The sequence below is a fragment of the Pseudomonas idahonensis genome (assembly GCF_037903935.1).
In the GTDB taxonomy this organism is placed as follows: Bacteria; Pseudomonadota; Gammaproteobacteria; order Pseudomonadales; family Pseudomonadaceae; genus Aquipseudomonas; species Aquipseudomonas danubii.
In genome coordinates this window covers 3,722,369-3,944,025 of the sequence record NZ_CP149586.1, presented here as the reverse complement: position 1 = coordinate 3,944,025, position 221,657 = coordinate 3,722,369, and the positions used below count along the sequence as shown (strand labels likewise).

The window sequence follows — 221,657 nt, the reverse complement described above, 5'->3', positions numbered from 1 at the left end:
CAGGTTGTCCTTTTGGGTGTTTTCCGCCTTATCGGGCACCACTTCGACCATGTATTTCTCGGCCACGTAGCGAAACGTTACTACCTTGGCGACCAGGTCTACCGCGGTACGGTCGCGCTCCAGTTTCGCGTATTCCATGATTGCCAAACCGTAGTCGCTCCCCAGCGCTATCTCTTTGCGGTCCTTTCCTCCGGTGTCGTAGTAATAGTAGATGCGGCCGCTTTTCTTTTTGCGCTCACGCAGCCGGGCAATGGAGCCCGGCTTGGTTGGTCTTCTTCCCATCTCAACTGGCCTTTCTTGGCGTCCAAACAGGTTTTTCGGGCTCGAATGATCCGACGGCAGTAATGGCTTGTGTCGTAACTGCCGGCCAGCCGTTGCGCTTGATCGAGTGCCGGATTCCGTTCTTCTTCAGGTTCAGGATTTGTCCTGCTTTTGTCCGCGCGCCGGTCAGCTCGCAAACCTCTTCGTGCGATAAAAATTTTATGTTCATGAGCGATCCACGCCGCGATGCGGCAGAGGGTGGGTTAGGGCTTGGCGGGGAACCATTCGGTGTCGTATTCGAACTGGGTAACCAGCTCCGGGGTCAGGCTCGGCAGCTGGCGCTCGAAAACCAGATAGCCGAACGGCTTTTTGATCCAGTCCGGTGCGGCCTTCATGAATTCGCCTTTGTAGATCCGCAGCAGGTGATCAACTGCTTTCTCGAAGTCCTCCTCGCGGTAATTCCCCTCGCAGAGGGTGCCATTGCTTACCCGCCACACGGTGCGCTTTGGCTGGGCCTCGGCAGCCTTGATCTTCTCGGCCATTTGGTCACGGGCGTAGCGCATCTGGTCCAGGGTTAGGGTGGCGACCCAGGCATCGGTCCCGATGCTCTGGGTATGGCCGTATTCGCATTTGATTTCGGGCATAGGAATTCCTCGCCCGCCATCGCCGGCAGGCTTTCCGATTGTTGAGTGGGGTGTTTAGAGTTGTTGCAGGATTCGCTGGCCGATCCAGCGGACGACGGTGACTGCCTTGCTGTTACCGATCGCCTTGTAGCGTGGGCCGTCTGGGCACTCGCTGGCAGGCTCGCCGCGCCAGGGGATAAGGGTGTAGTCGTCGGGCATGCCTTGGAGGCGTTCGCACTCAAGGGGAGTTAGGCGTCGAACCTGAGCGGGGGTCAGCAGTGCCGGTGGTGGACTACATGCGTCAAGGGATGCTGTGTACTCCTCGTACCATTTTCCTGCGCCGAGTGCCGCGGTGTGGTGCAGTTTTGTCGAGTAGGCCAGTACAGCGTTCTCCTGGCCGCTATTGCGGCCCAAGGTATGAGCCTGGTTGATGCTGACGCAAGGATCTTGTGTGCCGTGCACAACCAGGTGGCTATGACCGTGATTCGCGTCCTGGCCTGAGCAGCCCTGTAGGCGTCCATAGCTGGCGTCTAGAGTTGCGGCAACACACGGCACATCGTCGTAGCTGTAACCGCCATTCTTGCGGGCGCCGCCGGCCAACGTCGGTGCGACAAAGAAGGTTTCACTTTCGATATCGAGCCGGCTGTCCTTGGCGGTGAGCGTTGCAGCGCGCTCGATTGAGCCGCTCAGGCTGTGGCCGCCGAACGCTGGTATCCCGCCGAACATCCCGACCGCCGGCCCTTCGTCCCCCTCGCAGTTGGGGCAGCCAAACACACCTAGGGATTCGGCGAAGACGTATCCGCATCCACACTGGAGTGCAGGGCCGAAAGGAGCTGTTCCGGTAACGTCTTGCCCCTCGCCTCGGCGCGGCGCAGTATCCCGGCGCACGCCTTCGCGCTCAAAAAGTACCTCGGTGGGATCGAACCCGTCTCGAGCACTTGCGACAACGAACACACGACGGCGTCGTTGGGCCAGGCCGAAATATTGGGCGTCCAGGACCCGCCACGCGATTGTTCTTTTGGGTCCATACACACAACCAGCGTCCTGCCATTTCTTCCCTGGAGGCTGCAGCTCGCAGTCTTCCCCAGCAAGCGCGCCAAGAAAGCATCCGAAGGCGTTCCCTTTGTCACTGAGGACGCCGGGGACGTTCTCCCAGACGACGATTGAGGCGGCCTTTCGCTGGCCGGCTCGAACATAGTCAACTGCATCTGCAAGCTCCACGTATTTGATGGTGAGGGCGCCGCGGGGATCGGTGAGGCCTTCGCGCATGCCGGCTACCGAGAAGGCCTGGCACGGGGTGCCGCCGACCAGAACGTCCGGCGCCGGAATCTTGCCGGCCAGCACCAGGGCTGCCAGCTTTGTCATGTCGCCGTGGTTCGGCATGTCGGGGTAGTGGTGGGCCAGGACCGCCGAGGGGAACGGCTCAATCTCCGCGAACCAGGCTGCGCGCATGCCCAGCGGGTGCCACGCTTGTGTTGCAGACTCAATTCCGGAGCAGACCGATCCGTAAGTTATGGGCATGCTGGTTCCTCGCCGGTATAGTAAATGGAGTTTCTTATAGGGATATATCGATGTCAGTTGAATTAGATGCCAAGAGCGGAAAACTACCTCTTTTTGCAAGGCCTGAGATACAAGAAGTAGCTTCTGTTGTTCTTAATAAGATTGAGGGTGAGCTGACCAGTAGGGGTAGTGGGGAGCGCACGGCAATCGATTTTATGAAGCGCTTTGTGTTTCTGGCGTTGCGCGATTTTCAAGTTAGGTCGGAGGAATATGACCGGGAGTGCCAATATAATAAGTCTGTATTTCACAGTAGGTTTATTGACTTTCTTCTAAACTACGATGGTGGCGATAGTAAGCTTGCCTCACTTTTTTGTGTTTGCTATCGCTTCGTGTGTGAGTTTGAAGTTGTATCGCCCACGGATCTTTCGGGTTCGGTTTCCAGTGCGAAGATGAATTTAGTTGGAGTGGACTTCGAGGAATATCAGGAAGCTAAAGAGCAATATCTTTGGGCGAACAGTCAAATGCTGGTGCAAATTCTTCGGCGTTTTTTTAATAATCCAGATGTCAGAGGTTTTTCCAGCTTTAGCGAGAATATTAAAGTCGCTAAATCTGAAATAGAACGTTTTGACGCCGCGTATATTAAAAAAGTCGAAAGGATTTCCGAGCTTGAACAACGTCTCCAACGGAGTGAGCAGGGATACAATTTCGCTAACCTGAATGAGGGGTTCTCTAGGCTGAAAATCTCTAAAATAAGAGAGAAAAATGTCACTTTGATATTGTTATGGTTTTCGGGTTTGGCATTGTTAAGTGGCCCGTTGTTTAAAATATTTGGGTTGCTACCCGAGCGTTTGGGCGAGTATGCTCTTGTGGTTGATTTCTTGGTGATATTAGGTTTTGAATTGCTTTTGATATATTACTTTAGGATTTTTCTTCACAATTTCAGGTCGTTAAAGCTTCAAATATTGCAAGTAGATCTCCGTATGACCTTGTGTAGTTTTATCGAGTCTTATTCAGATTTTGCGGTAAAAACTCGCAAGGATGATAAAGAGGTATTGCTAAAATTTGAGCAAATAATTTTCAGTGAAGTATCTTCCGGTGATACTGCAATTCCTTCTGTCTTCGATGGGATAGAGCATGTGAGCTCTGTTTTTGGGAAAATAAAAGCGAAATAATTCAGGAAGAAATCTTCAAAAAATCAGAATGCCAATCGCTCATACGGTTGTGTAGGGCCATAAGGTGAGTGGTCTTCTGAAGCTTTGAAGGTAGGGGCGATAAAGGTATTACGGGTGACCGGCATGGAGCCGGGTTAAGGAGAAATATTTATGGAAATTCTTCGACAGGGCGCGAATAGAAAGACCGGCTGGGCGCTAATCAGGGCAAAGAAGCCGCCATTGGTATCTGTGGAGTCAGATCCCAAGAAAGGGACAAGGGTGACCCTAAGCCTTAAACGAACCTCCGATCCTGATCGAGACGGCGAGTACGATCATGAAGTTCATCTAACTCTATCGGATGTAGCGGCGGTGATTGATGCACTGGCGAGGCTTGGTCTTTCCAAATTTGGCGCGGAGGTCTCAAGCGAGCTTTCTGGCTCGGTTCGCTCGCTACACCGTTTAGCAGCTGCTGCCAGCGGCATACAGGTTCTTTCTGATTCTCCGAAGAAATGAAGCCGCCTGTCTCTGCGCACTTGCTCATGGATTATCTCCAGTCAGGCGCCGCCCTCCGTAGTCGTATCCGGTGGCGCGAAGTGAGTTTGTGGGCTATTGGTTGATAGTCCGGCATGGAGCCGGAATTTAGGAGAAGCTGATGGGCGTAGAAGAAATGCGGGATGATGAGTTCAAACCGACCTGTCCGAAGTGTTCCGGCATTGAATTTGTGGCCGTTTCTAACCGCTATGTTGCAAGGACTTCAGAAGCAATTAGCATGGTCGTCTGCGCAGATTTAAAGTGCCAGACCGTGGTCGGTGTTCTACCTAAGGCAGAAGTATTCCCAGATTAACCATGGTTATCGCTCTTACCTGGGCAAACTCCTTTAGGTGAGGGCGGGTCAGGCGCGTCGGACTTTGAAGTGCAGCATCGCCTTGATGCTGTGGCAGTAGTCCTGAAGCAGCTCCCAGGCTTTGTACTTGGCCTGTCCTCTGGTAGCTGCCCACACTCTGACCAAGTCTTCTCGGGCGTTTCGACTCCAACTGAGATCATCCCAGTCATGGTTGAACGGCAGGACCAGCCACTCTTTGAGCGGGAGCGTTTCGGCCATCTCGCCGTACTGCATTTCCCAGGTTGGATGGTAGTTCCTTATGCGCTTCTCCAGGTCGCTGTCGAGGATGACGCCGATGTAGTGGCCGCGGTCGGCCATGATCACGCCGGGCTCACCGTTGGCGATCACTCGACGCCTGATTTCGGCCGGCACACCGTAATGGCGGCGAACGTAGTCGCAGCTGTAGTTGCTCATGGCTTTCTCCATGCATGCGCCGCCCTCCGTTACCGATGGTGGCGTGATTTGTGTTTGTGGGCTATTGCTTCATGGCCCGGCATAAAGCCGGATCAAGGAGACTGAGATGAATGGAGACCGACCTGTAGGCGAATTCGTGAGACTGAAAAATGGTAAGCAGGCTCATGTTTGTTATTCGTGGGCTGACGGCCCAAAAAACGAGGTGATTCGAGCTGTTGTTTTGGTTGATGAAGGGGGCGCTTTTTCAACGATTGCAGGCCATGTTCAGGGCCCTGTAAGTCAGGATGACGCTAATTCACAGGGAATAATCGTCGCAAATGCCTGGTATGACCGACAAAACGGGTAGGTGCCGCCCTCCGTAGCCGTATGCGACAGGTGGTAGGCTTGAGTTTTATCAGTCGGAGTAAGCTATCAATACCGTTCAGCTGAAAGGTATTCGCTATGATCCCTAGAACCCAAAGCAACAATGCAAAGATGGCCAGGGCGATGAGCTTGTCCGATTCGAGGCCCTGGTCAGAAAGTGATGCAGGTAGGTTCGTAGTTGCCATCGTTGCTAAGGCAGACAATTCCGGATACTTGCTCCACATTCATCAAGATATGCAGGGTAGCCAACGACTTAAGCCCGATAGGCTTGGCTACAAGTGGATAGTCGAAACAGGGCCAATCGACTTTGATGAGTAGGATTCAAGCCTCCTCGGCATCGAGTCGTGATGCTTTCCGTTGTCCAGCGGCCTGAATCATCCGCGCCACGTTTTCGCTAACATTTATTTTGTGGCGCGGACTTTCGATTGCCTGGTAGGAAAGAGTCGGACCCAGGGCGTGAGCATTCAGGATCAGGTTCTGGATTGCCTCGCTGATTTCTTCAATATCATTCCAGGCCATCAACTCTTCAAGCTTCTTCCGGGTGCCCAGTCGCAGCCTGTGCCGCAGCTCCTTCTCGTCGTACTCGATCCGCTTCTCGGCGGTTTTCGCCGATCGCTCTTTTCCACTCTTGGCCATGGCCTACCTCTTCAATTCCGCTGGCCGGTATCGTCGACCAGGTTTGACGTTTGCGCTGTTGCGGGCGGTGGCTGAAGCGCCTCAAGCTCGCTTCTCCCAGCGCTTCGGAAAGTTGAAGTCGTAGTCGAGCACCAGGCGGTTCAGTAGGGTGTCAGAGATCCCGACCTTCCTGCAGGCAGCGATACGTGACACTCCAGCGTCCCGCAGGGACGCCAGGCGCTCGATGAGCTTCAAATCCCGCTCCCTATCAACGACCTTGCTCTTGAACGTGAAGCCACCTTCATGGGAGGCCCGACGCATGGCTGATTCCGACTTCCCGGTGGCGGCCATGGCCTGGTCGATGGTCATGGTCTTGGCGAGCTCTCGGATCGTGTCGACGTAGGCCTTGCGTTGGGCGAACTGGTCTTCGTAGGTTCGCTTGGGCTGCGGGCGGGTGGCGCGTTTGCCATTCTGGCCACCCAGGTCCTTGCGTGGCCGGCGAGGCAGGAACCTGAAAGACTCCAGCACCTGGACCTTGTTGCCGGACATGAAGAAGGCAGCCTTAGCTGCCTCCAGTTCTGCCTGGCGCTCGGAGCAGACCAGGATGAAGTTGTTGCTCATGGTTACCTCACTTGATGCGAATCGAGCTCTCGCCGCGCTCCAGGTGGGCCCAGCTTGGTTCTTCCAGAAGTTCGGCTTCCGCGTCCTCGCCGGCGGCCATTCGCTTGCGCACCGCCTCGTTGTGATCGCGGATTTCCTTGAGCCGGACGGCGATGGTTTTCTTGTCCGGGGTGATCACGCTCTTCAACGACACGAACTCGTCAGGCACGGCCTTCTCGTCATCGACGATCACCTTCTCTGGCGAAAGGGCGAGGGTGATAGTGAACAGCGGGCGCTTGATCGACTTGATATCCGCGGCCTCCATGTTCCGGCGCAGGTAGTCGCTGATCTGGTCGACGGTGTTCTTCTTGATGCGCTTGAGCTCGTTCAGGCGGTCGACTTCCTTATCGATGGCGTCGATGTCCCCCTCGATATTCCGGCGCAGCATGACGATGCTGTCGGCCTTCACTTCGAACTCGCCCTTGATGCCGTCCATGGTGTCCTGAATGGCCTGACGCAGCCCTTCATCATCGGTATCTGCCAGGGCGGCGAGTTCGGCCATTTGGCCAGTCAGTGCGTAGAGCTGGGTCATGCTGCACCTTCCATAGAGTCTTCAAGGTCCGCTTTGCGGGCGTCCTTGGCACGGGTGAATTTGAGTTTGTGGGCTTCGCGCTCTGGATCGTTTTGACGAAGGTCCAGCTTGCGCATGGCCGACTTGTAGAGCTGCTGCAGCTCGTTGAGCGACTGCGCGGTACCAATCAGATGGAGCGTCTCAGCCAGCCATTCGCGGTACTCGGCGGCCAGTCGCTCCTTCGCTTCGATCTTGTCTTCGGCGCGCTCGATCTCGGCTTCACCCAGGCGCTCGTTGACGTAGTGAATATCGTCGTAGAGACCCAGGCGAACGTCGGCGGAGAAGCCAAGCTGGCTCAGGCATTTGCCTATCGCATCGGTAAGGGACTTCTTCGGCGCGTCGAAGTCGGTACTGATACCGAAGCGGTTCTGTGTGATGAAGGGCGTGTGCCCGTAGTGCGTGATCGTCTTGCGTTCACCGTCGTCGCCCAGGTACCACAGGGCGACTTTCAGGGTGTGCACCTGGGCGTGTGCCAGCACTACTCCTTCCTTGTTCAGCAGTGGGCCACCGATGTCGAAGCGCTCCTCGATCACGTCATAACCCCAGCCGGTACCGCATGGGCCGAACTTTTCCGTGGCGCGCTTGGCCAGGTACTGGGCATTCACCGCGGTACCCGTGAAACCACCGGGGCCGGTGTATTCCTTGGTGAACTTGGGGTCGGTCTTTTCGACTTCTTCCCAAAGGGCGAGGTTAGGTATAGGCATGACTATCTCCCGCCGCGCAGGTGCGCAGCTTTGAAAGATGTGGGTTATTGGGGGAAGTGATCGGCGAGGGTGCTGATCAGCATTGCGGCGGTGCAGAGGGCGAGGGCAGGGAAGGAGCTACGCCAGAAGAGAATTGCGATCACGACTCGACCAGCGAGAGCAGGCGCTCGCCCAGGATGATCTTGGCGTTGACCTGCTCCTTCTTGATGCCGGTTGCCTGGGCCACCTCGGAAAGGGACAGGCCTTCTCGACGGAGTTTCGCGCAGCGGATCGCCAGCTGCTGACCACGCTTGTGTGCGCCGGCGCCGCTCATTGCCGCTGCTCCAGCTGGGCCACGCGATAGCGAAGAACCTGCAGCACCCGGCCGCGATAACCTGGCTCCGCGTACTGTTCAACTGGCGGCCCGAAGAAGCCCCGGCGCTCAGCCAGGCTGTACGCATCGCGCAGGTTGTGTGCGGTGATGTCTTCCAACTGCTCATCAATGAGCGACTTGACTGGGGAAGTGGTCATTCTGCCTCCTTGCGCCGGTGACAGGCTTCCATCAGGCGCTTGCAGTAGTGGGTGAATTCGTCAGTGGTGATTGCCCCGTCAGTGAACAGGCGGGTGATCAGGCCCTGTACCAGGACATCGATGTCGGACTGGCTGTTGGGATCGGCAACGCCTTCGAGGGCTTGGTCGATGAGGATGTGAGGGCTCAAAATCCGCACTCCTGCTCTAAGCGTGCCTGCTCCTGCTCGAAGGCTACGGCTGCCTCTGCGTGGGGCTTCAATAGCTCGAGCGCGATGTCCTTCAAGGCTGACTTCTTACCAAGCAGGTACACCGCCAGATCCATCAGGAGCCCCGAGCTGCGAAAGCCCATGGCATTGATCACCAACTGGCCGAAGGCGTCTTGCTGATCCTCACCGTCGATCTGGCGCTGGTTCAGATGGTCCTGCACCGCCCTTGCAAAGTCGGCCTGGGTGACCTCGCCGCGCTCTGAAGGTTGGTAGCCCCAAGAGATCCGGTAACCCATCAGCAGGCGCTCGGCGTTTGCCTCAAGCCATTCCGATTCGGCCAGGTCGTCATCGCTCACCGGTGGCGGCATACGGTTGTCGTATTCGAGCTGTGCCTTGCGTAGTGCTGACATGATTGCCTCCAGAGTGGCGGGTGCTGGTCCAACAAAACTCGGCTGCACTCATCCGCTCCGCTGGTTGCCGATGGGCGCGTAGGGGAGTGCATGCGAGTGGTGTCGGAGGGGAGTCGAAGGGCGGTGTTCTGTTAAAGTAAGTCGCTGAAAAGGCGACCATTTAAGGTTGTGCAAAGGGAGAGCAAAGGTTGCGAGCGATTTGGAGTTGCCTGAAAAAAATCTGGATCTTCTTGAGGGCAGTTCCGGGAAAGCTGATTGAGCTACTGCTGATGATTACCGGGATTCCATGGCTGTCAGGTCAATCTAGTAAGTGGTTTGCTCGAAGGAAGAGGTTCATGCTCGCGGCGATATGCGCGAACCTTCTGTTTCTGGTTTTTATGGGGCTCTCCATTTGGGGGATAACAGCACACTGGAGTGACTGGCAAATGCTCCAATTTGTTAGCGCCTTCTTGTCTCTTGCCTATATGTTGTTGCTATTCACTGATGCGGTTCAAAAATCGTACAAAGGCTTTAAAGAGCCAAAAGTGATCAGCGACACCTCGCCAAATGACGGTTCGAGCGGCTGACCAAGCAGGGTAATGCGCCCGGTCCTGCGACTGGCGTCAGACCAGGGTTGTTGCGTCAGCGATGTTGGCCAGTTACCCGCCGCTGATTGCAGGGCTGGCCGATCTTCGTCGGTGTGGGCTTCGAGCTTCCTCCCCGTGGCGTCAAACAGCATCTGTTCGCCACGGATCACAGGTCCTTGCAACATGCACGCTACAGCTCTGAATGCCCGGCTGAGTGGGGCAGGGTGCATGAGGTCCGGCGTCCCCAGCCGAGGCTGTCGGGGGCGCTAAATTTTGAATCCGTTTCGCGCCTCCTACCGGGTCATTCGCCAGTTCGGTCAACACCTCGTCCGCCGTCGCAGTTCTGCGCGTTGGTAGCCTTTCGGGGCTATCGGATCGCCGGTCGCCAGTAGTGGCAGCGCGATTTTGTTCACCTGACTTTCTCTCGCCCCACAGGTGTGGCCGGGGCTGACCTCCCAGCGAAACGCCGGGTAATCGTTAATGGCGCATGTTGTTAAAGAGCGGCGCGGCTTTCGCTGCTGGGCCGGTGTTGCGTTGGCTTGGGAATAAATATAGGCAAACCCATATTAAGTGTCAACGGGTATTCCCATATTGTTGCGTCTACCCGTATTAATGGGCGAAAAAAAGCCCGCGCTAGGCGGGCTCTGATAGGTCGGCGGGTCAGTCAATGATCGGTGGGTACTTGCCGCTCACCGAGTCTCTGTAGACGATATCGCCAAAGAACTTGTAGCTTTCATGGAGCTTGGCCAGCGCCTCGCGAGCCTCGCTTTTTGATTCGTAAGGTCCGGCTCCCCATTGGCCCTCTACCATGTTGACCAACGGCAGGCCCAGGGACCGGACAGCCTCGTGAAACCGATCAACGTCTTCGGGCTTGCAGGGGATGGAGGCCACCCAGCCATTTCTGAGTCTTGGGGCTGCAACTGGCTCAACATCAGCCCCGCAGTGCCTGCACTTGATCGCGGCATTCTTGATGGCTTCCGCGCAAGCGGGGCAGGGGCGGGTATCAGTTGCAGTGGTTGCTGACTGGGCAGAGCCTTTACCACCGAGCAGCACCATAAGCAGGCCGGCGAGGGCGATCATCCCGCCAACGATGGTGTGTAACTGACGGTCAGCCATAAGCCCCAAGTTGTTCACTCTGCCGCCAGATCCAGTAGCGACAGATACGTCCATGCTCAGTGCGAACACAGCCCAGCAAATACCCACCACCAGGGCAAGCGTCCCAATTCCTTTCATTGGACTACTCCTCAAATAGATCTGGAATTTTACCACCCACTACACCCGGCCTCCATTGACGAGGCCTATTTGGTTGTTGGCTGATCGAATTGATGACAGGGCAGGGGCGAATAACAGTCTGGATTACAGCCTCAAACGCTGGGTAGCGTTGACGCGCCACCTGGAAGACGGTGCTGTGCCCATCGACAACAACCAGATCGAGAACTTGATCCGGCCATGGGCGCTTGGACGGTCGAACTGGTTGTTTGCCGGGTCGCAGCGTAGCGGCAAGCGGGCGGCGGCAATCATGAGCCTGATCCAGTCGGCGCGTATGAATGGTCATGATCCGTATGCGTATTTGAAGGGCGTGCTGGCTCGTCTACCGATGCAGCGGGCAAGTGAGATTACGGAGTTGCTGCCGCAAAACTGGCAGCAGCCCACATCACGCTATGGGTAGAGAGCACCTCAGAGTTTCAAGATCTTGTGTAGGTATATTGAAGCTTTGCAAAAACAGCATGTTACCGTTTGAAAGCTGCCATTCGTAGAAGTCTGAAAAGTCTCCTATGGCCAGTGCTCTGACTACTTTTGCAACGAAGCCGTGTGCTACAAGCAAAACAGTTTTGGAGGGATATTTCGATTCCAGCTCAGCTAAACCGTCTCGCACTCGTTTCACAACGTCAGAGATCGACTCACCATCGGTCGGCCCAGCATCCCAAAGTCGAGTGATGTTCTGCGACCAGAGTTGCGGATAGCGCTTCTTGGCATCGCCTTGGGTCAACCCCTCGAAAACGCCGACATCCCGCTCTCTGAAGCAGTCCATTATTTCAGGCGAGAGCTTGAGGCGTTCGTTCAGAATACTCGCGGTTTGTACCGCCCTGATGCGTGGAGAAACGACAAGTACATCAAGGCTTGCGGGCAATTGCTCGCAAAGCGTTTGAGCTTGCTGGCGGCCCAGCGCGGTAAGTTCTGGATCAAGAGATCCAAGGTATCGATGTTCGGCATTAGCCCAGGTTTCACCATGCCGCACGATGTATAAATGCATGAAATCCGTCTCAGCGAAATATAAGAGATAGATTGTACCTTTCCATCGCCAGTGAACGCATCAAGACCGGGTTTTGAGACAGGTGTATTCCCCAGACGCTTACGAATAACAAGGACTTTGGGCAAGAAACAAAAAGTCGCTGTCGGAATTAGAGCGTTGCAGGCGAACACATAGACTGGATTGAGGTATTTGAACTAGCTGACGCAAAGAGGTTGGCTGCGTAAGTTCTTGTCGCTTTTATGTAAGGTAAATGTTTTTTTACAATTGGACCTTGGTATAGGTTCATCTTTTCGGAAAAATCCGGATGAGTGGTAGGTTGCTCGAATATCCGACAATGCTGACATTATGTAATCTCGCCGTCCTTCAGCACCGTGCGACTTGAGGGCTTAGGGGTGGAGGACAAGGAACAGAATCTGGTCATTCTCGACTGGGCGGGGAGGTATCTTGGGGCGGGTCCGCTAAGCGAGTCTGAATACGATGCGGCCTTGCTCGTCGCCCTGAGGCTTCAGCACTGTGGCCTGGTAACCTCATCAGAGTGGGTCGCGATGGTGCGTCAGGCTAACGCCGCGCTATTGATGTTCGCTGAAGACGAAGCGATTACGCCTCGCTTGCCCATACAGAAAGAGGAGTGGCCGCGGGGACAAGCGGGCTAAGTGCTTCGGTGTCACAGTGCTCCCTCAGGCATGCGAAGGGAGGTACAGCTGATAGCAAATCCACCGCTCCGCAGTCTCCTTGGTCTAAGTGGAGAGATTAAGTCGCTGAAAGGCTAAGGGCAGATACAAGAAGCCCAGCGCTGGGCCGGGCTTTAGATTTTTAATTGCTCGAACTTTCCAGGTGCGGTAAATCGCCATGCAACCCTAAAGGCCGCTCCGCCGCTTATCAATTCTGATTGCTGAATTATCGCCGGCCACCACTTCACGAGGTTCTGCGCCTTGCTCCAATAGGGTTCCTGCCCCCATTGTTTTGCCAGGCAAAAAATGGGTAAACCGCACTCGCGAAACGCCCTCCGTTCCGCGTCACCCTTGGTGAACTTGTCTTGCGATACGACAGTCCAGCGCCCTTCAGTTTTCAACTCTGAAATCCAATCGATGTCGATGGTGTTTTGCTTGAACTTATCACGAAGCGCTATAACTTGGTGCCCCTCTAGCTTGCACAATTCGTGAAGAGCTCTTGCTATTGCGGGAGGGAGATTGTTGTCAATCAGAAAATTCAAGCAGCAATCCTATGCTCAAAAGTTACTGCCGCATCCACTGCGGAAGCCGTAATTTCAAAAATCATCGAGACACGTTTTGCATCCTGGCCCTCGGCCAAATATGCATGGTAAATCGCAGCTGTATCGACGCCAGTGGACGACAAGACGGGCTTGCCAAAATTACGATTTGGGTCCAGTACAATTGCCTTGCTTCGCTTTACTGGGTACCAGCGTTGTGCACGCCCTTCGCCTGTGTAATCAATACCCTCATAGAGGGATGGGCCGATTACCTGCCTGAACGCATACTGTCGTTTCGCAAGGTCGAGAATAGCTTCGTCGCCGGTCTCGTCGAAAACGGTCGCAAAAATACTTCTTCCGTCGGTTTGGAACCGCTTGCAAGTGAACGGGTAGCGTTGATCAAAAATCTCTGCGGCCTGCCTGGATGCCGAGCGAATAGCCTGAAGGCTTACGCCATGCTTTCGAAAAGCGTGCACAAACCTGATTTCTAACAGGTCGTGAAAGCCTAGGAGTTTTTCCTCGGTCGAGTCTATTTCTGGCGTCCAAAGCCCAGCGTGATCGACGCCATCGGCTTTGTAACCAAACATCCATCTGCGGATGTCTTTTGCAGGTATGCCCGTGTACATGGCCGCCTCTGCAGGCGTATATATCCCCACCCCAATGAGGTGGCTTGCGTTCTCGAATCTTTTCATGCGCCCCCCTTGTCCGTGGGTTAACCAAAAAATCCATTTTGGGGATGAACGAGGCTTCGTTCAACACATCTTAGACGGGCTGCTGCAAAGAAGGTCACTATCCCACATCAAAATTTTCGTATCTGCGCCTTCTCAGCATCCCCCTCCCCGCAAAACTCTCCTGACCTTCACATCTTCCGCATACCCCGCCAGCTTGTCCTCGGTTTCCTGGAAGGAGAGGGCGATCTTGATCAGGGCGTCGGCGCCTTGCTCATCCGCGTCGGCCTAAAACCCGCCCCACCAAACCAAGTGATTGCTCAAATCTCTCTACACAGCCCCAAGCACCAGCCAGGTTGCCCATAGAAATGGCTCAACGTCATCAGCTCAAGCACGACAACCATCACACAGAAAGCTACAAACCCACGTGTGAATACGCGGCGAGGTTTTTGATAGGGTTGGTAATTGCAGAGTGAGCTGCAAAGATTTCCCAAGAACTCTAGAAACTCCATCAGGAATTAGCCCTACCTCATCAACTCACCCAAAAAGCGCGCGCTGCCATTGCTGCTCGCCGATGATGGCGATAGGTGTTCCAGCCTCTCTCAACTCCACCGCCTTCATTATTTTTGTCCCATAGGAGCTGTGGCGCCATTGGTCATTTCCAATGCTGCCAACCACTAGGTAGTGAATCTTTTTGCTCACCCCTCCACCGATGATGCCGCCACGCTCTTCTACTAAGGCCTGACAGTCTTTTCGAGGTCCGTAGGCCATGATTCCAGTGAAAACGAACAATCTACCGTCCCAAGTGAGATCTGGTTCTGGACGATTGAAGGGAAGGTCGTTGGGCGTGCTGAAGGTCTGATCGCTAGCCTTTGGCTTTTCGGCACTCAGGCCCGAAAAGCTCTGCAGCAAGCCGATAAGCTCAAGGGATTCCTCTGGGTCTAGCACCCCATCCAAGAGCATGTTAGAGAGCCGCGAATACAGCAGGTTGATGACAGGATCATCAAGGTGAGTGAGATTCGTTTCAAGCCAGTCCTTGAGGAATAAGCCTTCGGCGGTAGACACGACACCGTCGGCGGCGAGGCCTGCTGCCAAGCCAACGAGGGCGTCAGCTGAGCGTCTATCTATCCTGGAGCTATGGAAGTATTTGCTCTGCTCGAATTCACTGTGAATGTCAGTCATCTCAATTCCTTTTAGATGATGCGCGATAGCGACTATAAATCCCTGCAACGACAGACGATTCCATCCAGCAGAGGGCATCTGTAAGCCTCAATGCTTTTAACTATATTGAGTCTCGCTCCTTAATGAAGCGTCCTAACCTTGCGACTTTCGCCGATCCTGATTCGATCCAAGGCCCTGTTTAATCCGTCTAGCGCGTCCAGGAGGGCTTTTGCTTCGACCTCCCTACCATCCCCCCAAAGCCGTTCAGCCATTTTGTTGAGGGTCTGGATGGATCGCTCGATATCAGCAGCAGTTGCTGCTTTGCTGTTTGATGGCTGTTTCTTTAGCATTCAACACTTCCGCGGCGCTTGAGAATCAGCGAGCAAACATTCCCCACCAGAACACGTGACCCAGGATCGAGATCTGCTGTTCCTGGATCTCTTGGAACGTGTAGTCCTCATCCGGATGCTCGTCACGATTGAAGCTTCGCAGACGCAAACCAGTGGGCAGGCGATAGACCTGCTTCACGCGCAGTTGGCCGTTGTGATTGATCGCGTAGAGGTCGCCATCGACGATATCGCCAAGCGAGTTCTTGCCGGTGTTCACGCCTACCGTGGCGCCATCGCGCAGCACAGGGAACATGCTGTTGCCGCGGGCGATCACGCATTTGGCATTATCGAACTGCACGTTGTTGCGGCGCAGATCGCTCTTGAAGAAGCGCAGCTTGGCGGTATCACTTTCCTCGATCACAAACCGGCCAGAGCCGGCTGCCAGCTCTACTTCGCGCAGGAAGGGGACGTAGACCTCGTCGTCAGGGAGCGGGGTTGTGTCATCCCAGGTCTCGATGTTGGCGAGCTTGACGCCTGGCTGGGCGTGCGCTGATGGCTCTGCACTCGCCCCTTTAAGCATCTCCCCGACACCTTCAGCGAGCCACATCGGGGAGACGCCGCACACCGACGCTATCTGAGCAGCAAAGGCGGTCGCCTTCGACTTGCCGCGCTCGAGGTCGGAAATTGAGGTTTGCGTGAGGCCAGCGCGCTCTGCAAGCTCGGTTTGATTGAGCTTGGCGTGTCTGCGGGCTGCTTTGAGTCTGTCTTTGAATTCCATCTTGCGAGTATTACGGGTGCTCCCATAGCCTTGCAAATCGGCATTCCCATAACCTACTATATGGGTATTCCCGTATGGAGGGGCATCATGAACGCAATTTACAAGGGCCTCGTTGATTACTTCGGCACCCAGGAGGCCACCGCCGAAAAGCTCAAGGTTGATCAAAGCACCGTTTCCGGCTGGGTTCGGGGGAAGCACGGCATGTCTCCGGTTATTGCTAAGCGAGCGGAGGCGCTGACCGAAGGCGCTTTCAAAAAAGAAAAGCTTTGTCCGTCGTTTCCCTGGGCCGAGATGGCCGCCTAAGCGACATCCCTGTCCGCCGATCCATTGAGCAAATGATCGCTTCTGCACCGGCAGGGCGCCACGGAAACAGAACTGAGGTTTTACGAATGGAAGATTTTCTGCGGTCCTGCCAGAGCGCTGTGCTGGACAACGAGGCGAAGGCTTTGGCCGCCAAGATGGGGGTTCCACATGTGAGCCTGCTGCAGCGCGCCAACCCGGACAACGATGCACACCACCTGACGGTTGAGCATCTGTTCGGGATCTTGCTTCACACCGGGGATATGCGGCCCCTGGCGGCACTGGCCAGTGAGTTTGGCTTTGACCTGGTGGCTCGTACCGCGCCGAAGCCGCAGGCCCTGACCAAATCACTGATCAGCGTTGGCAAGGAAGTGGCTGAACTGACCATCGCGGTACATGAAGCCCTGGATGACAACCACGTCAGCGCTTTCGAGAAGTCCCAGATCCGCCAAGAGATTCAGCATGTCCGCCACAGCCTCGACGTGATGGATGCGTCGGTGAAGGCAGCCTAAATCCCGGGCACAAAAAAGCCGGGATTGCGCCCCGGCTGATTCATTACCACTTGATGAGGCCGATTATGCAGAGCCAACCCAATTCCAGCAATACCCCTACCAATATCGCGCCACGTTTTCAGAGTTCGCAAAACGTGGCGCGGACTATGTCGTCTGTTGAGATCGCCGAACTGACCGGAAAGCTGCACAAGAACGTGCTGGCTGATATCCGTTCGATGCTCGCTGAGCTCGAAATCGACTCGGCTGATTTTTCAGCCCAGTACAAGGACAGCACCGGGCGCTTCCTGCCTTGCTTCAACCTCAACCGAGAGATGACCGACACGCTACTGACCGGCTACAGCGCCAAGATGCGCCTGGCCGTAGTTCGCCGCTGGCGTGAGCTGGAAGCAGCAATTGCCCAGCCACGCGAGCTTTCCCGCATGGATCTGATCCAGCTGGCCTTTGAGGCTGAGCAGGCACGACTTCAGCTGACCATCCAGGTCGAAGCCCAGGCTACCAAGATCCACTCCCTGGAAAACCTGTTCAAGGAAGGCATGACCCACACCCAATTCTGCAAGGGCCTCAACGGGGTCAACGTGATGCAGGTGGGCAAGTACCTGGAGAGCCGGAACTGGCTCTATAACGAGAGCAAGTCCGGCCTGCGCCTTCGCGTGGCTTCCTACGCTCGCGACAAGTACATGACCGAGCACCAGCACGAAGTCACTCCCCACGGGAAAGAGGCCTTTATTTCCTTCACGCCGGTCTTGCTCAAGAAGGGCGCGGTGCGCCTGTACGACCTGTATCTGGCTGGCGAGCTGCCTATGAAAAAGACCTGGGACGGCCTGTTCACTCACGACAAGGCCTTGCGAGGTGCCGCGTGAGCATGGTGCCTACGACTTCATGCCCAGTATGTGGCGACTCCAGCCAGGAAGCTCGCAACGCCATGTACTGCTATTCCCTTGAGGTGCCAGGTGCCTCTGTCTGCGGAGAGTGCGCCGAACGAATTGCGAACGCCTATAGCAAGAAGCATGGCGGTACCTGGCTTACCTGGCCGAACGAGGAGGCGCCAAGGCCTAAAAAAGCTGTTATCGGCCAATCCATAAGAACCCAGGTTTTCGAGCGCGACCTGTATCGCTGCCTGCGCTGTGGCGATCACAGAAACTTGCGGGCTGATCACATTTACCCTGAAAGCTTGGGCGGGGAGGCCGTTTTAGAGAATCTCCAAACACTCTGTGCCAGCTGTAATAGCTGGAAGGGCGTGAAGGTCATTGATTTCCGCGGATCGGCGGAGGCCTGAAATGCAGTTCACCATCACGATCAACCAGGTGAAGGCGCTTGAGTGGGGGCTGAACTCTCAGCAGGCCCTGCTGTTCGCCTTTATCTACGGCTGCCCGAGCTGGACCAAACCGGTCAAGACTGACGACGGGATCTTCTTCGCGCTGAGCAAGGCCAAGATCATTGAGGAACTGCCGCTGCTCACCGACAAGCCAGACACTGCCTATCGCATGCTGAAGGCCCTGGAAGAGGCTGGTTTAATCGAGCTTTCCAGCACTTCTAACATCACGCTTTTCCGACTGACCGAAAAGGCTGTCGAATGGAACCAGAAGCTTGATGGGTCGGAAAAATATCCGACCCCAGCAGAAAACAAAGGTCGGAAAAAAATCCGATCTACCTCGGAAAAATCTCCGAGCAAGGTCGGAAATAAATCCGAGCAAGGGTCGGAAAAAAATCCGACAAATCAGGATACCAATCATCAGGGTACTAATCAGGATACCAGTCAGGACTTGAACGGCGGCTCCGAAGAGCCGGCCGTATCCGGTGGGTTGGTGGTGCTTGATCGCATCGAAGTACCCCGAGTCGAAATTCCCGCCGACATGCCGGGCCCGAAAGACCAGACCTGCAAAACCTTCAAGGCCTGGGCGAACTACGCCATGGCCTACCGCAAGCGCTACAGCACTTGGCCGGTGTGGAATGCCAAGGTCGGTGGCCAGCTCGGCCAGCTGGTCGACCGCCTCGGCGCCGATGTCGCCCACCACGTTGCGGCTCACTTCCTGAAGAACAGCGATGCCGGAGTCGTGCGCAAGTGCCACAGCCTCAACGAGCTGCTGGTCAACGCCGAGAGCTACCACACCCAGTGGGTCACCAATCGCCAGATGAACGGGACCACGGCTCGGCAGATCGAGCAGACCCAAACCAACTTCAGCGCCGCCGAGCAGGCCCTTGAAGCGCTCCGAGCCAAGAGGGCTGCAGCCCATGCTGAATGACGCACAGCAAGAACGACTGCTCCTGTCCCTGTTTGCCACTGCTGAGGTGATGGGGCAGCAGCTCACCCAGGCTGCAGCACTGTTGATGGTCGAGGATCTGCGCGAATACACCGAGCCCGTGCTTACTGCAGCGCTTCGCAGCTGCCGTATCGAAGGTGGTCGACTCACGGTTGCTTCGATTCTGAAGCATGCCCAATCGGCCGATGGGCGCCCGGGAAAGGATGAGGCTTGGGCCATTGCCATGACCACGAACGACGAGTTCGAAACCGTGGTGCTGACCGACGAGATCCAGCTGGCCCTGGCTGCGGCGAAGCCCATCTTGGATGGCGGCGACAAAATCGGCGCACGTATGGCGTTCATCGACGCCTACCAGCGGTTCGTGAGTCAGGCCCGCGAGGATGCGAAGCCAGTCAACTGGCACGTGTCTGTTGGCTTCGACGCGAACCGTCGCATCCAGGCTGTGACCAAAGCGATTGAGCTGAAACGCATCCCGCGCGAACACGCCCAGAAGTACCTGGCGGACCTGAGTGTCGAGCCGGTTACCGAAGACGGACGCGCCATTGCTGGACTGCTGACTGGGCACGTAACCCGGCCAAAGCCCGCGCTCCGCAAGAAGCTTGAGCTGGTGAAGAGCTCGATGATGGAAATGCGCAGCGCCAGTGCAGAGAAAAAACTCGAAATGCGGATTAAAGCGGCCAACGAATTGGCTGATCGACGGGCTCTGCTGGTCAAGCAGGCGCAGGAATTGGAGCAACGGCCATGACTGACTACACCGAACTGAAGCGGCTAGTAGATCGTGTGCTGACGGATCGACGTTTCTGTGGCGACGAAAACCACAAGGCTCTTGCTGATGGCGTCGTGGCCCTGATCGCCGAGAACCAGGCTTTTAAAGGTCCGCACGACTGGCTGGCTGAAGACCTGATCAAGGAGCTGGTCGATAACGCCCAGGCGTTTCAGGAAAACTCGGACCATGGCGACAACGATCCATTCGCCATTGTTCTTCTGGCGGCGGCATCGCGCATCCGCAGACAGGAAGCGAGCATCGCCCAGCTCAAGGCCTATAACGAGCGGCTTGAGGGCGCTCTTGAGTTCAAAGCAATCGACGTGAAGACCTACAGGGATGCATATCAGCGGTTCCAAACTGAGAACGAGGCGCTGCGCAAGGCTCTGTCCGAGTGCGCTGACTCACTGCACGGGGAAATGCTCCAGAAGTTCGCCGGCCAGCAGCCTGAGGACATGCACCCTGTGACGCGCCGTGACTACGACCGAGACATGGCCGAGGTTGCCGGATACCGCTCCGCCCTGTCCAAGGGAGAGCAGCCATGAGTTGCGAATACTGCACTAATCCTGATGGCGTTCCATGTTTTCCGATCTATGGCCTGGGGCGGCACAGTCATCCTGCGCAAGGCGGAACAGTCTTTTCCGAACCACAAGAAGCTGAAGGATTCACTCCATCCAAGGATGAGCCAGGAATGGGCATTTGGTGGTGTCCAAAATGCGGAGACGGGAAGCCATGACGAACATCATTCATAAACCTCGCCACTTCTGGTCGTCGGGGCCGGCCCGAATCCGCGACGTGTTCAAGCTTGCATACCTCTTCGCAACCGAGCTATCGGCCATCGGCGCCGTCGAGATTATCGTCCGCCCAGTGAAGTCCCGGCGCACCTTGGACCAGAACGCCAAGCTCTGGGCAATGCTTGGCGACATCTCCCGCCAAGTCGAATGGCCGGTCAACGGGATCATGCAGAAGCTCGACAGTGAGGACTGGAAGGCGCTGATGACCGCTGCAGCCCGCCAGGAGATCCGCATGGCCCAGGGTATCAACGGAGGGGTAGTGATGCTCGGGGAGAGCACCAAGCGCATGACCGTAGCCGAGCTTGGCGACGTGATCGAGTGCATGTATGTCTTCGGCGCCGAGAAGGGCGTGATCTGGAGCGAGCCAAAGGGCCAGATGCCCGAGCAGTGGGAGCAAGCCGCATGAGCCATCAATTCAAGCCGGGCGACCTGGCGCTGATCATCGGGGCGATCACCGAAGCTGGCCGCGACTTAATTGGAAGAACTGTGGAGCTTGTCCACAAGGCCCCAGGTGGAGAGCACATTAGATTCGATGGTCGTCATTGGCTCGCTAAAGGCAAGGACTCTTGGATAGTAAAAGGGGATGGCCTTATCACCGTGTTCGGCGATGGTCGCGTTGCTCCAAGTGATGTCTGTCTATGTGCAGAGGAAAATCTTATGCCCCTGCGCGGCGACTTTTCTCCTGAGCAGCAGAAAGCCAAGGAGGTGGTGGCATGACCATCTACAACGAAGATATCCAGAAGTGGATCAAGCGCAGCAACCGCAAGAAAGCGAAGCTGGTTCGCACTGAGGGCCGCCACCACTACATCGTGTACTTCGACAAGGGGAAGGCTCGTGTTGGCGTTGTCAGTGACGGGATGTACTGCCGCTATGGCGTGAGCTGTTACGGAGCGATGCCAAACACCGATCCGTTTCACTGCTGGCAGTCTGGGCCGGGTGCTTGTGACGAGTCTGATGTAAAAGTCATGACGGATTACCTCAATGGGGTCTGTGATCTTCCTGACTTCGACTTCGGGTCGATTAAGGAGCTGAAATGGTGATCGCTGCCAAGCAACCCAGGCCCAAGACCTGCAAGAACCCAGCATGCGGAGAGAAGTTCGTCCCGCAGCGCCTGGGGCAGGTCGTGTGCAGCTACCCCTGCGGCTTGGCGATCAAGGAAGTGAACCAGGAGAAGGCGCGGAAGTCGCTGGCCCAGGTCCAGCGCCGGGAGATCAAGGTCCGCAAGGAGAAGCTGAAGAGTAGGGCGGACCACCTCCGAGAAGCCCAGGCCGTGTTTAACGAATGGGTACGCCTGCGCGACGCTGATCTCCCTTGCGTCAGCTGCGGACGGCACCACGACGGCCAGTACCACGCCGGCCATTACCGCACCGTAGGCGCGAACCCAGAAATCCGCTTCGAGCCCTTGAACGTCTGGAAACAGTGCGCCCCATGTAACACGCACCTGTCCGGCAACTTGGTGAATTACCGGCTTTCGCTCCTGCAGCGAATCGGCGCCGAGAAACTGGAGTGGCTGGAAGGGCCACATCCAGCACGCAAGTACACCATCGAAGAGATCAAGGCCATCAAGGCCGACTACCGCGAAAAGATCAAAGAACTGAAGAAGGGGATCGCAGCATGAAGCTGATCAACGCAAGGCAGGTATGGACAGAGGCTCAGCACGAATCGAACGCGTCGATCAGCGCTGTGGCAATTGAGCGGGCGGAGTCTGCTCCGGTGAAGACTGGTGGCCGTATCGGTAAGCGCGAGGCACAGTTCCCGGCGCTGGGCAGTGACAAAGGGGAAGAGGCGGCGCGCTTTGCTGTACCTGGGCAGCGCATCAGCATCAGCGAGACACGCCGCACGCCGATTGGCCGGTCCACAGCCCGCGCTGCCCACTTGGCCACGATCGGTAAGGTTCTGCGCGCCATCGATACGCTGCCGTTCCAGGTGCAGCAGTTCGGGCACTACCTGTACCACCCGGCAATGAACATGCGGCACCTGCTGAACGCGGTGCTGTTGGTCACCGCCAAGGCTCAGTTGCCAGACCTGACCTCGGCCAAGCGTGTGAAGGCTCAATACTTGGTAACCCTGGCCCTGCAGTCCTACAAGGGTGAGGCGCACGGCGCGGCAGAGTGGGGGCCGGCCCGGGTTGCCTCTGAGATGAAGGCGTTCTTCGGTGTCACCATCGAGCCTAAGCATTGGAGTCGTGACTGGCTCGCCTTATGGGAATCACTGAAAGAAGTGATCAAGGAAGTGGATATTCAGGCTCAGCAGCCGATCTGGCAGGTGATTCACTCGGAAAATGACGAAAGAGCGGCATAAAGATATTGACATGGTGGGGTTTTGTGCGTACTTTTCCCATAGTGCACAAGTAACGCGAAACGCACACGACACACTAAACCCGGCCAAGCGCCGGGTTTTTTATTACTCCTATTTCACCTGTAGCCAGGTTGGCTCTCGGGATAGCCTGGAGATCAATAGCCGGATAGTGCGACGTACGGAATCAACGCCGGCAGCACGCGTACTCTGACCTCACATGCTTGTGGAGTGACGCGATCGATGGGATAGGGCGTCGGCGCCGGGAACGTTATCGGTAGATTGAGATTTGTAGGGATGGGGAATAGCGCACAAAATACTGTTTGCATGTACAGTATTTTGCTGAGATAGTGATCCCACTCCTCGTGTTCCTAAGTAGCGAAAGCCAGCTTGCTGCTGGTACTGAGCTCTTGGATCGAGTGAAAGCCATGAGCTTCGAGCCATCGCCTGTGAGCGACATGAAAGCGGAATCCTCCGCAAGTAATCATTCGACACAAAGGTGAGAAAATGGACGAAGTAAAAATTGGCAAAAACTACACTACCATCAGCCCTCTCAAGGGGGTGGTTCAGATCGTAGCCCCAGCACAGAACGTTGCTGGTGTGGTGATCCGTACGTCGTGTATTGCGTCGGGTAAGGGGACTATCAACGTCATTGCGGGCCCCAAGACGCCGACCGGGATCACCGATATCAGCCAGGCCATCATCTTTGGTGCAAACGGCAATACAACATCACCAGGCCAAAGCTACGAGGCATTTATGCCTTACCCATTGTTTATTCCTGCGGGCCAAGGTTTGTGGGTGGTTGGCGATGATGCTGGTAGCTCAGCTATCGCCCTCACTTGGGACATTTTGAACTAAGTGTTTTTCAGCAAGGGCTGAGCTTATGCTTGGCTCTTTCTGAGCTTTGGTGGCATTCCGCACTGAAGTTGTAATGTGCCGTAGCTGCACCCTTAACTCTCAAGGGCTCACCATTTCGGTGGGCCTTTTTTATTGCATCCTCTAACCACTATCACTCTCCCCGAAAGGGAGGAATCGAGTATGTCCAACATGCCAGAAAAGAACCCTGACCTGTGGGCGGCAGCACTGGCATGGTTTGCTGTGCATCAGCCACAGATCTATGCAGGTGGTACGGCTGCCATTGTTGCCGTTTTCCGCGTGATCTATGGCGGTGGTAGTGGTCGCAAGATGGTGCTGGAAGCTGTCATCTGCGGCCTGATCGGCTCCAGTCTGATCCCTCTGCTTGAGTACTTCACGCTCCCGGCCAACCTGGCCACCTTCGCTGGCTGCATGGTCGGCTTTGTTGGAGTAGAGAAGCTGCGGGACTACTCCGATCGGTTCATGAGCCGCAAGGCTGAGGGCTGATCCGCGCCACGTTTTCGAATGCGCCAAATCGTGGCGCCAAATGAGGAACGCCCCATGAGCACCATCAGCGCCGAGTATTACCAGATCAAGGGCATGGTCAGTGACATGACGCCCGAGGAGCAGGCCGAGGTCGCGCGGGTTGAGGCCCTAGTGGTTGAGCTGGCCAAGTCGTCCCAGTCTGCGGCCCTTGGCGTGATTCTGGCCTCTATCAAGCTGTCACTGGAAGTCTGAGTTGAGTTCGGGAGTAGTGCCAGAGTGATGAAGATGATTGCTCGAGGGAATGGCTTCATTATCGATTTCCTGTAGTTGGAGGATTCGATACCCATTATCAGGACCTATAAAAAGCGTTCCATCCAACTAGGTGCTTTTACCCCCCACCCTTACTAAATGCTCAGCCCTGAGGCTACACAATGACCACCAAGCAACCCGACTGGGAGGCGATCGAACGAGCCTACCGGGCCGGCGCGCTTTCCATCAGAACCATCGCTGAGCGCCAAGGCGTGAGCGATACCGCAATCAGAAAGAAGGCCAAGGCCCTGGGATGGGCGAGAGACCTTTCTGAGCAGGTGCGGAAAGAGGTTCGCAGCAAGCTGGTTCGCGGAGAGGTTCGCAACGACCAAGGCGCGAACCGCGAACTTGATGCAGAAATCATTGAGGAGGCCGCGGAGGAAGGCGCACAGGTTGTTCGCAGTCACCGCCGTGATATTCGCAAGGCCACGAATATTGCGAACCTGCTGATGGATGACCTGTTCACCACGATCAAGCGCCGCGAAGAGATCGAGGACGCCATCGCTGAAGAGACTGCCGATGATGAGAGTGGCTTTCGTCGTAGCTCGATGTTTGCAGCCGTGGCCCTGCCCAGCAATGCCAAAACCCTTTTCCAGTTGTCCTCGGCTATGAAGAACCTCCAGGTGCTCGAGCGTCAGGCATTCGGCCTGGACGAGAAGGAGAAGACTGACGAAGCGGACGAACTGTCCAAGTTGATGGATGAACTATCGAAGGAAGCCTGACCCATGAAACCCGAGCACCTGAAATTGCTCCGGGATCGGTTCTGGCGGCTGAACAACCTCTACTTCATCACGGACAAGCAGGGCAAGAAGGTCCGCTTCCGCATGACGCAGGAGCAGGTCGATTACTTCCAGGGGATGCACACCCGCAACATCATCCTCAAGGCCCGGCAGCTGGGATTTACCACTCTGGTCTGCGTCGTCCAGCTGGATGCCGCGCTGTTTGAGGCCGCCAAGTGCGCCTTGATCGCCCATACCCTGAACGACGCCAAGCGCCTGTTCCGGGAAAAGGTGAAGTACGCCTACGACAACCTGCCGAAAGAGATCCGCGCGGCCAACCCTGCGCGCAACGATGCCGCGGGCGAGCTGGTGTTCAGTAAGGGCGGGTCGTTGTACGTGTCGACCTCCTTCCGGGGCGGGACGCTGCGCTACCTGCATGTGTCCGAGTTCGGGAAGATCTGCGCCAAGTTCCCGCACAAGGCCCGTGAGATTGTCACTGGTGCTTTCGAGGCTGTGGCCGCTGAGTGCTTTGTTACCATCGAATCGACGGCTGAGGGCTGGGCCGGGTACTTCTTCGACTACAGCCAGTCTGCCGAGAAGCAGCAACTGGCCGGCGTGCCCCTGGGCCTGCTGGACTGGAAGTTCTTCTTCTTCAGTTGGTGGCGTAATCCGCTGTATTGGCTCGACTCGACCGACGTCACGATCCCGGATCGTCTGACCAAGTATTTCGACGAGCTGGCTGCCAAGCACGGCATTGTCACCAACCCAGGCCAGCGCGCCTGGTACAGCGCCAAGGAGAAGACCCTCGGCGACGACATGAAACGGGAGTACCCGTCGATACCGGCTGAAGCATTCCAGCAGTCGATTGAGGGTGCGTACTACGCCCAGCAGTTCACCAAGCTGTATGCCGCTCAGCGCATCGGCTCGATACCAGACAACAGCCACTTGCCGGTGATGACTTTCTGGGACATCGGCGTCGGCGACTCCACGGCCATCTGGTTTGTGCGCAAGGTTGGCGAGCAGTACCACGTCATCGACTACTACGAGAACTCTGGCGAGGGCCTGCGGCACTACATGAAGGTGCTGAAGGATAAGGGTTACACCTACTCCGAGCACTGGGGGCCGCACGACATCGATAACCGCGAGTTCGGTAGTGACGCTAAGACCCGACGAGAGCTGGCCCGTGAGGGCTACGACATCGACGGCGAGAAATACAGCATGACCTTCGAGGTTGTCCCAAAGCTTGGCGTCAACGACGGCATTGAACAGGTTCGCGAAATCCTGCCGAGATGCGTATTCGACGAGGCCAGGTGTGAAGAAGGGATCGGCTGTCTTGAAAACTACCGAAAGGAGTGGGACGACAAGCGCGGCTGCTGGAAAGACAAACCGCTTCACGACTGGACCTCTCACGGTTCCGACGGATTCCGGTACTTCGCTGTAGCGAAGAGCGCCAGGAAGCTGGCCACCTCTATAAAAATGGGATACGCCCGATGAGCAACGACGTCTCTTTCAAACGGGCGGACTACATTGATGCGCTGGCCCGCTGGGCGACAGTCCGCGACGTCTGTGCCGGTCAGCACCGGGTTGTCGACCGGCTTCCGTACATAAATGCACACGACAAGTCGCCGGAGAACCAAGACCGGAACCGCGCCTATCGCGAGCGCGCAGTGTTCAAGAACGCCACCGGGCACACCCGAAATGGGTTGCTGGGCCTGGCGTTTCACAAAGACCCGACACTGGTGGTATCGAAGAAGCTGGAGTACCTGCAGGACAACGCCAACGGCTCCGGGGTAAGCATCTATCAGCACTCCCAGGGCACGCTTGAGAAGGTGCTGGAAGCCGGAAGACACGGCCTCTATGTCGACTATCACCAGGACGACGGTATCGGTGGCCACGCGGTGATCCTGTCCTACTGCGCTGAAGACATCATCAACTGGCGCACCGGGATGGTGAATGGCCACAGTGTGTTAACCCTGGTTGTGCTTCGAGAGGCACCGGAGGAAGAAGACGGCTTCGGCTTCAAGGTGATTGAGCAGTATCGAGAGTTGGCATTGGAGCCCGAAGGCTTCGTCTGCCGGGTCTGGCGTCGATCTGGCCCGAAAGGCGGCGGTCCGCTGGCTGTCGTTGAAGAGTTCAGGCCGGAAGGTATCACCGGACGGTTGAAAGAGATCCCGTTTACTTTCGTCGGCGCGCAGAACAACGACCCAAGCATCGACGAGTCGCCGCTCTACGACATCGCCATGATCAACTTGGGGCACTACCGAAACAGCGCTGACTATGAGGACAGCGTCTTCTGGTGCGGCCAGGCCCAGCCGTGGATCTCAGGTTTGACCGAGCAGTGGGTGAAGCTGCTGGAGGAAAAGGGCGTTTACGTCGGCTCTCGTGCCCCGATGCTGCTGCCGGTTGGTGGTGAGTTTGGTTATGCGCAGCCGGAACCGAACACGCTGGTCAAGGAGGCCATGGCCGACAAGAACCAGATGATGATCGAGTTGGGCGCTCGCATGGTCGTAGCGTCTCTGTCGTCAAAGACCGCAACCGAGGCCCGCGGCGATCAGTCTGCATCGACTTCGGTCCTCGCCGGATGCGTGGCCAACGTCAGTGAGGCTTACACCCGGGCGCTCATGTGGTGCTGTTCCTACATGGGCATCACCGACAAGAAGGTCGCCTACCAGGTCAACCAAGAGTTCGTGGAACTGACAGCAGATCCGCAGATGATCACCGCGCTCGTCGGGCTCTGGCAGAACGGCGGGTTCGCGAAGGCTGACCTGCGGGCCTACTTGCGCAAGCTGGGGCTGATCGCTCCTGAACGCACGGACCAGCAGATCGATGGCGAGTTGCAGGAGCAGGGCGACGGCCTGGGCCTGGACGACGAGGACGAACCAAATGGCGGCAAACCAAGCAATCCTTGACGCCACGATCCGGCACGCGGTCTTTCTCGAGAAACTGAAGGCGGGGGAGGTGAGCAAGTTTGCTCCCTTCCTCAAGGAGATTGATCGCTCGATCCGGGATCAGCTCACCCGGTCGGACCTGACCGAGTACAACGTCAAGCGCCTTGAAGCGCTGCTGAAGGAGGTCGATAGCCTGCTGCTGGGCATCTTCGACCGCTACAGCACGCAACTGAACCTCGACCTGGTAGACATTGCCAACTATGAGGCTGAGTTCGAAGCCGCCAGCCTTGCCCGGTCGGCGCCGGTTGGCGTATCGCTGGATGTGGCGGCGCCTACCGTTGCTGCGGTTCGCACCGCAGTCCTGACAAACCCGCTCAGTGTGCGCGGCACCGGTGGCGGGAAGCTGCTGAAGGCCTTCATCAAGGGTTGGACCACTGCCGAGCGCGAACGCGTTACAGGCACGATCCGGCAGGGCTTCTTCGAAGGACAGACGAACTTTCAGATCATCCGCAACATCCGCGGTACCAAGGCGGCCGGCTACAAGGACGGCATTCTGGCCACAACTAGCCGCAATGCCAGCACTGTAGTTCACACCGCAATTCAGCATGTGTCCTCCCAGGCGCGCATGGAGGTGGCCAAGGCCAACACGGACATAGTGTCCGAGGTGGAGATGGTCGCCACGCTGGACAGCAAGACCAGCCAGACCTGCCGATCGATGGATAAGCGGCGGTTTCCGGTGGACTCCGGCCCCCGGCCGCCGTTTCACCCGAACTGCCGGACGACCTTCGTTCTCATCACCAAGCTGAGTGCGGTTTTCGCCAAGGGCGCTACCCGGGCCTCTGTCGGTGATGGCGGACCCCAGCAGGTCAGCGCAAGCCTGGACTATTACCAGTGGCTTCAGCAGCAGCCTGCGGCGTTTCAGGACGTGGCAATCGGGCCTGTCCGGGGCAAGTTGTTCCGGGAGGGAGGATTGACCGTGGAGCGGTTCGCAGAGCTGCAGCTCGATCGCAATTTCGCGCCGTTGACTCTGGTACAGATGAAGAGTTTAGAACCGCTGGCTTTTGAACAGGCAGGATTGTTATAAACCGCCTCAGCATTTAATGGGGTGACTTATGGCAAAGGGATGGGCGCTGTTTTTAGCGGGGCTTGGACTGGTTTTAGGTGGAGTTGCTGGGTTCTTTTTTGCAATTCACATGAATCCTGAAACGGCAGATCGGTATGTGCTTGATCTGGGATCAGTAGGAGAGTGGTTTTCAGGTTTGGGAGCCTTCGCGGCTGTGGTTACAGCCTTAGTCATCGCTGACAAGCAGCGCAGGGATAATGCCGAAAAGGTGTTACTGAGCTGTCGATTAGTGAGTGCAATTGACGGAACTGAACTATACGACGCTAAAGATATTGTGATTGAGGTCGTATCTGCTGGAAATCGACCCGTCAGATTACAGAGCGCAAAAATCTGGGCCAATCCAGGCGAGTCTGGCTTTAGAATTTTCAGTGCTGGTGCGGCAGGCGCCGGGTTTCCTATCGAACTGAATTACGGCGAGAACACGGATATTCGATTGGAGTTCCAGCGCGCAAAAGATGTGTGTGACTACTTCCAAAGAGAGCATGGAGGTGATTTCTCAAGCGCCAGAATCACGGTGTGTTCCACCCTCGGCTCTTGGGAACTTTCCATTGCGAGACAGTTAGTCGAATGGAAAGCGTTACGAGCGAAAAAGTAACGCGAAAGTTATAAAATAGAGCCCACAAACCTCGGCTATTGCCGGGGTTTTTTTATGCCTGCAAAGCGGGCAACACATACCCGAGGGGTGCATCAACGTGGCAGAAGAAAACGAAATCGACCTGGAAAACCCGGCAGTCAAGGCCGCTATCGCGACTGCTGTTGAGGCATCCGTTTCCGGGTTAAAAACCAAGAACTCCGAGCTGTTGGGCAAGCTGAAGGAAACCACCGGCAAGCTGACCCAGTTCGAAACCCAGTTCGAAGGCATCGATATCGACGCGGTCAAAGGACTGCTGAGTCGTGCCGGCCAGGATGAAGAAACCAAGTTGCTGACTGAAGGCAAGGTGGACGAAGTATTCAACCGCCGCACCGAGCGCCTGCGTGGCGACTACGACAAGCAACTGAAGACTGTCACCGCGCGCGCCGAGAAGGCCGAGGCATTCGCCGCCAAATTCCAGGGCAAGGTTCTGGGCGATTCTGTACGCGGCGCAGCACTGAAGGCCGGCGCACTCCCTGAAGCAACCGACGACATCATTCTGCGCGCCAAAGGCGTGTTCACCCTGAGCGAAGAGGGCGAAGCCGTTGCCGTTGATGAATCTGGCGAGATCATCCTAGGCAAGGACGGCAAGACCCCTCTGACACCGCTCGAATGGGCGGAGTCTCTGCGCGAAAGCGCACCTCACCTGTGGCCAAGGGCTTCAGGTACACAAGCCCCGGGCGGGGGTAGCGGCCAGGCTGCATTTAAGCGCTCCGAAATGACTGCCGAGCAGAAGCGCGACTACCAGCGCAAGCACGGCCAAACCGCGTACCTCGCATTGCCCAAGTAAGGGGATTCATCCATGCCAACCACTGTTAACAGCGACCTGATCATCTACAACGATGAGGCGCAGACCGCATACCTGGAGCGTGTCCAGGACAACCTGGACGTGTTCAACGCATCCTCCAATGGTGCGATCGTCCTCGACAACGAGCTGATCGAGGGCGACTTCCGTAAGCGTGCCTTCTACAAGATCGGCGGCTCGCTGGAACACCGCGACGTCAACTCCACCGGCAAGGTGACCGCCAAGAAGATCGGTGCCGGCGAGGCGGTGGGCGTCAAGGCTCCGTGGAAGTACGGCCCGTACCAGACCACCGAAGAGGCGTTCAAGCGTCGCGGCCGTCCGGTGGACGAGTTCTCCCAGATCATCGGCGCCGACGTGGCTGATGCGACCCTGGAAGGCTTCATCCAGTACGCCACCGCTGCCCTGCGGGCCTCGATTGGCTCCAACGCCGGCATGGTGGTCACCGCCAACATCGAAACCGACGGCAAAAAGACCCTGACCCGCGGCATGCGCAAGTTCGGCGACAAGTTCGGCCGCATTGTCTTGTGGGTCATGCACTCCAGCGCCTACTTCGACATCGTCGACGAGGCCATCACCAACAAGGTCTACGAAGAAGCCGGCGTTGTGATCTACGGCGGCCTGCCGGGCACCCTCGGTAAGCCCGTACTGGTAACCGACACTGCGCCTGCGGACGTGATCTTCGGTCTGCTGCCGAATGCTGTGGTCATCACCGAATCCCAGGCCCCGGGCTTCCGCTCGTATCCTGTGAACGATGAAGAAAACCTGGGCATCGGCTACCGCGCCGAGGGCACCGTGAACATCGATGTTCTGGGGTACAGCTGGAAGGAGTCTGCTGGTGGTGCCAACCCAACCCTGGCCGCTGTAGGCTCAGCCGCCAACTGGGCCAAGCACGCGGACAGTAACAAGGTCACCGCCGGCGTGATGATTACGCTGACCCCTACGCCACCGGCTGGTGGTTGATACCTGCCCCTGGAAGCGGTCAGCAATGGCCGCTACGGAGATTTCCATGGAACTGATTTACACGAACCAGCTTGAAGGCTTCGATCCGGACAAGCGGTACCGGACTGCAAGCCTGTTTCGCGGCATTGAGCGCGATGCGACGGCGGTGGTGGTCGTTGGCGACTATCCGGACATTGTCGCTGCCTATGAGGCAGCAGGTGTTGATGTTTCGGTTGTCGAGGCCTCGGCCGTACCTGCCCCAAGCGTCAAGGCGCCGGCATCTGGTGAGCTGGCAGACGAAGTTGCAAAGCTGCGAGCTGAAAATGGCGCGGTCATTCTCCTGCTTGATGGTCTGGATGCTGGCGAAATCCAGCAACCCGGATCTGGCGAGCTGGCTACCCGCCTGTTTGAATCGCTGGGCATCATCCATGCCTCAGTCGGCGAGCTGACAGCTGAGCGCGATGGCTTGCTCCTGACTGTCGACGCACTGCGCGGTGAGGTCGAAGCTCTGAAGAAGGTCGCACCTGCGCCGCAAGCTGACGACGCTGGTGAAATCGCGGCGCTCAAGGCCAAGCTTGACGCCGCGAACGTGCAGTATCGGGCCAACGCCTCGAAGGAATCGCTTGAAAAGCTCATCGCTGAGCTGCCCAAGGCCTGATACTGCTGGCTGCCGTTGATCCGGCAGCCAATCTTCACCAATTCCAGCGAGTTGACGCATGACACTCATCATCGAGGACGGCACCGGGAAGCCTGACGCCGAAAGCTACGCATCCGCCGAGGACCTGGCCATGTACGCCGTGAAGTTCGGCGTCGTCATCCCCGCTGAGGTGCCTGCCCAGGAAGCCTTGCTTCGCCGCGCGGCTCTGGCAATGGATGGCATGACCTGGAAGGGCCGCAAGACCAGCAGCGAACAGGCTCTGGCCTGGCCGCGCCGGGAAGTGCTGTTGGATCAGGAGATCAAGCCAAATCACTACCTGCCGGCGCGGATTCAGTACGGCCAGATGGCCCTGGCTGCCGAGATTCATCTGGACGATATCGACCCGGTGGAGAAGCGCAAGGGTGCGGTGCTGCTGGATCGTGTTGAGGGTGCAGTGACGCGGCAGTATGCGGCGATCCCGTGCACCAGCAACAGGCTCTTGCCTGCGGCGCCGGACCGGCCAAGTGCTACGCAGTTTGCAGATTATTTGCAGCGGCGCGGGCTGTTTGCCATACGCTCCTAATCAGTACCTTTGTGCATGATCCACTAGATATTGTCCGAATACGTCATAAAGCATCTCGTCTGTGCTTTGAGCTATTGAGTTGCATAGCGCATTGAATTTGGTGTGATCAAAAGGTTGGGAGCGATGAACAAAGTCGTCGCATATTTGCTCCAGATAATTCTGTGCACATGTGCTTTCAAGGAGAGTAACTAGCTCCTGCCGAAGTCTTATTTTCACAATTAGCTTTTCGGCAGAGAACGTTGCTGTAGCGAGTTCAACAACGTCTCCTCCCAGTCGAAGACGTTCAGCAATGTCAGCATTATCCATTTTCATTCCTGGCGAGGGGCTTAAAGTGTCATTCTACTTTGAGATGGCTGCGGTTGCTCTTGAGATGATTTCCGAGTTCGGCCAGCCCGTAACCATCCGCGACATCAAGCCCGGCGAGTACGATCCTGATACCGACTCGGCCGGCCCTGACACTGTCATCGAGCAAACTGCTCAGGGCATCCTGCTCGACTTCACAGGCTTGGAGTTCCAGAGCAACAGTCTCATCAAGCAGGGCGACAAGAAGCTCAAGATCGCGGCCCAAGGGCTGGAGTGGGCGCCTGATCTACTGAACAAGGTGGTCATTCAGGGGCGGACTTGGTCCATCATTCCGCCTCTGAAAGAGATCAGCCCAGCCGGTACGCCGATTCTGTACGAACTGCAGGTGCGGTCATGAACCGGTACGCGGGCAGGAACGGCAGCTTCGCCGAGAACATCCGCCAGTTTGCCGAGCAGGCCCAGGCCGGTATTGACGCCACCTTTCGCGAGATCGTGATCGAGATCGGCAGCAGCGTGATTCGCATGTCACCGGTGGGTAACCCGGAGATCTGGGCTGCCAACGTGGCGCACCGTGCGGCCAGCACGCGGGCAGCCGACGACTACGACTTCAAAGTCTCGGTGCGCAACACGCTGATCAACCTGGACGAAAGCAACTTCACCAAGGCCGGCAAACTGCGCCGCGGCGTGAAGTACGCAAAGCCCCTGACCAAGACCGAGCGCGACCAGAACTTCAGCGTGAACGGCCTGGTGGCCGGCAAGGACTATGTCGGCGGTCGCTTCCGGGGGAACTGGCAGTTCTCAATCGATACACCCGCCGACGGCACGCTGGATCAGGTCGATCCTTCTGGAGGTGTGACCCTGGCCAAGCTGCGGCTGCAGGTAGGGCAGCTGACCGCCGGCCAGACAGCCTACATCGTGAACAACCTGCCTTATGCGGTACCGCTCGAGTACGGGCATTCCAAGCAGGCCCCCGGCGGCATGGTTCGAATCACGCTCGCCAGGTTCCAGCAGATCGTCGACGAAGCCATCAGGAACAACCAGGTATGAGCCATAACGTGATCGCCACGATCTACCAGGCCCGGGTTATCGCCTGGGCGAAAGCCAGGGTTCCGCCGTTGAAGGTGGTGGTTGAGAACGAGGCCTACACGCCAAAGGAGGGAGAAACCTACCTCCGTGCCTACACGCTGCCGGCGGATACTGCGAGCAACACTCTGGGCGGCGATCACCGGTTGTACACCGGCGTCTTCCAGGCCAGCGTAGTAGTGCCATCGGGCAAGTACCGCGGTCCGGCCGGCGGCCTGGCTGACGAGATCAGCGCGCTGTTTCCGCTGTATGAGCGAAGTGAGAAGGGCGGCCTGACAGTGATCACCATGACACCACCAGACCAGGGCCCAGGCATTCAGGGAGACACCACCTACACCGTGCCCGTGTCCTTCCAGTACCGCGCCGATACCAACTGATTCCGCCCATCGGGCAACCCCACAGACCCGCCATTGAGCGGGTTTTGTTATTTCTGAAGAGAGGAAACACCCAATGGGCTACAAAATTCCCAATGGCGGCACCTTCCAGCACGCTGCGACTTACGCCACAGCTCTGTCTTTCACCGCAATTTCCAACGCCTCCGAGGCGGTCGCCACCGTTCTGGGCGCCGACCTGGACGCCGGCGACATCGTGCTGCTGACCTCCGGCTGGAGCAAGCTGGACAACAAGGTGGTGCGCATTAAAGCCGCGACTGCCACGGCGATCACCCTGGAAGGGATCGATACCACCGATACGCAGCTGTTCCCGGCTGGCAACGGTGCAGGCACCATGAAAAAGATCCTCACCTGGGTACTGATTCCGCAGGTCACCGACCTGGCTTTCTCCGGCGGCGAGCAGAACTATCTCGACGTCACCTTCCTGGAAGATGACCAGGGCAAGCAGATTCCGACCGACAAGTCGGCTGCCAGCATGGTGCTGACCATCGCCGACGATCCGGTCCAGCCGTTCAACGCGGTACTGATGGCGGCTGACGCCGGCAAGAAGGTGCAGGCTGCGCGCCTCAATCTCCCGGGCAATGACACGCTGCTGTACGGGGCCTACACCTCGTTCTCCAAGCAGCCGGCGGTATCGCGCAACAACCTACTGACCCGCACCGTCAACCTGGCGCTGCAGTCCGAGCCAACCCGCTATCTGACCTCGGTGTAACCCATGGCAAAGTTCTCGCTGATCCAGAATCCAACCTTCAGGGCTGACGTGCTGATCCCCCAGCTGGGCGGCGAGCCGGTGAAGGTGGGGTTTGAGTTCAAGTACCTGGACCGGACCGGCCTGGCCGAGCTCTACGCTGAGTGGGGCGAGCGCCACAAGGCCCTGGGGTTGAAGGCTGACGAGATGGACCTGAAAGCCTTCACCGCGGCCCAGATCGACCTACAGGTGGATCAGGTGAAGGCTGTGGTGGCCGGCTGGGACTTCGAAGAAGAGTTCAACGACCAGAATATCCGCATCCTGGTCACCTCGATTGTCTCGATACCCAGCGCGGTATTGGCCGCATATTCCGAGGCGTTCAACCAGGCCCGCCTGGGAAACTCCTAAGCGCCGCGCGCACACTCTACGAGCAGGGGCCTTCGGCTGAAGAGCTGAAGACCTTTGGCTTTCTGGTGGGTGATCTCACCGGCCAGGACTGCGAGGTCTGGCCAGACAACTGGCCGGCCTTCATTGTCTTTGAGGCGATGTACACCCAGTGGCGGGTCGGCGCGTGCGGCGCTACCGGTCTGGACTACGGCGTCCTGCCGAGCGTCATCCGAATGTGTGGTGTGCCGGCTGGCTCCAGGCCAAGCATTTTCAGTGACATCCGGCAGATGGAGGCTGAGGCCCTGGCCGTAATGGCTGAACAGAGAGACAACAAATGAGCACTACCTTCGCTTCGCTTGGCATTGCGGTTGAGTCGTCTCAGGCGGTCAAGGCTGCCGATGACCTGGATAAACTGGTCGACGCGGCCGAAGGGGCAGAGAAGGCCGTCGATGACCTTGGCAAGGCTGGGGAGGGCTTGGCCAACACCGGCAAGAAAATCAGCCAAGCTGAGGCGGAGGCCGCCCAGGGCATCGATAAAGCGACCAGTGCGAAGGAGCGCCAGGTCGACGCGAGCCGCAAGGCCGGGACAAGTGCCGCCAGCGAAATCGCCATCATCAGCCAGCTCGACAGGGCGATGACCGGCAATATCGACAGCATGGAGAAGCTGGTCCAGGCAGAGGGATTGCTTGAGCGAGCCCGCAAGGGTGGGCTGGTCACCATCGAGCAGCAAGAGGCCTATCAGGAACGTCTCGGCAAATCCTTCGACAAGATCGAGAAAGCCGAAGCCAAGGAGACGGCGCAGAAGCAGCGCCTGATTGACGCCGAGAACCGGCAGATCGAAGCGCTGAAGCGAACGGTCAACAGCATCGACCCGGTAACGAAGGAACTGGCCAAGTTGGAGGCGCAGGAGAAGGCGGCGCATGAAGCTTTCCGTCTTGGCGCAATCAACGCGGAACGCTACAGCGAGGCCCTGGCCAAGGTAGGCAAGGATCGGGCCGGCATCACTGCTACAGAGGGCGCATTCGATAAGCTGAAGCTCGGCACCCGCCAGGCTCAAGAAAACGTCATGCAACTGGCCAACGCCTTGCAGTCCGGGGATTGGGGGAGTGGTGCACGGGCTGTTGCACAGCTTGGTGCTGGAGCCGGGGCCTCTGCGGCCAGTCTACTTTCTATGGCTGCACCAATTGCGCTTGCAGCCGCTGCCGTTGGGACCCTTGCAGCAGCTTACTTTCAGGGGGTTGGCCAAGCTGAAAAGTTCAATGACGCACTGATAGCCAGCGGTGGTGCGGCCGGAAAAACCACGGCACAACTTACAGCAATGTCATTGGCGCTTGGCAAAGGGGGGAATCTCAGCCAGGCGTCAGAGGCACTGCTCGCGATTGTGAGCTCAGGCGAGCTTACCGGGAGTACTTTTGACTCCGTTGCTCGTGCCGCCACTGAGCTTTCAGTTGCGACTGGGCGAAGCTCGGATGAAATTGCAAAGCAGTTGATCAGCAATAAAGGCGATGTTGCGGCCCTTGCGGCTGAGTACAACAGGCAGTACCACTTCATGAGTGCGGAGACTTACTCTCACATTCAGGTACTGCAAACCCAGGGCGACGAGATGGGGGCTCTGGAGCTGCTGACCAACCAGCTTGCCGATTCAATGGCAAAGCGAAACAAGGACATTGAAAATTCTGCTCGTGGTGTTGTTGGTGCCTGGCGCGACGCTAGGAAGGCGTTCAGTGATTACTGGGGCGAATTTACGAGCCGCGCTGGTGCGGATCAGGACACATTCACCCTTCAAGTAAAGCAAGGTCAGCTTGAGGATGTTAGAGCTCAGCCAGAAAGCAGCCTTCGCACCAAAGCGATTGCAAATTTAGAGAAAGAGATTGCTCTGATTGAGCAGCGCCAAAGCGCAAAACAGAAGGAGCTCGAGCAAGGCGCGAAGAGCGATGCAATTACCCAGAAGGGGATTGATGCTGAGCGAGAGCTTGAAGGAATTCGAAAGGCCTCGTACACAAACAAGCAGAAGCGCGACAAGGAAGAGGAAAAGTACCTACGCAACATTGCTGATCTTAGGGAGGCCAATCCCAACAGCCCACTCCTGGATCAGAAGCTGATTGATCGTGATCTTGAGAACATTCGTAGCAAGTACAAGGACACGAAGACTGCCGCCGGCGCGGTAGACCTGACGGCCTTCAACAACTCGAAAAACAACCTCACCGGCATCCTGTCCGAGTACAAAAACGCCCAGAAGGAACTGGACGCAGCGCAGAAGGCTGGACTGGTGTCCCAGGCTGACTATCTGCTCAAGCGTGAGGCCATGATCGGCAATGAGCGGGACGAGGTCACTGCGGCCTATGAGGCGGAAATTGCGGCACTTGAGGCAGCCAAGGGCAAGGCCAGCACCTCTGCCGCCCAGCGCATCCAGCTGGACCAGAAGATCGCCGATGCCCGCGCCGCCATGGTCAAGGCTCAGCGGGACGCTGACACCGAGCTGAGCGTGCTGGCAAAGAACGAAGAGGGCCGGCTGAAGAAGCAGGAACTGGCGGTCAAGACCTACACCAGCGCCCTGCAGCAGCAAGTCGATACTCTGCGCGAGCAGGGCATGCGTGCTGCCGCTGGCCTTGGCCAGGGTGATCGCCAGCGCGACCTGACCAACCAGCAGAACGCGATCGACGACCGCATCAACCAGCAGAAGCTGGACCTGGCCAACCAGTACGGCGATGGCTCCCGGGGCATGAGCCTCGACGAGTACACGCAGAAGCTGCAGGCGCTGGAGGCCACCCAGCAGAAACTGCACGACACAGTGGTCAGCAACTACGACGATATGTCGGCTGCCCAGGGCGACTGGACGAATGGAGCGTCCTCGGCCTGGCAGAACTACCTGGAGTCGGCGCGAGACGTTGCCGGCCAGACCAAGAGCCTGTTCACCAACGCCTTCGGCTCCATGGAAGATGCGATTGTGCAGTTCGCCATGACCGGGAAGCTGTCGTTCGCTGACTTCGCGAAGTCGATCCTCGCAGACATGGCCCGAATCGCTACTCGTCAGGCCAGTTCCGCGGCGCTCAGCTCGCTGTTCGGCATGGCAGCCTCTGCTGCTGGGTCGTATTTCGGCGGCGGGGCGGCCTCCGCCGGCTCAACGCAGGCTGGGTACACCGGCGTCGACTTCTCCAGCTATCAGGCCAACGGTGGCGGATGGGATGGCGGTGTTCAGTTCTTCAAGGATGGGGGTGCCTTCACGAACAGCGTGGTCAGCAAGCCTACTGCCTTCGGGATGGTTGGCGGCCAGGCTGGAGTGATGGGCGAGGCCGGGCCCGAGGCGATTGTACCGCTGGCCAGGACGTCAGGCGGCCAGTTGGGTATTCGAGCCGTTGGAGGTGGAGGCGGCGGGGTAAGCATCAGCCTCAACATGCCGATCGTCCTGAGCGAACAGGAGGCCGGTCGACCAGACGGCGCTGAGTTCGATGCTGAGTTGTTCCAGCGGAACATGGAGTCGCGTACGCGGCAGATTGCAGCCGAAGAAATCGCCAAGTCTTGGCGCCAAGGCGGCGTGAGCAGCCGAAACCTAAAAGGATGATCTATGGCACTCGAACGATTCACCTGGGCAACTGAAAAGGGCGCCGAGGGGGAAGTCACTCAGCGCGTCCGGACCAAGCAGTTCGGCGACGGATACGCCCAGTCCGTCGAGGACGGGATCAATAACAGGTCCCAGTCCTGGCCGGTGACTTTTACCGGGTTGAAGCCCCGCATCAAGGAGATCATGGCGTTCCTTGATCGGCACAAGGGGGCAAAAGGCTTTCTCTGGGAGCCGCCTCTGGGCGAGCTTGGCCTCTACAAGTGCAGCGGCTACAAACCGGTTCACCGCGGCGGCACCGCTTACGCCATCACCGCCACCTTCGAGCAAACCTTTCACCCTTGAGATAACTGCCCATGGCACTGATCACGGACATCCAGAAACTGGAGCCCGGCGGCGAAATTCGCCTGTTCGAAATTGACGGAACCGAGTACGGCGCTGATTACCTGAGGTTTCACGGTCACGCTATCCCGCACACGCCGGAAGAATTGCTGGCCTACGCCGGACTGGAAGAGGACCTGCCTGCCAAGTCGATTTGGTGGCAGGGCGCGGAGTACGCCGCCTGGCCGGTGCAGATCGAGGGCATAGGCTCCAGCAGTGACGGCACGGCCACAAGGCCAACCTTTGCCGCCGGCAACGTGAACGGGCGAGTCACCGCGCTGTGTCTGGCCTTTGATGACCTGCTGAAGTTCAAGCTGACGCTCCGCGAGACCCTGGCCCAGTACCTGGATGCGGCGAACTTCCCCGATGGAAACCCAACAGCCGACCCAACCCAGGAAGCGCTTGAGATCTGGTACATCGACCAGAAAACCAGCGAAGACGGAGAAGCTGTTGTTTGGGAGCTCTCTTCTCCGGGTGAGATCGACAACCATGGACTGCCAGGCCGGCAGATGACGACGTTTTGTCACTGGGCGATGACCAACGGCTACCGAGGGCCTGATTGCGGTTACACCGGTGCGGCCATGTTCGATGATGAAGACAATCCCACGGACGACCCGGCCAAGGATCAGTGCAAAGGCTGTTTGTCGTCTTGCAAGTTACGCTTTGGCGAAAACAACGAGCTCTCTCACGGCGGATTCCCGGCCGTATCTCTGATTGCCAGGAGCTGATCATGCGCAAGCACATCTTGAGCGCGATACAGGCGCATGCCGCAGCTGAGTACCCTAAGGAGTGCTGCGGCCTGATTCTGGCCATTGGTCGCAAACAGCAGTACTTCCCCTGCCGAAACATCTCGACCGAGCCGAGCGAGGAATTCCGGCTTGACCCGGAGGACTATGCCATGGCGGAGGATCTGGGCGAGGTGATCGGCATTGTTCATTCGCACCCAGACGCCACCAGCAGGCCGTCACCTCGGGACCTGGCTATGTGCGAGGCCACAGCCTTGCCCTGGCACATTCTGAGCTGGCCTGAGGGCGATCTGCGCACGGTTACCCCATCGGACTCTACGCCGCTTCTCAGGCGCCCATTTGTGCATGGCGCCTGGGACTGCTGGCAGGTCTGCGCGGACTGGTACAAACGCGAGTGGGGCCTGGAGTTCGAAGCGTTCCAGCGTACCGATGGCTGGTGGGAGGATCCAGCAGGGCCCAGCCTCTACGAGCAGGCCTATGAGACCGCAGGTTTCTACCGGGTGGATCAGCCGCAGCGCGGAGACATGATCGTAATGAACGTGGGCCGTACGGCGCACCCGAACCATGCCGGGATTTACCTCGGCACAGAACCAGCGCTACCAGGCGAGGATGCCGAGGTGTTCGGTCCGGGGCCTTTCCTGCTGCACCACCTGTACGGTCGCCCGAGCGAGATCATCGTTTACGGCGGTCCGTGGCACCACAGAACTCGCCTGATCCTCAGGCACAAAGAAGCACAACCAACAACATGACGCGGCCAGGCCGCAGGAGAGAGAAATGAGCCATTTTGTTTTGGACTGTTTGAAGAACTACATCAAGAGCCAGGCTAAAGACTCCGAGGGGAACCCCGCCTGGCTGACGAGCAAGAAGAATGGAGCTATTGTCCTTTCGAGGCAGTTCGTAAAGGATGGCTCAGTACAGATGCTTAAGGTTACTGCCCTTTAGGCACTGGAATGTCCAGAGAGTAGGTGGCAGGAAGATCCTGACCTGGGAAAACTTTCCTGTAAATCTGGTGCACAAACTCGTCGCCGGCACCATTCTCGCGAGAAGCGAGCACGGCCGCCCCTAAATACTTCTTGGCCTCTTCGGGGTTGGTAATTGCAGCCAGTCTAGCCAGTGCCAGCAATGTGTTATTTATCTGATTGATTGCCGCGGTTGGGTCGATAACTTTTTGCTCGCTCACATTGACCTCCTAGGTCTTGATACCCCAGTCCATGGGCTTTCCGGCAACGGACTGGAGCAGTTCGTTGGGAGGCGCAACGCTACTATGGCCAAGGTCAGGCTACGTACTGGCTTTTCATACAGCTAGAAGCCGCTCGTGTCAGCCGGTAAAGTGTAAACCTTCCAGTTTATTCAGTAGGCGTAGAGAGCGGTGTAAAGGACTATGGCAGAGCTTGACTCCGCGTCCGATGATAGCGACGCGATATTAGTTAAAAATGAAGGCGCCAATGAGAAAAGAGCCTTATCAAGAATCGAGAGAATTCTGAGCGATGACGAAATGTCACATTCTGGAGTTCAAAAAATGATTTTAGATAGGCTTGATGTCGCAGAAGATAAAGTTGTAGTGTTAGAACGGGTCAGGGATGAGTTTTACGATGTTAAGAGAGAGTTGGCTGTTGCTAAAGCAACAATAGAAAGAGTTGCCTCTCTGGATACAATGCAGTCAACCATGCTTGGGGTTGGATGTTTAATTCTTGGATACATTCCTACCGCATGGGGTAACGTGTCTCTTACTATATTGGCATGTGTCACGGGTCTAGGCCTGGTCGGAGGAAGCTATTCTTCAAAGAGGAAAAAGGTATGAGACTCGAAATCGGGAGTTTTATAGAGTCCGGTAACCTCGAAAAAGAAAGGCTTATACTCATCGCCAAGGAAGACGTCGATATTGGGAGCTATGTTGTTCTTCGCTCTAAGCGTGGTAATACAGGTAATCCAATATCTGGAAGTAAATCCGCATATTGGCTGCCTGATGTCGAACTTAAAGCTGGAGATATTGTTGCTCTGTACAGTAAGGATGGAAGCCCTCGCAAGAAAACCTTGGAATCTGGGAAGAAAGTCCATTTTTATTACTGGAAGTTGAAAAATCCAATATGGGGTGAGGGCAGTGCAAATACAGCTGTTCTATTGGAAATAGGCAAGTGGTCTCATAAGTCACCTGTGGTGTGACTTTAGATTTTGGCTTAACTGGCCCAGCCCCGCGCTGGGCTTTTTGCATCCCGAATCAGTTCTGGCGTAGCTCTTGCGAGCGAAGCTTCTGAGTACCATGAATCACGGTCTGAAAGGTCTTGGCCAACTCTAGGTCGCCCCCGCCATGAATCCATCCTACGAGGTAGGCATGAGCAAGATGGAAGCGGTTGTGTAAGTCCTCATCTGAACCAGCCAGAGCGATGTAGCTCTGCAGCTTCATGAAAAACTCATTTGCTTGCTGTGGATCAAGCGCATTGGGTTGCAGCGGTTCCTTGAAAGGGTTCATTCGAATATCTCCAAAAATTGAATTCAAGGTTGTCGAGCAGTCATGTTTAAGTTGCGTAGCTAAGAAGCCTCGCTGGCAGTCGAGGCGCTTGGCCGGGCTTTATTGGGGGGGGCGTCAGGCAGCTGATAGTCGCTGCACTTCTTCGGCAATTTCCGCGCCATGCTCTTGCTCGGCTTTTCGCAGTTCGTAGGCTGTTTGCAGGTTGAGCCAGAACTCTGGAGTGGTATCCAGACAGACAGCCAGGCGCAACGCCATGTCTGCGGAGACGCCGCCGCGCTCAAGCAGAATGTTGTTTACGGTTGGGGTAGCTACGCCAAGCGCACGGGCTAAGGCGGCGGCGCTAAAACCCATTTCGTTCTGGAAGTCCTCGCGAAGGACCTCGCCAGGATGTACTGGCCGCATGCCGTTCTTAAACATGATGCACCTCAGTGATAGTCAACAATTTCAACGTTTTCGGGACCATCCTCGGTCCACACGAAGCACACTCGCCATTGCATGTTGATACTGATGCTGTGCTGGCCTTGCCGGTCATCCTCAAGAGGGTGGAGGCGATTGCCAGGCGGTGAGCGCAAGTCTCGAAGCTCTTTCGCTGCATCCAGTAGGGCCAGCTTGCGCTCTGCGACTGACTTAATGTCGGCCCAGCGCCTTGTCCTACCAGTCGTGAAAAGCGCTTCCGTGTCGGCACATGCAAAGCTTCGAATCATGGCGTTGAATGCTTAACGTTATTCGTTAAGGTCGAGTATACGCCGGTCGCGCTTAAATACAAGCATCCACTAGCAGTAGCTTGTAGTCCTGCTGGGCTTTTTCGTTTCAAGCCCCTGGATGCTATCGTCTGCCGATCTCACAAGGAGCGGAATTTATGCGAGTTTTGATAGGGGCGCTGGCATTGGCGATGCTGGCGGGGTGCATGGCTCCGACCATGAATGAGACGCGCCAGACAGGGCCGTATAAGGTGCTGATCTCGAAGAAAGCCGACGCCGCGTTGGCAAAATGTGTCCAGTACGAATGGCAGAACCAGCCGATCTTCGGCGGCACGCCTGGGGCAACGCTTCAGCCGGGGCGTGACACCGGATATACAGTGTTCACTGAGGGTTCTCAGTACTTCGTTGATATTCAGCCAAAGGGCTCAGGTTCTGAGGCAAAGTATTACGTAGTGGTTGGCAACTGGATTGCCAACAAACGACTGACCGCGCTACAGGGCTGCCTGTAGCGGCACATTAAATTGTTCAGGGCTCGCTTAGGCGGGCCTTTTTATTGCCTGGAGAAAAGCAAATGGCGGCACTTGCTATCAATTATCAGCCTATGACTACGATCCTGCTCTATGGTCAACTCCGGCAATTTGGGCGGTCCTTTCGGATGGCAGTGAGGAGCCCTGCCGAGGCGGTGAAGGCCCTGTGTGTGCAGATTCCCGGCTTCGAGCGCTTCTTGTCCAATGCCAAGTCCCGTGGGTTGGAGTTCGCTGTATTTCGCGGCAAGACAAACCTGGTGGAGAAGGAACTTGATTTTGCGGGAGAGGGTGATATTCGCATTGCTCCAGTGATCACCGGCAGCAAGCGCGGTGGCGCCCTGCAAACCATCGTGGGTGCAGTTCTGGTTGTTGTCGGCCTTATCATCACTGGTGGGACTTTCGGTGCTGGCGCGCCATTTGGTTCCGCGTTGATCATGACGGGCGGGTCGATGATGCTGGGCGGTGTTATCCAAATGCTCAGCCCCCAACCTGGCGGCCTCAAGACCAGCGCAGCACCAGAGAACACGCCCGGCTACGCCTTCGGCGGCGCCAAGAACACCACTGCTTCTGGCAACCCGGTCCCGCTCTGCTACGGCAAGCGTCGTGTAGGCGGTGCGATCATCAGCGCTGCCATCTATGCAGAAGACCAGATGTAATCGTCGCTCGCAGCACCGCAGCCGCCCATGAGGCGGTTTTTTATTGCCTGGAGGAAAGCATGGGCGCAGTACAAGGTATCGAAGTCCACGGCGCCAAGGGCGGCGAAAAGAAACCCAAGGCACCGATAGAGGCGCCGGACAGTCTGCGCTCTGTAGCCATAGCCAAAATGCTGATTGCAGTGGGCGAGGGCGAATTTGAAGGCGTGCCGACTGCGCGCGATATCTACCTCGACAACACCCCGCTGCAAGACCCGCAGGGAAACATGAACTTCCCGAACGTTAAATGGGAATGGCGTACCGGGGCAGTGGACCAGGCCTATATTCAGGGCATCCCATCGGTCGAGAACGAGACCACCATCAGCACCGAGTTGCGCAGCGGCACCCCGTGGATTCGTGCAATCAACAACGTCCAGCTTTCGGCCGTGCGCCTGCGCTTTGCCTGGCCGATGCTTCAGTCCATTGATGCGGCTGGCAACATCAACGGTTACCGGATTGCCTACAAGGTCGAGGTGGCCACCGACGGCGGGGCTTATCAGGAGGTTTTGAACGAGGCAGTGGATGGCAAGACCACCAGTGTCTACGAGCGTACCCGACGCATCAATCTGCCGGCAGCTACCAGCGGCTGGCTGCTCAGGGTGACCCGCATCACCCCGAACCAGAACAACAACAAAATCGCTGACACCATGCAGATCGCGGGTTTCACTGAGGTCATCGATGCAAAGCTGCGCTACCCGAACACCGCGCTGCTCTACATCGAGTTCTCAGCTGAACAGTTCCGCAGCATCCCAGCCGTCACCGTGGAGACCAAGCTGAAGAAGGTCCTTGTGCCGGCCAACTACGACCCTGTGGCCAGGACCTACTCCGGTATCTGGGATGGCAGCTTCAAGCTGGCCTGGACTGACAACCCAACCTGGATGACCTACGACATCACTGTCAGCGACCGCTTCGGTTTGGGCCGTCGCATCAAACCGTGGCAGGTGGACAAGTGGGAGCTGTACCGGATTTCCCAGTACTGCGACCAATTGGTACCAGACGGGAAGGGCGGAACAGAGCCGCGCTTCATCTGCAACTTGAATCTCCAGAGCAAGGCCGATGCCTGGACGCTGTTACGCGATATCTCCGCCATCTACCGCGGCATGACCTATTGGGCCCAAGGGCAGGTCTTTACCCTGTCCGATATGCCGCGTGACACCGACTTTGACTTTGCCTACACGCAAGCGAACGTGATCGACGGCAAGTTCACCTACTCCAGCGCATCGGAGCGCACCCGGTACACGCGCGCTCTTGTCAGCTACGACAACCCGGCGAACAACTACGATACCGATGTCACTGCAGTGACCGACCAGAAGCTGCAGCGCCGTTATGGCGATAACCCGCTCGAGATCAGCGCGATTGGTTGCACCCGCGAATCCGAGGCCCAGCGCCGCGGCAAGTGGGCATTGCTCACCAACTCCAGGGATCGAGCGATCACGTTCAAGGTGGGCTTGGACGGGCGCATTCCGCTGCCTGGCTACGTCATTCCCGTTGCTGATGAGCTACTGGCCGGCAGGCCCGTAGGCGGGCGTATCGCGGCTGTGAGCGGCAAGGTGATCACCCTAGACCGTGATACCCAGGCCAAGGCCGGCGACCGGCTGATCCTGAACCTGCCAGACGGTAAGTGCGAAGGGCGCACCATCCAGGTGGTCAGCGGTCGGCAGGTCACTGTGACCACTGCTTATTTCGCAGTGCCTGAGCGCGAGTTGGTGTGGGCGTTGGATGCTGATGACCTGGCTATCCCTCTCTATCGCGTCACAAGCGTGGCCCGACCGGAGCCCGGGGTGTTCGAGATATCAGCCGTTCAGTACGACCCGAGCAAGTTTGCGCACATCGACACCGGCGCCCGACTGGAAGAGCGCCCAATCAGCGTGATTCCGATCACTGTCGTCCCGCCGCCGTCGAGCGTCACCCTGACATCGAGTTCCGCGGTAGACCAGGGCATCGCAATCAGCACCATGAACATCTCCTGGCCAGCTGTGAGCGGCGCTGTGGGCTACGACGTGGAATGGCGCAAGGACAGCGGCAACTGGGTCAAGCTGCAACGCACAGGCTCAACCAGCGTGGACGTGACCGGTATTTACGCCGGTGCCTATCTGGCTCGTGTACGGGCGGTGAGTGCGTTTGACATCTCTTCGATCTGGAAGAGCTCCGAACTGACGAATCTCAAGGGCAAGGAAGGGATTCCGCCGGCGGTTGCGTACTTGAATGCCACAAGCGAGCTGTTCGGCATTGGCTTGAAGTGGGGCTTCCCGGCCGGCGCAGAGGATACCCAACGGACGGAGATCTGGTATGGCCCAGGCAACAGCCTTGAGGACGCCACAAAGCTGACGGATCTGGCCTATCCGCAATCCGACTACGGCCTTCAGGGGCTGACGGCGGGTGCTCGGTTTTTCTTCTGGGCTCGCCTGGTGGATCGGACTGGCAACGTGGGGCCGCTTTACCCGGTGGGGAGCGGGGTTATGGGGCAGGCGAGCGCTGATGCCGGCCCGATCCTTGATCTGATTAAGGAGAAGGTCGACGAAAGCATCATCAGCAAGGAACTGAACGAGCGAATCGACCTGGTCGATGGTGATGGGCCCGGATCGGTCAACGACCGGATCAATCAGGCGGTCAAGGACATCACTGATGCCCTCGTCTACGACCCGGCCAAGGCCTATGCCAAAGGCGATGTTGTGCGCCTGGGGCAGAAGATCTATCAGGCCCAAGGGCCTGTTGCCGTGGGAGTCGCGCCGCCTGCGGAACCATGGCAGGACATCGCCGCCATCCTTGAAGAGGCCGGCGCACTGGCTGGTGAGGTGCACAAGAACACGCTGGATATTTCGGAACTGGACGGCGTCGTTACTGCCCAAGCGGAGAAGGTCGACGGGGTGTTTGTCCAGCTCAACCCACTGTACTCCGGTGACACCGGCAGCTATGCGGGCGACAACACCACCAGCGCCGGAGTCTGGTCGGTCTGGTCCGCCATCGGCGAAGGCGACTATGCCCAGGGCAAGCGAACTGACCGAGTTGAGGCCAAGGTAGGAGAGAACACGGCGGCGGTTCAGGCAGAGCGCCAGGCACGAATCGATGCCGACGGCGTTCTGGGGCGCGAGATCAGTACCGTTCAGACGAACCTCAACGGCGCGACCGCGGCGATCGCAGAGAACAAAGAGGCGATCCAAGATGTTGACGGGAAGGTCTCGCTGACTTGGTCGGTTCGCCTGCAGTACGCATCAGCCACTGGTGAGTACAAATGGGCAGGTGTCGGGCTTGGTCTCGAAAACGGGCCGGGGGGATTGCAATCCAAGTTCGTCATTGATGCTGATCTGTTTGCCATTCAACAAGGCGGCATCGTGCCGTTCGCTGTTGAAGGGGGGCAGGTGTTTATGCGCTCTGCATTTATTCAGGATGGGTCAATCGACATGCTCAAGATCGGCAGTAACTTGCAGTCGAGCAACTATGTCCCTAATGAGTCGGGGTGGGCGTTCTTACCGGATGGAACCTTCCAGATGATGGGTAATGCCCCAGGAGGAGCAAGGCTCATGATCAATAACAAAGGGCTGTTTGTGTTCCATCCGAATGGCGTCAAAGCCATCGACTTGAGCGTGGATGCGACATGACGGTCGGGCTGATAACGCGTGATGCAAGCGGCAACATCACAACCAACATGACTAGAAAGCTGAGCCAGGGGGCTGGCTCGGTCATCACCAACCGCAGCAACGGGTCGATAGCCATTTCGCTGCCGGCCGGAAGATCGTACTTCTACGTTGTTCAGCCGCTGGAAGACTCGCAGCGGACAGCGGGCAAGAAGCCTGGCGTCACGATTACGCAGAACAGGCTCGAATGGGGGTACGTGATACCGGGCGGCTTTGCGATGAACTGCGAAATTTTCTATGGGTACTACTGATGAACACCGCACTCATAGTCCGCGACGAGAGCGGCAATGTTCTCTATGACACCTCGAAGTCGATTTACGGCCTGATAAAGAGCGGGCCCGTCACCTATCACGGAGGATGGCAGAGGCTTCAATCAGGCGGAGGGTGGAGCGTCTTCTACGACAACATCTACAAGTTCGAGGTTGAGGGCGCAATCAGCCCGCTCGTGTTCGTGACTGGCGCGAGCAACAAGCCGTTTCAGTCAAAGGAGGGCAACAAGACAGTGTTCTACTTCGCTGGCCAGGTCGACGGCATCAAGGTTTACTGCTTTGACATCATGCGGCCAATCTTTACCGGTCCGGCGCTCAAGACGCGAAAGGAAGACGGAGGGTTCACGTTCAACAGCCTGCAGCGACCGCTGAACGTTGTTGGCACGTCGACTCCGCCGGGCCCTGTGACCTTTCCCAATGGAATGCAAACGCCGTTCTCTGGCGGTTCTGTTGCAGTGCTCATCCCTCAGCCGACGGGCTCGAGACTTGGCGGCGTGTTGTGGGCGCATTACACGGTTAACCTCAATCCAAGCAAGACATATGCCGCGCATATTCCATGGGACCGCGGCTGCGGCTTTGTGAGTCAGCTCGGCAGCAGCACTGTCTTCAGGGGCGCCGTTCACGAGGGCTGCTACGGACAGCAAGGGTCAATTGTGCACTGCATGTGGAACTCTCCGGAAACCACGTACGACGGTGTTCACAGCACGACCCCCCAGGGATTCATGTCGCTGCTTTCAAACCGCATGCCTTCTTGCTCGTACATAGACACTTCTGAATACCCATACCCCTTTAATCCACAGCTGTAACTACAGCGTTCGAATGCGCCCGCCCTGAGCGGGTTTTTTATTGCCTGGAGAAAAGCATGGCAAGACAGGAAATCAATCTTGGAGCTCTGCCAAACGGAGTAGGTGGAGACACCCCTAGAGTGGCGAACACCAAAATCAACGACATGACCCGGGAACTGTACACCAAGACGGAAGGTATACAGCCTGGCGCAACAAAGAACGACACGGATGCAAACCTAAAGAACCGGGCGAATCATACCGGTACACAGTTGGCCGCAACGATTGGCGACTTTTCGCCGGCTGTGAAGGCGGTTGTCGGGGCCTATGGTGTGGGATCTTTGGATAATATGCCGTTTACTGGGCTTAACCTGAATCCAGATACCTATAGGACTGGCGGGTATGCAGCGGGTCAGTTCAACCTAGTTCCATTTGGAGCCATGACCGGAACTTTGATAACTCAGGCCGGCGTCAGTAACGCGACAGGCTCACAGCAGTTCTCTGACTGGAATAGCGGGCGGCTATACAGCCGATGCATGCAGGGCGGTGCATGGGGTTCCTGGCGAAGTATGTTGAGCGTTGGTGACTACGGCGTTGGTTCGAAGGGTGAGGCGATCAATTACTTGGCAGATGCAAACGTTCCGCCTGCATCTGGAAAAGCTAGGGTTCGCCCTGAAACCGCAAACGGGCCAGGGGTCTACGGGACTCTTGAGCAGTCTTACCTCGACACCGGTTCATGGACTCAGACAGTCACAAGCATCATCGACGGGACCGTGTTCGCAAGATCCAAGGCTGGCTGGCTACCAAACCCGACAGAATGGACCCGACAGACACCGGAGCTAATCACCAACGCGAACGGCCAAGCTACAAAGTTTCCTGACGGTACGATGATCTGTAGAACTGTCAGAAAAGAATCTGGCGCAGCAAGCAACGCGATTGGTGGCGGCCTGTTCTCTAGTAATGGTGTTTCGTTCCAGTGGCCAGTCGCCTTCGTGGGCGATGCCCCTACGGCTATTCCTTCATCTGAATCTTACTCGGTAGGATTTAGCTGGGCAGCGTTAAACACAGCTCCAACACTAACCGGGGCGCCCGATGTTCGTATTGTTTCGACTGCCACCGGAGCGCTGGCTAAAGTTACTGTTTTGGCTTTAGGAAGGTGGAAATAACATGGTAAAGATCACCTTCTCCCCGGTACATGCGCCGGACTGGCAGCCCCTTGAGTCGGTAGACGTCAAAGGCTACATGCTGACCATCAATGGCGAGGTCTTCGATTTCTCGCCTCTGGAAAAAGGCTACGAACTTTCGCTTGATGCCATCGGTTCCGATCTGTTCGCCGACAAAGCAGTCATGTCCGCCGATGGTGTTTTGTCTGTCGCGCTGCTCATGCCTTACGACGAAGCCACGGTTACCGATGCCATTCGCTTTCCTGAGCCAGTGATGGTGACCGCCGATGGCCCCGTGGACATTCCCACCGATCACCCAGCACAACCTCCTGAGATCCCAGCCATTGAAACTATCGAGGACAACAATGGACTTCTCGCAGAGCAAGAAAACGTTCACTGAGCAGGACCAAAAGGCGCAAGAGGCCAGGGAGTACCTGCGCCAGACTGACTGGCTTGTGGTGCGCAAGCTTGAGACCGGCAAGGAGATCCCGGCAGATATCGCCGAGAAGCGCGCCGAGGCACGCAACCTGATCTAGACCTGCAACACCCGACCCAGCCCGCCAAGTGCGGGTTTTTTTGTGCCTGGAGTTTGACAATGACCATTCAAAACGCCCGCGGTGTCCGCAACCGCAACCCCGGCAACATTGACTACAACCCCCGCAACCAGTGGGAGGGCCAGCTCGGCAAGGAGCCGAACGGCCGCTTTGCCATCTTCGACACTGCCGAGAACGGGATTCGTGCCCTGGGCAAGCTGCTGCTCAACTACCGAGGCAAAGACGGTATGCCGGGAGTCGGCGGCCCAGGCATCGACACCCCCCGTGAGTTCATCACTCGCTGGGCGCCCGGGAACGAGAACGACACCGAGGCCTACATCGCCGCAATCGCTAGGCGCCTGGGTGTGAAGGCGAACGACGCGATCGATATCAAGAACCCGGCGACCCTGCGCGCCGTGATGCTCGGGGTCATCGTGCACGAAAACGGCGGCAACCCTTACTCGAGCGAGGTATTCGAGGAAGGCCTGCGCAGGGCCCTGAAGTGAGCGCCGGCGCCTGGCGGGTGGTTGGCATTCTGCTGGCCGTCGTCCTGGTGTTGGCCGCCGGCGCTGCCCTGGGGGGCTGGATGGCTTCCAGGCATTACCGGCCGCTACTCGACACTGCCCAGGCGGAACTGGCCACGGTAAAGGCTGGCCGCGACAACCTGGAAGCCCTGGCGGGGGAGCAGGGTCGAAAGCTGGGTGACTTAGTGCTGGCTGGCCAAGAGCGTGAGCGCCGAGCCGCCCAGGCTCAGGCCGACGCCAAGGAGCTGGCCCAGCACGACTACTCGGCGGCGAATCGCCTACTGCAGGAACGTACCGGCGGTGACCCGGCGCCGGCGGCCGAATCGATCATTGATCAGGAGCTGGGCTTATGAAGTGGTTGCTGCTGGGAATTGTGGTTGCGCTGGTGGGGTGTGCGGCGCGGGAGCCTGAAGTGCGCACCGTGCGGGTGGAGGTGCCTGTGCAAGTGCCGTGCAGGGCGCCTGTGGTGCCCGTGCCAGCCTGGGCCACGGGCAGCCTCAAGAAGACCGACAGCCTGGAGCTGAAGGTACGGGCGCTGCTGGCAGAGCGGCGGCAGCGGGTCGGGTACGAGCGCGTGCTCGTTGCGGCAGTCGCAGCTTGCCAGTGATCAGCAGATGCTGATCAAAGCCGGAGCAGGGGAGTGACGTGTGAGCAGGCCTATGACGGCCTGGTGAAGTAACTGGAGAACTGAACTTCTCCCAGTAAGCGCTTAGCGAATTATCGGAATCACCGACGACGGCGACCAAGGACTGATCGCGCTTGGCACGTTCCAAACCTATGTCAAATAAGTTGCCACAGAAAAGTAGTAGTTGTTTTTGAATGGTGTGCCAAACTTAGCACTCAGTCGAAAAAAAAACTCCTGCTGAGCAAGTCAAGTGGGGGCTCTTAGTGTTACTTTGCACTGGAATGACCAACATCAAGTCCGATGTTGGTCATTTGGTGTGTGTTTTTATTGGTTTCACAGCTTTTCGATATTATTCATTTTTAAAAAGATAGTTTGGTAATCGGCTTGTCGTTGCTCTTTACAGCGTTGTCTTCTATGGTGATTTCGCTGTCATAGGCGATGTAATATACACCGATGTTTTTTATGTCCATCAAGTAACCTCTTGCATCCTCGCGTCTCCATTCGCCATCAGTGTTGGGTTTCAGTACGTAATAGGTATCGCTGACATCGCCGGGTTTACCATCTGTATGCCAGTAGTTGACTGCGACTTCGACTTCTGTGTGGCGTTTGTTTTTGATTTTGATGCTCATATTCATATTCCTTTTTGAATTGAGTGTTCCATGAGTTGGCTCCCTATCTAAAACTCTGCAGACTTGCCACTGTTACTGGTAATCAGTGGTTAGGTTGACTCGTGGAGGGCTTTTATTTACGGAGAAGAGAGTAGAATTCTATTTCTTTTTAACCTGTCACTCTTGTTGCATTGCACAGTTAAGACCATAGACGAGTGAATGCAAGGCGCTCTATGATTTTTTAATTCTTGTGTTTGCCAGCATACTCAATTGCGCCGATCAGGTACTGGTCAGATGAATGACTTGCGAGCAGTCCTAGACGTACTAACGATCGGGCTTTCAGCCGTTGTTCACGATGTCGCCGCCAGCGGGCCTGTTTAGACGCGCTATCAGTTCCGGCCCGTGATTCTTCACGTTGCCTACCGCGGTACTGACACGGAACCATTCAAAGGCATCCGCCGGCTCGCCCTGATGCAGGGCCATCTGCTCCGCACGCTCCTTCGGCGTGGCCGGATCGAGCCATTCCCGGGCCAAGTTCGGGGCCAGGACCACCGGCCGGCGGTCGTGAATATCGACCATGCCGCCCTGTGCGTCGGCGGTGGTGATCACAAAGCCTTCGTGCTCGCTTCGGTCCTGACCAGGCAATTGCCCGATCGAGGCGCAGAGAATGGGTGAGCCGTCGCGGTGCCGGATCAGGTACGGCTGTTTCTTCGGGCCGCCTTCGTCTACCCATTCAAACCAGTTGTCGATTGGGCATATGGCCCGGTGCGGCCAGATCTGGCGGAAGAACGGCCCGTGGGCGACCTTCTCGACGCGGGCATTGATCGGCGCCGCGCGGTCTTTGGCCCAGTGCGGCCGCCACCCCCAGCGTACGGCGTCGGCGTGCAGTTTGTCTTCTACGACGTGGAAGAGGGCGAGCTGCATCGTCGGCGCCGCGTTATAGCGCCCCAGGGGCTGATCACCGACGTTATTGATCAGGGCCCCGGGCATGCTCAGGGCTGCAACGAAGTCGTGAATGCCGTGGTATTGCGAAAGTCGTCCGCACATAGACGTTTCTCCCTGCAGAGGAGAAAGCATAGCTCCGTCTGTCGGCGTCAATTCGCTTGCGCGCCAAGTGGTGAAATACTGTTTATACATACAGTTATAGCGCGATCACCCCCATGACTTTTCTTATCGTTCGCCGCAGGGAGCGTGGCGCAGCAATACCTTCAGAAAGGCTCAGCAAGATCCAGCCTGTCAAAGGAGACATCCATATCCTGGAGAGCCACAGCCAGGCGCTGGGACGACCTTGCGTTCAGGCTTGGATATTCAAAAGCGATCCAGGCCCTGATGTGTTCCCGCGACTGCTCGATGCAAAGGTCAACGGCATGGCGCAGTTGGGGATGAACATCAATGGCGTTGAGGAGGTCGACGGAGCTCTATATGCGCAATCGTGGTGGTGTCGCGTTGAGTAGCAATTGGGGGTGTTTTTGTTTGGCAGGACGCCGGGGAGGGATTATGCGTTATCGGCATAATGTGGCGAGAAATGGGATGCGCCATTCCGCTTTCGTTAAAGTCGTGAGAGCTATTTTTCTGCATCTTTTTTGGGCCGCAACGATTCATAACTATCTGAAAACATTGCGATAAATTGCGCAAAAATTTACAAGATTGCGGACCGGAAAATGACGTGAAAGCCGCAGCCAGCTTGATTTTATATTGGGACTTAAAATCCCCCGCTCGTAAGGGCGTGCCGGTTCGATTCCGGCTTCGGGCACCATCTATTTCAAGGGCTTGCACGGTTTTTTTGAGTGAGCCTTATCCTGAACTGCTCCGCAATTTCAAATACTGCTCCGCAATTCACTTTGTAGGCGTGACCTTCTTACCTATCCGATTGCGAATGTAATGCTCGGTCATGACGACAGTTGTGTGCCCAAGCTGGTCGCGTGCCTGCAGAATATCTCCGCTAGCTTCGAACTTGTCCGTGCCTGCTTTTTGCGCGCAGATCCCTCATCTGAAAATCAGCCTTTTTAACCCCGGCCGCCTCTCGAGCAAGGTCGAATCTTCTTCGTAGCATGGCCACCGTCAATGGTGTGCCATCTTCCAAAACGATCAGCCGCGTCGAGCGGAATTGGTGGGAGTCCTTCCTCGCCATTATTCGATCAAGAACAATCTTCAGTTCGCCAGTGATTTCGATGCGGCGCTTTGCTTTGATCTTTCCTTGCTGAACAGCTAAGCGGCCATCGCGAATATCGCGTTCATCCATTTTCAATGTGTCGGCAATGCGCTGACCGGTCAGATAGAAGAGGTCCATTGCGTCCTGGAGCTCGACATCAGCTTTTTCGTAAACCCTCTGGAATAGTTCGTCTTCAACGTAGTTGTCTCGCCCCGTCTCCTTGTTACCCTTGATCCCTGTGCAGGGGGTGGCGAGAGCTGTATAGCCCTTGTTACGGGCATAGTTCCAGATTCCACTAAATAGAGCCTTCTCCCGATTGGCGCGTACAGGCGCCGATTCAGGCCTGGTCAGATACTGCCTAATGTGTATCGGCTCGATGTTATCGAGTGGGCCTGGTGGATCATCGAAGAAGGCGAGAAGGTTTTTCATCTCTCTGAGGTTATCCTTTTGGGTGTTTACGCCCTTTGTCGGAACAATCTCCACTAGATATTTTTCCGCCACATATCGAAAGGTAGTGACCTTTGCTACGGCAGCTGCTGAAGTCCGATCTCGCTCGAGGCGAGCGTACTCCATGATTGCAACCCCGTAGTCCTTTCCCAGGTAAATCTCTTTGCGCGGCTTGCCACCCAGGTCGTAAGTGAAATACACCAACTTGCCGCGCTTCCTTGTTTTACGACTCAGCTTGCTTGGGCCGTGACGGTTTTGTTGAACTTAGGTAACTTGGCATTTTCCCTTCACGGATGACGGACTCATGCCAAGAACGAATCGTATTGCAAAAAATGCCCTGAGCATCTCGCTGCTGGGCCTACTAGTCACTAGCACATTGGCCTTGGCAAAAACTCAAAAGGTGACCGATCTGCTAAGCAGTGGCTATGAGATCAAAGCCGCCTACCAGTCGCCAGCAAGAGTCGGCACGGTTCACTTTCTAATCTTGCAAAAAGGCTCGTCTGCGTTCCAATGTATGAGCTACGGCTCCGAATTAAGGCCGAAATTCTTCGACTATTCCAACACCTACTCTTGCGCAGAAGTTCAGGATCTGATTCCCGTCCAGCCTAACCTTGGGCAATGAACCAAAAGTGCATTTACGGTTATGGGTAACGCTGGATTTGGTCTAGGCCGCGCAGGTTCGGCAACGTCATTCATGGCCTTGGCCCCGTGTAGATCAGGTAGAGCATGTAGAGGGCGGGGAGGATCATGGCTGCACCCTCCGAAACTCGACGACCCAGACCCAGGGGTTGGCGTCCCAGTCGCCGCCGGTGGACTCCCACAGTGCCCGGAAGGCCATCGGGTACCAGTCCCTGTAGTTGGGCGACACGTCGTCGCTGGCCAGTTCAGGCGGGCACTCCAGGCCTTCGGCGCGAATGTCCGACCGACTGATCACCTGTAGCCGCTCGACGCGGACGTCGGTGGTCTCCAGAAGGATGCGGCTGTAACGCCGGTGCAGGCGGATGCTTGGCACGGATCGCTCGGGCAGCAGACCGTCATAGCTTGGGCCTGTCTGAGCATCCTCATCATCGAACAGCGAGCACAGATAAACCGTTTCGCCATGCTTTCCGCCGGCGGCGAAATAGTGACCGTATTCGCAGTCATAGCCGAGGCTCTCGCGCACCCACAGCCGGTCACCGGGCTGGCCGTAGGCGCAATCGGCAATGATCTGAGCTTTGGCATTTGGGTAAAGCCAGTGGCCGCCGCGCTTGTTTTTGAACGTCAGCATTGGACCGATTATGTCGACCTCGCGCACTTCAGGCTGCGGCTTCACAGTGCAGCGCGTAACCGTCCTCCGGCCTTCCAGGATGGCGGGCACCATCGGCGCCGAGAACAGGATCGGCCGTTCTTTTATTTCAGGCATGACTTCGTCCTTGGTCGTTATAGCGGCTGACTTGAATGTGGGGGAGGGGTTACTGCTGGGGAGGGTTGGGCAGCCGCTGCTAAGGGGAATTAAGAGGTGGTGAAAGAGGGCATGTTTCGACAAAAAACCACCCTGGAACTAATGTGATTGAAAGCGTCAAGGGTGGTCTCATCATGTTCAATCAATATCCAAATCAAAAATTTGCTCGGCGGTTGTTCTTTTCAGGGGGGCTATTGATGCTGGGCGTAGCGATCGCCGTCCTTGTTAGTACTGATTGGATTGGATTTTTATTGACTGTTGTGGTTTCGAGCATCTTTTTCATACCCGCGTTCATCCTTAGCGAAAGGGCCTTTGAACGCTTTGTAAAATCGATGGACAAGATCAGCTTTCTGGCTCCCGTCATTCGATTTTTCAGCGGCTGAGTTAGATGAGAGTTCGATTTTTATGGGTGGAGTACAAATGTACTCCTGTCAGGATTTGGCTGGTTCAGCTTTCACGGCCAGGCCCTCTACCGCCTTGCTGTAGATGAACTTGATCTGGTCCCACGGGACGGTGTGTTTTTGCCCGTACTCGCCTTCAGCGTTGCAGATGTCGCAGCCCTCTGTGGGTTCCTCCAGCTCGCAGCATTCAGGGCATTCTGTGATAACTCGAAGCTTGAACTCCCCAAGTAGCAGGGCCTTGGCGCCGTTCTCCGCTGTAAGGTGGCGGGGCATGATGCGGTAGCCGTCGGGCACCACCGCAACCGGCGCGCTCGGCTCTGCGCTGTAGAGCGCGCCACACTTCACGCAGTCGCTACGAAGCGGAACGAACTCATGAGCTCCTTCTGCGCAGAGGTCGTTGATCGGCTCTACGCTGGCGGATAGTGCGGTGTGCACAACCGTGCCATCTTCAATGAAATCGGGCTCATCGCCGCACCAAAGGATATTCAGCGGTTCTCCGCCTACTGTGTCCCAGTTCCCACTCTCAAAGTGGTAATGCTCCCGGTCGGCGTAGAATTTCAGGGCCTTGCGCAGAGCCTCGACCTCCTTCTCCAGCCGCTTCGCTTCATCGAATCATTAACGCCGTGACAGCTCGCGGTCGTTGTCGCTGAAGGTCAGAGCGCCTATCTGCTCGTCCTTGGTGTTCAGGTCGGACTGAAGGGCAGCTACTCGATGTTCCAGGTGTTGGGTTTCTGTGGGCATGGGGCGTCCTATCCGGGGCTTGCCCGGGTGGTGTTGTGGGGGGACGGAAGGCCGGAACGAACTAATTGCGCATACGGACTTGCGTTTTTGAGATCAGAGATACCCTTACAAGTACGAGCGGTTTTTACCGGTTAGCTTAACGAGGGGCTCTATGGTGATTATTCGAATCTTTGAAGATTTGCTTAGCGGCTACATCGCTTCCGGTAAATGGGATGAGAAAGCTCATCAGAAAGCTGCAGCAACTGCCGATGAAATGCTCAAAGAGCATGATCGTCGCGTAAGGCGAGCGGGCAGTTAAGTTTTCCTCGTAGTGACATAAGCCCAGCCATCGTGCTGGGCTTTTTCACATCTGGAGCCACCATGGCCTTCTACGACGAAATGGCCGTGATGGCTCTGGAGATGATCACAGAGTTCGGCCAAACCGTGATCATCCGCGACATCAAGCCCAGCGAGTACGATCCTAATACAGACTCGGCCGGCCCTGACACGTGATATTGCCGCTCGACTCCACCTTGTCTTTGCCAGCAATGGCGCGCAAATCACGCATCTGGAAGTCGGCTTTTTCAACTCCTGCGGCCTCTCTGGTCATATCAAATCGCCTGCGTAACATCGCCGCCGTCATCGGGGTGCCATCTATTGCCACGATCAGCCGCGTCGAGCGGAGCTGGTGGGATTTCTTCCTTGCCATTATTCGATCAAGAACAATCTTCAACTCGTCAGTGATTTCAACATGGCCTTTAGCCCTGGTCTTTCCTTGCTTAACAGTCTGACGGCCACGCACGACACCTTCAAAGTGGAGCATTCCCTTGAGCTGACGCTTGCTGAAGTCACATAGCGCCGCACCAGCGCGGCATATGTTCATTGTTACCCCAGACACGTCCATCGGCGGCGACCCAGCCGGCCACGGTCTAGATGCTCGCGGCTTCTGAGGATTGCTGCATCACGACTTTTTTCAGAAATGACTTCGTCCTTGGCCGCTATACCGTCTATGCAGTGGAGAAGGGAGGGAGGTATCGTGTCCTTGGGCAAACAGCAGCTGCGAGTTGGTTGCTATAACTTCGTCACTCAATATTAAGGATTGATCTTGTGCCGAACTCAGTGATTATCAAGAGGAAGGTGTTGTTCGGCGACTGTGATCCGGAGGGGATTGTCTATACACCTAGGTTTTCGTACTTTGTGGTTGAGGCCGTTCATGATGCACTTACAGTTTGGCTGTCCGGTCCCGGATTAAGAACGCTGCTAGGTTTTAATTTACTGCCTCCAGCAAGGGCCTTCTCGCTAGAGTTTCTTCATCCGGTCACTTGGGATGACGAGCTTTCAATTAAGGTAAGTGTTTCTAGTGTTGGGCTTCATTCGTTCACATTTTTAGTGGAGGGCAGTTTGACGCCAGATGTTATGGTATTTACTTCTAGCCTTACACACGTTTGCGTCTCACCGATTACCAGAGAAGTTATTGAGGTTCCTTTGCAACTGCGGGCGTTACTCCAGCCATGAGCGTTATAGTCGATTGGACGAGACAGAGTGGGCGTGGCGCGTGCGGGCTTAACCTTTTTTCAGCCCACCCAGTTTCCTGGCGTGCAGCACGTCACCACTGAATTGCGTGCTGCTGATGACGTCGGCCAGTTCTAGAGGGGATTGTTCATTAGCCTTTCTGGACGATCGTTGCACGCAAGAGCGTCTCGAAGGAGAATGGCGGGCTTCTAATCACCGTCATTAGGATCAGTTCTGTTAAATCAACGAGCTGATATCAGGCTAGTGGTCGGGCATGTCAAGCGAAATACCGTTTGGTCTGAAGTTTACTTCTCGGGGGGTAAGCACCTTGCTAATGAATAATCTCGGTCTAGATGTTCTCGAGAGAGTTGAATGTTGTAGAGGTATGACCGGGGTTTTCCTGCGATTCAGATCTTGTTTGTCCAATAAGGCCACATAAAAAATGAAAGCAAAAGTATTGCTCATCGTTTCGCTAGGGGTTATGTCGTTGATTCAAGCATCCCTATCCTTCGCGGATAATGCCAATGGAAAAAATCTCTATCTACAGCGATGCGCTATGTGTCACGGAGCAGATATCAAGGGGACGGGGCCATTGGCAAATAAAAGCAATCCGCCCACGCCTGATCTAACGACATCCGCATTTAAAAAGCGCCTAAATGATTATCCAGGCGTTATTGTTTCATCAGTAATACTGCGACCCAATGGCGACTTGATTCCAAGAACTTTACGGGAGAATGGTGTAAAGCTATCGCCATTCTCTTGGCGGGTTAATGATTTTCGCGATTTAAATCAATATATGAGTGGTGTGATTTTAAAAAGCCGATGATTTTTAGAGGAGGCGCGGGTACAGAGCTCTAAGGGGGCGCGGCATCCTTCATTGCCAGTGACTGATCATGTACAAGTGCATGAGATACTCGGGTGTGCAAGGCTCACAGATCTATGGTGAGTGCTCTGCTGGAGTCAAGGGCTCACGAGCAACCGAGATTGGTTTGCGAGAAGTCCAGGTTCGCGGTGAGCTTGAAATAGACAGGAAGTGTATTGGTGGTGCATAGCTGAATGCTCCTGTATGTGAAATGCAAAGCCCGGCCAAATGCCGGGCTTTTGTATTAATCAAAGCGACTCGGCTTCTCTATTTTGTAGAGCAGGTACTCTTGAGTGCGATCAGTGAGTTGTCTGATGGCGCGATGGGAGAGGCGCCCGCCGATTTTTTCCATGGCGCGTTGAGAGCGAACGTTCTGGCTGTCAACGTGAAACCAAACAGTGTCCACCCATTGAAATGCATGGGGCAGCATTAAATGTTTCAACTCTCTATTGGTTTCGCCTCCCCAACGATCACGAGCCAGGAAGGTGTACCCGATCGTCACTTCTCGTTTCTTCTCATCGAATTCGTAATAGCGAGAGGAGCCGATCACTTGGTTATGGCAGCGATCGATAACGATAAGCGCGCCTTTTGAAGCAAGTGCCTCGTTAAACCAATGGTGAAAAACGGACTCCTGATAGCGCGTTGGACAAGGTCTTAGCCTATCCGATAGGAATGATGACTTCGGATCCGCTTCGCCTCTGGCGCGACAATACACCGCACTGGCGCAACCGACGTGACTGGTCTTTTCTGTTTCGGGTCCTTTGGCGTGCTCGCGGACCGATCTGGCGGTAGGTGCGTGAGGGACGGGTGTTTGAGCCTTCAGCGGGCAATGGCCTGGCTACAGGGGCGAACACGGATAGTTATCATCGTTTCGATCAAGGAGATCACATTGAAAAGGAAAATGTTGGCGGCTTCGCTGCTGTTGTGGATGTTCTCACTGACGGCGCAGGCGGATTGCGCGGTACTGGGGCCTGGGGAAGATCCCTGTGCGGGACCGGTTCTAGGGCCTACGGTTTGCGAATGTCCCTGATATTGGCTTGTGCCCTCGACAGGGGGGCATGGATTGCTCGTCTACTGACCAGGAGGTTACAAATGAAGAAAGTCATGTTGGCTGTACTGCTGCTTTGTGGTTTTTCCCTGACTGCCCAGGCCGCGTGCCCGGTATTTGGCCCATCCAAGGACCCGTGCAGTGGCCCGGTGTTTGGTCCGTCTACCTGTGAATGCCCTTAGGCAGGTCATCTGGCAGGTCCGGTTGAATCCGGACCTGCTTGCTGAAGCCGGTACTGTCCACTCCCGAGCAGGCTTTTAAGCGGCTCCCTTAGAACCCGCCCTGAGCGGGTTCTTTATTGCCTTGAGAAAACATCGGCAGGCGCTCCAACCGAGCGCGGTAGACGGTATGTGGTGTTGACTGCACTTAAACGGAGAGTTTCTGATTAAATGAGGCTGATTTTTTCAGGAGGTTCTTTTGTTATGGAAAATGTGTTACGGCAGCCATTGTTCGTAGTTGGCATGACCTTGCTTGCTGTAGGGATGGGAACCTCGAACCCCGGTTTTTGGATACCCGGGAGCGTCTTTATGATTATCGGTTGGTCGCAACGGCAGAAGGATTGAGGTGGCTGCTGTGTGAGTGCGTTGACAGTTACGCGCTAGTCAGAGCTCATCAGGTAGTTGTATCGGCAAATCGGTCCTGCTTTTCACTGAACCTCATTCACGGAGCAAAACATGAGTGCTATCAACCGCGCGGTCCTGGACGACCTTGCACCGCAAGGCGTGCTGCGGGCCGCGATTAACTTTGGCAACCCAGTCCTGGCGCAAAAAGGTAGTGATGGCTCGCCACAAGGTGTGTCGGTCGCTTTGGCAGAAGCTCTGGCTGAAGAGCTTGGCGTAAGTTTGCAGTGCGCCACTTTCGATGCAGCCGGCAAGGTCTTTGCGGCGCTGGAGGCGGGCGTCTGGGATGTCGCTTTTCTGGCTATCGAGCCGGTGCGTGAGGAGCAGATTGCCTTCAGCGAGCCATACGTCATCATTGAGGGCACCTATCTGGTGGCGAAGGATTCACCTTTCCAGGCGGTCGAGGATCTCGACCAGCCAGGCCTGCGGTTGGCAGTGGGCAAAGGCGCGGCCTATGACCTGTTTCTGTCGCGTACGTTGAAACATGCTCAGCTTGAACGGGCGGAAACCTCGGCGGGCGCGGTCGATCTTTATCTTCACCAGCATCTGGATGCGGCGGCCGGCGTGCGCCAACCCCTGGAGCAGATGGCGGCCAACACTCCGGGTTATCGTGTACTGGAGGGTGCGTTTACGGCTATTCGTCAGGCCATGGCAGTGCCGCGGCAGCGGGAAGCAGGCGCGACCTATGTCAGGGACTTCATCAAGCGCAAGAAGGCCGAAGGATTCGTCAAGGCCGCATTGGCCCGGAGCGGGCAGGCCGATGTGACTGTCGCGCCTCTTCAATAGCGGCGTATTGGTCATATCAGGTCCATGTCGACGGCAGGTGCGTTTCCCTTGCAGGACCTGTGGGGGAGGGGAGTGACTGTTGGAGACGTCCTCCCCATCAGGATTTCAAGAGCGTTCAACCTTCTTCGCAACTCAGGGCTTTTTGCGTGAAGGCAGCAGCATGCCAACCTGCTGTTGATAAGCCAGGTACTGCTTGCCAAAGACTCTGGCCATGTCTTTCTCTTCGAGATGGGTTCCCACGAATATGTAAGCGGTGCAGGTCAATGCGAACACGAGGTGTCCGACAGTCATCTCTGGCGTTGCCCAGAAGGCGATGAGAAAGCCCAGATACATGGGGTGGCGAACAACTTTGTAGAGACAGGGAGTAATGAAGTTCAGGGGCTCGGGCTGAGTTTTGTAGAAACCACGGAAAGCCTGTTTCAAACCAAACAACTCCAAATGACTGATCAGAAACGTCGTCAGTAATGCGAGTCCCCATCCCGCCCAGTACAAGCCGTTCAACAACGCCCTGAGCACCTCGGACTGAGCGCTCCATACCTTGGCCGGGATGGGTTGCCACAGGATGAACAAGAGGATCAGCATCAGGCTGCTGCATAGAACATAAGTCGCTCGCTCTATGGGGGCGGGAATGAGCCTGGTTATTTTTTTCTTGAAGCCTTCGCGGGCCATGACGCTGTGCTGGACCGCGAACAGGGTGATAAGGGCGATATCTATAACTGTTGCAACCAGCCCATGGCGATATACCCCTGAGTCAATGTTTTTTGGTACCAACAACGAACCGAGAAAACCAATCAAGTAGAGGAAGGTCAGGAGAAAAATCACGTAGCTGCAGAGGCTGTAGAGCAGATAAAGCAGGTTTTTGGCAGTGTTTCCGGTTGTTTTTTTCGGTTTGTAGTCCGCGTTCATGAACGATTCCTTTCGGTCATGGCGGAGACTGCAAACTTGCGCCCAAAGTGGAAACTCAATTAATCGACGCTTAAACCTAGCACTGATTGTCGCTTGCTGTTCCTTGGCTGTTTCAGCGTTGTCCCGGATCCGGCTGCACTAGATGCCGCCAGGGAAATACTTGCCGGGCAAAATGCTTTACGTAGCCGCCGCCAGTGGCTTGGATCACCATGAACTGCAATGCAGGGCGCAGGTGTTGCAGGCTCTCGAGCTGTTCCAGGCTCAGGCAGGTGTTGCGCAGGCGCAGCACGCTCAAAGGGTCGCAGGCAGCACTGGCGAATAGTTGTTCATAGTCGGCGAAGGAGGTGACGGACTGTTCTTCGCGCTGATCCGCCCAGTTGTTCTGCAGCGCGCTGGACTCGGTGAAGTCCAGGTTGCTCAGCCGCGGCAGATTGTCCGAGCCGGCCAGGTTGGCAATGAAGTGCTGGGTGTCCCAATGGCCGCCAATGCGCAGGTGGGAAAGGTGCGGCAGATGGACCTGGAAGAAGCTCGAGTCGGGGGCGTTGGGCAGGGTCAATTCGCTCAGGTGCGGCGCCTTGGCGACAAAGCGGGCGATTTCTCCTGCTTCCTCCATCAGCATGCCGGCTTTCTGGATCAGCGAGGCATTGTGATCCTGGGGCTCGCTGGGGCGAACCGACAGCGACCTGAGAATGGGAAAGTTCACGTCGCTGTCCAACAAGGGCGTGAACTCCCATTCGCGGGTGCCGTTTGCCCCCTGGTCCGGGCCGGAAAAGGCCAGGGAACTGAGGGTGTCGGCCACTGCCTGGTCGGCGAGGCATTCCAGGGTCCAGGCAAAGGGCTCATCCCACAGCTCGCCATGAAACTCCAGATGCAGGCCACCACGTATCGGGGCCAGGGCCAGGTAGTTGTAGTCACTGACCCACAGCGGCCCCGTCAGGTCCTCGGGGTTGTCGTCGCGCTCGGTTGCCTGGTCCCGGGTGAAGTCATGGATGCGTTGCTGCAGGGCCAGCAAACGCTGGTAGCCCGGCGAAGACAGAGGGGTGGACATGGTTGGAATCCGCTGCTGGGTGGGGCCGGGCTGAGCCGCTGGCGAGGGGCGTCGATGATAAGTCCTGGTGCCTGCCTGAGTCTTGGTCTGGCAGAGTGCCTTACACCTTTTTTCAACAAATTAACCATGTCCTCGGGGGCGCAGGGAGCGCTAGGATCGCCTTTTCATGCTCGGGTCTTGTGGCCCTTTCGGAGCGTTACCCCATGCAACAAGGACCATTGCCTCATTCATCCACTGGACTGTTAGTCAGGGAGATCACCTTGTTGGATGTCGAGCGGTTGCAGGCGTTCTTCGTGGAGAATCCGGACTACTTCCATATTGTTCACGGCTGTGCACCGCAGCCGGACGAAGCCCGCGATGAAATCGATGACCGCTTGCCAGAGGGCTGGTCCTTCACTCGCAAGTGGAAGATCGGTTACTTCGACGGGACAGGTGCCCTGGTGGCCATGGTCAGTATCGTCAGCGATCTGCTGGCGCCCGGGGTCTGGCACATGGGTCTGTTCATGGTGGCCAGTTCGCTGCGGGGCCGGGGCATTGCCCGGCAGCTGCATCGCGAGCTTGAAGACTGGGCGGCCGGAATGGGCGCGCGCTGGCTGCGCCTGAGCGTGGTGTTCGCGAACGTGCGGGCCGAGGGCTTCTGGAGAGCTTGTGGCTATGTTGAGGCTCGTACCCGCGATGGGATCGAGCTAGGCCAGTTACGGCACCGGGTGCGCATCATGATCAAGCCGCTGTCCTGGAACGGTTCGCAGCGCAGGGTGAAGCCTCTCGGGCATGAACTAAAATCGCTGTCACCAGTCCCATGGAGCATCTTTGACCATTCGGGGGAAATACCGTGAAAACTCGTCTCGCAACGCTCTGCGCCGCAGCTCTGGCTTCGGCCCTGCCGATTTTGACCGAGGCTGCCCAGGCGCAGGCGCCCGCCCCTGAGCCGACCTATCAGAGCCAGGTGGCGCGCTATCAGTGCGAGGGTAATGTCCGCATCGATGCGGCCTACCTGAATATCGACAATGGCACCTCGTTTGCCACGCTCTACTACAAGGACCAATTGATTCCCATGCACATTGCTCGCTCGGCTTCCGGCGCGCTGTATGTGGCAGACGACGAACAGAACAGCTTTCGCTGGCACACCAAGGGCAAGCTGGGCGTGTTGTCGTTCCTGGAGGCCGATCACACCGCCAAGGAGCAGCAACTGCTCAAGGACTGCCAGGAGATCGATCCGCAGTAACAGCTCCCTCGCAGAGGGGCTTGAGGCAAAAAAAGCCCGCGCGAGCGCGCGGGCGAACTGTAGTTGCTTGAATGAGCGAAGCAACTATACACAGACGGAGTTAGCGTCTGGGTGAAAGAAGTTTCATCTTGCTCAGGGTGTGTTTTGTCGGCAAAAACGAGCCGTTGCCGGATCTGTTCTAACCTGAAATGGCGAGTTAAAAATCCCTTCAGGAAGAGAGGTGGGCATGGCAACACAACAGCAACGCCCTTATGAGCAGGAGCGCAGTGACGAGGCGGCGCAGTACCAGGTCGAACACAAGGAGCCGCCACCGCAAACCTGGAAACACCCGGACGATGGCAAGAGCCTGTCGGAACTGGACGAAGAACGTCCCTTGAAGCCCTGATCCCAAGCCCCGCTCCAGAGCGGGGCTGTTGTGTGTGGCGACGCCATTGTTGCCCATGACCGACCCTCTCCGTCGCTCTGATACCATCGCCAGCCTTAATGTCCCGGGAACTCGGGACGGAATGTCTGTTCAAGGGAGAAATACATGATTGTCACCACCACCGCCCATATCGAAGGTCGGGAAATTGCCGCGTATCTGGATATCGTCAGTGCTGAATCCGTCCAGGGTATCAACGTGGTCCGCGATCTCTTTGCCGGCATGCGCGACTTCTTTGGTGGTCGCTCTCAGACCTTGGAGCGCGCCTTGAAGGAGGCGCGGATCCAGGCCACCAGTGAAATCAAGGAGCGGGCCCGTCAGTTCAACGCCGACGCAGTGGTCGGCGTGGATTTCGAGATCAGCATGCCTTCAGGGCGTGGCGGCATGGTGGTGGTGTTTGCCACCGGGACCGCCGTCAAGCTCAAGTAACGTTCTGCCCGACTTCCTGCTGCCCGACTTCCTCCCGCAATCCCTGGACTCAAGCACCCACTGGGGTGCAGAGCTCCACCAGGGTGCCATCCGGACAACGCACGTAGGACACCGTCTGCCCCCAGGGTTTGCTGCTGGGGGCCGCAAGTTCCTGGGCGCCCTGTTCCAGGGCTCGGGCATGGGCTGCATGGACGTCGTCGGTCACCAGTCCCAGTTCCATGCCCAGGGGTTGCGGCGAGGAATGGGCGGCGACGTGGCCGGCCTTGAAGTTCAGTTCTGCCAGGTCGTGGTCAGCGAAGGCCAGGGTGGTGCCACCGGTTTCCAGTTCGCCGTAGGTGCCGGACTCATGGAGAAACCGCCGCTTGAAGCCGAAGGCCTGCTCAAAGAAGGCCAGGGAATCTTCAACCTTGGGTACATAGATGATGGTGTAGCCGAACTGCATGGCGTGACGCTCCTTGTCTATGGATAAGAGGACGTGAATCTAGCATGGTCGCCCGCCTGTCCGCGGTTTTTTGCGGTAAGGCACTGTGTTATTGGCGACGCTCCAGTAACTCCCAGCCCCGTGGGGACCATTGCAGCTCATGGGTCGGTGCCAGGGCCTGGAGGAAGTCCTGATCGTGGGACGCCACTACCAGTGCCCCGGGGTAGTCCCGCAGGGCTTGTTCAAAGGCCTGTACCGATTCCAGGTCCAGGTGATTGGTTGGCTCGTCGAGCAGCAGCAAGCGCGCCGGGCTGTCCCCCCACAATGCCAGCGCCAACGCCGCTTTCAGTCGCTCTCCGCCGCTCAACAGGGCGCAGGGTTGCTGCACCCGCCGAGCATCCAGTTGCAGGCGTGCCAGGCAGGTGCGCAAGGCACTTTCCTCCAGTGGTGTAGTGGTCTTGGCCAGTTGCTCCAGCAATGAGGTGCCGGGGGCCAGTTGCAGCAGGTGCTGGTCCAGGTAGGCGCTGTTCACCGTCACCCGGCAGTCGCCGCTCAGGGGTTGCAATTGACCGGCGAGCATCTTCAGCAATGTGGATTTACCACAGCCGTTGGGGCCGACCAGGGCAATGCGCGCCGGGCCGCTGATGTTGCAGGTGAGATAGGACGCCGGCGACCGGCGGTCCAGCCAGGGCAATTGCGCCTGCTGCAGGTTGAGCACTGGCTGGCCTGCCTGCAGGGTGGTATCGGGCAGGGTCAGCAGGGTCGGTTGTTGCGCGGCAACCCGGGCATAGGCACTGCGTACTTGCTCATCAAGGGCGCTCTTGTGCCCCTGATGGCTGTGACGCACCTGACCCATGATGTCCCGGGCGGCGCCCAGTATCTTGGCTCGCTCGAAGCTGGAGATGTTGGCGGTCTTGGCGTATTTACGCGATGTAGCGGCGTGGCGCTGGATGGTGTCGTGCTCGCGTTGCAGACGCTTGTGTTCACGGCTGCGCTGGGTGCGGGCGTGTTCCAGTGCCGCCTGGGCGGCATCGTCATGGGCCTGACGCTGAGCCTGGTACAGCGCGTAGTTGCCGCCGTAGACCTGGGCTCCCTGGGGACTGAGCTCAACGATGCGTTGTACCTGCATCAGCAGCTGGCGGTCATGGCTGACCAGGATCAAGCCGCCGCGCCAGTGGCGCAGTTGCTCCATCAGCCAGCGGCGTCCGGCACGGTCCAGGTGGTTGCTGGGCTCGTCGAGCAACAGCAGCTCGGCGTCGCTGAGCAGAGCACCGACCAGCACCACTCGGGCCAGTTGCCCGCCGCTCAGGTTCGCTGCCGGATGATCCGGTTCCAGGTGTTGCAAGCCGGCCTCATCCAGAGCCTGACGCAGGCGCTCGGCCAGGTCCCAGCGGTCATCCACCCGCAGCAGGTCCTCCGGGTCGGCGTTACCGGCTGCCAGGCGCTGCAGGGCCCGCAGGGTTTCAGCGACGCCTGCGACCTGGGCCACCGTCTGCTGCGTAGCAGGCAGCGGGTCCTGGGGGACATAGGCGAGGCTGGCGGCGTAATTGAGGCTGCCGGAAGAGGGCTGCAGTTCTCCGGCGATCAGGCGCAGCAACAGGGATTTACCCATGCCATTACGCCCGACTATGGCCGTGGGCAGGCGATCGAAGCTGAGGGTCAGGGCATCGAGCAAGGTTTCGCCATTGGCGAATTGATAAGTCAGCTGGTTCAGTGAGACCAGCGCAGGCAGCCGGGTGACGTGAGTCATCAGCACCTCCGGAAAATGTGTTAGCAGGCCAATGAGCACTTGCAGGGCTCATTGCGAAGACATTTTGGGAAGGCTTAGTTGTTCACGTCGGCAATCGTCCAGGGACGGGAAAGAAGGTGCGTAGCCTAACCGCGGAATTATCTGACTGACAAGCCCGCTGATTCGCCGACGGGAACTTTCATATGGATTGCGCCGTTTGCTTCAGGTCCCGCAGAAGGCTCCTCAGCCCTGGAGCGAGACTGGGAATTATCAATGTGAAAGTTTTTTTATTCTTTGTTGTTATTGTTTTAATTGCAGTTTTTTGATCTTTGAGTTGTTCGGGTTTTGTTGGTTTGACTAAGTTTGAGGTGCGAACTTTAATTCAGGTGGTGGATCTCCGGAATTTATTGTTCGAGGTAACTGACATGCAAAACAACGTTATTAATAATTGTGAAGAATGCTCATCCAGTAGTAGACGTACGGTGTTGAAAACAGCGTTGGGTTTGACTGCTGTCAGTATTGTCGCAGGGGCAGGGCTGGGTATATCAAGTTTTTCCTATGCCGCGTCCTTGAGCAAGGAAGAGCGCGATAACATGACGCCGGATCAAGTCATTGCCGGTATGAAGGAAGGCAACCTGCGCTTTCGCAACGGAAAAATGGATCAACACGACTATCTGGCACAGAAAAGAGCCAGTGCGAGTGGGCAGTTTCCGGCGGCGGTGATCCTCAGTTGCATTGATTCACGGGCGCCGGCGGAGATCATTCTGGATGCCGGGATTGGCGATACCTTCAATGCCCGTATCGCCGGGAATGTCGCCAACAGTGACCTGATCGGCAGTCTGGAGTTCGCCTGTGCGGCCGCCGGGGCCAAAGTCATTCTGGTGATGGGGCATACCGCATGTGGCGCCATCAAAGGTGCTATCGACAATGTCGAATTGGGTAGCCTGACCGGGCTGCTGAATAAGATCAAACCGGCCATCGGTGCAACTAAGTATGCTGGAGAACGCAGCAGTAAGAACGATGAATTTGTGGATGCAGTGGCCAAGACCAACGTGCAGAACACCATCAATGAAATTCGCCAGGAAAGTTCCATACTGAGCCAGTTGGAAAAAGAAGGGAAAATAAAAATAGTCGGTGCCATGTATCACTTGAACGGCGGAGTGGTTGAATTTACTACCTGAACTATTTCCCTCTGAAACAGTGTTGTCATTTGTCGTGGTTGCTCGATGGATCGAGACTCCCGGGCAACTACGATGAAGTGATCGAACTCGTTCTAGTGTAATGAGCTCTTTTTTATATCCAGGCGCATTTCAACGTGAAGCTCAGGCGATCGCTGCCGGTTCGGCGCGCATGCCAGAGGGCTGGCTTGCCCGGTGTCACGCCAGTACCGCCACCGCCTTGATCTGCGCCCAGAGTTGTTGGCCGGGGTGCAGGTCGAGCTGATCCCGGGAGTAGCGGGTGATGCGGGCCAGCAGCGGGGTGCCGGCCGCGTCCAGGCGTACCAGGACGTGGGCGGCGTTATCTGCGGGAATCTCGTCGCTGACGGTCACCGGCAGGCGATTGAGAATGCTGCTGTGTTCGCTGGCCTGCAGGCTCAGGCTGACGTCCCGGGCCTGGACCTTGAAGCGCAGGGACTTGCCCAGCGCCAGAGGCTGGTGGGCCACGCGCACCTGTAATTGACTGTCGGGCAGTTGCAGGGTCAGCAGTTGGTAGGTCGCGTCATAGTCGCTGACCCGGCCTTCCACCACGACCCCGGCGTCATCCCCCAGAGCCAGGGGCAGATCCAGTCGTGCCAGGGTTTGCCCGATGGGACCGCTGGCCAGGGCGCGGCCGTCGCTGAGCAGGACGATATGGTCGGCCAGCCGCGCCACTTCATCCTGGGAGTGGCTGACGTACAGCACCGGGATATCCAGCTCGTCGTGCAGCCGTTCCAGATAGGGCAGGATTTCACCTTTGCGTTTCGAGTCCAGCGCCGCCAGGGGTTCGTCCATCAGCAGCAGCCGTGGGCTGGTGAGCAGGGCTCGAGCGATGCCGATGCGCTGGCGTTCGCCGCCCGAGAGGTTCTGCGGGTGGCGCTGGAGCAGGTGGCCGATGCCCAGCAACTCGGTGGCCTGGGCCATGTCCACCCGGCGCTGCTGCCGGGGAATGCGTCGCAGGCCGAACTCCAGGTTGGCCTGGACCGACAGGTGGGGAAACAGGCTGGCCTCCTGGAATACATAACCCAAGGAGCGCTTGTGGGGCGGGACGAACAGCTTGCGCTGGCTGTCCTGCCAGATTTCATCGTTGATCTGGATCCGCCCGCGTCCGGCCTTTTCCAGGCCGGCAATGCAGCGCAGGCAAGTGGTCTTGCCCGAGCCCGAATGGCCATAGAGCGCGGTGACGCCGCGCCCCGGCAGTTGCAGGTCGAGGTCCAGGGCGAAGTCGTGGTAGTCCAGGTTCAGCTTGACGTGAATGCTCATCGACTCAGCTCCAGCCAGCACGGGTCTTGCGGCTGGAGTACAGCGCCAGCAGCACCAGGAACGAGAACACCAGCATGGCTCCGGCCAGCCAGTGGGCCTGGGCGTATTCCATGGCCTCGACGTGATCGTAGATCTGCACCGAGACCACCCGGGTCTTGTCAGGGATGTTGCCGCCGATCATCAGCACCACGCCGAACTCGCCGACGGTGTGGGCAAAGCCGAGAATCGAGGCGGTGATGAAGCCCGGCCGCGCCAGAGGCAGGATCACCGAGAAGAAAGTGTCCCAGGGATTGGCGCGCAGGGTGGCGGCCACTTCCAGAGGGCGGCTGCCAATGGCAGAAAAGGCGTTTTGCAGCGGTTGCACCACAAAGGGCATGGAATAGATCACCGAGCCCAGCACCAGGCCGCTGAAACTGAAGGTCAGGGTGCCCAGCCCCAGGGACTGGGTGAACTGGCCGAAGAAGCCGTTGGGCCCGAGGGCCAGTAGCAGATAGAAACCTATCACCGTAGGTGGCAATACCAGGGGCAGTGCCACCACGGCGCCGATCGGCCCGCGCAACCAGGAGCGGGTGCGCGACAGCCACAACGCAATCGGAGTACCGATGACCAGCAGGATGAGGGTCGTCAGGGACGCCAGTTTAAGGGTCAGCCAGATGGCGGAAAAATCGGCACTCGAAAGGCTCATTTACAGTTGATAACCGTAGGACTTGATGACGGCGGCGGCTTTGGGCCCCTTGAGGTAGTCAACCAGCGCCTTGGCGGCCGGGTTGTCCTTGCCCTTGTTGAGGATCACCGCATCCTGCTTGATTGGATCATGCATCTGGGCCGGGACTATCCAGGCTGAGCCGCTGGTGACTTTGCCGTCTTTATAGATCTGCGACAAGGCGACAAAACCCAGTTCGGCGTTGCCGGTGGAGACGAACTGATAAGCCTGGGTGATGTTCTGGCCCTCGACGATCTTGGCCTTGACCTTGTCGGTCAGGCCCAGCTTGGCCAGCACCTGGGTCGCGGCCAGGCCGTAAGGCGCCGCCTTGGGGTTGGCAATGGACAGGTGCTGGTACTGATTGTCCTTGAGTACCTGGCCTTGGCTGTCGACGTAGCCGTCCTTGGCCGACCACAGGGCCAGGGTGCCGATGGCGTAGGTGAAGCGCGAGCCCTTGACGATGTCGCCCTCGCTTTCGAGTTTCTGCGGGGTGCTGTCGTCGGCAGAGAGGAAGACCTCGAAAGGCGCGCCGTTCTTGATCTGGGCGTAGAACTGCCCGGTGGCACCGTAGGCGGCCACCAGCTTGTGGCCCGTGTCTTTTTCGAAGTCGGCGGCGATGGCCTGGATCGGTGCGGTGAAGTTGGCAGCGACCGCCACCTGGACTTCAGCGGCCTGGGCCGAGCCGAAGGCGAAGAGGGCGAGCAGGCTAGCGAGGCAAGTCGGGGCAAAACCTGAAGCACGAAGGTTCATCGAACAGCTCCATTGGAGAGAAGGGCGCGTTGGGCAGCGAATGCTCGGAGGGAATCTGCACCCGGGGCAGCGAGTGTCGCTGTATAGCGAAATATATAGCGAATTCTCGATCAGCGGAACTGTGCCGCAGGCCTCGCTGGCAAAGGGCTGCAACCGGCACATTAACCGGTGCGGCAACCAGCACCGCGACCGTGGTCGCGGCGCCGGCCGGTCAGCGCCGCTTGAGTTGCGCCAGGGCCTGTTCGGCCAGACGCAGGGTCAGCTCGTAGGCCGGCAGCTCCACGCCCAGGCGCAGGGCCTGGCCGGACCAGAGATTGGCGAAGTCGGCATCGTCCTTGGCCTTCAGCGGCAGCAAGGCTCCGCCGGCGCGGGGAAACGCTGGCGCCAGGGAACTGATGGGGCCGATTTCGCGCATCACCCGGTTGACGATGCCTCTAGCGGGGCGACCGGTGAACAGGTTGGTCAGCGCGGTCTGGCTTTCCTTGGCGGTACGCAGGGCCCGGTGATGGGCGGCGCTGATGTTGGCTTCTGGCGTGAACAGGTAGGCAGTGCCCAGCTGGACCGCCGACGCGCCCAGAGCCATTGCCGCGACAATGCCCCGGGCGTCGCCGATGCCGCCGGCGGCGATCACCGGCACCTTCAGTGCGTCGACGATCTGCGGCACCAGGGCCATGGTGCCCACCTGGGTGTTGAGGTCGTCGCTGAGGAAGATTGCCCGGTGGCCACCGGCTTCGTAGCCCATGGCAATCACCGCGTCGCAGCCACGCGCTTCGAGCCATAGGGCTTCGTCCACGGTGCTGGCCGAAGAGAGCACCCTGGCCCCGGTGGCCTTGACCCGGGCCAGCAGCGCCGGCTCCGGCAATCCGAAGTGAAAACTCACCACCTCGGGCCGCAGCTCTTCCACCAACTGGCAACCCGCTTCGTCGAAGGGCGCCCGATTGCTGACCGGCGTCGGTGCATCGAAGTCGGCGCCCAGTTCGCGGTAGTAGGGTTGCAGGGCGTTCTTCCAGCGACTCTCCTGCTCGCTGTTCACGGCCTGTACCTGATGGCAGAAGAAGTTCAGGTTCAGCGGCTGCCGAGTGGCCGAGCGAATGACCTGCACTTCCTGGCGGATCTGTTCCGGGGTGAGCATGGCGCATGGCAACGAGCCCAGACCGCCGGCCCGGGACACGGCAATCACCATGGCGGAGCCGTTGGCGCCCGCCATGGGGGCTTGAATGATGGGCAGGTCGATGCCCAGCAGATCGAGGAGGCGACTATCGGTCCATTGGCTCATGTGCATGATTCTCCGGCGGCAGGATTGGACGAGGCAGCCGGTGGTTTTTAGCAGGAGAGGGGCGTCCTCGGCCAGCTGACTTTTCCCGGGGGCGCTCAAGATCGGGCATTTGCCACGGACTTTGAGGTCTATACCAGCGTCGACTCGCTGGCGATCTACATCGGGATTCAGGCCTCGGACAGCGTTTCGCGTTCCAGCAACTGACGCTTGCGCTCCACGCCCCAGCGGTAGCCGGAAAGATTGCCGTCGCTACGCACCACCCGGTGGCAGGGGATCGCCACCGCCAGGGTGTTGGCCGCGCAGGCCTGGGCCACTGCGCGCATGGCCTTGGGGGCACCGATGCGCTGGGCGATCTCGGCGTAGCTGGCGGTGCTGCCGACGGGAATGCTTTGCAGGGCCTGCCACACTCGTTCCTGGAAGGCGGTTCCGCGCAGGTCCAGCGGCAGGTCCAGGCCGATGGCCGGCGCCTCGACAAAGCCCACGACCTGGGCGACCAGGCGTTCGAAATCTGCGTCGGCACCGATCAGGTTGGCGCGGGGAAACTTGTCCTGCAGTTCCTCCACCAACGGGGTGGGGTCGTCCCCGAGGAGGATGGCGCAGACGCCCCGGTGACTCTGGGCCACCAGGATCGCGCCCAGGGAGCACTGGCCCACGGCGAAGCGAATATCGGTATTGGGTCCGCCGGCGCGGTAGTCACTGGGTTTCATGCCCAGCAACTGGTCTGCGGCTTCATAGAAGCGACTGTTGGAGTTGAAGCCGGCGTCGTACAGGGCGGTGGTCACCGTGTGCCCGCTTTGCAGATGGCTGCGGACTTTGCGCGAGCGTTGCGCATTGGCGTAGCCCCGCGGTGTAAGCCCGGTGGCGGCTTTGAATACCCGGTGGAAGTGGTAGCTGCTGACGCCCGCATGCTGCGCCAGTTGCTCCAGGCTGGGGGCCGACTCGGCGGCCTCGATCTGCCGACAAGCCGCGGCCACCAGGGCCGCATGGTGCGCGGCCACCTGGGTCTGGTCGCTGGCCTGACGCTTGCTCGGACGATAACCCGCCGCCTCGGCCTCTTGGGCACTGTCGAAGAACTCGACGTTTTCCGCCTTTGGCAGACGCGACAGGCTGCTGGGGCGGCAGTACACCCCGGTGGTCCGGACGGCATAGACGAACGTCGCATCGGCGCGGGCGTCGCGTTTGAGCACGGCTTGCCAGCGAGGGTCCTGTTCAATCTGTTGTTTGCGTGTCAGGGCATTCATGGTTGGTGCTCGGCGCGGAGTGGCGGCCAGATTAACGGCCCGGTGCCTGATCGGCACTCCGGGGCTTGCGGTTGAACTCTGCCTCGGAACCGGCACGGCGAAAGGTCAGGTTGATCCGTTGCTGGCCGAGCAGGGGATGGCTGCCGTCCTTGAGGGGCAGCACCCCGTGATAGCGCAGGCGATCGACGCCGCCCCAGACCACCACATCGCCATGCAGCAATGGCACCCGCTGGCTTTTGTCTTTGCGCTGCTGGCCGCCGAAAAGGAACATTGCCGGCAGACCCAGGGACAGGGAGACGATGGGGGCACTGAAGTCGCGCTCGTTCTTGTCCTGGTGCAGGGACATCTTCGCGCCGGGCCGGTAGCAGTTGATCAGGCACGAGTCGGGGTTGAAGCCTTTGAAACCGGCGGTTTCGGCTGCCGTCTGCGCCAACTGGCGGAACACCTCGGGCATTGCCGGCCAGGGACGCAGGCTTTGCGGATCAATGGGGCTGTAGCGATAGCCGTTGCTGTCGCTGGTCCAGCCCAACTGACCGCAACTGCTCAAGCCGACGGACATGGTAAAGCCGCCGGGCGTGATCATGTGGCGAAACGGCGCCGCGGCCAGCACTTCCTCAAGTTGTGGCAGTAGCCCTTCGATCGACGGCAGGGCGAAGCCGCGCAGGACGCGTGACTGGGGGCCAAGCACCTCGATGCGTGCTGGCTGTTGCAGATCGCTTTCATCGAAAAGCCCGAGGCTGCCGGGCGGCTCATGGCTACAAGGCATCGTGAAAAATCACTCCAAGGGTGTGGCGCTGGCCGCTGTGCACGCGACTGACACCATGGCGCAGGGTGACTCGATAGTACCCGCGGGAACCTTTTACCGGCCGATGATGCACGGCGAATATCACCCCATCACCTTGCTTCAGACCAATGACCTGTGGCCGTGACTGCATACGCGGACGCTGCTCGGTGAGCACCAGTTCGCCGCCGGTGAACTCCGTTCCAGGCTGGGACAGGAGGAAGGCCGCTTGCAAGGGAAATACGTGCTCGCCATACAGATCCTGATGCAGGCAGTTGTAGTCCTCGGGGCCGTACTGCAGCAACAGCGCAGTGGGGCGCTGCTGTCCCGCGCTCTGGCAACGCTGGATGAATGCCGAATGTTCTGCCGGGTAGCGGATGTCGATATTCAGGCTCTGGTTCCAACGATTGGCCTGGTCCACCAGATACGGATACAGCTGCTGGCGCAACTCGGCGACCGGTTCCGGCAAGGGGTAGCGGAAGTACTGGTACTGGCCACGGCCGAATCCATGGCGGGCCATTATCACTTTCGAGCGAAACAGCGCAGGGTGTTTGTACAGGTCCCTGAGGGACTGGCATTGGCCGGCAGTCAGCAGGCCTTCGAGGCGGGCGCAGCCGTCCTCGTCGAGGGCCTGCTCAATACGGGCCCAGTCCAGTTGTCGCAGGCGATCCTGGAGCGAGGAAACAGGCATGGCGGGAGTGTCCTGGGTGCAAGAGATTTCCTCCAGTCTGGGGCTCAGGCACCCCATGCACACTCCGCTGCTTGCGCTTGAATCGGTCTTGGGCAAAGACGGCCTACAAGGCCTTGCTGACACTGACGTCGCTGATGACGTCGTCAGACTGGCCATGCAGGGCTTCCAGGGCGGCCCGGGCCTCTTCCTGGGTACCGTTTTCAAGCTGGGCAAATTCGAAGCGGCGCTCACCATTAAGCTTGTATTTGATGACGTATTTGGTGGTCTGAGGCACGGGGTTACCTGTTGTCGCGAGGAGGTTGGGGCTTAGCGCAGTTTCGAGCTGGAGCGACGAATGATGCGGATCGAGTGAGTCAGGTTCGGCTTGCGGGTCACGCTGATGGGGCGCCGGTTGACAGTGTCGATGGTGATGTTCCAGAAGCCGGTGCTGGGGGCGGTGATCTTGGCGGGGAACTTGTCGAAGGCTCCGCCGTGATAGGTGTGACGACCGCCATTCTTGAAGCTGCGGAAGTTGGCGTCGCTCATCAGGCGAATGTTGCAGACCTGGGAGCATTCGATGACGACGATATCGTCTTCGTTCAGGTGCTCGCGCTGGTGGATGAATTTCATGGGCGCCTCCAGAAGGGCTATATCTACAAAAACAAAACGTTGGCGTGGGCGATGGCGCAGTTTATCAGGCCCAAAGGGTTATTATTCGGCCCCGGCCTCGGGCTTTGACAATTTAAAACAGTTATTTGGATTTTTATCGGCGATAAAGCCGTGCCTCTGGAGAAAAGCAGCGCTTGTGCTGTCGGATGGATTTTTATTGGAGATTTTATATGAAGCGCTGGGTGTGGGTTCTGGCCATGGCCATCAGCGGTTGTGCCTCCGTCTCGGATATCAACCAGACGCCGCCGACCCTGAGTGTCATCTCTGGCAAGAAGCCCCAGGAGTACGCCAATTGCCTGTCCGGGAAGCTTTCCGGCAGCCGTGGCGCACTGCAGGTTGAGCCGCGCAAGGAAGGTTACCGGGTGATCGTCCCGCAGAGCCTGTCGGCGGCTCCGGCGGCGGTGTTCTACATCGATGAGCGCTCCGGCGGCAGCAGCATCAAGCTGCACGAGCAAATGTCCAACAACCCCCTGCGGCCACAGGATGTGCGCAAGGCGGGGGAGGCCTGCATCTCCGGCTGACCCCAAGCCCAGGGCCGCGCCAGGGCTCGAAACGGCTCTCGTGAGCAGCATCAGATACCTGCACCAATTTCGCATTGTCGCTATGGATCGATTGCCCTACTATTTGTGTGCTTATGCCCGCTGGGTCTAAGCATATAACTAGAATAATGGAGTCCATATGATCCCACTGGATCGAATGCTATTGAGTGGCCTGATGCTACTGATTGCGCAATCTGCCCACGCCGTGGATGGGCAGAAAGTCTTCACCCAAGGCGGCACCCAGCCAGGGGCAACAGCTTGTCTGGCCTGTCATGGAGCGGACGCGATGGGCCTGGCCCCCGCCGGGTTCCCGCGTCTTGCCGGCTTGCCGGCGGGCTATCTGGCCAAGCAGTTGCACGACTTTCGCAGCGGTGCACGCAGCAGTCCGGTCATGCAGCCTCTGGCCAAGGCGTTGAGCGAAGACGAAATCACCGCCGTGACCGGTACCCTCGCAGCCATGCCCGGGCCGAAAACCCAAGCGATCGGCCGTAGCCAGGCCGCCAGCGGTGTCGGTGAGCGCCTGGCCTTGCGGGGCGCCTGGGAGCGGCAGGTTCCCGAATGCGTCAGTTGTCACGGGCCTGGCGGTGTCGGTGTCGGTGTGGCTTTTCCGCCCCTGGCCGGGCAACCGGCCGGCTACCTGGTCGCGCAACTCAATGCTTGGCGCGATGGCAGTCGGCACAACGACCCCAATGACCTGATGGGGCATGTCGCCAAGTCCTTGAGTGCCGAAGAAGTCACCGCAGTGGCGGACTACTTTGCCAGCTTGCAACCTCAGGAGGCGCGGCCATGAAACTATTGATTGCCGGGCCGTTGATGGCATTGCTTGCCGTTCAAGTTCAGGCCGCCTCCATCGCCATGGAGGATCAGTCGCAGATACCGGCGCCAAGCGCTTCCGCTCATACCCAGTACTTCCAGCCGCCGGCCGAGAGCGAGTTGCCGGACAATGCCTACGGCAAGCTGGTGCGCGAAGGTCATGCCTTGTTTGTCGACACCAAGCGCCTGGCGCCGCAGTACGTGGGCAACGGGCTCAATTGCAGCAACTGTCACCTTGACCAGGGCCGCCTGGCCAACTCCGCGCCGCTTTGGGGCGCCTATCCGATGTATCCCGCCTACCGCAAGAAGAACGACAAGGTGAACACCTTTGCCGAGCGCTTGCAGGGCTGCTTCCAGTTCAGCATGAATGGTGGCAAGCCGCCGGCGGCGGACAGTCCGGAGATTACTGCGCTGTCGGTCTATGCGTACTGGCTGGCGAGCAAGGCGCCCCTGGGCGTGGAGCTGCCTGGAAGGGGGTATCCGGATGTGGCCCAGCCTGCCAAGGGCTATGACCTGAAGCAGGGCGCGGCGGTGTATCAGGCGCAATGCGCGGTCTGCCATGGCGAGCAAGGTCAGGGCCAGAAGGCTGGTGCGGACTATGTGATGCCGCCGCTCTGGGGCAAGGATTCCTACAACTGGGGCGCGGGGATGCATCGGATCAATACGGCGGCGTCCTTTATCAAGCACAACATGCCCCTGGGCAAGGGCGGCAGCCTGAGCGACCAGCAGGCTTGGGATGTGGCGGCCTTCGTCAACAGCCACGAGCGGCCCCAGGACCCGCGTCTGGTGGAGGGCTCCATCGAGAAGACCCGAATCAAGTTTCACGCCAATGACGGGGTAAATTTGTACGGTCAGACAGTAGAGGGCGTGCTGATAGGCCAGGGCATCCGATAAACTATCCCCTATCGTCAACGATGCCGCCCGGGTTCAAGCCTTGGCGGCATCGTCTTTTTGGGAGAAAGCATGAAGCGGGAACACGTCAGGGAAAAGCATGCAGAGGGCTTGATCTCTGCCACTCATGTGATTCAGAACCCGGCCAACTCCGGGGAATGGATTGTGTTTTTCAAGAAGAGTGCCGGACGCAGCTACTTTCTGGTGGATGAGAGCGACGAGGTGGAATCCTTTTCCCGTCTTGACGATCTGATCGAAACCATTCGCGGCCTGGGCATCAAGTTTGCCGAGATTCACATGTAGTGGGGGGTTTGCCCGCTACTTGCAGACGACTACCACGCTGCGGCTTTTGTAGTTGCCAACGTCGACTCCCAGGGTCTTGTCGCTTTCCTTGGGGGCGGGTGTGCCTTCGGTGCTGACGATCTGATAGCCCGTGCCGGCGCAGGACGCTTCGGCTTTTTCATAGCAGCTGGTCCAGGAGCCGGCTTCCCCGGAGCAGTCGATGCTCAGGCCTTGTTCGCCATTGGTCAGATAGGTGTTGGAAGCCGTGGCGCATCCGGTCAGAGCCAGTACAGCGGTGACTGCGAGAAGTCTGTTCATGGGGGGATTTCGTCGTCTGGGAGGGGGATGTGTTGGGAGGCGGGTATCGATGTGGCGATGCTATAGCTAATGGCCATTTCGGTACAGCGCATCACCTTAGTCCGCAGACATTGCCGAAAAGTGCCGCATCTGGATATGGCAGCTCTTGTGTCGGGAATCCAAGGGTTATTTCGCCGCCGTCGACGGTGCCATCAGTGTTGCTTGGACAATGCAATTGTCTGTGCCTTTGCGGGCTCGCATGGGAAGCATCTCGATCTGGCTGGTCAAGGCTCCAGGCGGCGGTTTACAAGCCCTGTGAGGTGATGAAGGTTTACGCCGTGCGCTATCTGGAGGATGCTGCGGAACTATCTGGCGCTTTATTTCTCTATGATGGCAGCGGTTAGCCAGCGCGGGGCATTGTAAGGTGCACGCGGCCTGATTAGACTGCGCCGAAACTCGTACGCACAGCCTTTTTAAGGACTCATATGATCAAGAAATGCTTGTTCCCAGCAGCCGGTTACGGTACTCGCTTCCTGCCAGCGACTAAAGCCATGCCTAAAGAAATGTTGCCGGTGGTGAACAAGCCACTGATCCAGTACGGCGTTGAAGAAGCGCTGGATGCTGGACTGACTGAAATCTCCATCGTGACCGGCCGTGGCAAACGCGCCCTCGAAGACCACTTCGACATCAGTTACGAGTTGGAAAACCAGATCAAGGGCACCGATAAGGAAAAGTACCTGGTTGGTATCCGCAAACTGCTGGATGAGTGCTCGTTCTCCTACACTCGCCAGACCGAAATGAAAGGCCTGGGCCACGCGATTCTGACCGGTCGCCCGCTGATCGGTGATGAACCCTTCGCCGTGGTACTGGCGGACGACCTGTGCGTCAACCTTGAAGGCGACGGCGTACTAACCCAGATGGTCAAGCTGTACAAGCAGTTCCGCTGCTCGATCGTGGCCATCCAGGAAGTCGACCCGCAGGAAACCAACAAGTACGGCGTGATCGCCGGCGAGATGATTCGCGACGACATTTATCGCGTTCACAGCATGGTCGAGAAGCCAAAGCCGGAAGACGCTCCGTCGAACCTGGCGATCATCGGTCGTTACATCCTGACGCCGGACATCTTCGATCTGATCGAGCAGACCGAGCCGGGCAAGGGGGGTGAAATCCAGATCACCGACGCCCTGATGAAGCAGGCGCAGAACGGTTGTGTAATGGCCTACAAGTTCAAGGGCACGCGTTTTGACTGCGGTGGCGCCGAGGGTTACATCGACGCGACCAACTTCTGCTTCGAGAACTTCTACAAGACCGGCAAGGCGTACTGATACTCGCCTCGCGGGGTTGTCGGAAAAAGCCACCTTCGGGTGGCTTTTTCATTGCCCGCCCTTATGTAAAGCCACGGCGCTGACCCGATCGCCATCTGCGGTTATGCTGTCAGTCTGCCTGGGAGAGTGAAATGGCCTACGATTTTGATCTTTATGTAATTGGTGCCGGTTCCGGCGGTGTACGTTGCGCACGCTTTGCTGCGGGTTTCGGAGCGAAAGTCGCGGTGGCCGAGAGCCGCTATCTGGGCGGTACCTGTGTCAACGTCGGCTGCGTACCCAAAAAACTCCTGGTGTACGGAGCCCACTTCGCCGAAGACTTCGAGCAGGCCTCGGGTTTTGGCTGGTCACTGGGCGAGGCGAACTTTGATTGGGCGACCCTGATCGCCAACAAGGATCGCGAAATCAATCGCCTTAATGGCATCTACCGTAATCTGCTGGTCAACAGTGGCGTGACCCTGCACGAAGGCCATGCCAAGTTGATCGACCCTCATCAGGTGGAAGTCAATGGCCAGCGCTACAGTGCCAGGCACATCCTGATTGCCACAGGCGGCTGGCCGCAGATTCCGGATATTCCCGGCCGCGAGCATGCCATCAGTTCCAATGAGGCGTTTTTCCTCAAAGCTTTGCCAAGGCGTGTCCTGGTGGTGGGCGGTGGTTACATTGCGGTGGAGTTTGCCGGGATCTTCCACGGCCTGGGTGCCGATACCCAGTTGCTGTATCGCGGTGATCTGTTCCTGCGTGGCTTTGATGGCGCGGTGCGCAAGCACTTGCAGGAAGAACTGACCAAGCGCGGCCTGGGGCTGCAATTCAATGCGGATATCGAACGCATCGACAAGCAGGCCGATGGCAGTCTGGAGGTCACCCTCAAGGACGGTCGCAAGCTAGCAACAGATTGCGTGTTCTACGCCACTGGGCGTCGGCCGATGCTCGACAACCTGGGGCTGGAGAATACCGGTGTCAAACTCGATAAGCGCGGCTTTATCGAGGTCGACGACCAGTACCAGAGCAGCGAGCCGTCGATCCTGGCCATTGGCGATGTAATTGGTCGCGTGCAACTGACGCCTGTGGCCCTGGCCGAAGGCATGGCTGTGGCTCGGCGTCTGTTCAAGCCGGAACAGTATCGCCCGGTGGATTATCGGATGATTCCGACGGCGGTCTTCAGCTTGCCGAATATCGGCACTGTTGGCTTGACCGAAGAGCAGGCGCGCGAGGCGGGGCATAAGGTGCAGATCTTCGAAAGCCGTTTCCGGCCGATGAAGCTGACCCTGACCGACTGCCAGGAGCGCACCCTGATGAAGCTGGTGGTGGATGCCGAGAGCGACAGGGTGCTGGGGTGCCACATGGTTGGACCTGATGCCGGGGAAATCGTCCAGGGCCTGGCGATTGCCCTGAAGGCGGGAGCCACCAAGCGCGACTTCGACGAAACCATCGGCGTGCATCCGACGGCTGCCGAAGAGTTCGTTACCCTGCGTACCCCTGTCGCGGACTGATCACGCGTCTGCAGGCGTGTCTGGCTGCGCCTTGGTTGTCGCAGCCAGGCGTAGCGCCTCAAGGCCGGCCTCGGCCTTGGCGGCGCGCAACTCCATCTCCTTGCTCAATCGAGCCTGTTTGTCGGCTCTTTCCTTGAGTGCCTGAATCTCCTCCGAGGCTACGCGCAAGCGTTCCTGGAGCAGGGTGACGGCGCTGTCCTGACGCGCCAGCTGCTCGCTGAGCAGTGCCTGCGATACGGTGCTCTTGCTCGCGGCGTCCTGGGCCAGCTTAAGCTCCTTGTGGGTGACTCGCTGCTCGCTGAGCAGACGTTCATTGTCACGATGCAGTTGGGTGATTTCGTCCTGGCGTACCAGTGCGCTCTGCTGAGCCTGGCGCAGCTCCATTTGCACCTGTTGGATCTGGCCTTCGTGGCGACGCTGTTCCTGTTCGCGTTGTTCCTTGCTGGCGGCGCGATAGTGCTCCAGGGCGTCCCGGGCATGCAGGTGCTTTTCTTCCAGGGAGCGGATCTGCTGCTCCTTGTCTTCCAGGCGCAGATGGCAATCCTTCAAGGCTTGATTGAGTTCGGCGTTGCGGGTCTGTTCGCTCTGCAGCATGGAGCGGGTGTCTTGCAGGGCGGCACTTTCCCCGGCCAGGGCGCTGGCCTGGATCTGTAGCTGCTGTTGCAGTTGCTCTTGGGTCTGCCGCGCTTGCTCCAATTGCTGCTCGAAGGCCTGCTTCTGTTGTTCGGAGTGGGCGAGGGCCTGTTCCAGAGGTTCCTGGGCCTGCTCCTGCAGGCGTTGAGCCAGTCGTCCCACCAGTTCGCTCAACTCTCCATCCAGCGGCATCGGGCCCGCATCTCGGCGGCTGGTGCCGTCATCCAGTTCCTTCAAATAGCGGTGGATGGTGGTTTTCGAACCGGTATTGCCCATTTCTATGCGTACTGCATCGATGCTGGGGTGTTCGCCGCGGGCAAGAATCGCCTGACGCGCTTTCTTCACCACCGCCTTGTTTATGCCTCCGCGAGCCATGGCTCCTCCAACGATTTGATACTGTGATACATGGTATGTAATTGATGATAATTGTACAGATGTATGAAGCTGCTAGATAGAGAAAATATGGCCTGGGATATTGTAGTATTACCCCGTGTCACGGGGCATGCGGCGCTTCTTTGTCTTTTATGGCCGTACATCTGCCGGGGTTGAATTGTCATGAGTGAACTGGATCGTTACCTGCAAGCCGCTACCCGCGATAACACCCGTCGCAGTTATCGGGCAGCGATTGAGCATTTCGAGGTGCAGTGGGGCGGGTTCCTGCCGACGACGGCGGAGAGCGTGGCCCGTTATCTCGCGGCCTACGCCGGGGAGTTGTCGATCAACACCCTGAAGTTGCGCCTTTCTGCCCTGGCTCAATGGCACAACAGCCAGGGCTTTGCCGATCCGACCAAGGCGCCCGTGGTACGCCAAGTGTTCAAGGGCATTCGTGCATTGCATCCAGTGCGTGAGAAACAAGCCGAGCCCTTGCAGTTACGACACCTGGAGCAGGTGATTGGCTGGCTTGACGAGGAGGGCGCAGCCGCTGCCGCCGAAGGCCGTCAGGCCGACCTGTTGCGAGCACGCCGCGACCGGGCGCTGATCCTGCTGGGGTTCTGGCGGGGTTTTCGCAGTGACGAACTGTGTCGCTTGCAGATCGAGCATGTGCAGGCTGTGGCCGGTTCCGGCATCAGCCTCTATCTGCCGCGCAGCAAGGGTGATCGCGACAATCTGGGGCGCACTTTTCACACGCCGGCGCTGCAGCGCTTATGCCCGGTGCAGGCCTATGTCGACTGGATCAACAGCGCCGCACTGGTGCGCGGTCCGGTGTTTCGCAGCATCGACCGCTGGGGCCACCTGAGCGAACAGGGGTTGCACGCCAATAGCGTGATTCCATTGCTGCGCCAGGCCCTGGAGCGCGCTGGCATTGATGCCGAGCATTACACCAGCCATTCGTTGCGCCGTGGTTTTGCCACCTGGGCCCATCGCAGCGGGTGGGACCTCAAGTCCCTGATGAGCTATGTGGGCTGGAAGGACCTGAAGTCCGCCATGCGCTACGTGGAGGCCAGCCCGTTCATGGGCATGGCGCTGATTGACCCGCAGCCGGTCCGTCGGTAGTCAAAGGTTTCTTCTATTAATACTGTCGGCTGATAGTCAAAGCCAATCGATAGCATCAGGTTTGCCAATGAGCCAAGCGGCAAGTCATTGGTTAGGATTCTCCCCATCAAGTTTTCACCCAATGTTTTCAACCACTGATGGAGAGTCAACGATGCCTATCATCAACAGCCAAGTTAAACCGTTCAAAGCTACCGCATTCAAAAACGGCGCATTCGTCGAAGTGTCGGACGCTGATCTGAAAGGCAAATGGTCTGTCGTGTTCTTCTACCCGGCTGACTTCACCTTCGTTTGCCCAACCGAGCTGGAAGACCTGGCCGACAACTACGCCGAATTCCAGAAGCTGGGCGTTGAGATCTACAGCGTTTCCACCGACACCCACTTTGCTCACGCTGCCTGGCACAACACTTCGCCAGCCATCGGCAAGATCCAGTACACCATGATCGGCGACCCGACCCTGGCCATCTCCCGCAACTTCGACGTGCTGATCGAAGAAGCCGGTCTGGCTGACCGCGGCACCTTCGTGATCAACCCGGAAGGCCAGATCAAGATCGTTGAAATCAACGATGGCGGCGTAGGCCGTGACGCTTCCGAGCTGCTGCGCAAGATCAAGGCCGCTCAGTACGTTGCCGCTCACCCAGGCGAAGTCTGCCCAGCCAAGTGGAAAGAAGGCGAGGCCACTCTGGCTCCGTCCCTGGACCTGGTTGGCAAGATCTAAGTCCATGCATTACCCAAGGGCGGTGATCCGCACTTAAGTCAGCTGCACCCGCCCCCAAAACGCCCGGGCGAGATTCGCTCGGGCGTTTTTTTTTACCGAACCATCTCTTTATTCAGAACATGGAAATCGCCCGTATGTTGGACGCCAATCTTAAAGCTCAGTTGAAGTCATACCTGGAACGGGTCACCCAGCCGATCGAGATCGTCGCCTCCCTCGACGACGGTGCGAAATCCCAGGAAATGCTCGCGTTACTCAAAGACATTGTCAGTCTTTCCAACCAGATTACGTTGCTCGACAACGGTACCGATGGGCGCAAGCCGTCGTTCACGTTGAATCGCCCAGGAGGCGATATCAGCCTGCGTTTCGCCGGCATTCCCATGGGCCACGAATTCACTTCCCTGGTGCTGGCCCTGCTGCAAGTGGGCGGCCATCCGTCGAAAGCCAGTGCTGAAGTGATCGAGCAGATTCGCTCGCTCAAAGGCGAGTTCAACTTCGAAACCTACTTCTCGCTGTCCTGCCAGAACTGCCCGGACGTGGTCCAGGCCTTGAACCTGATGGCGGTGCTCAACCCGAACATCCGTCATGTGGCGATCGATGGCGCGCTGTTCCAGGCCGAAGTCGATGAGCGCAAGGTCATGGCGGTGCCCAGTGTCTACCTCAATGGCGTGAACTTCGGCCAGGGCCGCATGGGGCTGGAAGAGATCCTCGCCAAGCTCGACAGCGGTGCGGTAGAGAAGCAAGCGCAGAAGCTCAACGCCAAAGAGGCCTTTGATGTGCTGGTGGTCGGCGGCGGTCCAGCCGGTGCTTCGGCAGCCATCTACGCCGCTCGTAAAGGCATTCGTACCGGGGTCGCGGCCGAGCGCTTCGGCGGCCAGGTACTGGATACCATGGCCATCGAGAACTTTGTTTCGGTGAAAGAGACCGAAGGGCCAAAACTGGCCGCGGCACTGGAAGAGCACGTCAAGCAATACGACGTCGACATCATGAACCTGCAGCGAGCCAGTGCCCTGGTGCCGGCCAAGGAAGTGGGCGGCCTGCATGAGATTCAGTTTGAAAGCGGCGCTAGCCTGAAGGCCAAGTCGGTGATCCTGGCGACAGGTGCCCGCTGGCGTGAAATGGGTGTGCCGGGTGAGCAGGAGTACAAGGCCAAGGGCGTGTGTTTCTGCCCGCACTGCGATGGTCCGCTGTTCAAAGGCAAACGGGTGGCGGTGATTGGTGGCGGTAACTCCGGCGTCGAAGCGGCTATCGACCTGGCGGGTATCGTCAGCCACGTCACCTTGCTGGAGTTCGACAGCAAGCTGCGGGCCGACGCCGTGTTGCAGCGCAAGCTGTACAGCCTGCCCAACGTCAAGGTCATCACCAGTGCCCTGACCAGTGAAGTGAAGGGTGATGGGCAGAAGGTCACCGGCCTTGCCTACAAGGATCGCGATTCGGGTGAATTCCACACCGTGGACCTGGAAGGCATCTTTGTGCAGATCGGCCTGCTGCCCAACACCGACTGGCTCAAGGGCTCGGTAGAACTGTCGCCTCGTGGCGAGATCATCGTCGATGCCCGTGGCGAGACTTCGCTGCCCGGCGTATTTGCTGCCGGAGACGTGACCACAGTGCCCTACAAGCAGATCGTGATTGCGGTGGGCGAGGGCGCCAAGGCTTCCCTCAGTGCATTCGATCACTTGATCCGCACATCAGCACCGGCTTGATCGGCCGCTGAACAAACAAAACCCCATGAGCCTGGCTCATGGGGTTTTTTTATGGCTGCCTGGGTCGGCGCCGGTTTGCCAGTGAAGAGGCTGTTGGGCCTGGCGCAGTCCTTGCGGATGCGTTCGCTGGCAATCCAGTTCCTACGCAGGCCAGCTCTGCACCTGCATCGGGTTACAGCGGCGCTGGCTGGATGATCTCGACCCAGTAGCCATCCGGGTCCTTGATGAAGGCCAGGCTCTTCATGCGGCCGTCATTCAGGCGCTTCTGGAAGTCGCAGCCCAGGGTCTCGAAACGTTCGCAGGCGGCGACAATATCCGGCACCGAGATGCAGATATGGCCGAAGCCGCGCGGGTCGGTGTTGCCGTTGTGGTAGGCGAAATCCGGATCGTTCTCGGTGCCGTGGTTGTGGGTCAGTTCGAGAATCCCGGGGATCGACTTCATCCATTCGGTACGGGCCGCAGCGTCGGCCGGAATCTGTGACTTGTCCACCAGTGCGAGGAAGTACAGGCTGAATTCGGCTTCGGGGAAATCACGTTTTTCCACCAGGGAAAAGCCCAGGACCCGAGTGTAGAAGTCCAGGGAGCGAGTGATGTCCTTGACCCGCAGCATGGTGTGGTTGAAGACGAAACGAGCAGTGGCTGCGTCCGGTTGGGCGGTCACGCCAGGGAAAGTGTTGAGTTCGTTGAGGCTCATGGGCCCTCCAGAAGAAAGTGCGGCAAAGGCTGCCCGCGAGGGCGGGGAAGTCCTTGTCTGGCAATGGTTCGGACATCCTTGGAAGCGGGCAATGATACGCAACTGGACAGGATGGCGCCAAACCCAAAGCTCCTGATCTATTGCCCATTCCTGGCGCCGGGCTCAGACTTCAAGGCCAGTTTCTTTAGTGTGCCAATCCATGATCGAGTCGCTTAGAACCCAGGCTGTGGCCGTTTTGCTGTTGATGTTTGCGGGCGTTGTCCAGGCGCAACCGGAGGTGGCCTGGCCCGAGGGCTGGAGTGTGGAGCCAGTGCCGGTCCAGGAGGCGGATCAGGCTGCCCAGGTTTCCCGGCAGCGGGCGGTGAAGAACGATGCCGCGGGCAATCCGCAACTGGTCATGGAGTTGACCATGACCCAGGTGGAACGTGGGCATGTAGTCAATCTTCAAGGGGTATTGCTAGAGATGCGCAAGTCAGTGCAGAAGGACTTTGCCCGCAGTGGATATCAGAGTGTCTGTAACAAGATTCATGCTGCGCAGTTGAGTCGTCTGGACGCTCTGGAGACCACTTGTACCATTACCCAGAATGGGCGACATGTGTTGTCGCAAACACTGGTGGCGGCACTGGATGAGGATAAGGCTTATGTACTTTCATACGCCGGTCAGGCGGCGGCTTATGCCGATAGTCAGGATCAGATACTGGCTGTACGAAATAGCCTCAAACTCTAAGGAAAAATCTGAAACAGTCGGTTTGCTTTTCGCGTGTAGCGAGTTCGTTTTCGTGAAAGGCATTAAGCGAGTAGTTGCTTTGGGGGCTGGCTTTATAGCAAGGCCTATCGCGGGATGGCTGATTGCCATCGGTTGGGCTGGATCTTCCCTTAGATTCAAGTCGTAATAAGAATATTCTTATCAATGTAAAAGGCCCTGCATATGCAGGGCCTTTTTCAGGTGGCGGCTTTGTTCAAGCGCGCAGCCAGGAATCCACAGTGGCAGCACCGTACTGTTCTTTCCAGGCTTTCAGGCCGCGATGATTGCCGCCCTTGGTTTCAATCAGTTCACCGGTGTGCGGGTTCTGATAGACCTTCACCACGCGTGCGCGGCGCTGTTTAGGGGCGTTGGCTTGTGGCAGGCCACTTTTGCCCAGGTTGGGATCAAGGATTGCGATGATGTCACGCAAACTCTTGTCGTAGGATTTCATCAGGGCCTGAAGTTTCTCTTCGAACTCGATTTCCTTTTTGAGGCCGGCGTCGTTCTTCAGGGATTCAAGCTGCGCGAGCTGTTCTTGAAGTGCTTTTTCTGCAGCACGAAATTCAGCAAGTCTGGACAATATCTTCACTCCAATAGTCTATTTTGGCTGATACAAACCACAAACAAAGCTATAAGCCATAAGCCGGTTAAGGCTCGATTAAGTGGCCTACCTGTGAATCTTGTACAGGCGGGAAAAATTGTAGTAGTTAATGGCGCAAGAGTAAATCAGGTTGTTCTTGTTCAAGCCTGTATTTGCCAATTGAATCAAATTGGTGCGTATCCCGAGTTACCGTAGTCGAGCACTTAATGTTCTGACATGGCTATTTAATGGCGCGCCAGGGCCGCAACAAATTCTGCACTGGGCATGGGGCGCCCAAATAAATAACCCTGCAGGAAATCCACGCCTTGAGCCGCCAGGTAATCCCGCTGCTCGGCAGTTTCAATACCTTCGGCGACGATGCCCAGATCGAGTTTGGCCGAGAGTTGAATAATGCTGTCGAGTATATGCAGCGACAGTGCGTCGGCACCGATCATGGCGACAAAGCTTTGATCGATCTTCAAGTAATCGACATTGAACTGACGCAGATAACCCAGGCTGGAATGCCCGGTGCCGAAGTCGTCGATGGCGATCATTACCCCGAGTTCATGCAGAGCGGCAAACAGCTGCTGGGTGGTGGTCGTGGGCTCGATCAGTTCGCGTTCGGTCAACTCCAGCACCAGGATCACCTTGCCGGGAGGGAAGGCGGCGAGAAACTCCCGGCAGTCCTCCAGCAACTGCAAGTCATGGCAGTGACTGGCAGTGATGTTGATGCCGATATGAAAACCGTCGGTGAAGCTGGCGGCGTGGGGAGCCAGCACCTGCATCGTCTGCTGCATCAGCGAACGGGTCATGGGCACGATCAGCCCCGAATGTTCGGCGAAAGGGATGAACAGGTCCGGACGCACGACTCCCTCTCGCGGATGTTGCCAGCGCATCAGCACTTCGATACCAGCCCATTGCAGCGTGTCACCGCGCACCACCGGCTGAAAGTATGGAATGAACTCCCGGGCTTCCAGTGCCCGGCGCAATTCATGGCTGGGAGAGGCGGAGCGCTTCTGTAACCAGTGGGCCAGGACACCAGCGCCGGCACCGAGAAAGACCAGCAGGCTGAACAACGCCGGGTACTGGCTTTTCATGTATTTCCAGATGTCCCCCTCGGGAAATCCTGTACTGACGCTGTAGGGATAACGCGATGAACTCAGATGCTGGGGGGCCACTGCTGCCAGTGGCGGTGCGCCGTCGTGGACCCCGCCATCACTGGACAGCCAATGCTCGCCCACCTGCAGCCGCAAATGGGCGAAGCGGCTGATCAGGCGCAGGGCGTTGGTCAGGTGATAACCGTCGATGGTCGCCAGGGCCGAGCGCTCCCCCTCACTCAAGCGGTAGACCAGCAGCGCGGTGTTGGGGGTGACGGGATTGCCATTCATGAGCCAGAGCCGGCCGTCAACGTAATCCCGGGGATCGAGGGGCACCGGATAGCTGCCCAGCAATGAACTGCAATAGTTGTTGTTGCGCCACACCAGGTTGGTCGAGCGCACGAATGGTCGGCGAGTCACTTGGTCCCTCAGGGCCAGTTGCCGCACCTCGTCGCACTCCAGGCCTGCCTGGGGCAGCAGCGCCCTGGCGGCAATATCGGTGTTGTCCAGCATCAGGTCGAACTGGCGGATGGCTTCCTCGGCGGTTTCCAGGCTGCTGCGCACCAGCGCTCGTTCGGCCTGGGCGTAGAAAATGACGGCCCCCAGTCCGATGGGAAGCACAATCGCCAACACTGTCCAGAGTCTGCGGGTAGAACGCTTGAGCGGACCTTTGGCGGTCAGGGGCATGGATCGAACCTGTGGCGGAGGAGGGGCGGGCCAGCGTCTGGCTGCCGCAGCGGGGGCGGCAGCCTCCTGACGTTGTCTGGATCATCGCAGGATAGACGGCTTTGGATGACGATACAGACGTTGCGCATGCTGGATGAAGGCCAGTGTCGCCGGCGATGCCTGGCGCCGATCGAGCACGGCGATCCCCACTTGGCGCCGCACCGGCGGCGACAGGGGCTTGCTCCCATAGCGGGCGTCCGCAGTCGGGGGCAAGGACAGCTCGGCCAGAATGCTCAAGGCGTCACCCCGGGCCACGGTTTCCAGGGTGCTGAGCAGTTGCGAACTGCGGTAGCGGATGTTGGGGCTCAGGCCGGCGCCGATGAACAAGCGCGTAACCAGCTCGGCCGAGCCGGCTTCGGTCAGCACGAAGGGATCGTGACACAGCTGTTCGAGGCGGATCTCTTGCTCCCGGGCCAGGGCATGGCCTGCGGGAATCAGCGCCATCAACTGGTCCTCGATCAGGGCGAAGGTGTCGAAACGCTCCTCGGGCAACACCACGAAGCCCACGTCGACCCGTCGCTCCTCCAGCCATTGCAGCACCTGGCGATCCGGCCCCTCGTCGATATGCACCTCGATTCCCGGATGCTCGCGCCGGTACTCCTCGAGGATGGATGGCAACAGGCGCATGGAGGAGGTGGGGCCAAAGGAGCCGATGCGCAAGGTGCCGCGCTTCATGCCCCGAGCATCGGCGGCCTCCTGTTCCAAGGTCGCCGCCAGCCCCAGCATGGCCCGGGCCCGCAGTAACAGTTGGCCACCAATATCGGTGAGTTCGACCTGGGCCTGATGGCGGCGGAACAGTTCGACCCCCAGTTCCTGTTCCAGGGACTTGATGGCGTGGGACACGGCCGACTGGGTGATGCCCAGGCGCGTGGCGGCGCTGGTAAAACCCGCCAGTTCGGCCACCCGGGAGAAGATCTCCAATTGGGTCAGGGTCATGAGTAAAAGCTCATTTTACGATGATGAGCTATTAGACAAAGAATGACCTCACAGCACAAATTCACGACCCCAGAGCAGCATGATCATGAGTGAAAGCAGTATTAGCGGCCCCCTGGCGGCCGATCGCGGGGACCTGGCGGTCTATTGCAAACTGGCGGCAGTGACCATGATCTGGGGCGGCACCTTCGTCGCCGGGCGTTACCTGGCCGGCGGGCTTTCCCCCTGGCTGGCTGCCAGCCTGCGCTTCTTGCTCGCCAGCCTGGCCCTGCTTGGCTTCATGGCGGTGGCGCGCATTGCCCTGGCCCGACCCAGCCTCAAGCAGCTCGGCCAACTGGCGCTCCTGGGGTTCTTCGGCATCTTCTTCTACAACCTGTGCTTCTTCCTCGGCCTGCAACAGGTCAACGCCTCGCGGGCGTCCTTGATCGTGGCGCTCAATCCTGCGGTGATTGCCCTGGCGTCCTGGGCACTGTTCAAGGAGCGCCTGAGCCGGCGCAAGTTGTTGGGCATCCTGTTGTGCCTGAGTGGCGCGGCCCTGGTGATCTGCAGTCGCGATCCTTCGGCCCTGGCTGCCGGGGCAGGGGGCTGGTATGGCGACCTGCTGATACTCGGCTGCGTCCTGGGTTGGGGGGTGTACTCGCTGTTTTCCAAAGGCCTCAATCAGCACCTTGGCCCGTTGCAGACCGTTACCTATTCGATCCTGATGGGAACCCTGATGCTGTGGGTTGCAACCCTGGCCCGGGGCGAGTTCGACCTGCATGCCATTGTCCGCCTGGACCTGAGCCAGGGCTTGAGCCTGCTGTACCTGGGCGTCCTGGGGTCCGCGCTGGCCTACATCTGGTACTACGACGGCCTGCGACGCATCGGTGCCACCCGCTCCGGAGTGTTCATTGCCCTCAACCCGCTGACGGCAGTGCTGCTGGGCGCACTGTTGCTGGAAGAGCAACTGAGCCTGGTGATGGGATTGGGCGGGGTGTTGATTCTCGGCGGCATCTACCAGTGCAACAAACCCCTTGCGGGCCAGGCGAAAAAGGCGATTTTATAGAGAATGCGGACAAAGGCTTTTACGCTGTGTAGAATCCGGTTACGCATACAATAATAAAGTCTTCTGGCAGCAGAAGCCTCGTCCCCCAGCCTGTAAGACAGGGTCGAAATGAAGATTCTCGGGTTTCAACTGATCTACGGTGACTTCCTCGCCCGCAGCGTGCGGGGCATCTCCTGCGCACCGCCTTCTTTCCTCAGCATTGATAGCAACTAACGATCCGTTAATTCTAAAAATATGATGAGGCGCCAACCATGGCAGATATCTTCGAAAACCCAATGGGCCTGATGGGCTTTGAATTCATCGAATTCGCATCGCCTACCCCCAATACCCTCGAACCGATCTTCGAGATCATGGGTTTCACCAAAGTCGCGACCCATCGTTCAAAAGACGTGCATCTGTACCGCCAGGGTGCGATCAACCTGATCCTCAACAACGAACCCCACAGCGTCGCCTCGTACTTCGCCGCTGAACACGGCCCGTCGGTATGCGGCATGGCGTTCCGGGTCAAGGATTCGCAGAAGGCCTACAAGCGTGCCCTGGAACTGGGCGCCCAGCCGATCCACATTGAAACCGGGCCGATGGAGTTGAACCTGCCGGCAATCAAGGGCATCGGCGGCGCGCCGTTGTACCTGATCGACCGTTTCGGTGAAGGCAGCTCGATCTATGACATCGACTTCGTGTTCCTCGAAGGCGTGGACCGCAACCCACCGGGTGCCGGCCTGAAGATCATCGACCACCTGACCCACAACGTGTATCGCGGGCGCATGGCCTATTGGGCCGGCTTCTACGAGAAGCTGTTCAACTTCCGCGAGATCCGTTACTTCGACATCAAGGGCGAATACACCGGCCTGACCTCCAAGGCCATGACCGCTCCGGATGGCATGATCCGCATCCCACTGAACGAGGAATCGTCCAAGGGCGCCGGGCAGATCGAAGAGTTCCTGATGCAGTTCAACGGCGAGGGCATCCAGCACGTGGCCTTCCTCACCGACGATTTGGTGAAGACCTGGGACGCGCTGAAGAAGATCGGCATGCGCTTCATGACCGCGCCGCCGGAAACCTACTACGAGATGCTCGAAGGCCGCCTGCCGAACCACGGCGAGCCGGTCAACGAGTTGCAGTCCCGCGGCATCCTGCTGGACGGCTCTTCGGAAGCTGGCGACAAGCGCCTGCTGCTGCAGATCTTCTCGGAAACCCTGATGGGGCCGGTATTCTTCGAATTCATCCAGCGTAAAGGCGACGATGGTTTCGGCGAGGGCAACTTCAAGGCACTGTTCGAATCGATCGAACGCGACCAGGTGCGTCGTGGGGTACTGGCCACCGAGTAACCCTCGGCAGGCTTGAACACAGAGCCCGATCAGGTCCTGCCTGATCGGGCTTTATATTGCCTGTCGGTTGGCGATAGTGAATGTGTTAATGTTTGCACCTTTGTTTCCCAGCCCTTGACCGATGCCTCGATGAACACACCCAGACCGTCCCTGACCTTGACCCTGTTGCAGGCCCGTGAGGCCGCCATGGCCTTTTTCCGCCCCTCGCTGAACCAGCACGACTTGACCGAGCAGCAATGGCGGGTCATCCGCATCCTGCGCCAGAACGGTGAGCTGGAGAGCCACCAGCTGGCAAAGATGGCCTGCATCCTGCCGCCGAGTATGACCGGCGTGCTGACCCGCCTGGAGCGTGACGAGTACGTCAGCCGCCGCAAATCCCCGGAAGACCAGCGCCGCCTGTTCATCACCCTGACCGATAAGGGCCAGGCGTGTTTCGAGTCCATGAGCGGCGACATGGAAATCAACTACCAGAAAATCCAGCAGCAATTTGGCGAGGACAAGATGCAGGCCTTGCTGGCCCTGCTCAATGAGCTCAAGCAGATCAAGCCCTGATCCCCAGCGGCGCCCGAACCTGGCCTGCCCAGGCCCATGCGTGCGCGTCGATCAGTTGCGGCGCTGGCGCAGCAGGTGCCTGACCCCTTCGAGCACCAGCACCAGCACCGCCAGCCAGACCGGAATGTAAGTCAGCCATTCCCCGGCCTTGATGCTTTCCCCCAGCAGCAGGGCGACAAACAGCAGCAACACCGGCTCCACATAACTGAGCAGGCCGAACAGGCTGAAGGCCAGCAAGCGACTGGCGATGACGTAGCACGCCAGCGCCGAGGCGCTGATCACCCCCAGCAGAGGAATCAGCAGGTACAGGCCGGGATGGCTGTCCACCACGGCAAATCCCTGTTCGCCGCCTTGCACAAACCACAGTGCCACCGGGATCAACAGCGCCATGTCCAGCCACAGGCCACCCAGATGATCGGTGCCCAGGCGACGCCGCAGGACGAAATACGCCGGGTAGCCCACGGCCACCACCAGGGTCGCCCAGGAAAAACTGCCCACTTGATACAGCTCGTTGAGCACCCCGAGGCAGGCCAGCAGCGTGGCCACTTTCTGCAGGCGCGATAGACGCTCGCCATACACGATGCGTCCGGTCAGGACCATGGTCAGCGGCAGCAGGAAGTACCCCAGTGACACATCCAGGCTGTAGCCGTTGAGTGGCGCCCACATGAACAGCCAGAGCTGCACCCCCACCAGGGCCGACGACAGCAGCAGCACCAGGCTCAGCAGCGGTTTGCTTGCCATCTGGCGCAGCACTTGGCCGACCCGGTGCCACTCGCCGCTGAAGATCATGAACAGGGTCATGCAGGGCAGCGTCAGCAGCATCCGCCAGCCGAAAATCTCCACCCCGGTCAGGGGCGTCAGCAGGGAGGTGTAGAAATACATGACGGCAAACAGCACCGACGCCAGGACCGATAACGCAATTCCTTTAGACACACTGTCCTCGTAATACCCGAACGCTCGGGACACATAGAAATAGGGGGGAGAAGCGAGGGGGAATATAGAGGGGCAGGCGCGAGTTTTTTGCTCTGATTGCGCCATCGTGGCGGGATTTTTTCTCGTTTATGGCCACAGTGCCGCCGAGCCTGCTGAGCCCAAGGCCGGTGGCGCGCGCCTTTGCGCCGCCACCGGTAGCGTTCAGCCCAGGTGCGGAAAACGACCGGAGACGAAATGACTCACATCGTTGAAGCCCGGGGTCGAGGCGTGCCCCGGGGTCACCAGGGCGTCGATGAAGGCTTCGTCCTCAGGGCTGATCTTCACCTGAAGGGCCCGGGTGTAAGCGTCCCACTGGGCTTCGGTGCGCGGGCCGACAATGGCCGAACTCACTGCCTGGTTGTTCAGCACCCAGGCGATGGCGAACTCGACGATGCCGACCCCGCGGCCCTGGGTGTATGCCTGGATCTGCTGGGCGATGCGCAGGGATTCCACTCGCCACTCGGTCTCCAGGATGCGCTTGTCCTGGCGTCCGGCGCGGCTGCCGCTGTCCGGGGCCACGTCCGGCGCGTACTTGCCACTTAGCACGCCACGGGCCAGGGGGCTGTAAGGCACCACGCCGAGGCCATAGGCCTTGGCCGCGGTGATCTGCTCGCCCTCGGCCTGGCGGTTGACGATGTTGTACAGCGGCTGGCTGATGACCGGGCGGTCCACCCCCAACTGGTCGGCCACGCGAACGGCCTCGGCAATCCGCCAGCCCCGATAGTTGGACAGGCCCCAGTAGCGGATCTTGCCCTGGCGCAACAGGTCACCAATGGCCGAGATGCTCACTTGCAGAGGGGTGTTGTGGTCTTCGCGATGCAGGTAGTAGATGTCCAGGTAATCGGTGCCCAGGCGGGTCAGGCTGGCCTCGATGCCGTTGAAGATGTGCTTGCGGCTCAGGCCGCTGCGGTTGGGCAGACCATCCACCGGGCCGAACCCCACTTTGGACGCCAGCACCCACTCATGGCGGTGGCGGGCGATGGCTTCACCGACGATTTCCTCGGAGCGGCCCTGGGTGTAGACGTCCGCGGTGTCGATGAAGTTGATCCCCTGGTCCCAGGCCTTGTCGATGATGCGCAGCGAGTCTTCGGTGCTGGTCTGCTCGCCGAACATCATGGTGCCCAGGGTCAGGCTGGAAACCTTGAGACCGGAGTGGCCGAGGGTGCGATAGCTCATGGGCGAAATCCTTGTGCTAGAAGGGTGGCCAGGGCATTTCCGGCCATTGGGGGCGACCATCAGATACCACAACGCCCGGGTTCTGCAATGCCTGAATGGCGCTTCCTCGCAGGAGCCCGCCTGCCGGCAAAGGCCCCCGTGAGATCGCCTTCGCTGGCAAGCCAGCTCCTGCAAGGAGGTTCTGTAGGAGCCGGCTTGCCGGCGAACCGCGCAGCGGCCAGCCGCCCCGGGCCGGTGCTGGTCAGGGGCACAGCGCCCGACAGCGCTGCAACACAAAGCTGTGCAGCAGGCGCACCCGCTCGGAAACCTGCAGGCGATGGGGACACAGCAGATTGAACGGCGCCAGTTCCCCTTGCCAGTCGTCGAGCAGCGGCACCAGGCGCCCGGCGCGGATATCCTCGGCCACATCCAGCCGGGCCTTGTAGACAATGCCGTGGCCGGCCAGGGCCCAGCGCCGCGCTACTTCACCGTCGTCGCACAAATAGTCGCCGCGCACGGGCACCTCGCGAGTCTCGTCGCCACGGCTGAAACGCCAACTGTCATAGGGCTGGCCGTTACGCAGGTAGAGCAGGGCACTGTGGTGCGACAGGTCTTCGGGTGACTGCGGGGTGCCGCAACGGGCCAGGTAAGCCGGGCTGGCGCACACCAGGCGGCGATGTTCAGGGAGGATCGGCAGCGCCACCAGGCTCGAGTCCGCCGGCACGCCAAAGCGCAGGGCTACATCCACGGTGTCGCGGAACAGGTCGGCATGGCGATCGTTGAGCCGCAGTTGCAGGCGCAGTTGCGGGTGCTCGGCCTTGAACTCGTCAAGCCAGGGCAGCAGCGCGTTGCGTCCGAAATCCGAGGGCGCCGACAGTTGCAGCACACCGGCCAGGCCCTGGCTCTGCTGCTTGAGCGCCTGCTCACCGTCCTCCAGGTTGGCCAGGGCCAGACGCACGCTTTCCAGGTAGCGGCGCCCCTCTTCGGTCAGGCGCATGCTGCGGGTGGAGCGCGCCAGCAGGCGGCTGCCGAGGCGGGTTTCCAGGCGTTTGAGGGCGATGCTGGCGGCCGCGGCCGTCATGCCCAGGGAGCGGGCGGCGGCGGAAATGCTCCCGGAATCGGCCGTGCGCACGAAAATTTCCAGGTCGAGGATTGAGCTCATTAGTAAAAATCCTTTAAAGATCTTTGCGTTTTAGCGGGATTTTTCCTCGATTGGCAAACTGTGAAGATGCAATCACCTTTACATGACCCAGGTGATCGCAATGACTCTTTCCAATCCAAGCTTGCAGCACAAGACCGTGGTGGTGATTGGCGCCGGCAGCGGCATCGGTGCTGCCGTGGCCCGTCAGGCGGCCGCACGCGGGGCCAAGGTGGTACTCGCCGGGCGCAGCCTCGAAGCCTTGCAACGGCAGCAGGCGCAGTTGCCGCCCTCAGCCCGCAGCCTCGCCGTGGACATCACCGACGCCGCCAGCCTCGGTGATCTGTTCAGCGCCGTGGGCGCCTTTGAACATCTGGTGATCAGTGCCGGTCCGGCGATCACCGCCAAGCCCCTGGCCGACACCGATCTGCTGGATGCCCAGCGGGCGTTCGAGGTGAAGTTCTGGGGCGTGTGGCGCGCGGTCCAGGCGGCGCTGCCCCATCTGGCGGCTCAAGGCAGCATCGGCCTGACCTCAGGTTTGCTGTCACGCAAAATGGTCCCCGGACAAGTGCTCAAGACCACCCTCAATGCCGCCCTCGAAGCCCTGGGCAAGCACCTGGCCAAGGAGCTGGCGCCACGCCGGGTGAATGTCATCAGCCCTGGGGTCACCGCCACCGAAGCCTATGCCGGAATGTCCGAAGAGGCGCGTCAGGCGATGTTTGCGCGCACCGCCGCCAGCCTGCCGGTGGGCCGTGTCGGCCAGCCGGATGACATCGCCGCAGCCTTTATCCTGGCCATGGAGAACGGCTTTATCAGCGGCAGCCTGATCGACGTCGATGGCGGTGGCCTGCTATGAGCTGGCGCTTCGATCACCTGGCGTTCAACTGTGCCGAGGGCCAGGCGTTGCAGCAGGCATTCGCCGATCTGTTGGGCCTGCAAGCGGGACGGCGTCCACCGTTTCCCTTTCCCGGACGCTGGCTGTATCAGGACCGGCAGGCGCTGGTCCACGTCATCGAACAGGCCGATAGCCCAGAGCCGCAACTGAGTCACATCGCCTTCAGCACCCAGGACGCGGCCGAAGCCGTGTTGCAGCGGGTGCAAGCCAGTGGCCTGGAGCATCAGGTGGCGCAGGTCCCGGAAGACGGCATCTGGCAGATCTTTGTCCGTCTGCCCGGCGGCCTGGTGCTGGAGCTGGATGCTCCGGCGGCGGGGGAGTTGAGCATCAGCCACGACTACGCCCGGCACGGTGGTGCCCCGAGCTGAGGCCGGCCATGAAAAAGCCCGTTGGAGCAGAGGCTCGAACGGGCTTTTTTCGTTGCTGGGCTGTGTGTTGCCGGGGTTCAGCGGTTCAGGGTGCGGGTCATGCGCAGCGCCAGCAGGCTACCGCCGACAATCACCCCGGCCAGCAGGTACAGCGCGGCATCGGTGGAGCCGGTGCTGTCCTTGACCCAACCGACCAGGTAGGGGCTGAGGAAGCCGGCCATCTGGCCCATGGAGTTGATCAGCGCCAGGCCACCGGCCGCGGCTCCGGCACTGAGCAGGGCGGTGGGCACCGGCCAGAACATCGGCAGGCCGGTGAGGGCACCCATGGTGGCGAGGGTCAGGCCGAGGATGGCCAGGGCCGGGGTGCTGGCGAAGTTCACCGCGATCAGCAGGCCTACGGCGCCCATCAGCATCGGCACCACAAGGTGCCAGCGGCGCTCCTTGCGCAGGTCCGCCGAACGGCCCACCAGCAGCATGAACACCGCCGCCAGCAGGTAGGGAATCGCACTCAGCCAGCCGATCACCAGATTGTCGGCAAAGCCCAGGTTCTTGATGATCGACGGCAGCCAGAAGTTGATCGCGTAGACCCCGCTCTGGATGCAGAAATAGATCAGGCCGAAGGCCCAGATCGCCGGATTCTTGAACACGGCCGCCAGGGAATCGCTGGCGGTTTTCGGCTGGTTGGCGGCGTCCGCGGCCTGGTCGGCCTCCAGCACCGCGCGTTCAGCCGGCGTCAGCCACTTGGCGTGGGCGAAGCTGTCGCTGAGCAGGAAGAACGCCAGGGCGCCGAGTACCACCGTGGGAATGCCCTGCAGCAGGAACATCCACTGCCAGCCGGCGAGGCCGCCTTGTCCGGCCGCGAAGTGATTGAGAATCCAGCCGGAAAACGGGCTGCCCAACAACCCTGAGACCGGGATCGCCGACATGAACAGGGCCATGATCCGGCCCCGGCGGAAGGTCGGGAACCACTGCGAAAGGTACAGCACCACCCCGGGGAAGAAGCCGGCTTCGGCGGCTCCGGTGAACAGGCGCAAGGTATAGAACTGGGTCGGCGTGGTGACGAACAGCAGGCAGGTGGACAGGGTGCCCCAGCTGATCATCATCAGCGCGATCCAGCGCCGTGGGCCGAACCGGTTCAGCGCCAGGTTGCTCGGTACGCCGCACAGCACGTAACCGATAAAGAAGATCCCGGCGCCCAGGCCGTAGACCGTTTCACTGAATTTCAGGGCATCGAGCATCTGCAACTTGGCGAAGCCAACGTTGACCCGGTCGAGGTAGTTGAACAGATAGCAAACGAAGATGAAGGGGATCAGGCGCAGGGTGATGCGCTTGTAGACGGCGTGCTTGTCGTCAGCCTGGGCCAGTGGGGCAGCGGCGCTCTGTGACATGGAGTGTCTCTCTTTATTATGATTTTTTGCGGTGCAAGGGTAACGTTGACCGCCCCGAGAGTCTCAGTCACACCGAGGTCGCTGTCTTTGTGCCGGCGCACAGCGATTGGCCGCCGACCCTGTGCCACTGAACAACGTCCAAGGACCTTCCCTCTATGTTCGAACTCGATCATGACCTGGCGCAGGACATCGTCGACCGCACGATGGCCATCCTGCCCTACAACGTCAACGTCATGGACAGCCAGGGCTTGATCCTGGGCAGCGGCGAGCCGGAGCGCATCAACACCCGCCACGAAGGCGCGCAACTGGTGCTGGCCAACGGCCGGGTGGTGGAGATCGACGAGCCCACCGCGCGCCAGCTCAAGGGGGTGCAGCCGGGGATCAACCTGCCATTGCTGCACGACCAGCGGCTGATCGGCGTGCTGGGCATCACCGGCGATCCGGCCTTGCTGCGCACCTACGCCGAACTGGTGCGCATGACCGCCGAGATGCTGGTGAGCCAGCGCCACCAACAGGCCGAACAGCAATGGCGGCGCCAGCGTTGTGACGATCTGCTGGCCCTGCTGTTGAGCGACAGCGGCGACTCGCCACGGCTGGTGGATGAAGCCCGGCAGATGGGCCTCAAGCCGCAATTGGCGCGCACCCCTTACCTGTTCGAACTGGCGCCGGAGCAGCCCGTGGGGCAGGGCGTCGAGACCCTCAGCACCTGGCTGATGAGCCGCTACCCGGACAGCTGGTGCGTCAGTTCGTCAAAGACCTCCCTGCTCTGGTGTCGCCCGGCGAACTTCAGCCTGGACAACCCGCGCCTGCTGGAAAAACTCGACGGCCAGGGCTGGAACATCCTGCGGGTTGCCGTGGGCGGGCAGGCTGAGGGGCTGGCTGGATTGCGCCGTTGCTATCGTCGGGTCGGCGACCTGTTGGCCTACGGCCGCGACCTGCTGCCGGACTCGCGCCTGCTGACCCTCAACCGCTACCGTCTGCCGGTGATGCTCTGGCGCCACCGCAACGACGACGCCCTGGACGAGTTGCTGACACCGTTGCGCAAGGTGCTGGCCAAGGACAGCAACGGCCAGTTGCTGGCGACCTTGCGCAGCTGGTGCGACCACGATGGCCAGAGCCAGGCCTGCGCCGACGCCCTGGGCATTCACCGCAACAGCCTGCGCTACCGCATGGAGCGGATTGCCGAACTCAGCGGCGTCGACCCCTTGCGCCTGGACGGCATGCTGGCCCTGTACCTGGGGGTGCAATTGCTGCCCCCCAACACCGCTCAACACAATCCCCTGTAGCCGCTGCCGAGCCATGGCGAGGCTGCGCAAAGGCCCGCAGGGCCTTGCCTGGCAATCTCCCGTCAAACCTGCATCGCCTTCAAGCCCCTCGCGAGCGCTCCGCGCCCGTTCGCAGCCTGCGGCAGCGGCTACAGAGTCCAGGAGGATTTAACTGGTGTAGCCGCTGCCGAGCCATGGCGAGGCTGCGCAAAGGCCCGCAGGGCCTTGCCTGGCAATCTCCCGTCAAACCTGCATCGCCTTCAAAACCCTCGCGAGCGCTACGCGCTCGTTCGCAGCCTGCGGCAGCGGTTTCAACGCTAGGCGAGGTTGCGCCGTTGTAGCAATGAACAATAAAGCGCCCCCGGACTTGTGCAGCGGACCGGGGCCAGCGCCTGCGCCAAGTGGCAGCATGGCGGCACAAGAACCGGAGAACACCCCATGAAGATCATCATCGCCCCCGACTCGTTCAAGGACAGCCTGAGTGCCGAAGGCGTGGCCCAGGCCATTGCCCTGGGGCTGGCCGAGGTCTGGCCCGACGCCGAGCTACGTCAATGCCCGATGGCCGACGGCGGCGAGGGCACGGTGGAGTCGATTCTCGCCGCTTGTGACGGGCAGCTGCGCAGCCATCGGGTCCAGGGGCCGCTGGGGGCGACGGTCGAAGCCCGCTGGGGCTGGCTGCCCCAGAGTCACACGGCAATCATCGAAATGGCCGAGGCCAGCGGCCTGCAATTACTGGCGCTGGACCAGCGCGATGCCTGCAACAGCAGCACCTTCGGGACGGGGGAGCTGATCCTGGCCGCGCTGGAGGCCGGGGCCCAGCGCATCATCCTGGCCATCGGCGGCAGCGCCACCAACGACGGTGGCGCCGGTGCCCTGCAAGCCCTGGGTCTCAAATTGCTGGATCGCCAGGGTCAGGTACTGCCCCGGGGTGGTCTGGCCCTGGCTGATCTGGCCGGTATTGAGCTCGATGGCATGGACCCGCGTCTGGCCCAGGTGCGTTTTGAAATCGCCGCCGACGTCAACAACCCGCTGTGTGGCGAGCACGGTGCCTCGGCGATCTTCGGCCCGCAGAAAGGTGCCTCGCCGCAACAGGTGCAAGCGCTGGACCGGGCCCTGGGGCACTTCGCCGACCTGTGTGCCCAGGTGTTGCCCAAGGACCTGCGTGACGAACCCGGCAGCGGCGCGGCGGGCGGCCTGGGGTTTGCCGCCAAGGCGTTCCTCGGCGCGCAATTTCGCCCGGGGGTGGAAGTGGTGGCGGAGCTGGTGGGCCTGGAGCAGGCCATGCAGGGCGCCGATCTGGTGATTACCGGCGAAGGGCGTTTCGACGCCCAGACCCTGCGCGGCAAGACCCCCTTTGGCGTCGCACGTATTGCCCGGGAGCAGGGCGTTCCGGTGATCGTGATTGCCGGCACCCTGGGCGAGGGTTACCAGCAGATGTACGCCCACGGTGTGGACGCAGCCTTCGCCCTGACCAGCGGCCCCATGAGCCTGGAACAGGCCTGCCGCGAGGCCCCGCGCCTGCTGCGCGAACGCGCCGCCGACATCGCCCGGGTCTGGCGCCTGGCCCGCAACGCCCGCTAGATACTCGCTGGAGCTGGTCAGCGAAGTTGGTTAATTAGGGCCGGTGGTGGGCATATCCGCTGCTGCGGTAATGGCCGCTTAGGGTTTCGTTCTCACGGTGGCGGTTTGGGGGGCATATCCATTTCTGCGGGGGCGGCGGCTGGCGGTTTCGCCCTTACGGCGAGTCACTTTGGAGCCCCAAAGTAACCAAAGGGCTTTGCCCCTCCACTCGGTGCCTCGCCTAGGCTCGGCATGCCCGAACTCCGGCATTGATCCGTGGGCCGCCGCCACCGGCCATCCATGGCCGGGTGGCGGCTAACCCGGCATCCTTGCCGGGTTACCCACGGATCAATGCCTGCGTTCGGCCATCGTGGTTAACGGGGCGTTCAGATCAAGATCAAGATCAAGATCAAGAGCCAGACGGCGGCCTTGCGGCCGGCCTGAAGCAGGGGGGGCGGGGTGTTCCCAGTGAGCTGGCTGGCAAGCGAAGAGGCTGCCAGCCAGCGTTCGTCAGTAGACGCCGCCTTCGCTCGTGGGGGCGTCCAGGGTCTTGTACTGGCCGACCAGGCTCTGCAGGCCTTTCATCAGCACTGTGGTGTCTACCCCCACGGCCACGAAGTTGGCCCCCAGTTCGATGCAGCGCCGGGCCAGACGTTGATCGGCACTGAGAATCCCCGCAGCCTTGCCCGCCTGACGAATTCGCACGATGGCGTCTTCAATCGCGGCCACCACCTCGGGATGCCCGGGGTTGCCCCGCTGGCCCATGGCCGCCGACAGATCCGCCGGGCCGATAAACACGCCGTCGACTCCGTCCACCGCGAGAATCTCATCCAGGTTGCGCAGGCCTTCGAGGTTCTCGATCTGCACCAGCAGGCACATCTGCTCGTCCGCCTGATCCAGGTAGCCGGCGATGCTGTTCCAGCGCGATGCCCGGGCCAGGGCGCTGCCGACCCCGCGCACCCCCAGCGGCGGATAGTGCATGGCGCGCACCAGCTGACGTGCCTGTTCGGCGCTTTCCACCATGGGAATCAGCAGGGTCTGGGCGCCGATGTCCAGCAATTGCTTGATCAGCGCGGTATCGCCAATGGGCGGGCGGATGATGCCCTGGGCTGCATAGGGCGCGATGGCTTGCAGCTGCGCCAGCAGGCTGCGCAGATCGTTGGGCGCGTGTTCGCCGTCCAGCAACAGCCAGTCGAAACCGGCGTTGGCCGCCAGCTCGGCGCAGTAGCCGTCGGCCAACCCCAGCCACAGGCCGATCTGTGGTTCGCTGTGTTGCAGGCGTTGTTTGAACAGGTTTATCGGCATGTCCATGGCGGTCTCCTCAGACAAAACGGCAGGCGATGCTGCCCAACTGATCGTAGTCCACGTGGAAGACATCCCCAGGACGGGCGGCCACCGGGCGCGTGAAGGAGCCGCCAAGAATGATCTGCCCGGCTTCCAGGCCGACGTCGTAGGCCGCCAGCTTGTTGGCCAGCCAGGCCACGCCCTTGGCCGGGTGGTTGAGTACCGCGGCAGAGACCCCGGACTCCTCGATCACGCCATTGCGGTAGAGCACCGCCGGCACCTTGCGCAAGTCCACATCCCCGGGACGCACGGCGCGGCCACCCATTACCACCCCGGCGTTGGCGGCGTTGTCGGAAATGGTGTCGAACACCTTGCGGGTGGCCTGGGTCTGCGGGTCCAGCTGCTGGATGCGCGCGTCGATGATCTCCAGGGCCGGGATCACCCAGTCGGTGGCGTCCAGCACATCGAACAGCGTGCAGTGGGGGCCTTTCAAGGGTTTGCCGAGGATGAACGCCAGCTCCACCTCGACCCGGGGCACGATAAAGCGCTGAAAGGGAATGTCCGTGCCTTCATCGAACAGCATGTCGTCCAGCAAGGCGCCGAAATCCGGCTCGGTGATGTTGGACGATACCTGCATCGCCCGGGACGTCAGGCCGATCTTGTGGCCCACCAGCTTGCGGCCGTCGCGGATCTTCTGCTCCACCCAGCTGCGCTGGATGGCGTAGGCATCCTCGATGCTGATGTCGGGGTATTGCAGGGACAACTGGCCGATCTGTTCGCGGCTGCGTTCGGCAGCGTTGAGGCGCGCGGCGGCTTCTTGGATATCCGAAGGGCTGAGCATGGTTATTTCTCCCGAGGGTTGACGATATGGGCAGGCACCCGCAGCACCAGCCAGGCGCCCAGGGCGATCAGCAGGGCCAGGGCATAGAGGGCGAGGCTGGCGCTTTGGGTGGCGTCGCGCACCACGCCAATCAGGTAGGGCGCGAGGAAGGCGGCCACACTGCCGAAGGAACTGATCAGGGCAATGCCCGCGGCCTGGGTGCTGCTGGCCAGAAACGCCGGCGGCAACTGCCAGAACATCGGCAGCGCCGCGCTGGCGCCCATGCCCGCCACCAGCAGGCCGAACATCACCAGCCACGGGTCGCCCGGGGCCAGCCCAGTGAGGGTCAGGCCGAGGCTGGACATCAATAGCGGTATCGCCAAATGCCAGCGGCGCTCGCGCAGGCGGTCCGAGGAACGGCCAACGCCGAGCATGAACAGGCAGCCGGCCAGATAGGGCAGGGCGCTGAGCAGGCCGACGTTGCTGTCCCGGGCGATGCCGGCGTGGTGGATCAGGGTCGGCATCCAGAAGGCGATGGTGTTCACCGCCAGCATCACCGCGAAGTAGATGCACACCAGCAGCCAGACATGGCGGTCGGTGAGGATGTCGCTGAAGCGGTTGATGGACTTGCGCTGTTCTTCCTGTTGCAGGGCCTGCAACAGCTGGGCTTTCTGCGCCGGGGTCAGCCAGTCCACCTGCTCGATGCTTTCCGGCAGGGCCTTGAGCACCACTAGACCCAGCAGCACCACGGGCAAGCCTTCAATGAGGAACATCCACTGCCAGCCGCGCAGGCCGCCGACGTCGTGGAAGCTTTCCAGAATCCACCCCGACAGGGGCCCGCCAATCACCCCGGCCATGGGCACGGCAATGGCGAACAGCGCGGTCACCTGACCGCGGCGGCTGGCCGGGAACCAGCGGTTGAGCAGCACCAGGATGCCAGGGAAGAACCCCGCCTCGGCGACCCCCAGCAGAAAGCGCAGCACATAGAAGCCCCAGGCGCTGTCCACCAGCATCAGGGCACTGGACAGCAGGCCCCAGACCAGCATCAGCAAGGCAATCCAGCGCCGCGGCCCGACCCGCTCCAGGGCCAGGTTGCTGGGCACCCCGAACAGCGCGTAGGCCACGAAGAACAGCCCGGCGCCGAGGCCGTAGACGCTGTCGCTGAAGCCCAGGTCCTGGGTCATCTGCAACTTGGCGAAGCCGATATTGATGCGGTCTAGGTGGGCGAAGATGTAGCAGACGAACAACAGCGGCATCAGCCGCCAGGTGATCTTGCGATAGCACTCGTTGACCTCGGCCACAGGAGCCTCGGCGATTGCGGGATGGGACATGGGGAGATCTCGTTATTGTTCTTGTGTGGGTCGGCTTGCCAGCGAAGTCTGCCTCGGGGCTGGCGCCTGGCTTGCGGGCCTGTTCGCTGGCAAGCCAGCTCCTACGGGTGGCATGGGCGTTGTGTAGGAGCCGGCTTGCCGGCGAAAGGGCCGGCACAATGCTCAGGCCTGTCCGCGCAGAAACTCATGCACGTTGTTGTGCTTGAAGTTCAGCTCGGCATCCAGCTCGCTCATCTCGAACGACAGGGCCAGCAAGCGCTGGGCCTGTAGCTCGGCAAAGTGCGCCTTGATGATGTCGAACAGGCCCTCGGCGACCTCGCGGCGGGTCGCCAGGTCGCGCCCGGCCCCCACCAGCAGGCGCATATGAACAAAGGCGTAGTCATGCTTGCCGTCGGCCATGCGCCAGGTGTCCAGGCGCACGCCGCGGCTGCGAATGCCCCCAAGGGGAAACACGCCCGTGGCGCCCAGGTAGTCATGAACCTTGCTGAACAGCCCCGGCAGATCGGCGGCCTGTTCGATGTTGTCGGTGTACTCAGCGATGAAATGCGGCACGGGAAGCCTCCTTGGGAGGCAGCGGCAAGCGCCAAGCTGCAAGCCACAAGAGCGGACTCCTGTGACTTGAGGCTGGTGGCTTGGCACTGCTTTCGATTGTGTCTTGCAGCGAGTGGCTGGAACCTGCCGCTGCTTCTAGAAGATGGCGTTGATCTGGCCGGTGCCGGAGCTGCCGAACAGCGGCGTGATGATCTCCGCCGGGCGCTGGTGTTCCGGCCCGCCCAGCAGCCCCAGGAGCATTGCCGTGTCGTGCATGCCGCCCTCGCCGTGGCAGCTGGCGGCGTAGTCCGGGAGCATGGCGCAGAACTCGCGAAAGCGACCTTGCTGCCACAGTTCCACCACCCGCTGGTCCACCTGCTTGTCGAATTCCCGGGTCCAGTTGTGGATGTTGGCTTCGGCTTCGCGGTCGTTGGAGAAACGGTGGGACAGCGAGCCGGACGCCAGCACCAGGACCTTGCGCTCGCTCTTCTCGATGGCGCGGCGCACGGCGGCGCCGAAGGTGAAGCTGTCTTCCAGTTTGTGCCAGGCGCACCAGGCGGCGATGGACACCACCTTGAAATGCTCGGCGGCGGGTACATCCATGTGCATGTAGCGCATGGGCACCAGGGTCCCGTACTCCAGCTCCAGGCTGGGGATGTTGTGGGCCAGGGTGCGCACGTCGGCGGCGTTGGCCTCGGCGGCGATCAGTTCCCCCAGCTCCGGGCAGCCCTGGTAGTCGTAGGTCATGTTCTTGATGAAATGCGGCAACTCGTTGCTGGTGTAGGTGCCGTTGAAGGCTTCACCACAGTTGATGTGGTAACCGCTGTTGACCAGCCAGTGCACATCGAACACCACCGCGGTGTCGGCTCCCAGCGTCCGGGCGCGGCGAGCAATTTCCTTGTGCCCGGCAATGGCCGCCTCACGGCAGCCGTGGTGCTTGCCCGGCAGTTCGGACAGGTACATCGATGGAACGTGGCAGACCTTGGCGGCCATGACGACTTCGCCCATGGTGCTTCTCCTGAAACATCTTCTTGTTGGCGTGATCCGGACGGTTGTAAACCTTACACGCCCCAGCGCGGGATGTGATGGCTGCCCATGGAGAGGCAGACGTTCTTGATCTCGGCAAACACTTCGAAGCTGTATTCGCCGCCTTCGCGGCCGGTGCCCGAGCCCTTGACGCCACCAAACGGCTGGCGCAGGTCGCGGACGTTCTGGCTGTTGATGAACACCATGCCGGCCTCGATGCCCCGGGCCAGGCGATGGGCCTTGCCGATGTCCTGGGTCCAGATGTAGGAAGCCAGGCCGTACTCGGTGTCGTTGGCCAGTTGCAGGGCCTGGGCCTCGTCCTTGAACGGGATCAGGCACACCACCGGGCCGAAGATCTCTTCCTGGGCGATGCGCATCCGGTTGTCCACGTCGGCGAACACCGTAGGCTGGATGAACTGCCCGCGAGCCAGGTGTGCCGGCAGGTTGGCCGGGCGTTCCAGGCCGCCGGCCAGCAAGGTCGCGCCTTCTTCCAGGCCGATGCGGATGTAGCCGGTGACCTTGTCGTAGTGGGCCTGGGTGATCATCGAGCCGACCTGGGTCTTGGGGTTCTGCGGGTCACCGACGATCAGGCGCTTGGCCCGGGCGGCGAATTCCTTGATGAACTGCGGGTAGACGCTTTCCTGGATGAAGATCCGGCTGCCGGCGGTGCAGCGCTCGCCGTTCAGGGAAAAGATGGTGAACAGCGCGGCGTCCAGGGCCCGCTCCAGGTCGGCGTCCTCGAAGATCAGCACCGGCGACTTGCCCCCCAGTTCCATGGAGTACTTCTTCAGGCCGGCGGTCTGCATGATCTTCTTGCCGGTGGCGGTGCCGCCGGTGAAGGAGATTGCCCGCACGTCCGGGTGGCGCACCAGGGCGTCGCCGGCAGTGGCGCCGTAGCCCTGGACGATGTTCAGCACCCCGGCGGGAATCCCGGCCTCCAGCGCCAGCCGGCCCAGCTCGTTGGCGGTCAGCGGCGACAGTTCGCTCATCTTCAGCACCGCGGTATTGCCCAGGGCCAGGCAGGGCGCGGTCTTCCAGGTGGCGGTCATGAACGGCACGTTCCATGGCGACACCAGGGCGCACACGCCCACCGGCTGGTACAGGGTGTAGTTGAGCATCTGGTCGTCCACCGGATAGCTGTGGCCATCCATGCGGGTGCAGACCTCGGCGAAGAAATCGAAGTTGTGCGAGGCCCGGGGAATCAGCACGTTGCGGGTCTGGTGGATCGGCAGGCCGGTGTCCAGGGTTTCCAGCTCTGCCAGGTGCGGCACGTTCTCCTCGATCAGCGCGCCCAGGCGGCGCATCAACCGGGCACGTTCCTTGGCCGGGGTATTGGCCCATTTCGGGAAAGCATCCTTGGCCGCGGCCACGGCCAGGGCGATTTCCTCGGCGCCGCCGCTGGCCACCTCGCCAATGGCTTCACCGGTGGCGGGGTTGTAGTTGGTGAAGACTTCACGGCTTTCGACTTCGCGGCCGTTGATCCAGTGCTTGATCATTTATGCGTGCTCCTTGGCCACGGCGGTGGGCTCTGGGTGGGCGTGATGGGCGAAGAATTCGCTTTCGCTGACGATACGGTTGACCAGCCGGCCGACACCTTCGATTTCCACCACCACCTCATCGCCGGGCACTACATCGCTGAGGCCTTCGGGGGTGCCGGTGGCGATCATGTCCCCCGGTTGCAGGGTCATGAAGCTGGACAGGTATTCGATCAGGTAGGGGATGTCGAAGATCATGTCGGCGGTGCTGCCTTGCTGGCGCAGCTCGCCGTTGACCCAGGTGCGCAGGGTCAGCTTGTTGGGCTCCGGCACTTCGGCGGCGTCGATGATCCACGGGCCGACCGGGGTGGTCGCGTCGCGGTTCTTCACCCGCAGGTTGGGCCGGTAGTAGTTCTCCAGGTAATCGCGGATCGCGTAGTCGTTGCACAGGGTGTAGCCGGCCAGGTAGTCCAGGGCGTCCTCGCGCTTGACGTTGCGCGCAGTCTTGCCGATCACCGCCACCAGCTCGCACTCGTAGTGCATGTAGGCGACGTTGTCCGGGCGCCAGGTCACCTGGTTGTGTCCGGTGTAGGTGCCAGGGGACTTGATGAACACCAAGGGCTCGGTGGGGGGCGTGAAGGCCAGTTCGGCGGCGTGGTCGGCGTAGTTCAGGCCCAGGGCGAACATGGTCCCGGTGGCCGGGGGCAGCCACTGCACCTGATCCTCGGCCAGGGTCCGGCCGTCTTCCAGTTGCAGGGTATTGGGGCCGGTGACCCGAGCGTCGTGGACCTGGCCCTGATAGCGGATGCGCGCGTGTTTCATGTCGGTTCCTTATTCGGCAACGATGCTGTTGGCGAGGCGGCCCAGGCCGCTGATCTGTACTTCGACCCGGTCGCCGGGGCGCACATCGACCCGGCCCTCGGGAGTGCCGGTGATCAGCACGTCTCCGGCATGCAGGGTCATGAATTCGCTGATCTCGGCAATCAGCTGGGGGATGCTGCGCACCAGGTTGGCGGTGCTGTTGTGCTGCACCCGCTCGCCGTTGACGAACAGCTCCAGGCTCAGGTCGTGGGGATTGCTGATCTGGGCGGCCGGCACCAGCTGCGGGCCGATGGCGCAGAAGCCGTCCCGGCACTTGGCCTTCACCGCAGGACGGTAGTAGCTGTCTTCCGGCAGGCTGAACTCGTTGACGATGGTGTAGCCGGCCACATGTTCCAGGGCGTTTTCCAGGCTCACCCGGCTGGCGCGCTTGCCGATCACCACCCCCAGGGCCGGGCCCGGTTGCAGGCGTTCGACGTCCTTGGGGAACACCACGGGCGCTTCATGGGTATTGCGGGTGTTGGGGGTCTTGATGAACAGCACCGGCTTCACCGGAGGCTTCTGGTAGGGCGGCTGGGTGAAGCTTTGCAGATGGCTGTGCAGCAACCCCTGGTAGTTCAGCGCAACGCCGAACAGGGTGCCGCCGGCGTGATCGTTCAGTGCACGGCTCATCGAGCGTCTCCTGGTTCCTGGTGTCGGGGCCCGCAGTGGCGCTTGCCGCTAGCGGGGCGAATTCGTTAATGTATTAACGTTATATTTAATATGTTAATGATCGTCAAGCGCCAGCCTGAACGATTGCGTCTTGCCCTGGCGGGCAAGCCGCGAATCGCGCAGGATGCCAACGCTCTGCGTGCTGAAAAATAAAAAACAGAAGGGTGCCATGAACCCACGTCAACCCATTCCCAACATCAACATCGGCCAGGTCTACGATCAGCGCTACGCCGATGCCCAGGTGCATTACGACAAGCTGAGCAACCTCGCCGGCTTCTTCGGGCGCAACATGCCCGTGCATCGCCACGACCGCTTCTTCCAGGTGCATTACGTGCAAAGCGGCGCGGTGCGGGTCTACCTCGACGACCAGCAATACCTGGAGTCGGGACCGATGTTCTTCCTCACTCCGCCGACCATTCCCCATGCCTTCGTCACCGAAGCCGACAGCGAGGGCCACGTGCTCACCGTGCGCCAGCAACTGGTGTGGGAGTTGATCGGTGCCGATCCGACGCTGGCCCCCGCGCCCCAGGTACCGCCGGTGTGCGTGGCACTGGCGCGCCTGGGGCCGGAATTTGCCAATGAAGTACGGCGCCTGGAGTTCCTGTTCCAGGCGTTGCAGCAGGAAATCGGCGGGCAGGGGGCTGGGCGCGAGCCGGCCCTGGAAGCCCTGACCCGGTTGCTGATGATCAGCCTGCTCAGGCTTTCGGCCAATTCCCTCAAGGCCCGTCCGGCACGGCATGAAGACTTGCAGATCTTCCATCGCTTCAACGAGCTGATCGAGGCCCGCTACCTGGAGCACTGGCCCCTGGCGCGCTACGCCAGCGCCTTGGGGGTCACCGAAGCGCGGCTCAACGACGTCTGTCGGCGCATCGCCGACCTGCCGTCCAAGCGCCTGGTGTACGAACGCCTGATGCAGGAGTCCAAGCGCCTGCTGCTGTTCACTGCCAGTTCGGTGAATGAAATCTGCTACCAGCTGGGCTTCAAGGACCCGGCCTATTTCAGCCGGTTTTTCCAGCGTTACGCCAAGCTCGCGCCGGGGGAGTACCGGGCACGCCAGGGGCAGACCAACCCGCCTGCGGCCGAGACGCCGAAGCGCCCCTGAGCCCCGGCTCAAGTGCATGTTGCGCCTTGAGGCATGCTGCGCGGTTGCGCGGGTGCCGTACCCAGCAATAGGTCCGCGGCCTTTTCGCCGATCATGATCGCTGCCGCGTTGGTGTTGCCGGTGATCAGGCTCGGCATGATCGAGGCATCCGCCACCCGCAGCCCCTGGAGGCCGTGGACCCGCAGTTGGTCGTCCACCACTGCCAACTCGTCGTGGCCCATCTTGCAGCTGCCCACCGGGTGGAACACCGTGCCCAGGTGCTGACGAATCCACTGCTCGATCTGCTCCTGGCTCTGTACCTGCGGGCCGGGCACCAGTTCGCCCTTGAGGCGCTGGGAGAAGGCTCGGGTCGCGGCCAACTGGCGCACCAAGCGCAAGCCGGCCACCAGCTTGCGCAGGTCCTCCGGGTGGCTGAGGAAGTTGGCCTCGATCAGTGGTTTGTCGTGCGGGTCGGCGGAGTTCAGGCGCACCCGGCCGCGGCTTTGCGGGTGCATTACCGCCACGTGCAGGCTGATGCCATGGCCCACGGGAATCAGGCGCTGGGGCTGGTTCTTCAGGGCCGGGGCGACGATCAGCCCCAGCTCCGGCACCGGGTCCTCGGGCGTAAGGCGCAGAAATGCTCCGGACTCGACGGTGTTGGAGGTCAGCGGTCCCTGGCGCCGGGTCAGGTACTGCCAGGGCGAACGGGCCAGGGGCAGCAGGCCCTTGGGCGAAAGACCGTAGCCCAGTTCGGGGTCGCTGCGGTACATCAGCACGATGTCCTGGTGGTCCTGCAGGTTCAGGCCGACCCCCGGCAACGGGTGGCGCGGCAGGATGCCGTGGGCTTTCAGTTCCTCCGCCGGGCCGATACCGGAGAGCAGCAGCAACTGCGGCGAGTTGATCGCCCCGGCGCAGAGGATCACTTCCCGGCGCGCCTGCAACTGGCGGACCTGGCCGTTGTGGCTGATCTCCACGCCGCTGGCGCGAGTGCCTTGCAGCAGCACCCGGTGGGTCAGGGTGCTGCTCAGCACGGTCAGGTTCGGCCGCTGCAGGATCGGATGCAGGAAAGCCCGGGCGGCGCTGCAACGCTCGCCGTTGATCTGGGTGACATGGAAGGGCCCGAAACCTTCCTGTTCCGGGCCGTTGAAGTCCGGGTTGTAGCTCCAGCCCAGCTCCGTGGCCGCCTCATAGAACACCTGATTGACCGGGCTCGGGCTGCGCTGCTCGGCCACGTTGAGCTCGCCGTGCTGGCCATGCCAGGGCGAGTCGCCGGGTTCGAAATGCTCCGAACGCTTGAAATAGGGCAGCAGCTCGTCGTGGCTCCAGCCCTGGTTGCCGGCGGCGGCCCAGCGGTCGAAGTCCTGCCGGTGACCACGGATGTAGATCATGCCGTTGATGGCGCTGGAGCCGCCCCAGACCCGGCCGCGGGGGCAGGGGATGGGCACCTCGCCGCTGCCGGCCTGGGGGCTGAACCGGTGCATCCAGTTCCAGCGCGGGTTGGCGATCAGGCGGATGATCCCCGCCGGGGTGCGCACATAGGCGGCGGGCAGCAAGGTGCGGTCACTGGGCCCGGCCTCGATCAGGCACACCTTGAGCTTGGGGTCGGCGGACAGACGGTTGGCCAGCACGCAACCAGCGGAGCCGGCGCCGACCACGATGTAGTCGAAGGTTTGCGTGGTGTGTTCAGTCATGGGGATACCTCTTTGGGCAGTCACAAAAATCCATCTCACAGCCCCAGCAGCGAGCCGACGTCGAGGGTCACTTGCAGGCCGACGACAAAGCCGTTGCCGCTCAGCTCGCGGGCCTCGGGGTTGTAGAAATTGTCCGGGTTGATCAGGTACTGGACGCTGGGTTCCAGGGCTAGTTGCCGGGTCAGGGCGATATGGGCGTTGGCTTCCAGGGCGTAGACATTGCGCTCGCCCAGGCGCGGGTCGCCGCCGTTGGCCAGGCGTGCCTGCTGCTGGAAACGCATCTGGTGGTCGTTGAGGCGCAGGTAGCTGGCCTTGACGTTGAGCTTGTCCCGGGGCCGGTCGAAGGGCGCCATGTAGGTCAGCCCGGCCTCGGCGAAGTGGCTGAAGGGCTGCTTGTCATCGGCCGCCGCCGACAGCGAGCCGAACAACAGCAGGGCCTGGGGCGCGCTGCCCGATCCGGCGTCGGCGCGCCACAGCGACTGCTGGAACTTGAAGAAGGCGCCGCCGCTGCCCCATGCCGTGGCCCCGGTCAGCGGGTCCTCCTGCTTGGAGGTGTTGTAGTAGCCGTTGAGCTCGTAGTGGGAGCTGTAGGCGTCGCGGTTCTGGCTGCCGATGCCCAGCAGCAGGCTGGTGCCGCTGGCATCGTCGGTGCTGAGGTCCAGGCCCTTGCGCTCCTTCAGATAGTCCACCGGGTTGGATTCGAAGGCGCCGCCGTGTACGTACCACTGGGGCGTCAGCTGGTACTTCAGGTAGCCGCCCCAACTGCCGTAGGGCGGCGGCAGGATGCCGGTGGAAGAGTCGATGATCGGGTCGTTGCAGGTGATGGTGCTTTCGCAGTTGTAGATGTAGAAGTAGCGCCGGGCGTTGGTCCGCCCCAGGCTCAGGTCGACCCGGCCATCGAGCCAGGTCTGCTGGTAGGTCAACAGGCTCAGCTGGTTGCTGGTGAGGTCGTTGTGGATCGGCGCGCCGCCAAAGTAGCTGCCGGCGGCCCCTTGCCAGTTGCGTGAGGTGGGTACGCCGGTCTGGTGATCGAGGATGAACAGGGTCTGCTCGAAGTGCAGCGCCGCGCCGTCGAGCCCGGCGAAGGTCCCCAGGTTGATGTCGGCGCCGACGAACAGATCGCCGCTGTTGCCGAAGCTGTGGGGGCGGGGGCCGGTGTCGAGGTTCTTCATCGCCAGGCTGAGAAACTGCACGTGGGGCGTAATGCCCTGGTCGGCCAGGTAGTCGCCCAGGCCGGACAACGGCCCGCTGCGGGGCGCAGCCGGGGCATCGGCGAAGCCATCAAGGGGCAGCAGCAAGGCTGCCAGCAGCGGGCACAGCGCATAGGAAGCATTCATGTCGGGTACTCGTTTCTTGTTGTTTTTGTCTTGAGTGTTGAAAGCGAGGGGTCAGGCCTCGGCCAGGGCCGGCGTCGGGTTGACCAGCACCTTGATCTGGCTTTTGTCCTGCAACAGCGCCTCGAAGCCCTGTTCCACCGCCTGCTCCAGGGCCAGGCAGCGGGTCACCACCCGCGACAGGTCCAGGCGTCCGCTGGCCAGCAGCTCGATCAACTCGGGATACACATGGCGGTAGCCGACGCTGCTGAGCAGGCGCAGTTCGTTGTTCACTAGGTGGAAGGCGTCGACCTGCACTTCGCCCATCAGGCCCACCAGCACGGCTTCACCGCCCTTGCGCAGGCAGTGCAGGGCATGGCTCAGGGTCTGCTGGGTGCCGGCGGCCTCAAAGGCTGTGTCGAGGCCGCCGTCGCTCAGTTGCCGCAGGCGCTCCTGCAACTGTGGGTCGGCGCCGTCCAGGGCGGCGCTAGCGCCGAGTTCCAGGGCCAGGCGCCGGCGCTCGGGGTCCAGGTCCACGGCGTAGATGCGTTCCACGCCCCGCAGCCGGGCCAGCAGGACCAGCAGCAGGCCGATGGGGCCCAGCCCGAACACCACGCAACTGTCGCCGGCCAGCAGGCTGCTCTGGTTCAGGGCGTGGTAGGCCACCGCTGCCGGCTCCAGCACGGCGGCCTGCTTGAAGCTGACGCGCTCCGGCAGCCGGTGCAGCATGTAGGCGGGCACCAGCGCCTGTTCGGCAAAACCGCCGTCGCCCATCAGGCCGATAAAGCCCATGGATTCACAGAGGTTGTACTGGCCCATGCGGCAGTACTGGCATTCGCCGCAGCGATACTCCGGCTCCACGGCCACCCGTTGCCCCAGCAGGCTCGGATCGACGTCGGGGCCCAAGGCCACCACCTGGCCGCAGAACTCATGGCCCAGGGTCAGTGGCGCCCGGCAGCCGGACAGCGGATGGGCCGCGTGCTGGGGAATCGAGTGCGGCCCATCGGCGTACTCATGCAGGTCACTGCCACAGATACCGCAGTAGGCCACCTGCAGCAGGACTTCCCCGGGGCCGGGCTGGCGCGGTTGCACCTGGCTCAGGCGCAGGTCTCGGGCGGCATGCCAACGCAGTGCGTTCATGGCTGGTTTCCTTGCAGGACAGAGGAGGCGTGCTGGCGCTGTTGACGGGCCAGCACCGCTGGGGCGGTTTCCTTGAGAAACAGCGCCAGTACCGCTGCCAGCAAGGCGCCGCCACAGGACATCCACATGACGATGGACAGGCCGAAGCGGTCGGCGGCGAACCCGGCGATGGTCGGGGCGACGAAGCCGCCCACCAGTTCACCAATGCCCATGATCATGCCCAGGGCCGTGGCCATGACTTCACGGGGCACGGTCTCTGCCGGAATGGTGGCCATGAACAGGGTGAAGCAGCCCAGGCCGGTGTAGGTCAGCAGCATCAGTACGCCGAGCATCCAGGGCGAAGATGCGTAGAGCAGTGCCATGGGGCAGCAGGCGGCGATCAGTGAGAACAGCACCAGGGTCGGGCGTCGACCGATGCGATCGGAGATCGCCGGCACGCCGAAGCCCCAGAGCACCCAGGCGCCGCCCAGGCAGCTCATCACCGTGCCCATGCTGGCCGGGCTGTAGTCGCGGACCTTGACCAGAAAGGTCGGGGTGAAGGAAATCAGAATGATGAACCAGGTCAGGAACACGCAGCTGATCAGGGTGCAGAGCACGATGTTGCGGCTTTTCAGCAAGGCCAGCCGATGTCCGCCGCCGTTGCTCGGTGCGGCGTTGGTTCGGGGCTCGCTCCGTGGCGGGTCCGGGTGTACATAGCGCCAGATCAGCAGGGCGATCAGCAGGCCGGGAACCAGCGAGATGATGAAGGCATGGCGCCAGCCATAGGCTTCTGCCAGGGCGATCAGCACCGGTGGTCCGATCACCGCCCCCAGCAAACCGGCGGCCGAGCCTTGCAGCAGCCCCATGTTCAAGCCCCGGCGCTGGGGCGACGAAGCCTCCACCATCAAGGATTGCGAGAGCGGCAGGATCGGCCCTTCGGCCAGCCCCATGATGGCGCGAAACAGCAGCAGGCTGAGGAAACCGGTGACCAGCCCGGAAAGGGCCGAGCACAGGGAAAACAGGATCACCGCGACAATCAGCAGCGGCTTGCGCATGCCACGGCGGTCCGACCAGGCGCCCACCAGGGCGCCGGACACCGCCCAGGCCAGGGCCAGCACCGACGACAGCATGCCCAGGTGGCTGTTGCTCAATTGCAGTTCGTCGGCCATGAACGGGAACAGGAAGGACAGCGCCAGACGATCGAAAAAGACGAAGCCGAAGGTCAGGAACAGCACCCCCAGCAAGGTGTTCTCGTAACCGGCCTTGTTGTTTTTATAAGCCATGGTGGTTCTCCGAGGAGGCGTGAGCAACGTCGATCAGCGAAACAGGGTGTCGATATGGGCCGCGCCCAGGCCGATCTTTTCGTAGTGTTCGCGGCACAGGGCGATGTAGGAGTGCACGTCGAAGTAGCCGTCGGGCTCGCCCTGTTCGTCGAGCCAGATCAGCGGGCCCTTGACGATGAAGAACACCCGCATCGGCTGCTCGTGCTCGTAGGCCACCAGGGTGTGGCCTTCGCCCGGGGTTTCGTAGACGAAGTCGCCAGCGGTGGCTGTCCACTCATGCTCCAGGTAGCCCCACTTGCCGGACAGGGTGTAGGCGAAGACTTCGTGGGGGTGGTAGTGGCGGTTGACCAGCCCGGCGCTGCGGGCCATGAGGATGTCGCACCAGCGGTTCTCGCTGGGGGAAATCCACAGCGGTCGCGAAGACACGGTTTCGGTGAAGGGCACGTACAGGCTCAGGTCGTCGCTGGCGGCATTCGGCAGGTAGACCTCGGGCTTGGCGTCGGGTTTGAAACAGTGGGCGATGGGCTGCAGGTCTTTCCAGAACTCACGGGTGGCGGCTTCAGGCATGGTCGACCTCGATTGTTGTTATAGGGGGCGTCATGGGGATGACTGAGGCGACTTTAGGCCCACGGCTGGACGCCGGTTTGATTGAATCGGACCGATTTGTTGTCTGTTTCGGACGGGGATTTTTCCTACCGAAAATAGCGAGGTGACGAGGCGGTTCCGGCGAACGGCTCTCACTGCGTTTCAAGTTGACAGGCTATATAGTTCAGATGTTAATGAATGGCCGCAGCCCGCAGATCATGCGGCCCCAGGTGCCCGGACACGGCCTTGCCGTCCGGGGAATATCCAGCCGCCCATGAGAAGAACAACAATGTCTCCATGCGCCTTGCTCGAAACCCGGCACGCCAGCACCCAGGCGGTCGACCCGGATCACCGCCTGAGCTTCTGGGAGGACTACAACGCCAGCACCCTGGTGGGGCTCAAGTGCAACTCCTACGCCGACGACGGTTTCACCGCCCGCCAGGACAACCTGCAGTTGGGTGCCATGCGCCTGGCGCGCATCGTGGGCAATGAACACGTGGTGGAACGCGACACGTCGATGATCCGCGGTGTACCCAAGGATTCGATCTTCGTGTCCCTGGTCACCGGCAGCGGTTCGTTCTTCTATCAGGACGGCGCCTGCCAGGTACTGGAACCGGGGGAGCTGGTGGTCTACCGCACCGACAAGCCTTACCTGTTCGGCTTCTGCGGGGCGATGCGCCAGTTCATTTTCGACATTCCCCAGGAGCAGTTTGCCGAGCGCTGCCTGAAGCGTTTCGACCGGACGCTGAAGATCAGCGCGCACAGCGGAGTTCAGCGCTTGCTGTTGCGCACCCTTGGCGAGCGCACCCGGACGTTTTTCCAGCAGCCGCTGTGTGGCGAGGCCGAGGCCTACCAGGAGCAGGCCTTCGAACTGCTGGCCAGCATCATCGCCGGGCAGATTGGAGAACGGCCCATCAATGCCCTGAGTGCTTCCTACCTGCTGGCGGCCAAACAGTGCATCCATGAACAGTTGGGGGACCCGTCCCTGAGCTGCGAACGGGTCGCGGCCCAGACCGGCATTTCCACCCGGCACCTGGCCCGGCTGTTCGCCATGGAGAACACCGTGCCCAGCCGCTTCATCCTGGAAAAACGCCTGCAGCAGGCCCGCCAGCTGCTTTGCAGCAGCCAGGGGGCAAGCCTGGACATCAGTGAAATCGCCTACCGTCATGGCTTTGTCAGCCAGGCGCATTTTGCCCGGGCGTTCAAGGCCCGTTATCAGCAGACACCCAGTGAGGCCCGGGCCCTGGAGCCGTTATAGCCAGGGCATTGCCCGCGGTGCTTCAGTCCGCCGGTTCCGTCGGCGGCGTGCTCCCGGCGGCCCCGTGCCCGGGTGGCGCAGCCTGTTCGGAACCGCGACGCAGTGCGGCCAGGCCGCAGCTGTGCAACAGATCGTCCAGCGGTTCCTTGGCGGTATCGGCTACGGTGGTTTCCCTTGGGCCAGGGGGAGGTTCGTGAAGTTGTGCCGCTTGCTGCAACAGGCGGGCGCGGGCCCTCTGCCAGAAGTAGATCTCGTCGAGGTATTGCTTGGTCTTGCGGTCCATGGACATCTCCTTTGTCTCAGCGGATAGGCAAGCCCCCGATCAGTGGGAAATCCCGGCAACCGGGGATAGCGGGCAAGCAGACGGACAGGCCCCGGCGCACGACACACCCGATCCCGAAGGCAAAGGCGCGTTGCTACGGCACGCGAGAGTTCTTCCTGGGGTGAACGGCGAAAAAAAACGGACCCGTGGGTCAGGTTATTGAGGAGAGAATAGAAAATCTTTGGCCATGTCAGGGCGAATGTGTCGCAGGGCTGCGCGAGGCAGCAGGCAGAGGAGCGGGGCCGCGGCTCTTGGCGTGGCGCAATAACGCGTGCGAGAGGTGATAAGGCAGGCAGTGGCTGATGTCCGGCGTCAGGCCGCTGAACATCAGCCCTGTGAGGGCGCCGGGCGGGTCAGCGAGCGGCGGTCGCTATGGCCACGGCCTGACGGTCCAGCAACTGGCGCTGAAAGGCCGCGAAGTCCTGCTTGGGCTGCTGCTGGCGCACGAACTCCAGCATCGGGTCCTGGACCGCGGTACGGATGCCCGACAGTGCCTCCAGGGTCGCCAGCCCGCAAAAAGGCACATAGGCCTCGGAGTAGCCGCCTTCGTGCACCAGCACCAGGCGTCCCCGGCACAGGCGTTCGGCCGCGTCGCGCAGGCATTGGGTCATCTCGCGGAAGGAGTCGCTGTGCAGCAGCATTCGCGCCAATGGGTCCACGGCGTTGGCGTCATAGCCGCAGGCGACGATGATCAGCTCGGGTTCGAAGCGTTCCAGGGCCGGCACCACGATGCGCTGCATGGCGTACAGGTAGGCATCATGGCCACCACCGGGCAGCAGCGGGACGTTGATGTTGCAGCCCAGGCCAGCGCCGCGGCCATGGTCTTGCTCACCGCCGTAACCCGGTGGAAAGCAGCCGTCCTGGTGCAGGGACAGGGTCAACACGTCGGCCCGCTCTTCGTAGATCGACTGGGTGCCGTTGCCGTGGTGCACGTCCCAGTCGATGACCGCTACCTTGCCCAGGCCATGGCGGACCTTGGCGGCCTCGATGGCAATGGCGATGTTGGCCAGGAAGCAGAAGCCCATGGCCTGGTCGCGGGTGCAGTGGTGTCCCGGTGGACGGGACAGCGAGTAGGCGTTGTCGGCTTCACCGCTGAGCACGGCGTCCACGGCGGCCAGGGCCAGCCCGGCGGACAGCTTGGCGATTTCATAGCTGCCGGGCCCCACAGGCGCCTCGTCGCCCAGTTGACCACCGCCGGCATCGCTCAAGGCCTTGAAACGTTGCAGGTAGGCGGCACTGTGGACCCGTAGCAGATCGTCCTCGGTGGCCGCAGGGGCACTGCGCAGATGCAACTGTCGGGTCAGGCCGGAGACATCCATCAGGCTTTTCAGCCGGCGCTTGGTTTCCGGTGATTCAGCATGCCCCGCGGCAGACGGCGGCTGGACCCAGCCGCCTACCGGGAGCGTCAGGACGTGGGGGCTGCCGCTGTGCCACAGGCAGCGTTCATCGAAGAAAAAAGCCGTTCTACAGGTCATGGTGATATCCATTTTTCAAGGAAAGTGTTGTTCAAGGACGCGCTGGCAGTCATCGCCCCTGGGGCTGGGAAGGGGCCTGGAGGGCGGGCCGGCAACTGAGTACCAGCGCCAGGGACAGCAAAGTGATGACGGCCCCCCCCAGCAACAGGCCCTGGAAGCCGCCGCTGCTTTCGATCAGGCGCCCGGCGAGGGTCGGGCCTATGGCCAGGCCGGCGCTGATCACCAGATTGGAGGCGTTCATCAACCGCCCGCTGCGATCCATCTCGGCCATGCGTGCCAGGATCAGCGGCAGGATGAAGGTCCAGGTGAACTTGAACACCAGCGCCGCCAGCGCGAAGCGCGCCAGCTGCGGCTGGCCCAGAAGCGCCAGCACCGAGCCCGCCATCAGGCCGTAGCCCAGCAGGAGCAGGGCGCTGCGGGGCAGGCGGTCGCCGAACAGGGTGGCGCACAACGCGCCGACGATGCCCATCAAGGTGGCGATGGCCAGGATGTCGCCGTTGGTCTGCGCCGAGAGGCCGGACTGGCTGCCGATGGCGCCGATGAAGGTCCAGACCCCGCTGAGGCTGATGTAGAAGGTGAGGATGCCGAGTATTCCCAGGCTCGCCTTGAGCCAGGAGATCGCTGGGGCTTGCGCGGCGTCGGCGGCCGGGCGCGCAGCGCCTGCTGGAAAACAGCGGGCCAGGGGCAGGCACAGGGTCATCAGCAGCGCCAGGATCAGGTAGCAGGCGCCCAGGCCGAAGCGTTGGAAGAGCATGGGCAACAGGCTCAGGCCGACCGCGCCCAGCACCAGCTGGCCCATCACCCAGAAGCCGTAGGCCCGGCTGGGACTGGGGCTGGCGGCGGCGCTGGCCAGGCAGATGATCATCAGCGAGCCGCCCGCCAGTGCGCTGCCAAAGCGCGCCATCAGCAACAATGAATAGTCGTGGGCCAGCATCGACAGCAGGTTGGCAACGATGAACAGCACGGCGCTGCACAGTGCGGCGCGCCGCCAGTCGATGTGTTTCAGCCACCAGATGGCCGGCAACGTGGCCAGGCTCATGGCCCCCAGTTCGGCGGAGAACAGGTCGCCGATCTGTGTGGGGCTCAAGTGCCACTGGCTGGCCAGTTGGGCGGCAATGGCCGGGGCCATCAGCAGTACGGCGGGAGTGATGGCGGCGAACAGCACTATGGCGGCCAGCAGCCCCAGGGGTTGGCGAGTAGCTGGCGCGGTGGCGCTCAAAACGGCGTTCTGGGTGTTCATGGACAGGCTCCAAAGGCAAGGGGTTCAGAACACGTGGACCAGGCGCAGCAAGGCGTCGGTGCCGGCAAAACCGTTATCGGTGGCGACGTTCTGCGACAGGCTGAACATCAGCTGGTTGCGCTTGTCCAGCCAGTGCCCGACCTCGAATCCGGCCTGGGTGTAGCGCTTGTGGGTGTCGTTGATCCGTCGGTCGTTGATCCGCAGTTCGCCGCCATCGGCGTGGATCAGGCGCAGGGCGCCGTAGGTCGCAGGGGTGAAGTCGTAGGAGGCGAAGGCTTGCAGGCGATACAGCGGGTCCTGCTTCAGGTCGCTGCCGAAATAGTCGTCGTTGGTGCCGTACAACTGGGCTTCGAGGTTGGCCTCCAGCACCCATTTTTCCCCCAGGCCCTGGGTGTAGTTGTAGACAAAGGTCGCGCCCCAGCGATTGGCCCCCGGGGAGACGTCCGGGTTGCGGCTGTGGTACTCGCCCAGCGGCAGCGTGATCAGGGTCAACAGGCCGCTGTAGGTGCGGGTTTGCGGCTGGTTGATGAAAAACAGCGTGCCCCCCACCTGAGGATCACCGAAACCGCTCTCCCCGGTATGGCGTTCGGCGCCGGGCAAGCGAGCGTTGATGTCGGCCAAGGGCACGATGAACTGTGGGGTGCACAGGGTGCCGCACAGGTCGCTGAAGAACACCTGGCGGTAGGCCATGGCATTGACTCGCAGCTCGGCCTTGCCGGTGCTGTCGGCCGGGCCGTGAAAGTCGCCGGCACGGGTGGCCGGGAGGTACAGCACCCCCAGGCTGGTGCCCACAGGTGCGGCGAAGAAGTCCCGGGCGTTGAGGTCCGCGGCGTTGAGTGACAGGCTGGCCAGGGTGCCAGCCAGGGCCAGGGTGGTGCGGGTAATGAGCCTTGTCATGGGCGGTGCGTCTCTTGTTGGAGTTGTTGTTCGGCGAAGGGCTCGCCGGCACACGGCAGTGGGGCAAAAAAAGGGCAAAGGCTGCCCGTGGCCGTCAAATACGACGGCGCAAATCAGCGCAGGTCAGGGGTTGGGGTCAGTCGGGCGGGGCGTGGAGCAACTGGGCGATGCGCGCCTTGTCCTTGACCCCGAGCTTGCTGTAGATGGCGCGGATGTGATGGCGCACGGTGTTGGGCGACATGCCCAGGTCCCGAGCCACTTCCTTGTAGGTCTTGCCATCACCGAAGCACTGGGCGACGGCGTTTTCCCGGGGGCTGAGCTTGGGCAGCAGGCTGCGGCTGCGGGCCGCCAGCAGGTACAGGTCGCCCACGGCCGAGCAGTCGATCTGCAGGCGCTTGCCCTCGAAACCGTTGCCATCGAGCGTCATGGGCAGTTGCGGACCGTTCCACTGCGGCCATTCATGCAGCAGCAGATCGACAAAACCGCGCTCGGCGCACTGCAGCACGCCGCGCTGGTCGCACACGGCCAGGGCCAGATTGCGTGGGCGGGTGAGTTTCTCGCGCATGGCCACCAGGGTGCGGATCTGATTGGCCGACACCGCTGCCACCAGGTGCAGCATCAGGTTGTTCAGCACATGGCAGTCGTCCCGGGTAAAAGCCGGGGCGCCAGGGGCACGGTACAGGGCCAGGTGGTTGCTCAGTTGGGTATGGGGATCGATGTGCACCACGCATAGCAGCTCGCCGATGTTGTACTGGCGCCCCAGCCAGTTGAGCCCGGGGCCGTTGTGCGGATCGGTCATGTCGACGATCACCGCCCGTCCCGGTACTTCGTGCACCCGGTTCACGGTGACGTCGATGTGGCGGATCGATTGCCAGTCCGCCAGGTAGCTCGGTGGCAGGCGGTACAGGTAGCAACTGTGTTCATCCGGCAAGCCGTCGACCAATGCGGCGCGGCCCCACCAGGCACTGTCGAAGGGCAAGAGTTTGCAGATGCGCGCCAGGGCATGCTGGTGAAGGTTTTCGATGTCCTTGTTCTGCGCCAGTTGTTGCAGTTCCAGGGTCAGCTCGCTGAAGGCCTGCAACAGGCTGGCCGGAGCGTGATCGAGTCGGTTCATGGGTCTGTACCTCTGTGCGACGTTGTTATTGTTTTCGTCACGGAAGGGGTTGAGGACCATTACGCCTGGGGGACGTGGGCAGGGCCTGGTGCGAGTATCGATGGCTTGGCAACACCGCGCCATCCTACAGATGCAGGAGGTGGCCCATGGCCCGGATGCGGCGAGGCAGCCGGGCGTTGGCAGGGGAGGAGTTAGGGCAGGATCAAGCGGCGGGGCAAGGGTGCTGCAAACGGTGAAAGCAGCGGCTGAAATACACCAGCGAGTCGCCTTGCTCGCGCACGCTGATTTCATCCAGCTCCACCAGCATCACCGAGTGGGTGCCGATTTCCTGGACCTCGGTGATGCGTCCCTGGAGGCTGGCCAGGGCGCCGTCCAGCACCGGCAGGGCCTGCAGACCGTCGCGCCAGGGGTGCAGGCCGAAGCGCTGGTCCATGGCCACCCCGGTCATGCCGGCAAAATGCCGCGCCACGTCCTCGTGTTCGCCGCTGAGGACGTTGATGCACAAATGGCCGTTGCCCTTGAACACCGGGTTCAGGGCACTGTTGCGGTTGACGCAGACCATCAGGGTCGGCGGGCTGTCGGTGACCGAGCAGACCGCGGTGGCGGTGATGCCGCAACGCCCGGCGGGGCCGTTGCTGGTGATGACGTTGACCGCAGCGGTCATGTGAGCCATGGCGTTGCGGAAGGCGAGTTGCTTGGGATCGAGTACAGACATGACGAATTCCTCGTGGGCGCAGGGCATTGCGCTGCAGGAGCCAGCTTGCCGACGAAGAGGACCTTGTGGTGCTCTGGCGGGCGCTTTCGCTGGCAAGCCAGCTCCTACGACAACAGGTGGACATTGGCCTTTTCCGTAGGAGCCGGCTTCGTGGCTACTGGCGGATGCGGTCCAGCATGTTGATGTCGTCGGGGTTGCTCAGGTGCGGCACGGTCCAGCCATCGAGGTCGTAGTCGCCCAGGCATTTGTCCACCAGGTCGGTCATGGCCTTCATCGAGCCGCTGGCCTGGGCGTGGCGCAGGCACTGCATGCGGATCTCGTCCTGGCTGCCGGCATAGTTGATCTCGTACAGCTCGTGGCGACCGCCGAACTCGGTGCCGATGGCATCCCACAGCAGCTTGAGGATCTTGATCCGCTCTTCATGGCCCATGCCCCCCGAACCGCGGCAGTAGGTGCCGAGGTACTGGTTGAGCACCGGGTCCTTGAGATCGCGGGAGCCGGAGGGCAGGTAGATCAGGCCGCTGGCCACCACCTGCTCGATGATCTTCTTGATGTCGGTGTAGGCCTGGGGCGCCAGCACCCGGTACGCCTGCAGGGCCTGGGTGCTGGGCAGGTAGACGCCGTTCATCCATTCGCTGGCGTTGCCGTGCATGGCGTCGGTCAGCGACCAGAACAGGTTGCGCCAGGCCACCACTTCGCCGACCTGGGCCTGGACCCCGCGAAACTCCAGGGAGCCGGTGCATTGCAGGGCCTTGACCAGCAACCCGGTGATGAAATCGAGCTTCACCGCCAGCCGGGTGCAGCCCTGCATCGGGAACAGCCGGCCGAAACCGCCTTGCGGGAACCACTGGCGGCAGCGCTCGAAGTCGCGGTAGATCAGCACGTTCTCCCAGGGGATGAACACCTTGTCCATGATCAGGATCGCGTCGTTCTCATCGAAGCGGCTGGACAGCGGGTAGTCGAAGGGCGAACCGGTCATGCCGGCCTGCAATTCGTAGGAAGGGCGGCAGATCAGCTTCATGCCGCGGGTGTTCATTGGCGCGATGAACATCAGGGCGAAGTCGGTGTTGTCCCCCAGCAACTGGGCCGAGCCCTGGCCGACGAAGTTGTAGTGGGTCAGGGCCGAGTTGGTGGCCACCACCTTGGCGCCGCTGACGATGATCCCGCCCTCGACTTCCTGGTCCACCGAGATGAACACGTCCTTGACCTGATCCACCGGCTTGTCGCGGTCGATGGGCGGATTGACGATGGCGTGGTTGAGGTACAGGCAGGCTTCCTGGATGCGCTTGTACCAGGTGCGGGCGTTGTCGGCGAAGCGCCCGTAGAACTCCGGGTTGGCCCCCAGGGCACTGCCGAAGGCGGCCTTGTAGTCGGGGCTGCGGCCCATCCAGCCATAGGTCAGGCGCGACCAGTCGGCGATGGCATCGCGCTGCTGGCGCAGTTCATCGGGGCTTTTCGCCGAGCGGAAGAATTTGTGGGTGTAGCCGCCGTTGCCGGTGTCGGTGTCCCAGCACAGTTGTGACTGGGTGGCCGGGTCGTGCAGGGCGTCGTACAGGCGGGCCATGGAGGCCGCCGAGTTGCGGAAGGCCGGGTGGGTGGTGACGTCCTTGACCCGGTCGCCATAAATGTAGATTTCACGATCATCGCGCAGGCTGGCCAGGTATTCGGCACCGGTCAGCGGGCGGTGGGTTGCGGCACGAAAGTCTTCAGGTTTCATATCCAGTCTCGGCGTTGTTTTTATTGACTGGGGCCATGATGGGCAGGGGCGGGCGCTGAAAAAATGGCTTTTACGGCGAATGAATTGCACTTTTCATAGGGCGCGTTGGCGCTCTCGGGCGGGGTACGGCGCACTGTTCTGGAGCGGCGAATCACGGCTTTATCGATTCACTTCGCGTTGTCTTGTCTCAGGCCTGAAACAGGGGGCACATTTCGAAATATTTTTGCCAATCAGACAGATGAAAGCTCAAGTTCGGCCGATATCTCTGATAGGCCCATGGACGCTCTTTCCGTGGTGTCCCTCGTCGATGCAGTCCTGATGCGTCGGCCGATCAAGGGCATGGATGCTCGCCGCCCCGTTCTCCTTCGAGACTCGTCCTATGTCCTTGCGTAACCTGAATATCGCCCCGCGTGCTTTCCTCGGTTTTGCCTTTATTGCCTTGCTGGTCATGGTGTTGGGCGTGTTTGCGGTGAACCGCATGTCGATCATCCGCGACGCGTCCCTGGAAATGGAAAGCAATCAGCTGCCCAGCGTCGGGTATCTGGGCAACCTGACCGAGAACGTCCTGCGCTTGCGGATTCTGTCATTTCGCGTGCTGGTGAACCGCGAGCCGGCCGGCCTTGCCGAAGCCCAGACCCGCATCGGCGTGCTGGTGGACAAGGCCAGGCAGGCCCAGGCCAGCTACGCGGCGTTGCCGGCGGGCCCTGAGGAAGTGGCGCTGTACAAGACCTTCAGCGCGACCCTGGACAATTACCTGCAGGCGCAGAAGGAGATGCTGGAGCTGTCACGCCAGGACAAGCTGGAAGAGCTGCGCACCCTGATCAACACCCGGATCAAGGACGGCACCGACCAGATGGGCGAGCAGTTGAACAAGCTCATCGCGATCAATGCCGCGGGCGCCAAGAGTGCCTCCAAGGCGGCCGGCGAGCACTACGACAGTGCCATTGCCGGGATCGTCATCGTCGCGCTGCTGGCCGCATTGCTGACCATCGTGCTGGCGCTGTTGTTGACCCGCAGCATCGTCACCCCCCTGAACAAGGCCCTCAACGTCGCCGAGGTGATCGCCGGCGGCAATCTGCGCCAGGCCATCGAGGTCGACGGTCAGGACGAGCCGGCACGCCTGTTGCGCGCCCTGGCGCAGATGCAGGCCAGCCTGCGCCGCACCATCGAGCAGATCGCCGGTTCGGCGACCCAGCTGGCTTCGGCCTCGGAAGAACTCAGCGCAGTGACCGAGGAAGCCTCTCGCGGCGTGCAGCAGCAGAACACCGAGATCGAGCAGGCCGCCACCGCAGTCAACGAAATGACCGCAGCGGTGGAAGAGGTGGCACGCAACGCAGTGTCCACTTCCGAGGCGTCCCAGCAGTCGACCCAGGCCGCCCGCGAAGGCCGCGACCGTGTGGTGCAGACCGTCGAGGCGATCCAGACCATGGCCCATGACGTGCAAAACACCTCGGTGATGATCGAAGGCCTGGCGACCCAGGGCCGGGACATTGGCAAGGTGCTGGACGTGATTCGCGCCATCGCCGAACAGACCAACCTGCTGGCGCTTAACGCCGCCATCGAAGCGGCCCGTGCCGGCGAGGCCGGGCGTGGCTTTGCCGTGGTGGCCGACGAGGTGCGGGCCCTGGCCCATCGCACCGCCCAGTCGACCCAGGAAATCGAGAAGATGGTGGCCGGTATCCAGAACGGCACCGGCGAAGCGGTGGAGTCCATGCAGCAGAGCAACCGGCGGACCCAGAGCACCCTGGAGCTGGCCCGCGCCGCTGGCGAGTCCCTGGAGCAGATCGCTGAATCCATCAATCAGATCAACGAGCGCAACCTGGTGATCGCCAGTGCCTCGGAAGAACAGGCCCAGGTGTCCCGCGAGGTGGACCGCAACCTGGTGAACATCCGTGACCTGGCGATCCAGTCGGCGGCCGGGGCCAACCAGACCAGTTCAGCCAGTCATGAACTGTCGCGCCTGGCGGTGGATCTCAACGCCATGGTGGCGCGCTTCGTGGTCTAAGGGCGCGAACGGTGGGGCCGGGCGCTCGACGAGTGCCCCGCCAGCACCTAGGGTTTTGGCTGAAGCATCTTTCATGGAGAAAGCGATGCGCTACTCAGCCCTGACCCAACGGATTGTCGGAGAAGGTTCCGCAGCCTGGAACATCCACTACCGGGCCCTGGCCCTGCGCGAGCAGGGGCGGGATGTGTTGCTGCTGACCATCGGCGACCCGGATTTCGATACCCCCAAGCCCGTGGTCCAGGCTGCGATCGACAGCCTGCTGGCCGGCGATACCCACTATTCGGACGTGCGCGGCAACCTGGCGCTGCGCAGCTGCATTGCCCGGCGCCATCATCAGCGCTGCGGACAGATTGTCGACGCCGAGCATGTGGTGGTTTTGCCGGGCGCCCAATGCGCGGTGTTTTCCGTGGCCCAGTGCCTGCTCAATCCCGGGGACGAGGTTCTGGTGGCCGAGCCCATGTACGTCACCTACGAAGGCGTGTTCGGCGCCTGCGGGGCCCGCATCGTGCCGGTGCCGGTGCGGGCCGAGCAGGGCTTTCGCGTCGATCCGCGGGACATGGCGGCGCGGATCACCCCGCGCACCCGGGCCATGTTGCTCAACAGCCCGAACAACCCGTCGGGCGCGAGCCTGTCCCTCGACGACTGGCAAGCCCTGGCGCGGCTGTGCTTTGCCCACGACTTGTGGCTGATTTCCGATGAGGTCTATTGCGACCTGCTGTACGAGGGCCAGCACTTTAGCCCCGGCAGCCTGCCGCGCATGGGCGAGCGCACGGCCACCATCAACAGCCTGTCCAAGTCCCATGCCATGAGTGGCTGGCGGGTGGGCTGGGTGATTGCCCCGCCGACCCTGGCCGGGCACCTGAGCAACCTGGCCCTGTGCATGCTGTACGGCCTGCCGGATTTTGTGCAGAACGCCGCAGTGGTGGCCCTGGACAGCGACCTGCCGGAGCTGGCGCAGATGCGCGACGAGTACCGACGGCGCCGGGACCTGGTGTGCGCGCTGCTGGGCCAGTGTCCGGGGCTGACCCCGATCTGCCCGGATGGCGGCATGTTCGTCATGGTGGATGTACGCCGCACCGGGCTGGACGCCCAGCGCTTTGCCGACCGCTTGCTGGACGACCATGGCGTTTCGGTACTGGCCGGTGAAGCCTTCGGCCCCAGCGCCGCGGGCCACATTCGCATCGGCCTGGTGCTGGACTGCGAGCGCCTGGCCGAGGCCTGCCGGCGCATTGCCCGCTGCACCGAGCAGATTCTCGAACAACGCCCCGCAACCCTCCACCTGTAGGCGCCGGCTTGCATGTCATGCACCGCCCTGGCGAACGCGTTTGCCGGCAAGCCCGCGTCTGCAGAGGTGCTCGCCAGGGGCACGCGGCGGTTAGGCCTGGCGCTGTGATGGAGCGGTCCAGGCGGCGGTGTTCACCAGATTGGCTGGGCGCTGCCCCGACAGGGCCGCCAGCAGGTTGTCCACCGCGCAGCGGGCCATGGCTTCACGGGTTTCGTGGGTGGCCGAACCGATGTGCGGCGTGGCCACCACATTGGGCAATTGCAGCAGCGGTGAGCGGTGGTCCAGCGGTTCGCGCTCGAACACGTCCAGCCCGGCGCCGCGTATCCGTCGTTCCTGCAAGGCTTCGATCAAGGCCGCTTCGTCCACCACCTTGCCTCGGGAAATATTGATGAAGATGCTTTGCGGGCGCATCAACGCCAGTTCACGACGGCCAATCAGCCCTTGGGTTTTCTCGGTCAAGGGCAAGGTCAGGCAGATGAAGTCGGCCTCTTGCAGCAGTTGCTCCAGGCTGCGGTAGCGGGCATTGAAACGTTGCTCCACCGCCGGCTTGGGGCTGTTGCTGTGGTAGATCAGCGGCATGCCGAAGCCGAAATGCCCACGCTGGGCCAACGCCTCGCCAATGCGCCCCATGCCGATGATGCCCAGGGTCTTGCCGTGCACGTCGCTGCCGAAATGCAGCGGTCCGATGTTGCGGTTCCATTGCCCGGCGCGAACCATGTTGGCCAGTTCCACCACGCGCCGGGCGGTGGCCAGGATCAGGGCGAAACCGGTGTCGGCGGTGGTTTCGGTGAGCACGTCCGGGGTGTTGCTCAGCAGAATCCCGCGTTGGGTCAGGTAGTCGATGTCGTAGTTGTCGACCCCCACCGAGACACTGGCCACCGCTTGCAGGCGCGGCGCCAGGTCCAGCAGCTCGGCGTCCAGGCGCAGGCTCGCCCCCAGCAGGCCATCGGCGCTGGGCAGGGCCTGGCGCAGGGCCTTGAGGCCGGTTGGGCCCAGGTCTTCGATCAGGGTGACCTCGGTCTGTTCCTGCAGGCGCGCCATCAGCGACGGCGAGAGTTTCTTGTACAGCACCAGGTGTTTTTTCATGACGGTTCTCTGTGGCAGTTCAGGAGTGGGCCAGGCGGCGCGGCAGGGGCAGGCCCTTGGCCCGAGGCGCTCCGGCGCCGGGTGTCAGCAGCAGGGTCAGCAGCACCGAGAGCAGCAGGGCGCCGCTCATCAGCAGGTAGGACATCCCCGGCGAGCCGGTGGCGCTGTTCAGGTAACCCACCAGATAGGAGCCGCCGAAGGAACCCAGGGCGCCCATGCTGTTGATCAGCGCCATGGCGCCGCCGGCGACGTTGGCCGGGAGAATCTCCGGAACGATGGCGAAGAACGGCCCATAGGGCGCGTACATGCAGGCTCCGGCGATTACCAGCAGCCCGTAGGACCACCAGAAGTGTTCGGCACCCAGCAGGTAGGAGGCGTAGAAGGCGATGGCGGCCACCAGCAGCGGCGGCCAGACGAAGCGCTTGCGTTTCTGGGTCCGGTCCGAGCCCCAGGACACCCCGAGCATGGCGATCACCGCCGCCAGATAGGGCAGGGCCGAGAGCCAGCCGGCCTCCACCATGTCCATTTGCGCGCCGTGCTTGAGGATCGAAGGCAACCACAGGACGAAACCGTAGACCCCGATGCTCCAGCAGAAAAACTGCAGGGCGAGGATGATCACCTTGGGCGAGCGGAAGGCTTCGGCGTAGTTCTTCACCGCCTTGATGCCTTGCTGTTCGGCGGCCAGGGCGCTTTCCAGGTCCTGCTTCTCCTGGTCGCTGAGCCACTGGGCCTGGCTGGGCCGGTCATCGGCCAGGCGCCACCAGATAAAGGCCCAGAGCACCGCCGGCAAACCCTCGATGATGAACATCCAGCGCCAGCTGAAATGCTCCACCAGGTAGCCTGAGACCACCGACATCCAAAGCATGGTCACTGGGTTGCCGAGGATCAGGAAGGTGTTGGCCCGGGAGCGTTCGGCCCGGGTGAACCAGTGGCACAGGTACACCAGCATCGCCGGCATCACCGCGGCCTCCACCACCCCGAGCATGAAGCGAATGGCGATCAGCGTGTAGGCGTTGGACACGATCCCGGTGAGGGTGGCCAGGCCACCCCAGAGGATCAGGCTGACGAAGATCAGCTTCTTCACACTGCGTTTTTGCGCGTAGATCGCCCCTGGCACCTGGAAGAAGAAGTAGCCGAGGAAGAACAGTGCCCCCAAAAGCGAGGACAGCCCCGGGGTGATCTGCAAGTCGTTGGCCATCCCGGAGGCGGCGGCAAAGCCGTAGTTGGCGCGGTCCAGGTAGGCCAGGCTGTAGGTGATGAAGACGATGGGCATGATGTACCACCAGCGGCGGGCGGCGAGTTTGAGCGTGTCCATGAAAGTTCTCCTGAGCTTGTTGTTTTTGTCGCAACAGGTGGTTCTGGGTGTTCGTTCGGATGCGCAATGCTGTTGTGTAGGAGCCGGCTTGCCGGCGAGGAGGCCCTCGAGCCTTGCATCGCCCTGGCGGGCCCCTTCGCTGGCAAGCCAGCTCCTACGAGGCGCAGGCGGTTTTCAGGGGCGCTGCCTGGTCGGGCAGTTCGTGGCGTCTGGGCAGGCCTTCCATGTCGCCACGGCTTTGTACTGCGCGGCTGCCCAGCCAATTGGCCCGCTGCACCGCCTCGCTCACGCTGAGGCTTTCCAGCAGGGCGCTGATCAGGCCCACGGCGAAGGCATCGCCGGCACCTACGGTGTCCACCACCTGGGCCACCGGCACACCGTCGACGAAGCCGGCGTCCAGATGGGTGCGGTAGTAGGCGCCATGGGCCCCGAGCTTGATCACCACCGCTTCGGCGCCCTGGTCCAGGTAGAAGGCGGCGATGTCCGCCGGGTCGTCACGCCCGGTGAGCAGGCGTCCCTCGCCGAGGCCCGGCAGCACCCAGTGAGCCAGGGCCGCCAGGCGGTTGATCTCGCGGATCATCTGGGACTCGCTGGGCCACAGGCCGGGACGCAGATTGGGGTCGAAGGACAGGCTGCGGCCGCTGGCGCGCTGGGTCTGCATCAGGTGGCCGGACAGTTCCCGGGCCGAGTCCGAAAGGGCCGGGGGAATGCCGGTGGCGTGCAGATGGCGAGCCTGGAGCAGGGCCGGGGCCAGGTCGTCGAGGCTCAGGTGGCTGGCGGCTGAGCCGCGGCGGAAATACTCGACCCGCGGGTCGTCGCCGGTTTCTTCCCGGGACTTGAGCTGAAAGCCGGTAGGGTGCAGCGGGTCGCGGCGCACGAAGCGACAGTCCAGGCCCTCGGCCTGCAAGGTGTCGAGCACGAAGCGTCCCAGGGAGTCGTTGCCGACCCGGCTCAGCCAGGCCACCTTGAAACCCAGGCGCGACAGGCCGATGGCCACGTTGCTGTCGGCCCCGGCAATGCGCTTGTGAAAGTGCTCGACCCGGGCCAGGTCGCCGCTGTGCTCGGCGACGAACATGGCCATGGTTTCCCCGAAGGACAGAACATCGATCTCAGACATGGGCTGGCTCCAGTCGCGACTGGCCGAGGCGGGCCAGCAGGCCGACCTGCTCGGCGCTCACCTGCAGCAGGTCGTCGCCTTGCAGGGGGTATTCCACGGCCCGGGTAATACCTTGAGTCATGTGCTGCAGCAGGTGTTCCCACTGCTGCAACTCCGGGGCGCCGGGCGGTAGGGCCACCCGCTTGCCGTCGCCCCGCAGGCGTACCGCCTTGCAGTGCACGTAGTCCACATGCCGGCCCAACAGGCGCGCGGCCGTCAGCGCCGACTGCTCTTGCCACTCCCAGTTGCCGATATCGAAGGTCATGCGCAGGGGCAGGTTCCACCCTTGCACGGCGTTGAAAAAAACCTGGAAGGGCTCGATGCGCCCGCCATGCACGGTCTGGTCGTTTTCCACCAGCAGGGCGAGGGGCTGGCCTGACAGCAGGCTGGCCAGGCTGCCCAGGTCGTGATGTTCGGTGAAGTGACCGAGGGACACTTTCAGATGCTTGGCGCCGAACGCCCGGGCCCGTTGCAAGGTGGTAGGCAGCTCGGGGTTGGGTTCGTAGCCCTCGGCCAGCCACAGCTCCAGGGGTGAGGAAAATACGCTTTCCAGGCCGTGCTCCCGGGCGCTGCGGGCCAGTTCCTCGGGCTTCTCGTGGGTCAGCAGTTCTTCGCGCCACTCGATGCACGAAGCGCCGGCGGCGGCCACCAGGGGAATGAAATGGCCCTGGCCGTGCTGGCGGACCAGATCCGCGCCGTAGCTGGACAGGCTGATGGAGACGGGTGATTGATGCATGCTTCAGACCTCTGAAACCGGTTTCATTTTTATTCGAGAAAACCCGGGACACGCTGCGATGCAGGGTGCTCGGGATTACACAGGGTGTTTTCGGGTGGAGCCGCGAACCATCAGTTGCGCCGCAAAGTCCAGCACCCGCGCCGGGCCGGTATCGCCTCGCAGGCGCTTGAGCAGGCATTGGAAAGCGGCGGTGCCTATGGCTTCGGTGGGCTGGGCCAGGGCCGTGATGCCGCTGCCCACCAGGGGGTACCAGTCCAGGTCGTCGAGGGCGATCAGGCCGATGCCTTCGAACAAGGGGCAATCCAGTTCACGCAGGACCCGGGTCGCCGCCAGGGCCGCCACGCCGTTGGCGCAGAACAGCGCCTTGGGGCCAGGGCCGGGAGCGTCGAGAAAGTCTTTCAGGTGGCGGGCCAGGGCCGCGCCGGTCTCCAGTGACTGGCCGCGCAAGGCCGGGCGCCGGGCGACTTCGTCCTGGAAGGCGGCGCTGCGTTCGAGCCGCGAGCTGGTGCCGTCATGGGGTTCGCTGACCAGCAGCAGGTCGCGATAACCCTGCTGCTCCAGGTGCTCGATGGCGCTGTGCACCGCCGCCGGGTTGTCCAGGCCCACCAGATCGGCGTGCAGTGATTCAAGCTTGCGGTCCACCAGGACCATGGGCATTTCCTGTTGCAACTCCAGCAACTGCTCCAGGTGATGACCCAGGGTGTTCACGATCAGGCCTTCGATGTTGTAGGCCCGCAGGTTGGCCAGGTGCTGGGCTTCCTGCTGATCGTCACGGTCGGTGTTGCACACCACCAGGCTATAGCCGTGCTGGCGGCAGGCGGTTTCCACGCCATGCATCACGGCAATCGAGTAGGGGTTGCGGATATCGGCCACCAGCATGCCGATCAGGCGGGTGCGCCCGCGTTTCAGACCGCGGGCCATCTGGTTCGGGCGGTAGCCCAGCGCGCTGATGGCCTGCTCGATGCGCAAGGCAATGGCATCGGAGAGCAGGGCGCGGTCTTCGCCGATAAAGCGCGACACGCTGGCCTTGGAGACCCCGGCGTGGCGGGCGACATCGAGCATGGTGACGCGGCTGCGCTGGGCGGCGGAAAACTGATTCACGGGCGACGACCTTATTCTTGGAATTATCGGTTTGCAGTGCTTCCGGGTACGGTGCTGAAACCGGTTTCAGGAAACCGCAAAACCCATTCTGCCGTCAAGGGCGCAACGTCGATAAATTTGCGTCAGGACTGAAGGTGGCTGACCAACGGTAGGGGCTCAGGCTGGCTCAAGAAACTCGCGCAGGGCCCGCAGCAGGGCGTCGTACAGCCCATCGACTTCCGCCGCCAGCCCTCTGGCCCGCAGGCAGCCATGCACCAGGCCCAGGCCCGGGTACAGCTGGCTGGCGACGCCGGCCTGCAGCAGGCGCTGGTGATAGCACTGGCCGTCGTCGCGCAAGGGGTCGAACTCTGCCTGCGCGATAAAGGCCGGCGGCAGGTGACTGAAGTCCTCTGCCAGCAGCGGCCGGGCATAGGGCGAGGTGGGTTCGGGCTCCGGCAGGTACAGCGCCTGGAAACACTCCAGGTCACTGCTGCTGAGCAGCGGGGCATCGGCGCACTGGCTGCGCGAGGGCAGGTTGGCGGCACCGCCCAGCCCGGGATAGACCAGCACCTGTGCGGCGGGCAAGGGTTCAGCGGCATCCCGCAGGGCCAGGCACAGAGCGGCGGCCAGATTGCCCCCGGCGCTGTCGCCCATCACCAGCCGACGGCGGTGATCCAGAGGCACAGGGCCCAGCCCCTGCTCCAGAGCCCGCCATACCGCCAGGCAATCGTCGAAGGCGGCCGGGAACGGGTGTTCCGGGGCCAGCCGGTAGTCCACCGCGATCACCAGCGCCTGCAACTCGTGGGCCAGATGGGCGGTGATGAAATCGTGGGAATCCAGGCTGCCCAGCACCCAGCCGCCACCGTGCAGGTACAGCAGCCAGGGCCAGCCACACTCCGGGACGACGCGGTCGGGGTGATAGAAACGCAGCGGCACCTGGGCCAGTTGCCGTTGATGCACGGCGAGGCCGGGCGGATGGGCCGGAGTGAAATCCCGGCACATGCGCTCATAGCTGTCGCGCAGGCCCTTGAGGCTGCTGTCGGCGCTGGTGTAGCTCAGGGTGCGCTGGACGAAGGCCGCCAGCTCGGCAGAAAGCGGGTAATGGCTCATGGATAGCCTCACAGGGGTAGGAGCTGGCTTGCCAGCGAAGAGGTCCGTGAGACTGCCTTCGCCGGCAAGCCGGCTCCTACAGGGGCGGTTACAGGTTCGCTTTGACCGCAGCCACACCGTCGCGGCCGTCGAAAGTGGTGACCCCCGTCAGCCAGCGCTGCAGGTCTTCGGGGTGCTCGCGCAGCCACTGGCGGGCCACGTCCTGGGGCGCCTTGCGCTGCATGATCGGCACCATCAGCTGGCTTTCCTGGGCGGCGCTGAAGGTCAGGTTCTGCAGCAGCCGATGCACGTTGGGGCAGCGCTCGGCGTAGTCCGGCGCGGTGACTGTGGACACCGTGGCCGCCCCCTCGTTGGGGCCGTACACGTCTTCGCTGCCGGTGAGGTAGGTGATGGCCATGTTGATGTTCATCGGGTGCGGGGTCCAGCCGACGAACACCACGAACTCCTTGCGATTGATCGCCCGTTGCACCGCCGCCAGCATCCCGGCCTCGCCGGATTCGATCAGCTTGAAGCCCTTGAGGCCGAAGTGGTCGGTGTCGATCATGGTCTTGATCGTGGTGTTGGCGCCGCTACCGGGCTCGATGCCGTAGATCTTGCCCCCCAGCTGCTCCTTGAAGCGGGCGATGTCGGCGAAGGTTTTCAGGCCCGCCTGGGCCACGTAGTCCGGCACCGCCAGGGTTGCCTGGGCATCGACGAGGCTGGGCTGGGCCATGACCTTGACTTGCCCGGCCTCGAGGAAGGGCGCGATGTTCTGGTCCATGGCGGGCTTCCAGTAGCCGAGGAAAATGTCCAGGCGCTTGTCGCGGATGCCGGCGAAGATGATCTGCTGCACCGCGCTGGTCTGCTTGCTGTCATAGCCCAGACCACCCAGCAGCACATCGGCCACAGCGCTGGTGGCGATCACATCGGTCCAGTTGACCACCCCCATGCGCACGGTCTTGCAGGACGCAGGCTCGGCGGCCCAGGTGGGGGAACTGAGCAGTGCAGTGGCGCAGAGGAGCAGGAAACAACGCTTGAACGGTGTTTTCATCAGAGGATCTCTTCCGGCAGGTGGCTTGTTGTTCAGAGCGGCGTCTTGTTGCGCCGTACTGGCCACCTTACGTGGCCCTGATGGTCCGGGAAGCGCTCTGTAGCGACCGGCTTTTGCACTGAGACGACTGCCTGGATGCGTCTCACGGGCACAGGCTTATCCAGCCTTTGTGTCAGGGCTCGGATTTAGGCGTTTTGTGCCGTTTCAGCTGAACAGTCCGGCGGCGATATTGATGGAGAAACCCAGGATCGCGGTATTGAACACAAAGCCGATCAACGATTGGGCGAGGACGATCTTGCGCAGCTCGCGGGTGGCCACGCCGACGTCCGAAGTTTGCACCGCCACGCCGATGGTGAAGGAGAAGTAGAGGAAGTCCCAATAGTTCGGCGTGGTCAGTTCCTCGGCAAAGCGCAGGGCCGGTTCCTTGCCATTCCAGGTGTAGTAAAGGCGGGCGTAATGCACGCTGAAGATCACCCCCACCAGCAACCAGGAACCGATCACCGTGAGCCCGGTGAAGCCGTAATGCAGCAGACGCTGAGGGGTATCCAGGTCCTTGCTGCCCACCAGCTCCAGGGTAATGGTCACCAGACTGGCGATGGCGGCGACGCAGACGATCAACAGCACCAGCCCGGCGTTTTCGTCCTCGGTTTCGGCGATGCGTTTCACGTCCTCGGCCCGGGCCCGCACGGTCAGCCAGAACATCAGCGCCAGGTAGGTCCAGACTGCGGCGTTCCAGCCGATGAGGAGCTTGCCGGTCAGGGTTTGCGCGGGGGCGAGGATGCCGACGGCGCAGCCGATCAGCACGCCGAAGGTCAGGCGGGGGTGGGTTCGGATCACGAAAGACATGGGGGCTCGCAGCTTCTGGGCAGTGGGGGAACACTAGCATGTGGGGGGATTTTGAAAGGGGGGGGATAGCGGTTGCTGCGGGGGTGGCGGCTGGCGGGTTTGTCTTGATGGTTTGGGGTTTGGGTACATATCCATTCCTGCGGGTGCGGCCACTTAGGGTTTCGCCCTTACGGCGAGTCCCTTTTTTTCAAACGCCAAAAAAAGGAACCAAAAAACGCTTGGGTATGACTCACCCACATAGGTAACAAACCAGTTCAAGCACATAGGTAACAGTTTTTAACTGGCAGGGTCGATTCCGAGGATCTGACCATGCCGTGGCGAGAGCTGAACCCTATGGACCTTAAAGTGATGTTCATTGCGGACTATTTATTGGGACGCTTTAACTTCAGCGAGCTGTGTGCGGCACACAGCATCAGCCGAAAAACGGGTTACAAATGGGTAGCCCGTTACAACGCAGACGGTGTGCGTGGCCTGGATGAGAAGAGTCGAAGTCGACATTGTCAGGCGCATCTCATTCCCTTTGAAATCAAGGCCGCGATTATCGAGTTGCGCTCAAAAGGTCCTACAACGCCGGGGCCCAAGAAGATCCAGGCTTCTTTGGCCGAACGTTTTCCAGGACAGGAACCGCCCTCTAAAACCAGTATCTACAACATCCTCAAACAAGCAGGCCTGGTGACGCCTAGGCGGCTGCGTCAGCGTGTTGCGATTTATCCAAGTCCTTTGAAAAAAGCAGATGTTCCCAATCAGTTATGGAGTGCTGACTACAAGGGGCAGTACCTGACGGGAGGAGGTGTTTGGTGTTACCCGTTGACGGTTATGGACCATGCGAGCCGTTTCTTATTGGCCTGCGAGAGCATGCCCAGCACCAACTTCAAAGACGCCAAGACTGCCTTTGAGCGATTGTTTAGAACCTATGGGATGCCTGAGCGGATACGTACTGACAATGGAGTTCCTTTTGCCAGTGCAGGGCGTGCTGGGTTGTCGTTGTTGTCTATCTGGTGGCTACGTTTGGGCATTATTCCCGAACGAATCCAGCCGGGTCGTCCCGAGCAAAATGGTCGCCATGAACGGATGCATCGCACACTGAAAAGTACTCTGGCCAGCCCTCCGGAAATCGAATGGGGCGCTCAGCAAAAACACTTTGATCTGTTCATGCAGCACTACAATCATGAACGGCTGCATGAAGCACTTGGACAGAAAACACCGGCTTCTTGTTATTGCAGTTCGCAGCGTACTTATCCGGCTCGGTTACCCGTAATGAGATACCCGAGTCATATAGAAGCCTATGTTGTTGACTCTTGTGGTGTGGTCAACAGAGGTCGTCTCAGGATCTATGTCGGCAATGTTCTCAAGCGCGAAACTGTTGGCTTGGAACGCATTAGCGAGGGAGTTTGGGAGGTCATATTTGGTCCAATCAAGCTGGGCCGCTTTGATCTGAAAGACGCCAAGGATGGTTACATCAGGCTCAATACGGCAGTGCAGGCCTGATTGGGTGTTACCGATGTGCCTGAACTTTTCTGTTACCTATGTGGTTGTCCCGTTCACTTGCCCCTCCATGGGCCCCTCGCTGGGGCTCGGGGTTCCCTCTCTCCGGCATTGCTCCGGGGGCCCGCCGCCAACCGGCCATCCATGGCCGGGTGGCGGCTAGCTCGGCATCCATGCCGAGCTGCCCCCTACGCAACGCCTACGCTCGGCCGGCTGGGAAGGGGCCTGAAGATCAAGATCAAGATCAAAAGCCAAAGCCAAAGCCAAAGCCAAAGCCAAAGCCAAGGTGCGCAGGCCGGCTCCTTGTAGCCGCTGCCGAAGGCTGCGAAACCAGGCGACGCGATATGTCAGGAATATCGGGGAGGCAGGTTTAGCGTCTCCTGCGACGGAGTGCCGCCCAGAGCGTTCGCAGCCTTCGGCAGCGGCTACATTAACGCGAACGGCAATGAAACAGGCCGGCCGGCAGGCCGCCGTCAGATTTTGATCTTGCTCTGGCTTTTGATCTTGATCTGTTAGCCCCGTTAACCACGATGGCCGAACGCAGGCATTGATCCGTGGGTAACCCGGCAGGGATGCCGGGTTAGCCGCCACCCGGCCATGGATGGCCGGTGGCGGCGGCCCACGGATCAATGCCGGAGTGAGGGCATGCCGAGCCTAAGCGAGGCACCGAGTGGAGGGGCAGAGCGTTTTGCTTACTTTTGCGCTCTTCAAAAGTGAGCCGCTGTAAGAGCGGAACCGTAAGCCGCCGCACCCGCAGGAACGGATATGTACCCAACCCCGCTGTAAAAGCGAAACCACCAGAGGCCACACCCGCAGCCCCGGATATGTACCCAACCCCACAACAAAAACTCACGCCAAAGTCTTGGCCATGACCCCCACAAACAACTCCGATTCAAGAAACCCCCGCAACCACCCCTGCAACGCACGATAAGGCGTCTGCGCAAACCACTCCCGGTCCACATGAGCAAACTGGCGAACAAACGGCAGCAGGGCCATGTCCGCCAAGCTCGGGTGCGCCGCCAGCAGATAGCGTCGCTCCTGCAGCAGGCGATCCAACTGCGCCAGAAACACCTCGCCCTGGGCCCGGTAATGCTCCATGGGCGCTTCGGGATAACGCTCGGCGTACTTGTAGCGATTGAGGTGCACCTTGAACACCTGATCATTCTCGGCAATCAAGGCCGCCATCTGCGTCTGGGCCTCGGGGGCGCCGATGAGCCGCCAGTTGTCCGGATCATGCTGCTCTAGCGCCCAGTGCATGATCTCCAGGCTCTCATCGATCACCCGCCCCTGCAGATCCAGCACCGGCACCGTGCCCTTGGCCGACAGCGCGAGCATCTCGGGTGGCTTGGCCTTGAGGCTGACCTCGACGATCCGCACCGGCATCCGGGCATAGCGCAGCGCCAGGCGTGCACGCATGGCATAGGGGCAGCGGCGGAACGAGTAGAGGGTCGCCTCTGGCGTGTCCATGCTGCTCATTTCACCTCCAGGGTGCTCAGGCCATTGCCCTGGCGGCTGACCTTGATCTGCACCGGAATCCGTTCGTGCATTTCCTGCACGTGGGAGATCACCGCCACTTTGCGTCCCTGGGCCTGCAGGCCGTCGAGGGCGTCCATGGCCAGTTGCAGGGACTCGGGGTCGAGGCTGCCGAAGCCTTCGTCGATAAACAGCGACTCGATCTTCAGGGTGCTGGACGCCATGGACGCCAGCCCCAGGGCCAGGGCCAGGGACACCAGGAAGGTCTCGCCGCCGGACAGCGAGTGCACCGAGCGCAGTTCGTCGCCCATCTCGGTGTCCAGCACCAGCAGGCCGAGCATGCTGCCGCCGCGCTTGAGGCGGTAGCGCCGCACCAGTTGGCGCAACTGGGCGTTGGCGTGGTGCACCAGCAGGTCGAGGTTGTAGGCCTGGGCGATCTTGCGGAAGGTGTCGCCGGTGGCCGAGCCGATCAGGGCATTCAGGCGGGCCCAGCGCTGCCAATGGTTGTAGGCCTCGTTGATGCGCTGGCTCAGGGCCTGGTTGGCTTCCTGGCGGCGCTGGTCCTCGCTTTGTCGGGCGCGCAGTTCCGCTACGTGCTGCTCGCTGGCGAGGGCTTGTTGCTGCAGCTGTTCAAGGGCCTGGAGCAGTTGTCCGGCTTCCAGGTTGCCGTTGTGCTGGGCCTGGTGCTGTTGCAGGCGCTGCTGACGCTCCTGGAGCAGGACCTTGGCTTGTTCGATGGCCTTGTCGTTGGCCTGCAGGCGCTGGCGCAGTTGCTGGATCTGGTCCTCATCCAGTTCCAGCAACTGTTGCAGGCCGGCGTCATCCAGTTCCGGGTGCTGGGCGCGCCATTGCTCGATGCTGCCGGCCAGTTGCTGCTGTTCGCTGTCCAGGGCTTGCAGACGCTCTTGCCGGGCCTTGAGCTCGGCGCTCAGTTGGATCAGTTGCTGCTGCAGCTCGTGCTGCTCGTGCTGGGCCTTGGCCTGGGCGGTGCGGGCCTGTTCCACGGCTTGATCGAGCTGTTGCTGCCAGAGTTCGGCGCTAGGGTGCGACCCCAGCAGGGCGGCCAGCCGGTCCTGGCAGGCCTGCTGCTGTTGGCTCAGGGCGTCGAGCTGCTGCTGAGCGTCGCTCAGTTGCTGCTGGCGGGTCAGTTGGCGGTCCTGTTCCTTGTCCAGCAGCAGTTGGCGCTGCTGTTGTTCTTCGGTTTCGTCCTGGCGCTCGCGCAGTTGTTCGATGCGCTGCAGGACCTGCTGGTCCAGTTGCATGAAGGTGCTGGCCGGATCACGGCGCAGGCCTTCGAGCACCTCGGCCGGCAGCAGGTTGTTGAAGCTGGCCAGTTCTTCCTCCAGACGCTGCTGGTCGGCGGCCAATTGCTCCTGCTGCTTGTGCAGTTGCTGGGCTGCCTGCTGGCTGGCGTCTTGTGCTTGCTGCAACTGCTGCTGGAGCCGCGTGGCGTCCTTTTGCAAGGTCAGCAAGGCATCCAGGCGGCTCTCATCCTGGGTGATGCTCTGTTGCAACTGTTCCAGTTGCTGGCGTAGCCAGGCATCGCGTCGAGCCGGGTCCTGGTCCAGCAGGCTGGCACTCTGCGGGTGGGCTTGCAGGCTGGGGGCCAGCGCCTGTTGCTGGCTGGCCAGCTGTTCCTGTTGCTGGAGGAATTCCTTCTGCTGGGCGATCAGGCCCTGGACCTGGGCCCGCAGTTCGTTGAGCTGTTCCTTGAGCCTGTCCACCGCCTGACGGGCGTTGGCTTCTTCGCTTTCGTCATGGCGCCCCAGGCTTTGCAGCAGGGCTTCGGGCTGGTGATAGGGGTGCTCGACGCTGCCGCACACCGGGCAGGGCTGATCGTCCTGCAACTGCTCGCGCAGTTCCTCGACACTGGCACTGCGGGCCAGGCGCTGACGCTCCAGCAAGGCCTGGGTGACGCTCAGGGTCTGCTCGGCGACGCTCAGTTCGGCCTTGGCTTGCAGGCCGGCCTGGTTCAGTGCTTCACGCTGGGCGGCCACGGCTTGTTGCTTGTCTTGCAGGGCCCGGCCGCGCAGGTCCAGTTCCTGTTGCTGGGCCCAGAGCCGTGCCAGCTCTTCGGTGGCCCGTTGTTGCTTGCGGTTGTCCTTGAGCAAGCCGTCCAGCAATTGGATCTGCTCGGCCACGGCCTGGGGTTCGGCACCGGCTTCGCTGTAGAGCAATTCAAGGTGGGTACGTTGTTCGGCCAGTTGCTGAGCCGCGCTGCCGGCCCGCTGTTCCAGGGCCGGCAGTTCGCTTTGGCCCTGATTCAGGCGGTTGCCGATCAGCATCAGTTGCTGCAAGCGTTCGCGGTAGAGCGTCCAGGCTTCGCTCAAGGGGGCGAGGGCGGCGCTGTGCGCCAACTGCCCGGCAATCCGCTCCAGGCGCTCACCCACCAGACGCTGCTTCTGCAGCAGTTCGGCAATGCTTTGCTGGCCTTGGGCGCTGACGCTTTGCGCGCGGTCACGGGTTTCGCCGGCGTCGCTCAGGCTCTGGCCAAGACGGCTCAGGTTGCCCTGTTCGGCAAAGGCTTCGCGCAGCAGCGGGACGCTGTCGCTGTGCTGGCCCTGGGCCTGGGTCAGGGCGCTGTCGGCGTCGAGCACTTGCTGTTGCAGCTGTTGGTGACGTTGTTGCAGCTCAACCTGTTGCGCGGCCTGCTGCTCGATCTGTTGGCGCAGGGGCTCCAGCGCTTGGCGCAGCTCGATCTGGCGCAGGAATTGGTGACGCTGCGGCGCCAGTTGCTCCAGCCGTTGCAGGCGCAGGCGCTCCGGAGCCAGGGTCTGAGCCTCCTGCTCGGCCTGTTGCAACTGCTCGGTGGCGTCCTGCTGCGCCTCCTGCCATTGGCGCAATTCCTTGAGCCAGCTGTGCTGGGCTTCCAGTTGCTTGAGCTGGAGTTGCTGGGTCTTGAGCTGTTGCTGGGCGTCGTTGAACTGCTGGTCAAGTTCGGCCCGGGCCTCGGGGTCCAGGGGGACGATGCCGCTGGCCTGGGCCTGGAGCGCCTTGTGGGCCTCGTCGGCTTCTTTGCTCTTGCTGTAGGCCCGGCGCCCCAGCTGGCTGTAGATCGCGGTGTTGGTGAGCTTTTCCAGCAGCTCGCTGCGTTCCTTGTCGTCGGCCTTGAGAAAGGCGCTGAACTCGCTCTGGGCCAGCATCACCGCGCGGGTGAATTGCTCGAAGTTGAGGCCCAGCTTGGATTCGATCAGCTGTTCGTAGTCGCGCTTGCTACTGGCCAGCAATTGATTGCTGTCCAGGTCGGTGAGGCTCTGCCGGCTGGCTTGCAGCTTGCCGTTGGCCTTGTCGCGGGCGCGGTTGGCTTCCCAGCGGGCGCGGTAGCGGCGCCGGTCGATGCCGACAAAGTCCACTTCGGCGAACCCGCTGCCGGTGCCACGGCGCAGTAGGGTGCGTGGGTCGCCGGTGGAGATATCGCTGTCGACCTCGGGAACCTTGTTTTCCTTGGCGATCTTGTTCAGCCGCGGCACCGCGCCGAACAGCGCCAGGCACAGGGCGTCCAGCAGAGTGCTTTTGCCGGCGCCGGTGGGCCCGGTAATGGCGAACAGCCCAGCGCTGGCCAGGGGCTCGGCGGTGAAATCGATTTCGAACGGGCCGGCCAGGGAGGCCAGGTTCTTCAGGCGGATGGCCAGGATCTTCATGGCTGTTCACCTTCTTGCTGAACGTCCTGCAACAGCAGGGCGAAATCCTTGAGGGTGGCGTCGTCCACCTCGTTGGCGTAGGCGTCGCGCCAGGCCCGGCGGAACAGTTCTTCGGGGCTCAGTTGATCCAGTTCGATCAGCTCGGCAGTCTCGTCCTCGCCATCGCGGCCGCCATTGCCGGCGTATTCGGCGGCAATCCGTACCAGACGCACGGCCTTGCCTTGCAGGGTGCTTTCCACTTGCTGGCGCAGGTCCGGTTGCGGTTCGTCCAGGCGCACCCGCACTTCCAGCCAGGGCTGGCGCTGTTCTTCGGCCAAGAGGTCGATGTCCGGCAGCTCGCCGAGCTGGGTCAGGATCTGCCCCAGGGGCGCCGGGCCCAGGCGTTGCAGGTTGACCGCCCGGGGAATCAGCCGCGGTTCGACGCTGACCAGGGTCTGGCCGTCCAGGCGCACATCGAGGATCTGGTGCGGGTAGTCGATTTCGGAAAACGACAGGGGAATCGGCGAGCCGCTGTAGCGGATGCGCTCCTCGCCATTGACCTTCTGCGGCTTGTGCAGGTGCCCCAGGGCCACGTAGCTGATGTCCGCGCCGAACAGGCTGGCGGGCAGGGCCTCGGCATTGCCGATGATCAGGCTGCGCTCGGAGTCTTCGGACACCGAGCCGCCGGCCATGTGCGCGTGGCTCACGGCGATCAGGGCCTGGCCCGGCTTGCGCTTGGCATTGGCCGCGGCGATCAGCCATTCATGGACCTGGGCGATGCCCTTGAGGTAGTCGTCTCCCAGCTGCGGGCCGGTGACTTCCGCCGGACGCAGGAAGGGCAGGGCCAGGCACCAGCCGACAATCGCGCCGCTGGCGTCGGGCAGGGGCAGCAGCAGGCGCTCGGCGTCCAGCTGGCCGTCGTCCAGCCACAGCACCCGGCCCAGGGCGTGGGTGCGCAGGCGGCGCATCAAGGGGGCGGGCAGTTCGATACGCGAACCGGAATCGTGGTTGCCGGCGATCATCACGATGGTCAGGGCCGGCTGCTGCTCGTGGGCGCTGACGATGAAGTCGTAGAGGCGTTCCTGGGCTTTGACCGGCGGGTTGACGGTATCGAAGATATCGCCGGCGATCAGCAGCACGTCCGGTTGCTCGTGCTTGAGCTGGCGCAACAGCCACTCCAGAAAGCAGGCATGTTCGAAGTCGCGCTCCTGGCCGTGGAGGTTCTGGCCCAGGTGCCAGTCGGAGGTGTGAAACAGACGCAAGGCAAACTCCGCATGAAAAAGGCTGGCCGCACAGAAGATGACCGCGGCGAAAGGGTCGAGAGTTTACTGGCAAACGCGTGTTTATGCCCGACGCTGCGGCAAATGCAGGCGCGATTGGCCCAGCGGCTTGGCTCCAGGGAGGTGGCTGTAGGAGCTGGCTTGCCAGCGAAAGGGCCCGCCCAGGCGCGGCATGACTTACGGGCCTCTTCGCCGGCAAGCCGGCTCCTAGGCGGCAGGGGGCTGCACGGCTGCTGTTACTTGGGGTACAGCGGCGGCAGGCTGGTGGTGTCCGCCACCGGGTCCTGCACTCGCTCGTTGATGGGGATGGCGCGGATCGCTCGCCAGAGTTCCTCACCTTGCCAATATTGGCCGGTCTCGCTGTAGAGGGCGCCGTTGAGGCCGTCCAGGGCATCGGACAGGGGGATGAAACGCGCGGCCATGTCGGCCAGGGTTTCCGGTTGCTGGCGCGCCCAGGCATCCAGGGCCTGGCGGGTGGTCTGTGGGTCGTTGGCCTGGCAGGCGCGCTTGAGGTCGTCCAGCAGCGAACGTGGGCTGGGGCCGGTCTGGGCCGCCCGCAGCACCGCCGGTTGCGATCGCGCGCGCCACCACAGGCCAAAGCCCAGCAGGGTGGTGCAGGCCAGCAGCAGGGTGCTCAGCTGCCACAGCCACAGGTCGCTGTTATCGACACTGGCCTGGGGCGTGCCGGCTGGGGTGTCCACCACCAGGCTGGGGTTGTTCGCCACTTGCAGGGTTCGCGCCGGCAGGCTGGTCTGTTCCAAGCGGTCTTCCAGGGTGTTCCACCAAGTGATCTCCAGGGCCGGCAGTTCGAGGTCGCCGGTGCGGGTCGGCACCAGGGCCTGGCGCTCTTCGCGAATCCCCAGCAGGCCGTGCTCGATGTGCTGGTTGCTCAGTTGCGGCTGATCCGGGTAGCTGCGCAGGCCATTGATCTCGGCCTGGGGCAGCGGTGGCAGTTGGGCGCTGGACAAGCCCTCGGCGCTCAGGGTCAGGCTGCGAGTCAGGGAGTCGCCGACCTGCGGGTGATCGGGCTCCGGGCTCCAGCTTTCACTCAGGCTCAGGCTGCGGGCGGGCAGCCAGGGGGCATCGGCGGGGTAGGCGGCAGGTTTGGCCAGCACTTGCAGGCTCAGTTCGGCGGAGCTGACGTGGATCAGCTTGCCGGGCTTGGGTGCCTGGGACGTGGGCTCTTCTGTGCCTGTGCCCGGGTTGGCCGGGGTGGCGGTGAAGGTCAGCGCCGGGATCAGCAGTTCGCCGCTGCGCTGGGGATAGACGGCGTAACGCATCTCGATCACGCCATGGCGCACGCCATTGATGAGTTTTTCGTAGGTGCGCGGCTCTCCCAGTTGCTCGATCCGGGCATCGCTCAGTTGCAACGGGCTCAGGCTGCTGTCGTCGAACAGCGGCACCGAATGGTAGATGTGCAGGGTCAGCAGGGCCTGGGCCTGGACATAGACCTTGGGCTGATCGAGTTCGGCGTGGATGAACACCGGTTCCAGGCGGCTGTCCTGATCCTGCACCGGGCTGGCGTTGACTTGCAGGGTCAGGGCCTGGCTCTGCAGGTTGCCCAGTTGCAGCGGGGCGATCTCCAGGGTGCCGGTGTGGCGCGGCAGCAAGGTGACGATCCAGCGGGTGCTGGCGTGGCTGTCGCCAAGGCTGTTGAGCTGGTTGACCTGGCGCGTACCGCGCACTTCGAACTGGCTGTCCAGGGACGTCAGGTCGGGCTTGCCGAACTGGGTGACGTCGGTGGACTCCAGGGTCAGCTCGACAGTCTCGCCGGAGTTCACCTGGTTGCGGTCCAGGCTGGCGAGCAGCCCGGCAGCCTGGGACGCCGAGGTCCAGAGCGCGAGGGCGAGCAGAAGGGCGGTGCAGCGGGTCATCGAAGTTTTCCCTGATCCTGATGTTGTTGCTGTTCGTACCAGAATTTACGCCTCAGCAGTTCCCCCGGGTCGTCCGGGATCTTGCGCAGCCATTGCTCCAGTGCCTGCTGGTGTTCGGCGTCCAGGCTGTCCTGGGCCGGACGCAGGGGCGTGGTGGTGTGCTGGTCGTCCAGCTCACTGCCGGGCACTTCACTGTAGCCGTTGCGCTGCGGGTCGGGCGCTGTGGCCTGGCCCTCGTTGGCCGCAGGCTGTCCGGGGTTGTCCGGCGGGGCGCTGGCGGTGCTCGGCGGGGTGGCCGTCGCGCTGGGTCCGGGGGTGTTGCTGTCGTCGCTGTCGGGGTTTTCCGGCTGCTGCGGCGGTGTTGGCGGGGTGGCTTGCTGCTGTTGCAACAGGCTTTCCACCAGGGCCTTGTTGTGTAGCGCCGGCTGCAGCTCGGGCTGGCGTTCCAGGGCCTGTTCGTAGGCGTCGATGGCGGCTTCCAGCTCACCACTGCGCGCCAGGGCATTGCCGCGATTGTAGTGGGCGCGGGCGTCGTTGCCTTCGGCAAAACGCTCGGCGGCGGCATTGTAGTTGCCGGCCTCGTACAAGGCCACGCCTTGCCATTGCGGGTCCTGGAAGTGTCGTGCAGCCTCGGCCGGGCGCTGCTGTTGCAGCAGGCGCTGGCCTTGCTGGTCGGGGCGCAGCCACAGGTCGTTGAAGTCGAAGGCGTAGCTGGGTTGCGGCGCGGCCAGTAGCAGCAGCGGCAGGCAGAACAGCCAGCCCCGGCGTCCGGCGCAGGCCGCCAGCAGCAACAGGGGCAGCAGCAGCCAATAGCCCTGGTCGGCCCAGGTGTCCAGGCGCAGGGTCTGGCCGTCGCTGCGCACGCCTTGCGGCCCGCCCGTCAGACCCAGGCCCTTGAGGTCGCTGTCGTCCAGGCGCGCCTGACGGTAACGGCCGCCCACCTCGCCAATGAACTGCTTGAGGTCCGGGCTGTCCAGGCGCGATACCAGGATCGCCCCCAGGTCGTCCTTGAGGTAGCTGCCGTCTTCCAGGGTCACCGGGGCACCGTCGCGGCTGCCGAGGCCGAGCATCAGCAATTGCGGTGTTTCACCGTCAAGCGCCTGGCGGATGCCCTGGCGTTCCTGTTCGCTGAGGGAGGAGGCCATCAGCAACACCCGGCCCTGGCCCAGGGCGCCCTGGTCCAGCAGCTTGAGGGCCTTGAGCAGGGCCAGGTCGGCGCGCTGCCCGGCCTGGGGCATGATCGATGGCTTGAGGGCGTCCAGCAGGTTGCGGCTGGTGGCCAGATCATCGGACAGCGGCACCAGGGTGTGGGCGCTGCCGGCGTAGACCACGATCGCGGTCTGGGCGTCGCTGCGCAATTGCAGCAGGTCCAGCAGTTTGTGCCGGGCCTGTTCCAGGCGATTGGGCGGCACATCGTTGGCGAGCATTTGCGGGGTCAGCTCCAGCAGCACCACCAGCGGGTCGGCGGGTTTCTGGCTGGTCTGTTCCACCCGCTGCCAGCTCGGGCCGAGCAGGGCCAGTACCGCCAGCAGCCAGGCCAGGCCCAGGGCCACCCAGGGCAGTTTGCTCTCGCGGCCGTTGCCGCCGCTGAGCAGGGCAGCGTGAAAGGCCGGTGGCAGGATCATCTGCCAGCGTCCGGCGCGCTTCTGCCGGTGCCAGAGCTTCCACAGCAGCAGCGCCAGCAGTGGCAGCACCAGCAACCATCCGGGCCGGAACCAGTGAGGCCAGAGACTGATCATCGACGCCTCCGCAAGCGCAGGCGCTTGAGCCGCTGGCGCCAGTCATGGGCAGGCAGCAGGAAGTTCGACTCGGTGAAGAAGCGCTGCAGCGGGTTGTGCGGCCAGCGCTCGCGCAGCACCAGCAGCACGCTGAGCAGCAGCGCCGTGGCCAGCGGCCAGTGGTACAGGGCCTGGGCCGGGCGGGCCTGGGTCGGTTGCTGGGCCACCGGCTCCAGTTGGTCGAGGGTGTCCTTGATGGCTTGCAGCTCCTGACCGTCACGGGCACGGAAGTAGCGCCCGCCGGTGACTTCGGCCAGTTCCTTGAGGGCCGGCTCGTCCAGGTCCAGGCTCGGGTTGAGCCCCAGCAGGCCGAGGGTCGCGCCCTGGTCCGGGTCGGCCCCGATGCCGATGGGGTAGATTTTCACCCCTTCCTCGGCGGCCAGGCGTGCAGCGGTAATGGGCGGGATTTCGCCGCCGTTATTGGCGCCGTCGGTGACCAGGATCAGCACCCGGCTCTGCGCCGGGCGCTGGCGCAGGCGTTTGAGGGCCAGGCCGATGGCGTCGCCAATGGCGGTGTTCTTGCCGGCGATGCCGATCTTCGCTTCATCCAGCCAGATCCGCACCGTGCGCCGGTCGAAGGTCAGGGGCGCTTGCAGGTAGGCCTTGCTGCCGAACAGGATCAGGCCGACCCGGTCGCCTTCGCGGTGTTCGAGAAAGTCTCCCAGCAGGTGCTTGACCAGGCTCAGGCGGCTGACGTCTTCGTCCTGCCATTGCATGTCGGGAAAGTCCATGGAACCGGAGACGTCCACCGCCACCAGCAGGTCGCGGCCGCTGGCGGCCACCGGCAGCGGTTCCCCCAGCCATTGCGGGCGTGCCGCGGCCAACAGCAACAGGACCCAGAGCAGGATGAAGCGGGCCTGCTGGCGCCAGGCCGGCAGGTGGGCCCGGGCCCGGCGCTTGGACAGGCCCTCCAGGTCACTGAGGAAGCTCACCTTCAGCGCCGGCTCGCCGCTGTCGGCCACCGGCAGCACCAGGCGCAGCAGCCAGGGCAGCGGCAGCAGGGCGAAGATCCACGGCCAGGCGAACTCAAACATGCTTGCGAATCCAGGTGTCCACCGCCTGGGTCAGGCCGGCGATGGCTTTGTCGTCGAGCTTGCACTCGGGTTTGTAGGCGCCTTCCACCAGCACCATCCAGCGGGTCAGGCCGGCGGCCGGGCAGCGGTTGTCGAGAAACGCCAGCCACTTGCGGCCATTGAGGGTGTGGCTCTGGCTGTAGGGATAGTGGTTGCGGCACAGGCGCTTGAGCAGGGCGTTGAGGGCCTGCAGCCAGGCGCCGGCGGGGGCGCCGTCATAAGGCTTGGGCAACAGCGCCAGTTCCGCCAGGGCGGCCAGGCGCACCGGGTCCAGGGGCTGTTCGCTGCGCGCGCGCGCGGCTTTGCGTGGCCACAGATGACGCCAACGCCAGGCCGCGAAGCCGAGCACCGGCAGTAGCAGCGCCAGCAGCCACCAGCCTGGTGCTGGCGGCCACAGGCCGATATCGGGCGGCAGCAGCAGCGGTTGCAGTTGTTCCAGGCTGCTCATCGGCCGGCTCCCGGACGCTGCGGATTGAGGTACTCGCGCAACTGCTCGACCATTTCGCTCTGGGTGCTCAGGGGCATCAGCAGCACCCGCAGTTTTTGCGCCAGGCGTTCCCAGCGGGCGATCCGCGCTTCGCTCTGGGCCCGGTAGGCCTGGCGCAGTTCGTAGTTCAGGGTGTCCAGTTCCAACTGCGCGCCGCGCTCGGCAAAGCGCAACAGGCCGGCGGCGGGCAGGGCATGGTCCAGGGGATCGGACAGCGGCATCAGCAGCAGGTCGCAGTGCCGTGACAGCAGGCTCAGTTGCTGCTCGGCGGCGTCGCTCAGGGCGCGCTCGTCGCAGATCACGATCACCAGGCTGCCCGGGCGCAGCACTTCACGGCCGCGCAGCAGCGCGGTGCCCAGGGCATCACGCTGGGGCTGGGCTTCGCTATGCAGCGACTGGTTGACCCGCACTAGGCGGTTGAGCAGTTGCAACAGGCTCTGCTTGCTGCGTCGCGGTTTGATCTCGTAGTGCTCGTCGTCGCCGTAGACCAGGCCGCCGACCCGGTCGTTATGACCCAGGGCGGCCCAGCCGATCAGGCTCGCGGCCTGGGCGGCGAGCACCGACTTGAACATCAGCCCGGAACCGAAGAACAGCTGGCGGCTCTGCTCGACCATGATGAAGATCGGCCGCTCGCGCTCCTCGTGGAACAGCTTGGTGTGGGGTTCCTGGGTACGGGCGGTGACCCGCCAGTCGATGGTGCGCACGTCGTCGCCGGCCTGATAGACCCGCACCTGATCGAAGTCCACACCGCGTCCGCGCAGCTTGGAGTGATGCAAGCCGATCAGCGGGCTGCGCTGGCTGGGGGTGGAGAACAGCTGCACCTCGCGCACGCGATGGCGCATCTCGATCAGCTCGCCGAGGGTGATGCGAATGCCGGGTTCGGCGATGGCTTGAGTCATGGAGATCAGGCGACGGCAACGACGTCGAGGATGCGCTGTACCACACGGTCCTGGTCGATGCCTGCCGCTTCAGCCTCGAAGGACAGAATGATGCGGTGGCGCAGCACGTCGAACAGCACCGCCTGGATGTCTTCCGGGCTGACGAAATCGCGGCCGGCGAGCCAGGCGTGGGCCCGGGCGCAGCGGTCCAGGGCAATGGAGCCGCGGGGGCTGGCGCCGTAGGCGATCCACTCGGCCATTTCCGGGTCGAACTTGGCCGGGGTGCGGGTGGCCATCACCAGTTGCACCAGGTATTCCTCCACCGCGTCGGCCATGTACAGGCCGAGGATTTCCTTGCGCGCGGCGAAGATCGCCTGCTGGCTGACCCGACGCTCGGGCTTGGTTTCGCCATTCAAGGCTTCGCCGCGGGCCTGCTGGAGAATGCGGCGCTCCACGGCGGCGTCCGGGAAGCCGATCTTGACGTGCATCAGGAAGCGGTCGAGCTGGGCTTCGGGCAGGGGATAGGTGCCTTCCTGCTCGATGGGGTTCTGGGTCGCCATCACCAGGAACAGGGGCGACAGTTCATAGGTGCTACGCCCGACACTGACCTGACGCTCGGCCATGGCCTCCAGCAGCGCCGATTGGACCTTGGCCGGGGCGCGGTTGATTTCGTCCGCCAGCACCAGGTTGTGGAAGATCGGGCCTTGCTGGAACACGAAGCTGCCGGTTTCCGGGCGATAGATCTCGGTGCCGGTGATGTCGGCGGGCAGCAGGTCGGGGGTGAACTGAATCCGATGGAATTGCGCTTCAATGCCTTCGGCCAACTCTTTGATGGCCTTGGTCTTGGCCAGTCCTGGAGCGCCTTCGACCAGCATGTGGCCGTCGGCGAGCAGGGCGATGAGCAAGCGCTCGATGAGTTTTTCCTGGCCGAGAATCTGCGTTGAAAGAAAGGTTCGCAGCGCCAATAGCGCTTCACGATGTTCCATCGGTGACTGTTCCTGGAGAGGGTGCGCCCCGGGCGTTGAACTAACGTCGGGGCTGGGGGCGATACTTTAATCCATAGCGGGGGTCGGCGACTAACGGGGAAAACCTGATTTAGCCAATTAGTCGAAAAAAAACACCGCCACCCACCGATTCCCGCGGGCGGTTCCTGTAGCCGCTGCCGCAGGCTGCGCACGGCTCCGCAGGAGACGCGGGGATCTGGAGGGCCGCCGAGGTTTGGCGGGAGATCGCCAGGCAAGGTCCTGCGGACCTTTTCGCAGCCTCGCCATAGGCTCGGCAGCGGCTACAGGCGTTGCCAGGATGTGGGGCTGTTGTAGCCGCTGCCGCAGGCTGCGAACGGCTCCGCAGGAGACGCGGGGATCTGGAGGGCCGCCGAGGTTTGGCGGGAGGCCGTCAGGCAAGGTCCTGCGGACCTTTTCGCAGCCTCGCCACAGGCTCGGCAGCGGCTACAGGCGTTGCCAGGATCGTGCGGCTGTTGTAGCCGCTGCTGCAGGCTGCGAACGGCTCCGCAGGAGACGCGGGGATCTTGAGGGCGCCGCAGGTTCGACGGCGGCTCAGGGCAGTTGGCTGATGTAGGTGCCGGTGCCCTTGAGGATGTTCTGCAGGGTCAGTTCCACTTCGGCCAGGTCCGAGGCGGCGGTGCTGTGGCGGATTTCCAGGTGGTCGGAACCGTTCAGGGCGTCGGCGTCGGCCGCGGCGATTTCGATCAGCAGGGTGGTCGGGCTCAGGGTGACCTTGACGCCATCGAGGGTCGAGGGCTCGCCGTCGAGGGTGATCTCCAATTCGTCCTCGTCCGGGTAGCGGCTCATCAGGAACATCTCGCCCTGGCTGCTGTGGCAGCAGAGCATGGCCATGTTGTCTTCTTCGTCGTCGCAAGGGTTGGCGATCAGGTGGGCAGTGGTCATGAGCATGGGGGCATTCCTGGGGCGGGGGCCGGCAGCGGCCGGACAGGGCAAAAAGAAACAATTCTGCCAGCCCGAGGGAATTTCTGCTGGCTTGTCTGTCAGAGAACAGGTCGTGAACAGTCATCACCTGCAGCGTCACTTCTGGTACGCAAGTACCGCGAAACCGGGGAAAAACCCTGGTTTTTCTCCGTCGCCTGCTAGTGTTGTTCAGGGCACCGTCCGCCAGTTGCGTGCCGTTGACCGAATATGTCGCAGCATCGCAAGCAGCTGTCGCGTTCCACTCGTTAAGCTGCGCAGCGGACAATTTGTTCTCAAGTGCAATAGGTTGCGTCTGATTTGCGATGGTCACCTGTAAAGGCATTGCGCGCTCTGAAAGCGCCAGTCGTTTTTGCAGATGCCCATCCCGGGAAGGTGAATGTGACCTGTGCGTCTCGTCCAGCTTCACCCACCTGGCATCCTGCAACCTCTGCCCGAGACCAGGAGCAGGATGCACCACCGCCCCGCAAGGGGTTTGCACGCGACGCTACCATCAATAACAAGCCCAAGCGGAGTACCACAGATGGCGTTCTTCACCGCAGCCAGCAAGGCCGACTTCCAGCACCAACTGCAAGCGGCACTGGCCCAGCACATCAGTGAACAGGCACTGCCACAAGTGGCGCTGTTCGCTGAACAATTCTTCGGCATCATTTCCCTGGACGAACTCACCCAGCGTCGCATGTCCGACCTGGCGGGCTGCACCCTTTCTGCCTGGCGTCTGCTTGAGCGCTTCGATCACGCGCAACCGCAAGTGCGCGTCTACAACCCCGATTACGAACGTCATGGCTGGCAGTCGACCCACACCGCGGTGGAAGTCCTGCACCACGACCTGCCGTTTTTGGTGGACTCGGTCCGTACCGAGCTCAACCGTCGCGGCTACAGCATCCACACCCTGCAGACCACCGTGCTCAGCGTACGTCGCGGCAGCAAGGGCGAGCTGCAAGAAATCCTGCCCAAGGGCACCCAGGGCGAGGGCGTGCAGCAAGAGTCGCTGATGTACCTGGAGATCGACCGCTGCGCCAACGCCGCCGAACTCAGCGTGCTGGGCAAGGAGCTGGAGCAGGTACTGGGTGAAGTGCGCGTCGCCGTGGCCGACTTCGAGCCGATGAAGGCCAAGGTCCAGGAACTGATCGAAAGCATCGACAACAGCCAGTTCGCCATCGCTGCCGATGAAAAGACCGAGATCAAGAGCTTCCTGGAATGGCTGGTGGGCAACCACTTCACCTTCCTCGGCTACGAAGAATTCGTAGTCGGCACCGATCAGGAAGGCGGGCATATCGACTATGACCCAAGCTCCTTCCTCGGCCTGGCCAAGCTGCTGCGCGCCGGCCTCACCAGCGATGACCTGCGCATCGAAGACTACGCCGTCAACTACCTGCGCGAACCGACGCCGCTGTCGTTCGCCAAGGCCGCGCACCCCAGCCGCGTGCACCGTCCGGCCTACCCGGACTTCGTCTCGATCCGCCAGATCGACGCCGACGGCAAGGTGATCAAGGAATGCCGCTTCATGGGCCTCTACACCTCCTCGGTGTACGGCGAAAGCGTGCGAGTGATTCCCTACATCCGCCGCAAGGTCGAAGTCATCGAGCAGCGCTCGGGCTTCCAGGCCAAGGCGCACCTGGGCAAGGAACTGGCCCAGGTCCTGGAAGTGCTGCCACGGGACGATCTGTTCCAGACCCCGGTGGACGAGCTGTTCAGCACCGTGATGTCCATCGTGCAGATCCAGGAACGCAACAAGATCCGCGTGTTCCTGCGCAAGGACCCTTACGGCCGTTTCGCCTACTGCCTGGCCTATGTGCCGCGCGACATCTATTCCACCGAAGTGCGGCAGAAGATCCAGCAAGTGCTGATGGATCGCCTGCAAGCCACTGACTGCGAGTTCTGGACCTTCTTCTCCGAGTCGGTGCTGGCCCGCGTGCAGCTGATCCTGCGAGTGGACCCGAAACAACGCATCGACATCGACCCGCTGCTGCTGGAAAAAGAAGTGGTGCAGGCCTGCCGCAGCTGGCAGGACGACTACGCCAGCCTGGTGGTGGAAAGCTTCGGCGAAGCCCACGGCACCAACGTGCTGGCGGATTTCCCCAAAGGCTTCCCGGCCGGCTACCGCGAGCGTTTCGCCGCGCACTCGGCGGTGGTGGACATGCAGCACCTGCTGAGCCTGACCGAAGCCAACCCGCTGGTGATGAGCTTCTACCAGCCCCTGGGCCAGGTCTCCGGCCAGCGCGAGCTGCATTGCAAGCTGTACCACGCCGACACCCCGCTGGCGCTGTCCGACGTGCTGCCGATCCTGGAAAACCTCGGCCTGCGCGTGCTGGGTGAGTTCCCGTACCGCCTGCGCCACAACAACGGCCGCGAGTACTGGATCCACGACTTCGCCTTCACCGCCGCCGAAGGCCTGGACCTGGACATCCAGCAGCTCAACGACACGCTGCAGGACGCCTTCGTCCACATCGTCCGTGGCGATGCCGAGAACGACGCCTTCAACCGCCTGGTGCTGACTGCCGGCCTGCCATGGCGCGACGTGGCGCTGCTGCGTGCCTACGCCCGCTACCTGAAGCAGATCCGTCTGGGCTTCGACCTGGGCTACATCGCCAGCACCCTGAACAACCACACCGACATCGCCCGCGAGTTGACCCGGTTGTTCAAGACCCGTTTCTACCTGGCGCGCAAGCTCACCAGTGAAGACCTGGAAGACAAGCAGCAGCGTCTGGAACAAGCGATCCTCACTGCCCTGGACGACGTTCAGGTGCTCAACGAAGACCGCATCCTGCGACGCTACCTGGACCTGATCAAGGCCACCCTGCGGACCAACTTCTACCAGACCGACGCCAACGGCCAGAACAAGTCCTACTTCAGCTTCAAGTTCAACCCGCACCTGATCCCCGAGCTGCCCAAGCCGGTGCCCAAGTTCGAAATCTTCGTCTACTCGCCACGGGTTGAAGGCGTGCACCTGCGCTTCGGCAACGTGGCGCGCGGCGGTCTGCGCTGGTCCGACCGTGAAGAAGACTTCCGTACCGAAGTCCTGGGCCTGGTAAAAGCCCAGCAAGTGAAGAACTCGGTGATCGTGCCGGTGGGCGCCAAGGGCGGCTTCCTGCCCCGTCGCCTGCCACTGGGCGGCAGCCGGGACGAGATCGCGGCCGAGGGCATCGCCTGCTACCGCATCTTCATTTCCGGCTTGCTGGACATCACCGACAACCTGAAAGACGGCGCCCTGGTGCCACCGGCCAACGTGGTGCGGCATGACGACGATGACCCGTACCTGGTGGTGGCGGCGGACAAGGGCACTGCGACCTTCTCCGACATCGCCAACGGCATTGCCATCGACTACGGCTTCTGGCTCGGCGACGCCTTCGCCTCCGGCGGTTCCGCCGGCTACGACCACAAGAAGATGGGCATCACCGCCAAGGGCGCGTGGGTCGGCGTGCAGCGCCACTTCCGCGAGCGCGGCATCAATGTCCAGGAAGACAGCATCACCGTGGTCGGCATCGGCGACATGGCCGGCGACGTGTTCGGCAACGGCCTGTTGATGTCCGACAAGCTGCAACTGGTGGCGGCGTTCAACCACCTGCACATCTTCATCGACCCGAACCCGGACCCGGCCACCAGCTTCGTCGAGCGCAAGCGCATGTTCGAGCTGCCGCGTTCGGCCTGGACCGACTACGACACCAGCATCATGTCCGAAGGCGGCGGCATCTTCTCGCGCAGCGCGAAGAGCATCGCCATCTCGCCGCAGATGAAAGAACGCTTCGACATCCAGGCCGACAAGCTGACCCCGACCGAGCTGCTCAACGCCTTGCTCAAGGCGCCGGTGGACCTGTTGTGGAACGGCGGTATCGGCACCTACGTCAAGGCCAGCACCGAGAGCCACGCTGACGTCGGCGACAAGGCCAACGACGCCCTGCGCGTCAACGGCAACGAGCTGCGCTGCAAAGTGGTGGGCGAGGGCGGCAACCTGGGCATGACCCAGCTGGGTCGTGTGGAGTTCGGCCTCAATGGCGGCGGTTCCAACACCGACTTCATCGACAACGCCGGTGGCGTGGACTGCTCCGACCACGAAGTGAACATCAAGATCCTGCTCAACGAAGTGGTGCAGGCCGGCGACATGACTGACAAGCAGCGCAACCAGCTGCTGGCCAGCATGACCGACGAAGTCGGCGGCCTGGTGTTGGGCAACAACTACAAGCAGACCCAGGCCCTGTCCCTGGCCGCGCGCCGTGCCTACGAGCGTGCTGCCGAGTACAAGCGCCTAATGAGCGACCTGGAAGGCCGCGGCAAGCTGGATCGCGCCATCGAGTACCTGCCGACCGAGGAGCAGCTCACCGAGCGCGCCGCGACCGGCAAGGGCCTGACCCGTCCGGAGCTGTCGGTGCTGATTTCCTACAGCAAGATCGACCTCAAGGAAGCCTTGCTCAAGTCCCTGGTGCCGGATGACGACTACCTGACCCGTGACATGGAGACCGCGTTCCCGCCGAGCCTGGTGGCCAAGTTCTCCGAGGCCATGCGTCGCCATCGTCTGAAGCGCGAGATCGTCAGTACTCAGATCGCCAACGACCTGGTCAACCACATGGGCATCACCTTCGTGCAGCGCCTGAAGGAGTCCACCGGCATGAGCCCGGCGAACGTCGCCGGTGCCTATGTGATCGTGCGGGACATCTTCCACCTGCCGCACTGGTTCCGTCAGATCGAAGCCCTGGATCACCAGGTCTCGGCCCAGGTGCAACTGGAGCTGATGGATGAACTGATGCGTCTGGGCCGTCGGGCCACCCGCTGGTTCCTGCGCAGCCGGCGCAACGAGCAGGATGCCGCGCGCGATGTCGCGCACTTCGGTCCGCACCTGGCGGCGCTGGGCCTCAAGCTCGACGAACTGCTGGAAGGCCCGACCCGCGAAGGCTGGCAGAACCGTTACCAGGCCTATGTCGAAGCCGGCGTACCGGAGTTGCTGGCGCGCATGGTTGCAGGCACTACTCACCTGTACACCCTGCTGCCGATCATCGAGGCGGCCGACGTGACCGGTCAGAGCGCGGCCGATGTGGCCAAGGCCTACTTCGCCGTGGGCAGCGCCCTGGACTTGCCGTGGTACCTGCAGCAGATCAGCGATCTGCCGGTGGGCAACAACTGGCAGGCCCAGGCCCGTGAAGCCTTCCGCGATGACGTGGACTGGCAGCAACGGGCGATCACCATCAAGGTGCTGCAGATGGCCGATGCGCCGGACGACATGGAAGCCCGCGTGGCCCTGTGGCTGGAGCAGAACGCGAGCATGGCTGATCGCTGGCGCGCCATGATGGTGGAAATCCGTGCCGCCAGCGGCACCGACTACGCCATGTATGCCGTGGCCAACCGGGAACTGCTGGACCTGGCCATGAGCGGTCAGTCGGTGCTGTAACGGCCTGACCCCGCCCTGAACAAAAAAAGCCCCGTATCGCAAGATACGGGGCTTTTTTATTGCCTGGCGTCGGTGCCGGCAGGCGGTTGTCGGGTAAGGCTTAGCGGGTCTTGGCCGAGGCGTCCTGCTCGACCACCATGTCCAGCACGTAGACCGTGGACGGGGCGTCGGCAGGCGGGTTCTTCCATTCGTATTGCTTGACCCGCAGCACGTTGCGCACGCCGTCCTGGTGCTCGTAACCCTCGATGGACTGGTACAGCGGATGCCAGGCGTCCTGGGTTGGCAGTTGCAGGCCGGCGGCATCGTAGCGGCGCTCACGCACTTGCAGGCACTGGAAGTCGGGGATCAGCGGGTGGCTGCATTTGACGGTCTGGGCCGCCACTTCCAGGAAGCGCGTCTGGCCCTGGCTGCCGTAGCGGGTCTCGGGGGTGGGCTGGCCTACGAACTTGAGCTGGGTGCCGTCCTGGGTGGTCAGTTGCAGGGTCGGAGTCGATTCGTCGCCGCCGAAGGTGGTGCGCAGGTCGCCCTTGAACAGGCGGCCGACTTCGGTATCCAGGGTCATCAGGCTGGGGTCGCAGGCCATCATGGTCGAGGCCAGGGGCTGGACCTTGAGCACGCCGTTTTCAGACTGGAAACCGCCGAACTGGCGGTTGCAGCCGCCGCTGATGTTGAGGTTCTGCCCGGTGAAGGTCAGGCGCAGCTGGCGCTCGATGCCCTTGTCCAGGGCGGCAACGGGTTTGCCCGCCGCGTCGCTGGCCGAGACCAGTTGCCAGTAGTAGGCGGCCAGTGCGGGTTGGGCGCTGACGGAGGCAGTGCTGGCGGGCATGGAAGAGGATCCTTCAGGGGGAGTGGACGCCGGGGTGCAGGCCTGGAGCAGGGCGGCACAGACGGATACGAGGAGGATGTTTTGCTTCATGGTTCGCTCTTTCAGCCTTGATGGAGTATGGCCTGGCGCATGGGCGGCAGGCCCAGGCCGGTAACCTGTGGCAGTGATGCGCGGCGCCCGCCACCTGGGCCGGGCGCCGCCGGACGACCGCTGCCGTTACCGATTGCGATGTGACAGCACTGTGCCAGTTCGGTTTCATGGCCGCTGGCCAGCGGGAGTGTTACCAAATCTTGCACACGCGTTGCAAGCAGCGCCCCGGATTGCCCGCCGCCCAGTGTCCCGGGCTTACCAGAACCAGTAAGGCAGGAATTTGGGCGTTGGCTCATTGGCCAGTTCCAGGTGATAGGTGATGGCGTTGAAAAAGAACCCATCGAGCAAGAGAAACGCCGCCACGCCGAACGCCAGGACGATCACCTCGTAATGCCGATGCTCGGCGTATTGCCGGCCGATCCAGTAGCGCACGCCGCTGAGCAGGACAAAGCTTGCGAACACACCGGCGAAGTTGGGCTGCAAGGGCTGGGCGGCAAACGCGTTGTAGCCCAGCACCAGCAGCGCCAGGACCGCGCCGCTGGCCGGCAGGTTCAGGCACAGGCGCAGCAGGCGTTTGCGGGTGGCGCTGAACAGGCCGTTGGGGTCGACGAATATATAGGCCGCCAGCAGGGAAATGGCCGGGGTGATGGACACGATGTAACGCGCCTTCTTCGAGTTGGGAATGCTGAAGAACAGGATCAGCACCAAGAACCAGGCGCCCAGGTACAGCAGCAGGCGCGGTGCCGACGGCGGTGGCGCGCTGAACCCCTGCCTGGCGCTTCTGACCATGACGCACAGGGCGTAGAACGCGGTGAAGCTGTAGGTGATCAGCCCGACGCTGAAGTAGAAGTAATAGCGTGGCGAGTGATTGCTGGCGATCCGGCCCAGGCCCTGCATCTCCAGCACTTGCTGCATGAAGGCGTCACCGCCCTGCACGTGGGCGGCCCAGGCCAGCAGGGCGACCCCGGCGGCGAACAGCAGGCCGCTCAGCAGCGAGAACCCGACCAGGGTCCGCCACTGCCGGCTCAGCAGGTAATAGGTGCCGACCACCAGTGCCGGGCCGATCATGCCGATCGGTCCGCGCAGGGCAAAGCCCAGGATCAGCCCAAGCAATACCAGCGCCAGGCGTGCGCGCTGTTGCTTGAGATCGGCGGTGTAGGCCAGGTAGAAGCAGCCCGCGGTGATCAGGGCGGGGTAGATGTCCAGGGCCAGGGAGTTGACGCTGTCCAGGAACGCCCAGGTGAACAGCGCAAAGAGCACGCCGCAGACGCCCCATTTCTGCTCATGCAGGGCCCCCAGTTTGTAGATGAACACCAGCATCAGCGACGCGGCAATGCACAAGGGCAGGCCCATCGACAGCACGGACAGCTGGCCGAAGGGTAGCGACGCCAGGTAGACCAGCAGCGTGTTGACAACGGTGTAGTCGGGATACGGCTGCAGATCGTCGGCGATGGGGAACAGCGTCATGCCGTGCTGCAGCATGTACTCGGCGAAGTCGACGAAGCGCGTGGTGTAGTTGAGGACGGCCGGTTTGTATTGCAGGCCCATGAACAGCACGAGGGCCACCAGGAAAATACTCAGGCCGGGTCGTTGCCAGATTTGTTTTTGAACGCTTTCCATGTTCACAACACACAAAAAAAGCCGACGGTATGGTGGCCAGCACTCGAACGCGTGCACGAATGGCGGCGTGGCAGGTTGCTGGCACCGGTTTTTGGGTGCAGCAATCTAGCGCGGCCGAGGTTAACGGCCGGTATAGGGGCGCAGTCCCGGCAGTGGCCGCTTCAGGCCCGAGGAGCTGGCCCTCAGGGCCGTTGCGGCTTGACCGAAGTGCCGAAGGTATTACCCATGCGCACGCTGGTGGCGGCCGGTGTCGAGAGCCCGACCTGGTTCGGCGGGCGCTTGTGCACCGGGTCCTCCATGGCCTGTTGATTGGCCTGGGCCGCCTTGACGGCGTCCGGGTCGTTGCCCATCTGTTTGCTCAGGCAGTTGTAGTCGGGGGCCTTGTAGCCGCCGACGCTGACTTCCACGCAACCCTCGCGGGCCTCCTCGGCCTGCAGCGTCCAGGGCAGGGCGCACAGCAGCAACAAGGTGGCGGCGTATTGGCTTGAACGATTCATCCTGGCCTCCTGGCAGGCCCGGGAAAGCGGGCCTCGATGCCGGCCGAGTGTAGTGCAAACCGATGACTGAAAAAGTGATGGTTTTTTTGCCGTGGCCGTAACACCAGATTCATAAACTGGCCTCAGGATGACGCTTTTAGGGATTGGACTGCAGTGCAGCGACGCAGCGCGCAGGTCGGGCGATGGACTTCATTGCACGGGGGCTTGGCGACCTGTGTGCTGGGGTTCGTGCTGCTGGCGCCGATGCCGCAGGGCTGGGGCCAGCCCGCTGTCGAGGGACCGCCCCGGGTGGATTCCCAGGCCTTGCTGACGCTGGAGATTCCGGCGCAGAACCTGGTGGATGCCCTGGAGTTGTTCAGTCGCGCCACAGGAATGGCGGTGCTGGTGGATCGGGAGTTGACCCGGGGGCGGCGGTCGGTGGGGGTCAAGGGCCGCTACAGCGCTCAGGAGGGCTTGAGTCGCCTGCTGGCGGGCAGTGGCCTGATGGCCCGTTATGCCCGCAGCGATGCCTTCACCCTGCAGGTGCCACAGGCCACGCCGGCCACGCCGCTACCGGGTGCGGGAAGCAGCCGGGCGGCGCGGCTCAACAGCAGTTATGCCAGTGCCGTGCAACAGGCGGTGGAACACAGTCTGTGTGGTTCGGCGTTGACCCGTCCGGGCCGCTTTCGCGCTTTGTTGCAACTGTGGATCGGCGCCGATGGCCGGGTGCAGCACAGCCGCCTGGTGAGCTCCACCGGCGATCTGCAGCGCGATGAAGCCTTGGTGCAGCGCCTGGCGGACACCCGGGTTCAGCGCCAGGCGCCCAGCTCGCTGCGCCAGCCGCTGACCTTACTCTTGATACCGGACACAACAGGGAAACGCATGGACTGCAGGGAATGGGAAGGAGCTTCCGGGGTATGAAAAATACCGCACAGAGTGCGATGGTCAGGCTGTTCCTGACGTCCTACGAGGACTTTCGGGTGCGCTTGCGCAGGCGCCTGGGCTCCGAGGACCTGGCCAACGACGTCCTGCATGAAACCTACCTGCGGGTCGACCGCATGGAAGAGCCGCCCAACCTGCTGCAACCCAATGCCTACCTCTATCGCATGGCCCTGAACATTGCCGCCGACCGCCGCCAGTCCGACGCCCGGCTGCTGACCGGCGACGAGGTCGAGGAACTGCTGCACATCGCCGATGACACCCAGGACCCGTCGCGGGTGGTGGGCGGCCAGAAAGAAATCCAGACCCTGCTCAAAGCCCTCTACGAACTGCCGGCGCGGCGGCGCAAGATCTTTATCGCCGCGCGCCTGGAAGAGGCGCCGCACCTGGAAATTTCCCAGCGTTTCGGCATTTCCACACGGATGGTGGAGAAAGAAATCAAGGCTGCCCTGGGCCATTGCGCCTTGCGCCTTGAAAGAAAAGTCATTCAGCGGTTCGGTCCCGGGGCCGGAAAACTGTCCTAGACAAAGAGTCCCTGATCAATCCGTGAGTACCTGCGCGCTTGAACATTTTTAGCATCTGCCCCCCCCAGGCCTCGGCGGACCCGCAACTGTTGAGGGAAGCCCAGGACTGGCTGGTCCTCCTGACTTCGGGTCGGGCCACCGTGGCCGACGCCCGGGCGCTGCGCCAATGGTGCGCACAAAGCCCGCAGCACGCGGCCGCCTTCGAGCACACCAAGGCCCTGTGGCACTGCCTGCAACCGGCAGCCCAGCAGCTGGAGCAACAGTCCCGGCCTCGGCACTTGGGGCGTCGGGCGTTTCTGGGTGGCGCGATTGCGGCGTCGGCGGCGCTGTTCATGGTGCGGTTCACTGTCCCGGGCGGCTTTGCCGGGCTGACCGCGGATTTCGCCACCGACGTCGGTGAGCAGCGGCGGGTGGACCTGGCCGAGGGCGTGAGCCTGGAGCTCAATACCCAGACCCGCATCAGCCGCCGCGACCCCGGCGCGGGCGAGCAGGGCATCGAGCTGCTGGAGGGCGAGGTGGAAGTTTTCAGCCACAGCACCCAGCCGCTCAAGGTCCAGGCCGGTGATGGTTGGCTGAGTGCGCGCCAGGCGCGCTTCAATTTGCGCAACACCGATCATCAGGTGTGCGTGACCTGCATCGAAGGCAGCCTGCAAGTGGCAGTGGCGGGGCGCAGCATTCGCCTGGACAGCGGCCGGCAACTGACCTACGACGCCAGGGCGGTGGGCGAGCCGATCGCCGTGGACCCCCGCAGCGTGATCGCCTGGCGCGAGCAGGTGCTGGTGTTCGACAACGCCAGCCTCAACACCGTGATCAGCGAGATCAACCGCTATCGTCCGGGGATGCTGGTGCTGCTCAATGCCGAGTTGGGCCAGCGCAAGGTCCAGGCGCGCTTCAACCTCAACCAGTTGGCGGGCGTGGCCTTGCTGATTCGCGACGCCTATGGCGCCAAATGCACCGAGCTGCCCGGTGGCGTGGTACTGCTCAGCTGACACCCCGCGATATCCCTGCGTCTCCTGCGTCGCAATGCCGCCCAAGCCGTTCGCAGCCTGCGGCAGCGGCTACACAAACCTGATTCGGCACTGACCTGTAGCCGCTGCCGAGCCCTTGGCGAGGCTGCGAAAAGGCCCGCAGGACCTTGCCTGGCGATCTTGCGTCGAACCCTCAGCGTTTCGAACTCGCAGCGTCACCCACGCAGCCGTTCGCAGCGTGTTAGAGCAAGGGCCCTAGCACTTGCCGGTAGCGCTCTTCGCCCTGGGGCGTTTGCCGCACCAGGCGGATCTCCAGGCCCGGGGGATTGTCCTGGCGATTGCCACTGAGTTGACGCCAGCCTTTGTCAGGGTTCCAGACCCGTACCTGCAAGTCGCTGACCCGGCCAAGCACGGCCACTCCGTTCTTGGGTGCCGGCAAGGGATAGCGGTCCCGAACCTCGGCCTCGGCGCGGTACAGGGTGTCGCCCTTGAGCCACCAGCGCACGCGTTGCAAGCCAACCCCCGGGGCGGGGGCGCTGCGGATCACTTCCAGGCGAAAGCCCTTGCTGTCGGAACTGCGCACGCTCAGCGGGGCGGGGCTGTCGGGTTCGGCCTCGTCGGTCTCTCCCAGGCTTGGTTCGCGCAACTGGGAAGCGGCCCGCAAGGCCACGTCGCGCTCCAGCTGATTGAGGCTGCGCAGCAGCTCCTCGGTCTGTTCGGTACTGGCCCGCAGATGGCTGTCGGCCCGGGTGACGCTGTCCAGGCCGCGCCAGGCAATCAGGCTGACCAGCGCCATGAGCATGATCGCCACCATCACCTCGATCAGGGTAAAGCCGCGTTGTGTCGTCATGGCTGGCTCACCACCCGCAACTGGCCGCTGGCGCTGCGTTCTACCCGCAAGCTGTTCTGGCCGTCGGACAGCACCACCTGCAGCGGCGGGTTGATCCATTCGGCGTTCAGTACCAGGCGCTGCCTGGGCTCGATATGCACCTGCAGCGTCGGGCTTTGCCACTGCCGTGGCCGCAGTTGCCGGTCGTGGCGAAAGTCGTCGATGCCGCTGCCCTCGTCTTCGCGGCGGCTGAAGCTATAGCCCTTGGCCGTGGCCCGCCAGGTGATCGGCCGGCCGTCGGCCCGGGCTTCGGCCTGGGCCACTTGCAGCAACTGGGCCAGGCCCTCGGCGTCCTTGCGCAGGGTCTGCAGCGGATCGGGGCGGATGCTCAAGCCCACGGCGGCGCTGGCGATGCCGATGATCACCAGCACCACCATCAGTTCGATCAGGGTGAAGCCCTGTTGCTTGCCTGTGTGTCGCACCTTGTGCTCCTTGGCGAGGGGACTGGCGCGCCCGACGCAGATGATCGCGCAGTGAAATAAAACCGTGAGAATTGAGCTGTAGGCTGTGGCAACGGACAAACAGGAGGTCCCGCCGATGCTACGTGCCATGTCATTTCCGTCGCGCCTTGACGCCCCCCGGTTGCTGCAATACGCGGCGTTGCTGGCGGCCCTGGCCGGTGTTGCCACCTGGTCGTCGCTGCTGCTGACCCCGGCGCAATCCCAACCCCCGGCAGTGGCGCCCCAGGTGCTCGCCGCGCGCTCCGACAACCCGGCCTTGCAGTGGTTTGCCAACCAGCCGGTGCAGGTGGATATCAAGGTGTCCGGGGTCATGGCCGGCGCCCGTGGCGCGGTGGCGATCCTGAGCCTGAACGACGGTCCGCCGCGCAGCTTCCTGGCCGGCGAGCAACTGACCCAGGGGGTGCGCCTGGCCGCCGTCGAGGCCGACGGCGTGCTGATCGAGCGCGGCGGCGAACAGTCGCGGATCAAGGTCAGCAAGCTGCCGGACTCGCCGCTGCTGCCACGGCTGACACGCTGACCCTCACTGGCGCGGCACCTGGGGCCGGCTGACCAGGGTTTCCAGGCGGGCCAGGGGCGGCGCCTCGCGGCTGCGCTCGCGCACCTGGACGCTGACCCGCAACAGCCCGGGCGCGGTCGCGGCGCCAATCGTCTGTTCGCAGCGCAGCTTCAGGCGCCCCTGGTCGCAATCGACGCTCTTCAATCCGCTGGGCAAACGGCCTTCCAGGCGCAACTCGGCAAGCCGGCTCTGCGCCGCCAGCAAGGCCAGGGACTTGTCCCGCAGCAGGCCGTTGCTCTGGGTCATCAGCCCGGCCACGCGCACCGCCGCGGCCATCGCCACGGCAATGATGGCCAGGGCCACCAGCACCTCGATCAGGGTAAATCCAGCTTGTTTGGACACGGCTCGCATGGGCCCCTCGCGACTGGGAAACAGCCTCGCAGACTAGCTTGCGGGCTTGACCGAATGGCGACTGAAACTCCCGAGGTTTTTCAATACCACTGACATATCTTCTTGCAACACTGCGCGACGAATCGAACTCAAGCCAAGGAATGTCGAGATGGATATCGCGCCTGTCACCTCAACCGCTGCACCCCGAAGCCAGCGTGGCTTCACCCTGATCGAGATCATGGTGGTGGTGGTCATCCTCGGGATTCTGGCCGCGATGGTGGTGCCCAAGGTCCTGGACCGCCCGGACCAGGCCCGGGCCACGGCGGCCAAGCAGGACATCGCCGGCCTGATGCAAGCCTTGAAGCTGTATCGCCTCGACCACGGCAGCTGCCCGAACATGAACCAGGGCCTCAAGGTGCTGGTGGAGCGTCCGGCCAATGCCAAGGACAGCAACTGGCGCTCCTACCTGGAACGGCTGCCCAATGATCCCTGGGGCCGTCCGTATCACTACCTCAACCCGGGGGCCAATGGTGAGGTGGACGTGTTCTCCCTCGGTGCCGACGGCCAGCCCGATGGCGACGGCGTGAATGCCGATATCGGCTCCTGGCAGCTGTAAGGCCGGCCATGAACAGCCATTCGCCCCATGCGGCGAAGCAGCGTGGCATGGCCATTATCAGCGCCTTGCTGATCGCCGCGGTGGTGGCGGTGCTGGCCGCCGCCATGCTCTCCCGGCAAAGCACCTTGACCCGCAGCGTGGAAGCCGAGCAGGCGCGGGTGGTGGGGATCGGGGTGTTGCAGGGCGGCCTGGAATACAGCCGGCAATTGCTCTGGGACGCCCGTCAGCGCGACGTCCTGACCCGACTCGACCAGGCCTGGGCACGGCCCATCGGCGATCAGGCCTTGGGCGGCTTCAACGCGGGGTTCCAGGGCCGCCTGCAGGACCTGCAAGGCAAGTTCAACCTGCGCAATCTGGTGTTCAACCAGCAAGTGGACCCGGTGCAGTTGCAGGCCTTCGAACAGCTGTGTCAGCTGATCGGCATCGACAGCGCCCTGAGCCGACGCATCAGCCAGCGGGTGATCGCTTCCTATCCCCAGCGCTTGGGCAGCACAGCGCACGCCGCCAGCCAACCGGGCAGCTTCAACAGCGGTCGCCTGACGTCCCCGGGCGCGGCGACCCAGACCTTGCCGCCCCGGCAGCCGATGCTGCGCAGCCTGGACGACCTGCGGGGCATCCAGGGCCTGGACGAGGCCCGGCTGGCCCGTCTTGAACCCTACGTCAGCATCCTGCCGGGCAACACCTGGATCAACGGCAACACCGCCAGCGCCGAGGTACTGACGGCGGCGGTGCCGGGGCTGCCACTGTCCCGGGCCAAGGCCCTGGTGGCGGAACGCGATGCCGGGCACTGGTTCATCAACCGTGGCGATTTCCTCAACCGTCTACGCATGCCCCATCTTGCGGTAGAGCAGATCAAGGTCGGCATCACCAGCGAATGGTTCCTGCTCCAGGGCCGGGCTCGCCGCGATCAGCGCCGGGTCAGCCTGGAGGCCCTGTTGCACCGTCCCGAGGACCGCATGCCCCAGGTGATCTGGTCGCGGGTGGGGGCATGAGTCGCTTGCGCATCGCCTTGCCGCCCCTGGCCGAGTTGATTGCGGCTGAAGCGCCATTGGCCAGCCCGGTGGACTTCGCCCGGCTCGATCGCAGTGGGCGGGTCGGGGAGATCGGCCGCTGTCCCCTGGGGCAACTGGCCCAGGGCGGCAAGCCGGTGCCGGTGGAGTGCTTCCTGCATCCGTTGGACAGCCTGCTGACCCATATCGAATTGCCTCAGTTGCCGGCGGCGCGGATCAAGGCCGCGGTGGACTGCGCCGCCCAGGCGCTGATCCTCGGCCCCAGTGAGCAGATGCACGTGGCCCATGGCGCCCGGGATGCCCAGGGTCAGGTGGCCCTGAGCTGGTTGCCCAAGACCGCACTGCAAGCCCTGGGGCGTCTGTTGGCACAGGCCGGCCTGAAGCTTCAGGGGCTGTACCCGGCGCCTTATGCCTTGCCGGTGCCGCCGCCGGGGCAAGCCAACCTGTGCCTGCTCGATGGCCAGCTGCTGCTGCGCCAGAGCAGCGGGCAGGGCAGCGTGCAGCCGCTGGTGGAAGAAACCCTGGAGCAGTTGCGGGCTTCGGGCTGCGAGGTGGGCTGGATCGGCGATGCCGCGCCGCCGGTCTGCCAGCTGCTGCCGGGCGAGCAACGCTGGAGTGGCCCGCTGCCGGGATGGGGCTTGCACGCCGGCGCGGTGGCGGGGGGCGTGAAGGTCCAAGGCTGGGGCCGGGCCCTGGGGTGCTGCGCCCTGGCCGTGCTGGTCTGGGTCGTGGGGCTGAACCTGTATGCCGCCCGTGAGGCCGAGCAGGGCCAGCGGCTCAAGGCGCAGATGAGTCAGCGGGTCAAGCAGGTGTTCCCGCAGTTGCCGGTAGTGCTCAATCCCCTGCAACAGGCCCGCCAGCAACTGGCGGCGCAGCAGAGCGGGGCGGCTGACCCGACCCAGGTGTTCAGCCGTCTGTTGCAGCAGGCCGGCAGTGCCATGCCGTTTATGGTGGGCAGCGTGCAGAGCCTGAGTTTCGCCGAGGACCGCTTGCAGCTGGAGCTGCTGCCGGACACGCCCAAGAGCGCCGACAGCGCCTGGCAGGGCGCCTTGACCCAGGCCGGCTACAGCGTCCAGGCGCAGGGCAACGGCTGGAGCCTGAGCCCGGCCGCAGACGAGCCGGCCAACGTCGCCGACAACACCTCGGGAGCTGAAGATGAATAAGGCCAGGCTGGCGCAGTATCAGGCGCGCTGGTCGCGCCTGCGGACCCAGGTCCATATCCAGGTCCAGGGCCATTGGAACACGCTGGCACCAAGGGAAAAACGCCTGTTGAGCGCCACCGCCCTGGGCGTGCTGGGGCTGTTGCTGTGGTGGCTGCTGATCCAGCCGCCGCTGAAGACGATCGACTACTGGCAAGCCGAGACGCCGAAGCTGCGCGCCCAGGCCGAGGCCCTGGAAGTGCTGTTGCACGAGGCGGCGGGCCCTGACAGCCGGGGCGCGAGCCTTGAGCAATCCTTGCGCCAGACCCTGGACGGCGCCGGGCTCAAGGACCACTACCAGTTGCAACAGCCTGATGAAGCCGGCCCCGAGAGCTGGCGGTTGACCTTTGAGCAGGCCCCGGCGGATGCCGTGGTCGGCTGGCTGCTGGGGGCTCCCCGGCAGCTTTCACTGCAGGTGGTGGAGGCCCGTCTGCAACGCGCAGCCGCGGCCGCCGCCCAAGACTCGGCAGGCACACTGTCCGGGACCGTTCGCATGGATCAGGCGCAGGGCGCTAAGGAAGCTTCATGAAGTGGTCAGGTTGCAATTACGTGCGCCAGTGTCGCAAGGCCGCACCTTTTCTGCTGCTGGCGTTGGGGGCCTGCAGCAACACCCCGTCCACCACGCCGCCGCCCTTGCTGGTGGACAGCGAACTGGGCCAGCCCCTGGCCAATACCCAGCGCAGCGGCGATGCCCTGCTGGATCGCCAACGCTTGCAGGCGCAACAGGCTCAACGGCCGAAAGTGCTGCACCCGGTGACCAACAGCAGTCGCGGCCACAGCAGCCCGCGCAGCACCAGTGTGCCGCGCAGCCCCCTGGGCAATCAGCCGGTGCAACTGAACTTCGTTGACGCCGATATCCAGGCGGTGGTGCGGGCCTTGTCCCGCTCCACCGGCCAGCAGTTCCTGGTGGACCCGCGGGTCAAGGGCAGCCTGACCCTGGTCAGCGAAGGCCAGGTGCCGGCCCACCAGGCCTACGACATGCTGCTGGCGGCGCTGCGCATGCAGGGCTTTTCCGTGGTGGACGTGGGCGGGGTGGCCCAGGTGGTGCCCGAGGCCGATGCCAAGCTGCTGGGCGGACCGATCTACAGCGCCGACAAGCCAGCGGGCAACGGCATGCTGACCCGCACCTTTCGCCTGCAATACGAAAATGCGGTGAACCTGATCCCGGTGCTGCGGCCTATCGTTTCGCCGAACAACCCGATCAACGCCTACCCGGGCAACAACAGCATCGTGGTCACCGACTATGCCGAGAACCTGCAGCGTGTCGCGCAGATTATCGACGGCATCGACACCCCCAGCGCCATCGACACCGATGTGGTGGCGGTGCAGAACGGCATCGCCGTGGACATCGCGACCATGGTGGCCGAACTGCTGGAAACCCAGGGCGCCGACCAGACCCAGAAAATCAGCGTGATTGGCGACCCGCGTTCCAACTCCATCATCATCCGTGCCGGCAGCCCGGAGCGCACCGAGCTGGCGCGCAACCTGATCTACAAACTGGACAACGCCCAGAGCAACCCGAGCAACCTGCACGTGGTCTACCTGCGCAACGCCCAGGCCGGCAAACTGGCCCAGGCCCTGCGCGGGCTGCTGACCGGCGAAAGCGACAGTGGCAGCAGCGACGGCGCCCGGGCCATGCTCAGCGGCATGGGCGGCAACAGCCAGAGCGGCCAGAGCCCGACCCAGAACAGCAGCGGCACGCCCACCGGCAGCGGCAACGTCAGCAACAGTGGCAGCAGTGCCTACGGCCAGGGCAGCAACTCCGGCAGCGGTTTGAGCGGCACTGGCCAGTCAGCGGATCAGAACACCGCCTTCAGCGCCGGCGGGGTCACCATCCAGGCCGACGCCACCACCAACACCTTGCTGATTTCCGCCCCGGACCCGCTGTACCGCAACCTGCGGGAAGTCATCGACCAGCTCGACCAGCGTCGCGCCCAAGTGGTAATCGAAAGCCTGATCGTCGAAGTCGGCGAGGACGACGCCAGCGAATTCGGCGTGCAGTGGCAGGCCGGCAACCTGGGTGGGCGTGGCGGCTTTGGCGGCGTCAACCTGGGCGGCAGCGGGCTGGTGGGGACACCGGCCAGCAAGACCAGCATCGACGTCTTGCCCAAGGGCCTGAACATCGGCGTGGTCAACGGCACCGTGGACATCCCGGGGATCGGCAAGGTGCTGGACCTCAAGGTCCTGGCCCGGGCGTTGAAGAGCAAGGGCGGGACCAACGTGTTGTCGACGCCGAATCTTTTGACCCTGGACAACGAGGCGGCGAGCATTTTTGTTGGCCAGACCATTCCCTTTGTCACCGGCAGCTATGTCACCGGAGGCGGCGGCACCAGCAACAACCCGTTCCAGACCGTGCAGCGTGAAGAAGTGGGCCTGAAGCTCAATGTGCGGCCGCAGATTTCCGAGGGTGGCACGGTCAAGCTGGACATCTACCAGGAAGTCAGCAGCGTTGATCCTCGCGCCTCGGTGGATGCCGGGACCGTGACCAACAAACGCGCCATTGATACCAGCATCCTCTTGGATGACGGGCAGATCATGGTGCTGGGGGGGCTGCTGCAGGACGGTTACAGCCAGAGCAATGACGCGGTGCCGTGGCTGTCGAGTATTCCTGGACTTGGGGCATTGTTTCGCAATGAGAAGCGCAGCATTACCAAGACCAACCTGATGGTGTTCCTGCGGCCTTACATCATTCGCGACAGTGGCGCGGGGCGCAGCATTACCCTCAATCGTTACGACTTCATGCGCCGGGCGCAGGGGGAGTTGCAGCCGGAGCGCAGTTGGGCGATGCCGGATATGCAGGCGCCGCAGTTGCCTTCGGCGGCGAAGGCGATTCCGGGGGCGGTGCCGGTGTCGTTGCAGACGCCTGGGGGTGGGCAGGGGCCGCGGGCGACGATCAGGGCGGTGCCGGTGCAATGAAGGTGTTCATTCAGAGGCATGGAGCCTATGTCCGTTGTTGTGGTCATGGCCACTTTTGCAGGGGCTTTGACGGCCAATGGAGGGGGTACATATCCGTTGCTGCGGGTGTGGCTACTTATGGTTTCGCCCTTACGGCGAGTCCCTTTTTTTCAAACGCCAAAAAAAGGAACCAAAAAACGCTTGCCCCTCCATGGGCCCCTCGCTGGGGCTCGGGGTTCCCTCGCTTCGGCATTGCTCCGGGGGCCCGCCGCCAACCGGCCATCCATGGCCGGGTGGCGGCTAGCTCGGCATCCATGCCGAGCTGCCCCCTACGCAACGCCTACGCTCGGCCGGCTGGGAAGGGGCCGGAAGAGCAAGAGCAAGAGCAAGATCAAAAGCCAAAGCCAAAACCAAGGTGCGCAGGCCGGCTCTTTGTAGCCGCTGCCGAAGGCTGCGAAACCAGGCGACGCGATATGTCAGGAATATCGGGGAGGCAGGTTTAGCGTCTCCTGCGGAGCCGGTCGCAGCCTTCGGCAGCGGCTACAGGTAACGCGAGCGGCAATGAAACAGGCCGGCCGGCAGGCCGCCGTCAGATTTTGATCTTGCTTTTGATTTTGATCTGAGCGCCCCGTTAACCACGATGGCCGAACGCAGGCATTGAGCCGTGGGTAACCCGGCAGGACGCCGGGTTAGCCGCCACCCGGCCATGGATGGCCGGTGGCGGCGGCCCACGGATCAATGCCGGAGTTCGGGCATGCCGAGCCTAGGCGAGGCACCGAGTGGAGGGGCAAGAGCCTTTGGTTACTTTGGGCTCTTTCCAAAGTGACTCGCCGTAAGGGCGAAACCATAAGTGGCCGTGACCGCAGCAACGGATATGCCCCCCAATCAGGAGACCCAAACAATGCCCACTCAGCCCCTCCAGCTCCCCTACGCCTGGGCCAAATCCCAACGCATTCTCCTGCGTCACAGCGAGCAGGGCGCCACCCTGCTGGTCTGCCCCTCGACCCCCGGCTGGTCCATCAGCGAAGCCCGCCGCCAGTTCGGCCCCGCACGCCTGGAACGCATCCGCGACGACGAGCTCGACGGTCTGTTGGCCACGGCCTACGCCGACACCGGCAGCGCCGCAGCGGTGGTCGGTGCGGCGGAGAACGAGGTGGACCTGGACCGCCTGATGCAGGACATGCCGGAAATCACCGACCTGCTGGACACCCAGGACGGCGCCCCGGTGATCCGCATGATCAATGCCTTGCTCACCCAGGCCGCGCGGGATGAGGCCAGTGATATTCACATCGAGCCCTTTGAAACCCACTCGGTGGTGCGCTACCGGGTCGACGGCACCCTGCGCGATGTGGTCTCGCCGCGCAAGGCGCTGCACGGGGCGCTGGTGTCGCGGATCAAGATCATGGCCCAGTTGGATATCGCCGAAAAACGCTTGCCCCAGGACGGCCGCATCGCCTTGCGGGTGGCCGGCCGGCCCATCGACATTCGGGTGTCCACGGTGCCCACCGGCCATGGCGAGCGGGTGGTGATGCGGCTGCTGGACAAGCAGGCCGGGCGCCTGCAACTGGAAACCCTGGGCATGGACCCGGACCTGCTGGCGCGTCTGGATGGCCTGATCCGCCAGCCCCACGGCATCGTCCTGGTCACCGGGCCCACCGGCAGCGGCAAGACCACCAGTCTCTACGCCGCCCTGGCCCGGCTGGATGCCAGCACCAGCAATATCCTCACCGTCGAGGACCCGGTGGAATACGACCTGCCGGGCATCAGCCAGATCCAGGTCAACGCCAAGATCGACATGACCTTCGCCCTGGCGCTGCGGGCGATTCTGCGCCAGGACCCGGACGTGATCATGATCGGCGAGATCCGCGACCTGGAAACCGCGCAGATCGCGGTCCAGGCCTCGCTTACCGGGCACTTGGTGCTGGCGACCCTGCACACCAACGACGCGGTGTCGGCGGTCAACCGCCTGATCGACATGGGGGTGGAGCCGTTCCTCCTGGCCTCGTCGATGCTCGGGGTGCTGGCCCAGCGGTTGGTGCGGCGCTTGTGCAACCAGTGCAAGCAAGCCGATCCGGCCAATCCCGGCACCTGGCACCCGGTGGGTTGCCCGGCCTGTAACCACATCGGCTACAGCGGCCGCACCGGGATTCATGAGCTGTTCTGCATCGACGATGACATCCGCAGCCTGATCCACCAAGGCGCTGACGAGCAGGCCCTGCGGGCCGCAGCGCGGCGAGCCGGGATGCTGAGCATGCGTGAGGACGGCGAGCGCTGGGTACGCAGCGGCGCCACCGCACCGGAAGAAATCCTACGTGTGACACGGGACGCCTGATGAATCGCTATCGCTACGAAGCCGCCGACGCCCTCGGCAAGATCGAATCCGGACACCTGGAAGCCGACAGCCAGGGCGCGGCTTTCGCCAGCCTGCGCAGCCGCGGCCTGACCGCACTGCAGGTGCAACTGGACAGCAACCCTGGCAGCGGCGCAGCTGGGGGGCTCTTCAGCCCCAGGCTCAGCGACAACGACCTGGCCTGGGCCACGCGCCAGCTGGCCAGCCTGCTGGGGGCCAGTCTGCCTCTGGAGGCGGCGCTCAGCGCCACGGTGGAGCAGGCCGAGCGCAAGCACATTGCCCAGACCCTGAGCGCGGTGCGCGCGGATGTGCGCAGCGGCATGCGCCTGGCCGAGGCCCTGGCGGCGCGGCCCCGGGACTTTCCGGAAATCTACCGGGCACTGATTGCCGCAGGTGAAGAGTCCGGCGACCTGGCCCAGGTCATGGAGCGGCTGGCGGACTATATCGAGGAGCGCAACGGCCTGCGGGGCAAGATCCTCACCGCCTTTATCTACCCCGGGGTGGTGGGCCTGGTGTCCATCGGCATCGTGATCTTTCTGCTCAGTTATGTGGTGCCCCAGGTGGTCAGCGCCTTTTCCCAGGCCCGCCAGGACCTGCCGGGGCTGACCCTGGCCATGCTCAATGCCAGCGACTTCATTCGTGCCTGGGGCATCCAGTGTTTCGGCGCCCTGGTGGCGGGGTTCTGGGGGTGGCGGCTGTACCTGCGCAACCCCCGGGCACGCTTGAGCTGGCACAGCCGGATTCTGCGCCTGCCGCTGTTCGGGCGTTTTGTCCTGGGGTTGAACACCGCGCGTTTCGCCTCGACCCTGGCGATTCTCAGTGGCGCCGGGGTGCCGCTGCTGCGGGCCCTGGACGCGGCGCGCCAGACCCTGTCCAACGACCGCCTGAGTCAGAGCGTCAGCGAGGCCACGGCCAAGGTGCGCGAGGGGGCTAACCTCGCGGCTGCGCTGCGGGTGGAGAAAGTCTTCCCGCCGGTGCTGATCCACCTGATCGCCAGTGGTGAAAAGACCGGGGCCTTGCCGCCGATGCTGGAGCGGGCGGCCCTGACCCTGTCGCGGGATATCGAACGCCGGGCCATGGGCATGACCGCGTTGCTCGAACCGCTGATGATCGTGGTCATGGGCGGTGTGGTGCTGGTGATCGTGATGGCGGTGATGCTGCCGATCATCGAGATCAACCAGTTGGTCACTTGAACCGCACAACCCGACCGGACCTGACCCCGTCCGGCCCGGTCTGGGCCGGTCCGTAGGAGCTGGCTTGCCAGCGAAGGCGTCGGCCCCGGCGATGCAGGTCTCGCGGGCCCCTTCGCCGGCAAGCCGGCTCCTACGAGAGCGAAGGTGTGGTCCGAAGGGCAGGGCAGCCGGAAAATTTCACGCGGCCTGCCTCACTCCCGACCCGGCAATCTGCCAAGCTCGGGTTCCTTGTTCTGTCATGTTCCGGCGCTGTCTGCACTAGCTTCGGCGCTTGCAGAGCGATGCCGGCGCCAGCTCGGGCAACCTGGCGCTCACCTACCCGGGAAAGGCCCGGAAAACGGCGCCAAACACCCGAGAATCTTTTGCCAAAACAGTCGGTTTCTCCCGAGGTTTTTTCCTTTATCTGTCACCGGAAGCTGCGAACTTCTCTCTCCATGGCCTCACCCCTCAAGCCCTCTGGATCAAGGCTTCTGGCCCGAGTGCCATGGCGTCATGCAAGAGCTATTCACCCAACGTACGAACACGACGAAAGGAGATTCTTCATGTTTAAGCGCAACGTTCTCGCGGCATCCCTGACCCTGGCTGCCCTGTGCTCGGCACAGGCTGCCCTGGCTGATATCAACGGCGGTGGCGCCACCCTGCCACAACCGCTGTACCAGACCGCTGGCGTACTGACCGCCGGCTTCGCTCCCTACATCGGCGTAGGCAGCGGCAACGGCAAGGCTGCCTTCCTGAACAACGACTACACCAAGTTCGTGGCCGGCACTACCGGCAAGAACGTGCACTGGGCCGGTAGCGATTCCAAGCTCTCTGCCGCTGAACTGAGCGCCTACGCCACCGGTCACGAAGCCGCCTGGGGCAAGCTGATCCAGGTGCCTTCGGTGGCCACTTCGGTTGCCATTCCGTTCAACAAGGCCGGCACTGCTGCGGTCAACCTGAGCGTCAATGACCTGTGCGGCGTGTTCTCCGGCCGTGTTTCCGACTGGAGCCAGATCGCCGGTTCAGGCCGTACTGGCGCCATCACCGTGGTTTACCGCAACGAAAGCAGCGGCACCACCGAGCTGTTCACCCGCTTCCTGAACGCCAAATGCGCCGAGACCGGCACCTTCGGCGTGACCACCAACTTCGCTACCAGCTACACCGGTGGCCTGCCTGCCGGCGCTGTGGCCGCAGTGGGCAGCCAAGGCGTGATGGATGCCCTGAACGCCGGCGACGGCCGCATCACCTACATGAGCCCGGACTACGCCGCGCCAAGCCTGGCCGGTCTGGACGACGCCACCAAGGTGGCCAAGGTGGCCGGCGTTTCGCCTGCACCTGCCAACGTTTCCGCCGCCATCGGTGGCGTTCCGGTTCCAGCTGCGGCCGATCGCGGCAATCCGGACAAGTGGGTACCTGTCTTCGGCAAGGCCGGCGCGACCGGCACCGTGCCTTATCCCGATACTGGCTACCCAATCCTGGGCTTCACCAACCTGATCTTCAGCCAGTGCTATGCCGACGCCACTCAGAGCGGCCAGGTGCGTGACTTCTTCGCCCGTCACTACGGCGCGACCACCAACAACGACGCGGCCATCACCGCCAACCGTTTCGTACCACTGCCTACCGCTTGGAAAACCGCGATCCGCACCACCTTCGTGACCGCTTCCAACACCCTGAGCATCGGCAACACCAACGTCTGCAACAACATCGGTCGTCCGCTGTAACGGCGAACCCCACCGAGCGGCAACACCCGATCAGCAACGGTTTCGGCCGTTGCTGATTTTTTTCATCCAGCATCTGTTCAGAGCGCGCATCCAGCGGGCTTACGCCCTCCGAACGGCCAGTGACATCACCGGATAGGACAGGAGTCTTGTCATGCCCAAAGCTCAATGGTTGATCGCTTCACTGTTATACGGCGCGTTCTGCGTCCAGCAGGCCCAGGCGGATATCAACGGTGGAGGCTCGACCTTTACCCGGCCGCTGTATCAGACCTCCGGGGTGTTGACCGCGGGGTTTGCGCCCTACATTGGCGCGGATCAGGGCCGGGACAAGGTGGCTTTTCTACAGAACAACTACAGCGTGCTGGTGCCTGGCGCAGCCCCCAAGACCGTGCATTGGGTGGCCAGTGAGTCGAGGCTTAGCGCGGTGGAACTGAGCAACTACGCCTTGGCCCATCAGGCGCAGTTCGGCAAGCTGATCCAGGTGCCTTCGGCAGCGACGAGCGTTGCAATTCCGTTCAACAAGCCCGGCAGCCATGAACTGGACCTGAGCATCGACACCTTGTGTGGGGTGTTCTCGGGGCGTCTGTCCCGCTGGGAGTTGATCCAGGGTTCCGCACGTAGCGGCCCGATCACCGTGGTTTATCCCAAAGGTAGCAGCGGCTTCACCGAGCTGTTCACGCGTTTCCTGAATGCCAAGTGCAATGAAACCGGGACCTTTGCCGTGACCACCTACTTTGATTCCAGCTATTCGGGCGGGCTGCCGGCCGGCGCGCTGGCGGCCAATAGCGGTGACGCCATCATGACGGCGGTGAATGTCTGGGATGGCGCCATCACCTTCATGAGCCCGGCCCTTGCGGCACCGACCCTGGCCGGTCTGGATGACGGGAACAAGGTGGCCAGGATTACCGGCGTCTCGCCGGCGCCGGCCAACATTGTCAATGCCATCAACAGCGTTGCGCTGCCTCCCATCGCCGAGCGCAGTAACCCGGACAAGTGGGTGCCGGTGTTCGGCAGGAACTGGGAACAGGGCGTCTTGCCTTATCCGCAGAGCGGCTATCCGATCCTGGGCTACACCAACCTGATCTTCAGCCAGTGCTATGCCGATGCCACTCAAAGCAATCAGGTCCGTGACTTCTTGGCTCGCCACTATGGCGCGCTTGAGGCCCGAAACAATGACCAGGCAATCAGGGCTCAGGGCATGCTGCCCTTGCACCCGTCCTGGAAAGTCGCCGTGCGTTCCAGCTTCCTGAGCGCCACCAATGCCTTGAGCATCGGCAATCCCAACGTCTGCAACGGCATCGGCCGGCCACTGTGAGCTGGCTCCGGCAGCGGCTTGGGCCGTTGCCGGAGCCCAACGTCGCCTGCATTACACCCGCTAGATGAATTTTCCGTGACATCCGTTCGGTCGCGCCCCGCGCCAACGGCCTATCCCCTAAAGCAGTGACGCGTGCCCTGGGCCCTATCAGCGTCGCGCTCCCGTGAGCGTCATAACAAAGGATGAGTAGTCATGGTTCGCTGCAAACCACCGGTCAAATCCCCAGCCCTGCGCCTTGATGGCGAGATGCCGAGCCTGCGGCTCAAGCCTCTGGCCCAGGCCATTGCCTTGCTGATGGTGGCGGGCAGTGCCCATGGCGCCACGGCCTTCAGTTCCGGCTGGTTCGCCGCCAAGGGCGCGTCCCAGGCCGCCACCGCCGCGCGCACCAACGGCCAGGTGCCGGGGATTCCGTCGTTGTCCCAGCAGACCCGGGCCAACCAGCAGTTGCAGCGTTCCTTGAGCAATCTCAACGCCAGCGTCGCCGCCATTGCCGCCCAGCAGGCGGCCCAGGCCGCAGCGCGTCAGGCGGCGTTCGGCACGGTGAGCCAGATTCCCGACGGCCTCGGCCAGGGCGGGCTCAAGGTCGACAACAGCCTGGCCCAGGGCTGGATCAACGCCAAGGGTCCGGTGCAGAGCCAGTCCGGCGGCAAGACCACGGTGACCATCGAACAGACCGCCGACAAAGCCATCCTCAACTGGGAGACCTTCAACGTCGGGCGCAACACCACCGTGGATTTCCAGCAGCAGTCCAACTGGGCGCTGCTGAACAAGGTCAACGACCCCAACGGTCGGCCCAGCGAGATCCAGGGCCAGATCAAGGGCGCCGGCACGGTGATGATCATGAACCGCAACGGAGTGATCTTCAGCGGCACCAGCCAGGTCAACGTGCGCAACCTGGTGGCGGCTGCGGCCACCATCAGCGACGAGCAGTTCACCAAGCAAGGCCTCTATGTGGACGCCAACGGCACCCAGCCGACCTTCACCGATGCCCTGGGCAAGGTCCAGGTGCAGCGCGGCGCGCTGATCCAGACCCACCCGGCGGCCAGCTCCACCGAGTCTGGCGGCTACGCCTTGCTCCTGGGGTCGGAAGTGGAAAACGCCGGCACCATCGTCACCGCTAAGGGCCAGACCACCCTGGCTGCCGGCGACAGTTTCTACATCCGCCGCGGGGTCGGCACCAGCGGCAACCAGCACTCGACGACACGGGGCAACGAGGTCGCCACCTCGCTCAAGCCCGGCAGCACGGCGGGCACGGTCAGCAACACTGGCCTGATCATGGCGTCCACCGGCGACATCACCCTGACCGGGCACCGGGTGCAACAGAACGGCGTGGCCCTGGCCAGCACCTCGGTGGACACCCGCGGCACCATCCACCTGCTCAACGCCGCCAGCGACAGCACCGGCAGCGTGACCCTGGGGCAGGGCAGCACCACCGCGATCCTGCTGGACAGCAGTGGCAACACCGCCCTGGACAGCCAGCGCAACAATGGCCTGATCAACCTCGACGGCACCCCGACCAACCTGATCACCGGGCAGTTCAACAATTTGAGCAGCGTGGCCGACCGCAGCGACCAGTCGCGGGTGGAGATCGTCAGCGGCGGCACCGTGGATTTTCAGAACGGCTCCATCACCCTGGCCACCGGTGGCCAGGTGGCGGTCAGTGCCGGGCAGCGCAGCCTGGTGCGCGACGGCGCGGTGATCGACGTGGCCGGCGCGGTCGGGGTCAAGGTGGCGATGGAGTCCAACACCATCAAGATCAACGTCCAGGGCAACGAGCAGCGCGACTCGGCGGGCAACCGCGACAGCGGCCAGTTGATCAACAACGACGTCTGGGTCGACCTGCGCGAGCTGGTGTTCGTTCCGGCGGGCACCAACGGCTATGCCACCGATCGCTGGTACACCGCCGGCGGCCTGCTGGAAGTGGGCGGCTACCTGGGCACCCAGGGCCACAACATTGGCGAGTGGATGGCCCAGGGCGGCACCCTGACCTTTACCGGCAAGGAGGTGGTGACCCAGTCCGGCGCCCAGTTGAACCTGTCCGGCGGCACCGTCGACGTGCAGGCAGGCTACATCCAGCAGACCTGGCTCAAGGGCGTCGACGGGCGCCTGTACGAGCTGTCCCGAGCCCCGGGGGATTTGCTCTACACCGGCATCTACAAGGGCTACGTGGACAGCAGCCCGCGCTGGGGCCGCACCGATTACTACTACAACCCGCTGATTGCCCAGCAGCGCCGCTACGAGGCCGGCTACAGCGTCGGCCGCGACGCCGGCAAGCTGGTGATCGGCACCGGCAATGCAGTGCTTGAAGGCCAACTGGTCAGCGAAGTGTTCAAGGGCGACCGCCAGACCCAGGCGCCCAACGTCAACCTCGACGGCTACCAGCAATCGCACAAGGCCGCGGCCCAGCGCGCGCAACTGATCATTGGCAACTACACGCCGATCTACAACAAGGCCAGCGGCACCCTGCGCTATGCCCTGAGCCCGACCGTGGACAAGGTGCTGATCGAGGCCAACCAGCAGCAGATTGCCGCCGGCCTGGACCTCACCACAGCCCTGCCGGCCAACCGCCAAGGCCAGCTGGTGCTCGACAGCGACACCCTCAACGGCTTCCAGTTGGGGGCGATCAAGGTCGGCGCCAAACAGCAGATTCAGGTCAACGGCGCGCTGCAGGTGGCGCACGGTGGCGACATCACTCTGTTCGGGCCAGAGGTCCAGCTCAACGCCAACCTCACGGCCCACGGCGGCAGCATCAACGCCGGCAACGTGCTGAACCAGGTGGATGTGAACCGCAACTTCGTGGTCGGCGATGTGATCCTCGCGCCCAGCGGCGGCGCCCAGGCCCGGGTCAATGTGGCCGATGGGGTCAAGCTGGATGTCAGCGGGCGCTGGAGCAATCTGGCCCTGGACCCGTCGGACAGCAGCGGCCTGGCCTTTATCAACGGTGGCAAGCTGTCGTTGCGCAGCAGCGGCGACCTCAACTTGGGCAACGGCACCCTGGTGGATGCCAGCTCCGGCGCCAGCCTCGGCTATGACGGTAAGGCCAGCGGTGGCAAGGGCGGCGACGTGACCCTGGCCGCCGACGGCCAGCTCGACCTCAAGGGCGAGCTGCGCGGTCATGGAGTCAACGGTGGCGGCACCCTGGCCCTGCAGGCGCACAAGGTGCTGATCGGCGCCAAGGACGTGGCCCCGCAAGCCGGAACCTTGCAACTGGCGGGGGACTTCTTCAACAAGGGTTTCGGTGCCTACGACATCACCGGCAATGAAGGCCTGACGGTGGCCGACGGCGCCCAGGTCGAGGTCAAGATGCCGGTCTACCGCTTCGGAGCCCAGGCTGGCAGCAGTGCCACTGGCAGCGATCCGGCCAGCGTTCTGCAGCCTTGGCTGCCGGACCTGTACCAGCAGGACGCGGCCAAGGGCGTGCTGACCCAGCGCCGTGGCGCCGGGTTGACCCTGAGCGCCGGCAATCAGTACTCCACGGCTGCCCAGTTGGCCACCACGGCGTTGACCGTGGGGCAGGGCGCGGTGATCAGTGTCGACCCGGGGCAGGCCATCAACCTGCGCAGCGTCGGTCAACTGACGATGAACGGCACCCTCAATGCCTGGGGTGGCAGCGTCAGCCTCGGTGGTTTGACCGTGGCCAGTTCCGAGGCCGCCAATGCCGCCGGCCACGGGCGTTCGATCTGGGTCGGCGAGCAGGCGCTGATCGACGTGGCGGCGCGGGCGGTGAGCGCGGTGGACAATCGCGGGCGCCTTTACGGTCAGGTGCGCAATGGCGGCAAGATCGCCATCGGCGGCGAGATCGACCTGGCCAGCGGCATTGCCAAGGCCAGCGACCTGTTTGTGGTGGTGCGCGACGGTGCGCGTCTTGACGCTTCCGGGGCCCAGGCGGCCCTGGACATTCCCGGCCAGGGCCGGGTGCAGGTGGCCAGCAACGGTGGCAGCATCAGCTTCGCCTCCAACAACGGCCTGTACCTGGACGGCAGCTTTGTCGCCCGGGCCGGGGGCGCCGGCGCGGCGGGGGGCACCTTGTCCCTGGCCCTGGAAAGCCCGTACTACATCAAGAACGCGGTCAACGACCGGGTGCTCAAGGCCCGGGAGCTGGTGCTGAGCCAGATCCACCAGGGCAGTGGGCTACCCGCCAGCGCCGACGCCGCAGCCGCCAGCCTGGAGTACGGCCATGGCCGCCTCGGGGTGGATCAGGTCACGGCTGGCGGTTTTGACAATCTGGCGCTGCTGAGCAACGGCCTGCTGAGCTTCGACGGCGATGTGTCACTGAACATGGGCCAGAGCCTGCGCCTGTACAGCGGCGCGCTGAACCTGAGCGAGAGTGCCGCGGCCAACGCCCGGGTCAATCTGTCGGCGCCCTACCTGTTGCTGGCGGGCATCCTCGCGCCCCTGGAAGCCAAGGACCAGTACCTGCGGCCGGTGTCCACCGGCACGCCATCGCAACGGGCCACCCAGGCGCAGTTCAATGCCAGCGCCAACCTGATCGATGTGCGCGGCAACGTGGTGTTCGGCAGCAAGGGCACCTTGCGCCAGGCCGACAACAGCCTGCTGAGCGTCGAGCGCCGTGGCTTCGACCATGTGCAACTGACCAGCCAGGGCGATTTGCGCTTCCTCGCCGGGGCCGGTGCCGATGTGATCGCCAAGGGCATCAGCACCCAGTTGCTGACCCAGGGCGACATGACCCTGCGGGCCGCGCAGCTGTACCCGGCCACCGAGGTCGGGGCCCGGGTGATTGCCGGTTACCTCAACGACATCTCCGGCACCCGCATCAACTTCGACCCCAGCCGTACCCTGACCATCGGCCGCACCGGAAATGGCGACCCGGCGGTGCCGTACTCGGCCTTCGGCCGCCTGCAACTGGGCGCGGCCACCATCAAGCAGGGCGGGGTGATCCGTGCGCCCCTGGGCCTGATCGAGATCGGCAACCTGGGCGCCAGCCAGGTAGAGTTGCTGCCCGGCAGCCTGACCTCGGTCAGCGGCAAGGGCCTGGTATTGCCTTACGGCGGCACCGTCGACGGTCAGGTCTACAAGTACAACGGCAAGACCGTGACCTTCCTCGGCCAGGGCGCCCTGGTGAATGAGAACAGCGACCTGAGCGTCGGGGTGATCCTCGGGGGCCAGTCGGTGCAGGTGCAACCCAATGCCACCGTGGACCTGTCCGGTGGCGGCGAGCTGCTGGGGGCCGGGTTCATTTCCGGGCGCGGCGGTTCCACCGATGCGCGCTACAGCCCGCTGGTGCAGATCGGCGCCAACGGCAGCTTCATCCTGCCGGGCCTGGGCAGCAACCCGATCTACGCCATTGTCCCCGGGGCACAGCCAGGCTATGCGCCGGTGGCCCCGGAAGGCGGCGCGGTGGACCCGTTGATCGGTCAGCAGATCACCATCGGCAGTGGCGTGCCGGGGCTGGCGGCGGGCACCTACACCCTGATGCCGTCGACCTATGCGCTGATGCCGGGGGCCTTTCGCGTCGAAATCAACGGCTTGGCCGGGCTTGGCAGCGAAAGCGCGGCCCAGCAGCTGCGCAATGGCTCCTGGTCCACTGCCGGGCGCCTGTCGATCGCCAACACCGGGATCAGCAACAGCGTGGCCAGCCAGTTGATCCTGACCTCGGCCGATACCCTGCGGCGTTATTCCCAGTACAACGAAACCGGCTACGCCCAGTTCGCCCTGGCCGATGCGGCGCGCCTCGGGGTGCCCCGGCCGATGCTGCCGGTGGACGCCAAGACCCTGAAGCTGGCGCTGCAAGCGGGGGCCGGGGCGGAGGCCTTCTCCTTCCGCGGCATCGGTCGCTTCGACGCCGCCCAGGGCGGCTACGGCGGCACCGTGGCGATCTTGAACATGGGCAGCGGCGGCATTGAAGTGGTGACCAGCGGCAAGTCGGCCACCAGCGGCTTCAGCGGCGTCACCCTGGACGCGGACAGCCTCAATAACCTGGGCGCGGCGCGGCTGATGCTCGGTGGCCTGACGCTGGTCAAATACGGCCAGGGCGGCAACTACATCACCCTGGCCGAAGGCATCAACACGCCCAAGGGCTCCATCACCTTGCGCGAAGGCGTGACCCTGGCCGCGCCGGAAGTGTTCCTGGTGAGCAACAGCGGCGAGATCGTCCTGGAGCAGGGCGCCTCCATCAACACCTTGGGTCGCGGCAAGGCCAGCTATGACGCCCGGGACGGCTTCACCTACCAGGTGGCCAATATGCTGGCGGTGTCCAATGGCCTGCTCAATGTCATCAGCAAGGTCCAGGCCGGCGGGCAAAGCAGCGGCGGCATCAAGGTCGGTTCCTGCGCCAGCGCGCCCTGCAGCGGGCAGACCGCGCTGTATTCCGAAGGCAGCATCGTCGCCCTGACCGACAACACCTTCGAACTGGGCGATCAGGTGCGCTACGGCACCCGCCACCTGAACCTGGGCCTGAACAACATCAATGTCGGCAGCCCCGAAGCCCTGGCGGCCGCGGCGGCGGGCAACCGCCTGCCCAGTGGCATGACCCTGACCCAGCAGGTACTGGACCGCCTGCTGCGCGGCGACACCCAGTTCGGTGCGCCGGCCCTGGAGACCCTGCAGCTCTCGGCGCGGGACGGTTTCAACTTCTACGGCAGCGCCACCCTGGACACCTACGACCCGCTGACCGGCAAGTCGCTGCTGAGCAACCTGATGCTCTCCACTCCGGCGATCTACGGCGCGGGCGGGGCCAATGACGTGGCCAGCATCCACACCGCCAACCTGATCTGGCAGGGCGCCGTGACCCCGGCCGGGGCGGTGGTGGCCGGAGGGGCCGGGACCGGCAGCGGGCGCCTTGCGATCGACGCCGAGCGCATCGAGTTCGGCTACGGCGCCTTCGCCCAGCCCAGCACCACCCAGAGCTTCGACCGCCTGGCCCTGGGCTTTGCCAACGTCAATCTGAATGCCAGCCAGCGCATCACCGCCAACCACAAGGGCAGCCTGGCGGTCTACCAGAGCCAGGGCGCCTTCGACCCGCTCAGCGGCTTTGCCTACAGTGGCGGCAACCTGAATATCCTCACCCCGCTGATGACTGGCGAGGCCGGCTCGGTGAACCGCATCACTGCCGGTGGCGCCATCGACATCGGTGCCTCGGCGGGCCCCCGTGGCGCGGCCAATGGCCAGGGCGCGGAACTGTACCTGCAGGGCGACAGCATCCGCCTGGCCAGCACCGTGGTCCTGCCCAGCGGCAAGGTGACCCTGGGCGCCCGTGGCGATGTGCTGCTGACCGATGCGGCGCGGGTCGATGTGGCCGGTCGCGCCATCGCGTTCAACGACCTGACCCGATACGGCGCCGGCGGCGAAGTGCTGCTGCAAAGCCGCAGCGGCAACGTGCTGCAGGCGGCCGGCTCGACCATCGACCTTTCGGCCAGCCACAACCAGGCCGGCAAGCTGCGGGTGGTGGCGCTGGACAGCGCGGCCGGGCGGGTCGACCTGGCGGGCAGCATCCTCGGCGGCAGCAGTGGCCAGTACGATGCCGGCGGCACCCTGGTGCCGTTCCTCGGCGGCGCGGTGGAAATCCAGGCCCAGCACCTGGGCAGTAGCGGCAGCCTGGACGAGCAGTTCGCCGCCCTCAACCAGCGCCTGAACCAGGGACAGGTCTTTGGCGCTCGCAGCTTCCAGCTCAAGCAGGGCGACCTGAGCATTGGCGACGGGGTCAAGGCCAGCAGCGTCAACGTCTCGCTGGACCATGGCAGCCTGCGAGTCACCGGGCGGGTGGACGCCAGTGGCGCTCGGGTCGGCAGCATCAACCTGGCGGCCAGCCAGGGCCTGACCCTGGACAGCGGCGCGCTGCTGGATGCCCACGGCAGCACGCTGCGGGTCGACAGCTTCGGCAAGATCATCGATTCGCCGAACCGCGCCAGCGTGGTCCTGAGCTCGGGCCAGGGCCGCCTGACCCTGGCCGACGGCGCACGCATCGACCTGCGCCACGGCACCGATGTGGCGTCGGGCAGCGCCCCGGGGCAGAACGACGGCCGCAGCCGCGGCACCCTGGAGCTGAACGCGCCGCGCATCGTCCAGGCGGACCAGAGCAGCAATGACATCGACATCGAGGCTCGTGGCCGCCTGGATATCCAGGGCGAGCGCTCGATCGCGGTCAACGGCATGATCAGCTACGACGATGCCACGGAAAAAACCGACGCCACCGCCAGCGGGCGTCCTTACCAGGAGATAACCCAGGCCTACCTGGATGCCAAGCACCTGCAAAGCACTGCCTTTATCAACGCTGCGCTGCAGAACAACGACCTGCTGCACAACAAGCTGGCCGGCCTGAACAACGCCACCTACGCCGATGCCTTGCACCTGCGGCCCGGGGTGCAGATCGTCAGCAAGACCGCCGACGGCGACCTGGTGGTGCAGGGCGACCTGGACCTGTCCGGTTACCGTTACGCCAGCCTCAACCCCCACACCCAGAAGGACGACAACGTCTACGGCTCCGGTGAAGTGGGCAGCCTGAGCCTGCGCGCCGGTGGCGACCTGAACGTCTACGGCAGCATCAACGATGGTTTCGCGCCGCCGCCGGGCACCGATGACGACAATGGCTGGATTTTGCGGGCCGGCATCGACTTCACCGGTGGCGATATCGTGATTCCGGGGGGCGGCCTGTCCCTGGCCGATGGCACCCTGTTCCCCGGGGGCAGCACCCTCAACTACGACTTGCCGATCAAGGCCCTGACCCTGCCGCAGGGCACGCGCCTGCCGGTGGCGGCGACCCTCAGCGAGAGCCTGGTGCTGCCGGCGGGCACGGTGCTGGCCGCCGCGGTGCGCGACAGCAACGGTACGCTGCTGTTCGCCGCCGGCACCCTGTTGAACCAGAGCCTGACCCTGAACCCGGGCAGCGTGCTGGAGGCCGGCACCCTGCTGACCGCCAATACCGCCGTGAATGCCCTGACCTGGCCCAAGGGCGTGCCCCTGCCGGGCGTAGCCGGGGCGCGTAACCTGGTGGTGCTCGACGGTGGCAAAGACCTGTCCCGTGGGGCGCTGATTCCTTCGGGCACCGATATCAAGCTGCCGGGCGGGGTGGCCTCGGTGCTGTTGCGGCCGGAAAACGGCGGGCGCCAGGGCAAGCTCTGGGCCATCGCGCCGATGCTGACAGAGGGTGCACAGTCCTGGTCCCTGCGCCTGGTGGCCGGGGCCGACACCGCGGCGGCCGACAGCCGCGTGCTGCAGAGCCAGCCCACGGCCGGCAACCTGCACCTGGCGGACAGCCATTACGGGATGTTCGGCCAGGCGCAGTATGTCTGGACCGAAGAGGGCTCCCTGGACTTCTTCGGCGACGACAGCATGGTCGGCCAGCCGGTCAACTTCGACGAGTTCGGTGACCCTGCGCTGTGTGATAACACCCCCAGCTACTGCGCCGTTGGCGATTCCTACACCCTGGTGCCTAGCAGCACCCGGTTTAGCGTCGTGCGCACCGGTGCCGCCGACCTCGACCTGCTGGCGGCGGGCAACCTGAGCATGGATTCGCTGTTCGGCGTGTACACCGCCGGCACCTCCTCCAGTGCCACCTCGGCCAGCGATCCCTACAACCTGGCGCGGGGAGGCAACGGCCAGAAAGTGCTGAACAACGTCGCTGGCGGCTACGAGTCCCTGGTGGACGGTGGCGCTGGCAGTGTCTACCGGGCCTGGTACCCGGACGGCGGTGGCAACCTGCGGATCAAGGTCGGGGCGAACCTCGGCGGCAATATCGTGACCCTGCCCAACCAACTGCCCCCGGGCCGCCCGGTGGCCAGCGACACCGGCAACGACTCCAGCAACGTGGGCAACTGGCTGTGGCGCCAGGGCAACGACCTGAGCGGCGGCGTGGCGCGGGACACCGCCTGGTGGATCAACTTCGGCACCTACACCGCCAACAGCGCCGGCGGCGCCGATCAGATGGTCGGCTTCACCGGCTTCGGCACCCTGGGCGGCGGCAACCTGGAGGTCGAGGTCGGCGGTGATGCCGGCGCCCTGGCGCCCATGGCAGCGCCGATCTACGCCAGCTACGTCAACCCGCGCAGCACCGGGCTGATCCTGGCGGTGGGCAGCACCGGCCGGGTGGCCGCCGATGGCAGCCGGCAAGTGACCGGCGGTGGCGACCTGACCCTGCGCGTCGGCGGGCAGGTCAACCCCTACAGCCAGGTCGGCTTTGGCGTGTTCAACGGCGCCCTGGTGAACCTGCGCGGCCATGCGCAACTGAGCAGCGCGGCCCTGGGCAGCCTGAACCTGCACTACGGCGCCCAGGCGGCGGACCAGAGCCGCAGCGAAACCCGGGCCTTCGAGCCGCAGCGGGCGACCCTGGCGGTGGCCGCAGGCGGCATGACCCTGATGCCGGGCGATGCCACCTTCAGCCTGTCGACCCGTGGCGACCTGGTGCTGCAGACCGTGGCCGACCCCGGGCGCGCCCCCCTGGCCAATGGTTGGGCCTACCAGGGCGCCAGCGGGGCCACCGGCATCGGCCAGAGCTGGTTCTCCTTGTGGACCGAGCGCAGCGCCATCGACCTGTACTCGGCCGGGGGCAACCTCACGCCGTTGACCAGGGGCACGGAAACCGACATGGCCACCGTCTACCCGCCGACCTTGCGCGCCGTGGCGGCCAGCGGCAGCCTCTACTACGGCCAATCCAGCCTGTATGAGGCGGGGGCGGCGGTGGTTCCGGCGGCACTGGTGCTGGCGCCTTCGCTGAACGGTCAGTTGCAGCTGCTGGCCGGTGACTCGATCTACGGTGGCGAGTTGACCGTCAGCCGCTCCAGCGCCTCGGCGCAGGCGCTGGCGACCCCCGAGCACCCAGCCTTCATGGCCACCAGCGCGACCCTGGAAGGGATTCCCCTGGCGGCCAGCGGCAATCTCTCCGCCGATGGCAACCGGGCCCGCGGCGGGGTGTTCCCGCTGTTTGCCTTCGGCCCCAACACGGCGACCAACCAGTGGGCGGGCAACACCGAGCCGTCGCGGTTCTATGCCATCAACGGCGACTTGCTGGGGGTCAGCAGCGGCCGCGTCCTGACCCTCACCACGGCGTCCGACCCACGCCTGGGGCAGACCTACTATGAAGGCGGTGGCGCAGTCTGGATGAAGGCCGGCCAGGACATCGTCAGCAGCGGCACCGGTCTTGGCGGGGCCAAGGGCGGCAACAGCACCTATGGCGAATACACCTTCAGCGGCAACCTGTTCGTGCACCACAACCCCAGCGACATCTCCATCGCCAGTGCCGGGCGCGACATTCTCTACAGCAGCTTCAACGTTGCCGGCCCCGGGACCCTGGAGCTGACCGCGGGGCGCAACATCCTCATGGAAGACCGGGTCAGCGTCACCAGTCTCGGCGCTGTGGCGGCGGGGGACAGCCGTCCCGGGGCGAGCATCGTGATGCAGGCCGGGGTCGGTGCCAGCGGCCCGGATTATCGACGCTTTGTCGAGGCCTATCTGGACCCGAGCCGCCTGGCTCAGCCTGGCGAAAGCCTGTCGGCGGGCAAGGTGGCCAAGACCTACGAGGGTGAGCTGGTGGACTGGCTGGCGCAGCGCTTCGGCTTTGTCGGCGACAGCAGCCAGGCCCGGGCCTACTACGCGGCCTTGCCGGCGGAGCAGCAGCGGGTGTTTGCCCGGGAGGTGTATTTTGCCGAGCTCAAGGCTGCCGGCCGCGAGTACACCCAGGACGGCGGTATACGCCAGGGCAGCTACGCCCGGGGCCGGGCGGCGATTGCCGGGCTGTTCCCGAGTACCGATGTGGCCGGCAACCCGATCACCTACAAGGGCGATATCACCCTGTTCGGCGGCGCCGGGGTGCACACCGATTTCGGCGGCAATATCCAGATGCTGACCCCGGGCGGCCACCAGACCTTCGGCATCGAAGGCACGGCGCCGCCGGCCTCGGCCGGGGTCATCACCCAGGGCGCGGGGGACATCCAGCTGTACTCCCTGGGCAGCATCCTCCTGGGCCAGAGCCGGATCATGACCACCTTCGGCGGCTCGATCATGGGCTGGTCGGCGGCGGGCGACATCAACGCCGGCCGGGGCTCCAAGACCACCGTGGTCTACACCCCGCCCAAGCGGGTCTACGACACCTGGGGCAATGTCAGCCTGTCGCCGTCGGTGCCCAGCACCGGGGCCGGGATCGCCACCCTCAACCCGATTCCCGAGGTGGCGGCCGGCGACATCGACCTGATCGCACCCCTGGGCACCATCGATGCCGGCGAGGCGGGTATCCGGGTCTCGGGCAACGTCAATATCGCTGCACTGCGGGTGGTCAACGCGGCGAACATCCAGACCCAGGGCAAGTCGTCCGGGGTGCCGGTCACGGCGGCGGTCAACACCGGCGCCATGAGCTCGGCCAGTGCCGCGGGTTCGGCGGCGTCCCAGGCTGCGGAGGACGCGGCGCGCAATCAGCAGGCGGCAGCCAGGCAGGGCCGGGCGTCCATCGTCACCGTGGAAGTGCTGGGCTTTGGTTCCGAACCGGTGCAACGCCAGCGCGAAGAAGCCAGCCGCGCCCCGGGCTACAACCCCGACAGCCCGGTGCAGGTCCTGGGGGCCGGGCCCTTGAGCGAACAGGCCCGGGCGCGCCTGACCGATGAGGAGCGTGGGCAACTGACGCTGTAAGGTTCTCTCGTGGTAGCAAGGCGTGGGAGGAAGGTGCTGTCCAGGGGGCGTATGGCCCTGGGCAGCGACGGCCCCGCCGTGGCGGGGCCGTTTTGCAGCGGGTGGTCAAACCGTGGCGATCATGCAGCCTATGGCGCCGGATTCCTGGTAGATGACCCGGGTGTTGTGGGCGTTGGCGAAGTCCCGCAAGCCACGTTTGGCGACGTCGCTGTAACCCACGGCCACAGCCCAGCGTGCCGCGACGGGGCTGGTGTACTTGGTGAGTTTTTCGATGTCCTTCTGAGTTTCGGCCAGCAGCTTGTTGCCGGCGTTGGTGGCACTTTCCACCTTCAGCTCAATGGCGTAGTTCTCACCGTTTTGCTGGGCCAGCACGTCCAGGCGCAGGCCTGAATTCGGATTGGGATAGGGCACTTCGCGGGCGGCGGCCACATGGGCCGAACGCAGCAGCATCAGAAACTCCACTTGAAACCACACCTCCCAGGCAGCGCCAGTGCTGATGGCGGCTTCGATGCGGGCGTGGTCGCTGAGGATGAGTTGGCTGAGGTCGGTGTTTTTCATCGGGTATTCCTCTTTGTTGGGGGTGCAAAGAGGAACGTGCGGAAGGTGGCGGGTGTGAATCTGCTGGCCGCGCCAGCACAGGATCAAGCCTCAATCCGCCTTCCTGGCTACAGGCTGGCTCAAGTTGGCCGCGCCCAGGCAGTAGAACAGCCCCCCGGCGACAATGAACGCCCCCAGCATGTAGAAGATCCAGTGCGCCGGCTGGCTGGCCAGGACCATGCCGCAGAGTATCGGGCCCAGGGCGCCGCCGAGGCTGGAGAGGTTCTGGGCGCCGTAGTACAGGCCCCGCAACGGCTCAGGGGCGATCAGGTCGATGAACATGTACTCGGCGGGAAACACGATGATTTCCCCCAGGGTGAACACCACCATCGACAGCACCCACAGCGGCAGGCTGGTGGACAGGCCAAACCCGCTGATCCCCAGCAGGAACAGCCCCAGCCCGGTTGCCAGCCAGCGGTTCAGATGGCGCGGGGAAATCCTGCGGCCAATGCTGTACTGCAAGGCGATCACCAGCAGGGCGTTGGTCGCCACCAGGGTGCTGATGATGCGGTAGGTGGCCTCCGGGGACGTGGTGACCACCAGGTACTGCGAGAGGTAGGCCGAGAACTGGCCAAAGACCACGGCGCTGAGCAGGCCGCCGAGGGTGAAGCACACCAGGCGGTAGTCCCGCAGCAGCTGTTTGCCCAGGGTCGGGAAGGAGAGTGGCGTGGCTGTGGCGCCAGCGGCATCCAGCTGTCTGTCGCCCCAGATGTGGTGGATTGCCAGGAACCCGGCGCCCAGGGCGGCGGATATCAGGAACGGCAGGCTGATACTCAGGTGTGCCAGCCCGGCGCCGAGAAACGGGCCCACGGCGTAGCCGATGTTGGTCAGGGTGTACTTGATCGAGAAGGCTTCGCTGCGTTGCTCCACCGGCAGGCGCTGGGCAAAGCCGGCCTTGATCGCGATGTCGATCACCGCGTAGGCCAGGTTGATCAGCACCAGGCACAAGTAGAACAGCCACAGCTGGCGGGCGGCGAAGGTGCCGACAAAACCCAGGGTGAACAGCGCACAGCAGCCGAGGATCAGGCGGTGGCTGGGAGTCCTGTCCACCAGGAATCCGCCATACAGGCTCAGCAGCGAACCGAGGATCAGGCTGCTGCCGATCACCAGGCCGATGTCGCTGACCGGCAGGCCGAAAGCGCTGTTCAGGTAGATCACCAGATAGGGCAGGGTGATGGCCCGGGCCAGGGTCAGCACCAGGGTGCCGGTGAGCAGCAGGTTGATCGCCTTTGGGTAGCCTTTCAGGGTGCGCAGCATCCGTGCCTCATCGTCTGTAGCAGGGTCTTGGGAGAATGCCAGCCAGCTTACTGGGGAATCTGATTCTGTTTTATGATGATTTTTACCCAATGAGTGGAATCAGATTCATGAATGCGAGGCGCCGATGTTTTCTTCCGAACGCTTGAAGGGGATCGATGTATTTGTCTGCGTCGCCGACTGCGGCAGCTTCAAGGCCGCCGCCGAGCGCCTCAACCTCACCGCTTCCGCCGTCAGCAAGGCGATTGCCCGGCTGGAAGGGCGGTTGCAGGCGCGGCTGTTCCAGCGCACCACTCGAAGCCTGGCGCTGACCGACGCGGGGACGGCTTTCTACCGCACCTGCAGCGGTGTGCTGGCCGATCTGGAAGAGGCCGAGCTGGCGCTGAACGCGGAACACACCGAGCTGCGGGGGCGGGTGCGCATCGATCTGCCCGGGACCTTTGGCCGCTCCCAGGTACTGGCTGCCGTGTTGCGGTTTGCCCGGGAACACCCCGGTTTGCAGCCGCACATCACCTTTTCCGATTCCGCCATCGACCCCCTCGAAGCCGGCGTGGACATTGCCGTGCGCCTCGGTGGTTCGGAGCTGTGGCCGGCGGCACTGGGGCATCGCTGCCTGGGCCGCGAGTGGCACCTGTTCTGCGCCTCTCCCGATTACTTGCGGCGCCATGGCACGCCGCTGACCGACCAGGACCTGGAACGGCACCAGTGCATTGCCTATGGCTGGGTGGACGGCCGGGTCAGCCCCTGGAACTTTGCGACCGGGCGTCCGGGCGAGAGCGAGCGCCGGGTCATGTCCGCCAGTTGCGTGGTGGGGGATGGCGAGGGGCTGTTGATGACCGTGCTGGACGGTTACGGCATCGCGCAATTGCCTTCGTGGCTGGTCAAGCAGCAGCTGGCGCAGGGCACCCTGGTCGAAGTGCTGCCGCAGTGGGCCAGCGAAGGGCAGGCGATTCATCTGCTGTGGCTGAAAAGCCGGCAGGGGTTGCCCAAGGTCAGTGCATTGCTGGAGGTACTGGAACGGAGTCTGGGGGGATGAACATGAAGAAAAATGGCAGGGGCGGCTGGATTCGAACCAACGCATGGCAGGATCAAAACCTGCTGCCTTACCGCTTGGCGACGCCCCTGTAGCTGTTGCGACGTTACTTGCTTTGAATGCCGGTCCGGGGAGGGCCGCTGCAAGAACGGGCGCAAATTTATCAATTTCTGCGAGGGCTGTGAAGCCCCAAAAGCAAAAAAATGAGTTTGAAAACAGCTGCTTAGTCTTTTTCAGTGCTCTTTTGCTGTCGCTAGGGCTCAGCTCGCCAGGTAAGCGGCCTGTGAATCCATCAAGGGTTGGGCCCTGTCCAGGGCGCGGCGGATGGCCCGCAACTCTGCGCCTTCAAGGGCGCGGCGGCCCAATTCATAGTCGTCACCCCCGGGGCCAAAGTGCACCGAAAACAGCCCAAACAGTTGCTCGCCCACGGCTTCGAGGAAGATTTCCATATAGGTTTCGTCGCGGCGGTAGGCGCTGAGGTAGATCAGCCCCTGGACCTCGGCGCGACCACAGTCATGGATGGCATCCCAGGTCAGGCAGCTACCTTGTTGGCTCTCGATCAGCGGCATGGACCAGGCGTCCTGTGCCAGCGGTTGGGCGCGCAGGGCCGCCGGCAGCGGCTGGCAGGACAGGACCAGGAAGCGGTACCTCGGCCGGCCATGGTGGATGGCATTGCGTGGAGCGGGAGGTTCGGCTGCCAGACCGGTGATCCTGACCCGCAGCAGCTGGCTCAGGGCAATTTCCGAAGGCTGTTCGTTCCAGCCATTGAGGTCGGCAACCGGCGGGCACCAGATCAGTTGCAGGGTTTCGCCGATCAGGATGCCGTCCCGGTGCTGGAAGAAGGCCGAGTGTTCCTCGCCCACCACGGGCAGCAAGTCGTGCAGGTGCAAGGTCGGCGCGCCGTAGTCGATGCCCAGGTCGGTGGACCAGAACAGCGGGGCGCAGGTTTTCAGGGTTGCCGGCATGGACGCGAGCCTGTGATGGGGAGGGGAGGATTCTTCGGTAACTGGCGCCGGATGTCACCTGTGCCTGACTCAATCGGCTACATCCTCTGGCGCGATGCGACCGTGACAGCGTTCAGCCGCGCACTAGTATAGGGAGCCTGAAGCAAGACCTATAAGAACAGCACAAGGACACACGTATGCGACGCTGGAACGGCTGGGGGGATGCATCCACGGTGGTCGAATTGCCGGCCCAGGGCGCGGGGTTTCTCGCCGAGCGCCTGGGCCCGGGGCGCCGCTTGCCGGAGGCGACTCTGGAACAGGCGCTGGCCAAGGTGCCGGCCTCACGCCTTGCTGCCCACCCACTGTATTGCATCGATCCCCAGGAGCGCCTGCTGCATGCCCGCGGCCAGAGTCTGCCGGATTGGCTGGCCCTACGCGAAGGCGAGCTGGGGGTTTATCCGGATGCCGTGGCCTTTCCGGAAACCGCCGAGCAGATCCGCCAGTTGCTGGCCCTGGCCGAGGACCGCGACCTGTGCCTGATTCCCTACGGCGGCGGCACCTCGGTGGCCGGGCACATCAATCCAGGCTGGTCCGAGCGGCCGGTGCTGACGGTGTCCCTGGCGCGCATGAGTCGCCTGTTGGAGCTGGACGAAGACAGCCTGCTGGCGACCTTCGGCCCTGGGGCCAGTGGCCCGCAGGTGGAGAGCCAGCTGCGCGCCCGGGGTTACACCCTGGGGCACTTCCCCCAGTCCTGGGAGCTGTCGACCCTCGGGGGCTGGGTGGCCAGCCGCTCCAGTGGCCAGCAGTCGCTGCGCTATGGGCGCATCGAGCAGCTGTTCGCCGGGGGCACCCTGGAAACCTTTGCCGGACCGATGCCCATCGCCACCTTTCCGGCGTCTGCGGCCGGGCCGGATCTGCGGGAAGTGGTACTGGGCAGCGAAGGGCGCTTCGGGATCATTTCCGAGGTCAAGGTCAGGGTCAGCCGCTTGCCGGACGACGAGCGCTTCTATGGGGTGTTCCTGCCGGACTGGACCCAGGCGCTGCAAGCGGTGCGCGCCCTGGCCCAGGCCCGGGTGCCGCTGTCGATGCTGCGCCTGTCCAATGCCCTGGAGACCGAAACCCAATTGGCCCTGGCCGGCCATCCCACGCAGATCGCCTGGCTGGAAAAATACCTGGCCCTGCGCGGCGCGGGGCCGGGCAAGTGCCTGCTGACCTTCGGCGTGACCGGCAATCGCCAGCAGAACGCCTTGTCCCTGCGTCACGCCCGGCGCCAGCTCAAGGGGTTTGGCGGGGTCTTTACCGGGACGTTGCTGGGCAAGAAGTGGGCGCAGAACCGTTTTCGCTTTCCCTACCTGCGCGAAAGTCTGTGGAACGCCGGCTATCTGGTGGACACCCTGGAAACCGCCACCGACTGGAGCAACGTTGACCGCCTGTTGCAACGCATCGAGGGCAGCCTGCGTGATGGTCTGGCCGCCGAGGGCGAGCAGGTGCATGTGTTCACTCACCTGTCCCATGTCTATGGCGAAGGGTCGAGCATCTACACCACTTACGTATTCCGCCCCGACGCCCACTACCCGGCGACCCTGGCGCGCTGGCAGGCCCTCAAGCACGCCGCCAGCCAGACCATCGTCAATCACCACGGCACCATCAGCCACCAGCACGGGGTGGGCAAGGACCATGCGCCGTACCTGCGGCGGGAGAAGGGCGCGCTGGCCATCGACACCCTGCAGGCCTTGAGCCGCCACTTCGATCCCGCCGGGCGCCTCAACCCCGGCACCCTGCTGGAGCAGTGACGCCATGGGCCAGGACTGGAACGGCCAGTGGCGCCAACAGGCGCTGCCCGGGCTGGGGGCGCAACCCTGGGACCTGATCGTGATCGGCGGCGGCATCAGCGGCGCCGGCATCCTGCGGGAAGCGGCGCGGCGCGGCTGGCGTTGCCTATTGCTGGAGCAGCGGGACTTTGCCTGGGGCACCTCCAGCCGTTCCTCGAAGATGGTCCATGGCGGCTTGCGCTACATCGCCAAGGGCCAGTGGCGCCTGACCCGGGACTCGGTACGCGAGCGCCAGCGCCTGCTGCAGGAGGCCCCCGGGCTGGTGGAACCCATGAGTTTCCTGATGCCCCATTACCGCGGCAGGTTTCCCGGGCCCAAGGTGTTCGGTGGCCTGTTGACCCTGTATGACGCCCTGGCCGGGCGCCGCAACCACTGCTTTCACGATGCCGCGCACCTGCGCTTCCTGGCTCCGGGGGTGAAGGAGCCGGGCCTGCTGGGGGGCACCTGTTTCCTGGATGCCCTGACCGACGATGCGCGCCTGGTGATGCGGGTGCTGGCCGAAGCCCGGGCCGATGGCGCGCAGGTGTTCAGCGGCCTGCGGGTTACGGGACTGCTGCGCGAAGGCGGGCGGGTCTGTGGGGTCGAGATCGAGGACAGTGAGGGCGGGGCGCCGCAACAGCTGCGTTGCGCCGCTTTGGCGGTGGCCACCGGTGCCTGGGCCGAGCGCCTGCGCCCGCCGGGCAGCGTTCGCCAACTGCGGCCCTTGCGCGGCAGCCACCTGCTGCTGCCGGGCTGGCGGTTACCGGTGGCCTATGCCTTCAGCTTCATGCATGCCGAGGACGGTCGGCCGGTGTTCGTCTTCCCCTGGGAAGGCGCCACGGTGGTGGGCACTACCGATCTTGATCACCGCGACGATCTGGACCAGAGCGCCAGCATCAGTCAGGAAGAACTGCGCTACCTGCTGGCCGCCTGCGCCCAGCAGTTTCCCCAGGCTCAGGTCAGCGCCGCCGATGTGCTCTCGACCTGGGCCGGGGTGCGCCCGGTGGTGGCCGGCGCGGGGGGGGAGCAACAGGGCAAGCCGTCCAACGAAACCCGCGAGCATGTGCTGTGGCAGGAGCCGGGCTGCGTGACCCTGGCCGGCGGCAAGCTCACCACCTTCCGGCCCCAGGCCATCGAGGTGCTGCAAGCCTGTGGCGCCATGCTCGGGCGCAACGTGGAGGACGACGGCGAACCGGTGTTCGCCCCCCAGGCGCCGGTGGATATTCCCGGGCTCAGCGCGGCTCAAGTGCGGCGCCTGGCCGGGCGCCATGGCCGCGACTTGCCCCGCGTAGCGCAGCGGGTGGCCGAGCTGGGCGGCGATTGCGTCGGCGTCAGCGACACCCTGTGGGCCGAGCTGGCCTTTGCCGCCGAGGCGGAAATGGTCCTGCACCTGGACGACCTGCTGCTGCGCCGTACCCGGCTCGGTCTGCTGCTGGCCGAAGGCGCGGCGCAGTACTTGCCGGCCATCCGCCGCCTGTGCCAGCCCCGCCTGCGCTGGGACGATGCGCGCTGGCTGGCCGAAGAACAGCGCTATCGCGACCTGTGGCAGCGCCATCACAGCCTGCCCCCCGTCACCGATTGAGCCCCAACCAAGAGAGCCCCATGGACAACCACAACAACAATAAGCAGGACTACCTGCTGGCGATCGACAACGGCACCCAGAGCGTGCGCGCGCTGCTGTTCGACCTGTCGGGCAACTTGCTGGGCAAGGGCAAGGTGGAGCTGGAGGCCTATTTTTCAAGCCAGCCCGGCTGGGCCGAACAGCACCCGGACTATTACTGGGCCAAGCTCGGCGAAGCCTGCCAATTGCTCTGGCAGCAGACCGGTATCGACCGTTCGCAGATCCGCGGCGTGTCCCTCACTACCCAGCGCGGCACCCTGATCAATGTCGATGCTCAGGGCAAGGCCCTGCGTCCGGCCATTCTCTGGCTCGACCAGCGCCAGGCCGAGGTCGAGGGTCGGATCAAGGGACCCTGGGGCTGGCTGTTCAAGCTGATCGGCGCCGAGGCCACAGTGGACTATTTTCGGGCCCAGGCCGAAGCCAACTGGGTGGCCCAGCAGCAACCCGAGGTGTGGGCCGCCACTGACAAGTTCCTGCTGCTGTCGGGCTTTCTCACCCATCGCCTGACCGGCAACTTTGTCGACTCCGTCGGCTGTTGCGTGGCGTACCTGCCGTTCGACTACAAGCGCCTGCGCTGGGCCGCCCCCAGCGACTGGAAATGGCAGGCCCTGGCGGTGCGTCAGGAGCAGTTGCCGACCCTGCTCAAACCCGGTGAAACCCTGGGCCGGATCAGCGCCGAAGCGAGCCGCCACACCGGTATTCCCGAGGGCCTGCCGCTGATTGCCGCCGGTGCCGACAAGGCCTGCGAAGTACTGGGCTCGGGCGTCCAGGATTCCACCACGGCCTGTCTGTCCTACGGCACCACGGCGACCATCACCACCACCCGTTCCCGCTATCTGGAAGTGGTGCCGCTGATCCCGCCGTACCCGGCGGCGGTGCCGAACCACTACAACTGCGAGGTGATGATCTTCCGCGGTTACTGGATGGTCAGCTGGTTCAAGCAACAGTTCGGCCTGCGGGAAGTGCAGCAGGCGGCCGAGCAGGGGCTGGAGGCGGAACAGCTGTTTGATGCCCTGGTCCAGGCGGTGCCGCCCGGGTCCATGGGCCTGACCCTGCAACCCTACTGGTCGCCGGGCATCCGCGAGCCGGGCATGGAAGCCAAGGGCGCGATGATCGGCTTTGGCGACGTGCACACCCGGGCCCATATCTACCGGGCCATCCTTGAAGGCCTGGCTTACGCCTTGCGCCAGGGCATGGAGCGCATGGAGAAACGCTCCAAGTTGAAGATCACTCGCCTGCGGGTGGCCGGTGGTGGCTCCCAGAGCGATGCGGCGATGCAACTGACGGCGGACATCTTCGGCCTGCCGGTAGAGCGCCCCCATGTCTATGAAGCCTCGGGGCTGGGGGCGGTGATCGCCTGTGCGGTGGGCCTGGGCCTGTACCCGGACTTTCCCACGGCCATCAGCGCCATGACCCGGGTCGGCGCGGTGTTCGAGCCACAGCCGCAAGCGCAGCAGATGTATCAGCGGCTGTACAGCGAGGTCTACCTGCGCATGTACCGCCAGCTCAAGCCGCTGTATCAGAGCATCCGCGAGATCACCGGGTATCCGGCCTGAGGACACGGCAGGCGCAGGTCGCAGGGGCAAGGATTCCCTGGCGAAAAAAAAGGTCCTGCCGGGCAAGGCTCATCTATCGTCATCAAGGTAGACGGATCTCTCCGAAAACCTGAACCGACGAGCTGAACATGAACCGCCAGGAAGCACTGAACATCCTATGGAAGCGACTGTTCATCATCTTTGTGCTGCTGTTGGCGGCGTCCCTGGGAGCGGTCGCCATGGCCGACGGTTACACCATCCCCTCGGTGGTGTTCATCGTCGGCAATATTGGTGGTTATGTGGGGTTTCACCGGCAACTGTCACACCTTTGCGAGGAGGAGATCATCAGCCTGTGCAGTTCCTGGTTCAATGTGCTGCTGCCGTCGTTCATTGGCGGCATCCTGGCGGGCTTGCTGTACATCCTGTTCATCTCCGGCGTGGTGCAAGGGGAGCTGTTTCCCGAGATCGTCAGGGACAAGAGTTGCAACTACCCCGAGAACAGCTTCTATGTGATTTTCTGCCAGCACGCTGATGGTTACGCCGCCTATGGCAAGTTGCTGTTCTGGTCCTTCGTTGCCGGTTTCAACCAGAACTACGTGGTCGATCTGATCGAAAACATCAAGGGCAGTAAAAAAGCACAGGGTGAAGCATGAGCAAAGACGGCAAGACCCAAGACAACAAGAGCCAAGCCAGCCAGGTCAAAGGCCCGGCGTCGTACTTTCCTTCCATTGAAAAAAACTACGGTCAGCCCATCAGCCACTGGCTGGAGCTTCTTGGCGCCGTCAGCGGCAAGAAGCACATGGAACTGGTGGCCTGGCTCAAATCCGAACACGGCATGGGCCATGGTCATGCCAATGCCTTGGTGGCGCACTTTCTGGCGGGGGCCAAGAACCCTTAGCGCTGCGTGCTGGACGCTGTGGCTTCGCCAGTGAAGGCGTGACTGCCGACATCCGCTTTCCTGGCGAAAAAAAGCCCAATTGCCCTGTGTTCTCTTGGTTCTTTCCTGCGTCGCAACTTGCATTGCCCCCTTTCTGCCTGTCGGAGTTTTCTCGATGTCTTCGCCAAAATCCTTGCCCACGGCCCTGTTGGGCCTGGCCCTTGCCTGCCCGGCAATCGCCGAGACCCGGAGCGTGGAGCTGGCCCCGGCGCAGGTCCTGGGGCAGGAGCAGGGCGCTGAGGGACAGCAGGTGGCAGAGGCCGAGGCGCGGCTGGCCCAGGTGCCGGGCGCCGGCAATGTGGTGGACATGCGCCGGCCGCTGCAAGGCCGGGTCGCTAGCAACCAGGATGTGCTGGCCTATCAGCCAGGGGTCTACGCCCAGTCCGCCGGGAACGAAGGGGTGAAGATCTCGATCCGTGGTTCGGGCATCAACCGCGCGCCGGGGGCCCATGCCTCGGGGCTGTACACCATGCTCGACGGCTTGCCCCTGACCGGCCCCGGCGGCACCCCCTATGAGTTGCTGGAGCCCCTGTGGGTCGATCACGTAGAGGTGCTGCGCGGCGCCAATGGTTTCGACCGTGGCGCCCTGGCCCTGGGGGGCGCCATCGACTACATCAGCCACACCGGCTACGACGCACCGCTGTTGCAGGTGCGCTACGCCACCGGCAGCCACGGTTATCAGCAGCGTCAGCTCAGCTCCGGGCAAGTGCTGGGGAATTTCGACTACTACGTGTCGCTGACCGACGCCAACGCCGACGGTTACCAGGACCACACCCGCAGCCAGAGCAAGGGGGTGATTGGCAACTTCGGCTACCGCTTCAACCCGAACCTGGAAACGCGTTTCTACCTGCGCTACCGCGAGACCGACAACGATCTGGCCGGGCGGGTCAGCAAGCGTTCCATCGAGCACGACCCGCGGGCGGCCAACCCGGCCTATGTCAGCCGCGACGACCGGCGCAAGCAACCGGGCAGCACCTTTGTCGGCAACAAGACCACCTACTACATCGACGACGATTCAAGCATTCAGACCGGTCTGGTCTACCACGACTACCCCATGGACCTGCGCGAAGGCCCCAACCGCCTGAAGGTGGCCTACAGCGACGTCAGCGGCACCTTCGACTACAAGCGCCGCGACACTCTCTGGGGCCGGGAAAGCCGCAGCACCCTGGGCCTGCGGGTCACCAAGCACCTGCCCAATGACGGCGCCAGCGAGTTCGTGCGGATTCCCACAGGCAACACCGCCAGCTATGCGCCAGGCACGCGAATCCGCAATTTCACTTACCAGGGCTCGGATACGGTCCTGCACTTTGGCAATGATCTGGAGATCGCCGATGACCTGTGGCTGACCACGGGGCTGGCGGCCATCTACACCCGGCGCGAAAGCGCGGTGACCTACCCCGAGGGCGGCGGCAAGACCAGCCTCGGCGATTGGGACTACGCGCCGCGCCTGGGCCTGCGCTACCAGCTGACGCCGAATGTGCAGCTGTTTGGCAACCTCAGCCGCTCGGTGGAAGCACCGCACCCCTGGTCGTTGATCTACAGCTCCAATCAACGTTTCCCGAAAACCAGCGGTGTCGCCTACGGTGCCCAAAGCAATCCGATCGAGCTGCGCAACCAGACCGCCACCACTCTGGAGCTGGGCGGCCGCGGCGATAGTAGCCTGGGCGAGTGGAGCCTGGCCTGGTACTACGCCCAGGTGCGCCACGAACTGCTCTCGGTGTTGCCGGACCCCAGCGCCACCACGCCCTATGAACTCAACGCCAGCCCCACAGTGCACCAGGGCGTGGAGGCCAGCCTGCTGAGTGAGCTGTGGTCGCAGCCGGGCGTCGGCCGCTTGAGCCTGCGCCAGGCCTACACCTTCAGCGACTTCCACTACCGCGACGATTCGCGCTTTGGCGACAACCGCCTACCGGGCCTGCCGATGCACTATTACCAGGGCGAGCTGCGCTACGACTGGCCCCTGGGTTTCTTCGCCGCCGTCAACACCCAACTGGTGTCCAAGGTGGCGGTGGATTACGCCAACAGTTACTACGCCGATCCTTACGCGCTGTTCGGCGCCACCCTGGGCTACAACGCGCCAAAGAACGACTGGCAGACCTGGGTCGATGTGCGCAACCTGACTGACAAACGCTACGCCGCCACCGTGACTCCGGGCTACGACGACAAGGGGCTGGACGCGGCGCGCTCGACGCCGGGAGAAGGCTTGGGGGTGTACCTGGGCGTGTCCTGGAGCCTGCGCTGACTCAGTTACGAAAATACAGCTCGTCCAGCTGCCGCCGGCGGATCACCAGGTACTCCTCCCAGACCTTAGGGAAATCCTCGTCCCGGGTGAGGGGGAAGGTCAGGTAGTAAGTCCGACCACTGACACTGATGTACTCCCGCACTCGCTTGTACGCCGGTTGCTCCAGCAGCGAAATGTATTCGTCATAGGCGTAGTGGTAGTGGGAAATCGTCACCCGGTGGGGCGCGATCATGCAGCGGGAAAAGTCGATCACCCAGCCGTGACTCATACCGTTGCCCAGGTACCCGTAGACCCCGTCCTCGGACAGGCTGATGTGATTTCGTGCCTGCTCGCCATCCTCGTCGTTGACCAGCACGATCTGGGTTTCGAAATAGCGGATGACCTGTTGCTCGGGGCCGCGCAGGTGCAGGTTCCAGCTGATGGCGCCCATGCGGAATTCACCTTGTTCGGCAAATTCGGCAATCCAGCCGTTGGCGAGGGTAATGCGGTGTGTGGTCATGGTCAGTAGTCCGGCTCGGGCGGTGCATGGGGGAAGGGCGCTAGTGGCGTGGCGCGGGGATTGTAACCACCAGGCTGGGGGCATGGCTTTATATCAGGGGAGAAAATGGAGCGCTGCAAACAATGCTTCTATAGTGTTTTTGCAGCATAAAAAAAGCTGAAAACAAACCCCCAACGGTTGCCGATAGCAAAGAGTCTCTCCTTTAGCAGGATGCGCCCATGTTCAATACTCGTTTGAAAATGCAGTTGCAGTCTCTTCAGTCGGAGCTTTCAGTGGCTCGACAGTTGCTCAACGGGATTGAGACTTGCCTTGTGCGTGCGGTCCTTGACGCCAACTACAACGTTATAGATGCCAATGAAGGCTTTCTGAACATGTTGGGGTGTGGCGCCAACCAAGTGCTGAACAAACCGCTCGACAATTTCATTCCGCAGTATGTGCGGCAGATGGATTGTTATCGTCGTTTGCTCGACAGCGTGAACAACCACGACGCGGTTATCGATACTTACCGTTTTCAGCGTCCCGATGGCGGACTGTCGTGGTTTCGTGGCCTCTGGCAGCCGATTGTCAATCAACAGGGGCAATTGGAAAGTATCCATGCCTTTGGTTCGAACATCACCGAGACCGTTGACACTTCGGCGGAGAATTCGGCGTTCATTCAAGCGCTGCTGCGCTCCACCGCGGTGATCGAGTTCGATCTTCAAGGCCATATCCTGCAAGCGAACGAGCAGTTTCTGCGCTCAATGGGCTATGAACTTGGGCAAATCAAAGGCAAGCACCACAGCATGTTCTGTGACCCAGCCGATGCCGCGTCCAGTCATTACAAGGAGTTCTGGGCGACCCTCAATCGCGGTGAATTCGTGGCTGACCGTTTCAAGCGCGTCGATGCCCATGGTCGAGTCGTTTGGCTGGAAGCGACCTACAACCCGGTGCACAACGCACAGGGCGTCCTTTACAAGGTGGTCAAGTTCGCCACGGTCATTACCGAGCAAGTGGCTCGCGAGCAGCAGGTGAACGAGGCGGCGACCATCGCGTTCGAGATCTCCCAACAAACCGACATCAGCGCTCGCCGAGGCGCCGATGTGGTGCAGAACACCGTGCAAACGATGCGCATGATCTCGGATGAAATGCAGGCGGCATCCGCCGGGATTGAAGCCTTGGGCAAGCAATCACTGCTGATCAGCTCGATTGTCCAGACCATTGGCGGCATTGCCCAACAGACCAACTTGCTTGCGCTCAACGCAGCAATCGAGGCGGCGCGGGCCGGTGAGCAGGGCCGGGGGTTTGCCGTGGTCGCCGATGAAGTGAGGCAGTTGGCGGGGCGCACCAGTGCCGCTACCGAAGAAATCGTCAGCGTTGTACAGCAGAACCAGAGTCTGGCGGATGCAGCCGTAAGCGGCATGGCCAACAGTCGCGGGCAGGCTGAAGAAGGCCTGGCACTTGCCAACGAGGCCGGCTCGGTGATTCTCGAAATCCAGGAGGGTGCGCGCCAGGTTGTGGGGGCCGTGGGGCGTTTCGCCAATCAGCTGAAATAGCCTGCGCAGCATAACGTTGCGCGCCCCTGGCGGTGCATCGCTGTGGTGCGTTGTCAGGCTGGTAAAGGCCCGGGGCGCCTTATGGGCGCCCCGGGCCTTTGCGCTTAGCGAGCGGGTGACAAGGCCGGCGTGCGTGGTGGAATCAGGCGCTTGCTGCCGGTGGATTCGAAGGCCGATGCCAGGCGCAGCAGGCTCGAATCGTCATAGGCGCGGCCGGCGAAGGTCAGGCCGACCGGCATGCCGATGTCTGCCATCACGCCCATCGGCACGGTCACCGTGGGCACGCCCAGGTGGCGGATCGCAAGGTTGCCGTTGGCCACCCACACGCCATTGCTCCAGGCGATGTCCGCCGACTCGGGATTGATGTCGGCATCGGCCGGGCCGACGTCGGCCACGGTGGGGAACAGCACGGCGTCCAGCCCCAGGCGATCCATCCACTCTTCCAGATCGATGCGCCGGGTCTGCTCCAGGCCGCGCAGGCCGTCGGCCAGGGAGGCGATCTGGTCCCAGGTCTTGAGCCCGCGCTTGGCCATGGTTACGTACTGGTCCATGCCGGCGGCCAGGTCGTCTTCGCGGTTGGGCAGGGTGCCGGGATCGTGGGGGAAGATCTGCGGCCCGTCGACATCCGCCAGGCGGTTTAGCTTGGGGTCGTCGTTGGCCCGCAGGAAGTCGTCGAAGGCCCAGCCCGACAGTTCCCACAGCTCGTCATGGAGGAACTCCTTGCTGACCAGGCCGCGGTTGTACACGGTCGGTGCCCCGGGGCGGTCGCCTTCGCAGTTGGACACCAGCGGGAAATCCACTTCCAGGACTTCGGCGCCGGCGGCTTCCAGGGCGCGACGCGCCTGTTCCCAGAGGCTGATCACCGAGGGCCGGGTGTGAATGCGCTGGCCGGTGGGGCCGCCGATGCCGGGCTTGTCGCTGGTGCCGGCTTCCGGGTCAGCGTTGATGTACATGCGTGGTACGCCAAAGCGCTTGCCCTTGAGCGCCGTGGCGTCGGCCGCCAGTTGCGGGTAGGACGCCGGGCGCACCGAGCTCACGCTGGGAATCGGCACCCAGGGTTGCAGGCGCCACAGGTCGCCGCGGGTGTCGGGGTCTTCGGCCACCACCACATCCAGCACTTGCAGCAGGTCGGCCATGGTCCGGGCGAAGGGCACCACCACGTCCATGGTCGGGGTCAGCGGCCAGTTGCCGCGCACCGAAATCACCCCACGCGATGGTGTGTAGGCGCACAGGCCATTGTTGGAGGCCGGGCCACGACCGCTGGACCAGGTTTCCTCGGCCAGGCCGAAGGCGGCGAAGCTGGCGGCGGTGGCCGTGCCGGCACCATTGGAGGAGCCCGAGGCAAAGGGCGCGGTCAGGTAAGCGGCGTTGTAGGGGCTTTCCGCGCGGCCATACACCCCGCGCTGCATGCCGCCATTGGCCATGGGCGGCATATTGGTCTTGCCCAGGCAGATGGCCCCGGCGCCCCGCAGGCGCTCGATGGTGAAGGCATCGCGGTAGGCCACCAGCTCGGCGAAGGCCGGGCTGCCGGAAGCAGCCGTCAGGCCCTTGACCAGATAGCTGTCCTTGGCGGTGTAGGGAATGCCGTCCAGTGGGCCTAGGGTCTGGCCCTTGGCGCGACGCTCATCGGACGCTTCGGCTTCCTTCAGGGCCTCGGGGTTGCGCACCACCACGGCGTTGAGGGCGGTGGCGGTATCGGGGCCATCGTAGGCGTCGATCCGCGCCAGATAGGCCTGGACCAGTTCCACGGCGGTGGTCCGGCCCGATTCCAGGGCGGCGCGCAGGTCGGCAATGGACACTTCGGTGACTTCGATCATGGGGCTACCGCCGTTGGCTGGTGGGTGAGAAGGTCAAGAGGGCGCAACGGAGCGCGGGTGTTCGGGTAATGGCTGTGCATGGTGATTCTCGTGGTACGGCTGGGCACGACAAGGGGTGCAAGGGAAAACTGTGGGCCTTTTTAGCATCTAGTGCGGGGCAGAGGAACCGTTGAACTCGCCCAGGTAGTCCAGCGTCGGCGTGCTTTGCGGCGGGCGCTGATTGGGCCCGGAGGCAACCGATCGCTGGTCGCCATCAATCGACTCGCTGCCGACGATGATGAAGTGGCTGTAATGCGCCTTGATCCGCGAGCGCAGCCGCTGTTGCTCGGCATCACTGCGGATCAGCGATTCCAGGTATTGCGGGCAGTCGTCTTTGCCGATCAGCTCGACGAAATCGGCGTCCATGTAGTAGCCCAATTCCTGCCTGAGGCGCCAGCTGGGATTGCGCGCTTCCCAGGCGCTGAATTCGGCGTCGCTGGCATCCGCCGCAGGTTCGGGCTCCCACTGTTCGAAGGCGAACCGTTCAGCCTCGGCCTGGCTGGGGAAGTGGGCGGCGAACAGGTGAAAGGCGAAGTAGGCATTGGCGGCTTCGAGCAGGGCCAGGTTGGCGGACTCGGCCTGTTCCTGGGGCTGGACCGGATCGACCGTTGCATCCTCTTCATGGGGCGCCTGGAGTGTGTCAGTGGCCGACGGTGCTGGCTTTTCGAGAGGGTCGAACAAGGTGCTGAAGACGCTCATGGACGGTCCTTGCGATCAGTGATGCGGGCGGTTGGGGGGCAACCCTGGTCTGAGGTGGCGCATTGTGCCGGGTTGGGGCGGGTCTGAACACCACGGGCCGTGCGCCACTGGACGCCTGGTCATTTTATCGATTGCCAATCGGAGCAACCCGGGTAGACTGCGCGGCTCTAACACCTGACGCCTTTATAGCCAAACAGTGCAGGCGTTTCGACGATGTTCGACGGATGATTATCCATGTGACTAGGGCGCACGGACGTGAATGATCCATAGCCGGCAGGCAGTTGGCGCAACATCGAAATCCACTGTCTGCTTGCTCATCCGGACTTTTTTACATGCCTACCCGGCCCAAGCCCAAGCTTAATCTTCGTGTGCTGATTCTGGTCTTCGTACTGTTTGCAGCATTAGCCACTCTGGCCAACAGCTTCTGGGTCATGTTCAAGATCCAGAAGCAGGAACTCATCGAAAACGCCCTGCAAGTCAACCAGGCCTATGCCGCGCGGATCGCCTCCGGTGTGGAGCAGGTGCTCAGTTCCGATCAGGAACGCTTGAAGTATGCCGCCGCTGTCCTGGGCGGGGACTTTGACGACTCGCAACGACTGGTCGGCGAAGCCCGGCGCTTGCTGGGGCAGGACAACAGCTTCAACTCGGTACTGATCACGAATGCGACCGGCACCATCATCGCCTCAATGCCCGAGCACCTGAATCTCAATGGCCAGTCCCTGCAAGACCAGACACCGCTCAGGCTGCGTCAACCGATCATCAGCAAGGCCTTCAAGTCCATTGCCGGCAATCTGCTGGTTTTTGTATCCCAGCCGGTGTTTGACGGCAAAGGGCGGTACTTGGGGCTGGTCGGCGGCAGCATCCGACTTGAACAGAAGAACGCCCTTCAAGACTTGATGGACCGGCAGGTACGTGAAGATGGCGCCCATGTCTATCTGGTGGACAGTAATCGGCGGGTTCTCTATCACCCCTATCCCGAGCAAATCGGCCAGATCGTTGCCGAGGACCCGATCGTCGATGCGGCCTTGAGCCAGGGCGGGGGTTCATTGCAGGCGCTGGATGCCCAGGGCGTGGAAATGCTCGCAGGTTTCACCCATGTGCCCAGCAGCGGTTGGGGGGTGATCGCCCAGCAGCCCCTCGGCAACATCCAGGCCACGCTGCAGGTAACCATGTCCAAAGTCGCCAAGGGCATACTGCCGCTGGCGTTGTTCGGCCTGGTGCTGATCTGGTGGTTGGGGACCAGGATTTCGGCGCCGCTGTCGCGGCTGGCCGAGAGTGCCAAGCGCCTGGACAGCCCTGAGAGCTATGAGCGCATCAGCGCGATCCCGGCGCAGTATTCTGAAAGTTGGCAGATTCGTCGGGCGCTGCTGCTGGGCACCAGCCTGCTCCAGGAAAAGATCGGCCGGCTTAACCAGCAGGCGCAAAGTGATGCGCTGACCGGGCTGGCCAACCGGCGGGCGATGCAGGACACCCTGGCGCACTGGCAACAGGCCAATCAGCCGTTCGCCATTGTTTCCATGGACATCGATCACTTCAAACGGGTGAACGACACCTTCGGCCATGGCGTGGGGGATGAAACCCTGAGAGCGATTGCCGACCTGATGAAGCAAAATTCGCGCACTGACGACCTGCCGTGCCGGGTGGGCGGCGAGGAGTTTGTCCTGCTCTTGCCGAACAGTTCGCTACGGGCTGCAACCGATGTCGCAGAGCGCCTGCGAGCCTCGATCGCCGCGGCGCAGATCGATACCGTCGGGCACATTACGGTTTCGTTGGGCGTCAGCGTGTGGCAGCCGGGAAGTGGTTCGATCACCGCTGCGTTGGAAAAGGCCGACCAGTTGTTGTATCAGGCCAAGCAGAAGGGACGTAATTGCGTGGTAGCCGAACAGCGCTCGCTGGCCGTCAGTTGAACACGGCGGCTGCCGTCGGCTTGCTTGCACAGCGGCCAGTACCGGAGAATCCACCCGGTCCGATACCCAGCAGAGGCAAGCCGCATGCATTACCCGAAACAACTCAGCCCGGAGTTTTCCGGGGCGTTGCGCACCTTCAGTTTCTGGGTCGCCAACGGCACCCTCGGCTACCCGCTGCTGGAGGGCGTCGACTATCGCAGTTGCCTGAGCGAAGAGCCGAGCATGCTGGAGATGGCCTACGCGATTTTTGCCAATGTGCTGGAGCTGGACGAAGAGGGCGTACCGGTGAATGCCAAGTACGCCGAGTACCGTGCCGCCCAATACATTCGCCAGTATTGCGATCCGGGCTACACCGTCGTGCCGGCATTCGAGGAATGGGAGCAGGAGCTGTACGGCCCGCCCGAGCGAGAAGACCGCAAGCCCTGGCCGCCGGGGATGCGCAATGGCTAACGCGTCGCTGTCGGAGCGAGCAAACGCGCTCCTCAGGTATCTGCTGGTGTGATCAGCCAGGGGGCGTCTGGCTAGTTGTGGGAGCGAGCTTGCTCGCGATGGCCGTCAACGAAAACGCCGCGTTCACTGGGTGAACGCGGCGTTTTTGAGTGCTTCGCGAGCAAGCTCGCTCCTACGGGTACAGGCAGAGGCGGGCGCTGTGTCAGCGGTTGGCTGCGCTCCACTTGGCCCGCGCCGCGTGCAGCTTCTTGTAGCTGTCGATCAGGCGCAGGTGACGGTCCAGGCCTTCGAGCTGCAGGTTGGTCGGGGTCAGGCCGTAGAAGCGCACGCTACCGTCCACCGAGCCGATCACCGCGTCCATCCGTTCGTTGCCGAACATGCGCCGTAAGTTGGCTTCGTAGTCGCCCAGCTCCAGTTCGTCGTCCAGCTCCACTTCCAGTACCGCGTTCAAGGCCTGATAGAACAGCCCGCGCTCGACGGTGTTGTCGTTGTATTGCAGGAACATCTCCACCAGTTCCTTGGCCGGGTCGAACTGCCCCAGGGCCACGTGGAGCAGCAGCTTGAGTTCGAGGATGGTCAACTGGCCCCAGGCCGTGTTGTCGTCGAACTCGATGCCGATCAGGGTGGTGATGTCGGTGTAGTCGTCCAGTTCGCTTTCTTCCAGGCGCTCCAGCAGTGAGCGCAAACCGTCTTCGTCCAGGCTGTGCAGGTTGAGGATGTCTTCACGGAAGAACAGCGCCTTGTTGGTGTTGTCCCAGATCAGGTCGTCCACCGGGTAGATTTCCGAATAGTCCGGCACCAGGATGCGGCAGGCGGTGGCCCCCAGGTGCTGGTACACCGCCATGTAGACTTCCTTGCCCAGGCCTTCGAGGATGCCGAACAGGGTCGCGGCTTCCTCGGCGCTGGCTTTTTCCCTTTCACTGAAGCCGCTCTGGCTGGTGAAGTCCCACTCGACGAATTCGAAGTCCGCCTTGGCACTGAAGAAACGCCACGACACCACGCCGCTGGAGTCGATGAAGTGCTCGACGAAGTTGTTCGGCTCCATCAGCGCCTGGCTTTCAAAGGTCGGTTGCGGCAGGTCGTTCAAGCCTTCGAAGCTGCGGCCCTGGAGCAGTTCGGTGAGGCTGCGCTCCAGCGCCACCTCGAAGCTCGGGTGAGCACCGAACGAAGCAAACACGCCACCGGTGCGCGGGTTCATCAGGGTCACGCACATCACCGGGAACTCACCGCCCAGGGACGCGTCCTTGACCAGCACCGGGAAGCCTTGCTCTTCCAGGCCCTGGATGCCCGCCAGAATGCTCGGGTACTTGGCCAGCACTTCCTGGGGCACGTCCGGCAGGGCCAGCTCGCCTTCGAGGATCTGGCGCTTGACCGCCCGCTCGAAGATCTCCGACAGGCACTGCACCTGGGCTTCGGCCAGGGTGTTGCCGGCGCTCATGCCGTTGCTCAGGTAAAGGTTCTCGATCAGGTTGGAGGGGAAGTACACCACCTCGCCGTCGGACTGGCGCACGTAGGGCAGGCAGCAGATGCCGCGCTCGATATTGCCCGAGTTGGTGTCGTACAGGTGGGAGCCGCGCAGCTCGCCATCGGGGTTATAGATGGCCAGGCAGTGTTCGTCGAGGATCTCCTTGGGCAGCTCATCCTTGCGCCCCGGCTGGAACCAGCGCTCGTCCGGGTAGTGCACGAACTCGGCGTTGGCGATTTCCTCGCCCCAGAACTGGTCGTTGTAGAAGAAGTTGCAGTTCAGGCGCTCGATGAACTCGCCCAGGGCCGACGCCAGGGCGCTTTCCTTGGTCGCGCCCTTGCCGTTGGTGAAGCACATCGGCGACTGCGCATCGCGGATATGCAGCGACCAGACGTTGGGCACGATATTGCGCCACGAAGCGATTTCGATCTTCATCCCCAGACCCGCGAGAATCCCGGACATGTTGGCGATGGTCTGCTCCAGGGGCAGGTCCTTGCCGGCAATGTAGGTGCCTGCGCTGGCGCCCGATTGCGGCATCAACAGCGCCTGGGCATCGGCGTCGAGGTTTTCCACTTCCTCGATGATGAACTCGGGGCCGGTCTGCACCACCTTCTTCACGGTGCAACGGTCGATGGAACGCAGGATGCCCTGGCGGTCCTTGTCGGAGATGTCCGCCGGCAGTTCGACCTGGATCTTGAAGATCTGGTTGTAGCGGTTTTCCGGATCGACAATGTTGTTCTGCGACAGGCGGATATTGTCGGTGGGGATGTTGCGGGTCTGGCAGTACAGCTTGACGAAGTACGCCGCGCACAGCGCCGAAGAAGCCAGGAAATAGTCGAACGGACCCGGCGCCGAACCATCGCCCTTGTAGCGGATCGGTTGGTCGGCCACCACCGTGAAGTCGTCGAACTTGGCTTCAAGTCGAAGGTTGTCGAGAAAGTTGACCTTGATTTCCATGGGGGGCACCGGCATCACAAAGCAAAAAATGGCGGGCATTATCCGGGTTTTTGCGCGGCAGTGGGGCGGTTTTTGGGCCGGCGCGTACCCACGGGCGCCAAGCGGTGGCCTTGATCCGATGAACAGGGCGTTTGGCGGATGTTAATCTGCGCCTCCCGGACAAACGGTGGGCCAGTGGATGCAGAGGATGTTGAGTGAAGCCGAGCTTCACAAGGTGCTGGAAGCGATCGAAAGCGACGCCTGCCAGGACCTGAATCGTCTCTATGACGGGATGCAGATAGACCGGTGTGCTCTTTTCAATCAAGTCGCCATGGCGGTGGCCCGGCTCTTTATCGAGGGGCGGCGCGACTTTCATTACGGCGATGCGGTCATGAATACCTTGTTCAGTGACATGGTTGATCTGTCCTTGCACGCTGACATGCCCGAGCCGGCCTTTTCCATCTACCTGGCGTTTGATGCCGGAGAGTATCGTCACCCGGGGGATGGGCAGGATGAGTTGCCTTGGGAAAAGTGGACGCGGCCGGCGCTTGAACGGATTCTGCGCGAAGCCGATGAGGGGGCGTCGGTCGAGGTTTAGCCGGCCTGGGTTGTCGCCAGAAAAGCCGACGGACCTACGGCTCCAGCATCAAGCGGCGCCAAAGGATCTGTGGCGGCGCAACAGCATCCGCCGGCACTTGCGGTGCAGGTTTGTCCGGCGCCTGCGCTGGCGTTGCCTCGTCGGGTTCAGGGGCTGTCGTCGATTCAGTCGGGGTATCGGTAGGCGCTGTGGTCATTTGATCTTGATCACCACCTTGCCCTTGGCTCGTCCCTGCTCGACGTACTGCAAGGCCTCTGCCGTCGATTCGAAACTGAAGCTGCGGTCAACCACAGGCTTGATGATTCCGGCCTCGATCAGCGCGGTGATCTGTTGCAGCTGGGCGCCATCGGCCCGCATGAACACAAAGGCGTAGCGGACATCCCGCTGGCGCGCCTTGCGCCGGATACCGAAGCTCAAGAGGCGCATGACCTGCTGCAACGGCCAGGCCAGCCCTTGCTCCTGGGCGAACTGCAACGTGGGTGGCCCGGAGATGGAAATCAGCTGGCCACCGGGCTTGAGCACCTGGAGTGATTTCTTCAGCACGTCGTCGCCGAGGCTGTTGAGCACCACGTCGTAGCCGTGCAGGACGTCTTCGAAGTGCTGCTGCGTGTAGTCGATCACCTGATCGGCCCCCAGCGCTTTGACCCATTGGACATTCCCCGTGCTGGTGGTGGTCGCGACAAAGGCGCCAAGGTGCTTGGCAAGTTGGATGGCCAGGGTGCCGACGCCGCCTGCACCGGCGTGGATCAACACGTTCTGACCCTTTTTCAGCTGGGCGGTTTGCACCAGCACCTGCCAGGCGGTGAGCGCGACCAAGGGGATCGACGCGGCCTCGATCATGCTGGTGTTGGCAGGTTTCAGGGCGACGGCCTGTTCGTTAACGGCGATCCATTGGGCGAACGTCCCGATCCGTGTTTCAGGCGGGCGCGCATAGACTTCGTCTCCCGGCTTGAAGCGTTGCACTTGAGGACCCACCTCAACCACGACGCCCGCCAGGTCATTGCCCAGTATCAGCGGCAATGCATAGGGCAGGATCAGCTTGAATTTGCCTGTGCGGATCTTCGAGTCCAGCACGTTGACGCTGCTGGCGTGGATCTCGATCAACACGTCGTGGGCACCCACCGTGGGCGTGGGCACTTCGCCAATACGCCCGCTGTGCTGGCCATAGCGATCAATCAGAAAGGCTTTCATCGTGGTGCGGCTCTGGTCGGTTGGAGTGAGGGGGGGCGGTTGTGGTCAGGGGTAGGCGTTGGGTTCATTTCTCCCTCCGACAGCGGACCGGATTCGCCACAGTGCCTGCCGCGAATCCGCCGCGAATGCTCCCTGCCTGAAGATCACTGCTGGGTCTGGTAACGCTGGGCTACTTCGGATTGACGGATGTGCCCCAGCAGACCCTGACGCGCGCTCTGCAGGTCATCCCAGCGTTCAGCCTGTTGCAGCGGCGGGATGGTCACCGCTTCGCGTCGGTCAAAGCCGACCAGCGCGGCGTCCACCAGATCGCCCACTTCCATGATGTCGTCCAGGGTGTTGATATCGACACCGGAGCGGTCCCAGATTTCCGTGCGGGTGGCGGCCGGTAGCACGGCTTGCACGTACACGCCCCGGGGCGACAGTTCCAGGCTCAGGCCTTGGGACAGGAACAGCACAAAGGCCTTGGTTGCGCCATAGACCGTCATGCCGAATTCCGGCGCCAGGCCCACCACCGAACCGATGTTGATGATCGCGCCGTCGCCGGCCTTGGCCAGACGCGGGGCAATGGCGCTGGTCAGGCGCACCAGTGCCGTGGTGTTGAGGGCAATCAGTTGCGCAACGCTGTCGGTGCTTTGCTCGATGAAGCCGCCGGAGAGGGCGGCGCCGGCATTATTGATCAGGATGCCGATGCGGGCGTCGTCGCGCAGGCGGGCTTCAACGGTGGTCAGATCGCTGAGTTGGGTCAGATCCGCTTTCATCACCTCGACGGCGACCTCGTGCTCGCTGCGCAATCGGGCGGCCAGAGTGTCCAGGCGTGCCTGATCGCGGGCGACCAGCACCAGATCGTGGCCGCGTTGCGCGAAGCGCTCGGCGTAGACGGCGCCAATGCCAGTGGAGGCGCCAGTGATCAGAACGGTAGGGCGAGTGCTCATGGGGTCATCTCTCTTTCTAGAGTGGGGGGAAAACAGCCTGCTCGGATTGTGCTTGCTCAGCTTGCATTGGCGCTCGATTCAACCAGCGTCGGGTAGTCGATGTAGCCTGCCGCGCCGCCGCCGTAGAGGGTGGCGGGATTGAACGCGGACAAGGCGGCGCCGGTCTTGAGACGCTCCACCAGAAACCCTCAATCTGCGCCTGGGTGTAGATCCGCCCTGGCCCTGTTGGGAAATCTGCGTGGCTTCGCTGATCAGCAAGCCGGCGCTAGCGCGTTGGCTGTAATAGGTGGCGGCGAATTCGCTGGGAACAGAGCCTGTGCCGGCGCGGTTGCGGGTCAGTGGCGCGAGGACGATGCGGTTCGACAGCGCGAGGGCGCCGAGGGTGTAAGGGGTGAACAGGTTCTGATCGGTCATCTGGTGTCTCTTGCGTGCCCGAGGGTGGAGGTCGGTGGTGCGTGCAATTAGGATGATGATCGAAATCTAAGCTGTCAACGGTTTTGATTATGATCGACATCTATGTATGATCGGCCCCATGATTTTCCGATGCATAGGAGGTATTGCAGGTGAGAGTGAGCAAGGCCCAGGCGCAGGCCAATCGAGAGCACATCGTTGAAACGGCTTCTGAGTTGTTCCGTGAGCGCGGCTTCGACGGTGTGGGGGTGTCGGACCTCATGGCGGCGGCCGGTTTCACCCATGGAGGTTTCTACAAGCATTTCGGTTCGAAGGCCGATCTCATGGCCGAGGCCTCGGCCTGCAGCCTTGCCAAGTCGCTGGCTGGCCTGCAAGCGCTCGATGTGCCTGGCTTCATCGACGTCTATGTGACCCGAGAACACCGCGACGAACGTGGCGGCGGTTGCACCATGGCCGCATTGGGTGGCGACGCGGCGCGTCAATCGGATGATGTGAAAGCGAGGTTTGCCGAAGGGATCGAGCACACCCTGAAAACCCTGGGGGACAAATACCCGACCCGGCCGGATGCCGCACCGGGTGAGGGCAGGCAGAAAATGATCGACCTGCTGTCGCGTGCGGTCGGTGCGATTATTTTGTCCCGTGCCTGCCCGGATGATTCCGCGCTGGCGGATGAGATTCTTGAGGTGTGCCGCGCTGAGATGTTTGCTTCGTTGCCGGTTGATAAAGACCAGCCGGCGTGAAGGGCGACGATTCAAGCCGATAGTGGTGTGGCGCACCAGCACCCGCAGCAGCCCCGGCGGTGGACTCACCCGCGCGAACGGTTAACGGCTGAACCATTGAGGCTGCTGTGCTCTGCTTGCTCTTAGAGCTTCATGCCCACCGCCAGTCGGTTAAAGGCATTCATCAAGGACACGGCCAACGTCAGATCGGAAATTTCGACGTCACTGAAGTGCGCTTTCAGGGGATCGTACAGCGCGTCGGGTGCGCCCTTGTCGTGAACGTAGGTGAGGGTCTCGGTCCAGGCCAGGGCGGCGCGCTCGCGGTCGTTGAACAGTTCGCTGACGCGCCAGCCGGCGAGGCAATCCAGCTTTTCCTGGGCGACTCCACATTCACGCAGGGTCTGCGAGTGCTTGCCCAGGCAGAACGAGCAGCCGTTGATCTGCGACACGCGCAAAAACACCAGTTCCACCAGGGGCAAGCCCAGGGGGCTGGCGACCAGGGCGGTGTTGGTGGCGAGCAGGCCTTGATAGGCAGCAGGCGACAAAGTGGCAAAGGGCAGTCTGAGTTGGCTCATGGTGAAACTCCGATATGGAAAAAAGTGATCAGGCACAAACGAGGGGGTTGAACAGGGGCTGCAAGGACAGTGCGCTGCGGGCCTCGTCGAGGGTTGCACGCACGGCCTCGTCACCGAATACCAAGCCCTGCAGATAGGTGAACTGCAGGTCGAACAGGCCGAGGGTGTTCAACACCTGGCGCAGGTAAGGCGTCAGAAAGTCCGGTTGGCGTGCCCGTTCGCCCTGGTGAAAACCGCCGGAACTGACCAGGACATGCACCGGGCGGTCCTTCAATAGCCCGACCTTGCCCTCCGGGCCGGAGCTGAAGGTCCGGTGAATGCGCAGCACATAGTCGATCCACAGCTTGAGCGCGGCCGGCAGGGTGAAGTTGTGCATGGGCGTGGCAATCAGCAGCACATCGCAGCGTTCCAGCTCACGAATCAGCTCTTCGGATACCTCGAACAGTGGCGCGTCGAAGGGCGTAGCGGTGGTCAGAGCGTGGGCGTAGTCCAGGCCCAGCGGCGGCAACGGATTGGCCCCCAGATCGCGCTCGACCCGTTCCAGGTGTGGATAGCGTTGGCGCAGGGAGCTCACCAGTTCCAGTGCCAGCTGATTGCCATGGGAAACCTGGCCACGGGGACTGGCGTTGATCAGCAGCAGGTTGTTCATGCCGGCTCCCCACCCTGAAGTCGCTGGGTGAAGTGCATGCCCCGGGCCAGCAACCCCTGACGGAAATAGAAGCGCTGGGCCAGGGGCATATGCAGGCCGGTATCCAGGACCAAGTGCTCGCATTGACGCTGCACGGCCTCATCCCGCACCGCGCTCAACAGCCGCGCTCCCAAGCCGCTGCGCTGAAGCTCCGGGCTCACGACCAGGTCATCGACGTAGATGAAACGCCCGTAGAGCAGGTTTTCCAGCTCGCGGTAACCCGCCAGGCCGACGATGCGCTCAGCGTCCCACGCGGCGAGCAAGCGGTAGCCCTGCTCGGTTTGCCGGGCCACTTGGGCGACATAGGCCGCCGGGCTGGTGAGGTGCGGGCGCAAGACACGCATCAAGTCGAAACTGGCCGCCAGGGCCGCTTCGCTGTCGAGGTGTTGAAGGGGGTAGGGCATGGTCGTCATCCGCTGCAAAGAGATGACCCACTTTAGGAGGTCAATGGCTTAAGCTACAGGGCCAAAAAATGCATAAATGACTAGGCCATGATCCTTCCTTTCGAATTGGACCGCAGCCAGACGGCGCCGATCTATCGCCAGCTTTACCAGCGGTTTCGCGAGTCGATTGCCGATGGCCGCCTGCGTCCGGGAGACCGCGTGCCTGCCGTTCGCGCCTTGGCGGCGGAGCTGAACCTAGCGCGAGGCACTGTGGAAGCGGCCTATCAACTGCTGATAGGCGAGGGCTACCTGACTGCTCGCGGGGCCGCCGGGACCATTGTCACCCCGCAACTGGCGCCGGTTTGCGCGCCCCAGTGGCTGCAACGACCTACCAGGCCACCCATGCCGGCACGTCGCCCCTGGCACTGCAAATGGGCCTGCCAGCGCTGGACGCTTTTCCGCGCAAACTCTGGACGCGACTGGCGGGCCGGCAACTGCGCCAGACGGGCTTGGAAGGTCTCGTCTACCCGGACGCGCAGGGCTATGCACCGTTGCGCGCAGCCATCGCGTCCTACCTGGGGATTTCCCGGGGCATCAGCTGCCACCCGGAACAGATTTTCGTCTGCGCCGGCTACCGCGCCTGCCTCGACCTGATCAGCCACACGCTGATGGGCCCGGGCGCCACCTGCTGGCTGGAAGAGCCCGGCTACTTCATGGCCAGGAACGCCCTGCTGGAAGCCGGCGCACAGTTGGTGCCGGTGCCCGTGGACGATCAGGGCCTGGACGTCGCCCAAGGCATCGCCCGCGCCCCAGAGGCCGGCTTTGCCGTGGTCACGCCAACCCACCAGAGCCCGCTGGGGGTGTCGCTGTCCCTGCCGCGGCGCTTGGCCCTGCTGGACTGGGCCAAGCGCCAGGGCAGCTGGATCATCGAGGACGACTACGACAGCGAATACCGCTACCAGGGCAAGCCCTTGCCGGCCCTCAAGAGCCTCGACCAGCAGGGCCGCGTGCTCTACACCGGCACCTTCAGCAAAGTCCTGTTTCCAGGGCTGCGCCTGGCCTACCTGGTGGTGCCCGCCGAACAGACCCCAGCGTTCGCCCGTCAGGCGGATCGTCTGCACAATCACTGCCCGCACCTACTTCAAGCGACCGTCACCGCCTTCCTCAACGAGGGTCACTTCGCACGGCATCTAAATAAAATGCGCGGCCTCTACGCGCGACGCCGTCAATGGCTGATCGATGCGTTGCATCAACAGTTTGCCGAGGGTTTACAGATAAACCCTCAAGCAGGCGGCATGCACTTGGTCGCCGGTCTTGGGCAAGGGAATGATGTCGAGTTCGCCCAGCGCGCCCGGGCGGTGGGCATCGCGGTTGAGCCGCTGTCACAGTGGTACCTGGAAGCCCAGTCCAGGCAGGGCCTGGGGATGGGCTTCACCAACGTTG

227 protein-coding genes, 1 tRNA gene and 6 pseudogenes (2 of these 234 running past the window's edge) are annotated in these 221,657 nt (G+C 62.1%); 118 read left to right on the top strand and 116 right to left on the bottom strand.

Features of this window, described 5'->3' with window-relative positions; translation table 11 throughout:
* The 4 genes in view from WIN67_RS17915 to WIN67_RS17900 are tightly spaced (at most 54 nt apart) and all read right to left on the bottom strand, a layout consistent with a single transcriptional unit that may run on beyond the window.
* On the bottom strand, positions 1 to 282 hold the start of the coding sequence (locus tag WIN67_RS17915; RefSeq protein ID WP_339069702.1) for a tyrosine-type recombinase/integrase. 750 nt of this gene lie to the left of the window's left edge; the window shows 282 of its 1,032 coding nt (coding positions 1–282); it begins with the start codon at positions 280 to 282; its stop codon lies off the left edge, out of view.
* Position 283: 1 nt separating this feature from the next.
* Entirely contained in the window at positions 284 to 490 is a 207-nt protein-coding gene (locus WIN67_RS17910; RefSeq protein ID WP_102863160.1) for a DUF4224 domain-containing protein, read from the bottom strand.
* A gap of 34 nt (positions 491 to 524) precedes the next feature.
* Complete coding sequence (locus tag WIN67_RS17905; RefSeq protein ID WP_339069698.1) at positions 525 to 905, bottom strand: hypothetical protein; 381 nt, start codon at positions 903 to 905, stop codon at positions 525 to 527.
* 54 nt (positions 906 to 959) lie between these two features.
* Entirely contained in the window at positions 960 to 2,405 is a 1,446-nt protein-coding gene (locus WIN67_RS17900) for a DNA cytosine methyltransferase (RefSeq protein ID WP_339069696.1), read from the bottom strand.
* Positions 2,406 to 2,455: 50 nt separating this feature from the next.
* On the opposite strand from WIN67_RS17900, the gene WIN67_RS17895 reads away from it, so the two are divergent.
* The 3 genes from WIN67_RS17895 (at position 2,456) to WIN67_RS17885 (ending at position 4,379) form a co-directional block, all read left to right on the top strand.
* A complete protein-coding gene (locus WIN67_RS17895; protein WP_339069694.1) occupies positions 2,456 to 3,556 on the top strand; it encodes a hypothetical protein in 1,101 nt (366 codons plus the stop codon).
* 150 nt (positions 3,557 to 3,706) lie between these two features.
* Complete coding sequence (locus WIN67_RS17890) at positions 3,707 to 4,048, top strand: hypothetical protein (protein WP_339069693.1); 342 nt, start codon at positions 3,707 to 3,709, stop codon at positions 4,046 to 4,048.
* A gap of 139 nt (positions 4,049 to 4,187) precedes the next feature.
* A complete protein-coding gene (locus WIN67_RS17885; protein ID WP_339069691.1) occupies positions 4,188 to 4,379 on the top strand; it encodes a hypothetical protein in 192 nt (63 codons plus the stop codon).
* Between the two features lie 48 nt (positions 4,380 to 4,427).
* Here WIN67_RS17885 and WIN67_RS17880 read toward each other — a convergent pair whose 3' ends face one another.
* The 11 genes from WIN67_RS17880 to WIN67_RS17830 form a co-directional block, all read right to left on the bottom strand.
* Positions 4,428 to 4,832: a hypothetical protein gene (locus tag WIN67_RS17880; RefSeq protein WP_339069689.1), complete on the bottom strand. Its 405-nt coding sequence runs from the start codon at positions 4,830 to 4,832 to the stop codon at positions 4,428 to 4,430.
* Positions 4,833 to 5,516: 684 nt separating this feature from the next.
* Positions 5,517 to 5,831: a hypothetical protein gene (locus WIN67_RS17875; RefSeq protein ID WP_339069688.1), complete on the bottom strand. Its 315-nt coding sequence runs from the start codon at positions 5,829 to 5,831 to the stop codon at positions 5,517 to 5,519.
* Between the two features lie 81 nt (positions 5,832 to 5,912).
* On the bottom strand, positions 5,913 to 6,431 hold the full coding sequence (locus tag WIN67_RS17870; RefSeq protein WP_339069686.1) for a hypothetical protein: 519 nt from the start codon (positions 6,429 to 6,431) through the stop codon (positions 5,913 to 5,915).
* Between the two features lie 7 nt (positions 6,432 to 6,438).
* Positions 6,439 to 7,002 (bottom strand): siphovirus Gp157 family protein, encoded by a 564-nt coding sequence (locus WIN67_RS17865; RefSeq protein ID WP_339069684.1) that lies wholly within the window; start codon positions 7,000 to 7,002, stop codon positions 6,439 to 6,441.
* Positions 6,999 to 7,745: a hypothetical protein gene (locus tag WIN67_RS17860; RefSeq protein WP_339069682.1), complete on the bottom strand. Its 747-nt coding sequence runs from the start codon at positions 7,743 to 7,745 to the stop codon at positions 6,999 to 7,001. Before WIN67_RS17860 ends, WIN67_RS17865 begins: the two co-directional genes overlap by 4 nt.
* Before the next feature lie 139 nt (positions 7,746 to 7,884).
* Positions 7,885 to 8,058 (bottom strand): hypothetical protein, encoded by a 174-nt coding sequence (locus WIN67_RS17855; protein WP_296410089.1) that lies wholly within the window; start codon positions 8,056 to 8,058, stop codon positions 7,885 to 7,887.
* On the bottom strand, positions 8,055 to 8,255 hold the full coding sequence (locus WIN67_RS17850; protein WP_103326140.1) for a hypothetical protein: 201 nt from the start codon (positions 8,253 to 8,255) through the stop codon (positions 8,055 to 8,057). Before WIN67_RS17850 ends, WIN67_RS17855 begins: the two co-directional genes overlap by 4 nt.
* Positions 8,252 to 8,443, bottom strand: coding sequence for a hypothetical protein (locus tag WIN67_RS17845; protein WP_041118603.1), 192 nt, complete (start codon positions 8,441 to 8,443; stop codon positions 8,252 to 8,254). Before WIN67_RS17845 ends, WIN67_RS17850 begins: the two co-directional genes overlap by 4 nt.
* The gene (locus WIN67_RS17840; protein WP_339069676.1) at positions 8,440 to 8,871 is read right to left on the bottom strand and encodes a hypothetical protein; all 432 of its coding nucleotides are present in this window, start codon (positions 8,869 to 8,871) and stop codon (positions 8,440 to 8,442) included. Before WIN67_RS17840 ends, WIN67_RS17845 begins: the two co-directional genes overlap by 4 nt.
* Positions 8,872 to 9,361: 490 nt before the next feature.
* The gene (locus WIN67_RS17835; RefSeq protein WP_339069674.1) at positions 9,362 to 9,622 is read right to left on the bottom strand and encodes a hypothetical protein; all 261 of its coding nucleotides are present in this window, start codon (positions 9,620 to 9,622) and stop codon (positions 9,362 to 9,364) included.
* A gap of 475 nt (positions 9,623 to 10,097) precedes the next feature.
* Positions 10,098 to 10,670 carry a hypothetical protein gene (locus tag WIN67_RS17830; protein WP_339069672.1) on the bottom strand — a complete coding sequence of 191 codons (573 nt, stop codon included), beginning with the start codon at positions 10,668 to 10,670 and terminating at the stop codon, positions 10,098 to 10,100.
* A 70-nt stretch (positions 10,671 to 10,740) separates the two neighbouring features.
* Between WIN67_RS17830 and WIN67_RS17825 the strand changes: the two are divergent.
* A pseudogene (locus WIN67_RS17825) lies at positions 10,741 to 11,106 on the top strand (IS66 family transposase); the annotation flags it as partial.
* Here the strand turns inward: WIN67_RS17825 and WIN67_RS17820 are convergent.
* From WIN67_RS17820 to WIN67_RS17795, 6 genes are all read right to left on the bottom strand, one after another.
* Entirely contained in the window at positions 11,092 to 11,691 is a 600-nt protein-coding gene (locus WIN67_RS17820) for a histidine phosphatase family protein (RefSeq protein ID WP_339069670.1), read from the bottom strand. The pseudogene WIN67_RS17825 and the gene WIN67_RS17820 overlap by 15 nt on opposite strands.
* Positions 11,692 to 12,496: 805 nt before the next feature.
* Entirely contained in the window at positions 12,497 to 12,904 is a 408-nt protein-coding gene (locus tag WIN67_RS17815) for a hypothetical protein (RefSeq protein WP_339069668.1), read from the bottom strand.
* A complete protein-coding gene (locus WIN67_RS17810) occupies positions 12,901 to 13,593 on the bottom strand; it encodes a DUF433 domain-containing protein (protein ID WP_339069666.1) in 693 nt (230 codons plus the stop codon). The genes WIN67_RS17815 and WIN67_RS17810 overlap by 4 nt, the downstream gene beginning before the upstream one ends.
* 513 nt (positions 13,594 to 14,106) lie before the next feature.
* Entirely contained in the window at positions 14,107 to 14,751 is a 645-nt protein-coding gene (locus WIN67_RS17805) for an NAD-dependent DNA ligase (protein WP_339069664.1), read from the bottom strand.
* Between the two features lie 119 nt (positions 14,752 to 14,870).
* Complete coding sequence (locus tag WIN67_RS17800; protein WP_339069662.1) at positions 14,871 to 15,080, bottom strand: hypothetical protein; 210 nt, start codon at positions 15,078 to 15,080, stop codon at positions 14,871 to 14,873.
* Between the two features lie 25 nt (positions 15,081 to 15,105).
* On the bottom strand, positions 15,106 to 15,837 hold the full coding sequence (locus WIN67_RS17795; RefSeq protein ID WP_339069660.1) for a helix-turn-helix transcriptional regulator: 732 nt from the start codon (positions 15,835 to 15,837) through the stop codon (positions 15,106 to 15,108).
* 87 nt (positions 15,838 to 15,924) lie between these two features.
* Here WIN67_RS17795 and WIN67_RS17790 point away from each other — a divergent pair, with 87 nt between their 5' ends.
* The 24 genes from WIN67_RS17790 to WIN67_RS17680 all read left to right on the top strand — a co-directional run bounded on the left by WIN67_RS17790 (position 15,925) and on the right by WIN67_RS17680 (position 32,737).
* The gene (locus tag WIN67_RS17790) at positions 15,925 to 16,140 is read left to right on the top strand and encodes a YdaS family helix-turn-helix protein (RefSeq protein ID WP_098963812.1); all 216 of its coding nucleotides are present in this window, start codon (positions 15,925 to 15,927) and stop codon (positions 16,138 to 16,140) included.
* Between the two features lie 86 nt (positions 16,141 to 16,226).
* Positions 16,227 to 16,649 carry a phage regulatory CII family protein gene (locus WIN67_RS17785; RefSeq protein ID WP_123394334.1) on the top strand — a complete coding sequence of 141 codons (423 nt, stop codon included), beginning with the start codon at positions 16,227 to 16,229 and terminating at the stop codon, positions 16,647 to 16,649.
* Positions 16,650 to 16,714: 65 nt separating this feature from the next.
* Positions 16,715 to 17,509, top strand: a complete 795-nt coding sequence (locus tag WIN67_RS17780; protein ID WP_339069656.1) for a Rha family transcriptional regulator — start codon at positions 16,715 to 16,717, stop codon at positions 17,507 to 17,509.
* A 2-nt stretch (positions 17,510 to 17,511) separates the two neighbouring features.
* Positions 17,512 to 17,925 (top strand): HNH endonuclease, encoded by a 414-nt coding sequence (locus WIN67_RS31145; RefSeq protein WP_372859272.1) that lies wholly within the window; start codon positions 17,512 to 17,514, stop codon positions 17,923 to 17,925.
* Between the two features lies 1 nt (position 17,926).
* A complete protein-coding gene (locus tag WIN67_RS17775) occupies positions 17,927 to 18,892 on the top strand; it encodes a phage replication protein (protein WP_339069655.1) in 966 nt (321 codons plus the stop codon).
* Positions 18,882 to 19,655: a hypothetical protein gene (locus WIN67_RS17770; protein ID WP_339069654.1), complete on the top strand. Its 774-nt coding sequence runs from the start codon at positions 18,882 to 18,884 to the stop codon at positions 19,653 to 19,655. The genes WIN67_RS17775 and WIN67_RS17770 overlap by 11 nt, the downstream gene beginning before the upstream one ends.
* Positions 19,652 to 20,218 carry a hypothetical protein gene (locus WIN67_RS17765; protein WP_339069652.1) on the top strand — a complete coding sequence of 189 codons (567 nt, stop codon included), beginning with the start codon at positions 19,652 to 19,654 and terminating at the stop codon, positions 20,216 to 20,218. Before WIN67_RS17770 ends, WIN67_RS17765 begins: the two co-directional genes overlap by 4 nt.
* A 187-nt stretch (positions 20,219 to 20,405) precedes the next feature.
* The gene (locus WIN67_RS17760) at positions 20,406 to 20,873 is read left to right on the top strand and encodes a recombination protein NinB (protein WP_339069651.1); all 468 of its coding nucleotides are present in this window, start codon (positions 20,406 to 20,408) and stop codon (positions 20,871 to 20,873) included.
* Positions 20,870 to 21,184, top strand: coding sequence for an NfeD family protein (locus WIN67_RS17755; protein ID WP_339069649.1), 315 nt, complete (start codon positions 20,870 to 20,872; stop codon positions 21,182 to 21,184). Before WIN67_RS17760 ends, WIN67_RS17755 begins: the two co-directional genes overlap by 4 nt.
* Positions 21,181 to 21,507 carry a hypothetical protein gene (locus WIN67_RS17750; RefSeq protein ID WP_339069647.1) on the top strand — a complete coding sequence of 109 codons (327 nt, stop codon included), beginning with the start codon at positions 21,181 to 21,183 and terminating at the stop codon, positions 21,505 to 21,507. The genes WIN67_RS17755 and WIN67_RS17750 overlap by 4 nt, the downstream gene beginning before the upstream one ends.
* Entirely contained in the window at positions 21,501 to 22,085 is a 585-nt protein-coding gene (locus tag WIN67_RS17745; protein WP_339069646.1) for a recombination protein NinG, read from the top strand. The genes WIN67_RS17750 and WIN67_RS17745 overlap by 7 nt, the downstream gene beginning before the upstream one ends.
* The gene (locus WIN67_RS17740; protein WP_339069644.1) at positions 22,082 to 22,768 is read left to right on the top strand and encodes a hypothetical protein; all 687 of its coding nucleotides are present in this window, start codon (positions 22,082 to 22,084) and stop codon (positions 22,766 to 22,768) included. Before WIN67_RS17745 ends, WIN67_RS17740 begins: the two co-directional genes overlap by 4 nt.
* 501 nt (positions 22,769 to 23,269) lie before the next feature.
* Positions 23,270 to 23,620 carry a hypothetical protein gene (locus WIN67_RS17735; RefSeq protein ID WP_339069642.1) on the top strand — a complete coding sequence of 117 codons (351 nt, stop codon included), beginning with the start codon at positions 23,270 to 23,272 and terminating at the stop codon, positions 23,618 to 23,620.
* A gap of 180 nt (positions 23,621 to 23,800) precedes the next feature.
* The gene (locus WIN67_RS17730) at positions 23,801 to 24,124 is read left to right on the top strand and encodes a phage holin, lambda family (RefSeq protein WP_011062053.1); all 324 of its coding nucleotides are present in this window, start codon (positions 23,801 to 23,803) and stop codon (positions 24,122 to 24,124) included.
* A gap of 54 nt (positions 24,125 to 24,178) precedes the next feature.
* Complete coding sequence (locus WIN67_RS17725) at positions 24,179 to 24,355, top strand: hypothetical protein (RefSeq protein ID WP_339069640.1); 177 nt, start codon at positions 24,179 to 24,181, stop codon at positions 24,353 to 24,355.
* 179 nt (positions 24,356 to 24,534) lie between these two features.
* Positions 24,535 to 25,134 carry a hypothetical protein gene (locus WIN67_RS17720; RefSeq protein WP_339069639.1) on the top strand — a complete coding sequence of 200 codons (600 nt, stop codon included), beginning with the start codon at positions 24,535 to 24,537 and terminating at the stop codon, positions 25,132 to 25,134.
* Positions 25,135 to 25,137: 3 nt separating this feature from the next.
* Positions 25,138 to 26,625: a terminase gene (locus WIN67_RS17715; RefSeq protein WP_339069637.1), complete on the top strand. Its 1,488-nt coding sequence runs from the start codon at positions 25,138 to 25,140 to the stop codon at positions 26,623 to 26,625.
* Positions 26,622 to 28,040 carry a DUF4055 domain-containing protein gene (locus WIN67_RS17710; protein ID WP_229365164.1) on the top strand — a complete coding sequence of 473 codons (1,419 nt, stop codon included), beginning with the start codon at positions 26,622 to 26,624 and terminating at the stop codon, positions 28,038 to 28,040. The genes WIN67_RS17715 and WIN67_RS17710 overlap by 4 nt, the downstream gene beginning before the upstream one ends.
* Positions 28,015 to 29,103, top strand: a complete 1,089-nt coding sequence (locus tag WIN67_RS17705) for a minor capsid protein (RefSeq protein WP_229365165.1) — start codon at positions 28,015 to 28,017, stop codon at positions 29,101 to 29,103. Before WIN67_RS17710 ends, WIN67_RS17705 begins: the two co-directional genes overlap by 26 nt.
* 28 nt (positions 29,104 to 29,131) lie before the next feature.
* Positions 29,132 to 29,737: a hypothetical protein gene (locus tag WIN67_RS17700; protein ID WP_229365166.1), complete on the top strand. Its 606-nt coding sequence runs from the start codon at positions 29,132 to 29,134 to the stop codon at positions 29,735 to 29,737.
* A 97-nt stretch (positions 29,738 to 29,834) separates the two neighbouring features.
* The gene (locus WIN67_RS17695; protein WP_229365167.1) at positions 29,835 to 30,563 is read left to right on the top strand and encodes a hypothetical protein; all 729 of its coding nucleotides are present in this window, start codon (positions 29,835 to 29,837) and stop codon (positions 30,561 to 30,563) included.
* A 12-nt stretch (positions 30,564 to 30,575) separates the two neighbouring features.
* Positions 30,576 to 31,538 (top strand): major capsid protein, encoded by a 963-nt coding sequence (locus WIN67_RS17690; RefSeq protein WP_229365168.1) that lies wholly within the window; start codon positions 30,576 to 30,578, stop codon positions 31,536 to 31,538.
* A 46-nt stretch (positions 31,539 to 31,584) separates the two neighbouring features.
* Positions 31,585 to 32,175 carry a hypothetical protein gene (locus WIN67_RS17685; RefSeq protein ID WP_339069633.1) on the top strand — a complete coding sequence of 197 codons (591 nt, stop codon included), beginning with the start codon at positions 31,585 to 31,587 and terminating at the stop codon, positions 32,173 to 32,175.
* A 58-nt stretch (positions 32,176 to 32,233) separates the two neighbouring features.
* Complete coding sequence (locus WIN67_RS17680) at positions 32,234 to 32,737, top strand: DnaT-like ssDNA-binding protein (protein WP_229365170.1); 504 nt, start codon at positions 32,234 to 32,236, stop codon at positions 32,735 to 32,737.
* Here the strand turns inward: WIN67_RS17680 and WIN67_RS17675 are convergent, their stop codons facing one another.
* Positions 32,738 to 33,043, bottom strand: coding sequence for a hypothetical protein (locus WIN67_RS17675; protein WP_339069630.1), 306 nt, complete (start codon positions 33,041 to 33,043; stop codon positions 32,738 to 32,740).
* A gap of 25 nt (positions 33,044 to 33,068) precedes the next feature.
* Here WIN67_RS17675 and WIN67_RS17670 point away from each other — a divergent pair, with 25 nt between their 5' ends.
* From WIN67_RS17670 to WIN67_RS17625, 10 genes are all read left to right on the top strand, one after another.
* Positions 33,069 to 33,437, top strand: a complete 369-nt coding sequence (locus tag WIN67_RS17670; protein WP_339071724.1) for a hypothetical protein — start codon at positions 33,069 to 33,071, stop codon at positions 33,435 to 33,437.
* On the top strand, positions 33,434 to 34,087 hold the full coding sequence (locus tag WIN67_RS17665; RefSeq protein ID WP_229365172.1) for a hypothetical protein: 654 nt from the start codon (positions 33,434 to 33,436) through the stop codon (positions 34,085 to 34,087). Before WIN67_RS17670 ends, WIN67_RS17665 begins: the two co-directional genes overlap by 4 nt.
* Positions 34,084 to 34,500, top strand: a complete 417-nt coding sequence (locus WIN67_RS17660; RefSeq protein WP_229365173.1) for a phage tail terminator-like protein — start codon at positions 34,084 to 34,086, stop codon at positions 34,498 to 34,500. Before WIN67_RS17665 ends, WIN67_RS17660 begins: the two co-directional genes overlap by 4 nt.
* A gap of 73 nt (positions 34,501 to 34,573) precedes the next feature.
* Positions 34,574 to 35,227: a phage tail protein gene (locus tag WIN67_RS17655; RefSeq protein WP_229365174.1), complete on the top strand. Its 654-nt coding sequence runs from the start codon at positions 34,574 to 34,576 to the stop codon at positions 35,225 to 35,227.
* Positions 35,228 to 35,230: 3 nt separating this feature from the next.
* Entirely contained in the window at positions 35,231 to 35,611 is a 381-nt protein-coding gene (locus WIN67_RS17650; protein ID WP_011062036.1) for a phage tail assembly chaperone, read from the top strand.
* 65 nt (positions 35,612 to 35,676) lie between these two features.
* Positions 35,677 to 35,928, top strand: coding sequence for a DUF1799 domain-containing protein (locus WIN67_RS17645; protein ID WP_339069623.1), 252 nt, complete (start codon positions 35,677 to 35,679; stop codon positions 35,926 to 35,928).
* Positions 35,925 to 39,152 (top strand): phage tail tape measure protein, encoded by a 3,228-nt coding sequence (locus tag WIN67_RS17640; protein ID WP_339069621.1) that lies wholly within the window; start codon positions 35,925 to 35,927, stop codon positions 39,150 to 39,152. Before WIN67_RS17645 ends, WIN67_RS17640 begins: the two co-directional genes overlap by 4 nt.
* A 3-nt stretch (positions 39,153 to 39,155) precedes the next feature.
* The gene (locus WIN67_RS17635) at positions 39,156 to 39,494 is read left to right on the top strand and encodes a phage tail protein (protein ID WP_339069619.1); all 339 of its coding nucleotides are present in this window, start codon (positions 39,156 to 39,158) and stop codon (positions 39,492 to 39,494) included.
* Positions 39,495 to 39,505: 11 nt separating this feature from the next.
* Positions 39,506 to 40,258: a phage minor tail protein L gene (locus tag WIN67_RS17630; RefSeq protein ID WP_339069618.1), complete on the top strand. Its 753-nt coding sequence runs from the start codon at positions 39,506 to 39,508 to the stop codon at positions 40,256 to 40,258.
* 2 nt (positions 40,259 to 40,260) lie between these two features.
* The gene (locus tag WIN67_RS17625; RefSeq protein WP_339069616.1) at positions 40,261 to 41,025 is read left to right on the top strand and encodes a C40 family peptidase; all 765 of its coding nucleotides are present in this window, start codon (positions 40,261 to 40,263) and stop codon (positions 41,023 to 41,025) included.
* Between the two features lie 179 nt (positions 41,026 to 41,204).
* Here WIN67_RS17625 and WIN67_RS17620 read toward each other — a convergent pair whose 3' ends face one another.
* Positions 41,205 to 41,456: a hypothetical protein gene (locus WIN67_RS17620; RefSeq protein WP_339069614.1), complete on the bottom strand. Its 252-nt coding sequence runs from the start codon at positions 41,454 to 41,456 to the stop codon at positions 41,205 to 41,207.
* 201 nt (positions 41,457 to 41,657) lie between these two features.
* Between WIN67_RS17620 and WIN67_RS17615 the strand changes: the two genes are divergently transcribed.
* Together WIN67_RS17615 and WIN67_RS17610 are read left to right on the top strand one after the other, a co-directional pair.
* Entirely contained in the window at positions 41,658 to 42,077 is a 420-nt protein-coding gene (locus WIN67_RS17615; protein ID WP_339069612.1) for a hypothetical protein, read from the top strand.
* Positions 42,074 to 42,439, top strand: coding sequence for a hypothetical protein (locus tag WIN67_RS17610; RefSeq protein ID WP_339069610.1), 366 nt, complete (start codon positions 42,074 to 42,076; stop codon positions 42,437 to 42,439). Before WIN67_RS17615 ends, WIN67_RS17610 begins: the two co-directional genes overlap by 4 nt.
* Before the next feature lie 55 nt (positions 42,440 to 42,494).
* On the opposite strand, the gene WIN67_RS17605 is transcribed toward WIN67_RS17610, so the two are convergent.
* The 3 genes from WIN67_RS17605 to WIN67_RS17595 all read right to left on the bottom strand — a co-directional run bounded on the left by WIN67_RS17605 (position 42,495) and on the right by WIN67_RS17595 (position 43,450).
* Complete coding sequence (locus WIN67_RS17605; protein ID WP_339069608.1) at positions 42,495 to 42,746, bottom strand: hypothetical protein; 252 nt, start codon at positions 42,744 to 42,746, stop codon at positions 42,495 to 42,497.
* 114 nt (positions 42,747 to 42,860) lie between these two features.
* Positions 42,861 to 43,163: a HigA family addiction module antitoxin gene (locus tag WIN67_RS17600; RefSeq protein ID WP_339069606.1), complete on the bottom strand. Its 303-nt coding sequence runs from the start codon at positions 43,161 to 43,163 to the stop codon at positions 42,861 to 42,863.
* Positions 43,164 to 43,171: 8 nt separating this feature from the next.
* Entirely contained in the window at positions 43,172 to 43,450 is a 279-nt protein-coding gene (locus WIN67_RS17595) for a type II toxin-antitoxin system RelE/ParE family toxin (RefSeq protein ID WP_339069604.1), read from the bottom strand.
* Between the two features lie 155 nt (positions 43,451 to 43,605).
* On the opposite strand from WIN67_RS17595, the gene WIN67_RS17590 reads away from it, so the two are divergent.
* The 11 genes from WIN67_RS17590 to WIN67_RS17540 all read left to right on the top strand — a co-directional run bounded on the left by WIN67_RS17590 (position 43,606) and on the right by WIN67_RS17540 (position 52,179).
* A complete protein-coding gene (locus WIN67_RS17590; protein WP_339069602.1) occupies positions 43,606 to 43,956 on the top strand; it encodes a hypothetical protein in 351 nt (116 codons plus the stop codon).
* A 62-nt stretch (positions 43,957 to 44,018) separates the two neighbouring features.
* Positions 44,019 to 44,630 (top strand): tail assembly protein, encoded by a 612-nt coding sequence (locus WIN67_RS17585; protein WP_123394304.1) that lies wholly within the window; start codon positions 44,019 to 44,021, stop codon positions 44,628 to 44,630.
* 59 nt (positions 44,631 to 44,689) lie between these two features.
* Positions 44,690 to 48,265, top strand: coding sequence for a TipJ family phage tail tip protein (gpJ, locus tag WIN67_RS17580; RefSeq protein WP_339069599.1), 3,576 nt, complete (start codon positions 44,690 to 44,692; stop codon positions 48,263 to 48,265).
* Complete coding sequence (locus WIN67_RS17575; RefSeq protein ID WP_339069597.1) at positions 48,262 to 48,552, top strand: hypothetical protein; 291 nt, start codon at positions 48,262 to 48,264, stop codon at positions 48,550 to 48,552. Before gpJ ends, WIN67_RS17575 begins: the two co-directional genes overlap by 4 nt.
* On the top strand, positions 48,552 to 49,376 hold the full coding sequence (locus tag WIN67_RS17570) for a hypothetical protein (RefSeq protein ID WP_339069595.1): 825 nt from the start codon (positions 48,552 to 48,554) through the stop codon (positions 49,374 to 49,376). Before WIN67_RS17575 ends, WIN67_RS17570 begins: the two co-directional genes overlap by 1 nt.
* 56 nt (positions 49,377 to 49,432) lie before the next feature.
* The gene (locus tag WIN67_RS17565) at positions 49,433 to 50,518 is read left to right on the top strand and encodes a hypothetical protein (RefSeq protein ID WP_339069593.1); all 1,086 of its coding nucleotides are present in this window, start codon (positions 49,433 to 49,435) and stop codon (positions 50,516 to 50,518) included.
* A 1-nt stretch (position 50,519) separates the two neighbouring features.
* The gene (locus WIN67_RS17560) at positions 50,520 to 50,915 is read left to right on the top strand and encodes a hypothetical protein (protein ID WP_339069592.1); all 396 of its coding nucleotides are present in this window, start codon (positions 50,520 to 50,522) and stop codon (positions 50,913 to 50,915) included.
* Positions 50,881 to 51,051 (top strand): hypothetical protein, encoded by a 171-nt coding sequence (locus WIN67_RS17555; protein WP_339069590.1) that lies wholly within the window; start codon positions 50,881 to 50,883, stop codon positions 51,049 to 51,051. Before WIN67_RS17560 ends, WIN67_RS17555 begins: the two co-directional genes overlap by 35 nt.
* A 59-nt stretch (positions 51,052 to 51,110) precedes the next feature.
* On the top strand, positions 51,111 to 51,554 hold the full coding sequence (locus WIN67_RS17550) for a structural protein P5 (RefSeq protein ID WP_272755134.1): 444 nt from the start codon (positions 51,111 to 51,113) through the stop codon (positions 51,552 to 51,554).
* On the top strand, positions 51,551 to 51,925 hold the full coding sequence (locus WIN67_RS17545) for a hypothetical protein (RefSeq protein ID WP_339069587.1): 375 nt from the start codon (positions 51,551 to 51,553) through the stop codon (positions 51,923 to 51,925). Before WIN67_RS17550 ends, WIN67_RS17545 begins: the two co-directional genes overlap by 4 nt.
* On the top strand, positions 51,922 to 52,179 hold the full coding sequence (locus tag WIN67_RS17540) for a hypothetical protein (RefSeq protein ID WP_339069585.1): 258 nt from the start codon (positions 51,922 to 51,924) through the stop codon (positions 52,177 to 52,179). The genes WIN67_RS17545 and WIN67_RS17540 overlap by 4 nt, the downstream gene beginning before the upstream one ends.
* Before the next feature lie 377 nt (positions 52,180 to 52,556).
* Here WIN67_RS17540 and WIN67_RS17530 read toward each other — a convergent pair whose 3' ends face one another.
* Both WIN67_RS17530 and WIN67_RS17525 read right to left on the bottom strand, forming a co-directional pair.
* Positions 52,557 to 52,826, bottom strand: coding sequence for a hypothetical protein (locus WIN67_RS17530; RefSeq protein WP_339069583.1), 270 nt, complete (start codon positions 52,824 to 52,826; stop codon positions 52,557 to 52,559).
* Between the two features lie 318 nt (positions 52,827 to 53,144).
* Positions 53,145 to 53,852, bottom strand: a complete 708-nt coding sequence (locus WIN67_RS17525) for an SOS response-associated peptidase family protein (protein WP_306393849.1) — start codon at positions 53,850 to 53,852, stop codon at positions 53,145 to 53,147.
* A gap of 113 nt (positions 53,853 to 53,965) precedes the next feature.
* Between WIN67_RS17525 and WIN67_RS17520 the strand changes: the two genes are divergently transcribed.
* The gene (locus WIN67_RS17520) at positions 53,966 to 54,259 is read left to right on the top strand and encodes a hypothetical protein (protein ID WP_339069581.1); all 294 of its coding nucleotides are present in this window, start codon (positions 53,966 to 53,968) and stop codon (positions 54,257 to 54,259) included.
* 382 nt (positions 54,260 to 54,641) lie between these two features.
* Here the strand turns inward: WIN67_RS17520 and WIN67_RS17515 are convergent.
* Positions 54,642 to 55,638 (bottom strand): annotated as a pseudogene (locus WIN67_RS17515) (tyrosine-type recombinase/integrase).
* A gap of 70 nt (positions 55,639 to 55,708) precedes the next feature.
* On the opposite strand from WIN67_RS17515, the gene WIN67_RS17510 reads away from it, so the two are divergent.
* Positions 55,709 to 56,026, top strand: a complete 318-nt coding sequence (locus tag WIN67_RS17510) for a hypothetical protein (RefSeq protein ID WP_102882583.1) — start codon at positions 55,709 to 55,711, stop codon at positions 56,024 to 56,026.
* Positions 56,027 to 56,149: 123 nt separating this feature from the next.
* Here WIN67_RS17510 and WIN67_RS17505 read toward each other — a convergent pair whose 3' ends face one another.
* Positions 56,150 to 56,806 carry a hypothetical protein gene (locus WIN67_RS17505; protein ID WP_306393843.1) on the bottom strand — a complete coding sequence of 219 codons (657 nt, stop codon included), beginning with the start codon at positions 56,804 to 56,806 and terminating at the stop codon, positions 56,150 to 56,152.
* Between the two features lie 143 nt (positions 56,807 to 56,949).
* Here WIN67_RS17505 and WIN67_RS17500 point away from each other — a divergent pair, with 143 nt between their 5' ends.
* Entirely contained in the window at positions 56,950 to 57,228 is a 279-nt protein-coding gene (locus WIN67_RS17500) for a hypothetical protein (RefSeq protein ID WP_339069578.1), read from the top strand.
* 48 nt (positions 57,229 to 57,276) lie between these two features.
* Here WIN67_RS17500 and WIN67_RS17495 read toward each other — a convergent pair whose 3' ends face one another.
* Positions 57,277 to 57,681, bottom strand: coding sequence for a hypothetical protein (locus tag WIN67_RS17495; RefSeq protein WP_339069576.1), 405 nt, complete (start codon positions 57,679 to 57,681; stop codon positions 57,277 to 57,279).
* Between the two features lie 180 nt (positions 57,682 to 57,861).
* Positions 57,862 to 57,987 carry a hypothetical protein gene (locus WIN67_RS17490; protein WP_258010481.1) on the bottom strand — a complete coding sequence of 42 codons (126 nt, stop codon included), beginning with the start codon at positions 57,985 to 57,987 and terminating at the stop codon, positions 57,862 to 57,864.
* 151 nt (positions 57,988 to 58,138) lie between these two features.
* Here WIN67_RS17490 and WIN67_RS17485 point away from each other — a divergent pair, with 151 nt between their 5' ends.
* Both WIN67_RS17485 and WIN67_RS17480 read left to right on the top strand, forming a co-directional pair.
* Positions 58,139 to 58,285 carry a hypothetical protein gene (locus tag WIN67_RS17485; protein ID WP_339069573.1) on the top strand — a complete coding sequence of 49 codons (147 nt, stop codon included), beginning with the start codon at positions 58,139 to 58,141 and terminating at the stop codon, positions 58,283 to 58,285.
* A gap of 62 nt (positions 58,286 to 58,347) precedes the next feature.
* Positions 58,348 to 58,479 (top strand): hypothetical protein, encoded by a 132-nt coding sequence (locus tag WIN67_RS17480; protein ID WP_259697773.1) that lies wholly within the window; start codon positions 58,348 to 58,350, stop codon positions 58,477 to 58,479.
* On the opposite strand, the gene WIN67_RS17475 is transcribed toward WIN67_RS17480, so the two are convergent.
* Positions 58,448 to 58,849 (bottom strand): integrase, encoded by a 402-nt coding sequence (locus tag WIN67_RS17475; protein ID WP_339069572.1) that lies wholly within the window; start codon positions 58,847 to 58,849, stop codon positions 58,448 to 58,450. The two genes, WIN67_RS17480 and WIN67_RS17475, sit on opposite strands and share 32 nt — an antisense overlap.
* A gap of 224 nt (positions 58,850 to 59,073) precedes the next feature.
* Between WIN67_RS17475 and WIN67_RS17470 the strand changes: the two genes are divergently transcribed.
* Both WIN67_RS17470 and WIN67_RS17465 read left to right on the top strand, forming a co-directional pair.
* A complete protein-coding gene (locus WIN67_RS17470) occupies positions 59,074 to 59,481 on the top strand; it encodes a thioesterase family protein (protein ID WP_339069570.1) in 408 nt (135 codons plus the stop codon).
* Between the two features lie 439 nt (positions 59,482 to 59,920).
* Positions 59,921 to 60,304: a c-type cytochrome gene (locus WIN67_RS17465; RefSeq protein ID WP_102863236.1), complete on the top strand. Its 384-nt coding sequence runs from the start codon at positions 59,921 to 59,923 to the stop codon at positions 60,302 to 60,304.
* Between the two features lie 280 nt (positions 60,305 to 60,584).
* Here WIN67_RS17465 and WIN67_RS17460 read toward each other — a convergent pair whose 3' ends face one another.
* On the bottom strand, positions 60,585 to 61,055 hold the full coding sequence (locus WIN67_RS17460) for a GNAT family N-acetyltransferase (RefSeq protein WP_339069567.1): 471 nt from the start codon (positions 61,053 to 61,055) through the stop codon (positions 60,585 to 60,587).
* 174 nt (positions 61,056 to 61,229) lie between these two features.
* On the opposite strand from WIN67_RS17460, the gene WIN67_RS17455 reads away from it, so the two are divergent.
* The 3 genes from WIN67_RS17455 (at position 61,230) to WIN67_RS17445 (ending at position 62,794) form a co-directional block, all read left to right on the top strand.
* A complete protein-coding gene (locus tag WIN67_RS17455) occupies positions 61,230 to 61,370 on the top strand; it encodes a PA0050 family protein (RefSeq protein ID WP_003083582.1) in 141 nt (46 codons plus the stop codon).
* A 62-nt stretch (positions 61,371 to 61,432) separates the two neighbouring features.
* Positions 61,433 to 61,570 (top strand): PA0050 family protein, encoded by a 138-nt coding sequence (locus WIN67_RS17450; protein ID WP_240322014.1) that lies wholly within the window; start codon positions 61,433 to 61,435, stop codon positions 61,568 to 61,570.
* A gap of 492 nt (positions 61,571 to 62,062) precedes the next feature.
* Complete coding sequence (locus WIN67_RS17445) at positions 62,063 to 62,794, top strand: transporter substrate-binding domain-containing protein (RefSeq protein ID WP_339069564.1); 732 nt, start codon at positions 62,063 to 62,065, stop codon at positions 62,792 to 62,794.
* Positions 62,795 to 62,926: 132 nt separating this feature from the next.
* Here the strand turns inward: WIN67_RS17445 and mddA are convergent, their stop codons facing one another.
* Both mddA and WIN67_RS17435 read right to left on the bottom strand, forming a co-directional pair.
* A complete protein-coding gene (gene mddA, locus WIN67_RS17440; protein WP_339069563.1) occupies positions 62,927 to 63,700 on the bottom strand; it encodes a methanethiol S-methyltransferase in 774 nt (257 codons plus the stop codon).
* Positions 63,701 to 63,812: 112 nt separating this feature from the next.
* Positions 63,813 to 64,748 (bottom strand): hypothetical protein, encoded by a 936-nt coding sequence (locus WIN67_RS17435; protein WP_339069561.1) that lies wholly within the window; start codon positions 64,746 to 64,748, stop codon positions 63,813 to 63,815.
* Positions 64,749 to 65,008: 260 nt separating this feature from the next.
* On the opposite strand from WIN67_RS17435, the gene WIN67_RS17430 reads away from it, so the two are divergent.
* From WIN67_RS17430 to WIN67_RS17415, 4 genes are all read left to right on the top strand, one after another.
* A complete protein-coding gene (locus WIN67_RS17430; RefSeq protein ID WP_339069559.1) occupies positions 65,009 to 65,584 on the top strand; it encodes a GNAT family N-acetyltransferase in 576 nt (191 codons plus the stop codon).
* On the top strand, positions 65,581 to 65,973 hold the full coding sequence (locus WIN67_RS17425) for an MliC family protein (protein WP_102882596.1): 393 nt from the start codon (positions 65,581 to 65,583) through the stop codon (positions 65,971 to 65,973). Before WIN67_RS17430 ends, WIN67_RS17425 begins: the two co-directional genes overlap by 4 nt.
* A gap of 226 nt (positions 65,974 to 66,199) precedes the next feature.
* The gene (locus WIN67_RS17420; protein ID WP_162884058.1) at positions 66,200 to 66,358 is read left to right on the top strand and encodes a hypothetical protein; all 159 of its coding nucleotides are present in this window, start codon (positions 66,200 to 66,202) and stop codon (positions 66,356 to 66,358) included.
* A 144-nt stretch (positions 66,359 to 66,502) separates the two neighbouring features.
* Entirely contained in the window at positions 66,503 to 66,823 is a 321-nt protein-coding gene (locus tag WIN67_RS17415) for a YbjQ family protein (RefSeq protein ID WP_102863244.1), read from the top strand.
* 49 nt (positions 66,824 to 66,872) lie between these two features.
* Here WIN67_RS17415 and WIN67_RS17410 read toward each other — a convergent pair whose 3' ends face one another.
* Positions 66,873 to 67,265 (bottom strand): VOC family protein, encoded by a 393-nt coding sequence (locus tag WIN67_RS17410; RefSeq protein ID WP_306383309.1) that lies wholly within the window; start codon positions 67,263 to 67,265, stop codon positions 66,873 to 66,875.
* Positions 67,266 to 67,353: 88 nt separating this feature from the next.
* A complete protein-coding gene (locus WIN67_RS17405; protein ID WP_339069553.1) occupies positions 67,354 to 68,994 on the bottom strand; it encodes an ABC-F family ATP-binding cassette domain-containing protein in 1,641 nt (546 codons plus the stop codon).
* Positions 68,995 to 69,398: 404 nt separating this feature from the next.
* Between WIN67_RS17405 and WIN67_RS17400 the strand changes: the two genes are divergently transcribed.
* Positions 69,399 to 70,154 carry a carbonic anhydrase gene (locus WIN67_RS17400; protein ID WP_300238696.1) on the top strand — a complete coding sequence of 252 codons (756 nt, stop codon included), beginning with the start codon at positions 69,399 to 69,401 and terminating at the stop codon, positions 70,152 to 70,154.
* Positions 70,155 to 70,349: 195 nt separating this feature from the next.
* On the opposite strand, the gene modC is transcribed toward WIN67_RS17400, so the two are convergent.
* From modC to WIN67_RS17350, 9 genes are all read right to left on the bottom strand, one after another.
* Entirely contained in the window at positions 70,350 to 71,432 is a 1,083-nt protein-coding gene (gene modC / locus WIN67_RS17395; protein WP_102882598.1) for a molybdenum ABC transporter ATP-binding protein, read from the bottom strand.
* Between the two features lie 4 nt (positions 71,433 to 71,436).
* Positions 71,437 to 72,117, bottom strand: a complete 681-nt coding sequence (modB, locus tag WIN67_RS17390; protein WP_102863247.1) for a molybdate ABC transporter permease subunit — start codon at positions 72,115 to 72,117, stop codon at positions 71,437 to 71,439.
* Positions 72,118 to 72,885, bottom strand: coding sequence for a molybdate ABC transporter substrate-binding protein (gene modA, locus WIN67_RS17385; protein WP_123394285.1), 768 nt, complete (start codon positions 72,883 to 72,885; stop codon positions 72,118 to 72,120).
* A gap of 211 nt (positions 72,886 to 73,096) precedes the next feature.
* Positions 73,097 to 74,161, bottom strand: a complete 1,065-nt coding sequence (locus tag WIN67_RS17380; RefSeq protein WP_339069548.1) for a nitronate monooxygenase — start codon at positions 74,159 to 74,161, stop codon at positions 73,097 to 73,099.
* A gap of 167 nt (positions 74,162 to 74,328) precedes the next feature.
* A complete protein-coding gene (gene ada / locus WIN67_RS17370) occupies positions 74,329 to 75,402 on the bottom strand; it encodes a bifunctional DNA-binding transcriptional regulator/O6-methylguanine-DNA methyltransferase Ada (protein ID WP_110596600.1) in 1,074 nt (357 codons plus the stop codon).
* A gap of 31 nt (positions 75,403 to 75,433) precedes the next feature.
* Positions 75,434 to 76,168, bottom strand: a complete 735-nt coding sequence (gene alkB / locus WIN67_RS17365; RefSeq protein WP_339069546.1) for a DNA oxidative demethylase AlkB — start codon at positions 76,166 to 76,168, stop codon at positions 75,434 to 75,436.
* Complete coding sequence (locus tag WIN67_RS17360) at positions 76,158 to 76,874, bottom strand: 2OG-Fe(II) oxygenase (RefSeq protein WP_110596602.1); 717 nt, start codon at positions 76,872 to 76,874, stop codon at positions 76,158 to 76,160. Before WIN67_RS17360 ends, alkB begins: the two co-directional genes overlap by 11 nt.
* A 103-nt stretch (positions 76,875 to 76,977) precedes the next feature.
* Complete coding sequence (locus WIN67_RS17355) at positions 76,978 to 77,148, bottom strand: hypothetical protein (protein WP_162884057.1); 171 nt, start codon at positions 77,146 to 77,148, stop codon at positions 76,978 to 76,980.
* A 32-nt stretch (positions 77,149 to 77,180) separates the two neighbouring features.
* Complete coding sequence (locus WIN67_RS17350) at positions 77,181 to 77,483, bottom strand: DUF1883 domain-containing protein (protein WP_011061687.1); 303 nt, start codon at positions 77,481 to 77,483, stop codon at positions 77,181 to 77,183.
* A gap of 209 nt (positions 77,484 to 77,692) precedes the next feature.
* Here WIN67_RS17350 and WIN67_RS17345 point away from each other — a divergent pair, with 209 nt between their 5' ends.
* The 4 genes from WIN67_RS17345 (at position 77,693) to WIN67_RS17330 (ending at position 80,068) form a co-directional block, all read left to right on the top strand.
* On the top strand, positions 77,693 to 78,043 hold the full coding sequence (locus tag WIN67_RS17345; RefSeq protein WP_102863253.1) for a hypothetical protein: 351 nt from the start codon (positions 77,693 to 77,695) through the stop codon (positions 78,041 to 78,043).
* A 157-nt stretch (positions 78,044 to 78,200) separates the two neighbouring features.
* Positions 78,201 to 78,851, top strand: a complete 651-nt coding sequence (locus WIN67_RS17340; RefSeq protein WP_102882606.1) for a c-type cytochrome — start codon at positions 78,201 to 78,203, stop codon at positions 78,849 to 78,851.
* Positions 78,852 to 78,916: 65 nt separating this feature from the next.
* Positions 78,917 to 79,768, top strand: a complete 852-nt coding sequence (locus WIN67_RS17335) for a c-type cytochrome (protein WP_372342540.1) — start codon at positions 78,917 to 78,919, stop codon at positions 79,766 to 79,768.
* Positions 79,769 to 79,837: 69 nt separating this feature from the next.
* Positions 79,838 to 80,068, top strand: a complete 231-nt coding sequence (locus tag WIN67_RS17330) for a hypothetical protein (protein WP_102863256.1) — start codon at positions 79,838 to 79,840, stop codon at positions 80,066 to 80,068.
* Between the two features lie 15 nt (positions 80,069 to 80,083).
* Here WIN67_RS17330 and WIN67_RS17325 read toward each other — a convergent pair whose 3' ends face one another.
* Positions 80,084 to 80,365 carry a hypothetical protein gene (locus WIN67_RS17325; RefSeq protein WP_339069540.1) on the bottom strand — a complete coding sequence of 94 codons (282 nt, stop codon included), beginning with the start codon at positions 80,363 to 80,365 and terminating at the stop codon, positions 80,084 to 80,086.
* A gap of 464 nt (positions 80,366 to 80,829) precedes the next feature.
* Between WIN67_RS17325 and galU the strand changes: the two genes are divergently transcribed.
* A complete protein-coding gene (galU, locus tag WIN67_RS17320) occupies positions 80,830 to 81,669 on the top strand; it encodes a UTP--glucose-1-phosphate uridylyltransferase GalU (RefSeq protein WP_007935647.1) in 840 nt (279 codons plus the stop codon).
* 131 nt (positions 81,670 to 81,800) lie between these two features.
* The gene (gorA, locus tag WIN67_RS17315) at positions 81,801 to 83,159 is read left to right on the top strand and encodes a glutathione-disulfide reductase (RefSeq protein ID WP_339069536.1); all 1,359 of its coding nucleotides are present in this window, start codon (positions 81,801 to 81,803) and stop codon (positions 83,157 to 83,159) included.
* Here the strand turns inward: gorA and WIN67_RS17310 are convergent, their stop codons facing one another.
* Positions 83,160 to 84,167 (bottom strand): DNA-binding protein, encoded by a 1,008-nt coding sequence (locus tag WIN67_RS17310; RefSeq protein WP_339069535.1) that lies wholly within the window; start codon positions 84,165 to 84,167, stop codon positions 83,160 to 83,162.
* A 180-nt stretch (positions 84,168 to 84,347) separates the two neighbouring features.
* On the opposite strand from WIN67_RS17310, the gene WIN67_RS17305 reads away from it, so the two are divergent.
* The 3 genes from WIN67_RS17305 (at position 84,348) to ahpF (ending at position 87,701) form a co-directional block, all read left to right on the top strand.
* The gene (locus WIN67_RS17305) at positions 84,348 to 85,286 is read left to right on the top strand and encodes a site-specific integrase (RefSeq protein ID WP_102882611.1); all 939 of its coding nucleotides are present in this window, start codon (positions 84,348 to 84,350) and stop codon (positions 85,284 to 85,286) included.
* 151 nt (positions 85,287 to 85,437) lie between these two features.
* Complete coding sequence (gene ahpC, locus WIN67_RS17300; RefSeq protein ID WP_011061677.1) at positions 85,438 to 86,001, top strand: alkyl hydroperoxide reductase subunit C; 564 nt, start codon at positions 85,438 to 85,440, stop codon at positions 85,999 to 86,001.
* A 134-nt stretch (positions 86,002 to 86,135) separates the two neighbouring features.
* Positions 86,136 to 87,701, top strand: a complete 1,566-nt coding sequence (ahpF, locus tag WIN67_RS17295) for an alkyl hydroperoxide reductase subunit F (RefSeq protein WP_102863261.1) — start codon at positions 86,136 to 86,138, stop codon at positions 87,699 to 87,701.
* Between the two features lie 172 nt (positions 87,702 to 87,873).
* Here ahpF and gloA read toward each other — a convergent pair whose 3' ends face one another.
* Positions 87,874 to 88,395 (bottom strand): lactoylglutathione lyase, encoded by a 522-nt coding sequence (gene gloA, locus WIN67_RS17290; RefSeq protein WP_102863262.1) that lies wholly within the window; start codon positions 88,393 to 88,395, stop codon positions 87,874 to 87,876.
* Positions 88,396 to 88,594: 199 nt separating this feature from the next.
* Here gloA and WIN67_RS17285 point away from each other — a divergent pair, with 199 nt between their 5' ends.
* On the top strand, positions 88,595 to 89,122 hold the full coding sequence (locus WIN67_RS17285) for a DUF4946 domain-containing protein (RefSeq protein WP_339069530.1): 528 nt from the start codon (positions 88,595 to 88,597) through the stop codon (positions 89,120 to 89,122).
* 232 nt (positions 89,123 to 89,354) lie between these two features.
* Here WIN67_RS17285 and WIN67_RS17280 read toward each other — a convergent pair whose 3' ends face one another.
* The 3 genes from WIN67_RS17280 to WIN67_RS17270 all read right to left on the bottom strand — a co-directional run bounded on the left by WIN67_RS17280 (position 89,355) and on the right by WIN67_RS17270 (position 92,479).
* A complete protein-coding gene (locus tag WIN67_RS17280; RefSeq protein WP_102863264.1) occupies positions 89,355 to 89,720 on the bottom strand; it encodes a histone-like nucleoid-structuring protein, MvaT/MvaU family in 366 nt (121 codons plus the stop codon).
* A gap of 245 nt (positions 89,721 to 89,965) precedes the next feature.
* Positions 89,966 to 91,504 carry an EAL domain-containing protein gene (locus tag WIN67_RS17275; RefSeq protein ID WP_339069528.1) on the bottom strand — a complete coding sequence of 513 codons (1,539 nt, stop codon included), beginning with the start codon at positions 91,502 to 91,504 and terminating at the stop codon, positions 89,966 to 89,968.
* An 81-nt stretch (positions 91,505 to 91,585) separates the two neighbouring features.
* The gene (locus WIN67_RS17270; RefSeq protein WP_102863266.1) at positions 91,586 to 92,479 is read right to left on the bottom strand and encodes a LysR family transcriptional regulator; all 894 of its coding nucleotides are present in this window, start codon (positions 92,477 to 92,479) and stop codon (positions 91,586 to 91,588) included.
* A 79-nt stretch (positions 92,480 to 92,558) separates the two neighbouring features.
* Here WIN67_RS17270 and WIN67_RS17265 point away from each other — a divergent pair, with 79 nt between their 5' ends.
* The 3 genes from WIN67_RS17265 (at position 92,559) to hpaR (ending at position 95,401) form a co-directional block, all read left to right on the top strand.
* Positions 92,559 to 93,521 (top strand): DMT family transporter, encoded by a 963-nt coding sequence (locus tag WIN67_RS17265; RefSeq protein ID WP_422394618.1) that lies wholly within the window; start codon positions 92,559 to 92,561, stop codon positions 93,519 to 93,521.
* A 251-nt stretch (positions 93,522 to 93,772) separates the two neighbouring features.
* Positions 93,773 to 94,849 carry a 4-hydroxyphenylpyruvate dioxygenase gene (gene hppD / locus WIN67_RS17260; protein WP_102882616.1) on the top strand — a complete coding sequence of 359 codons (1,077 nt, stop codon included), beginning with the start codon at positions 93,773 to 93,775 and terminating at the stop codon, positions 94,847 to 94,849.
* A 129-nt stretch (positions 94,850 to 94,978) separates the two neighbouring features.
* Positions 94,979 to 95,401: a homoprotocatechuate degradation operon regulator HpaR gene (gene hpaR, locus WIN67_RS17255; protein WP_102863268.1), complete on the top strand. Its 423-nt coding sequence runs from the start codon at positions 94,979 to 94,981 to the stop codon at positions 95,399 to 95,401.
* A gap of 51 nt (positions 95,402 to 95,452) precedes the next feature.
* Here hpaR and rarD read toward each other — a convergent pair whose 3' ends face one another.
* The 3 genes from rarD to WIN67_RS17240 all read right to left on the bottom strand — a co-directional run bounded on the left by rarD (position 95,453) and on the right by WIN67_RS17240 (position 98,690).
* Entirely contained in the window at positions 95,453 to 96,334 is an 882-nt protein-coding gene (gene rarD / locus WIN67_RS17250; RefSeq protein ID WP_339069524.1) for an EamA family transporter RarD, read from the bottom strand.
* Between the two features lie 201 nt (positions 96,335 to 96,535).
* Positions 96,536 to 97,549, bottom strand: a complete 1,014-nt coding sequence (locus WIN67_RS17245; protein WP_317068888.1) for an aldo/keto reductase — start codon at positions 97,547 to 97,549, stop codon at positions 96,536 to 96,538.
* Between the two features lie 241 nt (positions 97,550 to 97,790).
* On the bottom strand, positions 97,791 to 98,690 hold the full coding sequence (locus WIN67_RS17240; RefSeq protein WP_306393791.1) for a LysR family transcriptional regulator: 900 nt from the start codon (positions 98,688 to 98,690) through the stop codon (positions 97,791 to 97,793).
* A gap of 100 nt (positions 98,691 to 98,790) precedes the next feature.
* Here WIN67_RS17240 and WIN67_RS17235 point away from each other — a divergent pair, with 100 nt between their 5' ends.
* Entirely contained in the window at positions 98,791 to 99,522 is a 732-nt protein-coding gene (locus WIN67_RS17235) for an SDR family oxidoreductase (protein WP_339069520.1), read from the top strand.
* Positions 99,519 to 99,929 carry a hypothetical protein gene (locus tag WIN67_RS17230; protein WP_339069518.1) on the top strand — a complete coding sequence of 137 codons (411 nt, stop codon included), beginning with the start codon at positions 99,519 to 99,521 and terminating at the stop codon, positions 99,927 to 99,929. Before WIN67_RS17235 ends, WIN67_RS17230 begins: the two co-directional genes overlap by 4 nt.
* A 77-nt stretch (positions 99,930 to 100,006) precedes the next feature.
* On the opposite strand, the gene WIN67_RS17225 is transcribed toward WIN67_RS17230, so the two are convergent.
* Positions 100,007 to 101,317: an MFS transporter gene (locus tag WIN67_RS17225; RefSeq protein WP_339069516.1), complete on the bottom strand. Its 1,311-nt coding sequence runs from the start codon at positions 101,315 to 101,317 to the stop codon at positions 100,007 to 100,009.
* 155 nt (positions 101,318 to 101,472) lie between these two features.
* On the opposite strand from WIN67_RS17225, the gene WIN67_RS17220 reads away from it, so the two are divergent.
* Together WIN67_RS17220 and WIN67_RS17215 are read left to right on the top strand one after the other, a co-directional pair.
* Positions 101,473 to 102,603: a sugar diacid recognition domain-containing protein gene (locus WIN67_RS17220; protein WP_110596611.1), complete on the top strand. Its 1,131-nt coding sequence runs from the start codon at positions 101,473 to 101,475 to the stop codon at positions 102,601 to 102,603.
* A 417-nt stretch (positions 102,604 to 103,020) separates the two neighbouring features.
* Complete coding sequence (locus WIN67_RS17215) at positions 103,021 to 104,163, top strand: glycerate kinase (RefSeq protein ID WP_123394276.1); 1,143 nt, start codon at positions 103,021 to 103,023, stop codon at positions 104,161 to 104,163.
* Positions 104,164 to 104,652: 489 nt separating this feature from the next.
* Here the strand turns inward: WIN67_RS17215 and hpaI are convergent, their stop codons facing one another.
* The 8 genes from hpaI to WIN67_RS17175 all read right to left on the bottom strand — a co-directional run bounded on the left by hpaI (position 104,653) and on the right by WIN67_RS17175 (position 112,100).
* Positions 104,653 to 105,453, bottom strand: coding sequence for a 4-hydroxy-2-oxoheptanedioate aldolase (hpaI, locus tag WIN67_RS17210; protein ID WP_265073271.1), 801 nt, complete (start codon positions 105,451 to 105,453; stop codon positions 104,653 to 104,655).
* A gap of 10 nt (positions 105,454 to 105,463) precedes the next feature.
* The gene (gene hpaH / locus WIN67_RS17205) at positions 105,464 to 106,267 is read right to left on the bottom strand and encodes a 2-oxo-hept-4-ene-1,7-dioate hydratase (protein WP_123394273.1); all 804 of its coding nucleotides are present in this window, start codon (positions 106,265 to 106,267) and stop codon (positions 105,464 to 105,466) included.
* Between the two features lie 2 nt (positions 106,268 to 106,269).
* The gene (locus WIN67_RS17200) at positions 106,270 to 107,577 is read right to left on the bottom strand and encodes an MFS transporter (RefSeq protein WP_110652641.1); all 1,308 of its coding nucleotides are present in this window, start codon (positions 107,575 to 107,577) and stop codon (positions 106,270 to 106,272) included.
* Positions 107,578 to 107,739: 162 nt separating this feature from the next.
* Entirely contained in the window at positions 107,740 to 108,129 is a 390-nt protein-coding gene (locus WIN67_RS17195) for a 5-carboxymethyl-2-hydroxymuconate isomerase (RefSeq protein WP_339069509.1), read from the bottom strand.
* Positions 108,130 to 108,264: 135 nt separating this feature from the next.
* On the bottom strand, positions 108,265 to 109,116 hold the full coding sequence (hpaD, locus tag WIN67_RS17190) for a 3,4-dihydroxyphenylacetate 2,3-dioxygenase (protein ID WP_339069507.1): 852 nt from the start codon (positions 109,114 to 109,116) through the stop codon (positions 108,265 to 108,267).
* Positions 109,117 to 109,169: 53 nt separating this feature from the next.
* Complete coding sequence (gene hpaE, locus WIN67_RS17185; protein WP_339069505.1) at positions 109,170 to 110,630, bottom strand: 5-carboxymethyl-2-hydroxymuconate semialdehyde dehydrogenase; 1,461 nt, start codon at positions 110,628 to 110,630, stop codon at positions 109,170 to 109,172.
* Complete coding sequence (locus tag WIN67_RS17180) at positions 110,631 to 111,431, bottom strand: fumarylacetoacetate hydrolase family protein (protein WP_102882629.1); 801 nt, start codon at positions 111,429 to 111,431, stop codon at positions 110,631 to 110,633. It abuts the gene before it with no gap.
* A 9-nt stretch (positions 111,432 to 111,440) separates the two neighbouring features.
* Positions 111,441 to 112,100, bottom strand: a complete 660-nt coding sequence (locus WIN67_RS17175) for a fumarylacetoacetate hydrolase family protein (protein WP_339069503.1) — start codon at positions 112,098 to 112,100, stop codon at positions 111,441 to 111,443.
* Positions 112,101 to 112,308: 208 nt separating this feature from the next.
* Here WIN67_RS17175 and hpaA point away from each other — a divergent pair, with 208 nt between their 5' ends.
* Positions 112,309 to 113,241: a 4-hydroxyphenylacetate catabolism regulatory protein HpaA gene (gene hpaA / locus WIN67_RS17170; protein WP_339069501.1), complete on the top strand. Its 933-nt coding sequence runs from the start codon at positions 112,309 to 112,311 to the stop codon at positions 113,239 to 113,241.
* An 8-nt stretch (positions 113,242 to 113,249) separates the two neighbouring features.
* On the opposite strand, the gene WIN67_RS17165 is transcribed toward hpaA, so the two are convergent.
* From WIN67_RS17165 to WIN67_RS17145, 5 genes are read right to left on the bottom strand one after another with little or no spacing between them, the layout of a single operon-like run.
* On the bottom strand, positions 113,250 to 114,911 hold the full coding sequence (locus WIN67_RS17165; protein ID WP_339069499.1) for a GMC family oxidoreductase: 1,662 nt from the start codon (positions 114,909 to 114,911) through the stop codon (positions 113,250 to 113,252).
* A gap of 35 nt (positions 114,912 to 114,946) precedes the next feature.
* Positions 114,947 to 116,248 (bottom strand): carbohydrate porin, encoded by a 1,302-nt coding sequence (locus WIN67_RS17160; RefSeq protein ID WP_339069497.1) that lies wholly within the window; start codon positions 116,246 to 116,248, stop codon positions 114,947 to 114,949.
* Between the two features lie 51 nt (positions 116,249 to 116,299).
* Positions 116,300 to 117,364, bottom strand: coding sequence for a 2,3-butanediol dehydrogenase (locus WIN67_RS17155; RefSeq protein ID WP_339069495.1), 1,065 nt, complete (start codon positions 117,362 to 117,364; stop codon positions 116,300 to 116,302).
* A complete protein-coding gene (locus tag WIN67_RS17150) occupies positions 117,361 to 118,626 on the bottom strand; it encodes an MFS transporter (RefSeq protein ID WP_300238497.1) in 1,266 nt (421 codons plus the stop codon). Before WIN67_RS17150 ends, WIN67_RS17155 begins: the two co-directional genes overlap by 4 nt.
* A 33-nt stretch (positions 118,627 to 118,659) precedes the next feature.
* Positions 118,660 to 119,193 (bottom strand): 2,4'-dihydroxyacetophenone dioxygenase family protein, encoded by a 534-nt coding sequence (locus WIN67_RS17145; RefSeq protein WP_110596623.1) that lies wholly within the window; start codon positions 119,191 to 119,193, stop codon positions 118,660 to 118,662.
* Between the two features lie 307 nt (positions 119,194 to 119,500).
* Here WIN67_RS17145 and WIN67_RS17140 point away from each other — a divergent pair, with 307 nt between their 5' ends.
* The gene (locus WIN67_RS17140; protein WP_339069488.1) at positions 119,501 to 120,469 is read left to right on the top strand and encodes a helix-turn-helix domain-containing protein; all 969 of its coding nucleotides are present in this window, start codon (positions 119,501 to 119,503) and stop codon (positions 120,467 to 120,469) included.
* A 22-nt stretch (positions 120,470 to 120,491) separates the two neighbouring features.
* Here WIN67_RS17140 and WIN67_RS17135 read toward each other — a convergent pair whose 3' ends face one another.
* From WIN67_RS17135 to hpaB, 7 genes are all read right to left on the bottom strand, one after another.
* A complete protein-coding gene (locus WIN67_RS17135; protein ID WP_110652631.1) occupies positions 120,492 to 120,752 on the bottom strand; it encodes a hypothetical protein in 261 nt (86 codons plus the stop codon).
* Positions 120,753 to 121,144: 392 nt separating this feature from the next.
* The gene (locus WIN67_RS17130) at positions 121,145 to 122,266 is read right to left on the bottom strand and encodes a class II histone deacetylase (RefSeq protein ID WP_181430885.1); all 1,122 of its coding nucleotides are present in this window, start codon (positions 122,264 to 122,266) and stop codon (positions 121,145 to 121,147) included.
* A gap of 49 nt (positions 122,267 to 122,315) precedes the next feature.
* Positions 122,316 to 123,506 carry an MFS transporter gene (locus WIN67_RS17125; RefSeq protein WP_102882640.1) on the bottom strand — a complete coding sequence of 397 codons (1,191 nt, stop codon included), beginning with the start codon at positions 123,504 to 123,506 and terminating at the stop codon, positions 122,316 to 122,318.
* Between the two features lie 24 nt (positions 123,507 to 123,530).
* Positions 123,531 to 124,403, bottom strand: coding sequence for a transporter (locus WIN67_RS17120; protein WP_213665296.1), 873 nt, complete (start codon positions 124,401 to 124,403; stop codon positions 123,531 to 123,533).
* Between the two features lie 136 nt (positions 124,404 to 124,539).
* Positions 124,540 to 125,517 carry a helix-turn-helix transcriptional regulator gene (locus WIN67_RS17115; RefSeq protein WP_339069482.1) on the bottom strand — a complete coding sequence of 326 codons (978 nt, stop codon included), beginning with the start codon at positions 125,515 to 125,517 and terminating at the stop codon, positions 124,540 to 124,542.
* A gap of 202 nt (positions 125,518 to 125,719) precedes the next feature.
* Positions 125,720 to 126,232, bottom strand: a complete 513-nt coding sequence (hpaC, locus tag WIN67_RS17110; protein WP_102882643.1) for a 4-hydroxyphenylacetate 3-monooxygenase, reductase component — start codon at positions 126,230 to 126,232, stop codon at positions 125,720 to 125,722.
* A 154-nt stretch (positions 126,233 to 126,386) separates the two neighbouring features.
* Positions 126,387 to 127,949 carry a 4-hydroxyphenylacetate 3-monooxygenase, oxygenase component gene (gene hpaB / locus WIN67_RS17105; protein ID WP_339069480.1) on the bottom strand — a complete coding sequence of 521 codons (1,563 nt, stop codon included), beginning with the start codon at positions 127,947 to 127,949 and terminating at the stop codon, positions 126,387 to 126,389.
* 343 nt (positions 127,950 to 128,292) lie between these two features.
* On the opposite strand from hpaB, the pseudogene WIN67_RS31140 reads away from it, so the two are divergent.
* The 3 genes and pseudogenes from WIN67_RS31140 to WIN67_RS17095 all read left to right on the top strand — a co-directional run.
* Positions 128,293 to 129,048, top strand: a pseudogene (locus tag WIN67_RS31140) (MCP four helix bundle domain-containing protein); the annotation flags it as partial.
* Positions 129,049 to 129,090: 42 nt separating this feature from the next.
* Positions 129,091 to 129,954 carry a methyl-accepting chemotaxis protein gene (locus WIN67_RS31135; RefSeq protein WP_372820920.1) on the top strand — a complete coding sequence of 288 codons (864 nt, stop codon included), beginning with the start codon at positions 129,091 to 129,093 and terminating at the stop codon, positions 129,952 to 129,954.
* Positions 129,955 to 130,039: 85 nt separating this feature from the next.
* Positions 130,040 to 131,239 carry a pyridoxal phosphate-dependent aminotransferase gene (locus tag WIN67_RS17095; RefSeq protein WP_213665293.1) on the top strand — a complete coding sequence of 400 codons (1,200 nt, stop codon included), beginning with the start codon at positions 130,040 to 130,042 and terminating at the stop codon, positions 131,237 to 131,239.
* A gap of 90 nt (positions 131,240 to 131,329) precedes the next feature.
* Here the strand turns inward: WIN67_RS17095 and WIN67_RS17090 are convergent, their stop codons facing one another.
* The 8 genes from WIN67_RS17090 to WIN67_RS17055 all read right to left on the bottom strand — a co-directional run bounded on the left by WIN67_RS17090 (position 131,330) and on the right by WIN67_RS17055 (position 139,598).
* Complete coding sequence (locus WIN67_RS17090) at positions 131,330 to 132,325, bottom strand: 2-hydroxyacid dehydrogenase (RefSeq protein WP_102882647.1); 996 nt, start codon at positions 132,323 to 132,325, stop codon at positions 131,330 to 131,332.
* 19 nt (positions 132,326 to 132,344) lie between these two features.
* Complete coding sequence (locus WIN67_RS17085) at positions 132,345 to 133,640, bottom strand: MFS transporter (RefSeq protein WP_339069474.1); 1,296 nt, start codon at positions 133,638 to 133,640, stop codon at positions 132,345 to 132,347.
* A gap of 154 nt (positions 133,641 to 133,794) precedes the next feature.
* Positions 133,795 to 134,757, bottom strand: coding sequence for a sugar kinase (locus tag WIN67_RS17080; protein ID WP_110596630.1), 963 nt, complete (start codon positions 134,755 to 134,757; stop codon positions 133,795 to 133,797).
* Complete coding sequence (locus tag WIN67_RS17075) at positions 134,750 to 135,532, bottom strand: AP endonuclease (protein ID WP_339069469.1); 783 nt, start codon at positions 135,530 to 135,532, stop codon at positions 134,750 to 134,752. The genes WIN67_RS17080 and WIN67_RS17075 overlap by 8 nt, the downstream gene beginning before the upstream one ends.
* Before the next feature lie 75 nt (positions 135,533 to 135,607).
* The gene (locus WIN67_RS17070; protein ID WP_339069467.1) at positions 135,608 to 136,633 is read right to left on the bottom strand and encodes a LacI family DNA-binding transcriptional regulator; all 1,026 of its coding nucleotides are present in this window, start codon (positions 136,631 to 136,633) and stop codon (positions 135,608 to 135,610) included.
* Positions 136,634 to 136,789: 156 nt separating this feature from the next.
* Positions 136,790 to 137,722, bottom strand: coding sequence for an alpha/beta hydrolase (locus WIN67_RS17065; protein ID WP_339069465.1), 933 nt, complete (start codon positions 137,720 to 137,722; stop codon positions 136,790 to 136,792).
* Between the two features lie 88 nt (positions 137,723 to 137,810).
* Complete coding sequence (locus WIN67_RS17060) at positions 137,811 to 138,752, bottom strand: choline ABC transporter substrate-binding protein (protein ID WP_339069463.1); 942 nt, start codon at positions 138,750 to 138,752, stop codon at positions 137,811 to 137,813.
* A 204-nt stretch (positions 138,753 to 138,956) separates the two neighbouring features.
* On the bottom strand, positions 138,957 to 139,598 hold the full coding sequence (locus WIN67_RS17055) for a DUF1345 domain-containing protein (RefSeq protein ID WP_110652621.1): 642 nt from the start codon (positions 139,596 to 139,598) through the stop codon (positions 138,957 to 138,959).
* Between the two features lie 309 nt (positions 139,599 to 139,907).
* Here WIN67_RS17055 and WIN67_RS17050 point away from each other — a divergent pair, with 309 nt between their 5' ends.
* A complete protein-coding gene (locus WIN67_RS17050) occupies positions 139,908 to 141,086 on the top strand; it encodes an IS481 family transposase (protein WP_339069461.1) in 1,179 nt (392 codons plus the stop codon).
* Positions 141,087 to 141,932: 846 nt separating this feature from the next.
* Here the strand turns inward: WIN67_RS17050 and WIN67_RS17045 are convergent.
* From WIN67_RS17045 to WIN67_RS17000, 10 genes are all read right to left on the bottom strand, one after another.
* Complete coding sequence (locus tag WIN67_RS17045) at positions 141,933 to 142,559, bottom strand: glutathione S-transferase (RefSeq protein ID WP_339069459.1); 627 nt, start codon at positions 142,557 to 142,559, stop codon at positions 141,933 to 141,935.
* Positions 142,556 to 146,197 carry an AAA family ATPase gene (locus WIN67_RS17040; RefSeq protein ID WP_339069457.1) on the bottom strand — a complete coding sequence of 1,214 codons (3,642 nt, stop codon included), beginning with the start codon at positions 146,195 to 146,197 and terminating at the stop codon, positions 142,556 to 142,558. Before WIN67_RS17040 ends, WIN67_RS17045 begins: the two co-directional genes overlap by 4 nt.
* Positions 146,194 to 147,438 carry an exonuclease SbcCD subunit D C-terminal domain-containing protein gene (locus WIN67_RS17035; RefSeq protein ID WP_339069455.1) on the bottom strand — a complete coding sequence of 415 codons (1,245 nt, stop codon included), beginning with the start codon at positions 147,436 to 147,438 and terminating at the stop codon, positions 146,194 to 146,196. The genes WIN67_RS17040 and WIN67_RS17035 overlap by 4 nt, the downstream gene beginning before the upstream one ends.
* Before the next feature lie 254 nt (positions 147,439 to 147,692).
* On the bottom strand, positions 147,693 to 149,330 hold the full coding sequence (locus WIN67_RS17030; protein ID WP_339069453.1) for a BatD family protein: 1,638 nt from the start codon (positions 149,328 to 149,330) through the stop codon (positions 147,693 to 147,695).
* On the bottom strand, positions 149,327 to 151,069 hold the full coding sequence (locus WIN67_RS17025; protein ID WP_213665284.1) for a VWA domain-containing protein: 1,743 nt from the start codon (positions 151,067 to 151,069) through the stop codon (positions 149,327 to 149,329). The genes WIN67_RS17030 and WIN67_RS17025 overlap by 4 nt, the downstream gene beginning before the upstream one ends.
* Positions 151,066 to 152,142 (bottom strand): vWA domain-containing protein, encoded by a 1,077-nt coding sequence (locus WIN67_RS17020; protein WP_102879098.1) that lies wholly within the window; start codon positions 152,140 to 152,142, stop codon positions 151,066 to 151,068. Before WIN67_RS17020 ends, WIN67_RS17025 begins: the two co-directional genes overlap by 4 nt.
* On the bottom strand, positions 152,135 to 152,629 hold the full coding sequence (locus WIN67_RS17015) for a DUF4381 domain-containing protein (RefSeq protein WP_110597237.1): 495 nt from the start codon (positions 152,627 to 152,629) through the stop codon (positions 152,135 to 152,137). The genes WIN67_RS17020 and WIN67_RS17015 overlap by 8 nt, the downstream gene beginning before the upstream one ends.
* Positions 152,626 to 153,567 carry a DUF58 domain-containing protein gene (locus WIN67_RS17010; RefSeq protein ID WP_102863320.1) on the bottom strand — a complete coding sequence of 314 codons (942 nt, stop codon included), beginning with the start codon at positions 153,565 to 153,567 and terminating at the stop codon, positions 152,626 to 152,628. Before WIN67_RS17010 ends, WIN67_RS17015 begins: the two co-directional genes overlap by 4 nt.
* A 5-nt stretch (positions 153,568 to 153,572) precedes the next feature.
* Positions 153,573 to 154,532 (bottom strand): AAA family ATPase, encoded by a 960-nt coding sequence (locus WIN67_RS17005; protein WP_003218556.1) that lies wholly within the window; start codon positions 154,530 to 154,532, stop codon positions 153,573 to 153,575.
* 570 nt (positions 154,533 to 155,102) lie between these two features.
* The gene (locus tag WIN67_RS17000; protein WP_102863321.1) at positions 155,103 to 155,459 is read right to left on the bottom strand and encodes a hypothetical protein; all 357 of its coding nucleotides are present in this window, start codon (positions 155,457 to 155,459) and stop codon (positions 155,103 to 155,105) included.
* A 553-nt stretch (positions 155,460 to 156,012) separates the two neighbouring features.
* Between WIN67_RS17000 and WIN67_RS16995 the strand changes: the two genes are divergently transcribed.
* Complete coding sequence (locus WIN67_RS16995) at positions 156,013 to 160,872, top strand: NAD-glutamate dehydrogenase (protein ID WP_110653682.1); 4,860 nt, start codon at positions 156,013 to 156,015, stop codon at positions 160,870 to 160,872.
* 100 nt (positions 160,873 to 160,972) lie between these two features.
* Here WIN67_RS16995 and WIN67_RS16990 read toward each other — a convergent pair whose 3' ends face one another.
* The 3 genes from WIN67_RS16990 to WIN67_RS16980 all read right to left on the bottom strand — a co-directional run bounded on the left by WIN67_RS16990 (position 160,973) and on the right by WIN67_RS16980 (position 163,905).
* Positions 160,973 to 161,698: an META and DUF4377 domain-containing protein gene (locus WIN67_RS16990; RefSeq protein WP_268562995.1), complete on the bottom strand. Its 726-nt coding sequence runs from the start codon at positions 161,696 to 161,698 to the stop codon at positions 160,973 to 160,975.
* 345 nt (positions 161,699 to 162,043) lie between these two features.
* On the bottom strand, positions 162,044 to 163,408 hold the full coding sequence (locus WIN67_RS16985) for a hypothetical protein (RefSeq protein ID WP_272755579.1): 1,365 nt from the start codon (positions 163,406 to 163,408) through the stop codon (positions 162,044 to 162,046).
* A 182-nt stretch (positions 163,409 to 163,590) separates the two neighbouring features.
* Positions 163,591 to 163,905 carry a hypothetical protein gene (locus WIN67_RS16980; protein WP_102879103.1) on the bottom strand — a complete coding sequence of 105 codons (315 nt, stop codon included), beginning with the start codon at positions 163,903 to 163,905 and terminating at the stop codon, positions 163,591 to 163,593.
* A gap of 243 nt (positions 163,906 to 164,148) precedes the next feature.
* Between WIN67_RS16980 and WIN67_RS16975 the strand changes: the two genes are divergently transcribed.
* From WIN67_RS16975 to WIN67_RS16965, 3 genes are read left to right on the top strand one after another with little or no spacing between them, the layout of a single operon-like run.
* Entirely contained in the window at positions 164,149 to 164,805 is a 657-nt protein-coding gene (locus WIN67_RS16975; RefSeq protein WP_102880043.1) for an STN domain-containing protein, read from the top strand.
* Complete coding sequence (locus WIN67_RS16970; protein ID WP_102879104.1) at positions 164,802 to 165,347, top strand: RNA polymerase sigma factor; 546 nt, start codon at positions 164,802 to 164,804, stop codon at positions 165,345 to 165,347. The genes WIN67_RS16975 and WIN67_RS16970 overlap by 4 nt, the downstream gene beginning before the upstream one ends.
* Before the next feature lie 38 nt (positions 165,348 to 165,385).
* On the top strand, positions 165,386 to 166,336 hold the full coding sequence (locus tag WIN67_RS16965) for a FecR family protein (RefSeq protein WP_339069441.1): 951 nt from the start codon (positions 165,386 to 165,388) through the stop codon (positions 166,334 to 166,336).
* Between the two features lie 220 nt (positions 166,337 to 166,556).
* Here WIN67_RS16965 and WIN67_RS16960 read toward each other — a convergent pair whose 3' ends face one another.
* Together WIN67_RS16960 and gspH are read right to left on the bottom strand one after the other, a co-directional pair.
* Positions 166,557 to 167,165 carry a PulJ/GspJ family protein gene (locus WIN67_RS16960; protein ID WP_110653686.1) on the bottom strand — a complete coding sequence of 203 codons (609 nt, stop codon included), beginning with the start codon at positions 167,163 to 167,165 and terminating at the stop codon, positions 166,557 to 166,559.
* Positions 167,162 to 167,626, bottom strand: a complete 465-nt coding sequence (gspH, locus tag WIN67_RS16955; RefSeq protein WP_259697720.1) for a type II secretion system minor pseudopilin GspH — start codon at positions 167,624 to 167,626, stop codon at positions 167,162 to 167,164. Before gspH ends, WIN67_RS16960 begins: the two co-directional genes overlap by 4 nt.
* 127 nt (positions 167,627 to 167,753) lie before the next feature.
* Here gspH and WIN67_RS16950 point away from each other — a divergent pair, with 127 nt between their 5' ends.
* Positions 167,754 to 168,182: a type II secretion system protein N gene (locus WIN67_RS16950; RefSeq protein WP_240322011.1), complete on the top strand. Its 429-nt coding sequence runs from the start codon at positions 167,754 to 167,756 to the stop codon at positions 168,180 to 168,182.
* A gap of 3 nt (positions 168,183 to 168,185) precedes the next feature.
* Here the strand turns inward: WIN67_RS16950 and gspI are convergent, their stop codons facing one another.
* Positions 168,186 to 168,572, bottom strand: a complete 387-nt coding sequence (gene gspI / locus WIN67_RS16945) for a type II secretion system minor pseudopilin GspI (protein ID WP_306409095.1) — start codon at positions 168,570 to 168,572, stop codon at positions 168,186 to 168,188.
* A 148-nt stretch (positions 168,573 to 168,720) separates the two neighbouring features.
* On the opposite strand from gspI, the gene gspG reads away from it, so the two are divergent.
* The 10 genes from gspG to WIN67_RS16895 all read left to right on the top strand — a co-directional run bounded on the left by gspG (position 168,721) and on the right by WIN67_RS16895 (position 193,399).
* On the top strand, positions 168,721 to 169,167 hold the full coding sequence (gene gspG / locus WIN67_RS16940; protein WP_339069434.1) for a type II secretion system major pseudopilin GspG: 447 nt from the start codon (positions 168,721 to 168,723) through the stop codon (positions 169,165 to 169,167).
* A gap of 8 nt (positions 169,168 to 169,175) precedes the next feature.
* Complete coding sequence (gene gspK / locus WIN67_RS16935) at positions 169,176 to 170,159, top strand: type II secretion system minor pseudopilin GspK (protein WP_170004487.1); 984 nt, start codon at positions 169,176 to 169,178, stop codon at positions 170,157 to 170,159.
* Entirely contained in the window at positions 170,156 to 171,340 is a 1,185-nt protein-coding gene (gene gspL, locus WIN67_RS16930; RefSeq protein WP_339069428.1) for a type II secretion system protein GspL, read from the top strand. Before gspK ends, gspL begins: the two co-directional genes overlap by 4 nt.
* Positions 171,333 to 171,905, top strand: coding sequence for a type II secretion system protein GspM (gene gspM / locus WIN67_RS16925; protein WP_110653691.1), 573 nt, complete (start codon positions 171,333 to 171,335; stop codon positions 171,903 to 171,905). Before gspL ends, gspM begins: the two co-directional genes overlap by 8 nt.
* On the top strand, positions 171,902 to 174,292 hold the full coding sequence (gene gspD, locus WIN67_RS16920; RefSeq protein WP_339069422.1) for a type II secretion system secretin GspD: 2,391 nt from the start codon (positions 171,902 to 171,904) through the stop codon (positions 174,290 to 174,292). The genes gspM and gspD overlap by 4 nt, the downstream gene beginning before the upstream one ends.
* 880 nt (positions 174,293 to 175,172) lie before the next feature.
* Positions 175,173 to 176,603, top strand: a complete 1,431-nt coding sequence (gene gspE / locus WIN67_RS16915; protein WP_123390513.1) for a type II secretion system ATPase GspE — start codon at positions 175,173 to 175,175, stop codon at positions 176,601 to 176,603.
* Complete coding sequence (gspF, locus tag WIN67_RS16910; protein WP_102863338.1) at positions 176,603 to 177,814, top strand: type II secretion system inner membrane protein GspF; 1,212 nt, start codon at positions 176,603 to 176,605, stop codon at positions 177,812 to 177,814. Before gspE ends, gspF begins: the two co-directional genes overlap by 1 nt.
* Before the next feature lie 542 nt (positions 177,815 to 178,356).
* Positions 178,357 to 179,514: a substrate-binding domain-containing protein gene (locus WIN67_RS16905; RefSeq protein ID WP_102879118.1), complete on the top strand. Its 1,158-nt coding sequence runs from the start codon at positions 178,357 to 178,359 to the stop codon at positions 179,512 to 179,514.
* Positions 179,515 to 179,665: 151 nt separating this feature from the next.
* A complete protein-coding gene (locus WIN67_RS16900; protein ID WP_339069418.1) occupies positions 179,666 to 180,826 on the top strand; it encodes a substrate-binding domain-containing protein in 1,161 nt (386 codons plus the stop codon).
* Positions 180,827 to 181,018: 192 nt separating this feature from the next.
* Positions 181,019 to 193,399: a filamentous haemagglutinin family protein gene (locus WIN67_RS16895; RefSeq protein ID WP_339069416.1), complete on the top strand. Its 12,381-nt coding sequence runs from the start codon at positions 181,019 to 181,021 to the stop codon at positions 193,397 to 193,399.
* Between the two features lie 105 nt (positions 193,400 to 193,504).
* On the opposite strand, the gene WIN67_RS16890 is transcribed toward WIN67_RS16895, so the two are convergent.
* Both WIN67_RS16890 and WIN67_RS16885 read right to left on the bottom strand, forming a co-directional pair.
* A complete protein-coding gene (locus tag WIN67_RS16890; protein WP_110596895.1) occupies positions 193,505 to 193,957 on the bottom strand; it encodes a hypothetical protein in 453 nt (150 codons plus the stop codon).
* Between the two features lie 90 nt (positions 193,958 to 194,047).
* On the bottom strand, positions 194,048 to 195,253 hold the full coding sequence (locus WIN67_RS16885; RefSeq protein ID WP_339069414.1) for an MFS transporter: 1,206 nt from the start codon (positions 195,251 to 195,253) through the stop codon (positions 194,048 to 194,050).
* 124 nt (positions 195,254 to 195,377) lie between these two features.
* On the opposite strand from WIN67_RS16885, the gene WIN67_RS16880 reads away from it, so the two are divergent.
* Complete coding sequence (locus tag WIN67_RS16880; RefSeq protein ID WP_102879122.1) at positions 195,378 to 196,286, top strand: LysR family transcriptional regulator; 909 nt, start codon at positions 195,378 to 195,380, stop codon at positions 196,284 to 196,286.
* Positions 196,287 to 196,299: 13 nt separating this feature from the next.
* Here the strand turns inward: WIN67_RS16880 and WIN67_RS16875 are convergent.
* A tRNA-Gln gene (locus WIN67_RS16875) sits at positions 196,300 to 196,374 on the bottom strand.
* A 169-nt stretch (positions 196,375 to 196,543) separates the two neighbouring features.
* Positions 196,544 to 197,248, bottom strand: a complete 705-nt coding sequence (locus tag WIN67_RS16870; RefSeq protein WP_339069412.1) for a hypothetical protein — start codon at positions 197,246 to 197,248, stop codon at positions 196,544 to 196,546.
* Between the two features lie 176 nt (positions 197,249 to 197,424).
* On the opposite strand from WIN67_RS16870, the gene WIN67_RS16865 reads away from it, so the two are divergent.
* The 6 genes from WIN67_RS16865 to WIN67_RS16840 all read left to right on the top strand — a co-directional run bounded on the left by WIN67_RS16865 (position 197,425) and on the right by WIN67_RS16840 (position 205,373).
* Positions 197,425 to 199,020, top strand: coding sequence for an FAD-binding oxidoreductase (locus tag WIN67_RS16865; protein WP_170003901.1), 1,596 nt, complete (start codon positions 197,425 to 197,427; stop codon positions 199,018 to 199,020).
* 4 nt (positions 199,021 to 199,024) lie between these two features.
* Positions 199,025 to 200,620, top strand: a complete 1,596-nt coding sequence (locus WIN67_RS16860) for a glycerol-3-phosphate dehydrogenase/oxidase (protein WP_339069408.1) — start codon at positions 199,025 to 199,027, stop codon at positions 200,618 to 200,620.
* Between the two features lie 20 nt (positions 200,621 to 200,640).
* Positions 200,641 to 202,215 carry an FGGY-family carbohydrate kinase gene (locus WIN67_RS16855; protein ID WP_102879126.1) on the top strand — a complete coding sequence of 525 codons (1,575 nt, stop codon included), beginning with the start codon at positions 200,641 to 200,643 and terminating at the stop codon, positions 202,213 to 202,215.
* Between the two features lie 128 nt (positions 202,216 to 202,343).
* Positions 202,344 to 202,847: a hypothetical protein gene (locus WIN67_RS16850; protein ID WP_110596890.1), complete on the top strand. Its 504-nt coding sequence runs from the start codon at positions 202,344 to 202,346 to the stop codon at positions 202,845 to 202,847.
* Complete coding sequence (locus WIN67_RS16845; RefSeq protein WP_339069405.1) at positions 202,844 to 203,092, top strand: DUF4287 domain-containing protein; 249 nt, start codon at positions 202,844 to 202,846, stop codon at positions 203,090 to 203,092. The genes WIN67_RS16850 and WIN67_RS16845 overlap by 4 nt, the downstream gene beginning before the upstream one ends.
* 154 nt (positions 203,093 to 203,246) lie before the next feature.
* On the top strand, positions 203,247 to 205,373 hold the full coding sequence (locus tag WIN67_RS16840; protein ID WP_339069403.1) for a TonB-dependent receptor family protein: 2,127 nt from the start codon (positions 203,247 to 203,249) through the stop codon (positions 205,371 to 205,373).
* 1 nt (position 205,374) lies between these two features.
* On the opposite strand, the gene WIN67_RS16835 is transcribed toward WIN67_RS16840, so the two are convergent.
* Positions 205,375 to 205,872 (bottom strand): hypothetical protein, encoded by a 498-nt coding sequence (locus WIN67_RS16835; RefSeq protein ID WP_306393686.1) that lies wholly within the window; start codon positions 205,870 to 205,872, stop codon positions 205,375 to 205,377.
* A gap of 218 nt (positions 205,873 to 206,090) precedes the next feature.
* Here WIN67_RS16835 and WIN67_RS31130 point away from each other — a divergent pair.
* Both WIN67_RS31130 and WIN67_RS31125 read left to right on the top strand, forming a co-directional pair.
* Positions 206,091 to 206,867 (top strand): annotated as a pseudogene (locus WIN67_RS31130) (PAS domain-containing protein); the annotation flags it as partial.
* A complete protein-coding gene (locus tag WIN67_RS31125) occupies positions 206,862 to 207,404 on the top strand; it encodes a methyl-accepting chemotaxis protein (protein WP_371826212.1) in 543 nt (180 codons plus the stop codon). The pseudogene WIN67_RS31130 and the gene WIN67_RS31125, both read left to right, overlap by 6 nt.
* Before the next feature lie 104 nt (positions 207,405 to 207,508).
* Here WIN67_RS31125 and WIN67_RS16825 read toward each other — a convergent pair whose 3' ends face one another.
* Both WIN67_RS16825 and WIN67_RS16820 read right to left on the bottom strand, forming a co-directional pair.
* Entirely contained in the window at positions 207,509 to 209,221 is a 1,713-nt protein-coding gene (locus WIN67_RS16825) for an amidase (RefSeq protein WP_306382172.1), read from the bottom strand.
* A 147-nt stretch (positions 209,222 to 209,368) separates the two neighbouring features.
* Positions 209,369 to 209,959 (bottom strand): hypothetical protein, encoded by a 591-nt coding sequence (locus tag WIN67_RS16820; RefSeq protein WP_339069398.1) that lies wholly within the window; start codon positions 209,957 to 209,959, stop codon positions 209,369 to 209,371.
* 332 nt (positions 209,960 to 210,291) lie between these two features.
* Between WIN67_RS16820 and WIN67_RS16815 the strand changes: the two genes are divergently transcribed.
* Entirely contained in the window at positions 210,292 to 211,866 is a 1,575-nt protein-coding gene (locus tag WIN67_RS16815) for a sensor domain-containing diguanylate cyclase (RefSeq protein WP_170003915.1), read from the top strand.
* An 84-nt stretch (positions 211,867 to 211,950) separates the two neighbouring features.
* Positions 211,951 to 212,316, top strand: a complete 366-nt coding sequence (locus WIN67_RS16810; protein WP_102879133.1) for a DUF7677 family protein — start codon at positions 211,951 to 211,953, stop codon at positions 212,314 to 212,316.
* A 202-nt stretch (positions 212,317 to 212,518) separates the two neighbouring features.
* On the opposite strand, the gene WIN67_RS16805 is transcribed toward WIN67_RS16810, so the two are convergent.
* Complete coding sequence (locus tag WIN67_RS16805) at positions 212,519 to 214,738, bottom strand: OsmC domain/YcaO domain-containing protein (protein ID WP_102863580.1); 2,220 nt, start codon at positions 214,736 to 214,738, stop codon at positions 212,519 to 212,521.
* Between the two features lie 187 nt (positions 214,739 to 214,925).
* Between WIN67_RS16805 and WIN67_RS16800 the strand changes: the two genes are divergently transcribed.
* The gene (locus WIN67_RS16800; RefSeq protein WP_339069396.1) at positions 214,926 to 215,315 is read left to right on the top strand and encodes a hypothetical protein; all 390 of its coding nucleotides are present in this window, start codon (positions 214,926 to 214,928) and stop codon (positions 215,313 to 215,315) included.
* 192 nt (positions 215,316 to 215,507) lie between these two features.
* Here the strand turns inward: WIN67_RS16800 and WIN67_RS16795 are convergent, their stop codons facing one another.
* From WIN67_RS16795 to WIN67_RS16780, 4 genes and pseudogenes are all read right to left on the bottom strand, one after another.
* Positions 215,508 to 216,506 (bottom strand): NADP-dependent oxidoreductase, encoded by a 999-nt coding sequence (locus WIN67_RS16795; protein ID WP_339069394.1) that lies wholly within the window; start codon positions 216,504 to 216,506, stop codon positions 215,508 to 215,510.
* Positions 216,507 to 216,649: 143 nt separating this feature from the next.
* Positions 216,650 to 217,438, bottom strand: a complete 789-nt coding sequence (locus tag WIN67_RS16790; RefSeq protein WP_339069392.1) for an SDR family oxidoreductase — start codon at positions 217,436 to 217,438, stop codon at positions 216,650 to 216,652.
* A gap of 56 nt (positions 217,439 to 217,494) precedes the next feature.
* Positions 217,495 to 217,617, bottom strand: a complete 123-nt coding sequence (locus WIN67_RS16785; protein WP_339071748.1) for a hypothetical protein — start codon at positions 217,615 to 217,617, stop codon at positions 217,495 to 217,497.
* Positions 217,605 to 217,852, bottom strand: a pseudogene (locus WIN67_RS16780) (alkene reductase); the annotation flags it as partial. The gene WIN67_RS16785 and the pseudogene WIN67_RS16780, both read right to left, overlap by 13 nt.
* Positions 217,853 to 218,001: 149 nt before the next feature.
* Between WIN67_RS16780 and WIN67_RS16775 the strand changes: the two are divergent.
* A complete protein-coding gene (locus WIN67_RS16775; protein ID WP_180988380.1) occupies positions 218,002 to 218,589 on the top strand; it encodes a TetR/AcrR family transcriptional regulator in 588 nt (195 codons plus the stop codon).
* A 122-nt stretch (positions 218,590 to 218,711) separates the two neighbouring features.
* Here WIN67_RS16775 and WIN67_RS16770 read toward each other — a convergent pair whose 3' ends face one another.
* From WIN67_RS16770 to WIN67_RS16760, 3 genes are read right to left on the bottom strand one after another with little or no spacing between them, the layout of a single operon-like run.
* Entirely contained in the window at positions 218,712 to 219,143 is a 432-nt protein-coding gene (locus WIN67_RS16770; RefSeq protein ID WP_170003927.1) for a carboxymuconolactone decarboxylase family protein, read from the bottom strand.
* A 28-nt stretch (positions 219,144 to 219,171) separates the two neighbouring features.
* A complete protein-coding gene (locus tag WIN67_RS16765) occupies positions 219,172 to 219,792 on the bottom strand; it encodes an FMN-dependent NADH-azoreductase (protein ID WP_339069390.1) in 621 nt (206 codons plus the stop codon).
* The gene (locus tag WIN67_RS16760) at positions 219,789 to 220,235 is read right to left on the bottom strand and encodes a GNAT family N-acetyltransferase (protein WP_170003931.1); all 447 of its coding nucleotides are present in this window, start codon (positions 220,233 to 220,235) and stop codon (positions 219,789 to 219,791) included. Before WIN67_RS16760 ends, WIN67_RS16765 begins: the two co-directional genes overlap by 4 nt.
* A gap of 87 nt (positions 220,236 to 220,322) precedes the next feature.
* Between WIN67_RS16760 and WIN67_RS16755 the strand changes: the two are divergent.
* A pseudogene (locus tag WIN67_RS16755) lies at positions 220,323 to 221,657 on the top strand (PLP-dependent aminotransferase family protein); it runs 56 nt beyond the window's last position.

Coding starts and splice junctions, on each gene's coding strand:
- WIN67_RS17030 (WP_339069453.1), bottom strand. CDS start 149,330: ATGACCCGCTGCACCGCCCTTCTGCTCGCCCTCGCGCTCTGGACCTCG.
- WIN67_RS17795 (WP_339069660.1), bottom strand. CDS start 15,837: ATGGAATTCAAAGACAGACTCAAAGCAGCCCGCAGACACGCCAAGCTC.
- WIN67_RS17615 (WP_339069612.1), top strand. CDS start 41,658: ATGGCAGAGCTTGACTCCGCGTCCGATGATAGCGACGCGATATTAGTT.
- WIN67_RS17135 (WP_110652631.1), bottom strand. CDS start 120,752: ATGGACCGCAAGACCAAGCAATACCTCGACGAGATCTACTTCTGGCAG.
- WIN67_RS17045 (WP_339069459.1), bottom strand. CDS start 142,559: ATGAGCAGCATGGACACGCCAGAGGCGACCCTCTACTCGTTCCGCCGC.
- WIN67_RS17765 (WP_339069652.1), top strand. CDS start 19,652: ATGACTGACTACACCGAACTGAAGCGGCTAGTAGATCGTGTGCTGACG.
- WIN67_RS16835 (WP_306393686.1), bottom strand. CDS start 205,872: ATGACCACACACCGCATTACCCTCGCCAACGGCTGGATTGCCGAATTT.
- gloA (WP_102863262.1), bottom strand. CDS start 88,395: ATGAGCCTCAACGAACTCAACACTTTCCCTGGCGTGACCGCCCAACCG.
- WIN67_RS17245 (WP_317068888.1), bottom strand. CDS start 97,549: ATGAGCTATCGCACCCTCGGCCACTCCGGTCTCAAGGTTTCCAGCCTG.
- WIN67_RS17345 (WP_102863253.1), top strand. CDS start 77,693: ATGAAGCGCTGGGTGTGGGTTCTGGCCATGGCCATCAGCGGTTGTGCC.
- WIN67_RS17680 (WP_229365170.1), top strand. CDS start 32,234: ATGACACTCATCATCGAGGACGGCACCGGGAAGCCTGACGCCGAAAGC.
- WIN67_RS17710 (WP_229365164.1), top strand. CDS start 26,622: ATGAGCAACGACGTCTCTTTCAAACGGGCGGACTACATTGATGCGCTG.
- galU (WP_007935647.1), top strand. CDS start 80,830: ATGATCAAGAAATGCTTGTTCCCAGCAGCCGGTTACGGTACTCGCTTC.
- ahpC (WP_011061677.1), top strand. CDS start 85,438: ATGCCTATCATCAACAGCCAAGTTAAACCGTTCAAAGCTACCGCATTC.
- WIN67_RS17800 (WP_339069662.1), bottom strand. CDS start 15,080: ATGCTAAAGAAACAGCCATCAAACAGCAAAGCAGCAACTGCTGCTGAT.
- WIN67_RS17900 (WP_339069696.1), bottom strand. CDS start 2,405: ATGCCCATAACTTACGGATCGGTCTGCTCCGGAATTGAGTCTGCAACA.
- WIN67_RS16845 (WP_339069405.1), top strand. CDS start 202,844: ATGAGCAAAGACGGCAAGACCCAAGACAACAAGAGCCAAGCCAGCCAG.
- WIN67_RS16980 (WP_102879103.1), bottom strand. CDS start 163,905: ATGAATCGTTCAAGCCAATACGCCGCCACCTTGTTGCTGCTGTGCGCC.
- WIN67_RS17420 (WP_162884058.1), top strand. CDS start 66,200: ATGGCAACACAACAGCAACGCCCTTATGAGCAGGAGCGCAGTGACGAG.
- WIN67_RS16850 (WP_110596890.1), top strand. CDS start 202,344: ATGAACCGCCAGGAAGCACTGAACATCCTATGGAAGCGACTGTTCATC.
- WIN67_RS17530 (WP_339069583.1), bottom strand. CDS start 52,826: ATGAGCATCAAAATCAAAAACAAACGCCACACAGAAGTCGAAGTCGCA.
- WIN67_RS31135 (WP_372820920.1), top strand. CDS start 129,091: ATGCAGGCCAGCCTGCGCCGCACCATCGAGCAGATCGCCGGTTCGGCG.
- WIN67_RS17555 (WP_339069590.1), top strand. CDS start 50,881: ATGGACTTCTCGCAGAGCAAGAAAACGTTCACTGAGCAGGACCAAAAG.
- WIN67_RS17890 (WP_339069693.1), top strand. CDS start 3,707: ATGGAAATTCTTCGACAGGGCGCGAATAGAAAGACCGGCTGGGCGCTA.
- WIN67_RS16950 (WP_240322011.1), top strand. CDS start 167,754: ATGTCATTTCCGTCGCGCCTTGACGCCCCCCGGTTGCTGCAATACGCG.
- WIN67_RS17575 (WP_339069597.1), top strand. CDS start 48,262: ATGACGGTCGGGCTGATAACGCGTGATGCAAGCGGCAACATCACAACC.
- WIN67_RS17410 (WP_306383309.1), bottom strand. CDS start 67,265: ATGCAGTTCGGCTACACCATCATCTATGTACCCAAGGTTGAAGATTCC.
- WIN67_RS17020 (WP_102879098.1), bottom strand. CDS start 152,142: ATGTTTGAGTTCGCCTGGCCGTGGATCTTCGCCCTGCTGCCGCTGCCC.
- WIN67_RS17310 (WP_339069535.1), bottom strand. CDS start 84,167: ATGGCTCGCGGAGGCATAAACAAGGCGGTGGTGAAGAAAGCGCGTCAG.
- WIN67_RS17540 (WP_339069585.1), top strand. CDS start 51,922: ATGAAGTGGTTGCTGCTGGGAATTGTGGTTGCGCTGGTGGGGTGTGCG.
- hpaH (WP_123394273.1), bottom strand. CDS start 106,267: ATGCTCAGCCCTTCGGATATCCAAGAAGCCGCCGCGCGCCTCAACGCT.
- WIN67_RS17705 (WP_229365165.1), top strand. CDS start 28,015: ATGGCGGCAAACCAAGCAATCCTTGACGCCACGATCCGGCACGCGGTC.
- WIN67_RS17755 (WP_339069649.1), top strand. CDS start 20,870: ATGAGCCATCAATTCAAGCCGGGCGACCTGGCGCTGATCATCGGGGCG.
- WIN67_RS17465 (WP_102863236.1), top strand. CDS start 59,921: ATGAAAGCAAAAGTATTGCTCATCGTTTCGCTAGGGGTTATGTCGTTG.
- WIN67_RS17330 (WP_102863256.1), top strand. CDS start 79,838: ATGAAGCGGGAACACGTCAGGGAAAAGCATGCAGAGGGCTTGATCTCT.
- WIN67_RS17520 (WP_339069581.1), top strand. CDS start 53,966: ATGACTTTTCTTATCGTTCGCCGCAGGGAGCGTGGCGCAGCAATACCT.
- WIN67_RS17050 (WP_339069461.1), top strand. CDS start 139,908: ATGCCGTGGCGAGAGCTGAACCCTATGGACCTTAAAGTGATGTTCATT.
- hpaE (WP_339069505.1), bottom strand. CDS start 110,630: ATGATCAAGCACTGGATCAACGGCCGCGAAGTCGAAAGCCGTGAAGTC.
- WIN67_RS17595 (WP_339069604.1), bottom strand. CDS start 43,450: ATGATTCGAAGCTTTGCATGTGCCGACACGGAAGCGCTTTTCACGACT.
- WIN67_RS17740 (WP_339069644.1), top strand. CDS start 22,082: ATGAAGCTGATCAACGCAAGGCAGGTATGGACAGAGGCTCAGCACGAA.
- WIN67_RS16885 (WP_339069414.1), bottom strand. CDS start 195,253: ATGCTGCGCACCCTGAAAGGCTACCCAAAGGCGATCAACCTGCTGCTC.
- WIN67_RS17850 (WP_103326140.1), bottom strand. CDS start 8,255: ATGACCACTTCCCCAGTCAAGTCGCTCATTGATGAGCAGTTGGAAGAC.
- WIN67_RS17885 (WP_339069691.1), top strand. CDS start 4,188: ATGGGCGTAGAAGAAATGCGGGATGATGAGTTCAAACCGACCTGTCCG.
- WIN67_RS16990 (WP_268562995.1), bottom strand. CDS start 161,698: ATGCCCGCCAGCACTGCCTCCGTCAGCGCCCAACCCGCACTGGCCGCC.
- WIN67_RS17305 (WP_102882611.1), top strand. CDS start 84,348: ATGAGTGAACTGGATCGTTACCTGCAAGCCGCTACCCGCGATAACACC.
- WIN67_RS16975 (WP_102880043.1), top strand. CDS start 164,149: ATGCCGCAGGGCTGGGGCCAGCCCGCTGTCGAGGGACCGCCCCGGGTG.
- WIN67_RS17895 (WP_339069694.1), top strand. CDS start 2,456: ATGTCAGTTGAATTAGATGCCAAGAGCGGAAAACTACCTCTTTTTGCA.
- WIN67_RS17145 (WP_110596623.1), bottom strand. CDS start 119,193: ATGCCTGAAGCCGCCACCCGTGAGTTCTGGAAAGACCTGCAGCCCATC.
- gspF (WP_102863338.1), top strand. CDS start 176,603: ATGAATCGCTATCGCTACGAAGCCGCCGACGCCCTCGGCAAGATCGAA.
- WIN67_RS16815 (WP_170003915.1), top strand. CDS start 210,292: ATGCCTACCCGGCCCAAGCCCAAGCTTAATCTTCGTGTGCTGATTCTG.
- WIN67_RS17435 (WP_339069561.1), bottom strand. CDS start 64,748: ATGTCCACCCCTCTGTCTTCGCCGGGCTACCAGCGTTTGCTGGCCCTG.
- WIN67_RS16855 (WP_102879126.1), top strand. CDS start 200,641: ATGGACAACCACAACAACAATAAGCAGGACTACCTGCTGGCGATCGAC.
- hpaA (WP_339069501.1), top strand. CDS start 112,309: ATGAACCCACGTCAACCCATTCCCAACATCAACATCGGCCAGGTCTAC.
- hpaC (WP_102882643.1), bottom strand. CDS start 126,232: ATGTCTGTACTCGATCCCAAGCAACTCGCCTTCCGCAACGCCATGGCT.
- WIN67_RS17235 (WP_339069520.1), top strand. CDS start 98,791: ATGACTCTTTCCAATCCAAGCTTGCAGCACAAGACCGTGGTGGTGATT.
- WIN67_RS17155 (WP_339069495.1), bottom strand. CDS start 117,364: ATGAACGCACTGCGTTGGCATGCCGCCCGAGACCTGCGCCTGAGCCAG.
- WIN67_RS17230 (WP_339069518.1), top strand. CDS start 99,519: ATGAGCTGGCGCTTCGATCACCTGGCGTTCAACTGTGCCGAGGGCCAG.
- WIN67_RS17660 (WP_229365173.1), top strand. CDS start 34,084: ATGAGCCATAACGTGATCGCCACGATCTACCAGGCCCGGGTTATCGCC.
- gspE (WP_123390513.1), top strand. CDS start 175,173: ATGCCCACTCAGCCCCTCCAGCTCCCCTACGCCTGGGCCAAATCCCAA.
- WIN67_RS17525 (WP_306393849.1), bottom strand. CDS start 53,852: ATGTGCGGACGACTTTCGCAATACCACGGCATTCACGACTTCGTTGCA.
- WIN67_RS17005 (WP_003218556.1), bottom strand. CDS start 154,532: ATGGAACATCGTGAAGCGCTATTGGCGCTGCGAACCTTTCTTTCAACG.
- WIN67_RS17880 (WP_339069689.1), bottom strand. CDS start 4,832: ATGAGCAACTACAGCTGCGACTACGTTCGCCGCCATTACGGTGTGCCG.
- WIN67_RS17285 (WP_339069530.1), top strand. CDS start 88,595: ATGATCGAGTCGCTTAGAACCCAGGCTGTGGCCGTTTTGCTGTTGATG.
- WIN67_RS17565 (WP_339069593.1), top strand. CDS start 49,433: ATGGCAAGACAGGAAATCAATCTTGGAGCTCTGCCAAACGGAGTAGGT.
- WIN67_RS17175 (WP_339069503.1), bottom strand. CDS start 112,100: ATGAGCCGTGCACTGAACGATCACGCCGGCGGCACCCTGTTCGGCGTT.
- WIN67_RS16760 (WP_170003931.1), bottom strand. CDS start 220,235: ATGCCCTACCCCCTTCAACACCTCGACAGCGAAGCGGCCCTGGCGGCC.
- WIN67_RS17730 (WP_011062053.1), top strand. CDS start 23,801: ATGTCCAACATGCCAGAAAAGAACCCTGACCTGTGGGCGGCAGCACTG.
- WIN67_RS16890 (WP_110596895.1), bottom strand. CDS start 193,957: ATGAAAAACACCGACCTCAGCCAACTCATCCTCAGCGACCACGCCCGC.
- WIN67_RS17085 (WP_339069474.1), bottom strand. CDS start 133,640: ATGGACACGCTCAAACTCGCCGCCCGCCGCTGGTGGTACATCATGCCC.
- WIN67_RS17160 (WP_339069497.1), bottom strand. CDS start 116,248: ATGAATGCTTCCTATGCGCTGTGCCCGCTGCTGGCAGCCTTGCTGCTG.
- WIN67_RS17840 (WP_339069676.1), bottom strand. CDS start 8,871: ATGTCAGCACTACGCAAGGCACAGCTCGAATACGACAACCGTATGCCG.
- WIN67_RS17510 (WP_102882583.1), top strand. CDS start 55,709: ATGCCAAGAACGAATCGTATTGCAAAAAATGCCCTGAGCATCTCGCTG.
- WIN67_RS16895 (WP_339069416.1), top strand. CDS start 181,019: ATGGTTCGCTGCAAACCACCGGTCAAATCCCCAGCCCTGCGCCTTGAT.
- WIN67_RS17060 (WP_339069463.1), bottom strand. CDS start 138,752: ATGAAAACACCGTTCAAGCGTTGTTTCCTGCTCCTCTGCGCCACTGCA.
- WIN67_RS16765 (WP_339069390.1), bottom strand. CDS start 219,792: ATGAACAACCTGCTGCTGATCAACGCCAGTCCCCGTGGCCAGGTTTCC.
- WIN67_RS16960 (WP_110653686.1), bottom strand. CDS start 167,165: ATGACGACACAACGCGGCTTTACCCTGATCGAGGTGATGGTGGCGATC.
- WIN67_RS17000 (WP_102863321.1), bottom strand. CDS start 155,459: ATGCTCATGACCACTGCCCACCTGATCGCCAACCCTTGCGACGACGAA.
- WIN67_RS17275 (WP_339069528.1), bottom strand. CDS start 91,504: ATGCCCCTGACCGCCAAAGGTCCGCTCAAGCGTTCTACCCGCAGACTC.
- gorA (WP_339069536.1), top strand. CDS start 81,801: ATGGCCTACGATTTTGATCTTTATGTAATTGGTGCCGGTTCCGGCGGT.
- WIN67_RS16805 (WP_102863580.1), bottom strand. CDS start 214,738: ATGGAAATCAAGGTCAACTTTCTCGACAACCTTCGACTTGAAGCCAAG.
- WIN67_RS17130 (WP_181430885.1), bottom strand. CDS start 122,266: ATGACCTGTAGAACGGCTTTTTTCTTCGATGAACGCTGCCTGTGGCAC.
- WIN67_RS17835 (WP_339069674.1), bottom strand. CDS start 9,622: ATGTTGCAAGGACCTGTGATCCGTGGCGAACAGATGCTGTTTGACGCC.
- WIN67_RS17905 (WP_339069698.1), bottom strand. CDS start 905: ATGCCCGAAATCAAATGCGAATACGGCCATACCCAGAGCATCGGGACC.
- WIN67_RS17265 (WP_422394618.1), top strand. CDS start 92,559: ATGATCATGAGTGAAAGCAGTATTAGCGGCCCCCTGGCGGCCGATCGC.
- WIN67_RS17715 (WP_339069637.1), top strand. CDS start 25,138: ATGAAACCCGAGCACCTGAAATTGCTCCGGGATCGGTTCTGGCGGCTG.
- WIN67_RS17405 (WP_339069553.1), bottom strand. CDS start 68,994: ATGACTCACGTCACCCGGCTGCCTGCGCTGGTCTCACTGAACCAGCTG.
- WIN67_RS17600 (WP_339069606.1), bottom strand. CDS start 43,163: ATGTTTAAGAACGGCATGCGGCCAGTACATCCTGGCGAGGTCCTTCGC.
- modA (WP_123394285.1), bottom strand. CDS start 72,885: ATGAACCTTCGTGCTTCAGGTTTTGCCCCGACTTGCCTCGCTAGCCTG.
- WIN67_RS17055 (WP_110652621.1), bottom strand. CDS start 139,598: ATGTCTTTCGTGATCCGAACCCACCCCCGCCTGACCTTCGGCGTGCTG.
- WIN67_RS17830 (WP_339069672.1), bottom strand. CDS start 10,670: ATGAAAGGAATTGGGACGCTTGCCCTGGTGGTGGGTATTTGCTGGGCT.
- WIN67_RS17080 (WP_110596630.1), bottom strand. CDS start 134,757: ATGTCTGAGATCGATGTTCTGTCCTTCGGGGAAACCATGGCCATGTTC.
- hppD (WP_102882616.1), top strand. CDS start 93,773: ATGGCAGATATCTTCGAAAACCCAATGGGCCTGATGGGCTTTGAATTC.
- WIN67_RS17025 (WP_213665284.1), bottom strand. CDS start 151,069: ATGATCAGTCTCTGGCCTCACTGGTTCCGGCCCGGATGGTTGCTGGTG.
- WIN67_RS17380 (WP_339069548.1), bottom strand. CDS start 74,161: ATGAGCCAATGGACCGATAGTCGCCTCCTCGATCTGCTGGGCATCGAC.
- WIN67_RS16840 (WP_339069403.1), top strand. CDS start 203,247: ATGTCTTCGCCAAAATCCTTGCCCACGGCCCTGTTGGGCCTGGCCCTT.
- hpaR (WP_102863268.1), top strand. CDS start 94,979: ATGAACACACCCAGACCGTCCCTGACCTTGACCCTGTTGCAGGCCCGT.
- WIN67_RS17910 (WP_102863160.1), bottom strand. CDS start 490: ATGAACATAAAATTTTTATCGCACGAAGAGGTTTGCGAGCTGACCGGC.
- WIN67_RS16905 (WP_102879118.1), top strand. CDS start 178,357: ATGTTTAAGCGCAACGTTCTCGCGGCATCCCTGACCCTGGCTGCCCTG.
- WIN67_RS17775 (WP_339069655.1), top strand. CDS start 17,927: ATGCAGTTCACCATCACGATCAACCAGGTGAAGGCGCTTGAGTGGGGG.
- WIN67_RS17570 (WP_339069595.1), top strand. CDS start 48,552: ATGAACACCGCACTCATAGTCCGCGACGAGAGCGGCAATGTTCTCTAT.
- gspL (WP_339069428.1), top strand. CDS start 170,156: ATGAGTCGCTTGCGCATCGCCTTGCCGCCCCTGGCCGAGTTGATTGCG.
- gspG (WP_339069434.1), top strand. CDS start 168,721: ATGGATATCGCGCCTGTCACCTCAACCGCTGCACCCCGAAGCCAGCGT.
- WIN67_RS17490 (WP_258010481.1), bottom strand. CDS start 57,987: ATGCCCACAGAAACCCAACACCTGGAACATCGAGTAGCTGCCCTTCAG.
- WIN67_RS17340 (WP_102882606.1), top strand. CDS start 78,201: ATGATCCCACTGGATCGAATGCTATTGAGTGGCCTGATGCTACTGATT.
- WIN67_RS16860 (WP_339069408.1), top strand. CDS start 199,025: ATGGGCCAGGACTGGAACGGCCAGTGGCGCCAACAGGCGCTGCCCGGG.
- WIN67_RS16770 (WP_170003927.1), bottom strand. CDS start 219,143: ATGAGCCAACTCAGACTGCCCTTTGCCACTTTGTCGCCTGCTGCCTAT.
- WIN67_RS16810 (WP_102879133.1), top strand. CDS start 211,951: ATGCATTACCCGAAACAACTCAGCCCGGAGTTTTCCGGGGCGTTGCGC.
- WIN67_RS17560 (WP_339069592.1), top strand. CDS start 50,520: ATGGTAAAGATCACCTTCTCCCCGGTACATGCGCCGGACTGGCAGCCC.
- WIN67_RS17810 (WP_339069666.1), bottom strand. CDS start 13,593: ATGAAAAGATTCGAGAACGCAAGCCACCTCATTGGGGTGGGGATATAT.
- alkB (WP_339069546.1), bottom strand. CDS start 76,168: ATGCCTTGTAGCCATGAGCCGCCCGGCAGCCTCGGGCTTTTCGATGAA.
- WIN67_RS16900 (WP_339069418.1), top strand. CDS start 179,666: ATGCCCAAAGCTCAATGGTTGATCGCTTCACTGTTATACGGCGCGTTC.
- WIN67_RS17335 (WP_372342540.1), top strand. CDS start 78,917: ATGGAGGATCAGTCGCAGATACCGGCGCCAAGCGCTTCCGCTCATACC.
- WIN67_RS31145 (WP_372859272.1), top strand. CDS start 17,512: ATGGTGCCTACGACTTCATGCCCAGTATGTGGCGACTCCAGCCAGGAA.
- WIN67_RS17240 (WP_306393791.1), bottom strand. CDS start 98,690: ATGAGCTCAATCCTCGACCTGGAAATTTTCGTGCGCACGGCCGATTCC.
- WIN67_RS17640 (WP_339069621.1), top strand. CDS start 35,925: ATGAGCACTACCTTCGCTTCGCTTGGCATTGCGGTTGAGTCGTCTCAG.
- WIN67_RS17115 (WP_339069482.1), bottom strand. CDS start 125,517: ATGAACCGACTCGATCACGCTCCGGCCAGCCTGTTGCAGGCCTTCAGC.
- WIN67_RS17780 (WP_339069656.1), top strand. CDS start 16,715: ATGCAGAGCCAACCCAATTCCAGCAATACCCCTACCAATATCGCGCCA.
- WIN67_RS17635 (WP_339069619.1), top strand. CDS start 39,156: ATGGCACTCGAACGATTCACCTGGGCAACTGAAAAGGGCGCCGAGGGG.
- WIN67_RS16865 (WP_170003901.1), top strand. CDS start 197,425: ATGCGACGCTGGAACGGCTGGGGGGATGCATCCACGGTGGTCGAATTG.
- WIN67_RS16880 (WP_102879122.1), top strand. CDS start 195,378: ATGTTTTCTTCCGAACGCTTGAAGGGGATCGATGTATTTGTCTGCGTC.
- WIN67_RS17550 (WP_272755134.1), top strand. CDS start 51,111: ATGACCATTCAAAACGCCCGCGGTGTCCGCAACCGCAACCCCGGCAAC.
- WIN67_RS17065 (WP_339069465.1), bottom strand. CDS start 137,722: ATGAGCCATTACCCGCTTTCTGCCGAGCTGGCGGCCTTCGTCCAGCGC.
- hpaD (WP_339069507.1), bottom strand. CDS start 109,116: ATGGGCGAAGTCGTCATGGCCGCCAAGGTCTGCCACGTTCCATCGATG.
- WIN67_RS17745 (WP_339069646.1), top strand. CDS start 21,501: ATGGTGATCGCTGCCAAGCAACCCAGGCCCAAGACCTGCAAGAACCCA.
- WIN67_RS17225 (WP_339069516.1), bottom strand. CDS start 101,317: ATGTCACAGAGCGCCGCTGCCCCACTGGCCCAGGCTGACGACAAGCAC.
- WIN67_RS17150 (WP_300238497.1), bottom strand. CDS start 118,626: ATGGCTTATAAAAACAACAAGGCCGGTTACGAGAACACCTTGCTGGGG.
- WIN67_RS16970 (WP_102879104.1), top strand. CDS start 164,802: ATGAAAAATACCGCACAGAGTGCGATGGTCAGGCTGTTCCTGACGTCC.
- ada (WP_110596600.1), bottom strand. CDS start 75,402: ATGAATGCCCTGACACGCAAACAACAGATTGAACAGGACCCTCGCTGG.
- WIN67_RS17120 (WP_213665296.1), bottom strand. CDS start 124,403: ATGACAAGGCTCATTACCCGCACCACCCTGGCCCTGGCTGGCACCCTG.
- ahpF (WP_102863261.1), top strand. CDS start 86,136: ATGTTGGACGCCAATCTTAAAGCTCAGTTGAAGTCATACCTGGAACGG.
- WIN67_RS17665 (WP_229365172.1), top strand. CDS start 33,434: ATGAACCGGTACGCGGGCAGGAACGGCAGCTTCGCCGAGAACATCCGC.
- WIN67_RS17475 (WP_339069572.1), bottom strand. CDS start 58,849: ATGAACATATGCCGCGCTGGTGCGGCGCTATGTGACTTCAGCAAGCGT.
- WIN67_RS17075 (WP_339069469.1), bottom strand. CDS start 135,532: ATGCATCAATCACCCGTCTCCATCAGCCTGTCCAGCTACGGCGCGGAT.
- WIN67_RS17585 (WP_123394304.1), top strand. CDS start 44,019: ATGGCGGCACTTGCTATCAATTATCAGCCTATGACTACGATCCTGCTC.
- WIN67_RS17685 (WP_339069633.1), top strand. CDS start 31,585: ATGGAACTGATTTACACGAACCAGCTTGAAGGCTTCGATCCGGACAAG.
- WIN67_RS17605 (WP_339069608.1), bottom strand. CDS start 42,746: ATGAACCCTTTCAAGGAACCGCTGCAACCCAATGCGCTTGATCCACAG.
- WIN67_RS17725 (WP_339069640.1), top strand. CDS start 24,179: ATGAGCACCATCAGCGCCGAGTATTACCAGATCAAGGGCATGGTCAGT.
- WIN67_RS17750 (WP_339069647.1), top strand. CDS start 21,181: ATGACCATCTACAACGAAGATATCCAGAAGTGGATCAAGCGCAGCAAC.
- WIN67_RS17820 (WP_339069670.1), bottom strand. CDS start 11,691: ATGCATTTATACATCGTGCGGCATGGTGAAACCTGGGCTAATGCCGAA.
- WIN67_RS17220 (WP_110596611.1), top strand. CDS start 101,473: ATGTTCGAACTCGATCATGACCTGGCGCAGGACATCGTCGACCGCACG.
- WIN67_RS17040 (WP_339069457.1), bottom strand. CDS start 146,197: ATGAAGATCCTGGCCATCCGCCTGAAGAACCTGGCCTCCCTGGCCGGC.
- WIN67_RS16825 (WP_306382172.1), bottom strand. CDS start 209,221: ATGATCGAAGTCACCGAAGTGTCCATTGCCGACCTGCGCGCCGCCCTG.
- WIN67_RS17865 (WP_339069684.1), bottom strand. CDS start 7,002: ATGACCCAGCTCTACGCACTGACTGGCCAAATGGCCGAACTCGCCGCC.
- WIN67_RS17590 (WP_339069602.1), top strand. CDS start 43,606: ATGCGAGTTTTGATAGGGGCGCTGGCATTGGCGATGCTGGCGGGGTGC.
- WIN67_RS17875 (WP_339069688.1), bottom strand. CDS start 5,831: ATGGCCAAGAGTGGAAAAGAGCGATCGGCGAAAACCGCCGAGAAGCGG.
- WIN67_RS17760 (WP_339069651.1), top strand. CDS start 20,406: ATGACGAACATCATTCATAAACCTCGCCACTTCTGGTCGTCGGGGCCG.
- WIN67_RS17010 (WP_102863320.1), bottom strand. CDS start 153,567: ATGACTCAAGCCATCGCCGAACCCGGCATTCGCATCACCCTCGGCGAG.
- WIN67_RS17785 (WP_123394334.1), top strand. CDS start 16,227: ATGGAAGATTTTCTGCGGTCCTGCCAGAGCGCTGTGCTGGACAACGAG.
- WIN67_RS17215 (WP_123394276.1), top strand. CDS start 103,021: ATGAAGATCATCATCGCCCCCGACTCGTTCAAGGACAGCCTGAGTGCC.
- WIN67_RS17790 (WP_098963812.1), top strand. CDS start 15,925: ATGAACGCAATTTACAAGGGCCTCGTTGATTACTTCGGCACCCAGGAG.
- WIN67_RS17125 (WP_102882640.1), bottom strand. CDS start 123,506: ATGAACACCCAGAACGCCGTTTTGAGCGCCACCGCGCCAGCTACTCGC.
- mddA (WP_339069563.1), bottom strand. CDS start 63,700: ATGAACGCGGACTACAAACCGAAAAAAACAACCGGAAACACTGCCAAA.
- WIN67_RS17200 (WP_110652641.1), bottom strand. CDS start 107,577: ATGTCCCATCCCGCAATCGCCGAGGCTCCTGTGGCCGAGGTCAACGAG.
- WIN67_RS17165 (WP_339069499.1), bottom strand. CDS start 114,911: ATGACTGAACACACCACGCAAACCTTCGACTACATCGTGGTCGGCGCC.
- modB (WP_102863247.1), bottom strand. CDS start 72,117: ATGAGCCTTTCGAGTGCCGATTTTTCCGCCATCTGGCTGACCCTTAAA.
- WIN67_RS17735 (WP_339069642.1), top strand. CDS start 23,270: ATGGACGAAGTAAAAATTGGCAAAAACTACACTACCATCAGCCCTCTC.
- WIN67_RS17720 (WP_339069639.1), top strand. CDS start 24,535: ATGACCACCAAGCAACCCGACTGGGAGGCGATCGAACGAGCCTACCGG.
- WIN67_RS16820 (WP_339069398.1), bottom strand. CDS start 209,959: ATGAGCGTCTTCAGCACCTTGTTCGACCCTCTCGAAAAGCCAGCACCG.
- modC (WP_102882598.1), bottom strand. CDS start 71,432: ATGAGCATTCACGTCAAGCTGAACCTGGACTACCACGACTTCGCCCTG.
- WIN67_RS16870 (WP_339069412.1), bottom strand. CDS start 197,248: ATGCCGGCAACCCTGAAAACCTGCGCCCCGCTGTTCTGGTCCACCGAC.
- hpaB (WP_339069480.1), bottom strand. CDS start 127,949: ATGAAACCTGAAGACTTTCGTGCCGCAACCCACCGCCCGCTGACCGGT.
- WIN67_RS17325 (WP_339069540.1), bottom strand. CDS start 80,365: ATGAACAGACTTCTCGCAGTCACCGCTGTACTGGCTCTGACCGGATGC.
- WIN67_RS17480 (WP_259697773.1), top strand. CDS start 58,348: ATGGCCTTCTACGACGAAATGGCCGTGATGGCTCTGGAGATGATCACA.
- WIN67_RS17445 (WP_339069564.1), top strand. CDS start 62,063: ATGAGTGCTATCAACCGCGCGGTCCTGGACGACCTTGCACCGCAAGGC.
- gspM (WP_110653691.1), top strand. CDS start 171,333: ATGAATAAGGCCAGGCTGGCGCAGTATCAGGCGCGCTGGTCGCGCCTG.
- WIN67_RS16795 (WP_339069394.1), bottom strand. CDS start 216,506: ATGAAAGCCTTTCTGATTGATCGCTATGGCCAGCACAGCGGGCGTATT.
- WIN67_RS17690 (WP_229365168.1), top strand. CDS start 30,576: ATGCCAACCACTGTTAACAGCGACCTGATCATCTACAACGATGAGGCG.
- WIN67_RS17870 (WP_339069686.1), bottom strand. CDS start 6,431: ATGAGCAACAACTTCATCCTGGTCTGCTCCGAGCGCCAGGCAGAACTG.
- WIN67_RS17650 (WP_011062036.1), top strand. CDS start 35,231: ATGGCAAAGTTCTCGCTGATCCAGAATCCAACCTTCAGGGCTGACGTG.
- WIN67_RS17675 (WP_339069630.1), bottom strand. CDS start 33,043: ATGGATAATGCTGACATTGCTGAACGTCTTCGACTGGGAGGAGACGTT.
- gspI (WP_306409095.1), bottom strand. CDS start 168,572: ATGCGAGCCGTGTCCAAACAAGCTGGATTTACCCTGATCGAGGTGCTG.
- WIN67_RS17140 (WP_339069488.1), top strand. CDS start 119,501: ATGTCTCCATGCGCCTTGCTCGAAACCCGGCACGCCAGCACCCAGGCG.
- WIN67_RS17450 (WP_240322014.1), top strand. CDS start 61,433: ATGAAGAAAGTCATGTTGGCTGTACTGCTGCTTTGTGGTTTTTCCCTG.
- WIN67_RS17400 (WP_300238696.1), top strand. CDS start 69,399: ATGCAAAACAACGTTATTAATAATTGTGAAGAATGCTCATCCAGTAGT.
- WIN67_RS16985 (WP_272755579.1), bottom strand. CDS start 163,408: ATGGAAAGCGTTCAAAAACAAATCTGGCAACGACCCGGCCTGAGTATT.
- WIN67_RS17360 (WP_110596602.1), bottom strand. CDS start 76,874: ATGCCTGTTTCCTCGCTCCAGGATCGCCTGCGACAACTGGACTGGGCC.
- WIN67_RS17625 (WP_339069616.1), top strand. CDS start 40,261: ATGCGCAAGCACATCTTGAGCGCGATACAGGCGCATGCCGCAGCTGAG.
- WIN67_RS17350 (WP_011061687.1), bottom strand. CDS start 77,483: ATGAAATTCATCCACCAGCGCGAGCACCTGAACGAAGACGATATCGTC.
- WIN67_RS17860 (WP_339069682.1), bottom strand. CDS start 7,745: ATGCCTATACCTAACCTCGCCCTTTGGGAAGAAGTCGAAAAGACCGAC.
- WIN67_RS17415 (WP_102863244.1), top strand. CDS start 66,503: ATGATTGTCACCACCACCGCCCATATCGAAGGTCGGGAAATTGCCGCG.
- gspD (WP_339069422.1), top strand. CDS start 171,902: ATGAAGTGGTCAGGTTGCAATTACGTGCGCCAGTGTCGCAAGGCCGCA.
- WIN67_RS17270 (WP_102863266.1), bottom strand. CDS start 92,479: ATGACCCTGACCCAATTGGAGATCTTCTCCCGGGTGGCCGAACTGGCG.
- gpJ (WP_339069599.1), top strand. CDS start 44,690: ATGGGCGCAGTACAAGGTATCGAAGTCCACGGCGCCAAGGGCGGCGAA.
- WIN67_RS17610 (WP_339069610.1), top strand. CDS start 42,074: ATGAGACTCGAAATCGGGAGTTTTATAGAGTCCGGTAACCTCGAAAAA.
- WIN67_RS17485 (WP_339069573.1), top strand. CDS start 58,139: ATGGTGATTATTCGAATCTTTGAAGATTTGCTTAGCGGCTACATCGCT.
- WIN67_RS17655 (WP_229365174.1), top strand. CDS start 34,574: ATGGGCTACAAAATTCCCAATGGCGGCACCTTCCAGCACGCTGCGACT.
- WIN67_RS17630 (WP_339069618.1), top strand. CDS start 39,506: ATGGCACTGATCACGGACATCCAGAAACTGGAGCCCGGCGGCGAAATT.
- WIN67_RS17770 (WP_339069654.1), top strand. CDS start 18,882: ATGCTGAATGACGCACAGCAAGAACGACTGCTCCTGTCCCTGTTTGCC.
- WIN67_RS17700 (WP_229365166.1), top strand. CDS start 29,132: ATGGCAAAGGGATGGGCGCTGTTTTTAGCGGGGCTTGGACTGGTTTTA.
- gspK (WP_170004487.1), top strand. CDS start 169,176: ATGAACAGCCATTCGCCCCATGCGGCGAAGCAGCGTGGCATGGCCATT.
- WIN67_RS17805 (WP_339069664.1), bottom strand. CDS start 14,751: ATGACTGACATTCACAGTGAATTCGAGCAGAGCAAATACTTCCATAGC.
- WIN67_RS17015 (WP_110597237.1), bottom strand. CDS start 152,629: ATGAGCAGCCTGGAACAACTGCAACCGCTGCTGCTGCCGCCCGATATC.
- hpaI (WP_265073271.1), bottom strand. CDS start 105,453: ATGGACATGCCGATAAACCTGTTCAAACAACGCCTGCAACACAGCGAA.
- WIN67_RS17505 (WP_306393843.1), bottom strand. CDS start 56,806: ATGCCTGAAATAAAAGAACGGCCGATCCTGTTCTCGGCGCCGATGGTG.
- WIN67_RS17090 (WP_102882647.1), bottom strand. CDS start 132,325: ATGAAAAAACACCTGGTGCTGTACAAGAAACTCTCGCCGTCGCTGATG.
- WIN67_RS16995 (WP_110653682.1), top strand. CDS start 156,013: ATGGCGTTCTTCACCGCAGCCAGCAAGGCCGACTTCCAGCACCAACTG.
- WIN67_RS16800 (WP_339069396.1), top strand. CDS start 214,926: ATGTTGAGTGAAGCCGAGCTTCACAAGGTGCTGGAAGCGATCGAAAGC.
- WIN67_RS17180 (WP_102882629.1), bottom strand. CDS start 111,431: ATGAAACACGCGCGCATCCGCTATCAGGGCCAGGTCCACGACGCTCGG.
- WIN67_RS17855 (WP_296410089.1), bottom strand. CDS start 8,058: ATGAGCGGCGCCGGCGCACACAAGCGTGGTCAGCAGCTGGCGATCCGC.
- WIN67_RS16790 (WP_339069392.1), bottom strand. CDS start 217,438: ATGAGCACTCGCCCTACCGTTCTGATCACTGGCGCCTCCACTGGCATT.
- WIN67_RS17095 (WP_213665293.1), top strand. CDS start 130,040: ATGCGCTACTCAGCCCTGACCCAACGGATTGTCGGAGAAGGTTCCGCA.